Origin of the sequence: Faecalicatena contorta, from assembly GCF_003149105.1 — a bacterium.
In the GTDB taxonomy this organism is placed as follows: Bacteria; Bacillota; Clostridia; order Lachnospirales; family Lachnospiraceae; genus Muricomes; species Muricomes contortus_C.
The window spans coordinates 1-230686 of record NZ_QGDS01000002.1 but is presented as its reverse complement, the minus strand read 5'-3'; the positions used below and the strand labels follow the sequence as shown (position 1 = coordinate 230686).

221 protein-coding genes, 1 other RNA gene, 2 pseudogenes and 4 riboswitches (1 of these 228 cut by a window edge) are annotated in these 230686 nt (G+C 45.0%); of the genes and pseudogenes, 106 read left to right on the top strand and 118 right to left on the bottom strand.

Translation table 11 applies throughout. The annotated features are described in order from the left end of the window. From A8805_RS04490 to rd, 7 genes are all read right to left on the bottom strand, one after another. Positions 1 to 45, bottom strand: partial view of a tetratricopeptide repeat protein gene (locus A8805_RS04490; protein ID WP_242992272.1) — the 5' end (the start) only. It extends 498 nt beyond the left edge of the window; only the first 45 of its 543 coding nucleotides appear in the window; its start codon is at positions 43 to 45; its stop codon lies beyond the left edge, outside the window. A gap of 10 nt (positions 46 to 55) precedes the next feature. Further along, on the bottom strand, positions 56 to 1915 hold the full coding sequence (locus A8805_RS04485) for a heavy metal translocating P-type ATPase (RefSeq protein WP_109709007.1): 1860 nt from the start codon (positions 1913 to 1915) through the stop codon (positions 56 to 58). A gap of 38 nt (positions 1916 to 1953) precedes the next feature. Then, positions 1954 to 2313: an ArsR/SmtB family transcription factor gene (locus A8805_RS04480; protein WP_109709260.1), complete on the bottom strand. Its 360-nt coding sequence runs from the start codon at positions 2311 to 2313 to the stop codon at positions 1954 to 1956. A 222-nt stretch (positions 2314 to 2535) separates the two neighbouring features. After that, complete coding sequence (locus A8805_RS04475) at positions 2536 to 4875, bottom strand: heavy metal translocating P-type ATPase (protein WP_109709006.1); 2340 nt, start codon at positions 4873 to 4875, stop codon at positions 2536 to 2538. 237 nt (positions 4876 to 5112) lie between these two features. Beyond that, positions 5113 to 5847, bottom strand: coding sequence for a GTP pyrophosphokinase (locus tag A8805_RS04470; RefSeq protein ID WP_109709005.1), 735 nt, complete (start codon positions 5845 to 5847; stop codon positions 5113 to 5115). A gap of 152 nt (positions 5848 to 5999) precedes the next feature. Next, positions 6000 to 7055: a PTS transporter subunit IIC gene (locus A8805_RS04465; RefSeq protein WP_109709004.1), complete on the bottom strand. Its 1056-nt coding sequence runs from the start codon at positions 7053 to 7055 to the stop codon at positions 6000 to 6002. 290 nt (positions 7056 to 7345) lie between these two features. Next, a complete protein-coding gene (gene rd, locus A8805_RS04460) occupies positions 7346 to 7507 on the bottom strand; it encodes a rubredoxin (RefSeq protein ID WP_109709003.1) in 162 nt (53 codons plus the stop codon). A gap of 238 nt (positions 7508 to 7745) precedes the next feature. On the opposite strand from rd, the gene A8805_RS04455 reads away from it, so the two are divergent. Next, positions 7746 to 8015, top strand: a complete 270-nt coding sequence (locus A8805_RS04455) for a hypothetical protein (protein WP_109709002.1) — start codon at positions 7746 to 7748, stop codon at positions 8013 to 8015. Between the two features lie 8 nt (positions 8016 to 8023). On the opposite strand, the gene A8805_RS04450 is transcribed toward A8805_RS04455, so the two are convergent. Then, the gene (locus tag A8805_RS04450; protein WP_330405723.1) at positions 8024 to 9871 is read right to left on the bottom strand and encodes an adenosylcobalamin-dependent ribonucleoside-diphosphate reductase; all 1848 of its coding nucleotides are present in this window, start codon (positions 9869 to 9871) and stop codon (positions 8024 to 8026) included. Between the two features lie 243 nt (positions 9872 to 10114). On the opposite strand from A8805_RS04450, the gene A8805_RS04445 reads away from it, so the two are divergent. Both A8805_RS04445 and A8805_RS04440 read left to right on the top strand, forming a co-directional pair. Beyond that, positions 10115 to 12496: a glycyl radical protein gene (locus A8805_RS04445; protein WP_109709000.1), complete on the top strand. Its 2382-nt coding sequence runs from the start codon at positions 10115 to 10117 to the stop codon at positions 12494 to 12496. Next, positions 12450 to 13271, top strand: a complete 822-nt coding sequence (locus A8805_RS04440) for a glycyl-radical enzyme activating protein (protein WP_242992271.1) — start codon at positions 12450 to 12452, stop codon at positions 13269 to 13271. The genes A8805_RS04445 and A8805_RS04440 overlap by 47 nt, the downstream gene beginning before the upstream one ends. Before the next feature lie 113 nt (positions 13272 to 13384). Here the strand turns inward: A8805_RS04440 and A8805_RS04435 are convergent, their stop codons facing one another. From A8805_RS04435 to A8805_RS04340, 20 genes are all read right to left on the bottom strand, one after another. Then, positions 13385 to 14143, bottom strand: a complete 759-nt coding sequence (locus A8805_RS04435) for a phosphatase (RefSeq protein WP_109708998.1) — start codon at positions 14141 to 14143, stop codon at positions 13385 to 13387. A gap of 65 nt (positions 14144 to 14208) precedes the next feature. Next, positions 14209 to 15099 carry an AraC family transcriptional regulator gene (locus A8805_RS04430; protein WP_109708997.1) on the bottom strand — a complete coding sequence of 297 codons (891 nt, stop codon included), beginning with the start codon at positions 15097 to 15099 and terminating at the stop codon, positions 14209 to 14211. A gap of 30 nt (positions 15100 to 15129) precedes the next feature. Then, the gene (locus A8805_RS04425) at positions 15130 to 15384 is read right to left on the bottom strand and encodes a TfoX/Sxy family protein (RefSeq protein WP_109708996.1); all 255 of its coding nucleotides are present in this window, start codon (positions 15382 to 15384) and stop codon (positions 15130 to 15132) included. A gap of 8 nt (positions 15385 to 15392) precedes the next feature. Continuing rightward, positions 15393 to 15638, bottom strand: a complete 246-nt coding sequence (locus A8805_RS04420; RefSeq protein ID WP_109708995.1) for a zinc ribbon domain-containing protein — start codon at positions 15636 to 15638, stop codon at positions 15393 to 15395. 15 nt (positions 15639 to 15653) lie between these two features. Next, on the bottom strand, positions 15654 to 16235 hold the full coding sequence (locus A8805_RS04415; protein WP_109708994.1) for a TetR/AcrR family transcriptional regulator: 582 nt from the start codon (positions 16233 to 16235) through the stop codon (positions 15654 to 15656). 118 nt (positions 16236 to 16353) lie between these two features. After that, on the bottom strand, positions 16354 to 17769 hold the full coding sequence (locus tag A8805_RS04410) for an ABC transporter permease (RefSeq protein ID WP_109708993.1): 1416 nt from the start codon (positions 17767 to 17769) through the stop codon (positions 16354 to 16356). Next, entirely contained in the window at positions 17738 to 19243 is a 1506-nt protein-coding gene (locus A8805_RS04405) for a COG1361 S-layer family protein (protein ID WP_109708992.1), read from the bottom strand. The genes A8805_RS04410 and A8805_RS04405 overlap by 32 nt, the downstream gene beginning before the upstream one ends. Next, complete coding sequence (locus A8805_RS04400; protein ID WP_109708991.1) at positions 19230 to 19952, bottom strand: ABC transporter ATP-binding protein; 723 nt, start codon at positions 19950 to 19952, stop codon at positions 19230 to 19232. The genes A8805_RS04405 and A8805_RS04400 overlap by 14 nt, the downstream gene beginning before the upstream one ends. 189 nt (positions 19953 to 20141) lie before the next feature. Then, positions 20142 to 21140: a DnaJ C-terminal domain-containing protein gene (locus tag A8805_RS04395; protein WP_109708990.1), complete on the bottom strand. Its 999-nt coding sequence runs from the start codon at positions 21138 to 21140 to the stop codon at positions 20142 to 20144. A 184-nt stretch (positions 21141 to 21324) separates the two neighbouring features. Continuing rightward, a complete protein-coding gene (locus A8805_RS04390; protein ID WP_109708989.1) occupies positions 21325 to 21753 on the bottom strand; it encodes an Hsp20/alpha crystallin family protein in 429 nt (142 codons plus the stop codon). A gap of 411 nt (positions 21754 to 22164) precedes the next feature. Continuing rightward, entirely contained in the window at positions 22165 to 22419 is a 255-nt protein-coding gene (locus A8805_RS04385) for a hypothetical protein (protein ID WP_109708988.1), read from the bottom strand. 78 nt (positions 22420 to 22497) lie between these two features. After that, positions 22498 to 23166: a uracil-DNA glycosylase gene (gene ung, locus A8805_RS04380; RefSeq protein ID WP_109708987.1), complete on the bottom strand. Its 669-nt coding sequence runs from the start codon at positions 23164 to 23166 to the stop codon at positions 22498 to 22500. A gap of 95 nt (positions 23167 to 23261) precedes the next feature. Beyond that, positions 23262 to 24023: an imidazole glycerol phosphate synthase subunit HisF gene (hisF, locus tag A8805_RS04375; RefSeq protein ID WP_109708986.1), complete on the bottom strand. Its 762-nt coding sequence runs from the start codon at positions 24021 to 24023 to the stop codon at positions 23262 to 23264. Next, the gene (gene hisH, locus A8805_RS04370; RefSeq protein WP_109708985.1) at positions 24023 to 24643 is read right to left on the bottom strand and encodes an imidazole glycerol phosphate synthase subunit HisH; all 621 of its coding nucleotides are present in this window, start codon (positions 24641 to 24643) and stop codon (positions 24023 to 24025) included. Before hisH ends, hisF begins: the two co-directional genes overlap by 1 nt. A 19-nt stretch (positions 24644 to 24662) precedes the next feature. Next, entirely contained in the window at positions 24663 to 26066 is a 1404-nt protein-coding gene (locus A8805_RS04365) for an alanine/glycine:cation symporter family protein (RefSeq protein WP_109708984.1), read from the bottom strand. Positions 26067 to 26219: 153 nt separating this feature from the next. Further along, entirely contained in the window at positions 26220 to 27734 is a 1515-nt protein-coding gene (locus tag A8805_RS04360; protein WP_109708983.1) for a sensor histidine kinase, read from the bottom strand. Next, entirely contained in the window at positions 27731 to 28411 is a 681-nt protein-coding gene (locus tag A8805_RS04355; RefSeq protein ID WP_109708982.1) for a response regulator transcription factor, read from the bottom strand. The genes A8805_RS04360 and A8805_RS04355 overlap by 4 nt, the downstream gene beginning before the upstream one ends. Positions 28412 to 28572: 161 nt before the next feature. Continuing rightward, positions 28573 to 31674: an FtsX-like permease family protein gene (locus A8805_RS04350; RefSeq protein WP_330405722.1), complete on the bottom strand. Its 3102-nt coding sequence runs from the start codon at positions 31672 to 31674 to the stop codon at positions 28573 to 28575. Continuing rightward, positions 31668 to 32372, bottom strand: coding sequence for an ABC transporter ATP-binding protein (locus A8805_RS04345; RefSeq protein WP_109708981.1), 705 nt, complete (start codon positions 32370 to 32372; stop codon positions 31668 to 31670). The genes A8805_RS04350 and A8805_RS04345 overlap by 7 nt, the downstream gene beginning before the upstream one ends. A gap of 32 nt (positions 32373 to 32404) precedes the next feature. Continuing rightward, the gene (locus A8805_RS04340) at positions 32405 to 33226 is read right to left on the bottom strand and encodes a zinc dependent phospholipase C family protein (RefSeq protein WP_109708980.1); all 822 of its coding nucleotides are present in this window, start codon (positions 33224 to 33226) and stop codon (positions 32405 to 32407) included. A 334-nt stretch (positions 33227 to 33560) separates the two neighbouring features. On the opposite strand from A8805_RS04340, the gene ssrA reads away from it, so the two are divergent. The 27 genes from ssrA (at position 33561) to A8805_RS04210 (ending at position 54813) form a co-directional block, all read left to right on the top strand. Beyond that, positions 33561 to 33905: a transfer-messenger RNA gene (gene ssrA, locus A8805_RS04335) on the top strand. Positions 33906 to 34307: 402 nt separating this feature from the next. After that, positions 34308 to 34637 (top strand): hypothetical protein, encoded by a 330-nt coding sequence (locus A8805_RS22455; RefSeq protein ID WP_242992270.1) that lies wholly within the window; start codon positions 34308 to 34310, stop codon positions 34635 to 34637. Position 34638: 1 nt separating this feature from the next. After that, positions 34639 to 35154: a hypothetical protein gene (locus A8805_RS04325; protein ID WP_242992269.1), complete on the top strand. Its 516-nt coding sequence runs from the start codon at positions 34639 to 34641 to the stop codon at positions 35152 to 35154. A gap of 55 nt (positions 35155 to 35209) precedes the next feature. Beyond that, positions 35210 to 36439 (top strand): antirestriction protein ArdA, encoded by a 1230-nt coding sequence (locus tag A8805_RS04320; RefSeq protein ID WP_109708978.1) that lies wholly within the window; start codon positions 35210 to 35212, stop codon positions 36437 to 36439. Between the two features lie 76 nt (positions 36440 to 36515). Then, entirely contained in the window at positions 36516 to 36806 is a 291-nt protein-coding gene (locus A8805_RS04315) for a hypothetical protein (RefSeq protein ID WP_109708977.1), read from the top strand. A 133-nt stretch (positions 36807 to 36939) separates the two neighbouring features. Further along, the gene (locus A8805_RS04310) at positions 36940 to 37275 is read left to right on the top strand and encodes a hypothetical protein (protein ID WP_109708976.1); all 336 of its coding nucleotides are present in this window, start codon (positions 36940 to 36942) and stop codon (positions 37273 to 37275) included. Positions 37276 to 37283: 8 nt separating this feature from the next. Next, positions 37284 to 38114, top strand: a complete 831-nt coding sequence (locus tag A8805_RS04305) for a DNA adenine methylase (protein ID WP_109708975.1) — start codon at positions 37284 to 37286, stop codon at positions 38112 to 38114. A gap of 68 nt (positions 38115 to 38182) precedes the next feature. Further along, on the top strand, positions 38183 to 38722 hold the full coding sequence (locus A8805_RS04300) for a hypothetical protein (RefSeq protein ID WP_109708974.1): 540 nt from the start codon (positions 38183 to 38185) through the stop codon (positions 38720 to 38722). A 40-nt stretch (positions 38723 to 38762) separates the two neighbouring features. Next, complete coding sequence (locus A8805_RS04295) at positions 38763 to 39320, top strand: YodL domain-containing protein (RefSeq protein WP_109708973.1); 558 nt, start codon at positions 38763 to 38765, stop codon at positions 39318 to 39320. Positions 39321 to 39375: 55 nt separating this feature from the next. Beyond that, entirely contained in the window at positions 39376 to 39639 is a 264-nt protein-coding gene (locus A8805_RS04290; RefSeq protein WP_242992268.1) for a DUF6133 family protein, read from the top strand. A 35-nt stretch (positions 39640 to 39674) separates the two neighbouring features. Next, the gene (locus A8805_RS04285; protein WP_109708972.1) at positions 39675 to 40034 is read left to right on the top strand and encodes a SpoVG family protein; all 360 of its coding nucleotides are present in this window, start codon (positions 39675 to 39677) and stop codon (positions 40032 to 40034) included. A gap of 9 nt (positions 40035 to 40043) precedes the next feature. Then, positions 40044 to 44015: an S-layer homology domain-containing protein gene (locus A8805_RS04280; protein WP_109708971.1), complete on the top strand. Its 3972-nt coding sequence runs from the start codon at positions 40044 to 40046 to the stop codon at positions 44013 to 44015. 13 nt (positions 44016 to 44028) lie between these two features. Beyond that, positions 44029 to 44259, top strand: coding sequence for a DUF6133 family protein (locus A8805_RS04275; RefSeq protein ID WP_109708970.1), 231 nt, complete (start codon positions 44029 to 44031; stop codon positions 44257 to 44259). Further along, on the top strand, positions 44249 to 44701 hold the full coding sequence (locus A8805_RS04270; RefSeq protein ID WP_109708969.1) for an A24 family peptidase: 453 nt from the start codon (positions 44249 to 44251) through the stop codon (positions 44699 to 44701). Before A8805_RS04275 ends, A8805_RS04270 begins: the two co-directional genes overlap by 11 nt. Next, positions 44698 to 44835 carry a hypothetical protein gene (locus tag A8805_RS22020; RefSeq protein WP_181392734.1) on the top strand — a complete coding sequence of 46 codons (138 nt, stop codon included), beginning with the start codon at positions 44698 to 44700 and terminating at the stop codon, positions 44833 to 44835. The genes A8805_RS04270 and A8805_RS22020 overlap by 4 nt, the downstream gene beginning before the upstream one ends. A gap of 29 nt (positions 44836 to 44864) precedes the next feature. Next, positions 44865 to 45731: a Flp pilus assembly protein CpaB gene (gene cpaB / locus A8805_RS04265; RefSeq protein ID WP_109708968.1), complete on the top strand. Its 867-nt coding sequence runs from the start codon at positions 44865 to 44867 to the stop codon at positions 45729 to 45731. Continuing rightward, on the top strand, positions 45731 to 46546 hold the full coding sequence (locus A8805_RS04260; RefSeq protein ID WP_109708967.1) for a zeta toxin family protein: 816 nt from the start codon (positions 45731 to 45733) through the stop codon (positions 46544 to 46546). Before cpaB ends, A8805_RS04260 begins: the two co-directional genes overlap by 1 nt. After that, a complete protein-coding gene (locus A8805_RS04255; RefSeq protein ID WP_109708966.1) occupies positions 46543 to 48066 on the top strand; it encodes a type II/IV secretion system ATPase subunit in 1524 nt (507 codons plus the stop codon). Before A8805_RS04260 ends, A8805_RS04255 begins: the two co-directional genes overlap by 4 nt. Further along, entirely contained in the window at positions 48063 to 48992 is a 930-nt protein-coding gene (locus A8805_RS04250; protein WP_109708965.1) for a type II secretion system F family protein, read from the top strand. The genes A8805_RS04255 and A8805_RS04250 overlap by 4 nt, the downstream gene beginning before the upstream one ends. A 10-nt stretch (positions 48993 to 49002) precedes the next feature. Continuing rightward, positions 49003 to 49875, top strand: coding sequence for a secretion protein F (locus A8805_RS04245; RefSeq protein WP_109708964.1), 873 nt, complete (start codon positions 49003 to 49005; stop codon positions 49873 to 49875). A gap of 16 nt (positions 49876 to 49891) precedes the next feature. Continuing rightward, positions 49892 to 50548 (top strand): DUF3848 domain-containing protein, encoded by a 657-nt coding sequence (locus A8805_RS04240; RefSeq protein ID WP_242992267.1) that lies wholly within the window; start codon positions 49892 to 49894, stop codon positions 50546 to 50548. Continuing rightward, complete coding sequence (locus A8805_RS04235) at positions 50542 to 50940, top strand: DUF4320 family protein (RefSeq protein WP_109708962.1); 399 nt, start codon at positions 50542 to 50544, stop codon at positions 50938 to 50940. The genes A8805_RS04240 and A8805_RS04235 overlap by 7 nt, the downstream gene beginning before the upstream one ends. Then, entirely contained in the window at positions 50937 to 51485 is a 549-nt protein-coding gene (locus tag A8805_RS04230) for a hypothetical protein (protein WP_109708961.1), read from the top strand. Before A8805_RS04235 ends, A8805_RS04230 begins: the two co-directional genes overlap by 4 nt. A gap of 111 nt (positions 51486 to 51596) precedes the next feature. Beyond that, entirely contained in the window at positions 51597 to 52163 is a 567-nt protein-coding gene (locus tag A8805_RS04225; protein WP_109708960.1) for a DUF6550 family protein, read from the top strand. A gap of 66 nt (positions 52164 to 52229) precedes the next feature. Next, a complete protein-coding gene (locus A8805_RS04220; protein ID WP_109708959.1) occupies positions 52230 to 53921 on the top strand; it encodes a hypothetical protein in 1692 nt (563 codons plus the stop codon). Between the two features lie 13 nt (positions 53922 to 53934). Beyond that, positions 53935 to 54405 carry a hypothetical protein gene (locus A8805_RS04215; protein ID WP_109708958.1) on the top strand — a complete coding sequence of 157 codons (471 nt, stop codon included), beginning with the start codon at positions 53935 to 53937 and terminating at the stop codon, positions 54403 to 54405. A gap of 69 nt (positions 54406 to 54474) precedes the next feature. Further along, positions 54475 to 54813, top strand: a complete 339-nt coding sequence (locus tag A8805_RS04210; protein WP_109708957.1) for a DUF3852 domain-containing protein — start codon at positions 54475 to 54477, stop codon at positions 54811 to 54813. 111 nt (positions 54814 to 54924) lie between these two features. On the opposite strand, the gene A8805_RS04205 is transcribed toward A8805_RS04210, so the two are convergent. Next, the gene (locus A8805_RS04205; protein WP_018213991.1) at positions 54925 to 55272 is read right to left on the bottom strand and encodes a hypothetical protein; all 348 of its coding nucleotides are present in this window, start codon (positions 55270 to 55272) and stop codon (positions 54925 to 54927) included. Between the two features lie 310 nt (positions 55273 to 55582). After that, a complete protein-coding gene (locus tag A8805_RS23095) occupies positions 55583 to 55741 on the bottom strand; it encodes a helix-turn-helix domain-containing protein (protein WP_230974965.1) in 159 nt (52 codons plus the stop codon). A gap of 29 nt (positions 55742 to 55770) precedes the next feature. Here A8805_RS23095 and A8805_RS04195 point away from each other — a divergent pair, with 29 nt between their 5' ends. After that, on the top strand, positions 55771 to 56109 hold the full coding sequence (locus A8805_RS04195; RefSeq protein WP_230974964.1) for a (4Fe-4S)-binding protein: 339 nt from the start codon (positions 55771 to 55773) through the stop codon (positions 56107 to 56109). Positions 56110 to 56336: 227 nt separating this feature from the next. After that, positions 56337 to 56798: a cupin domain-containing protein gene (locus A8805_RS23090; protein WP_018214002.1), complete on the top strand. Its 462-nt coding sequence runs from the start codon at positions 56337 to 56339 to the stop codon at positions 56796 to 56798. A 58-nt stretch (positions 56799 to 56856) separates the two neighbouring features. Here A8805_RS23090 and A8805_RS04185 read toward each other — a convergent pair whose 3' ends face one another. From A8805_RS04185 to A8805_RS04140, 9 genes are all read right to left on the bottom strand, one after another. Further along, positions 56857 to 59394 (bottom strand): cation-translocating P-type ATPase, encoded by a 2538-nt coding sequence (locus tag A8805_RS04185; protein WP_018214001.1) that lies wholly within the window; start codon positions 59392 to 59394, stop codon positions 56857 to 56859. A gap of 113 nt (positions 59395 to 59507) precedes the next feature. Further along, positions 59508 to 59612, bottom strand: a riboswitch (NiCo riboswitch). 274 nt (positions 59613 to 59886) lie between these two features. Continuing rightward, positions 59887 to 60762, bottom strand: coding sequence for a methionyl aminopeptidase (locus tag A8805_RS04180; protein WP_026184156.1), 876 nt, complete (start codon positions 60760 to 60762; stop codon positions 59887 to 59889). Between the two features lie 49 nt (positions 60763 to 60811). After that, positions 60812 to 61153 (bottom strand): helix-turn-helix domain-containing protein, encoded by a 342-nt coding sequence (locus A8805_RS04175; RefSeq protein ID WP_026184155.1) that lies wholly within the window; start codon positions 61151 to 61153, stop codon positions 60812 to 60814. Between the two features lie 293 nt (positions 61154 to 61446). Then, positions 61447 to 61848 (bottom strand): arsenate reductase ArsC, encoded by a 402-nt coding sequence (locus tag A8805_RS04170; RefSeq protein WP_109708956.1) that lies wholly within the window; start codon positions 61846 to 61848, stop codon positions 61447 to 61449. Between the two features lie 12 nt (positions 61849 to 61860). After that, positions 61861 to 63597, bottom strand: a complete 1737-nt coding sequence (arsA, locus tag A8805_RS04165) for an arsenical pump-driving ATPase (RefSeq protein ID WP_109708955.1) — start codon at positions 63595 to 63597, stop codon at positions 61861 to 61863. Then, the gene (gene arsD, locus A8805_RS22810) at positions 63597 to 64700 is read right to left on the bottom strand and encodes an arsenite efflux transporter metallochaperone ArsD (protein ID WP_181392733.1); all 1104 of its coding nucleotides are present in this window, start codon (positions 64698 to 64700) and stop codon (positions 63597 to 63599) included. Before arsD ends, arsA begins: the two co-directional genes overlap by 1 nt. Then, complete coding sequence (gene arsB / locus A8805_RS04150) at positions 64697 to 65746, bottom strand: ACR3 family arsenite efflux transporter (protein WP_109708954.1); 1050 nt, start codon at positions 65744 to 65746, stop codon at positions 64697 to 64699. Before arsB ends, arsD begins: the two co-directional genes overlap by 4 nt. Then, positions 65733 to 66059: an ArsR/SmtB family transcription factor gene (locus A8805_RS04145; protein ID WP_109708953.1), complete on the bottom strand. Its 327-nt coding sequence runs from the start codon at positions 66057 to 66059 to the stop codon at positions 65733 to 65735. The genes arsB and A8805_RS04145 overlap by 14 nt, the downstream gene beginning before the upstream one ends. A gap of 280 nt (positions 66060 to 66339) precedes the next feature. Continuing rightward, positions 66340 to 67143, bottom strand: a complete 804-nt coding sequence (locus A8805_RS04140) for a hypothetical protein (RefSeq protein ID WP_242992266.1) — start codon at positions 67141 to 67143, stop codon at positions 66340 to 66342. A 254-nt stretch (positions 67144 to 67397) separates the two neighbouring features. Between A8805_RS04140 and A8805_RS04135 the strand changes: the two genes are divergently transcribed. Continuing rightward, a complete protein-coding gene (locus A8805_RS04135; RefSeq protein ID WP_109708951.1) occupies positions 67398 to 67820 on the top strand; it encodes a hypothetical protein in 423 nt (140 codons plus the stop codon). A 101-nt stretch (positions 67821 to 67921) separates the two neighbouring features. On the opposite strand, the gene A8805_RS22010 is transcribed toward A8805_RS04135, so the two are convergent. Beyond that, positions 67922 to 68089, bottom strand: coding sequence for a hypothetical protein (locus A8805_RS22010; protein WP_018307435.1), 168 nt, complete (start codon positions 68087 to 68089; stop codon positions 67922 to 67924). A gap of 202 nt (positions 68090 to 68291) precedes the next feature. On the opposite strand from A8805_RS22010, the gene A8805_RS04130 reads away from it, so the two are divergent. The 5 genes from A8805_RS04130 to A8805_RS04110 are packed head-to-tail and all read left to right on the top strand — an operon-like array spanning position 68292 to position 72900. Then, the gene (locus A8805_RS04130; protein WP_109708950.1) at positions 68292 to 69197 is read left to right on the top strand and encodes a conjugal transfer protein TrbL family protein; all 906 of its coding nucleotides are present in this window, start codon (positions 68292 to 68294) and stop codon (positions 69195 to 69197) included. A gap of 19 nt (positions 69198 to 69216) precedes the next feature. Continuing rightward, a complete protein-coding gene (locus tag A8805_RS04125) occupies positions 69217 to 69600 on the top strand; it encodes a DUF4406 domain-containing protein (protein WP_109708949.1) in 384 nt (127 codons plus the stop codon). An 8-nt stretch (positions 69601 to 69608) separates the two neighbouring features. Continuing rightward, positions 69609 to 72077, top strand: a complete 2469-nt coding sequence (locus A8805_RS04120) for a DNA cytosine methyltransferase (RefSeq protein ID WP_109709256.1) — start codon at positions 69609 to 69611, stop codon at positions 72075 to 72077. Next, positions 72053 to 72310 (top strand): hypothetical protein, encoded by a 258-nt coding sequence (locus A8805_RS04115; protein WP_109708948.1) that lies wholly within the window; start codon positions 72053 to 72055, stop codon positions 72308 to 72310. The genes A8805_RS04120 and A8805_RS04115 overlap by 25 nt, the downstream gene beginning before the upstream one ends. A 2-nt stretch (positions 72311 to 72312) precedes the next feature. Further along, positions 72313 to 72900 carry a hypothetical protein gene (locus A8805_RS04110; protein ID WP_109708947.1) on the top strand — a complete coding sequence of 196 codons (588 nt, stop codon included), beginning with the start codon at positions 72313 to 72315 and terminating at the stop codon, positions 72898 to 72900. Between the two features lie 47 nt (positions 72901 to 72947). Here A8805_RS04110 and A8805_RS04105 read toward each other — a convergent pair whose 3' ends face one another. Together A8805_RS04105 and A8805_RS04100 are read right to left on the bottom strand one after the other, a co-directional pair. Further along, positions 72948 to 73445: an AAA family ATPase gene (locus A8805_RS04105; RefSeq protein ID WP_109708946.1), complete on the bottom strand. Its 498-nt coding sequence runs from the start codon at positions 73443 to 73445 to the stop codon at positions 72948 to 72950. Positions 73446 to 73509: 64 nt separating this feature from the next. Further along, complete coding sequence (locus tag A8805_RS04100) at positions 73510 to 73968, bottom strand: VOC family protein (RefSeq protein WP_109708945.1); 459 nt, start codon at positions 73966 to 73968, stop codon at positions 73510 to 73512. Positions 73969 to 74122: 154 nt separating this feature from the next. Here A8805_RS04100 and A8805_RS04095 point away from each other — a divergent pair, with 154 nt between their 5' ends. The 10 genes from A8805_RS04095 to A8805_RS04045 all read left to right on the top strand — a co-directional run bounded on the left by A8805_RS04095 (position 74123) and on the right by A8805_RS04045 (position 84989). After that, positions 74123 to 75952 carry a VirB4 family type IV secretion system protein gene (locus tag A8805_RS04095; protein ID WP_109708944.1) on the top strand — a complete coding sequence of 610 codons (1830 nt, stop codon included), beginning with the start codon at positions 74123 to 74125 and terminating at the stop codon, positions 75950 to 75952. Positions 75953 to 75971: 19 nt separating this feature from the next. Next, positions 75972 to 76451: a hypothetical protein gene (locus A8805_RS04090; RefSeq protein WP_109708943.1), complete on the top strand. Its 480-nt coding sequence runs from the start codon at positions 75972 to 75974 to the stop codon at positions 76449 to 76451. A gap of 13 nt (positions 76452 to 76464) precedes the next feature. Beyond that, the gene (locus A8805_RS04085; RefSeq protein ID WP_109708942.1) at positions 76465 to 77502 is read left to right on the top strand and encodes an amidoligase family protein; all 1038 of its coding nucleotides are present in this window, start codon (positions 76465 to 76467) and stop codon (positions 77500 to 77502) included. Between the two features lie 10 nt (positions 77503 to 77512). Then, on the top strand, positions 77513 to 78016 hold the full coding sequence (locus A8805_RS04080; protein WP_109708941.1) for a gamma-glutamylcyclotransferase family protein: 504 nt from the start codon (positions 77513 to 77515) through the stop codon (positions 78014 to 78016). Between the two features lie 4 nt (positions 78017 to 78020). Further along, a complete protein-coding gene (locus A8805_RS04075) occupies positions 78021 to 79538 on the top strand; it encodes a peptidoglycan DD-metalloendopeptidase family protein (RefSeq protein ID WP_109708940.1) in 1518 nt (505 codons plus the stop codon). Between the two features lie 21 nt (positions 79539 to 79559). Continuing rightward, complete coding sequence (locus A8805_RS04070) at positions 79560 to 79934, top strand: DUF3846 domain-containing protein (protein WP_109708939.1); 375 nt, start codon at positions 79560 to 79562, stop codon at positions 79932 to 79934. Positions 79935 to 79947: 13 nt separating this feature from the next. Next, positions 79948 to 80214 (top strand): DUF6103 family protein, encoded by a 267-nt coding sequence (locus tag A8805_RS04065; protein ID WP_109708938.1) that lies wholly within the window; start codon positions 79948 to 79950, stop codon positions 80212 to 80214. A gap of 382 nt (positions 80215 to 80596) precedes the next feature. After that, a complete protein-coding gene (locus tag A8805_RS04055; protein WP_109708936.1) occupies positions 80597 to 81013 on the top strand; it encodes a hypothetical protein in 417 nt (138 codons plus the stop codon). After that, positions 81013 to 83895, top strand: coding sequence for a MobP3 family relaxase (gene mobP3, locus A8805_RS04050; protein WP_109708935.1), 2883 nt, complete (start codon positions 81013 to 81015; stop codon positions 83893 to 83895). The genes A8805_RS04055 and mobP3 overlap by 1 nt, the downstream gene beginning before the upstream one ends. A gap of 149 nt (positions 83896 to 84044) precedes the next feature. Beyond that, complete coding sequence (locus A8805_RS04045) at positions 84045 to 84989, top strand: DUF3991 and toprim domain-containing protein (RefSeq protein ID WP_109708934.1); 945 nt, start codon at positions 84045 to 84047, stop codon at positions 84987 to 84989. Between the two features lie 15 nt (positions 84990 to 85004). On the opposite strand, the gene A8805_RS04040 is transcribed toward A8805_RS04045, so the two are convergent. Further along, positions 85005 to 85421 carry a hypothetical protein gene (locus A8805_RS04040; protein ID WP_242992265.1) on the bottom strand — a complete coding sequence of 139 codons (417 nt, stop codon included), beginning with the start codon at positions 85419 to 85421 and terminating at the stop codon, positions 85005 to 85007. Positions 85422 to 85522: 101 nt separating this feature from the next. Here A8805_RS04040 and A8805_RS04035 point away from each other — a divergent pair, with 101 nt between their 5' ends. The 30 genes from A8805_RS04035 (at position 85523) to A8805_RS03895 (ending at position 114933) form a co-directional block, all read left to right on the top strand. Then, a complete protein-coding gene (locus tag A8805_RS04035; RefSeq protein WP_109708932.1) occupies positions 85523 to 87346 on the top strand; it encodes a VirD4-like conjugal transfer protein, CD1115 family in 1824 nt (607 codons plus the stop codon). Between the two features lie 15 nt (positions 87347 to 87361). Beyond that, on the top strand, positions 87362 to 87628 hold the full coding sequence (locus A8805_RS04030) for a helix-turn-helix domain-containing protein (RefSeq protein ID WP_018213963.1): 267 nt from the start codon (positions 87362 to 87364) through the stop codon (positions 87626 to 87628). A gap of 259 nt (positions 87629 to 87887) precedes the next feature. After that, a complete protein-coding gene (locus A8805_RS04025) occupies positions 87888 to 88217 on the top strand; it encodes a helix-turn-helix domain-containing protein (RefSeq protein ID WP_018213962.1) in 330 nt (109 codons plus the stop codon). Positions 88218 to 88357: 140 nt separating this feature from the next. Next, entirely contained in the window at positions 88358 to 88540 is a 183-nt protein-coding gene (locus A8805_RS04020) for a hypothetical protein (RefSeq protein ID WP_018213961.1), read from the top strand. Positions 88541 to 88858: 318 nt separating this feature from the next. Beyond that, complete coding sequence (locus tag A8805_RS04015) at positions 88859 to 89215, top strand: ArsR/SmtB family transcription factor (RefSeq protein WP_018213960.1); 357 nt, start codon at positions 88859 to 88861, stop codon at positions 89213 to 89215. 26 nt (positions 89216 to 89241) lie between these two features. Further along, a complete protein-coding gene (locus A8805_RS04010; RefSeq protein ID WP_026184153.1) occupies positions 89242 to 89463 on the top strand; it encodes a cation transporter in 222 nt (73 codons plus the stop codon). Between the two features lie 158 nt (positions 89464 to 89621). Beyond that, positions 89622 to 91472, top strand: a complete 1851-nt coding sequence (locus A8805_RS04005; RefSeq protein WP_109708931.1) for a heavy metal translocating P-type ATPase — start codon at positions 89622 to 89624, stop codon at positions 91470 to 91472. 367 nt (positions 91473 to 91839) lie between these two features. Beyond that, positions 91840 to 91928, top strand: a riboswitch (cyclic di-GMP riboswitch). Positions 91929 to 92345: 417 nt separating this feature from the next. Continuing rightward, complete coding sequence (locus tag A8805_RS04000; protein ID WP_018213959.1) at positions 92346 to 92765, top strand: sigma-70 family RNA polymerase sigma factor; 420 nt, start codon at positions 92346 to 92348, stop codon at positions 92763 to 92765. Between the two features lie 628 nt (positions 92766 to 93393). Then, a complete protein-coding gene (locus tag A8805_RS03995) occupies positions 93394 to 93825 on the top strand; it encodes a type II toxin-antitoxin system PemK/MazF family toxin (RefSeq protein WP_334294039.1) in 432 nt (143 codons plus the stop codon). Further along, a complete protein-coding gene (locus tag A8805_RS22005) occupies positions 93800 to 93958 on the top strand; it encodes a hypothetical protein (protein WP_181392732.1) in 159 nt (52 codons plus the stop codon). Before A8805_RS03995 ends, A8805_RS22005 begins: the two co-directional genes overlap by 26 nt. Before the next feature lie 92 nt (positions 93959 to 94050). Next, positions 94051 to 95631 carry a recombinase family protein gene (locus A8805_RS03990; RefSeq protein WP_018213955.1) on the top strand — a complete coding sequence of 527 codons (1581 nt, stop codon included), beginning with the start codon at positions 94051 to 94053 and terminating at the stop codon, positions 95629 to 95631. 1 nt (position 95632) lies between these two features. Beyond that, positions 95633 to 96520, top strand: coding sequence for a recombinase family protein (locus A8805_RS03985; protein WP_109708929.1), 888 nt, complete (start codon positions 95633 to 95635; stop codon positions 96518 to 96520). Then, positions 96502 to 98121 carry a recombinase family protein gene (locus A8805_RS03980; protein WP_109708928.1) on the top strand — a complete coding sequence of 540 codons (1620 nt, stop codon included), beginning with the start codon at positions 96502 to 96504 and terminating at the stop codon, positions 98119 to 98121. The genes A8805_RS03985 and A8805_RS03980 overlap by 19 nt, the downstream gene beginning before the upstream one ends. A 99-nt stretch (positions 98122 to 98220) precedes the next feature. Beyond that, entirely contained in the window at positions 98221 to 98502 is a 282-nt protein-coding gene (locus A8805_RS03975; protein ID WP_018213952.1) for a DUF4314 domain-containing protein, read from the top strand. A gap of 14 nt (positions 98503 to 98516) precedes the next feature. Continuing rightward, positions 98517 to 98888, top strand: a complete 372-nt coding sequence (locus tag A8805_RS03970) for a hypothetical protein (RefSeq protein WP_242992264.1) — start codon at positions 98517 to 98519, stop codon at positions 98886 to 98888. 84 nt (positions 98889 to 98972) lie between these two features. After that, the gene (locus A8805_RS03965; protein ID WP_051085487.1) at positions 98973 to 99839 is read left to right on the top strand and encodes a DUF1016 N-terminal domain-containing protein; all 867 of its coding nucleotides are present in this window, start codon (positions 98973 to 98975) and stop codon (positions 99837 to 99839) included. Positions 99840 to 100337: 498 nt separating this feature from the next. Continuing rightward, entirely contained in the window at positions 100338 to 101288 is a 951-nt protein-coding gene (locus A8805_RS03960) for an ABC transporter ATP-binding protein (protein ID WP_109708926.1), read from the top strand. Beyond that, the gene (locus tag A8805_RS03955) at positions 101289 to 102911 is read left to right on the top strand and encodes an ABC transporter permease (RefSeq protein ID WP_109708925.1); all 1623 of its coding nucleotides are present in this window, start codon (positions 101289 to 101291) and stop codon (positions 102909 to 102911) included. It begins immediately after the preceding gene. Continuing rightward, a complete protein-coding gene (locus tag A8805_RS03950) occupies positions 102911 to 103885 on the top strand; it encodes a sensor histidine kinase (RefSeq protein ID WP_109708924.1) in 975 nt (324 codons plus the stop codon). Before A8805_RS03955 ends, A8805_RS03950 begins: the two co-directional genes overlap by 1 nt. Continuing rightward, the gene (locus tag A8805_RS03945) at positions 103885 to 104490 is read left to right on the top strand and encodes a response regulator transcription factor (RefSeq protein WP_109708923.1); all 606 of its coding nucleotides are present in this window, start codon (positions 103885 to 103887) and stop codon (positions 104488 to 104490) included. The genes A8805_RS03950 and A8805_RS03945 overlap by 1 nt, the downstream gene beginning before the upstream one ends. A 147-nt stretch (positions 104491 to 104637) precedes the next feature. Next, positions 104638 to 105171: a GNAT family N-acetyltransferase gene (locus tag A8805_RS03940; protein WP_109708922.1), complete on the top strand. Its 534-nt coding sequence runs from the start codon at positions 104638 to 104640 to the stop codon at positions 105169 to 105171. A 180-nt stretch (positions 105172 to 105351) separates the two neighbouring features. Continuing rightward, the gene (locus tag A8805_RS03935) at positions 105352 to 106350 is read left to right on the top strand and encodes a linear amide C-N hydrolase (RefSeq protein WP_109708921.1); all 999 of its coding nucleotides are present in this window, start codon (positions 105352 to 105354) and stop codon (positions 106348 to 106350) included. Positions 106351 to 106395: 45 nt separating this feature from the next. After that, entirely contained in the window at positions 106396 to 107295 is a 900-nt protein-coding gene (locus A8805_RS03930; protein WP_109708920.1) for an EFR1 family ferrodoxin, read from the top strand. A gap of 230 nt (positions 107296 to 107525) precedes the next feature. Beyond that, positions 107526 to 108632 (top strand): helix-turn-helix domain-containing protein, encoded by a 1107-nt coding sequence (locus tag A8805_RS03925; RefSeq protein WP_181392731.1) that lies wholly within the window; start codon positions 107526 to 107528, stop codon positions 108630 to 108632. 12 nt (positions 108633 to 108644) lie between these two features. Beyond that, entirely contained in the window at positions 108645 to 108851 is a 207-nt protein-coding gene (locus A8805_RS03920; RefSeq protein WP_109708918.1) for a PLD nuclease N-terminal domain-containing protein, read from the top strand. Continuing rightward, complete coding sequence (locus A8805_RS03915) at positions 108851 to 109768, top strand: ABC transporter ATP-binding protein (RefSeq protein ID WP_109708917.1); 918 nt, start codon at positions 108851 to 108853, stop codon at positions 109766 to 109768. The genes A8805_RS03920 and A8805_RS03915 overlap by 1 nt, the downstream gene beginning before the upstream one ends. Continuing rightward, entirely contained in the window at positions 109765 to 110529 is a 765-nt protein-coding gene (locus tag A8805_RS03910) for an ABC transporter permease (protein WP_109708916.1), read from the top strand. Before A8805_RS03915 ends, A8805_RS03910 begins: the two co-directional genes overlap by 4 nt. Positions 110530 to 110794: 265 nt before the next feature. Continuing rightward, positions 110795 to 112270 carry an FAD-binding oxidoreductase gene (locus A8805_RS03905; protein ID WP_109708915.1) on the top strand — a complete coding sequence of 492 codons (1476 nt, stop codon included), beginning with the start codon at positions 110795 to 110797 and terminating at the stop codon, positions 112268 to 112270. Between the two features lie 194 nt (positions 112271 to 112464). Continuing rightward, entirely contained in the window at positions 112465 to 113793 is a 1329-nt protein-coding gene (locus A8805_RS03900; protein WP_109708914.1) for an APC family permease, read from the top strand. Positions 113794 to 114075: 282 nt separating this feature from the next. Beyond that, positions 114076 to 114933: a DUF6544 family protein gene (locus A8805_RS03895; RefSeq protein WP_109708913.1), complete on the top strand. Its 858-nt coding sequence runs from the start codon at positions 114076 to 114078 to the stop codon at positions 114931 to 114933. 12 nt (positions 114934 to 114945) lie between these two features. On the opposite strand, the gene A8805_RS03890 is transcribed toward A8805_RS03895, so the two are convergent. The 11 genes from A8805_RS03890 to A8805_RS23085 form a co-directional block, all read right to left on the bottom strand. Continuing rightward, positions 114946 to 115941, bottom strand: coding sequence for an SPL family radical SAM protein (locus A8805_RS03890; RefSeq protein WP_334294042.1), 996 nt, complete (start codon positions 115939 to 115941; stop codon positions 114946 to 114948). A gap of 92 nt (positions 115942 to 116033) precedes the next feature. Then, the gene (locus tag A8805_RS03885) at positions 116034 to 116963 is read right to left on the bottom strand and encodes a sugar phosphate isomerase/epimerase family protein (RefSeq protein ID WP_109708911.1); all 930 of its coding nucleotides are present in this window, start codon (positions 116961 to 116963) and stop codon (positions 116034 to 116036) included. 85 nt (positions 116964 to 117048) lie between these two features. Then, the gene (locus tag A8805_RS03880; protein WP_109708910.1) at positions 117049 to 117987 is read right to left on the bottom strand and encodes a sugar phosphate isomerase/epimerase family protein; all 939 of its coding nucleotides are present in this window, start codon (positions 117985 to 117987) and stop codon (positions 117049 to 117051) included. Then, entirely contained in the window at positions 117984 to 119189 is a 1206-nt protein-coding gene (locus A8805_RS03875) for a Gfo/Idh/MocA family protein (protein ID WP_109708909.1), read from the bottom strand. Before A8805_RS03875 ends, A8805_RS03880 begins: the two co-directional genes overlap by 4 nt. A 20-nt stretch (positions 119190 to 119209) precedes the next feature. Then, complete coding sequence (locus tag A8805_RS03870; protein WP_207657673.1) at positions 119210 to 120172, bottom strand: sugar ABC transporter substrate-binding protein; 963 nt, start codon at positions 120170 to 120172, stop codon at positions 119210 to 119212. A 53-nt stretch (positions 120173 to 120225) separates the two neighbouring features. Next, positions 120226 to 121221 (bottom strand): ABC transporter permease, encoded by a 996-nt coding sequence (locus tag A8805_RS03865; RefSeq protein ID WP_109708908.1) that lies wholly within the window; start codon positions 121219 to 121221, stop codon positions 120226 to 120228. After that, entirely contained in the window at positions 121214 to 122734 is a 1521-nt protein-coding gene (locus A8805_RS03860) for a sugar ABC transporter ATP-binding protein (RefSeq protein ID WP_330405719.1), read from the bottom strand. The genes A8805_RS03865 and A8805_RS03860 overlap by 8 nt, the downstream gene beginning before the upstream one ends. A 205-nt stretch (positions 122735 to 122939) precedes the next feature. After that, complete coding sequence (locus A8805_RS03855) at positions 122940 to 124469, bottom strand: response regulator transcription factor (protein WP_109708907.1); 1530 nt, start codon at positions 124467 to 124469, stop codon at positions 122940 to 122942. Positions 124470 to 124483: 14 nt separating this feature from the next. Continuing rightward, complete coding sequence (locus A8805_RS03850) at positions 124484 to 125437, bottom strand: substrate-binding domain-containing protein (protein ID WP_109708906.1); 954 nt, start codon at positions 125435 to 125437, stop codon at positions 124484 to 124486. Continuing rightward, positions 125434 to 127188, bottom strand: a complete 1755-nt coding sequence (locus A8805_RS03845) for a cache domain-containing sensor histidine kinase (protein ID WP_109708905.1) — start codon at positions 127186 to 127188, stop codon at positions 125434 to 125436. The genes A8805_RS03850 and A8805_RS03845 overlap by 4 nt, the downstream gene beginning before the upstream one ends. Positions 127189 to 127309: 121 nt before the next feature. Beyond that, positions 127310 to 127492 carry a Gfo/Idh/MocA family oxidoreductase gene (locus A8805_RS23085; protein ID WP_420319465.1) on the bottom strand — a complete coding sequence of 61 codons (183 nt, stop codon included), beginning with the start codon at positions 127490 to 127492 and terminating at the stop codon, positions 127310 to 127312. 186 nt (positions 127493 to 127678) lie between these two features. Between A8805_RS23085 and A8805_RS22000 the strand changes: the two genes are divergently transcribed. Then, a complete protein-coding gene (locus A8805_RS22000; protein ID WP_181392748.1) occupies positions 127679 to 127816 on the top strand; it encodes a hypothetical protein in 138 nt (45 codons plus the stop codon). A 757-nt stretch (positions 127817 to 128573) separates the two neighbouring features. Here A8805_RS22000 and A8805_RS03840 read toward each other — a convergent pair. Together A8805_RS03840 and A8805_RS03835 are read right to left on the bottom strand one after the other, a co-directional pair. Then, entirely contained in the window at positions 128574 to 129095 is a 522-nt protein-coding gene (locus A8805_RS03840; protein ID WP_109708904.1) for a ferritin-like domain-containing protein, read from the bottom strand. Positions 129096 to 129192: 97 nt separating this feature from the next. Continuing rightward, positions 129193 to 131199, bottom strand: coding sequence for a methyl-accepting chemotaxis protein (locus A8805_RS03835; RefSeq protein ID WP_109708903.1), 2007 nt, complete (start codon positions 131197 to 131199; stop codon positions 129193 to 129195). A 233-nt stretch (positions 131200 to 131432) separates the two neighbouring features. Here A8805_RS03835 and A8805_RS03830 point away from each other — a divergent pair, with 233 nt between their 5' ends. The 4 genes from A8805_RS03830 to A8805_RS03815 all read left to right on the top strand — a co-directional run bounded on the left by A8805_RS03830 (position 131433) and on the right by A8805_RS03815 (position 135795). Continuing rightward, on the top strand, positions 131433 to 131657 hold the full coding sequence (locus A8805_RS03830; protein WP_109708902.1) for a hypothetical protein: 225 nt from the start codon (positions 131433 to 131435) through the stop codon (positions 131655 to 131657). Between the two features lie 274 nt (positions 131658 to 131931). After that, positions 131932 to 132852, top strand: a complete 921-nt coding sequence (locus A8805_RS03825; RefSeq protein ID WP_109708901.1) for an ABC transporter ATP-binding protein — start codon at positions 131932 to 131934, stop codon at positions 132850 to 132852. Between the two features lies 1 nt (position 132853). Further along, positions 132854 to 133690 (top strand): ABC transporter permease, encoded by an 837-nt coding sequence (locus tag A8805_RS03820; protein WP_109708900.1) that lies wholly within the window; start codon positions 132854 to 132856, stop codon positions 133688 to 133690. Between the two features lie 62 nt (positions 133691 to 133752). After that, positions 133753 to 135795: a thioredoxin domain-containing protein gene (locus A8805_RS03815; RefSeq protein WP_109708899.1), complete on the top strand. Its 2043-nt coding sequence runs from the start codon at positions 133753 to 133755 to the stop codon at positions 135793 to 135795. Positions 135796 to 136090: 295 nt separating this feature from the next. Here the strand turns inward: A8805_RS03815 and A8805_RS21995 are convergent. Beyond that, a pseudogene (locus A8805_RS21995) lies at positions 136091 to 136262 on the bottom strand (transcriptional regulator); the annotation flags it as partial. Between the two features lie 172 nt (positions 136263 to 136434). Between A8805_RS21995 and A8805_RS03810 the strand changes: the two are divergent. The 11 genes and pseudogenes from A8805_RS03810 (at position 136435) to A8805_RS03760 (ending at position 146636) form a co-directional block, all read left to right on the top strand. Then, positions 136435 to 136622, top strand: a pseudogene (locus A8805_RS03810) (DNA-binding protein). Positions 136623 to 136709: 87 nt separating this feature from the next. Beyond that, positions 136710 to 137405 carry a VanR-ABDEGLN family response regulator transcription factor gene (gene vanR / locus A8805_RS03805; RefSeq protein WP_109708898.1) on the top strand — a complete coding sequence of 232 codons (696 nt, stop codon included), beginning with the start codon at positions 136710 to 136712 and terminating at the stop codon, positions 137403 to 137405. 247 nt (positions 137406 to 137652) lie between these two features. Further along, positions 137653 to 138726, top strand: coding sequence for a sensor histidine kinase (locus A8805_RS03800; RefSeq protein WP_242992263.1), 1074 nt, complete (start codon positions 137653 to 137655; stop codon positions 138724 to 138726). A gap of 134 nt (positions 138727 to 138860) precedes the next feature. Continuing rightward, positions 138861 to 139748, top strand: a complete 888-nt coding sequence (locus A8805_RS03795) for an ABC transporter ATP-binding protein (protein ID WP_109708896.1) — start codon at positions 138861 to 138863, stop codon at positions 139746 to 139748. A gap of 3 nt (positions 139749 to 139751) precedes the next feature. Continuing rightward, the gene (locus A8805_RS03790; RefSeq protein ID WP_109708895.1) at positions 139752 to 140996 is read left to right on the top strand and encodes an ABC transporter permease subunit; all 1245 of its coding nucleotides are present in this window, start codon (positions 139752 to 139754) and stop codon (positions 140994 to 140996) included. 142 nt (positions 140997 to 141138) lie between these two features. Further along, complete coding sequence (locus A8805_RS03785; RefSeq protein WP_109709253.1) at positions 141139 to 141249, top strand: helix-turn-helix domain-containing protein; 111 nt, start codon at positions 141139 to 141141, stop codon at positions 141247 to 141249. A 145-nt stretch (positions 141250 to 141394) separates the two neighbouring features. Continuing rightward, positions 141395 to 142207 (top strand): MerR family transcriptional regulator, encoded by an 813-nt coding sequence (locus A8805_RS03780; RefSeq protein WP_109708894.1) that lies wholly within the window; start codon positions 141395 to 141397, stop codon positions 142205 to 142207. 106 nt (positions 142208 to 142313) lie between these two features. Next, the gene (locus A8805_RS03775; protein WP_109708893.1) at positions 142314 to 142790 is read left to right on the top strand and encodes an SAM-dependent methyltransferase; all 477 of its coding nucleotides are present in this window, start codon (positions 142314 to 142316) and stop codon (positions 142788 to 142790) included. An 11-nt stretch (positions 142791 to 142801) separates the two neighbouring features. Further along, entirely contained in the window at positions 142802 to 143383 is a 582-nt protein-coding gene (locus tag A8805_RS03770) for a GNAT family N-acetyltransferase (RefSeq protein WP_109708892.1), read from the top strand. Between the two features lie 13 nt (positions 143384 to 143396). Next, a complete protein-coding gene (locus A8805_RS03765; RefSeq protein WP_109708891.1) occupies positions 143397 to 143609 on the top strand; it encodes a hypothetical protein in 213 nt (70 codons plus the stop codon). A 290-nt stretch (positions 143610 to 143899) separates the two neighbouring features. After that, positions 143900 to 143994: riboswitch (NiCo riboswitch) on the top strand. 110 nt (positions 143995 to 144104) lie between these two features. Continuing rightward, positions 144105 to 146636 (top strand): cation-translocating P-type ATPase, encoded by a 2532-nt coding sequence (locus A8805_RS03760; RefSeq protein WP_330405718.1) that lies wholly within the window; start codon positions 144105 to 144107, stop codon positions 146634 to 146636. Positions 146637 to 146683: 47 nt separating this feature from the next. Here the strand turns inward: A8805_RS03760 and mscL are convergent, their stop codons facing one another. After that, entirely contained in the window at positions 146684 to 147100 is a 417-nt protein-coding gene (gene mscL, locus A8805_RS03755; RefSeq protein WP_109708890.1) for a large conductance mechanosensitive channel protein MscL, read from the bottom strand. 174 nt (positions 147101 to 147274) lie between these two features. Here mscL and A8805_RS03750 point away from each other — a divergent pair, with 174 nt between their 5' ends. Then, positions 147275 to 148162, top strand: a complete 888-nt coding sequence (locus tag A8805_RS03750) for a LysR family transcriptional regulator (protein ID WP_109708889.1) — start codon at positions 147275 to 147277, stop codon at positions 148160 to 148162. A gap of 96 nt (positions 148163 to 148258) precedes the next feature. Here A8805_RS03750 and A8805_RS03745 read toward each other — a convergent pair whose 3' ends face one another. From A8805_RS03745 to A8805_RS03700, 10 genes are all read right to left on the bottom strand, one after another. Continuing rightward, positions 148259 to 149287 carry a TRAP transporter substrate-binding protein gene (locus A8805_RS03745; protein WP_109708888.1) on the bottom strand — a complete coding sequence of 343 codons (1029 nt, stop codon included), beginning with the start codon at positions 149285 to 149287 and terminating at the stop codon, positions 148259 to 148261. Between the two features lie 15 nt (positions 149288 to 149302). Beyond that, the gene (locus tag A8805_RS03740) at positions 149303 to 150592 is read right to left on the bottom strand and encodes a TRAP transporter large permease (RefSeq protein ID WP_109708887.1); all 1290 of its coding nucleotides are present in this window, start codon (positions 150590 to 150592) and stop codon (positions 149303 to 149305) included. A gap of 1 nt (position 150593) precedes the next feature. Next, positions 150594 to 151094 carry a TRAP transporter small permease gene (locus tag A8805_RS03735; protein ID WP_109708886.1) on the bottom strand — a complete coding sequence of 167 codons (501 nt, stop codon included), beginning with the start codon at positions 151092 to 151094 and terminating at the stop codon, positions 150594 to 150596. A gap of 87 nt (positions 151095 to 151181) precedes the next feature. Further along, positions 151182 to 152408, bottom strand: coding sequence for an MFS transporter (locus tag A8805_RS03730; protein WP_109708885.1), 1227 nt, complete (start codon positions 152406 to 152408; stop codon positions 151182 to 151184). Between the two features lie 142 nt (positions 152409 to 152550). Beyond that, positions 152551 to 153834 (bottom strand): MFS transporter, encoded by a 1284-nt coding sequence (locus A8805_RS03725; protein WP_109708884.1) that lies wholly within the window; start codon positions 153832 to 153834, stop codon positions 152551 to 152553. A gap of 28 nt (positions 153835 to 153862) precedes the next feature. Next, complete coding sequence (gene aroE / locus A8805_RS03720; protein ID WP_109708883.1) at positions 153863 to 154735, bottom strand: shikimate dehydrogenase; 873 nt, start codon at positions 154733 to 154735, stop codon at positions 153863 to 153865. Between the two features lie 35 nt (positions 154736 to 154770). Then, a complete protein-coding gene (locus A8805_RS03715) occupies positions 154771 to 156696 on the bottom strand; it encodes an NADH:flavin oxidoreductase (protein WP_109708882.1) in 1926 nt (641 codons plus the stop codon). Positions 156697 to 156741: 45 nt separating this feature from the next. Beyond that, complete coding sequence (locus A8805_RS03710) at positions 156742 to 157581, bottom strand: sugar phosphate isomerase/epimerase family protein (protein ID WP_109708881.1); 840 nt, start codon at positions 157579 to 157581, stop codon at positions 156742 to 156744. Positions 157582 to 157788: 207 nt separating this feature from the next. After that, positions 157789 to 158550, bottom strand: coding sequence for a type I 3-dehydroquinate dehydratase (gene aroD, locus A8805_RS03705; RefSeq protein ID WP_109709251.1), 762 nt, complete (start codon positions 158548 to 158550; stop codon positions 157789 to 157791). A gap of 80 nt (positions 158551 to 158630) precedes the next feature. Next, entirely contained in the window at positions 158631 to 159503 is an 873-nt protein-coding gene (locus A8805_RS03700) for a shikimate dehydrogenase (RefSeq protein ID WP_109708880.1), read from the bottom strand. A gap of 180 nt (positions 159504 to 159683) precedes the next feature. Between A8805_RS03700 and A8805_RS03695 the strand changes: the two genes are divergently transcribed. Further along, positions 159684 to 160568, top strand: coding sequence for a LysR family transcriptional regulator (locus A8805_RS03695; protein ID WP_109708879.1), 885 nt, complete (start codon positions 159684 to 159686; stop codon positions 160566 to 160568). Here A8805_RS03695 and A8805_RS03690 read toward each other — a convergent pair. Continuing rightward, the gene (locus tag A8805_RS03690; protein ID WP_109708878.1) at positions 160563 to 161444 is read right to left on the bottom strand and encodes a LysR family transcriptional regulator; all 882 of its coding nucleotides are present in this window, start codon (positions 161442 to 161444) and stop codon (positions 160563 to 160565) included. The genes A8805_RS03695 and A8805_RS03690 overlap by 6 nt on opposite strands. A 255-nt stretch (positions 161445 to 161699) precedes the next feature. Here A8805_RS03690 and A8805_RS03685 point away from each other — a divergent pair, with 255 nt between their 5' ends. Further along, positions 161700 to 163700 carry an FAD-dependent oxidoreductase gene (locus A8805_RS03685; protein WP_109708877.1) on the top strand — a complete coding sequence of 667 codons (2001 nt, stop codon included), beginning with the start codon at positions 161700 to 161702 and terminating at the stop codon, positions 163698 to 163700. A 106-nt stretch (positions 163701 to 163806) separates the two neighbouring features. On the opposite strand, the gene smpB is transcribed toward A8805_RS03685, so the two are convergent. The 15 genes from smpB to A8805_RS03610 all read right to left on the bottom strand — a co-directional run bounded on the left by smpB (position 163807) and on the right by A8805_RS03610 (position 178790). Further along, on the bottom strand, positions 163807 to 164274 hold the full coding sequence (gene smpB, locus A8805_RS03680) for an SsrA-binding protein SmpB (protein ID WP_109708876.1): 468 nt from the start codon (positions 164272 to 164274) through the stop codon (positions 163807 to 163809). A 14-nt stretch (positions 164275 to 164288) separates the two neighbouring features. Then, positions 164289 to 166445, bottom strand: a complete 2157-nt coding sequence (rnr, locus tag A8805_RS03675; RefSeq protein ID WP_109709250.1) for a ribonuclease R — start codon at positions 166443 to 166445, stop codon at positions 164289 to 164291. Positions 166446 to 166829: 384 nt separating this feature from the next. Further along, positions 166830 to 167072, bottom strand: coding sequence for a preprotein translocase subunit SecG (gene secG, locus A8805_RS03670; protein WP_109708875.1), 243 nt, complete (start codon positions 167070 to 167072; stop codon positions 166830 to 166832). Positions 167073 to 167151: 79 nt separating this feature from the next. Next, positions 167152 to 167790, bottom strand: coding sequence for a zeta toxin family protein (locus tag A8805_RS03665; protein ID WP_109708874.1), 639 nt, complete (start codon positions 167788 to 167790; stop codon positions 167152 to 167154). A gap of 10 nt (positions 167791 to 167800) precedes the next feature. Then, a complete protein-coding gene (locus tag A8805_RS03660) occupies positions 167801 to 168766 on the bottom strand; it encodes a sugar kinase (protein WP_109708873.1) in 966 nt (321 codons plus the stop codon). A gap of 35 nt (positions 168767 to 168801) precedes the next feature. Continuing rightward, entirely contained in the window at positions 168802 to 169737 is a 936-nt protein-coding gene (locus A8805_RS03655; RefSeq protein WP_109708872.1) for a class II fructose-bisphosphate aldolase, read from the bottom strand. Positions 169738 to 169790: 53 nt separating this feature from the next. After that, positions 169791 to 170759, bottom strand: a complete 969-nt coding sequence (locus A8805_RS03650; RefSeq protein ID WP_181392728.1) for an ROK family protein — start codon at positions 170757 to 170759, stop codon at positions 169791 to 169793. Positions 170760 to 170783: 24 nt separating this feature from the next. Next, positions 170784 to 171770: an ABC transporter permease gene (locus tag A8805_RS03645; protein ID WP_109708870.1), complete on the bottom strand. Its 987-nt coding sequence runs from the start codon at positions 171768 to 171770 to the stop codon at positions 170784 to 170786. A 50-nt stretch (positions 171771 to 171820) separates the two neighbouring features. Next, the gene (locus A8805_RS03640) at positions 171821 to 173323 is read right to left on the bottom strand and encodes a sugar ABC transporter ATP-binding protein (protein ID WP_109708869.1); all 1503 of its coding nucleotides are present in this window, start codon (positions 173321 to 173323) and stop codon (positions 171821 to 171823) included. Between the two features lie 224 nt (positions 173324 to 173547). Beyond that, the gene (locus tag A8805_RS03635) at positions 173548 to 174582 is read right to left on the bottom strand and encodes a sugar ABC transporter substrate-binding protein (protein WP_109708868.1); all 1035 of its coding nucleotides are present in this window, start codon (positions 174580 to 174582) and stop codon (positions 173548 to 173550) included. Between the two features lie 58 nt (positions 174583 to 174640). Continuing rightward, positions 174641 to 175321, bottom strand: a complete 681-nt coding sequence (locus tag A8805_RS03630; protein WP_109708867.1) for a D-lyxose/D-mannose family sugar isomerase — start codon at positions 175319 to 175321, stop codon at positions 174641 to 174643. Positions 175322 to 175323: 2 nt separating this feature from the next. Beyond that, the gene (locus A8805_RS03625) at positions 175324 to 176382 is read right to left on the bottom strand and encodes an aldose 1-epimerase family protein (RefSeq protein WP_109708866.1); all 1059 of its coding nucleotides are present in this window, start codon (positions 176380 to 176382) and stop codon (positions 175324 to 175326) included. A gap of 23 nt (positions 176383 to 176405) precedes the next feature. Then, positions 176406 to 176978 (bottom strand): 6-phospho-3-hexuloisomerase, encoded by a 573-nt coding sequence (hxlB, locus tag A8805_RS03620; protein ID WP_109708865.1) that lies wholly within the window; start codon positions 176976 to 176978, stop codon positions 176406 to 176408. A gap of 101 nt (positions 176979 to 177079) precedes the next feature. Beyond that, positions 177080 to 177784: a ribulose-phosphate 3-epimerase gene (locus A8805_RS03615; protein ID WP_109708864.1), complete on the bottom strand. Its 705-nt coding sequence runs from the start codon at positions 177782 to 177784 to the stop codon at positions 177080 to 177082. A gap of 1 nt (position 177785) precedes the next feature. Beyond that, entirely contained in the window at positions 177786 to 178790 is a 1005-nt protein-coding gene (locus A8805_RS03610; RefSeq protein WP_109708863.1) for a carbohydrate kinase family protein, read from the bottom strand. 327 nt (positions 178791 to 179117) lie between these two features. Between A8805_RS03610 and A8805_RS03605 the strand changes: the two genes are divergently transcribed. Beyond that, a complete protein-coding gene (locus A8805_RS03605) occupies positions 179118 to 180353 on the top strand; it encodes an ROK family transcriptional regulator (protein ID WP_109708862.1) in 1236 nt (411 codons plus the stop codon). A 62-nt stretch (positions 180354 to 180415) separates the two neighbouring features. Here the strand turns inward: A8805_RS03605 and A8805_RS03600 are convergent, their stop codons facing one another. The 5 genes from A8805_RS03600 to eno all read right to left on the bottom strand — a co-directional run bounded on the left by A8805_RS03600 (position 180416) and on the right by eno (position 186215). Then, positions 180416 to 180919, bottom strand: coding sequence for a YcxB family protein (locus A8805_RS03600; RefSeq protein WP_109708861.1), 504 nt, complete (start codon positions 180917 to 180919; stop codon positions 180416 to 180418). Positions 180920 to 181037: 118 nt separating this feature from the next. Then, entirely contained in the window at positions 181038 to 182087 is a 1050-nt protein-coding gene (locus A8805_RS03595) for a 2-keto-3-deoxygluconate permease (RefSeq protein WP_109708860.1), read from the bottom strand. A 36-nt stretch (positions 182088 to 182123) separates the two neighbouring features. After that, positions 182124 to 183467, bottom strand: coding sequence for a four-carbon acid sugar kinase family protein (locus A8805_RS03590; protein ID WP_109708859.1), 1344 nt, complete (start codon positions 183465 to 183467; stop codon positions 182124 to 182126). A 30-nt stretch (positions 183468 to 183497) separates the two neighbouring features. Further along, positions 183498 to 184514 (bottom strand): 4-hydroxythreonine-4-phosphate dehydrogenase PdxA, encoded by a 1017-nt coding sequence (gene pdxA / locus A8805_RS03585; protein WP_109708858.1) that lies wholly within the window; start codon positions 184512 to 184514, stop codon positions 183498 to 183500. Positions 184515 to 184943: 429 nt separating this feature from the next. Beyond that, complete coding sequence (eno, locus tag A8805_RS03580; protein ID WP_109708857.1) at positions 184944 to 186215, bottom strand: phosphopyruvate hydratase; 1272 nt, start codon at positions 186213 to 186215, stop codon at positions 184944 to 184946. A gap of 139 nt (positions 186216 to 186354) precedes the next feature. On the opposite strand from eno, the gene A8805_RS03575 reads away from it, so the two are divergent. After that, positions 186355 to 187197, top strand: a complete 843-nt coding sequence (locus A8805_RS03575) for a YitT family protein (RefSeq protein ID WP_109708856.1) — start codon at positions 186355 to 186357, stop codon at positions 187195 to 187197. 124 nt (positions 187198 to 187321) lie between these two features. On the opposite strand, the gene A8805_RS03570 is transcribed toward A8805_RS03575, so the two are convergent. From A8805_RS03570 to A8805_RS03525, 10 genes are all read right to left on the bottom strand, one after another. After that, on the bottom strand, positions 187322 to 188050 hold the full coding sequence (locus A8805_RS03570; RefSeq protein WP_109708855.1) for a cell wall hydrolase: 729 nt from the start codon (positions 188048 to 188050) through the stop codon (positions 187322 to 187324). A 264-nt stretch (positions 188051 to 188314) separates the two neighbouring features. After that, positions 188315 to 188791, bottom strand: a complete 477-nt coding sequence (locus A8805_RS03565; RefSeq protein ID WP_109708854.1) for a pyridoxamine 5'-phosphate oxidase family protein — start codon at positions 188789 to 188791, stop codon at positions 188315 to 188317. A 220-nt stretch (positions 188792 to 189011) separates the two neighbouring features. Continuing rightward, a complete protein-coding gene (locus tag A8805_RS03560; RefSeq protein ID WP_109708853.1) occupies positions 189012 to 189638 on the bottom strand; it encodes an ECF transporter S component in 627 nt (208 codons plus the stop codon). A gap of 187 nt (positions 189639 to 189825) precedes the next feature. Then, a riboswitch (FMN riboswitch) is annotated at positions 189826 to 189951 on the bottom strand. A gap of 130 nt (positions 189952 to 190081) precedes the next feature. Further along, positions 190082 to 191488: an FAD-binding oxidoreductase gene (locus A8805_RS03555; protein ID WP_109708852.1), complete on the bottom strand. Its 1407-nt coding sequence runs from the start codon at positions 191486 to 191488 to the stop codon at positions 190082 to 190084. A 2-nt stretch (positions 191489 to 191490) separates the two neighbouring features. Beyond that, a complete protein-coding gene (locus A8805_RS03550) occupies positions 191491 to 192684 on the bottom strand; it encodes an electron transfer flavoprotein subunit alpha (RefSeq protein WP_109708851.1) in 1194 nt (397 codons plus the stop codon). Between the two features lie 12 nt (positions 192685 to 192696). Next, the gene (locus tag A8805_RS03545) at positions 192697 to 193485 is read right to left on the bottom strand and encodes an electron transfer flavoprotein subunit beta/FixA family protein (protein WP_109708850.1); all 789 of its coding nucleotides are present in this window, start codon (positions 193483 to 193485) and stop codon (positions 192697 to 192699) included. A gap of 18 nt (positions 193486 to 193503) precedes the next feature. Continuing rightward, the gene (locus tag A8805_RS03540) at positions 193504 to 195045 is read right to left on the bottom strand and encodes an L-lactate permease (RefSeq protein ID WP_109708849.1); all 1542 of its coding nucleotides are present in this window, start codon (positions 195043 to 195045) and stop codon (positions 193504 to 193506) included. Positions 195046 to 195284: 239 nt separating this feature from the next. Further along, positions 195285 to 195974 carry a FadR/GntR family transcriptional regulator gene (locus A8805_RS03535; protein WP_109708848.1) on the bottom strand — a complete coding sequence of 230 codons (690 nt, stop codon included), beginning with the start codon at positions 195972 to 195974 and terminating at the stop codon, positions 195285 to 195287. Positions 195975 to 196105: 131 nt separating this feature from the next. Beyond that, a complete protein-coding gene (locus A8805_RS03530) occupies positions 196106 to 197341 on the bottom strand; it encodes an MFS transporter (RefSeq protein WP_109708847.1) in 1236 nt (411 codons plus the stop codon). 147 nt (positions 197342 to 197488) lie between these two features. Beyond that, a complete protein-coding gene (locus A8805_RS03525; protein ID WP_109708846.1) occupies positions 197489 to 198220 on the bottom strand; it encodes an AAA family ATPase in 732 nt (243 codons plus the stop codon). Positions 198221 to 198413: 193 nt separating this feature from the next. Between A8805_RS03525 and A8805_RS03520 the strand changes: the two genes are divergently transcribed. Further along, positions 198414 to 199004 (top strand): HAD family hydrolase, encoded by a 591-nt coding sequence (locus tag A8805_RS03520; RefSeq protein ID WP_109708845.1) that lies wholly within the window; start codon positions 198414 to 198416, stop codon positions 199002 to 199004. A 38-nt stretch (positions 199005 to 199042) separates the two neighbouring features. Here A8805_RS03520 and A8805_RS03515 read toward each other — a convergent pair whose 3' ends face one another. Both A8805_RS03515 and A8805_RS03510 read right to left on the bottom strand, forming a co-directional pair. Then, the gene (locus A8805_RS03515) at positions 199043 to 199753 is read right to left on the bottom strand and encodes a flavodoxin family protein (protein ID WP_109708844.1); all 711 of its coding nucleotides are present in this window, start codon (positions 199751 to 199753) and stop codon (positions 199043 to 199045) included. Between the two features lie 63 nt (positions 199754 to 199816). Next, positions 199817 to 200830, bottom strand: coding sequence for a zinc-dependent alcohol dehydrogenase family protein (locus A8805_RS03510; protein ID WP_109708843.1), 1014 nt, complete (start codon positions 200828 to 200830; stop codon positions 199817 to 199819). 173 nt (positions 200831 to 201003) lie between these two features. Here A8805_RS03510 and A8805_RS03505 point away from each other — a divergent pair, with 173 nt between their 5' ends. Continuing rightward, complete coding sequence (locus A8805_RS03505; RefSeq protein WP_109708842.1) at positions 201004 to 202374, top strand: aldehyde dehydrogenase; 1371 nt, start codon at positions 201004 to 201006, stop codon at positions 202372 to 202374. Positions 202375 to 202389: 15 nt separating this feature from the next. Here A8805_RS03505 and nadA read toward each other — a convergent pair whose 3' ends face one another. The 13 genes from nadA to A8805_RS03440 form a co-directional block, all read right to left on the bottom strand. Next, positions 202390 to 203310, bottom strand: coding sequence for a quinolinate synthase NadA (gene nadA, locus A8805_RS03500; protein WP_109708841.1), 921 nt, complete (start codon positions 203308 to 203310; stop codon positions 202390 to 202392). A 37-nt stretch (positions 203311 to 203347) separates the two neighbouring features. Next, positions 203348 to 204523: a MalY/PatB family protein gene (locus A8805_RS03495; protein WP_109708840.1), complete on the bottom strand. Its 1176-nt coding sequence runs from the start codon at positions 204521 to 204523 to the stop codon at positions 203348 to 203350. A gap of 45 nt (positions 204524 to 204568) precedes the next feature. After that, on the bottom strand, positions 204569 to 205714 hold the full coding sequence (locus tag A8805_RS03490) for a trans-sulfuration enzyme family protein (RefSeq protein WP_109708839.1): 1146 nt from the start codon (positions 205712 to 205714) through the stop codon (positions 204569 to 204571). Between the two features lie 119 nt (positions 205715 to 205833). Continuing rightward, positions 205834 to 206280 carry an RrF2 family transcriptional regulator gene (locus A8805_RS03485; protein ID WP_109708838.1) on the bottom strand — a complete coding sequence of 149 codons (447 nt, stop codon included), beginning with the start codon at positions 206278 to 206280 and terminating at the stop codon, positions 205834 to 205836. Between the two features lie 33 nt (positions 206281 to 206313). Then, complete coding sequence (locus A8805_RS03480; RefSeq protein WP_109708837.1) at positions 206314 to 207624, bottom strand: O-acetylhomoserine aminocarboxypropyltransferase/cysteine synthase family protein; 1311 nt, start codon at positions 207622 to 207624, stop codon at positions 206314 to 206316. A 20-nt stretch (positions 207625 to 207644) separates the two neighbouring features. Beyond that, positions 207645 to 208577, bottom strand: a complete 933-nt coding sequence (cysK, locus tag A8805_RS03475; protein ID WP_109708836.1) for a cysteine synthase A — start codon at positions 208575 to 208577, stop codon at positions 207645 to 207647. 178 nt (positions 208578 to 208755) lie between these two features. Next, entirely contained in the window at positions 208756 to 209637 is an 882-nt protein-coding gene (locus tag A8805_RS03470; RefSeq protein WP_109708835.1) for a nitroreductase family protein, read from the bottom strand. Between the two features lie 131 nt (positions 209638 to 209768). Next, the gene (locus A8805_RS03465; protein WP_207657672.1) at positions 209769 to 210635 is read right to left on the bottom strand and encodes an ABC transporter ATP-binding protein; all 867 of its coding nucleotides are present in this window, start codon (positions 210633 to 210635) and stop codon (positions 209769 to 209771) included. Continuing rightward, positions 210577 to 211653 carry an ABC transporter substrate-binding protein gene (locus A8805_RS03460; protein ID WP_109708834.1) on the bottom strand — a complete coding sequence of 359 codons (1077 nt, stop codon included), beginning with the start codon at positions 211651 to 211653 and terminating at the stop codon, positions 210577 to 210579. The genes A8805_RS03465 and A8805_RS03460 overlap by 59 nt, the downstream gene beginning before the upstream one ends. 39 nt (positions 211654 to 211692) lie before the next feature. After that, positions 211693 to 212523 (bottom strand): ABC transporter permease, encoded by an 831-nt coding sequence (locus tag A8805_RS03455; RefSeq protein ID WP_109708833.1) that lies wholly within the window; start codon positions 212521 to 212523, stop codon positions 211693 to 211695. Next, positions 212507 to 213046, bottom strand: a complete 540-nt coding sequence (locus tag A8805_RS03450; RefSeq protein WP_109708832.1) for an L-2-amino-thiazoline-4-carboxylic acid hydrolase — start codon at positions 213044 to 213046, stop codon at positions 212507 to 212509. Before A8805_RS03450 ends, A8805_RS03455 begins: the two co-directional genes overlap by 17 nt. Then, complete coding sequence (locus A8805_RS03445) at positions 213022 to 214365, bottom strand: amidohydrolase (RefSeq protein ID WP_109708831.1); 1344 nt, start codon at positions 214363 to 214365, stop codon at positions 213022 to 213024. Before A8805_RS03445 ends, A8805_RS03450 begins: the two co-directional genes overlap by 25 nt. A gap of 314 nt (positions 214366 to 214679) precedes the next feature. After that, complete coding sequence (locus A8805_RS03440; protein WP_181392726.1) at positions 214680 to 216836, bottom strand: methyl-accepting chemotaxis protein; 2157 nt, start codon at positions 216834 to 216836, stop codon at positions 214680 to 214682. Between the two features lie 254 nt (positions 216837 to 217090). Here A8805_RS03440 and A8805_RS03435 point away from each other — a divergent pair, with 254 nt between their 5' ends. After that, positions 217091 to 217651: a biotin transporter BioY gene (locus tag A8805_RS03435; RefSeq protein WP_109708829.1), complete on the top strand. Its 561-nt coding sequence runs from the start codon at positions 217091 to 217093 to the stop codon at positions 217649 to 217651. Positions 217652 to 217810: 159 nt separating this feature from the next. Here A8805_RS03435 and A8805_RS03430 read toward each other — a convergent pair whose 3' ends face one another. Further along, a complete protein-coding gene (locus A8805_RS03430) occupies positions 217811 to 219961 on the bottom strand; it encodes a Tex family protein (RefSeq protein WP_109708828.1) in 2151 nt (716 codons plus the stop codon). Between the two features lie 183 nt (positions 219962 to 220144). Here A8805_RS03430 and A8805_RS03425 point away from each other — a divergent pair, with 183 nt between their 5' ends. Next, positions 220145 to 221086, top strand: coding sequence for an RluA family pseudouridine synthase (locus A8805_RS03425; RefSeq protein ID WP_109708827.1), 942 nt, complete (start codon positions 220145 to 220147; stop codon positions 221084 to 221086). Here A8805_RS03425 and A8805_RS03420 read toward each other — a convergent pair. Next, positions 221071 to 226110: a diguanylate cyclase domain-containing protein gene (locus tag A8805_RS03420; protein ID WP_109708826.1), complete on the bottom strand. Its 5040-nt coding sequence runs from the start codon at positions 226108 to 226110 to the stop codon at positions 221071 to 221073. The genes A8805_RS03425 and A8805_RS03420 overlap by 16 nt on opposite strands. Before the next feature lie 152 nt (positions 226111 to 226262). Next, a complete protein-coding gene (locus A8805_RS03415) occupies positions 226263 to 226772 on the bottom strand; it encodes a ferritin (protein ID WP_109708825.1) in 510 nt (169 codons plus the stop codon). Positions 226773 to 227155: 383 nt separating this feature from the next. Between A8805_RS03415 and A8805_RS03410 the strand changes: the two genes are divergently transcribed. Next, positions 227156 to 227602 (top strand): RrF2 family transcriptional regulator, encoded by a 447-nt coding sequence (locus A8805_RS03410; RefSeq protein ID WP_109708824.1) that lies wholly within the window; start codon positions 227156 to 227158, stop codon positions 227600 to 227602. A gap of 72 nt (positions 227603 to 227674) precedes the next feature. Next, positions 227675 to 228862, top strand: coding sequence for an InlB B-repeat-containing protein (locus A8805_RS03405; protein WP_109708823.1), 1188 nt, complete (start codon positions 227675 to 227677; stop codon positions 228860 to 228862). 240 nt (positions 228863 to 229102) lie between these two features. On the opposite strand, the gene A8805_RS03400 is transcribed toward A8805_RS03405, so the two are convergent. Then, entirely contained in the window at positions 229103 to 230317 is a 1215-nt protein-coding gene (locus tag A8805_RS03400; protein ID WP_109708822.1) for a Gfo/Idh/MocA family protein, read from the bottom strand. A gap of 256 nt (positions 230318 to 230573) precedes the next feature. On the opposite strand from A8805_RS03400, the gene A8805_RS03395 reads away from it, so the two are divergent. After that, on the top strand, positions 230574 to 230686 hold a 113-nt coding region (locus A8805_RS03395; protein ID WP_146199423.1), incomplete at its 3' end, for an IS110 family transposase.

Below are 230686 nucleotides of genomic sequence, written 5' to 3'. Positions count from 1 at the left end.
CAGCAACAGGACCGTCAAAACTGCACACACCATTACTTTCTTCACAACAACTCCCCTATCCCGGATATTTTAATACCCAAAAAGAATTTAATACATTAATCATCATCACTGCTATATCCGCAATAATTGCATTCTGCATCGTCATATATCCAAAGACCGCCATAAATAAAAGGATGGCCTTCATTCCTATTGCAAAAACCAGATTCTGTTTCACGGCCCGGATGGTACCCTTTGATATCTTAATGGCATTGACAATCCTGGATGGCTCATCCTTCATCAAGATCACATCAGCAGCTTCCAAAGCAGCATCTGCTCCAAGTCCCCCCATAGCGATTCCAATATCCGCCAATGCCAGTACAGGTGCATCATTTATTCCGTCTCCAACAACAGCAACCTTCTCCTCTTCCTGCTGGCTATCCATAAACTCACGAACCTGCTCTACCTTTTCCTCAGGCATCAGATTCGCATAAACATAACTTATGCCAAGCTGTTTCGCCACACTTTCCGCCACATCCCGATTATCCCCAGTGAGCATAACTACCTCAAGCTGATGCTTCTGCATCCAACGGAGCATCCATTTCACATCAGGGCGGATGATATCGGTAATTAATATATATCCCTCATACTGTCCGTCCACAGCCACATGTACTGCTGTACCAACTCCATGCACCGGCTGGTAAAAGAGACCCTGCTGATTCATAAACTTAGAATTCCCTATACATACCTGCCTGCCGTCAATCTGGGCACACACACCAAAGCCGGAATATTCTTTGATAGATTCCACTCTGCCTGCATTGATTCCTTTTCCATATGCCTCACGAAGTGATACCGCAATGGGATGGTTACAGTAAGCCTCCCCATATGCCGTCAATTCCAGAAATTCACTTTTCTCCATGTGTTTAGGGTAAATACCTTTTACACGAAATACCCCTTCCGTTAATGTTCCCGTCTTATCAAATACAAACGTCTCGGTTTTAGAAAGAGCTTCAAGGAAATAACTGCCCTTTACCAGCACACCCTGACGGGATGCAGCACCAATTCCACCCAAAAACGCTAGTGGTACGGAAACAAGGAGTCCGCAGGGACAGGCCGCAACGAGGAAAACCAGCCCTCTATACAACCACTCCTGCTGGTTATCCCCCGACATCATCATAGGGGGAAGAATCATAACAAGAAGCCCCAAAAGGGTCACTGCCGGAGTATAATATTTCGTGAATTTATCTACAAAGTTTTCGCTTTGTGCTTTGTTATTGTTGGCATTTTCCACCAGGTCCATAATCCTGGAAGCTGTTGAGTCATCATACATCCTGGCGACTCTTGCCTCAAGCACCCCGCTTATATTAATGCTCCCGCTGTAGAGCCTGTCTCCGATTTTCACTTCTCCCGGTTCCGCTTCCCCAGTCAGTGCCTTCATATCTACCAGACTGCTTCCCTGGGTGACAACCGCATCCACCGGAATCTTCTCACCCGGTTTAATAATAATAATATGACGCAGCTCCAATTCTCTTGGATGTACCCGCTGCTCACTGCCCTGTACCTTACGGTTCGCATATTCCGGGCGGATATCAATAAATTTGGCAATCGACTTTCTGCTCCGGATCAGGGAAACCACCTCCACTGCCTTTCCCAACTGGAAAAACAAGATGGCCCCTACGGCCTCCGTATACCTGCCTATTGCAAATGCGCCGACTGTGGCAATTATAATCAATAGATTCTCATTGAAAATATATAGTTTTTTTAGTTCTTTCAGCATATCCCAGAATATTCCCAGTGTCAGTATAAGATACGGCAGCAAAAACAGCAGCATCTGTGTTCTCCCGGAAATTTCCCAGTGCCTGACCGAAAATAATGCATTAATGTATAAAAGTGTTCCTATTCCAATTTCAATGCATTTTCTCTTTACTTCCTTTGCCATTACGGCCCCCTCTTTTAATTGGTTCTCATGCAAAACTTCTATTCTCTGATATGTTCCATTCCCTGGTTCATTATAGTTTTTATATGACTGTCAGCAAGAGAATAGAACACGGTCTTTCCCTCACGCCGGTTCGTAACCAGCTTCATCTGCTTCAAAACTCTAAGCTGGTGTGATATTGCCGACTGGCTCATATTCAAGGCCTGTGCCAAATCGCATACACACATTTCTGACTGCCAAAGAACGTACAATATTTTTATCCTGGTAGAATCCCCAAACACCTTAAAAAAATCTGCCAAATCCCGAAGTTCTCCCGCTTCTGGCATATGATCCTGAACCTTCTTCACAATCTCCTCATGTACATGCATGAAATCACATTGTTCCACCTCTACTTTTTTCATATACCGGGTCTCCTTTCCTGTGAACAGCCGTTCTGACTTTATTATACGAAAAATCCCTTCCAGGGTCAAGCCACGGCCGGCCTGGGAATTCCCTGAATTTGCCATTCTATATGAGTATTTTCATATAAAAGAGATGCATTCATGGCTATCTGCATCTCTTTCTTAATATTTCTTTAATTTTACTGTACATATAATTTCTCATATGTTAATTACTCTTATATGTTAATTCCTCTTATAAAGCACTCTCACAGAATTGAGGATACACAGCATTGCAACCCCTGTATCCGCAAATACAGCCATCCACATATTCGCCAGTCCTGCCAATCCTAAAATCATAACTAAGAACTTTATTACAAGAGCAAATGCTACATTTTGCTTTGCAATTTTCCCTGTCATCCGGGCAATCCGCAATGACTGGGGTATCGCTTCCATAGAAGAAGTCATAAATACCACATCTGCTGCTTCAATTGCGGCATCCGCACCGCTGCCCATAGCGGCTCCCACATCCGCTCCCGCAAGAACAGGGGCATCATTAATCCCATCTCCTACAAACATAACACTGCCGTGATTCGAACGTATTTTCTTCAATTCATTTACCTTGTCGTCCGGCAGAAGCTTTGCATGCACTTCATCAATTCCAGTTTCAGCTGCTACACTGTCAGCACTTTCTTTTGCATCTCCGGTGAGCATTGCCGTAAGAATACCCATCCTCTTCAACGCTGCTACAGCCGGCTTTGCTTCCTTCTTGATGGTATCTGCAATAACCAGCCTGCCCGCATATACTCCATTTAAAGCAAGCAGTACTTCTGTGCCATATGCCCCATCCTCATCTCCCGGCAAAGAAATCTGATATTCTTCCATTAACTTCCGGTTTCCACAAAGTACTGTCCCGGCCTCCAATTCTGCTTTAATTCCCTTTCCAGAAATCTCTTCTACAGATACCGGCTGTTTCAATAGAATATTCTTTTCTTTTGCAGCAGTCACAATACTGTTAGCAATGGGATGGGTAGATGTCATCTCACAACCGCCTGCCAAAGCCAGGAGCTGGTCTTTGTCTATTCCCGGTCCGGGCAGCACATCCTGAACGATAAAGTTTCCCTCTGTGATAGTTCCGGTTTTATCCATAACAATCGCTTTCACGCCCTGTAAAGCCTCAATGGCAACTCCGCCCTTAAACAAAATTCCCCTTTTAGACCCGGCACCGATACCGGAAAAGAATGCAAGAGGAACACTTAGTACAAGCGCACATGGGCAACTGATAACAAGGAAAGTCAAAGCTGTATACACCCAATAATTCCAGTCACCTGTTATTAGTGACGGAATGATAGCTGTGGCTGCCGCTAAAACAACTACAAAAGGGGTATAGACTCTGGAAAATCTAGTAATAAAACGATCGATCTTAGGTTTACCCGCTGCTGCATTTTCCACAGAATCCAAAATTCTTGTAACCATAGAATCTTCCAAAACTTTTTCTACCTGGATTTTCAAAAGCCCCGATGTATTAACACAGCCGGAAATCACAGTATCCCCTGCTTTTGCCGCAACTGGAACCGGCTCTCCCGTCACCGGAGAAGTATCAATTCTGCTTTCCCCTTCCACAACAACACCATCCAGCGGTATCCGGTCACCAGGCCTTACCAGCAGCAAATCTCCCACTGCGGCATCCTCGGCAGGAATCACTGTAACATTTTCCCCGGTTATTTGGTTGACTACCTCCGGGCGCATGTCAATTGCATCCATAATCTGGCTCCGGCTTCTGGAAACTGCAATCTCTTCAAAAAGCTCTCCCACCCGGTAAAACAGCATGACTCCAACCGCTTCCGGATATTCTCCTATGATAAATGCTCCCAAAGTAGCAATACTCATAAGGAAGTTCTCATCGAACACATGCCCTTTACCCAGATTTTTTGCTGCTGCAAGAAGAACTTCTCTACCCAGCATCAGATATCCAATCACAAACAATGCAAAGGAAAGATATCCGTTTACAGATTCAGTTAAAACACCTCCTGCAAGAAAAACAGCGCCAATTCCTATATCCTGTAAATCTCTTTTATTTTCACTGAATCTCCCTTTGCGCTTTTCTGTCTGTCTGGCAGGCTTCTTATCCTTCTTGGAAACAACAACCTCATTTTCAATAGAGGAACATATCTCCTGAAATACAGGAAGCAGCTCCGCTTCCGTATTCGCCACTACCTGAAGCTGCTTTGTGGCAAAGGTAATGCTTGCAAAATCAACCTGGGGCAGTCGCTGTATCTTTCTCTCCATCTTAGCGGCACAATTAGCACAGCCAAGGTTTTCTAATACATATACCTGCTTCTGTACATGGTCAAAAGCATGGTTTGTCTTATCACGCTCTTCCGGCTCATGTATATGTCCTTCACAGCTATGGCCTTCATGAGTATACCCTTCACAGCTATGGCCTTCATGAGTATGCCCTTCACAGCTATGGCCTTCATGAGTATGCCCTTCACAGCTATGGCCTTCATGAGTATGCTGTTCATGATTGTGATCGCTATGAATATGTTCCTGAAATGCTTTTTTATTTAATGTCTGTTGTGCCATAATATAACCTCCGATGCATAATAACATATGAATGATTGTTCATATGTTCATTTAATCACAACTGCATCGTTTTGTCAATAGGAATATTAATAAAGAGTCCGGCTTTAGCGGCCATCTTCCTTATGCTCGCAGTGCGCATCCCCGGTGGGTTTAATATAACGGGAAAATGCATTTCCCGTTATATTAAAAAAAACACCTTCGGAAGATAATCAAACTCCGAAGGTGCCTCTTTATTTACTATTCTTTTACCAGTCCTGCGCTTTTTGGTATACGCCTCCCGCCAATCACATTTTCTGCCACATCATCCAGTCTGTTTTTATCACTGTATTCTGCCTCTTCCTCTACAATACATGCTTGTATTGCTTCATTGAGTAATAGCATCTTGTCATCCAGCTCTGCAACCATCTGCGCACATTCCTTAAGCTCTCCGCTGATATAATCCGGTGCATTACCCTCAAATTTGTAATAAATCTTATGCTCCAGGCTTGCCCAAAAATCCATCGCAATAGTTCTGATCTGAATCTCAACCTTTGTGTCCACCACACTGTCAGAAAGAAAAATAGGAACCGAAACAAGCATATGATAACTCTTATAGCCGCTCTCTTTCGGATTCTTTATGTAATCTTTGATTGAAAGAACCTTTAAATCACTCTGATTCCCTATCATCTCACCCAACCTGTAAATATCGGAGGTAAAAGAGCAAATCAGTCTTACTCCTGCAATATCATTAATGTATTTTACCATATTCTCTATGGATGTCTCGTACCCGTATCTTTTCAGCTTTTTAACAATACTTTCCGGTGTCTTAATGCGGGTTTTAATATGTTCTATTGGGTTGTACTGATGAACGTGCTGAAACTCATCATTTAGAATCTCCAGCTTTGTCCCAACCTCTTTTAGTGCAGCATTATATAAAAAAATAACTGTCTTCCAGCTATCTACGTCTTCGTAATTCTTGATAGCATCGTGCATCTGCAGTTCTCCTCTCAATTTGGAAAATCCCCCTTTCCCAATCTCTTATAGTATAGCATAAAATACACGTAATGTCAGCCAGTTCATCCTTTTTTTAGAAATGCAAAAGGATGCCCGGAAGGCATCCTCATAAGATTAAGAATTCTCTTTTTCTATAAATCTAACTTCATATCACCAGGCTTTATCCACTTTCTTTTTCTCATAAATTCTGAAATTCCCAATGTCACTACTGCCGGAAGCAGAACCTGGATAACCAGTATCTTTATCAAAACTATTGTTCCCGGCTCCGTCTGAGTCATCACCTGCCAGGTCATAAGAGGTCCTACCAGGCCGGCAGTTCCCATACCGGAACCTGTGGCATTACTGGTCATATGCAGAATCATTGTACCTACAGGACCCAAAATTGCACTGGACAATATGGCTGGCAGCCAAATAATTGGCTTTTTTATGATATTTGGCATCTGAAGCATAGAGGTTCCAATACCTTGAGCTAAAAGGCCGCCTATTCTATTTTCCCGAAAGCTTGCCACAGCAAAACCAACCATGTTGCAACAGCATCCGATTGTAGCTGCACCGGCCGCCAGACCTGAAAGATTCAGAATTACTCCCAGAGCTGCCGAACTGATTGGCAAAGTCAAAATTATTCCCATCAATACGGATACGATAATTCCCATCAAAAATGGCTGCTGCTCTGTTCCCCAGTTTATCAGAGAGCCCAGCCAGCTCATAAATTGGGATATTGTAGGCCCAATAAGTAAACCTACGGAAGCTCCTGCTCCAATAGATACCAGTGGAGTGAGAATAATATCCAGCTTTGTCTTCCCCGAAATGAGAAGGCCCACCTCAATAGCTATATATGCTGCAATAAACGCCCCCAGAGGCTCTCCGGGCCCGGTAAAAACCATTGCCCCCTCCTGAATCACCTGGCCTGCCAGTAATTTACCCGCAAAAGCGCCTGTCATACCTGCCGTAGCAGCCGATACTACTACAAGCTGGCTCCCCTCCAGCTTGCGAGCCACACCCACACCGATTCCGGCACCGGTGAGCGCCGCTGCCACCCTTCCTACTGAATAAATCAAATCTCCCACAGAACCACCCATAAACGTACCAATCTGCTGTATAATCGTACCAATAATCAGCGTGGCAAACAGACCTTGTGCCATCCCTCCCAGTCCGTCTATGAAAATTCTGTCCAGTAATTTCTTCATTCTCCCATTCCTCCATGCATTTACACTTGTCTTGTCACTATTCAGTATTCTATCATAACTTCTTCTTTTGGACCAGCTTTTTCTTAATATTAAATAAAGATCTGTTTCCTATACACAAGAAATAATTTTGCCTGCAAGATTCTCCGCCTGGGTTGGATCGCGATAGCAACACTTTCTTTGCCAGCCCACTGCATTCCCCTGTGGGGTTTTTATATAGTTAGGAAACACAGTTTCCTAACTATATGAAAAAGGTGTTCAAAAGGGGCAGACCCCTTTGAACACCTTACTTCTTATTCTTCTGCTGCAAACATGTCTTTTCCAGCTCCACAGAGCGGGCACATCCAATCTTCCGGTAAATCTTCAAATGCTGTTCCCGGAGCAATTCCGCCATCCGGATCGCCTACTTCCGGGTCATACACGTAACCACATGGTTCACAAACGTATTTTTTCATCTTAAATTCCTCCTATTCTATATTATTGCAGTGTAAGTATCTTACTTATTAAATTCTTAAACAAGTGTTTTCTTACGTAGCTGCTTTTATACTACTATAACTCATCTGCCCCTAAAAATAAACCTAATTTTATCAAAATATGAACATTTACATCCTTTTTACGTAATGCTATACTATATCTTATTGAACATTAGCAGTTCAATAGACCTTGGATATTTAAAAAGAAGGGGGTTATCACATGTTCCGTCTATGGGGAAAAATAATTAAGGATAATAAACTGCTTCGTGATACGGTCATCTGTGATGAAACGGATGATACCCGTACACATAAAATTTTTAACGCGCTGGATGCTATCTGCTATGAGTTTGACCTGAGCAAACCTCTCTGGCTGGATTCTACGATTGCAGAATTTAAAAAACATGCCAAAACCAGGTTCTATCAGGATAATTTCGTAGATTCTATTGACTTTGATTATCTGGAAATTCACATCATTGAAGAGGGGGATTAAGGGGTTCTCTATTGACATTTCCCCCATCCGCAGCTTTTACAAACAGTACAGCCGCCCTCAAATACCAAAGGTTCTCCACAGTCTGGGCAGGGTGTTTTCTCTCCGTGTTCCAAATTTTCTCCTAAATCAACTGATTTTGGCTCATTTTCTGTGTTTAATATTCCTGTCCGCTTACATCCATCCCGAAAGATGGTAATTCCTTTCAGTCCATTATCATAGGCATACATGTATAATTTTTCTGTTTCTTCCACTGTAAACTGATTTGGCACGTTCACTGTGGAACTGATGGATGCATCAATATGCTGCTGCCATACCCCCTGTATATGGATTCTCTGGTGATAATCCAAAGTCATTGCTGTCACAAAATATTCCGGAAGTTCACTACTGTCCCTGAGCTTGTTCTGCTTCATATAGAAATCCACAATCTTTGTATATACTTTGTAATAAACATCTGCGCCGTGCAGTGATTCTGTCTTTCTCTCATAATAATTGGCATAAACCGGCTCTATTCCCCCTGATATTCCAAGCATTGTTGACAGTGTGCCAGTAGGAGCAACTGTAAGAAGCTGTGAATTCCGCAAGCCATATTTTTTTACAAGCTCTGCAGTATCTTTCGTTGTATTTGCCTGAAAATAGGGCGTCTCAGTTATCTCCCGGGCACAGCATTTGGGATATGCACCTTTTTCCTTAGCAAGAAGAGCTGACGCTGCAATTGCAGTATCTGCCATCTCAAATCCTATCTTATCACATAATTTGACTGCCCCGTCTGCTCCGTAAACTATCCCAAGCTTAATCAGCATGTCTGCCAGCCCCATAATCCCAAGTCCTATCTGTCTCCAATCCGATACGCTTTCCTTCTGTTCCTGGAGCGGGTGCAGTTCCAGCCCTTCTTCCAGCACCTCATTAAGTGCTTTTACACATACTTTAATGCAATTCTTGAATCCTTCAAAATCAAATACGGCTTCTGTGGTAAAAGGATTTTTTACAAACTCAGATAAATTTATACTCCCCAGCAGGCAGCTTCCTCCCGCCGGTAAAGGTTCCTCTGCACAGGGATTCACCCCCGCATATTTAAACCCTTTTGTATTGCTCAGCAGATTCCAGTCTTCAATCCGGTCCCAGAATAAAGCTCCAGGCTCCGCATAATCCCAATTCGCCTCTGCAATACGGCGGAAAAGTTCTCTTGCCTTTACCTCATTTTCAATTAGCTCTCCCGTGGCTTCTCTGAGATATCTCAACGTAAACATCCCATCTTCCTTTACTGCATCCATAAACTTTTTACTAATGCGTACGGAAAGATTTGCCTTTGTAATCTTGTCCAAATCTGTTTTCAGATCAATAAACCGTTCTACATCCGGATGGGAACAATCGAGAGAAACCATCAAGGCCCCACGGCGTCCATTCTGTCCGATCAAACCTGTCACCAAGGAATATAATTCTATAAAGGATACTGCGCCTGTAGTCTCTTTTGCCGCATTATTAATCTTCGCTCCTTTTGGGCTTAATCCGGAAATATCAACTCCGCACCCTCCACCATAGCTATATGTCCTCGCCAGTTTTTTCGCACATTCAAAAATCTCTTCAATACTATCTTCGGGTGGAGTGATGACATAACAGTTAGACAAGCTGACTTTCCGTCCCATATTTTCCAATCCCCTGTTAGATAAAATGCGTCCTCCAAATAAAAATTTTTTCTCAAGAATCAATTGTTTAACATCCTGATCCCCTCCGCTGACTCTATCCACCCAGCACTCAAAAGATTCTCCCTCATTACGGTATTTATTATTCCAGATATCATTTCCAAGCTGATTGTCCTGCCCCAGCCATTCTTCTACATTCATACTTTCCACTTCCATTCATCATTATATAGTGTATTTCCATTATTTTATCACAATATATAGTTGCGCGCAATGTATTTCTAAGTATACCCGGGCGTGCTTTTTCCAGGTATATACCTATGTGGTTTTTGAAATCAAAGCACCGCCAGGATAAAACATTGTTAAAAATATGATACTCTCCGTTAAAATTCAAGTATTAAGTTTCATTTTATCTTGTTATTATTATGTCAGTATATATTAATAAACAAAAGGAGGCATTTTATGAGTCAAAATTTCATGGAGAGAATCCAGTATTTAAAAAATCGTGTTGTAAATACCAGACCGGAAATGGATTTGGAAAATGCAGTAATCTTAACAAGAAGCTTTCAGGAGACAGCCGGGGAGCCTTTTGCAATACAAAAAGCGAAAGCATTTCGCAAACAATGTATGGAGAAAACTGTAGAGATATGGGATAAAGAATTAATTGTAGGCTGTTCCGGCAGTAAAATGCGTGGTGGCATTTTATGTGCAGATACATGCTGGTCTATATTAGATGATGAATTGGAAACTATAAGCACCAGAAAGTATGACCCCTTTTATTTGAAAGCAGAAGACAAAGAAGCTTTCTTAAAAGAAGTAAAACCATTCTGGCAGGGTCGTTCCAGCTACGAAGCATGGCTTGCCCAAATACCGGAGGATACAAAGGAACTCCGTGATAACGGCGTGGTATACATCAACCGGAAAGCGGTGAGAGGCTGGGGAGAAACTACCGCAGGTTACCAGCAGGTCATCAATGAGGGAATAGAAGGTATCTGTAATACAATAAAGGAACGGCGTCAAAGACTGGATATTACAGTTCCCGGTGACTATGAAAAAGACAAATACCTGGAGGCGATGCTGATATCTGCAGAAGGTATTATGGCTTTGGCCGAACGGTATGCAAAGGAAGCGGAAAGACTGGCAGAACTGGAAACGGATGAAATAAGGAAAGAGGAATTAAAAGAAATCGCAGAAATCTGCTGCCGTGTGCCAAGATACCCGGCACGCTCATTCCGGGAAGCACTGCAATCTCTGTATCTTTACCAGATTTGTATTTTTATGGAGCAAAATGCAGCCAGCTATAATCCAGGAAGAATGGACCAATACTTATATCCTTTCTATAAAGCAGATTTGGAGAACGGTGTCTTAACTCAGGATGAGGCCCAGGAATTGTTAGACTGCTTATGGGTAAAATTCAGTGAGCCCTGCCTGTTCCAGGATGCAGTTACCGCAGAGTTTGCGGCAGGCTACCCAATGTTCCAGAATGTTTGTGTAGGAGGCGTGGACAAAAATGGACAGGATGCAGTAAATCCTTTATCATACCTGATTTTGCAGGCAACCATGGATGTCCAGCTATACCAGCCTTCTTTATCTGTCAGATATAGTCTGGCTAAAAATCCAAATACATTTTTAAGAAAAGTAGTTGAACTTATTAAACTAGGAACAGGATTCCCTGCCTTTCACAATGATGATATCGGAATCCGTATGCTTATGAATAAAGGTGTCCCTCTGAAAGAGGCATTCGACTGGAATCCCTGCGGATGTGTGGAGACAAATCTGGAAGGGCGCATGAGACAGTATACCGCACTTGCCGACATCAACCTGGGAAGTATCATTGAGTTCTCACTGTTGAATGGGAAAAATAGAAAAAGCGGCCTGACAATCTCAACACAGACAGGAAATCCAGCCACTTTTGAGCGTTACGAAGATTTCGAAGAAGCTGTAAAAGAACAGATACGGTATTCAGTAGCAGCAGTTGTAAAAGGAAGCCATGTGATTGACGAGGTGTGCATGGACCGATTCGTACCGGCCCTGTCCCTTACCTTTAAGGAATGTATTGAGAATTGCCTTGATTACGCCCGGGGCGGAGCAAAGTACAACTGTGGAAATGGAATCATACTCATCGGAGTGGCAGATCTTATTAACAGCATTGCTGCCATAAAACATCTGATATATGACACAAAACAAGTTTCCATTGAAGATATGGTGGCTGCTTTGGACGCTGACTTCAAAGGATATGAAGAAATTCAGGAATTGTGCAAAAATGCTCCTAAATATGGAAATGATGATGAATCTGTGGATCAGATTGTAGGAACCATGTTTACCTTTATTGCAGATGAAATTGAAAAATACCGAAGCAAATTCGGAACTATGACTCCAGGCATCCTCCCTGTTTCAGGAAATACACCGTTTGGATTAGAGGTCGGTGCCCTTCCGTCAGGCAGAAATGCATGGAAACCTCTGGCTGACGGAGTAAGTCCAAACGGAGGAACAGATTTTAACGGTCCGGGCGCCGTATTAAAGTCAGTATCTAAAATTCCACATGACCGTTTTGTACAGGGAACCCTTCTTAATATGAAAGTAGAGCCAGAAATGTTGAATACAGATTTCGGGATTAACCAGATGATGGCTCTGTTAAAGAGCATGTGCAGCTTAGGCGTATTCCACGTGCAATTTAATGTCATTGACAGAGATATACTTATAAAGGCACAAAAAGAACCGGATAAATATAAGGGACTTTTAATCCGCGTAGCCGGATATACCGCTTACTTTGTTGAGCTGGGAAAAGACGTACAGGATGAAATCATTGGGCGGACGGTCCAAAAAGGGATTATGGCAGGTTAATATGATGGGAAAAGTTTTAAGAATTGAAAAAACATCCATCTATGATGGAGAAGGTATGAGAACCGTTGTCTTTCTCCTGGGATGCCCTCTCCAATGTAAATGGTGTTCTACTCCCGAATCACAAAATTCGGCCTGCCAGAATTTGTACGGTAAAGAAATGAGCGCCGAAGAGATTGTTGATGAAGTTTCAAAGGATGAAATATTTTTCTTTCATTCTAACGGCGGCCTGACTCTCAGTGGAGGGGAAATTCTGCAGCAGCCCGACTTTTGTATGGAAATACTAAAAGAATGCAGATACCGTGGAATCAGCACAGCAATAGAAACCAGCTTTTACGGAAAATATGATTACATACAAAGCCTTCTTCCTTTTCTTGATGAACTATATTTAGACATCAAAGTAATGGACCGGAAAAAACATAAGTCATATACCGGAGTTTATAACGACCTTATATTGGATAATATACTGAAACTCCAAAAAGAAAGCTGGCATGGAAACATACACATTCGGATTCCATGTATTCCAACAGTAAATATGGATGAAGAGAATATAAAAGATACGGCTTTATTTTGTAAGGATATCCCTGGATTGGTGGATATAGAGCTCTTACCCTATCACCGCCTGGGTTTAGAAACCTATAGAAAGTTAAATTTGGAGTACGCTCTTAAAGACATAAAAGCACCGGATGCAGAGGAGCTTAAGACCGTTGCTGCACTCCTGCGCAAAATCTTACCGCAGACGACAATCAAAATCAAAGGAGAACTATATCATCCATAAATCCTGTGAAGAAGGATAATCATTATACACTGGTCATAACCACCGGTTCATTCGGTGGTTATGACTTTTTGCTGATGCTTTTTTTGCCAATCGTTTTAGACCATTTTCCCTATTTAGCTGCCAGATATTTTTATAAAGGCTTTGAATTTCTTAACATTTGTGTTAATAATTAGCTCCTTTTCAAATTCTATTTGCTTCAATAATTTACGCGCCTCAGTAAATCTTCCTACATAGCTTGGATCATGCGCATCTGAATTCACAATGATTGGCACATGATAATCCTGACACAACCTGAGCATAGTCTTATAGTTTTCCACGCAATTTAAACGCTTATCCTGTTTCAGCAAGGAACTGTTATTCACTTCCAAAGCAACATGATATTTTTTTGCAGCTAATACCAACTTTTCATAATCTAATACCGTATGATCATCATCTGGATGGGATACAAAGCACACTTTTTCATTTTTCATACACGAAATTAAATTTTCCGTATTCTTACTTACTCCTACATCCTGATAACATTGCTTATGAATTCCCACGATTGCATAATCTAGTTTATCAATATATTTTTGTTCCAGTGAAAGTGTGCCATCATTCAACACATTGATTTCACACCCATGAACTATCTCTACTCCGTATAGCCGTTTAGGAATTACACTCAAATTCATAAAATAAATAGGATCACAAGTTCCCGGTATTCCCGGACCATGTTCACTAATCCCTAAAAGTTCCAATCCTTTTTTTCTTGCTGCCCGTGCCATTTCACGGATTGTACCATATGCATGCCCGCTCGCACAAGTATGTGTATGGATATCCAGCAAAAAAGGATACTTATCAGCTACACCCTTTGATTTGTTTTTCTTACCTGCCAATTTTCTTCATCTCTTTCTTTAAAGTCTGTATAACATTGAATAGCTAAGGTTCCAATACATTTATTTTACTGTTTATTCGTTCTATATTCTCCAGGAGTTTTTCCAATTCTATTCTTAAAATGCTGAATGTAATTACTAAGGTAGTTAAACCCAACCATCCCTGCAATTACAGTGACCGAATGATTTGTATTATTCAGAAGGCCGATGCTTTTATCAATTCTATAGTTGCATAAATATTCTGAAGGAGTAACATGCAGCAGGCTTTTAAAACAGCGGCAGCACTCTCCGCTGCTAATATGGGCAGATAGTGCAATATCCCCCAGTGTAATATTCTCGTGATAATGCTCATGGATATAATTAAGCAGCATCTGCATTCTCTGCTGCTTACGGATGAAGTTCTTGGGTGTCTGAATCACAGAACTTGAAAGATTTTTTGTCAATATATACCACATACTATTGGTTTTTAATGATATAAGATATTCCCACCCGAAGACGCTCCGATCCTGCATCAACGCTTCTAATTCCCACAAATATTCCAGAACCTCCTTATGCCATCCCACATCTTTATGGAGAGTAGTAACAGGAAGGGTAAAGTTCGTCGTAAATGGCAGAACATAAGACTGCTCCATTCTGCTGCCTGCAAAAAAAGAAAGCAGTTTATCAGGAAAGTTAAAACTAACATACTCCCCATTATCAGAAATATAATCCGTGATATGCAGCAGGCCAGAGTTAATAAAAATTGCCTCCCCTGCAGAGAGATGATACATATCTCCATTCACCTGAATTGATACATCTCCGCGGGTAACCAGGGTAAACTGAAGCTCCTCATGCCAATGCAGGTCTCTGTAACCTCTGCCGGGCGGGGTAATCCCGTCCCGGTTTATCCGGTACATCTGATATGGAAACAGTCCATCTGTATATTCATTTTCTTCATGCAAGTTATTTGGTTCTTTCATAATAAAATGTCCTTTTTAATCAAAGCTGCCTCATAGCCCCTTGTAAAACTCTTTTAACTCCTGCTTTGTTTCTTCTGCAAGCTGAGTATACCTTATATTTTCTATAGCACCCTGTATTCCATAAAGCATATGCAGGCAGGCACCGCTGTCAGCCAGCAGCCTGATACGGATAAAAACCTCCTCGCTCCCCATCTGCACAAGCTGTTCCTTAGTGTAGATGCCTATCTTGTTCAGGTTCTTTTCTAAAACTTTTCCTATATTAGGTAAAGAAGACAAACTTTCCATACAAACACCTACTCAAAATATTCTTTCCATGCCGGAAGTTTTTTCATACTGTTTTCAGCCATTTGAGCTGCCGCCGTTTTATCAAAGCCCTGTGTTTTTATTATAAAGTTAATCATACCAGCCTTCTTTTCTTCGAACGACTGCATAGACCCATCAGGCCGGGCACAGTGAACGCAATACTCCTTATTTGTGTCACCTCCCGCAAATTCAGAAACTTCTTTCATTGGCATACCACAAGCAATACATTTTTTCATTGTAACGCCTCCTATTTATTCTTTTATTAATTTTAAAAAAACTGCTGTAAGCTCCGGACCAAACCTTTCTAAAAGCGGCGCATCCGGGGAAAAGAAATCTTTGTTCAGCAAATAGTAATGTATCAATCCCATCCATGTGTTAAATATCAAGTGTATCGGGATATTTTTAATTTTCTGAACCTTTCTCTTCCGCTCAACTACCTGGCTAAAATGATAGGCGGTGATTGATCCGATATTGGCAAATGTTAACTGTGAATCTTCCGGCAGTGAACTTCTTTCAGCTATAAGCCGGATATAAAATTTTTCGTATCGGGCCAAAACATTCAGATATGCTCTCAAGAACTCTTCAATATCGCTGCTAGTCTCTGCTAAACGGTGTATCTCTAATCCCAGGTCATCTCCAAACTCCTCTATCAGTGAGCAAAGCAAATTCTCCACCGATGGGAAATGCACGAAGACAGTTCCATGTGATATACCTGCCTCCCTTGCAATAATTGCTGTTGTGGCAGAAAAACCTTGTTCAGAGTAAACCGCATATGCGGTTTCAATAATTTTCCTTCGTGTATTTTCCTTTTGTAATTGTCTTTTTGATTTCATATAATGAGTCCCCATTCAATGAGTATACACTCATTATATTTTAGGTTTTATTTAAAGTCAAGATAAAAACGCTATCTAACAAGTTTTTCTGCCTTGTAGATAGCGTTTGATGGATTACCTATTCATTTCGTATCGCCGCCAGCGGACTTAGCCGCATAGCACGTAGTGCCGGAAAGTACCCTGCTGCCATGCCTACAAATACAGCAAATGCCATAGAGGCAAGTACCAGCCAGGATGGAATATAAGAAATATTTCCATCTAATCCCATAGCACTGCCATTTCCTGTCAGCAGATTGATAATAAAGGATAAACCAAAGCTAAGTATATTTCCAGCGACACCTCCAATGAATCCAATGAATGCCGCTTCTAAAAGAAACATCTGCTTAATATTTTTCAGCCCGCATCCAAGAACCTTTATGACACCGATTTCTTTCGTCCGCTCATAAATGGACATCATCATTGTATTTGCAATACCAATAGCAGCAACAAACAGGGAAACGGCTCCGATTCCTCCAAGAACTGCCTGAACCATTGCAAACTGCTTCTTCATGCTTTCCATGTATTCAGCATTCGTTGTCACCTGGAATCCCATATTTCTAATTGTAGCTGACAGCTCATCTACATCATTAATATCTTCTGCCTGTACAGAGGCGGAGGTATAAACAAACTGTCTGTATGGCTTACCCGATTTTGTACTGGGCTGTCCGGGAATTACCCGGCCCCGGAATTCTTTCTTCAGCATATCCGCCAGCTTGTTTATATCACAATAAACGTAGTAATAATTGGCATTATAAGATTCCACATCACCGTCAACAACACCGCTGGCTTTCACCACATATTTTTTTGCAGTACGGGACGCCCCCTGGGAACTGTCCCCTCCGGTATCTCCCATTGCTGCCCCGGAGCCTGCGCTCTGACTCTGAAAGTAACTATCTTGATCCAGTATCAGGAACATCTGATCATTTAACAAATCAATATCGGGGAGTTCTCCGGTGTCCCAATATCCCCTGTTAGTGGACTTCTCATAGAATGAAGTCAGTACGCCATTTCCAAAAACCAGTTCCAGATTCGCGCTGTCAGGGTTCGGCAGTTTTCCGCCCGGTGCCAGCTTCATATTTTGCCGCTCCATAGCTTCCGGAGTCACACCTTTTAGCTGAAGATAACCAATATACTTTCCTTTCAGTGCTATAACACTGGCCTCCAAAACAGGATCAGCACTTTTCACATGCTCAAGCTGCTGAAGCTGTTTTATCACATCATCCGTAATATATTTATCAGACTCCTCCTGGTCAGTATATCCACCCATACTATAGTACATTCCGCCTTCAGTTTGTTTACCCATAACTGTGAGGCTTGTCATTCCGCCTGACTGCTCCACTTCCCGATACATGGATTCCTGCATACCCAGACCTAAAGATATCATGACAACTATGGAGGCAGTTCCGATAACAACACCCAGAATAGTCAGAAAGGTTCTAAGTTTTCTGCGTTTGAGGTTGCCGCTACTCATCCTCAGTAAATCGATCCACCTCATCTAACAAGTCCTCCTCTTCTACAGACTCTATTCTTTTCTTTTTCCTCCGAATCATGAAAACTGTAACAACAACTGCTGCAACAACTATCAAACCAATGATAATCGGAATTACAGGCAATCCTTTTTCAGCAGGTACATCCGTCATCTGTGACATATCCATCGGAAGCTGCTCCGGTGTAATCTGCATTGTAAACTCTTTTTCTGCATTGGAAACCTTTCCTGATTCATCTTCATAGGTCACAACCATTTTAAACTTCTGGTCGCCTGCACTCTCCTGTGTTGCAGTTACAATTCCATCAATAGAGCCTGTAGCTCCTGAATCTACATTTCCTAAAAATACTTCTTTCGAATCAATTCCTTCTCCCTGGAATTTCACCTTCACATTATACAATTTGATACGTCCGGTATTGTAAAGGCTGCATGTAATGTTCGCTTCCTCTCCCACTGCTACCGCTTCGGGGGCAATTTCCAAATCACTAAATTCAAATCTGGCAGACTGTTTTACAGGAATGGCAAGGCTGGAGGAACTTTCATACTGGATTGCATTGTTGTCTTCATATCTCATGGACATTGCAATGCTGTATGGCTTCTGTACCAAGTCCGCCCTTGCATTCAAATCTATCGAAATGTCCCTGGTTCCTCCGGCTGGAATACTGTCCAGATAAATCGAACTGGAACCGGAGGACGGCAGAAATGCAGGTGCCTCGGCCGCTGCCTCCGTCCCGGATGAGGGCGCTTGTAAGTCAAACAGCATATTTGAAACGGCCGTCTTTGAAGAAGTATTCTTTAAATGTACAATTAATTTAAAATCTCCGCCCGCATTCACGGCACCAGGGTCTGTACTAAATCCGGTCACAATAACACGAGGTACAGAAGCATTTCCCGATTCTCCGCCTCCTGCAACAACAGGCTCATTGTTGGAAATACCGCCGTCATAAGAACCTCCATCACCTGGATCAGGCTGTGGGGACGGCTCCGGCTCAGGAGCTGGTTCTGGTGCTGGCTTTGCCGTTGTCTTCACATAAATGGATATCTCAATCGGATTATCTCCATTCTCACAGCTTATAAGAAAATCTAGCCTATAAGGCTTTGTTTCCACATCAGAACGAACCTTGAGCCCTTCCCACTTCGCTGTTTTTTCCACACTTTGCCCCGCTGGGATATCCCCCAATGGAACCGCATTGTTTATCTTATCTATCTCAAAAGGCCAGTCAAGTGCATTTTTAATAATTGGCGTGACTATTACATTCTTTGCATCCCCGTTCCCCTGATTCTCTATCTCTACATTGAATTCTAAAAGCTGTTCAACATCCTCTGCCTTATATCCTGGTGTTGACTGTTCTTTTCCTATCGATAATACCTTCATTTTAGGTGTCAATGTTTCATCCGCAGCCTGTACTCCCATAGGCAGTATCATAATTACCGCTAAAGCAAGACTTATTACTACTCCCACACTCTTCTTAAACAATTTCATGTTTCTTTTCCTCCCTCTTTTTACGGTTATCTTCTATTTTCACAATTTTTCCATCCGTAATATGGAATACTCTGTCTGCGTATGAGGCTAAATGATTATCATGGGTAACCATAACTAATGTCTTTTTCTGCTCCCACACTACCTGCTGCATTAGTTTCATCACTTCTTCAGATGTATGGGAATCCAGATTTCCCGTTGGTTCGTCTGCAAATATAATCCTTGGGTTTACTACCAGTGCTCTCGCCACGCCAACACGCTGCTGCTGCCCGCCTGACATCTGATTGGGCAGGTGCTTCTTATGCTTTTTCAAATTCACCAAATTCAACATCTCATCAGCCTTCTTTAAGCGGCTGCTTTTAGCCTCTCCCCGGAAAGTCAGCGGCAGAGCAACATTTTCCAGTGCATTCATCGTTCCAATCAAATGAAACGACTGGAAAATAAAACCTACATTCTCACGCCTGAACTTAACCAGCCCGTCTTCTTTCAAGCCCTCCATGTGCTGTCCGCTTATAATAACTTCTCCTTTTGTGGGCTTTTCCAATCCGGCAAGCATATTTAAAAGAGTAGATTTTCCAGAGCCTGATGTGCCCACAATTGCACAAAATTCCCCTTCATTTATCTCAAAATCTACTCCATTGAGCGCCCGCACCACTGAATCACCCACCCGGTACAGCTTATATAAATTTCTCACTTCAATAACCCTGTTCACAAAGCCCCTCCTTCGTCCAATAAATTATCTATATGATACTTCTAAAAACCAAATATTTTCCAGCATAATTTGTTAAATTTTCCTTAATTTTTAGTAACCCAGACATGAAATGATTTAGTACTTTCCCTTTGAAGCAAGTCACACATGTGTCCAACGTATGCACCAATCACTTCACACCCAGTTTATTTATCAGAATGCTTGTTCATACTCCATTAATTTCTTTCTTGCTTCAGGGTTTAACTTTTTCGGAACCTGAATCTGCACTGTTACATATTGGTCTCCGCGCACCTCTGAGTTTTTCATTGAGACGATTCCTTTTCCCCTCAGGCGTATTTTACTCCCGGACTGTGTCCCTTCACGAATTTTGCAGCTTACATTTCCATATAAAGTGTGGACTATTGCCTCCCCGCCAAATACGGCAGTGGTATACGGGATATTAACTGTTGTATACACATCCAGACCTTTCCGTTCATATCCTGGTTTTGTTCCAACTCTGGCTTTCAAAAATAAGTCTCCGGGTTCTCCTCCCCCAATTCCTGGCATACCCTTTCCCCGAAGGCGAATGCTCTGACCAGTGTCAATACCGGCCGGAATGTGTACGCTAAGCGACTGTCTTCCTCCGGGAACTTCCGAATCCTGCAGAGTAATTATCTTGTCGCATCCAAATACTGCTTCATCAAAGCTAACGGAAATCTCTGCCCTCAAGTCCTCACCCTTTCCTGTGTATCCTCCCGAAAACCCTCCGTCAAATCCATCGCCATAGAAACCGCTCCTGTGAAAGCTCCGGGTCCTGGGGCCCTGCTTTCTATTTTCATGGAACATGTCCCCAAACAAATCTCCAAACATGTCATCCATATCGCCACCCTGGAAATGATATTCTCTCCAGCCGCTTCCTCCGTCGGTATGTGCTTTTTTGCTATAGGTATTCCCAGTGTAAGCGTTACCTGCATCGGCTCCCGCTTCAAAAGCCGCATGCCCGAACTGGTCATACATGCTTTTCTTCTCAGGGTCACTTAGCACAGCATATGCCTCGCTGACTTCCTTAAATTTCCGCTCAGCCTCGGCATTTCCCTCATTTGTATCCGGGTGATATTTCTTAGCCAGCTTTCTATATGCTTTCTTGATTTCACCGGCATCGGCATTTTTCTCTATTCCCAGTATATCATAATAATCTCTTTTTGCCGTCATAACTTTCACCTCCACTACTGACAAATGTTAAAAAAGAGAGACCACTGCCAAAATCATTAGCTGCGTCTCTCATTGCATAGGAACTCTATTTATACGGGTTCGATTTGTCTTCGATTTTTTCTTGCCCAGGATCCTGCTGTCCCTTGTGGCAGAATCCCGGCTTATTGCAAGAAACTTTATCAAATTATCCCTCAATGGAGATCCATTTTGATTCTTCCACTTTTGGTTTCTCTTTCTTCGGGATATCCAGTTTCAGGGTACCATTCTCAAACCTTGCCTTGATATCTTCCTGGGTTACGTTCTCACCTACATAGAAACTTCTGCTGCAGGTACCACTATATCTTTCTCTTCTGATATATTTACCATTTTTATCTTTTTCATCGTTATTCGTGTTGGTATTTGCGGTGATAGTCAGGTATCCATTTTTCAGCTCAGCCTTTACATCTTCTTTCTTAAATCCCGGAAGATCCATAGTTACTTCATAACCATCATCTGTTTCCGCAACATCAGTCTGCATCATTCTGTTTGTGTTAAAACTTCTTCCAAAATACCTTTCTGGAAATCCAAAGAAATCATCCATAAAGTTTTCTCCAAAAATACTAGGCATCAACATAAGTCATCTCTCCTTTCAAATTTACCATCCGGTATTTCCGAATGGACATTGATGTCAAAATTGTTACCCAGAACCGGTGACTGGAGGTTCTTTTTCTTCCGTCCCTTTGTTCTATTTGTAATATAACATATGTTTTATCACTCGTCAAGTATGAGTGCTGACATTTATTGTGAAAATTTTATGAACTTTTCAATTAATTTTATGTTTCCTCACATCTCACTCTTGTATAGCTGTAAGTATTTGGAGTGGTTTTTATATACTAGGAAACTGCGCGTTTCCTAGTATATAAAAAAGCGCCCCACTTGATCAGTGCAGCGCCATTTGGCAATATATATTTGCTGGAACCGCCAGATATGGACTAGCTTTTCGGCTCCCCTGTTAAGTATGTAACAGTAGATACTATAAATTGTATCAATCTTTCTTCTTGTCCTTGTTTATCTTTTTTTCTTTATCCTCGTGTTTATCTTTCTTTTTATTCTTATGGTCACTTTTATCCTTCTTCTTACCTGCATGACCATCTTTTTTCTTATGTTTCTTTTCTTCTTTGGAATTCTTACCTTCCAATTTCTCAAAATATTTTCTTCCCCTGCTGCATTTCAGTTTTTCCCGGGGACAATGATTTCCACATATCGGGCAATTTTTTTCTTTTTCCTTTTCTTTTCCCATAGCTTTCCCTCAAAGGGTTACAGTTCATCCATAAACCCGATTACAGTTCGCCTTATACTTAAACTGCAGCCTTAACTTCTAATCTATTTGCCAGTCCACAGGTTCTATTCCATTTTGTTTCAAGAATTCATTTGTCTGGCTAAAGGGCTTGCTGCCGAAAAACCCCCGGTATGCCGACAGCGGACTGGGATGAGGCGCCTGCAGTATCAGGTGCCTGGGGTTATTTAACATAGCTTTCTTACGCTGTGCAGGACTCCCCCATAAAATAAACACAATAGGCTTATCCTGGCTGTTCAGAGCCAGGATGGCTGCATCGGTAAACTCTTCCCAGCCAATTCCGCGAAGAGAGTTTGCCTGGTGTGCCCGTACTGTAAGCACTGTATTCAGCATTAATACACCCTGCTCTGCCCATTTTGTCAGACAGCCATGGTTTGGAATTGTACATCCCAGGTCATCACGCAGTTCCTGATAAATATTAACCAGGGAAGGGGGAACGTCCACTCCTTTTTTCACAGAAAAACAGAGTCCATGGGCCTGCCCGTCATTATGATAAGGGTCTTGTCCTAAAATTACCACTTTCACATCCTTCAGCGGTGTTAAATGGAATGCATTAAAAACATCATTTGCCGGAGGAAAAATCTTGTGCGTACGGTACTCCTCATTTACCCGGTCAAATAATTTTTTATAATAAGGCTTTTTAAACTCATCTTTTAAAGCTTCATACCAATCACCACTTAATCCTGACATATGTATACACTCCTATCTTCGCTTATGCAACTTATTCCTACTGAACCATTCGTATTACATAAGGTGGTCTGATTCCTTTCAGTACCCTTCCATATTTACATCCTTACAGAAATGCCTTCTTTTCTCAGGTATTCTTTTACTTCCCTGATTTCCAGCTCCTTATAATGGAAAAGTGAAGCAGCTAGTGCCGCATCTGCTTTACCGTCTGTCAGCGCTTCTTTAAAGTGCTCCAGTGTTCCCGCACCGCCTGATGCAATGACTGGTATAGATACGCTTTCTGCTATAGTACGGGTCAGCTCCAGGTCATACCCAGCTTTTGTACCGTCACAGTCCATGCTTGTAAGCAGAATTTCTCCCGCCCCCAGACTTTCTACCTTCTTCGCCCACTCTACTGCATCTATACCTACATCAATCCTGCCGCCATTTTTATAAATATTCCAGCCGCTTCCGTCTGCCCTTTTCTTTGCATCAATTGCCACTACTACGCACTGGCTGCCAAATTTCCCGGCGGCATCTTGTATCAGATTCGGGGTGTTGATTGCGGAAGAATTGATAGATATTTTATCCGCGCCTTCTCTAAGCAGAGCTTTGAAATCGTCCACTGTCCGGATTCCTCCGCCAACCGTAAACGGGATGAAGACACATTGTGCTACCTTCCTCACCATGTCCACCACGGTCTCCCTTGCATCAGAAGAGGCAGTTATATCCAGAAACACCAGCTCATCCGCGCCGGCTTTATCATATGCCTTCGCTATCTCCACCGGATCACCGGCATCCCGCAAGTCCACAAAATTAACACCCTTCACAACCCTGCCTGCATTTACATCCAGGCAGGGGATAATCCTTTTCGTAAACATCACATTTCCTCCTGATTCAGTTCCACAAAATTCCTCAGTATCTGCATTCCAACATCACTGCTCTTCTCCGGATGGAACTGGCAGGCAAACACATTCCCCTTTTCCACAGAAGCGTGTATATGAGTGCTGTATTCTGTAGAGGCTTTTACAATATTTTCCTCTTTTGCCTTTAAATAATAGGAATGTACAAAGTAAACATATGACTGCTGTGTAACTCCCGCAAACAGCTTTCCGTCATTCTCCAGGCAGAGAGAATTCCAGCCCATATGAGGAATTTTAAGACCATCCTGCATGGGAATCCTCAGAATCTCTCCTTCCAGAATCCCCAGCCCCGGAATACCCGGTGCCTCATCACTTCTTTCAAACAGAAGCTGCAGCCCAAGGCAAATTCCCATAAACGGGGTGCCTTTGGCAACCACCTGATGAATCACCTCATCAAGCCCATATTTCCTCAGATTTTCCATTGCATCTCCAAAGGCTCCCACACCGGGAAGAATGACTTTATCCGCCTTTAAAATCTCTTCCTTTTCCCCAGTGATTACAACCTCCTGCCCTAAAAAGAGCAGTGCCTTCTCTACGCTTTTTATATTCCCTGCATCATAGTCAATAATTGCTATCATATGTAACTCCTTTATTTTTTCAATCTTTCTTTCCCCGTCCGGTCTTGATGACAGGTACCGGAGTTTCATCTACAGCATCCAGGTTATTGATATATTTTTTCGTCTCCTTCACAATAACCGGTGACAAAAGCAATACCGCAATCAAGTTCGGTATGGCCATCAGTGCATTCAGCGTGTCCGCTATAAGCCAAACCAAATCCAGTGCCAGAACCGGTGCAATCGCAGCTACAATCACATAAAGAGCACGGTAAGGAATAAGCCCTTTCTTTCCTGCAAAATACTCTACACAGCGCTCTCCATAATATGCCCAGCCTAAAACTGTGGAATAAGCAAATGAAATAATACCTACAACCAGGATAACAGGCCCTAAATAAGGAATCTGTGCAAATGCCATTGAAGTCAGTATTCCGCCGTTGGCTATTTCGTCTGCATTGATTGCCGGGTTTTTCATAATCGTTGAAACAAGTACCAGACCAGTCATCAGGCATACTACAACCGTATCCCAAAACGTACCTGTGGAAGATACCAGAGCCTGACGTACCGGGTTTCTTGTCTGAGCTGCTGCTGCCGCAATCGGTGCAGAACCCATACCTGATTCATTGGAAAACAGCCCTCTTGCCACTCCATACCTCATTGCCAGACGGATTCCTCCTCCGACCAGCCCTCCTGCTGCGGCTCCCGGTGTAAATGCAAGCTTACAGATTGTTACAATCGCAGGCACAATAAAATCATAATTAATTATCAAAATAATCAAACAACCCAAAACATAGAATACCGCCATAAATGGAACCAGCATTTCACACACTCTTGCAATACTCTTAATACCTCCAAATATGACTACTGCAGTTAAAAGTGCAATTACTACCCCTACAATCCAAGGCGGAATCCCCAGATTCTCCTGGCAAACTGCAGCTATTGCATTTACCTGGGTCGCACAGCCGATTCCAAAAGAAGCAAATCCTGCAAAAACTGCAAAAATCATTCCCAGCCAGCGCATATTCAGACCGCGTTCCAATGCATACATTGCACCGCCCTGCATTCTTCCGTCTTCCGTCTTAACTCTGTATTTTACGGCAATCAGGGATTCTGCATATTTTGTAGCAATCCCAAATACGCCGGTCAACCAGCACCAAAGTACGGCTCCCGGTCCTCCCATTGCAACCGCAGTCCCTACTCCGATAATGTTCCCTGTACCGATGGTAGATGCAAGCGCCGTAGTCAATGCCCCAAACTGACTAACCTCGCCTTCTGCCCCCTCATCTTTCGTAACAGATAGTTTGATTCCTTTCGAAATTGCTTTGTTCTGGATAAACCCTGTACGGATTGTGAGAAATATATGGGTTCCAAACAATAAAACTATCATTCCCCATCCCCACACTACACCATTTACTGACTCTACTACCGCATTCACTTTGTCGAACATATTATTCTCCTCTCTCTTTCCTCCCAATGACTGTCAGAAACGAAACAGAAATACCAAAAATAAGGCACACATGATACCGACCGTTGCCAGTTGGCACATTGTATGCCTTATTAATAGTATTTTATCCTACTTTTAAGTGTTTTTCAAGATATTTTAGGTGCCAGGCAACAGCATTTCCCTTGTACCTTTTTCTTCTGCGGCTTCCCTGTCCAGCTCAAACCAAAACTCCACTCCATTTTCAAAACTTTTCACACCGTATCCCTGATGGAAGGATTCCATAATTGCCTTTACAATAGACAGTCCGATTCCGTTTCCGCCGTACTCTCTTGTATGGGCCTTGTCTACCTTATAAAACTTATCCCAAAGTTTATCCATATCCTCTTCCGGTATGGGTTTTCCACTGTTAAACACCGTAATCCTCACAGTTTTTTCTTTGGAGATTACACGAATTTCAATCCGCTTTTCATTCTCCGCATGATGAATTGCATTCGTCAGGTAGTTGCGTATTACCTGCTCTGTCTTAAACTCATCTGCCCACACATAAACCTTTTCATCGGCAACAAAATCCACAGACGCTTCCGCCTGCTGGATAAGAATTTCACAGCTTGCCAGCACGCCGCATATCATTCCCACGATGTCGAAACGCTTAAACTCCAGCTCCTGGGCTCCAAATTCTAACTGGTTCAGTATCAGCAGGTTCCTCACCATCTGGTTCATTTTATTTGCCTCATCCATAATGACATCACAGTAAAACTCACGGCTCTCCGGGTCATCATTGACCCCTTCTTTCAATCCCTCTGCATAGCCCTGAATCAGCGCAATAGGGGTCTTTAATTCATGGGATACGTTACCCAGGAACTCATTGCGCATATTCTCAAGCCTTTCCTTCTGTTCAATATCCGCCTGCAGCTGGTTATTCGCACTTTTCAGCTCTGAGATTGTCTTTTCCAGGCGAGATGACATTGCATTAAAATTCCGTCCTAAAACTCCGATCTCATGATCTCCTCCACTGGTATACATGGCTTCAAAGTCGAGATTTGCCATGCGCTGGGATAACACTGCCAATTCCTTAATAGGCTCTGTAATCCTCCTGGAAAAATAACTCACTAAAATACCTCCCAGAACAATTGCAAGCGCTCCCATGTATACAAGAAACTTATTAGCCAGGCCCGCACTCTCCCGGATACTCTCAAGAGGGCTTCGCATTACAAAAATGGAGTTATCTGAAAGCACTCCCCACATTTCCAGGTATTCTGTCTGCGTCATAAAGTCTCTTGTTTTATAAATCTGATAGGAATCTGCAGTTCTCAGTATTCTTCCCGTGTCCTTGTTTTTATTGAACATATAGGCCAGCAGCTTCAGATAAAGGGGGCTGCTTTCATCTTTCACTGTAGAAAATGTAATTGTTCCGTCAGTCTGCATAACAACCGCTGAAATATTCGCCTTTTCTGTCTGACGGGTCAGTTTTGCAATCACAGAATCCGTATCAATATTCTTGTCTGTAAGGGCCTTATCTATTGCATTGTAAGTATTGGTCAGGTCGGCCTGCTTGTGAATAATATAATACTCTTCCAGAAAACCGGAATTTACCGCAAATATCAATACAAATATGAAAACAATCAGTCCGACAAACACGACCATCATCTGCCGTCTTATGGAGTGTTTCATGACTCTACCTCAAATTTGTATCCCATCCCCCAAATTGTTTTGATATATTCCCCCTTATCTTCCAGTTTGCTTCTTAATTTCTTCACATGAGTATCAATTGTACGCGCATCACCAAAATAATCATAGTTCCACACGTTATTTAATATTTTCTCTCTGGATAGGGCAATCCCTTGATTTTCCACAAAATAAGTCAAAAGCTCAAACTCCTTATAACTTAAATCTATCGCCTTATCACCTATCTTCACAATATGAGCCGCTTTATCGATCACAATGCCACCGGCATCTATCACATCCTCCACGACTGCCCCCTGGGACCTTCGGAGAATGGCTCCCACTCTCGCCACCAGAATCTTGGGACTGAATGGTTTGGATATATATTCATCTACCCCCAGTTCAAATCCCTGAAGTTCATCCCTCTCCTCAGAGCGGGCTGTCAACATAATAACCGGCACCTTGGAGTTTTCACGTACCTCCCGGCAAACCTGCCAGCCATCCATATTAGGCATCATAACATCCAATATGATTAAAGAAATATCCTTATCTTTATAAAAAAGATCCATGGCCTCCATGCCATCTCCGGCTTCCAAAACCATATATCCTTCTCTTGTAAGAAAGTCTTTCACCAGCTTACGCATTCTGCTTTCATCATCAACAACTAAAATTTTCGCTTTCTCCATCCTAATCGTCTCCCATCTGTACTTAATCGAACTGCTAACATTCAATAGGGCATACTTCCTGACCTGCTAATGTTCAAGAAGGCACCCCTTCTTTAAAGGTATCATAGCAGGGAAGTATGTAAAAAATGTGAATACTGTGAGGAATTCCAATGTTTTTGCCTCTACTCCACACTTTTCAAAGATTCTACCATATCAATTCTCCTGAGTTTAAAGTACATCACTCCGTTTACAAAAAAGGAGAAGCCCATTGTAATTAAAAAGCTATAGACAAAACTGCTGAAATCAATATTTCTTCCAAACATGGTTGAATCAATTTCCACCGTTACAATGACAAACTGATGAAGGATTCTTCCCATCAAAATTCCGGCCAGGGAGCCCACTATAGTCAGTATGATATTCTCACGGTACACATATGCCGACACTTCATTATCATAGAATCCCAGAACCTTCAAAGTTGCCAGTTCCCGCTGACGCTCAGTGATATTAATATTATTTAAGTTATACAGCACCACAAAAGCAAGCATTCCCGCTGATATTACAAGAACTACCAGTACAATATTCAAACTGCCCAGCATATCATCTAATTGGGCCTGTATATCATTAGTATAGCTCACACTCAGAGCACCTTTTGACTCAAGAATAGACTCTCCCACTTTTTCCAGGTCATTCATCTTATCTGCTTTCATTTTATAGTATACCGAATTATACTCAGGTACTTTTTCATATAACTGTTCATAGTACTCTGCTGACATGTAAAGAGAGTGCCCCAAATAATTTTCACAGATGCTCTCCACCTTAACCTCAAGCTCTCCCTTGACATCATCCTTTATTGTAATGCTGTCGCCTTCCTTCACATCAAGCATTTTTGCCATCTTCTCAGTCAAAATAATACCGGAATCACTCAGTTCATAATGCTCTTTGGTTATACGGTTCTGGAACACAGTAAAATCAGAAAACGTCTTCACATTTTCCGGCACGTTCATATATACATCCTTTGTTGTCTTCCCGTGGGAAACCTCCACCTGCTGTAAAAGGTTCTTTGCAGTACTCTCCACTCTGTTATCAGAAGTCAGTTCATTGAATGACTCTTCTTTTTCCTCTTCTGAGGCGTCTTCATTGAGAATAATGTTACCGTCATATAACTGGATTTCACTATATTGCAGCAATGCGATATCAAATATGGAATCCTTTAATCCAAATCCCACCAAAAGCAATGCCATACATCCTCCGATGCCAAAGACTGTCATAAAGAACCGCTTCTTGTAACGGATCAGATTCCTCACCGTTGCTTTCCATATAAAGTTCAGTCTTTTCCAAAGAAATGGAATCCGCTCCATGAACACTCTTTTGCCCTGCTTTGGTGTGGGCGGGCGCATCAGCTCCGCAGCCTGCTGCCGCAGTTCATTAAAGCAGGAGAAAATTGTTGCAAGCAGAGTACATGCCAATGCCGCCAGTGTAGCTGCCAGCCCGTAATACAGATTATAGGGAATCAGCACAACATCCATATGCCGGTATAAAATTCCATACGCTGTAATTATAATATACGGCAGAATCTTCTCGCCAACCAACATTCCGAATATACTGCCGCCGACAGTTGCCAGACTTGCATACCCTATATATTTGGCTGCTATAGAATGACGTTCATAACCGAGAGCTTTCAAAGTTCCAATCTGTGTTCTGTGCTCTTCCACCATTCGGGTCATAGTTGTCAGGCTGATAAGTGCCGCAACCAGAAAAAACAGTGCAGGGAACACCTTCCCAATTGCTTTTATACGGTCTGCATTGTCTCCATAGCTTGTATATTCCGGCAAATGGCTTCTGTCCGAAATGTACCATTTTGCATGTTCTATCTTGCTGATATCATCCTCGGCGTCCCGGATTTTCTTTTCACCATCCGCAATCTTACTGTCCGCCTCCGCTTTTCCATCTTCATATTCTTTTTGGGCATCATTCAGTTCCTGCTCCTTTGATGCCAGTTTCGCCTCTCCGGATGCAAGCTCTGCCTGGGCCCGCTCCATCTGCCCCCAGCCGTCATTAATCTGCCTCTGTCCGTCATCCAACTGGCTTTTTGCTCCATCAAGCTGAGTGCGGGCAGCTTCAATCTGTGCTTCTCCCTCAGTTATCTGGGCATACATAAACTGCAGAGTCTGCTGGGTCTGTTCATCACTTAGACCGCTTGCCGCCAAAGCATCATATTGCTCCTTGGCCCGATTGAGCTCATTTATATTTTCATTCAATACATTCAACTGGGCATTTAATTCCTCATATCCTAAAGTCACCTCATCCTGCTTCTGAATCAGTTGATTCCTGGAATCCTCCAACCGTGCATACCCATTTGCAATTTCCGCCCTGGCGTCTTCTATCTGTTTCCTGCCATTCTCAAGCTGTACTCTGGCATCTTCTAACTTTTTATTTGCTTCGGCTTTGGAATCCGCCAGTTCTTTTTTCGCGTCATCCAGCTTATCCTCTGCCTCATCTACAATTTCCTGATACCGGGCTTCCTGTCTCTCTTTGCGGATTTCTTCAACCTTATCTATGATACCTTCCACTTTATCATCATAAGCATCCGTAAATGCCGTCAGTTCCTTTGCCCCGTCTACCGAAGCATACAGCTCTGTATACACCTCCATATCAAAGCTGTCTTCCGGTACACATACAAATCCGCTGACTACACCTGTTCCTATGGTACTGCTCCCCCTTTGAAAAGAGATGTAACCCGGACTGCTTGCTGCTCCTACAATCGTAAAGGTGTCTTTTTTCAGAGTGTCTTTTATATCCTCTTCAGTCCCTGAGAGAAAGGTAATCTTATCTCCGATTTTATATCCGCTGCCGGACAGAAAGTCCACATCCACCAGACACTCATCTGCTGCCTCCGGCATCCGTCCTTCCTCCACAGTTACTTTATTCATGGAGGGGAGAAGAGAGAAAATATGTACAACTTCCCTGCTGTCCTTCACGGTACAGAGCGCATCTACTGAGTATCCTGCTTCCACCTTCTCAATACCGTCTACCTTTTTCATGGCTTCCAGGTCATCTTCTGTCAGCCCCAATGTACTAACGACCTTAATATCCATTAAGTCCTTCGAATCAAAATAGGCATCCCCTGACAGCCGCATATCCGGCTCCGTCGAGCGAATACCAGAGAAAAACGCAACTCCGATTGCCACAATAAAGAAAATGGATAGGAAGCGTCCCAGGCTCCTTCGGATTTCCATATAAAAATCTTTTCTTAATGCTTTTTTGCTCATATACTGACCTACCATTCTATCTTGTCAATGGATACCGGATTCTTATTCACTTCCATACTTGACACCTTTCCATTCTTAATACGGATCAGACGGTCCGCCATAGGTGCCAGAACCGAATTGTGTGTAATGACGATAACTGTCATTCCTCTTTCCCGGCACATGTCCTGGAGCAGTTTTAAAATGGACCTTCCTGTATTATAATCCAGAGCACCGGTAGGCTCATCACAAAGCAAAAGCTTGGGATTCTTTGCAAGAGCACGTGCAATAGACACACGCTGCTGCTCTCCGCCGGAAAGCTGTGCCGGGAAATTATCCAGCCTGTTTCCCAGCCCTACATCCTCCAGCACCTCTCTGGCGTCCAGCGGATCTTTGCATATCTGAAGGGCAAGTTCCACATTCTCCAGAGCTGTCAGGTTAGGAACCAAATTATAGAATTGGAATACAAATCCAATGTCGTTTCTCCGGTAACCAGTCAGCTGCCTTGCATTGCAGCTTGCGATGTCAGCTCCGTCTACTGTAATTTTCCCGCTTGTAGCTGTATCCATCCCTCCCAGGATATTCAGGACAGTCGTCTTCCCTGCACCGCTGGGACCTACGATAATGACAAATTCACCCTTTTGAATTGCAAAATCAATCCCATCAACCGCACAGATTTCCACCTCCCCCATCTTGTAAGCCTTAGTTATTCCCTCTAATTTTACGAAATCCTCCATACTGCATCTCCTTAATGGTATATTCTTACTTCCTAAAGCGGCAGCTCTTCCCAGTGCTCCCCTGCCCCGAATGTCTCATGAAACCGTACCGGCAGTTCCGCATTCTGGAACAAAACCTTTTGAAATTTAATAATCAAGTCCACCGCCAATGGCACAGCCCCGGCATATAATTTTTTTAATAAAAGGCAATAGTTTTCACACTGAGGATTGGGCTGTTCATTCATTACCATCCCATGCATAGAGTTATATTGCCCTATCAGCTTCATGCCGCCAAATAACAACTTTCGTTTTCCCTGTCCGGGCGCTAAAAGCAGCTTATGATAAAATATCATAGAACTTAGTGCCTTCTTCACCGTCTCTGCCGGCAAATCTTCAAAAAATGGAGCAATTACCCGGGCATTGTCAAGGCTTGGGTGAATGTGCTTTGTAGCAAGATAAGTCATCGGATTGATGTGGTCCTCTGTCAAAAGATATCTGTCAAACTCTTTCTCAATCTCCGAATGGGTAATTCCACTGATATGAATCATCTTCTCAATATACTTATGGCATTCACTGTCCAGAGCAAAGTGGCAGATAAATCCATACATATACGCCCTGGCCGCTGCGACATTTTCCGCCTTCTCAATTACACCTGCCGCATGTCTGAAAAACTCGTCTGCCATCTTATCATGAAGTGCATATCCCTGTGCACTTACTGGATTCGGCATAAATGCTCTATAGTAAAATAAGATATCCGGTCCATGAAGACCAATATCAAATAATTCCCGGTTATTTTTCACCGCTTGCTCCAGCGGCCTTGGAAGGGCACCGATTACATCCTTTCCAAATCTGTAATGTGCATATGTTGTTGGCATAACAAAAACCTCTTTTCTTCTTATTTTTTATTACAAATCAGTTATGCAGCTGTAACTATTTTATATATCCCCCTCCAAAGAGAACCACATCCTCCGCTGCCGGAAGAATTCCACCCTCATCCTATGTATGAAAACAAAGGTTCCCAATCATTATATATTATCACAGAAATCAGATAAAGAAACCAGTATATAGAGGAAAAATTTGTTTATATTTTAAAATATATGTGAACTATACTGAATACCTTGACTTTGCAGTTTCTTTTATATAGAATAGCGTTATAGAAACATATAATGAATTGTGATATTCTATTTATGTTCTATAAACATTATTCAGGGGCTTGTACTGGTTTCGACAGGGATCTTGAAGATGGAGAAGCTATCCGCAGGAAGATGCGTCAAATCGCAAACTTAAAATTAAACGCTAACGATAATTTCGAATTAGCTGCAGCCTAAATGCTGCATGTCAGCCCCAGGGTACCCGCACCTTGGGAATCTGGCACCGACTATGCGGGAAACGATATTGGCAAAGCTTTGAACCAATAGGCGTATTATGAAGCTACTGAAACCGTAAGGGTGTTAGTTCCCGTACGGCAGAGGGAATGAAAAAGAACTGACTATGATAGTAGAAGTACATGGGATAGGTTTTTGGACGCGGGTTCGACTCCCGCCAGGTCCATCAAAAACAAAAGGCAAAAAAGATTTATTGCTTACAAAGCCAGTAAATCCAAGCCTTTCGAGGGCTTCCACGAAGAAAAGTGGAAGCCCTTTTCTCGTAGATTTATTAGGGTAAAAGCTTCACTCAGACAGGACTCAAACCTACAAGTAAAAACATTCATGAGTAGCGCCCTTTTTAGTACAGAGCGAAATGAAAAAGGGCGCTACTCAAAATACAATCAAATGAACAAGCTGAAACTAAAAAGGGCGCTGATTTTTAAGGCTGATTGAAAGCCGATAAAGTTAGCGCCCTTTTTATATATACCAAAATTAAATTAAAGTTGAAAGCATTGGAAAGCCGGAGAAGCGGAGTGCAGGAATGCACTTTCATTCTCCGGCTTTTTTTGTTTTCCGGAAAGGAAAAGTCATGCTGGTACGCTATAAGAGAAATAAGCAAACTGCCTGTTACGATTCAAACAGTCTCATCACCGTAGGCAGAATACCACCGGACGAACGGCCTCACGGTCCGTTCAAAAGCTGCGGCAACTGCCCATACCCGTCCCACGGTTTCATCTGCTATAGCTCTGAGGGCGATTGCCTCAGAACGGATATGCAAATAATTGCGAATCGTCGAAAAGCTGTTGCAAAGAACGAGGTGAAACATGGAAACAAATTTGACAAAGCGAATCAAGGCGCTGACCCATCATTACCGTCCAAAGCTGCATACCGAAAAGCGAACCGTCCGGTGGGCGGATGAGGTGTGGACACCCTCAGGGATCGTGGACAGCTTCCGCTTTGAGGATTATTGCGAGGATGAGGAATATCTCTGCAGGCTTCTGGATGCGGAACGGTTTTCCGAAAAGGACAACTGCCTGACGGCGCAGATGCACGAACCCGGAAGGTGTTTTCGGGATGGCGGCACGGAGAAGAATAATCAGAAATGCCACGGCTGTGTCCTGCGGTGCCATAACTGGCGCATCGGCATGATGGTCACCTGTTTCGAGGTCAAAATCACCTATCAGGATTTCAAAAGCAGGAACGGCCATAACTTTCATGGAAACGAAAATTACTACTGCGTGCCGAAAGCCCTTGCCGCCAGAATCGCCGGGGATATCCCCAACCACATTGGCATCCTCACATATTTTGAGGGAGAACGCCAATACGGGCTCCGGCAATTCAAACCGGCTGAATGGCAGGAGGTATCCGATCAAACCAAGGTACTGCTGCTGTATAACGCTATGAAAAAATGGTGCGACGGAGCGGCCTTTGTGTAGCCGTTTCATATTCAGCATTTTAACGAATCAAAAAAATGAACAGGAGGAATGACGCTTGGATAAAGAAAAAATCTTTGAAATAGAGCTCAGCCGCTGGAATCCTTCGGGTGCAAACCCCTTGGCAGGGATCACACTCCCCGCCACCCCCTATGAGCTGGCGGATACGTTGGAAAGAGCGGGAATCACCGGGGACACCGTTTATTCTGTTGAGGTTCTAAGCAGCCAGATGGACTATCTGCCGCAATTTATCCAGCCCGATATCAATCTTCATGAACTGAACCACCTCGCCCAGCGGCTGTCTTCCCTGAGCGAATGGGATTTAGACTGCTTCGAGGGAACGGTGATGATGGATGCCGTCCAGACCCAATACGCTCCCATTCCGGCGGAACGGCTCATCAACATGACACACAGCACTGACCAATGCCAGATTGCCTACGAAGCCTACGACGATCCGTCCCTCGGTAAATTTTACGCGGATAATGACTTTGTACCGGCGCTGGAAAAGGTGTCAGATGAAGTCTACGCATATCTGGACTTCGGTAAAATCGGCAAGGAGATGCGTGAGGGCGAGGGTGGTGTATTTATGTCCCATGGCTATGTGGTGCAGAACGGCGAAATTGCAGCGGACTACCACAGCGGCGATGCGGTTTCCCTTGAAAAGCCGGATTATGCCGTGCTTCTCCGAGTCACCAAAGGATATTTCAGCGGCCCTGCACAGGACAGTGAACCGGCTGTTTATCTGAAACTCCCTGCCACGGATGCAGCGCTTATAAACGCGATGGATGCTGTCGGAGCCGCCTCCCCGGAGGAATGTGCATTTTCGGCGGAGGACTGCATGGCGCCCTTTTTGACTGAAAAAATAAATGATGCCCTGTATGCCTCGGAGGGCGGCTGCTACGGTCTGGTCAATGAGCTGGCGGAACAGCTCCGGCAGCTTGAAACGGAAAACCGCCTGCCGACCTACAAGGCGATGCTGGAGGAAGCACCAGGCGATCTTTCTCTGGAGGAAGCCCTTGACCTTGCATCCATGACAGAGGAATTCAAGCTTTTGTCTGATTCGGTTTCTCCCGCAGAGTATGCGAAAAAGGAAATTCAGCGGATGCTGTCTTTGTCAGACGATAACGGACTGATCCTGTTCTGTAATCTGGATAACTACGGGCGGTATCTTTTGGAGCAGCGCGGCGCTGCCGAAACCGAATACGGACTGCTGGAGCCGCAGAACGGCATGACGGTGGAGCAATGCCTGAACCGTCCCGGCCAGAGCTTCGGTATGGAAATGAAATAGCAAATCTTTGTTGAGTTTTGGTATAGCTATTCTCATAAAGCTGTGGCATTGTGTTGTGCTGAAAGGAGGCGGTGAAATGGATGAGAAGCTCATGGACTTGCTGGATATGGCTCTGGCGGAGCGCTTTCAGCTTGCGTATTCCGCCATGAGGGAATCAGACCCTCAGTCGGAAGAACTGGCACGGGAACTGCTCGAACTCAGCGCGAGCATTCAGAACAGCGCTGAGATTACGCAGCACACAAAGGACAGGATCAACGATTACCTGACCGAAAATTCCGATATGGAGGTGAAGTTCCAGAAGCATCTGTACATTCAGGGCGCCAAGGACTGCGTGGCAGTGTTAAGAGAGCTTGGCATAATCAAGTAGCGCAGGCAAAGATGCCTGCGCTTTTTTAGACCCAACATCAAAACAGGGCCGTTTCCCCATACAGGAGGCGGCCCTGTTCTCTTTGCGCCCTTTTTGCCTTTCTTTCCGGGGAAACGGCCGGAAAGGAGGACCCATGCAGAAAGAACAGCTTGCAGAGCATCTGCGCCGGTATCACCACGGTGCGCAGCACGCCGTCTTAAGCAAAGAGCTGGAACGCAGCTTCGGCGTTTCGGGCAAGGAGCTGCGGGATCAGGTCAACGCCCTGCGCCGGGAGAGTGTTCCCATTGCCAGCGACCAGAACGGGTACTTTTATGCAAAAACCGAAGCCGAGGTACGCCTGACCATTCGGCATATGAGAAACCGCATCAGCGGAATCAGCGCCGCCATTACCGGTCTGCGGCGCTCCCTTGCGGCCTTTGACGATACGCAGCTGCGCCTGCCGCTGGAGAAAGGCGGTGATGAACCCTGAACAGCTTCATGTCCTGGATCGGCGGCAAGAAATCCCTGCGGGAGCTGATTGTCACCCTGTTTCCCCTCTATTACGAGCGGTACATCGAGGTGTTCGGCGGAGGCGGCTGGGTGCTGTTTCACAAGCTGCCCGGCAACGATTTTGAGGTCTACAACGACTTCAACGGTCTGCTGGTCAACCTCTACCGCTGCGTGAGGGAAAAACCGCAGGAGCTGATGGCAGCTCTTGCCTACTGTCTCAACTCCCGCGCGGATTTTGAGCTTATTAAAAATGCCCTCGCCCGTGACAGCCCCGCATCGGATGTGCAAAGGGCGGCGTGGTTTTACCAGCTCATCCGTTACAGCTATGCGTCGGGGCTGACCAGCTACGGCAGCCAGCCCCACGACATCCGCAGTAACTTTCCCCTCATAGAGCAGGCCCACCGGCGGCTTGCCAAGGTGGTCATCGAAAACAAGGATTTCGAGAAGCTCATCGGACAGTATGACCGCCCCGTCAGCTTTTTCTACTGTGATCCGCCATATTTTGAAACCGAAAGCTATTACAAAAATGTGGGCGAGGACGGCTTTACGGAAAAAGACCATATCCGTCTGCGGGATGCCCTGCTGCGGATTGACGGCAAATTTCTGCTGTCCTACAACGACTGTGAATTCATCCGCAGCCTCTATGATGCACCGGGCATCCAAATGGAAGCCTTTACTCGCATCAATAACATCAAGCAGCGGTATGACAACGGAGCGCAGTTCCCTGAAATCCTCATTGCCAATTACGATCTGCATGAGCGTGAGAAAAACGCTCCGTCACAGCTGAATCTGTTTGGAGAAGGAGGTTTTATGGAGTAGCAAAAACGCCATTTGGCACACCTTTACGTAAATAGCAAAATTAATATTTGATTGGAGGAACCCTGTTTATGAAAAAGAATCAACTGCCTCAAATCGGTCTCCCCGCCGACGCCTGCGAACAGTCCGGCTTTACCGACAAGGATACGCTGGAGCTTCATGCCGGACAGAACGCCCTTGTATTTCTGAAGGGCAAAATGACGGCCTTGGAGGTTGCTAACGCCATTCAGAGTCTCAGCGCCCTCGCCTCGGATTTGACCGTCGTCCTCGCCTCGGCCTGCGGTCTTTGCAGCAACTGCGGTGAGGGCTGTGAGGATGGTTGCCCCGCCGAATGGGTGGCCGGGTGCTCTCTCTGCCATGATCTGCTGGATGAAAGCCAAAGCATCCGCATCCCCGGCTATCTGCTGGAGGAATCGGGCATCCCTGCGGACGCCAAGCTGGAAGCCTATACGGACGAGGACAGCGGCGAAATCACGGTGGTGGAGGCGGATATCCAGCAGGACATTACCGATGTGCCGCCCGGTATTCTTACGATGCTGGCCCAAAGTGGTGTGTGCCTCGCGGAGCTGGATGAGCTGATTATGCTGGAGGAAATCATCTACGGCAAATAATCGGGCTTGGATTCCCAACACACATTCGGGAGGTGAGCATATGCCGGGAATCACCCTGAAAAACGGCCTCATTTCCTACTACGGAAACCCGGCCGGATATACAGAAAAAGAAAAAGCCGTGGTGGACAGCATCTTCCGAAATGACGAGCTGACCGAATGGCTGAAAAGCCGCAGCCTGACCCCGCAGTGGACGGACGGCGTAATGGAGCGCCTTGCCGCAGGGGAACGGATGGGCGGCATGGCTGAAGGCGCCGCACCGCTCAAAAATGTCCGCATCTGGCAGCTGAAACCGGATACGGATGTGTATATGAAATTTATCTCCTATGAAGAAACGGTGCGGCAGTTCGGGGAGCCGTCCCCGGAGCATTACCGTGTCGCCTATGACGGCCAGCTGGACACCAACGACCTCGAAGCCATCTACACAAGGTGCAATACGAATCACCCACTCGGCTACGATGGACACTCCCTGTCCATGTCCGATGTGGTGGAGCTTTATGACACAGAGGGCAGCGAATTTCACTTCTGTGACCGCTTCGGATTCCAGAAAATCAGCTTCGGGGAACCGGAGCAAACCCAAACCATGGGCATGAGTATGTAGGCAACCATCGGCTGTCTTTTCTTATGCCCACATCAATAGAACGGAGGAAAAATAGATGATTCAGCTTATGAAAAAGGCGAAAGCCGCAATTTCACACAAGGCCGTAGCGGTAAAAAATACCGCCGCAGGTATCGCATTCCGCAGCAGACACATCCTTTCCAGAAACGCCGGGGACGGCTACATTGACACCGCAATTAAAATCCTGATTGCCGTGGTGCTGGGTGCTTTGCTCCTTGCGGGGCTCTACGCACTGTTTGGCGAAACCGTGCTGCCGACACTGACCCAGCGCATCAAGGAGATGTTCAACTACGCCGGTTAATACAACCAGAAATCTTGTAACAGGAGGAAAAAACCATGCTTAACAATACGACACCGGCCGCCCCCAAGTACGATGTGAAAATCAATTCCATCCGTCCGGAGGGCAGCTGCAAGGCCACCGCCTCAGTCAATGTCTACGGTGATTTCGCCGTGCGGGGTATCAAAATCATGGAGGGCTCCAAGGGGCTGTTTATCTCCATGCCAAGCTATAGAGCCGGAAACGGCGAGTACAAGGATATCTGCTTTCCCTGCACCAAAGAGGCAAAGGCGGAGTTTGACAAGGCTGTCCTCGGCGCTTATCAGCAGGTGCTGACCCAGGGACAGACCGCCGCGCAGAAACAGGAATCTCCCGTCCAGCAGCAGGAGCAAGGCCAGCCTGTCATGGGCGGGATGTAGGAGGTGCCTATGAAAAAGAACATGAAAAAGCCGCTGGGTCTTGTCCTTGCCGTCTGCCTTTTGCTTTCCCTGTTTGCTGGCAGCGCCTACGCGGTAACCCGGTATTTTGAGGATGCCAAAGGCCATTGGGCGGAAGAAGCCATTCAAATCCTCACGGAAAAAGGCGTCATCAGCGGCTATCCCGACGGACTGGCGCACCCGGACGACATCATCACCAGAGGGGAATTCGCAGCGCTCGTTGCCCGGACCATGGAGCTGCCGGAACCGGAGGAAAGCGAGGTAACCCTGCACTTCACCGATATTGCCGGACACTGGTCGGAGCAGGATATTGAAGCGCTCATCATCGCGGGAATCATCCAAAAGGACGATTTCGGCACAGAATTTCAGCCGGACCAGCCCATCACGCGTATGGAAATGATCCGTATGCTGGTGCGGGCCATCGGCAAGGGGGAACATGACGCCTCCTGCCCCTGCGTTACCGGATTCTCCGATGACGGCACACTTTCCGAGGCGGATAAATCCAGTATCTGCACCGGCAAGGAATACGGCATTGTAGACGGCTACCCGGACGGTACGGTGAAGCCGGACGGCGAGGCCACCCGCGCCGAAGCCTTTGAAATGCTGGTGGATACGGAAAAGGCCAAGAAGCAGATTGAAAAGGAAGAACCGCCCAAGCCGACTGTTCCCGCCAAGTCCACGGATAAGCCCTCCGACGGGAATTCCGGCGGAAGCAGCTCCAACGGCGGCGGTAGCTCTGGTGGCGGCAGCTCCCATGTTCCCGCCCCGCAGTTTTCCTTTACACTACCCAAAACTGCTTACACCGCCGATGAAATTGAAATCAAGCCGGAAAGCCGCTATGTGAGCGGTGTGACATGGTCTGCCCTGAAAAACGGACTGCCTGCAGAGCTTTCCGAGCTGACAGACGATACCCTTGACAAAAACGGCGGCAAGGTGAAATTCACACAGACCGGCAGCATCACCCTGATTGCCACGGCCAAAAACAGCCGGGGCGTCACGGTGACCCATGAGCAGACCATCAGCATCTACCCAGTGGTGACGGCGGCGTTCTCGCTGCCCGAAACTACCCATACCGACAAATCCGTGGCGGTGGAGCTGACGACCGAAAATCTCGGTTCCAATGCGGTGGTATGGTCGCTCGAAAAGGACGGCGCTGCTGTGGATATCGAAACGGCTCTCACCGGAGCGTTGGAATCCACCGGTGGCACAGTGCTATTTAAGGAGAAAGGCATCTACAAACTAACCGCCTCCATCACAGACGAGTTGGGCAAGATTATCACCGCACAGAGCGGCATTACTGTCTACCCGGTGGCGGAGGTCAAGCTGACTCTCCCGGCCGTTTCTCATACGGACAAAACCATCACTCTACAGACAGAAACAAAAGAAGCGGACGGCCTTGCAGTAATCTACACCCTGACCCGCAACGGCGAGCCTGCCGAAACCGGCGCCTTTATTGAGGGTATGCTCTCCGACGGCAGTATTCGCTTTAAAGAAAAAGGCGTATATGCCCTGACTGCCTCTGTCACCGACGCCACCGGCCGAGTGTTTGCCGGTACCGCCAATATTACCGTCTACCCGGTAGGCTCCGCGGGCTTTTATCTGCCGGAAATCTTCCACACCGACAGCACCGTGACAGTGGAGGCAGTCTTCGGGGAAATCGGCAGTCATACCGCCAAATGGACACTGTTCCTCGACGGAAAGGAAGTATCCCTCACCGACATCGCCGAGGGCACGCTGGGCAACAGCGGCGGTGAGCTGAAGCTCCGCACCAAGGGAAGCTATGTCCTGAAAGCGGAATTCACCGACGACGGCGGCAGAACCTACCGTTATGAGCAGGGTTTCAAGGTGTATCCCGTGTCTGCCGTCCGCTACAGCCTGCCGGAGTATGTCCACACCGATACGGATGTCACGGTCAAAACCGAAACAGCCGATCTGGACGGTCTCACCATCGAATGGCTGGTAGACAACACCTACGGATTTCAGGATTGGCCGACCTATGTAGACGGAACGCTCTCAAACGACGGCGGCACAATCCGCTTCAAACGAGCCGGTGTCTATGAGCTGACAGCCAGAGTTACCGATGAAACCGGCCGTGTATTTCTGTACGAAAGCCATGACAAGTGCGAGGTTCTGCCTGTGCTGACCATCGGCTTTGAGCTTCCTGCCTTTGCCTACACCGACACCGCCATTGATCTCAGAACCCACGGCAACAATCAGGTTCTGCCGGTGGAGTGGTCCGTGACAAAGGGCGGCAAGAGCCTCCCGCTCTCGGAGGCGTTCAGTGGGGAACTCAACGCACAGGGCGGCAAAATCACCTTTAAGAATGACGGCGAGTATGTTCTCACCGCTGCCATGACCGATTACCTGAAACGCAGCTATTCCCACAGCGAGAGCATCCACATCCTCCCAGTGGTGCAGTACGCATTTACCATGCCGCAGACCGTTCACTACGGCACGGAATTTGAGGTTGCCGCAAAGGATGTGCAGCACCTCGGCAGCTATACCGTGGTTTGGACGCTGGAAAAGGACGGCAATCCCGCACAGTATCAAGGTACTCTTGGCAATGACGGCGGAAAAATCGCTATCCATGACACCGGCGCATTTACCCTGACCGCCTCCGTCACCGACAGCGAAGGGCGTGTCACCACCCATTCGGAGAACATCACGGTCACCAATACGGCGCCGAACGCTCCTGTGGTAGAGGCCGTTCCCACCCGTACCGCCAAGGACGGCAAATTCCTTGTGAATATCACCGCCAGTGCCACAGATCCCGATGGGGATGCGGTGACCTTGGAGTATGCGGATACTACGGCCGACAGCTACTATGCCGTGGGTACGCACACTGTTCGTGTTCGTGCAAAGGATATCGCCGGGGCGTATTCCCCATGGACGGGAAAGACCTTTACCGTGACCAATTCCGCACCAACCGTGACCCTGACCGCCGAGCCGACCCGCACTGTCAAGGACGACAAGTTCCTTGTGAACATTACCGCCAAAGCAGTTGATGCGGACGGCGACGCCACTACGCTGGAATGGGATAACAAGGCGGCCGACAATTACTATGCGCCCGGCACCCATACCGTGAAAGTCCGTGCCAAGGATATTGCCGGGGCGTATTCTCCGTGGACGGAAAAGACCTTTACCATTACCAGCTCCGCACCAACGGTAACCCTGACCGCGGCCCCCACCCGCACAGCGAAAAACGGCAAATTCCTTGTGAATATCACCGCCACAGCCGCGGATGCGGACGGCGATACCACCACGCTGGAATGGGATAGCAAGGCATCGGACGGTTACTATGCACCCGGCACTCACACCGTAAAGGTTCGCGCCAAGGATGCAACCGGTCTGTATTCGCAGTGGGTATCCAAGACCTTTACTGTGGCAAACTCTGCGCCGACAGCGCCGGTGATTGCCCGAACCCCAAACGGCAACAGCGTAGCGCCGGGAACGCCGGTCACCATCAAGGCCACCAGCTCCGACCCGGACGGCGACCCCGTCACCCTCGTTTGGGAGGGCAGAAACGCCGAAACGCAGACCTATCCCCGTGGAAAGAATGTGGTCCGTGTCAAAGCCGTGGATTCCGCAGGGGCTGAATCCCCATGGGTGGCCATCGTGTTCTTTGTGGCGGACTCCAACGGCGGCGGTGGCATGACCCTCACCGGCCCCGATTCCGTTATTTTGGAAAACGGCATTGAAGGCGCCACAATCACAGAATATACCTTTACGGTACCGCCTGTCAGCGGCCACAGCGGCGGTGACCACGGCAGGGTGCGCGGTTATAACAGGCTGACCGGCCAGTGGGACCAGCTGGACTACGGCACCACCTCCAACGGCATCACCTTCACCCGCACCCTCGGCGCAGGCGTATACACGCAGCTGGAATTTTATTACTACACCAATCACGACTGCATGTACAACAAATCCAACATCACCTACTCGGTGACGTACCATTTTGAATAAAGGGGGAACATTCATGAAGCATCTCATTTGCAAGCTGAAAACCAAGGCGGTCATGTCCGCCGCCAAAACCCGCCGCGTCCTTTCCGGGAGCCGCGGGGACGGCTACATTGACACCGCGATCAAAATCCTGATTGCCGTGGTGCTGGGCGCTCTGCTCCTCGCTGGGCTGTATGCCCTGTTCGGGGAAACGGTACTGCCCACCCTGACCGAGCGTATCAAGGAAATGTTCAACTATGGCGGCTGATAGCACCCTTCAGGCGGTGCTTTTTTTCTGTCTGCTGCTGGCGGCTTCTGTGTGGGATCTCCGCAAACGGATCATCCCGGACAGCATTTGTCTTTTCATTGCACTGACGGGGCTGATGGATTTCAGCCCCGTCAGGCTTTGGGGCATCCTTGCCGCACTGCCCCTGCTGATTGCCGCCCTGTACAAGCCGGAGGGCATCGGTGGCGGGGACATCAAGCTCACCGCCGCCGCAGGCATGGTGCTGGGCTTTGGGGGATGCACGGTCGGGCTGCTGCTCGGCCTGACGGCATCCCTCTTTTTTTATCTCATGAAACAGCTAATCAGACGGCTCCGCAAGCTGGAGCCGCAGAAGGCGTCACAGGCATCCCTGCCCATGGCGCCCTTTTTGTCCCTCGGCTTTCTTGCCGTAACCATTCTAAAAATTGGAGGAAGCATCCTATGAAAAGAATCCATATCACCAGAAAAAAGACCCTCATCGTTGCCGGTGTCGCCGCCGTTTCGCTGGCAGCCGCCGCCCTGATTCCCAAGGCCATAAAAGTTGTGAAATCCCGTAAATACAGCTCCGCCAGCTTCTAAATTACCATGAAATCAAGGAGGAAAAATCTATGAGCCTTTTCAAAAACCGCACGGTGGTCGGCGTGATCTGCATCCTTTTGTCCCTGCTCATCTGCTTCGGCGTGACGCCGCTGTTTAACCAGTCGGTCAGCCAGAAAACAGAAATCGTCCGCGTCGTCAAGGAAATCAAGGCAGGCGAGGAAATCACCAAAGAGATGGTGCAGACCGTGGAGGTGGGCGGCTACGGGCTGCCCGAAAATGTCCTGCGCCAGAGCGAAATCGTCATCGGCAAATATGCCACGGCCGATCTTTCCGTCGGGGACTATATCCTGAACACTAAGCTGTCCGATACCCCCGCTGCGGAAAATACCTATCTTTATAATCTGGATGGCACCAAGCAGGCCATGTCGGTAACCATCAAGAGCTTTGCGAACGGTCTTTCCGGCAAGCTCCAGAGCGGCGACATCGTATCGGTGATCGCCCCGGATTACAAAAAGCAGGGCTCCACCGTTATCCCGGCCGAGCTGAAATATGTGGAGGTTATCGCCGTCACCGCAGGCAGCGGCTATGACGCCAACCAGCGTGACGCTGGACCCAATTCGCCTTCGGCGTCTGATGAACGAGAACTTCCTGCAACCGTAACCCTGCTGGTGTCCCCCGAACAAAGCAAGGCGCTGGCGGAGCTGGAGTCTGACGGCAAGCTCCACCTGTCCCTCGTTTACCGCGGCACGCCTGCCAACAGCGCCAAATTTATCGAGGCGCAGGATCAGGTGATTGCCAGCCTGTACTCCGTTCCTGCCCCCTCGGAGAGCATGGGGGGCACGCGGGGGGAACGGGTTCCCGCCCGCGAGGCAGACAGTGAGCAAAGCGAACCAGCATCTTCCGCAGAAGATGCGTCTGCCAGGGAGGTGCAGTGATGCTGAACTTCAAGAAAAAGGGCATCTTCACCCGCCAAAATGCGGATAAGGATGCCCCGACGGAGCAGGAGCCGCAGGGCGGCATTCTTGCCGTTTGGGGCTCCCCCGGCAGCGGAAAAACTACCGTGGCGGTAAAGATCGCAAAGCACCTTGCCGACCGGAAGAAAAACGTGGTGCTGCTGCTCTGCGATATGACCGCGCCCATGCTGCCCTGTATCTGCCCGCCCTCCGAACTGGAGGGTGAGCATTCGCTGGGCAGTATTCTTGCCGCCGCCCATGTGACGGAGCCGCTCATCAAGCACAATCTGGTGACACTGAAAAAGCACAAATACCTCACCATCCTCGGCATGAAAAAGGGTGAAAACGAGTACACCTACCCGCCCTATGAGCAGACCCAAGCGCAGGAGCTTCTGGACAATCTGCGGAAAACCGCTCCCTTTGTTGTCGTAGACTGCGGCAGCTATATCGCCAATGACATTCTCTCCGCCGTGGCGCTCATGGAGGCCGACAGCGTCCTGCGCCTTGCGAACGCCGACCTGAAATCCGTGAGCTATCTCTCCAGCCAGCTCCCGCTGCTCCGGGATTCCAAGTGGGATGCGGAGAAGCAGTACAAGGTTGCCAGCAATGTAAAGCCCCGGCAGGCCGGGGAGCAGATCGGACAGGCGCTGGGCTCGGTGGCCTTTACCCTGACCCATTCGCCGGAGCTGGAGGAACAGTATCTTGCCGGGAATCTGCTGGCGGATTTATCCCTGAAGGACAGCCGTCAGTTTAGAAAAGAGATAGAAAAAATTACAAGGGAGGTATTCGGCGTATGAGTTTAGGTAAAAAGCGAAATGCCGCTGCGTTTTCGGGAAAGAAAAAGAAGCCGCAGGCTGCACAGGAACAGGCAAAAACGACACAAAATCAGCCAACACCAGCTGCCGCTTTGGGTAACACCGTGGAGCAAGAATCTGTAGTGAACCGCCCTGCGGAGTTGACCGGCACAAACCGCGCCCATGCGCTGTTTTTCACCCCTGAAGCCGGGGGAAAAGACTTTTCCACAGTGCTTGCCGAGGTGCAGGCGTACATCTCCGAGCATTACAGCACCCTGATCACCGAAGGCGGCGGGGACGCCAAGGCGCAGATGAAGCGGTACATCCAGAAATTCCTGCAGGATAACCGGGTGTCGGTCAACGGCATGAGCGGCAGCAGGCTGGCGGACGCCCTCTACACCGAAATGGCGGAGTTCGGGTTTCTGACCAAATACATCTTCGGCACCGGCATTGAGGAAATCGACATCAATTCGTGGCGGGACATTGAGGTGCAGTATTCCGACGGTCGCACGGTCAAGCTGGAGGAACGCTTTGAAAGTCCCCAGCACGCTGTGAATGTCATCCGCAGGATGCTGCATATCAGCGGCATGGTGCTGGATAATGCCAGCCCCATCGTGCTGGGGCATCTCTCCAAAAACATCCGTATTGCCGTTCTGAAAAGCCCCATTGTGGACGAGGATGTGGGCGTGGCGGCCTCCATCCGTATCGTCAACCCGCAGAGCATGAAAAAAGAGGATTTTGTGGGGAGCGGAACGGCAACCGACCCCATGCTGGACTTCTTATCTCTCTGCATTCGCTACGGGATTTCGGTCTGCGTGGCGGGCGCCACCAGCTCCGGCAAAACCACCGTGGCAGGCTGGGTACTGACCACGGTTCCGGATAACAAGCGCATCTATACCATTGAAAACGGCTCCCGTGAGCTGGCACTCGTCAGAGAAAAGGACGGAAAAGTGGTCAATTCGGTCATCCATACCCTGACCCGTGACAGTGATAATGACCGCCAGCGCATCGACCAGACGAACCTTTTAGACTATGCCCTCCGTTTTAACCCGGATATTATCGTGGTGGGCGAGATGCGCGGCGCGGAGGCAAATGCGGCGCAGGAGGCTGCCCGAACCGGCGTGGCGGTGCTGACCACCATCCATTCCAATTCCTGCGAAGCCACCTATCGCCGCATGGTGTCTCTGTGCAAGCGCGCCGTGGATATGTCCGATCAGACCCTCATGGACTATGTCACCGAAGCCTATCCCATTGTGGTGTTCTGCAAGCAGCTGGAAAACAAGCAGCGCCGCATGATGGAGATTCAGGAATGCGAAATTCTGCCCGACGGCACAAGGCATTTCCGCCCGCTGTATCAGTATGTCATTACGGAAAACCGCATGGAGGACGGCAAATTTATCATTGAAGGGCACCATGCGCAGGTCAATACCATCTCGGACAGCCTCGCCAAGCGGCTGCTGGAAAACGGCATGCCGCAGACGGTCATTGAACGCCTGCGGAAAAAGGAGGCGCAAACCGCATGACAACAATATTTTTAATGGCCTGCATCGGCATGATCGCAGGCTCTTTTCTTTTGCTCGGTCTCACTCCTATGGCATTTACGACCGCCATCTTCGGCAGGCTGACCGATCAGCCGAAAGCCCTCCGGGACGAAATCAATGAAACCACCCGCAGGAAAAAGAAATCCTATCTGCGCCGTGAAATTGCCGAGGTGCAGTCTATCCTCAAGGTCACCGGCCGGTCGGCACGCTTTCCCATGCTGTGCGCTTTGTCCCTGCTGTTCTTTGCCGTGGGTGCGTCGGCCGCCGTGATGCTCTCGAACTTTTTTCTGGTTCCTGTCATGGCGGCTGGCTGTATGCTCCTGCCGTTCTGGTGGGTAAAGCTCACTGCAAGCCACTTCAAAAAGGACATTGCGGCGGAGCTGGAAACGGCACTCTCCATCATCACCACGGCCTACCTTAGAAACGAGGACATTCTGACGGCGGTGGAGGAAAACCTCCCGTACCTGAATCCGCCGGTGCTGTCGGTGTTTCAGGGCTTTGTGTCCCGTGTACGGCTGGTGGACCCCGATGTGACGGCGGCGCTCCATGATGTGAAAACGAGGATTGATAACGCGGTGTTCCATGAGTGGTGCGACGCCCTCATTGCCTGCCAGCACGACCGCAGCCTCAAAACCACTCTGACCCCAATCGTCAGTAAGCTCAGTGATATGCGGGTGGTCAACGGCGAGCTGGAAACCATGGTGTTTGAGCCGAGAAAGGAATTCATCGTTATGGTGATTCTCGTCATCGGGAATATCCCGCTTCTGTATTTTTTGAATCAGGATTGGTACCACACCCTGATGCACACCCCGCTGGGGCAGATTATCCTGACCATCTGCGCCGCCGTAATTTTCGTTTCCACGGCGTTTGTCATCAAGCTCACCCAGCCCATTGAATATCGAAGATAGGAGGACGGACATGACAATCTATCTTGTTTTATTCGGAGTCCTCCTATCGGCAGGACTCTTTTTCCTTGCCGCCGATCTGCTGCATCTGCCCACTCTCGCCACCCAAAAGGCGATGCTGTCGGCAGGAAAGCAGACCAAAGCCAAGCCCAAAACCACCGATGCCCTGCTGCGAAATGCCGCTGTCCGGCTCTCCCGGTATCTGCGCATGGACGAATACAAGAAAATCCGGATGACAAATGTATTGTCGGCAGCGGGACTTTCCGACTCGCCGGAGCTGTTCATGGCAACGGCTATTGTCAAGGCGGCGGCCATCGGGCTGTGCATCATTCCCTGCCTGATTGTTCTGCCGCTGCTGGCGCCCATTGTGCTGTTTGCCGCTATACTGGTCTATTTCAAGGAAATCCGCAAGGCGGATGAGGCGCTGGCAGTCAAGCGCGAAAAAATCGAACAGGAGCTGCCCCGTTTCGTGGCGACCATCACCCAGGAGCTGAAGGCCAGCCGGGATGTGCTGTCCATGCTGGAAAATTTCAAGAAAAACGCGGGCGAGGACTTCGCCGCGGAGCTTGACATCCTCACGGCGGATATGCGCTCCTCCAGCTATGAAGCGGCGCTGACCCGTTTTGAGGCAAGGTTCAATTCGCCCATGCTTTCGGATATTACCAGAGGGCTGATCGGCGTACTGCGCGGGGACGACGGCGGGATGTATTTTCAGATGCTGGCTCACGACATGAAGCAGCTGGAGCTTCAGCGGCTGAAAGCGCAGGCGATGAAGATACCGCCGAAAATCCGGGTGTTTTCCTTTGCCATGCTCATGTGCTTTCTTATGACCTACATGGCGATTATTGTCTATGAAATCATTACATCCCTCGGCGGGATGTTCTAAGGGAGGTGTAAGCCAAATGACAGAACAGGAAATGATGACGCTTCTGCGCAAAAAGCTGGACAGCGGTATGGCGCGGTATCAAAAGGAGTGGCGGCAGAAACCGGCCTCCGAGCTGGTGGAGCTGGCGAGTGAGATTGCCGCTGCGCAGTTTGTGTACGGAGAATTATCCAGCGGCAGCTATTCCGCCGAATATATGGAGTATCTGCTCCGCTTCGAAAACCCGCTGGAGGTGGTAAAGGATCAGTGGATATCCGAACAGAATGTTGATTTCAGCGAGGAACTCACCCATGCCCTCTGGACGCTGTGGGACAAGGGCGAATCGGAATCAGAATATACCCTTGACCCGGAATATGCGCCTGTTTCCGCAGAGGAAGAAAGAGTCACCGTGCGGGAATTTATTGAAGCGCACCCTAATGCATCGTTTGACATGATGACGCCCGGCGGGTATGTGTACCTGACACCGGAAACCGCACAGCTTCTGCTGGCGGGACAGAGTGTGAAAGGAAATCCCAGCAGCGCTGAATTTGCCAGAGATGTTCCGGCGGAGGAGCTATTGGAGCAGGAAATCTGTACCGCTGAATTCAGTAAGGGCGCATGGCGTATTTTAAGTGACCACAACCCGGAACCACGGCGGGAGCAGGGGCCCTTTGAGCAGGGGGTGACCATGTGCTAAGAAAAATCCTGAGAAAGAAACGCGGTGAGGGCTACATTGACGTGGCTGTGCTGGTGCTGTGCGCTATGCTGGTCATTGCCCTCGCCGTAAAGGTGTTTCCCGTCTACATCCAAAAGCAGCAGCTGGACACCTTTGCCACGGAGCTGATCCGGGAGGCGGAAATTGCCGGACAGGTGGGCAGCGAAACCAGCCGCCGGGAACAGCTCCTGCGGGAAAAGACAGGGCTTTCTCCCAGCGTGGAATGGTCTGAAACCGGCAGAATCCAGCTGAACGAGGAAGTCACGGTAACGGTCACCTACCAGACCAATATCGGACTGTTCGGCGGCTTCGGCTCGTTCCCCATTACGCTGCGGGCGGACGCGGCGGGAAAGAGCGAGGTCTATTGGAAATGACGGATAAAATCAAGCAAATCCTAAGGGGAAAAGGCGGCGCGGGCTTTCCGCTGATCATCGCAATCACCCTGTCGCTGGTCATCATCTTCACTGGCATTTCTGAATATTTCCGGCTGATGATCATAGCGCAGGGTGTGCGGGATGCGGTGCAGGCAGCGGTCATCTCTACGGTGGTGGAGAATTACGATGACGTGTACCACGGTGTGCGGGAGGGCTATTCGGGCGCTTACCAACCCTATGCCGGGGATTTCGAGGAAAGTCTTGATTACGGCGATATCTATGACCGGTTGGACGGCATCCTTGGACTTGACTACAGCAGCGGATACCATGAAAAGCGCACGCCGGACGGCAAGCTGGAATTTAAGGTGTGGAATCTGGACGTGGACATCCGAAACGCCCCCCTTGCCTCCGGCGATCAAGCCTCCGCCCGCTTTGAAGCGGACAGCACCATCCTGCTGGAGGTTCCCGTATCCTTTGGCGGGAAGCTGCTGCAGCCCATGACCATCAAGGTCAAGGTCAGCGCCGGATACACCCCAAGGTTTTGACTGGTTTCAAAAGTTTTTCTATAATATAGATAGACTTTTTGAAAACTTCGTGGTAGGGTGTGAATTACAAGGAAAATCTCAAAATTTAACAAATAGGAGGAGAATACTCTTATGAAAAATATGAATCCCAAAATGAAGAAATGGCTGGCCGTCGCCGGTGGCCTCGCCCTCTGTGTGGTGCTGGTAGTGCTGATCGGGCAGCGGTTCCAGACGCCAGATCGGGTGGATGCGCCCCTCCCGTCCCAAAGCTCCGATGTAAGCGATGTGACGGTAGACCCGTCCGAGCCGGACAGCACAGAGAAAGAAAAAGAGGTCATCGTAACCCCGCCTGATACCAGCCAGCCGGTGAGTACCGACAACGGCGCGGTTTCCAGCGGCACCGAACAGACCATTCAGGGTAATGTGAGCAAGCCGGAATATACCGAGGAACAGCTCCAAGACCCTACGCAAAAGCCTAACGGCGAAAAGGTCGCCGAGCCTCCCACAGCTGTCGACCATGACAAGGTGGAACAGCCCAAGGAAACACCCAAAAGCGAGAGTCAGCCCCAGGGCGGCGAAACCAAGGATGGCAAGATTTATGTGCCGGGTTTTGGGTGGATCGATGATATTGGGGATGGACAAGGAACCACTGTGGATGGTGACGGCGATATCAACAAGCAGGTTGGCATTATGGACTAAATAAGAAAATACCCCATGGCACGGTTGAAAGATACCGTGCCTTTTTATTTTGTATAGGAGGTCAGGATGAAAAACCTACTTTTAAGAGTCCTGCCGCTGTTCCTCATCTTTTGTCTGCTCTGCCCGATGCCTGCTTTTGCCGACACCGGCGGCAGCGGAAACATTGACGGCGGAGGTGGTGGCATGGGGCAAGGAACCAGCACCAACTCATGGAACGGCGGCAACGAAGGTGTGCGTGTCACGGTGGTTCGCGCGAGCGATCATGTGGTAGTTACCACACCGATAGATTTTACAAATAAAACCCCCAGCAATGTTCGGCTACACTTTGGAGTGAAAAGTAAAATCAGTTATACGAATGGCCAGACACTTGTACCAAGTGTAGACCCGTATAAATTTATTAACCCTGGACAGACCATGCCCCGCATTATCAGCACGAACGGTAGCAATAACATCGAAGCTATCAAGAAATATTTCTGTTCCGAATATGTGGTCAAGCGCATTGCAGAGGTCACAGGCATGAATTACGATGTTCTCATCGGCGGTGAGTACAAGATACTTTTGGAGCCCATCGCCTACTACAAGTTTGAGGGCACCATGATTGCTACCACTGCCACCGAGGCAGCGCTCTATGATGAGCAGACCAGCGGCCTGTTAAGGCGACGCATGGTATCCCTCACCCACAAAAATCTGCCTCTCGCCATGTTTCTGGAGGTAAGTGACCTCGGCTATCCCGCGTGGGGAGGCAGCAAGACCAGCGCCGCGACCAACGCGGACATCAAGTCCAGCCTCGGGCTTGGCATCGTTCGTTTTGAGGAAAAGCCGGAGGCGCCGCAGATTGAAGCCTACGATTACGAGTACCGGGTCAACACCGACGTCATCACGGCGGTGCGGGTCAGCGGCGGTCAGTCCGACCCTGACAGCCCCACCCGTGTCAGCTTCAACATCGGCGGACAGACCTACAGCGTGGGCAATGTTTACTACCCCGATGGCGACAGCCAGCTTGCGTGGGTGAAATGGAGAACTCCCGATACCGAGCAGAACATGACCATTGAAGTGACAGTGTCCGGCCCCGGCAGCACGGCGAAAACGACCCTCAACGTGAAAATCGTTGACCTTGATAAGAACCCGCCGCCCAATCCCGTAGCGGATGATCGCAACGACAGCTTCTCCCGTGCTTCTGTCCCCAGCAGGGCGGTAAAAAGTACGGCAAACTGGAGCGTCTGGCGACCGTGGTGGCAGGAATATTGGGTGTGGCACAGCGGTGATGAGGACGATGATGGATATTGGTGTGACCACGGATGGTACGAATTTGATTTGGATCGCTACAGCGCCAGCCTGACCGCCGATATGAGCATCCAGTGCGACAGCAAAAATCCTACCGCCAGCGGAAGAACCATGAAATCAGGGTACGGCATCAACCAGACCGTCACCGGAAGTGTCAGTTCCAACCAAAGCGCAGCGGTGACCCAGCCGCAGAATGCTGTCAGCTATTTTCCCGAATTTGGCTACGAAACTTATTGGCGGCTCTTGGAGCGGATGGGTACAGGGCGGTTTGAGTTTCAGAAAAATCCCTATTCCACCTACAAAAATCGCACCCATTTCAGCCCGATCTGGATGCCGGACGGCGCCTATACTGTCAATACATGGCTCATAGACGCGTGGACGCCCGATGGGATGCTGTCCGCCAACCTGACCGACAGCCTGACCATAAAGGGCAATCTGTGGCAGGATTGGCATGCCGGTCCCCTCAAGCCGTAAGGGAGGGACGAAGATGGCATATGAACGGATTGAAGTTCCAAAAGGCAGCCTGTACCACTACAAGAAAAAGGAGCGGCTGGACGCAATTTTGCGAGATGGACGCATCCGGCGGTTCGGAGACCGGGAGTGCTGGTTCTACACCTCTCTTGTGGACACCCTGCGGCTTATGGAAATGACCGTCATGAAGGAGGGGCATCCTTACGTGGACACCCAGGGGCAGCTGCGAAAATACCCTGCTTTTGTACCGGAGGACTATGTCATCCTTCGGCTGGAACCGCGCTATCAAAATGGCGATTGGGTGCGCTGGAATCAGGAGCTGCCGCCCGGCTGTTCCGCTGAGCTCCTTGCGCAAGCGGAGGAATTCAGTGCTCTGAAAAAGGGATTCCGGGGCGACCAGAAGTTTTTCCGGAACCCCCAGGTGTTTGCGGTAGCTCCGCTTTTGGAGCAACAGACTCCGGGCATGGATATGACCATGCGTCTATAACACAGAAAAAGAACAAGGCGGCGGGAGCGATCCTGCGGCCTTGTTCCTCATTTCAGAAAGGTGGATTTTATGAAAAGATACAAAAAAATCGCACTGGCGCTCACGCTCGTTCTCATGGTAAGCCTGCTGTTCAGCACAACTGCGTTTGCGGCAAACGGCGATGTGGCTGGGGCAATCGAAGGAACGTGGAACGACGCCTCCAGCCAGATTAAAACCGTGGTCAACAAGGTGGTATTCCCCGCCATCGACCTGATTCTGGCGGTGTTTTTCTTTGCAAAATTGGGGACTGCATACTTCGACTATCGAAAGCACGGTCAGTTTGAGTGGGCGGCGCCCGCAATTCTGTTCGCCTGTTTGGTGTTCACCCTGACGGCGCCGACCTATATTTGGACTATTCTTGGCATGTAGACAAAGCAAGAGCCGTTGCGTCAAGTAAGATGCAACGGCTCAAATTCGTGATAAGTCAGATTTTATTGTGTAGGTGAAGTTAAACCACTAACAGAGGGTGTGCTCATACCCTTACACAATGTTTTCACCCAAAATAATTTTTGGCATAGTGGTTAAGCATCTGTTCCATCGCTTGTAAAAATGCTCTAACCCTAACTTTGACACCCTTGCGTGAGTTTCTTCATCTCTAACAGTCCAATGTAAAACATAAGTGACTTTGCCTACATTGCGTGTGAGGCGAACAGGCAATGCCCCTTCTTTAACGGCATTAAAATCTGTTTGGCGGTGGGTGCGTTTGATATATCTAACTTCAATAACACCATCCTGCTCCATATAAAAGGCGGCAACCTCTTTCATAAGTTGCTCAATTTCCTCTTGCTTTTCAATCTTTGCCTCATAGATACAAATTTCATTAAACATTTATTGCACCACCTCACACATTATATAAATTATATAAAACTTGCTCACCGAGCGTTAATTTCCCATGCTACCGTTTCACAAAAGTTTTACACGGCAGATATATAAAGTGAGTTTACCATAGTAAAGCGGAACTTTCAATTAAACAAATATGAACAATGGAAAGGACACAGATACTATGAAAAAGTCCGTTCGCCATCCTTTTGCAAGGATACTCTGGACGATTTTGGGGATGTAGACAAAGCAGGAGCCGTTGCATCAAGATAAAGATGCAACGGCTTAATTTCATAATCTAAAATAAGGGTAAAGCTTCTTAAGAAAAATACCATGGCTCACTGATAAATTTGATATATATTTTTTTGTTTGCAATCTCAATTAAGCCTTCGTCCTTCATTCGTTTCAGTTCCCTGAAAAGTGAGGGGCGTTGTACACCGAAGTAGTCAGCAAGCTGCTTTTTTGTGATAGGTAGCAAAACAGATTCCGATTTTTGCTGGGTAGAAAGTGCCAGAAGGTAATGAAGCAAAGTTTTTAGGTCCCAAGTTCATGGCCATTCGTTGGGCGCTCACTGTACTTGCCATAATCATCTTCTCATGGATTTCGGCAAAAATTATTCGGGATGAGGATCTACCGGGAGAAATGCTGGCTAAGCCCGGCCTCCATATTAACAAGGATGCCTGTATGGGCTGTACCCTTTGTGCAAAGAACTATCCCACACTGTTTATAATGCAAGGGAAAAAAGCTGTTGTCAAAGCATATGATAAACAGGCTCTTGATTATGAAAAACTCCAAAGTGTAATAAAGGCATGTCCGGTTCATGCAATAGAATATTCGGAACAATAAAGATAAGGAGTTATATCACAACGTGATGTAGCTCCTTATTTACTTTATTAAAAAGGTTGTAAGCCTATCTTTGTATCCAGGATTAATATCATCGAGAGGGGTTTAAGTGTAATTACCCTCAGGATTCAATCACCCTATTAATCCAATCGCATAAGATATATAAGGGTAATGCTATGCAATTTATAATTTTGTGATGTTACCTAAGCTGAAAAAGGAGGTGTTTTTTTGTGAGTCGATATAATGAAAACAGAAGGGGTTGCGGAAATCAGACCGTAGAGTCATGCCAACAAGACCATGGGCCTTATCCCTATGTTACCAACATTTCGCAAGCAACTGGGCGGAATCAGAACTATCGCACGACATTGTGGACTGGATGTCACCTGCAGTTAACTCTGATGAGTATTCCCGTATGCGGTGAAATTGGGTTAGAGATACATCCAGATACTGATCAGTTTTTGCGTATCGAACAAGGAAACGGTGTTGCTTTGATGGGAAACCGCAAAGAGCAATTGGATTTCCAGCAATGTATAGCAGCAGATGATGTTATTTTTGTCCCTGCCGGAACATGGCATAATGTTGTTAATAAAGGGCGATGCCCTTTAAAACTCTATTCAATTTATGCACCACCACATCATCCGCATGGCACAGTGCACAAAACTAAGGCAGATGCCGATAGATTGGGGGATTGAAACCACAATACATGTAAAAAAAGTAAGAGCCACGTGAGAATTCACGCAGCTCTTATTTTTATTGCATTGAACCATTTTTCAGTTTTTGTCGTTTTACCAGTTTCACTAACTCAAACCAAAACACTGCGATAAATGCAATAATAACAGCCTTTAATAACAGAGAAGCAGAAAGTGGTGCCAACTTTAATAAGCCATTGAGTGGCGAATACAAAATAATGCCAAGCATAGCCAGTGTACCAAGGTTAACTGCCCACATCACTTTGTCTTTCACAAGGCGCTTTACCGATTGAAAGGTAAAATCGTGATCAGAACTATTGACCTGTACAAGAAACAAGTTGGATAGCATGATAATTGCAAGCCCCATTGCCCGGGCAACTGGTGCATTATCAACATTTCCATCGAGGATTACGTAATACGTTCCAAAGGAGGCCGCAAAAATGATAAGTCCCTGCAAAATGCTTTTGGCTAGAGTTTTTGCGGTCAACAGTTTTTCCTTTGGATCTCGAGGGCTTCGCTCCATAATGTCTGCTTCGGCAGGCTGACGCTCTAGTACAATCGAGCAGGTAGGGTCAATGAGTAGCTCGAGCAGAACAACGTGGAGAGGAAGTAAAAGCAGTGCTGAGGGGGCAATGCCAAGGATTGGTGCAAGTAAGGAGGCAAAGGCAATGGGAATATGAATGGTGAACACATAGCCCACAGCCTTGCGAATGTTATCATAAATACGGCGACCGTCTTTTACCGTTTCTACAATAGTAGTAAAATTGTCGTCCATTAGAATGAGATCTGCTGCTTCACGGGAAACTTCACTGCCGCGTTTACCCATTGCAATGCCAATATCGGCATATTTGAGAGCGGGTGCATCATTCACGCCATCACCGGTCATCGCGACAATTTCACCGTTATCTTTGAATGCTTTTACAATACGCATTTTATGTTCAGGAATGACACGAGAAAAAATGCTGACATCCTTCACTTTTTCACGCAGTTCTTCATCGGTCATTTCGCTTAGCATATCGCCTGTAATGATATGGTCGCTGTTTTGCATACCGATTTTCTTTGCGATAGACGCGGCGGTGATGCCATTATCACCTGTAATCATAACAACACGAATACCCGCTTTATTGCAAACGGCGATGTCTGCTTTTACACCTTCACGGGGTGGGTCGGCAAGCCCGATCAGTCCGCAAAGCGTTAAATGGCAGTCTGTGATCTGTGCAGGAATTTCTGCTTCACTTTGTAGCTTTGCAGTGGCAACTGCAATTACACGCAAACCTTGTTTGGACATTTCGGTGATCTTCTGTTCTGCTGTTTGTTTTTCTAAATCTGTAAGCTTACAAATAGTTAAGATACGCTCAGGGGACCCTTTTGCGGCAACGGTAATTCCGTCATCTCTGCGCCAAATATGCCCCATCATCTTCAACTCATTTGTAAAGGCATATTCGCTGATTAGTTCTCCAGCAAAAAGATCTTCCTTTAAAATTCCAAGGGTTTCGCAATGCTTGAGCATTGCCTTTTCCATTGGGTCATAGGCATCGGTCTCGCAGCCCATACCCATTACTTCACAAAGTGCTATGGTGTTGCCATCAGTAGCCCACGTATCCTGCACGGTCATCTGATTCATCGTGATGGTACCTGTTTTATCTACGCATAGCACAGATACGGCGCCAAGCGTTTCCACTGAAGGCAACTTGCGCACCAGTGACTGCTTTTTGGCAAGTCGCCAAGCTCCCATTGATAAAAATACCGTGAGGATGACAGGAAACTCTTCTGGAATCATTGCCATGGCAAGGGTGATGCCCGACAAAATGCTTTCAATCAGCCTGTCGCCAAAGCTGTGGTCAGGAATATTTAGCCATGTGAATATTCCTACAAGGGCAAACAAGACTGCAGCAATTCCTGCGCATAGTTTAACAAGACTTCCGGTTTGCTTTTGTAGGGGTGTGGGTTCCTCTGGTGCAGATGCAACATTAGCACCGATTTTTCCATATTCGGTGCTGCCACCAATTTTATCTACCAGTACCGTTGCTGTGCCCTGTGTAACCAGCGTGCCAGCATAACAATAATCACGCCGCCAATAGTCGCTTGTTGAATCTGCACTCTCAGTGTTGATTTTCCACACACCTTCCGCTTCGCCGGTCAACGAAGATTCATCGACACACAGGTCGTTACATTTTATTATAATGCCGTCTGCCGGGATTTTAACCCCCTCATAAATCATCATTAAGTCGCTGGGCACAAGGTCAGCACTTGCAATGGTTTGCTCCTTGCCATCACGAATAACAGTGACATGCGGGGCAGATAAATCTTTCAGGGCATTTAGGGCTTTATCGGTTTTCCATTCTTGAATTACATCAATGCTAATGATGCCCACCACAAAAATGAGCATAATCGCACCATCCCTGGATTCTCCCAGAATAAAATAAATGGTCGCAGCAACAATGAGCAGTAAGAACATTGGTTCGCAGATAATATGCAGGATTTTTTTGAAAAAGCTTTCTTTTTTCCGTGCGGTCAATTCATTCTTACCATATTGCTCCTGCAATCGTTTTGCTTCGGTGGCGGTTAAGCCAGCCATGTTTTGCTTTTTGTCTGTCATAAAAGTTACCTCCGTTTTAGCCTTTCGGCAGTCGTTTGATAGCTCTATGGCACTCCATTTCGGGGTCATGTGTTCCATCAGGGTATAAAAAATAGCACACCTATGGAACATACTACTGTCCCACAGATGTGCTCAAATTGCAATCTGTTGCCGCTCATTGGGCGGCCCGGCCCCATGACCTTTACAAAAAGGTTCATCGCCTGCTCAGTTTGTACTGTTGATCTCGCATTCATGCTGAATGTAATGCAGTGCAAAGAGATTCTATATATTATATGCAAGATTGCAATCATTGTCAACCAGAATATTATAGAAGATGTAAGGAGAATTAAAATGAAAACAAAAATCCGTTCACCGTCTTTATGCAAGGATTGTCTGGACTATTCTTGGCATGTAGTAATAATGAGTAGGTCCAGTTCTGCAAGGAGCTGGGTCTGCTCATTTAGGTTCTCATTATGCTCATAATAAGAAATTCTGGTTATTCCTAACTGTTCATTAATATGCCAACACCTCATAACCAGTTTCGGTTACTAACACCTGTTTTTCCCATTGCGCAGAAGGCTTCCCATCAGCAGTGCGAATAGTCCAATTATCACATTTATCTGTTACTATATTGGATTTTCCCATATTTATCATAGGCTCTACAGTAAAAACAAGTCCTGGGACTAAGAGCATTCCTGTTCCTTGCTTTGTCACATAACCGACCCAAGGATCTTCATGAAATTGTAGACCAATACCGTGGCCTCCGATTTCTCGAACGACAGAATATCCATTTTCCCTTGCATGGTCTTGAACAGCTTGCCCAACATCACCAAGAAATCCCCACGGTTTTACCTGTTCAATGCCCAGCTCCACACACTCTTTCGCAACATCAACCAGTTTTTGTTTCTCAGCGGAAACAGCACCAATGCAAAACATGCGTGAAGAATCTGAAAAAAATCCGTTATAAATTGTAGACACATCAATATTTACAATATCGCCGTTTCGCAGGAATATACGATCAGAGGGGATACCATGACATACAACATCATTAATTGAGATACACACGCTCTTAGGGTATCCGTCAAAATTGAGTGTTGCTGGAACGCCTCCCAGTTCCTTGGTTTTTTCGAAGATAAGCCGGTCAAGCTCTTCCGTGGTGATTCCATCAACCGCATAATTTGCAATGAAATCCAGTAAAGCGATGTTTCGTTTGCTGCTTTCCCGAATACCTTCAATCTGTTGTTTTGTTTTAAGCAATTTTCGATAAGGCACTTCATATCCCTTTAAGCGGTAGATTTCAATTTGCTCATCAATAGGGCCATGACATTTCTTATATTTTCGACCGCTGCCACACCAGCAGAGATCATTTCTTCCAAACTTGTCAGACATTTTATCTCCTCGCATTTACAAATTCGGAGGGAGCAATACGCCCTATAGACTAAGGTGAGCTAAGAGAAACACCGGAAGTTTTCCGATATTGGCGTGGCGAGCATTGAAACGCTTGTGAAAAAGCTCTTGCAAACGCTTCAGATGACGAGTACCCATATCGAAAAGCAATATCGGTTATTCTGTCATTGGTTATGCAAAGATCATTAGCAGCAGCTTTTAATTTACATTGGGCAAGAAATTGTTTATATGTCATACCCATGTGCTCCCGAAACTTTGTAGAGCAGTAATACGGTGAATAACCAACATATGATGACATATCTTGCAGGCTTGGGCTTTCTGTTATGTTATTTTCTACCCACTTTGCCATTGTTTCTATTGTTTGAACAGACATTTGCTTCACTCCTTTCTCCAGTATATCAATTCTCACAGACAATTACCTGATATAAGTTGCACATATGAGATAAAGTGCTTGCCGATAATCTCCGTAATTTGGCTGCAGCAGGAGTTTACGGATGCCTTTAATTACTGTACAGATTATAAATAATTAGCAATTCAAATACTTGTTAAAAGTTATCGTACCATATGTTGCCGCAAATTTCCACTGTCCTTATGCAAGTATTGACTGGCAGATACTTGGGATGTAATAAAATGGCCGGCAGGCGTCGAAGCGTCTGCCAGCCATTCCTATAACGATTCATTTTGGATGCGTTCCTTAAGGTTTAAAATTTTGTCTCTGATAAGAGATATGGTTTCCAGAAATATGACATCATCCATGCCGCTGGGGTCATCCAGCCCCCAATCCTCTCGGTGCTTGCAGGGCAGAAAAGGACACTCCACATTGCAGCCCATTGTAACAACAATGTCTACGGGCGGGATGTCGGACAGCAGTTTGGAATACTGCGCCTTTTCCATGTCAATTCCATAGCGTTCTTTTACGAGCCGCACAGCATCTTGGTTGATTTCTGGCTTTGTTTCCGTTCCGGCGGAATAACACTCGAACACATCGCCTGCGAAATGCTTGCAAAGGGCCTCTGCAATTTGAGATCGGCAGGAGTTATGCACACAGATAAATGCAACCTTTTTCATTTTCTTTCGTCCTCAAAGGGTGAGTAATTTTTCTCCCCGGATATCCTCGGCGCTCCAACGAATAACCGCAAAACAGCCGTGGGAAAGTTCATCCACCTTGTTGATCCATTCGACTTCATGGCTTGCTTTGGCTTTCAAAAGCTCATTGCTCGTTTCGGTGGCGTACAGGGAGGAATTGATCACCCACCATCTTGTTGCGATCTCCGCACGTTTCAAATCTTCCTCTAACCGCATGGCTTCAAAAACAGGCGTGGTTTCGGCAAGGGTCACGATAATAACCGCCGTTTCATCTGCATTGCGGAGCCGGGGCAGCAGCTTTTTAACCGCTTCCGGGATGTCCCCTTGTGTACGTTTAACCTCACGGTGGTAGCTCTGCGTGGAATCAAGCAGCAACAGCGTATGGCCGGTGGGTGCCGTATCAATGACGACAACCTCATTTTCAGCCCGATCAACAATTTCGGCAAAGGCGCGGAACACGGCGATTTCCTGTATGCAAGGAGAGCGCAAATCTTCCTCCACATAGGCAACATCATCTTCTGACATGGTTTCCCGCGCTTTTTTCAGCACTTCTTCCTGATAACGCCGAAGCTCTTCCTTTTCGTCAATATGGCTCATGGTAATGCCGCTCGCTTCGTCCATGACAAACTTTAGGTGGGCGGCGGGATCGGTGGTAGTCAGGTGTACCTTTTTTCCCTTGGCCGACAGGCCAAGGGCTATGGCGGCGGCAATCGTCGTTTTCCCAACACCGCCTTTGCCCATCGTGAAAATGACTTTTTTACCGCTTGCATCCAAATCGTCAATGACTTTGCGAAGCGTGGGAATATCGGTGGTATTTAAGGTATCACCGCTCATGGTAAGGCTGTCTTTTTGGAGCAGATTTCGAACGTTTTCCATGCCTGTGATGTTGTAGGCGCGCAGCGGCACAAAGTAGGCCGCAATGTCTTTTAACCCGGCAGGCATATCGGCAAGCGCCTTTTGTTGTTTGGCATACAGGCTTTCGGAAATGCTATCGTCAAAAGAAGAAAGTACGCCGTTGACAATCAAAAGTTGATTGTCAACGCCCAAGGCAGCAAGTTCACTTGAAGCCCGTTCCGCTTCTTTGAGGGGAGAGCTTTCGGGACGGGATACAAGGACAAGGGTTGTCAATTGACCGTTTGCTAAAGTAGCCACTGCTTGTTTATACATTTCCTTTTTATCTTCGAGGCCCGAAAGCTGCCCCAGGCAAGATGCCCCATGTGTGCTTTCGCTGATAAAATTACTCCATGCGCTCGGCAGTTGCAGCATCCGCAGGGTGTGGCCGGTGGGGGCGGTATCAAAAATAATATGGTCGTATTCCTCTGCGGCCGTTTCGTCCGTAATGAAGTTCGTAAACTCGTTGAAAGCGGCAATTTCCACCGTACAGGAGCCGGAAAGCTGTTCCTCCATGTTGACAATAACTGATTCCGGCAGCTTTTCACGATAGGGTGCGACAACACTTTCCCTATACTCCGCCGCAGCTTGTATCGGGTCAAGGTTGGCAACGAAAAGTCCCGGTACTTCCACAATCGGTACGCCTTTACCATCAAGCTCGGTGCTGAACACATCTTGCAAGTTAGAAGCAGGATCGGTACTGACAAGCAGCACCTTTTTCCCGTTGTCGGCAAGGGTCACGGCAGTGGCGCAGGCGATAGAGGTTTTCCCAACGCCGCCCTTGCCGGTATAGAACAGATATTTTGTGAGGTTAAGATGTTGCAAATCAAATTGTTTCATTAGCAGCAGCCCTCCGAACAGCAGCACCCGCCATCTGCTTTTTTCGTTTCAGTCGCCTCCAGATAGGAAACCGGGATTTCCAGCCATGCTGCGATTTCCGCATTGGTGGGGTACGCCTTCGTCTTGACAATTTTTCCGTCAACGACCGTGGCGGGTAAAGACTCCACGCCATCACCCATGATGAGCTTGTTGATGTCGGTGTTGTTGATGAATGCTTGCGGGGCGCTGTTCAAGTTGAAACGAGCGGCGGTAATGCCGTTCTTTTGCAGATTATTGAACACGGTGGAAATGCGAAGCAGTTCGGGATCGACTCCGATACCGCAGATGCCGGTTTCACAGCACATGGCCGGTTCGTAAATAGACATTGTTTTCATGGTAGCACTCTCCTTATAATGATTGAATATTTTTACTATATCGGGATAACAGCATACACCTTTGGGATTATTGACGGCGCAGTTGCTGTCTTTCATTGCGCCTGTCAGTTTGATAACTTCATCAACAGTTTTGGCGCCCTTGTTCTGAATGGCATTGATGATGTCATTCTCTGTAACGTGATTACAATAGCAAATGTACGCCTGCGATACTTCTGTTTTTTCATTATGCACTAAACTACTGTTTGACGGTGCATCACCACAGCAACAGGCGCTATCACAGCAACCGCTTTTCCCTGTAAAAAATCGTTCGAGATTGTCTGGCAGCGTATAGGCTTCTGTTACTTGAGGTTGCCCACCGTAGATGGCCTTTAAGATGCCGTCCACGATCATCGGTACGGGCGGCTGTTCGTAGTTTTGCCCCTCGTAGACGAACACCCGGCAGTCAACGTTATCACCGCAAAGATCACCACAATCTGCGCAGTTGCTTTCCACAAGTTCGCTGCAAATATCCACGCCGTTCACACGGATGGTTGGGGAGCTTATAAAGCGGTATTCTTTCGCAAGTTCCCTCGTTGAGATATTGAGGGTGTTGACCTTGACTTCGAACCCAAGCGTATCAAACACGCCTGATAGGACATGAAGCGCCTGTTTGAGCGTTTCATCCGTTGCCATGCACCGCTCACAGGTATTCAAATCGAGGTAGAGAAAATCAATGGCAAGCTGCTTCATGCTGTAAACCACCTTTTCGTGTTATTTGCAATCTTAACGAGGATTAGCATTACTGGCACTTCGGTCAGTACGCCGACAATGGTAGCCAATGCCACGGGAGACTGTGCGCCAAACAGGGCGATGGCAACCGCAACAGCAAGCTCAAAGAAGTTTGATGCACCGATCATTCCGGCAGGGGCGGCGATGTTATGCGGCAGCTTGAGCGCCTTGCTTGCCAAGTATGCGATAAAGAAAATTAGGAAGGTCTGAATAATTAGCGGCACGGCAATCAAGACGATGTGCAGCGGGTTTTCCAAAATGACATTACCCTGAAACGAGAAAATAAGGATCAGCGTCAAAAGTAGACCCGCAACAGTTATGTTGTTCCATTTCGGCAGGAATGTATGATTAAAGTAATCCTCGCCTTTGTGTTTGATAAGCTGTGTCCTCGTGATAATACCCGCCGCAAGGGGAACGACAACAAACAGCGCCACCGATAACAAAAGCGTATCCCACGGGATGGAAACGCCTCCTACGCCAAGCAGGAAAGCTACGATTGGCGCAAAGGCAGGTAGGATAATGAGGTCATTGGTTGCAACCTGTACCACCGTGTAAGCAGGATCGCCCTTTGTCAAATGGCTCCACACAAATACCATCGCCGTGCAGGGAGCAGCTCCAAGCAGGATGGCCCCGGCCAGATAGTCCTTTGCCAAGTCCGCAGGAATGAGCGTTTTGAATATCACAAAGAAAAATAGGCTTGCAATACCGAACATGGTAAAGGGCTTAATCAGCCAGTTTGTCACCCACGTTACAAAAAGTCCTTTTGGATTTTTCCCCACGTTCTTAATGCTCTTGAAATCCACCTTTAGCATCATGGGAAAAATCATCAGCCATATTAAAATGGCAATCGGAATGGACACCTGTGCATACTCAAACCGACCTAAGAGTGAGGGGACGGCGGGTAAAAACTTGCCGATTAGAATACCCACCGCCATGCAAAGTAGCACCCATACCGTTAGATACCTCTCAAAAAAGCCGATACCTTGATTTTGTTTATTTTTTCCCACAATTACACTCTCCTTCCTTACAAATGCAATCCTCTTTGTCGATGGTAATGGCACATAAAAAGTTTTTGAAGTCCTGCACTTTTTCGCTATTCAGTGAATAATACATCCATTTGCCCTCTTTACGTCCATTTACCAAACCGCAATCACAGAGTATTTTCATATGATGAGAAAGGGTTGGCTGCGTAATATGGAACTTCTCTAAAATCTTGCAGGCACAAAGCTCACCGCAGGATAGCATATCCACGATCATAAGCCGGTTCGTGTCTGCAAGGGCCTTGAACAGCCCGACATTTTCAGCATATTTATTGCTCAATTAAATCACCTCACATAGATAATGGTCTATGTGTATTATATGCCAACACATAGATGAATGTCAATGTGTTTTGGTGTTTTATTTCGAGAGTAAAAAAGACGGCAGAAAGCCGCCAGTTTTACCTTGCAATATATAAACAATCAATCGTGTATAGGAGGAGTTAACACATGAAAGAAAAAATACGTTCACCATCTTTATGCAAGAATACCCTGGACGATACTTGGTATGTAACGAAAGAGCAGGCCGATTTCTGTCTTGCAAAATCGGCCTGCTACTATACTCACATTGATTTAGATAGCCATATCGAAAACAATGCTGAAACCCATTCCGAGGTTTTGCGCTTGCTTTCAAAGGCGACATAGCCTTTATAGCTGTATAGATAATCAATCTTCCACTGGTTTTCCGCTATTTGTTTCTTCTGAAGGAGGTGTAACAACTCCGTACTATCTTCACTTGCGGTCAATCGCCTTTTCCCAATAATATAAGTTAAGTCTGTAAGTGAGAGCGCGTAACTTTGCGGAAACATGATATCTGTAATATGAGAGCTGATGGGCTTGCCATCTGATAACCTCTGAAACATTTTATGACGAAGCATATAGCCTGTCCCTTGTATCAAGAGCTTTTCCACGTTCTGATTTTCATGCTTAACGCACTCTGAATAGGTGGTAAGCGCTCGGACTGTTTTACCAATACCAATGTAACATGGCGTTTTTCCAAGGCATCCGCCATGTTTGCATACACCTTTATGAGGCCATGAAGTAGTTTGGTTACGTTCAAAAAGCTGATATTGTTCTATCCAGCTTAGAGCAGCTTGTGCTTCTTTACTCTCAGCAAGTCCAAGTCTGCAATAGGCTTCCAGCAGCATTGCGTTGTAGCAAGGGACAATTTCTTCAATTCCGCCTAAGCATGAAAATCCTTGCGCTGTCGCAATATTGCGGTTAATATAGTCTATCATCTTTTGTGTGTAAGGTAATCTTTCAATATGTGGGATTTCACTTAGGCCCATAATTCGAAATACAGCAAACAGGGGGTGATCCACAAAATCTGTTGTGAGCTTTCCGACTAATACCGATTCACTTAGCAAACTGGAGATTTCATTATTCTCTAAAAGTATCCATGGTACACCCCCTTAGTGTTTATTATTTATGGCATCTGTGTTACTGTACAAATCATTATATATAAAAGAATACCATATTTTTTAGTATCTTTCCACCAGCTATATACAAGCATTGACTGGACGATTTTGGGGATGTAGTGAAACGAACTGTTCCCCAAAAGAGAGGAAACGTCTGGCATACCAAAGAAATTTGCAGTAAAATATGCGCAGGAGGTGATGCGGTGAACAGCAATGATATACAAGGGAAAATTCATAACTCCATGTATCAGCAGCTCCAAAGGAGCGGCATAGCAGCGCCCGTGCAGGTGCTGATGGATTTGAGCATCCGCTCCAAAGAGGATTATGAGCGGTGGCGCTTCGGCAAGGTGGATTATTTGGAGCGTGTCTGCAAAGTGAACCTCTCCAAGCTGTCCCTTATCATGCGGGAAATCCGAGGCTATGCCGCAAAAAACAATCTCAAGGCTTCGTGGACTTTTTATAAGCAGTGGGGACTGAAAAGCCTTCCCCATGCAAAGAAGCTCCGGTTTTCCAAAAGCGGCGGCGAGGATATTGAAAAAGCCTATGCCACCCACTATATAGACCCTGTCAGGCTAAGCGAGCTGAAACAACAATCGCAAATATGCTCCAAGGCGCACCGTGAATGAACCTACGGTGCGTCTTTTTTATTTCCCCCAAAAGGCGTTTGCAGCAGCATAACAAGGAGGGCGGCAGAACCGCTCTCCTTGTCTTATGCAAACGTGATTTGTTATTTATCGTTGCCGTCAGGCTCGGAATCTCTTTTGAGCTCCAGCACAACACCGTCATCGCCGGAGATGAAAAGCTCCTCCGTCTTTTGCTGCGCACGCTGAAGCAGCGAAATGGCATCCGTCACATCGTTAAACAGCGAATCATACATTTTTTTGTAGTCTGCCACGCAATTGACCTCCTTTTCCTTATTTCGGCGGCCACCGTTGTGTGGTATTGAAGCTCTGAACGAGCGGATTGTCAAGTCGTTTTTGAAGTTTTCTAAATCTTCGCGCTCTATTTGAAATTCGTTCCACCAGATACGCAGGCACACCGCATTTTATTGCATGGTGTGCCTTTTTTTATTTCCACAGGAAAGAGGTGAGAATCCAATGTTCATCTGGGACTTTGTCCTTGGAACCGTGATGGATCAGATCATCGAATGGCTCTACGGACAGGTGGTCGGCTTTCTGGCCGACTTTTTTGCACAGATGGGAAACATGGGCGTGGAGCTGTTTGAGATGAGCTGGGTACAGTCCATCGTCCTGTTTTTTTCCTATCTGGCTTGGGCGCTGTACGGAACCGGGCTGGTAGTGTCAGCATTTGAAACCGGCATTGAGTACCAGCACGGCCGGGGCAGCATAAAGGACACCGCTTTAAACGCCATCAAGGGCTTTATGGCAGTGTCCCTTTTTACCATCGTGCCGGTGGAGCTGTTCAAGCTCTCGGTCAATCTCCAGAGCAGCCTCACGGCAGGCATCACCGGCTATGGAACCAGCTTCGGCGACCTTGCCGGGAATATCATTTCCGAGCTTGGCAGTTCGCCGGATATCGGCGGCGCCATGGGCTCCGGTGTATTCGGAGGGCTGTCTGTCATCACCAGCCCGATCCTGCTGCTCTTTATGATCATCATGATGGGCTACGCGGTGATTAAAGTGTTCTTTGCCAACCTGAAGCGCGGGGGCATTTTGCTGATTCAGATCGCCGTGGGCAGCCTGTATATGTTCTCCATTCCCCGCGGCTACATCGACGGCTTTACCCAGTGGTGCAAGCAGATCATCGGTCTGTGCCTCACCACATTTTTGCAGGCGACTATCCTCGCCGCAGGGCTTATGGTGCTGCGAACCCATGCCCTGCTGGGGCTTGGTCTGATGCTGGCCGCAGGAGAAGTACCGCGAATTGCCGGAGCCTTCGGGCTGGACACCAGCACAAAGGCCAATGTGATGAGCGCCGTGTATACCGCGCAGGCAGCCGTCAACACCACCCGCACCATCGTACAGGCGGTAGCGCCAAAATAATCATGAAAGGAAAAAGCCTATGAAACTAATCTATGTGGCGTCCCCCTACGCCGGGGACATCGAAAAGAATACCGAGTTTACCAAGAGAGCGTGCCGCCATGTGATGAACGAGGGGCACGCTTTTTTTGCACCTCATTTGCTCTACCCACAGTTCCTTGATGATTCCAATCCGAAGGAGCGTCAGGCGGGTCTGGACATGGGGCTTGCCATGCTTCCCCGCTGCGACGAGCTGTGGTGCTACGGCTACCGCATTTCCTTCGGAATGCACCTTGAAATAGAGGAAGCGGTCAGGCTCGGAATCCCGGTTCGCCGGGTGATGGAACAGGAAAACGGCTTTACCATCGGCAGAGCCAAATGCACCGCAGCGGCCAAAGCTCCCCAGCAGGCGATGAGGATGGTCTGATGATGACGATGGGGAGCCTCTTCGATGGGATTGGAGGTTTTCCATTGGCGGCTATCCGCAACGGTATCACTCCCGTATGGGCCAGTGAAATCGAAGCCTTTCCCATTGAAGTGACCAAAATCCGATTCCCCGAAATGCGCCATGTCGGGGATATTACAAAGCTGGATGGCGCAAAGCTGCCGCCTGTAGACGTCATTTGCGGCGGCTCACCCTGCCAAGATTTATCGGTCGCTGGCCAGAGGGCTGGTTTGGCTGGGGCACGCTCCGGCCTGTTTATGGAGCAGACCCGAATTGCGAAGGAGATGAGAAAATCCGATGAGCAGCGAAACGTACCAGCTCACCTTATTCGACCTCGATACCTCGTTTGGGAAAATGTCCCCGGAGCCTTCAGCTCCGCAGAGGGGGAGGATTTCAGGGCGGTCATCGAGGAGATCGTCCGGATTAAGTACAGTGCCTGTGATGTGCCTCGACCTGAGTCCGGGCGCTGGGAATCTGCTGGGGCTGTCCTTTTGGGAGATGAATTCAGCTTGGCTTGGAGAGTCATGGACGCTCAATTCTGGGGAGTCGCCCAGCGTCGCCGTCGCATCTTCCTTGTCGCAGATTTTGGAGGCACGACCGCACCCGAAATACTATTTAAGCAAGACAGCCTGTTTGGGGATATTACGCAGAGCGGAGGCCCGCGGCAAGGAGCTGCCGCCCCAGCTGAGGGATGCCTTGATGATACAGGCGGGGCTTGCCTGACCCCATGGGACGTCCAAAGCCGCCGCATTTTTGAAGAAACCGGGACATGGCCCGCCCTCTATGGCGGTGAGGGCGGCGGGCACGGATATATCCAGACAGAAGAAAAAACAGCAATAGCCTTTGCAGCCAACCAGCGTGACGAAGTGCGAGATTTGCACGATGTTGCAGGGGCAATACAGGCCCAGCCGGGGATGAAGCAGCAGACCTTTGTAGCGGATACCGAGAAAATCAGTGCCTTTCATGTCAACCAAAGGGATGAAGTAATTGATTTGGACGGAATATCTGGTGCACTGTTAGCAACCCGAAATATGCAGATGCAGACCTTTGTCACCCGACAGTCGCTGTTGTGCTTAAACGATCAGGGCGGCGAACGGATGGATGTCACCGAGGATGTGGCGTCCACATTGCGTGCCGATATGGGAGGTCATCCGCCACTTGTATCCCAGCCCAATTGTATGAATGGCTGGGATACCCAGCAAAGCCGTGTGTTCACGCCGGAGGGTGTGGCGCCGACCCTTGCCGCCAAAGGGGACCCCGGCGAATCGTCAGATTCGTTGGGGAGAGGAGGTGCAACGGAGCGTGTGGATTTCGGGTGCGAAGCACCCGAAGGAACTGAGCGAAGTTTGCAACGACGAGGCGGCGGTGGCAGGAACCCGGCAGGGCTGCTGTTTGCGGCAGGCGTTGTCAGCAAGGGGGACGGGGATTGTTTTCTGACCCCCGAAACGCACACCTCGCTAACTGGCGGTGGTGGGCAGGCCGGACAGGGTTACCCCTGTGTGCTAACCGCAGGCTTCTGCGGCAGCGCAAGTGCCGACGCCAGAGGAATCGGCTATCAGGCGGAGTGTTCCCCTACCATTAAAACCGGCACTGCGCCATCAGTTCTGTGCCTCAACGATCAGGGCGGCAGCCAGATGCACTGTACTGATGATATCACCGGTACGCTCCGTGCCCAAGAGCATGGACACCAGCCGCTGGTGTTTGACAACCATGCACAAGACTCTCGTTTTACCGGGCCGGTGGCGGTATCGCAAACGGTATCCGCAGGCTTTGGGCAGGGCGGGAACAACCAGCCGCTGGTCATGGCGACCCAGCAGGGCGGCGCTGAAATTGGCGAGGGTGTCTGCCCAACCATTACCTCCGCAGCAGGAACCTCCGGCAATAACCAGCCGGTGTTATTTGAAAATCACGGCATTGACAGCCGCTACACCGGCCCCCATGCAGTAGCGCCCACAATGTCCGCCCGTATGGGAACCGGGGGCAATAATGTTCCGCTGGTGGGAAGTCCCGCAATGCAGGAAACCATTTGCATTGCGGGCAACACCATCGACCGGGAACCGGAAAACGGCGGCAACGGCCTCGGCTGTCAGCCGGACATCAGCTACACCATTACGACCTCTGACCGGCACGCCGTGTGTGAACCATACCAAGAAGTAGTGGGCGCACTTTGCCGCGGGGATGAGAAAGGCATCGGCAGTCAGTATGTCAGTCAGAACAAATGCATCGTGGAAAGACGCAACCTCATCCGCAGGCTGACCCCGCTGGAATGCGAACGGCTCCAAGGCTTCCCCGATGGCTGGACGCTGATTCCCGGTGCATCGGACAGCGCCCGGTACAAGGCGCTGGGCAACAGCGTGGCGATACCCTGTGTGGACTTTGTTCTCCGTGGTATCGCCTATTTTTTGCAAAAAATCTACGAGGAGGAATTACCCCCATGTACATCTACCCCGACAACCTAAAATCCAAGGCTACCCTGTGGCTGTGGGAGCTGCGGGATATCGGAATCATCGGCATTGGCTGCCTGATTTCTGTCTTCGCTTTTTCCAGGCTGGGCTGGCTGCCACCCATTGTCCTGACAGCGGTCTATGCCTTTTTATCGATCCGCTTCGAGGATGTGAGCATCCTTGATTTTATCCGTTACGCCGCCGCTTTCTTTTTCGGAAAGCAGCAGACCTATGAATGGAGGGCGTGAATATGAACCGAAAAGAGAAACGGGAGGCCGGAGAAAAAGCCTCCACCCGCCAGCTCATGGGCATTGAGGGCATCACCGGCCACAGCCTTGCGACGCCTCACGGTGAGCTGGTGTTTTTTATGATTAAGCCCACCAATATCAGCGTTCTGTCTGATTCCAGCATCGGGGCAAGGATTTATGCCCTTATGAATGTGCTGAAAGGCATCTCGGATATCGAAATGCTGTGCTTAAACAGCCGTGAAAACTTTGAGGACAACAAGAGCTATCTGAAAGCCAGAATGGCCGCCGAGCAGAACCCTGTCATCCGAAAGCTGCTGGCACAGGATCAAACCGCCCTTGACCGTATGCAGGTGCAGATGGCGACGGCAAGGGAATTCTTAATCATCATCCGGCTGAAAAATGAAAAGGAAAGCGATGTTCAGCCCTATCTTTCCCGCATCGAAAAGAGCCTCAAGGATCAGGGCTTCATGGTGCGCAAGGCGGGTGAAAGCGACATCAAGCGCCTGCTGGGCGTCTATTATGAGCAGAATGTTACAACGGAGATGTATGAGGATTATGATGGGGAGCGCTGGGTGATTTTGAATGAATGAGCAGAAAAAGGGGAAGTCATATCTCATTGACTTCCCCCTTTTTCTATTTAGCAGTGATGAATGATATAATTTGCCACTTGCTCTGGAATTATTTCTGATACATCCACCTTAAAGGTATTCAGTTTTCCGTAAAGAGGGATTCGTTCCATGCTTCTGAGGACTACATCTTCCGTGCGAATACCGGCAGCAATGTCTTTTTCCAATCGGGTTCGCAGGGATTGTTCACTGCAAATCAGGGAAATAGAATGCACCTTACAGTTGACCGTATCCAGCCGTGAAAGGATATCGTCAATGATAGCCTGCTGGTGCATCACCCAGCAGAATATGATGTTTTCATAGGCAGAACACCGAATAAAGTTATTCAGAATATAGCAGATGTTTTCTAATACCATCTGCTTTGTTTCCTCTGTCACGTGAAAGGGATGCATATCCCAGCACCAATCACCATCCAGAAAAATGCTGTTGTTTAGTTTTTGTTTTAGAATTTGACAGGTAGCTGTTTTTCCTGCTCCCATCGTGCCACCTATTAGAAATAAGTTTTTCATGGCAGTACCTTTCTTTTAAAGGGTGTTAAGTGATGAAACCTGTGATGATTATGTATCCGCCGCATTAAATTTTTCTTTTTCGCCAGCTTTGAAGCTCAAGGATATTGCCTTCCGGGTCACAGGCATATACAAAAACCGCCTCCGTATTGTTCGGATATGCGGCAGTTACCACTTCTCCGACAGTGCTCCCGCCTGCACGAAGAATTTCAGACAGAGTATCTTCCACATCGTCAACTTCAAAAGCGATATGTGCAATGCCAGGGCGGTTAATTTCAGCTGGTAGATATTCTTTCATCTCATCATAAGAGAATATTTCAAGGGTTGGATGGTCTCCCTCATAGCCGGGCAAAAGCAGGTGTTCTCCACAAATATGGGCGTTGGTCAAACAGGTAAGATTATCTAACCATGCTCCGCTTAGATCGCGTGTTTCATTAATACTCTTGCAATGGAGAACTGTCTTATAAAAATCTATAAGCTTGCCCGCATTCTGGGCAATGATATTTGTATGAACGTATCTAAACACGATTAGTTGCTCCTTTTTTGTTATATTTTGAATAAATATTCTGCCTTTATTATACCTCAAATCCTTACCAAAGTGAACCATTTTACTTCAAGCCGTCACAAACGTGGCGGCTTTTCCTATACCCAAAATCAAAACCAGAAAGGAAGAAACGCCGATGGCAAGAAAAAGAAAGCCCCAATCCCCGCCGCAGGAGGATGTGAAAATCAAGGATTTCCTTGACATGATCGCTCCGGGCATCATCAAATTCAACACCGACCATTTCCTCTGCGGCAACACCTACCGCTGCGTGTGGGTGCTGCGGGAATATCCCACCGCCACCGAGGAACAGGCTATCCTGCGCCACCTTGGAGAAAAGGACGGTGTGACCCTGCGCATTTACACCCGTCAGGTAACGGCAGCCGAGGAAAAGAAGATCATCCACAATGCCGCCAACAAGAACCGCATGGATAAGAGCAGTACCAACGACCTCCAGCAGACGGTCACCGCCGAGAGCAATTTGCAGGATGTGGTCACGCTGGTGTCCTCCATGCACCGGAACCGGGAGCCGCTCCTGCACTGCGCCGTGTTTTTGGAGCTGACCGCCCATGATCTTGATGGACTGAAGCTCCTCCAGACCGATGTCCTGACCGAGCTGGTGCGCAGTAAGCTCAATGTGGATCGGCTCATGCTGCGCCAGCGGGAGGGCTTTCTCGCTGTAGGCCCTGCCGGATACAACGTGTTCGCCAGCCAGTTTGAACGGGTGCTGCCCGCCAGTTCCGTGGCGAACCTCTATCCCTTCAACTACAGCGGCAAGACCGATCCCCGCGGGTTTTACCTCGGCAGGGACAAGTTCGGCTCGAATATCATTGCGGATTTTGACAAGCGCGATGATGACAAAACCAATGCGAATGTGCTGATACTCGGCAACTCCGGCCAGGGCAAGAGCTATCTTCTTAAGCTCATTCTCTGCAACATCCTTGAATCGGGCAAGTCCGTTCTGTGTCTGGACCCCGAGCACGAATATGTGGAGCTAGCGGAAAACCTCGGCGGCTGTTTCATTGACCTTATGTCAGGCCGGTACCGGATCAACCCGCTGGAGCCGAAAACGTGGGATGAGGGCGGCAGCCCGGAGGATACCGACGCACCCCAGGCATTCCGCCAGTCCACCAAGCTCAGTCAGCACATCAGCTTTCTCAAGGATTTCTTCCGATGCTACAAAGATTTTTCCGACCGCCACATTGACGCCATTGAAATCATGCTGGGCAAGCTGTACGAACAGTTCGGCATCAGCGACCGCACCGATTTCAGAAAGCTGGCAGCCACGGACTATCCCATTCTGTCCGACTTATATGCCCTCATTGAAGCCGAATACAAAGGCTACGACAAGACCAAATACCAGCTCTATCCGCCGGAGCTGCTGCAGGAAATCCTGCTGGGGCTCCACTCCATGTGCATGGGCGCCGAGAGCCAGTTTTTCAACGGCCACACCAACGTGACCTCAGACCGCTTTATTGTGTTCGGCGTCAAAGGGCTCTTACAGGCTAGCCGGAACGTGAAAAATGCCTTGCTATTTAACGTGCTTTCCTTCATGAGCGATAAGCTGCTGACCGAGGGGAACACCGCCGCCGCCATTGACGAGCTGTACCTTTTCCTCACCAACCTGACGGCCATCGAATACATCCGCAATTTCATGAAGCGTGTCCGCAAGAAGGAGTCGGCGGTGATTCTGGCGTCGCAGAACTTGGAGGACTTCAACATTGAGCATATCCGGGAGCTGACAAAGCCCCTGTTTTCCATTCCGTCTCATGCGTTTCTGTTCAACGCCGGCAACATCGATAAGCGGTTCTATATCGACTCCCTGCAGCTCGAAGAAAGTGAATACAACCTCATCCGCTTTCCCCAGCGCGGCGTGTGCCTTTACAAATGCGGCATTGAGCGGTATAACCTTGCGGTCCACGCTCCGGCATATAAGGAGAGATTGTTCGGAACGGCAGGCGGCAGATAATGAAGAAGGGAGAAAAATCATGAGCAGACTGCAACAGCAGAAAGAAAACAAATCAGGACTCCTCGAAGATATGCTGTCCTTTATCCGCTACACCCCCAACCGGGAAGCGGATCTGTTGGCCTTTATGGAGAAGTACCAGAAAGCGGACTGTGACGAACGCCCTGCCATTTTGGAGCAGCTTCGCAACTGTATGGACGGCAAGGAATACCCTGACCCCTATGCTGGGAGCTACCACTATACCCCGGAGGATGTGTCTCTCATGGGCCGGATTCTGGATGATTATATTGACGATCTGATGGAAGCACAGGGCGATTCCGCCGCCGTTGACCAGTGTGTGCGGGATACGGTGCTAAAAATCAATGCGCTCAATGAGGAATGCGGACGCTATCTCATTGATACCTGGCGCAGGGAGCGGCTGTGCGGCTTCATCAATTCCGCGGCGGAGCTTGCGGGGCTATCTCAGGATAAAGACCTGACCCTGCAGCACAGGATGTGGTAAAGGCGGTGGGTAAATGGAGATACAGGGTCAGGATTTCGGGATTGAAATTGAAATGACCGGGCTTACCAGAAGCCGCGCCGCCGAGGTCATTGCCGAACATTTCGGCACCACCAGAGAGTATGAGGGCAGCTTCTACGACGCCTATTTTGCGAGGGATACCACCGGCCGCAAGTGGAAGGTCATGAGCGACGGCAGCCTGGACTGCCAGCGGAAGGAGGGGCGCAGGAGGGTCAGTGCCGACCGGAACTACAGCGTGGAGCTGGTCAGCCCCATCTGCCAGTATAGAGATATCGAAACAGTGCAGGAGCTGATCCGTAAGCTCCGGGAGGCCGGAGCGTTTGTGAATTCTTCATGTGGCATCCATATTCACGTTAACGCTGCACCCTTTGACGCGCCTCACCTCCGCAATCTGGTCAACATTATGGCGGCCAAGGAGGATATGATTTACAAGGCGCTGAAGGTTTCGCGTGGGCGGGAAAGCCACTACTGCCGGAAGATTGATCCCGCCTTTTTAGAGCGGCTCAATCGGCAGAAGCCCGCCACCCTCGACCGGCTGAAAAGCCTCTGGTACAACGGCAGGGACGGCAGCCGGGAGCATTATCACGACAGCCGTTACCACTGCCTGAATCTGCACAGCGTGTTTCAGAAAGGTACGGTGGAGTTCCGGGCGTTCAACGGAGATCTGCACGCCGGAAAAATCAAGGCGTACATCCAGTTCTGTCTGGCCATCACCGCGCAGGCGCTCAACCAGCGGTCGGCAAGCCCCGCCAAAACCCAGTCCAGCAACGAAAAATACACCTTTCGTGTCTGGCTTTTGCGCCTCGGCATGATCGGGGACGAGTTTAAAACAGCCCGCAAGCATCTGCTGGATCACTTGGAGGGCTGCATTGCGTGGAAAGATCCGGCACAAGCGGAAAGGCAAAAGGAACGGCTGCGGCAGAAGCGAGAGGCGGAGCGCTCACAAACGCAGGCACCGCCGGAGGAAGCGGTGCCGGAAATTGAAATGGAAGCGGAGGACGAGCAGTCCCCCGCTTTTACTATGTCAATGTAAAGGAGATCGTATGAAAAACAAACTGTATATTGCCTATGGCAGCAACCTCAATCTGCCGCAGATGGCTGGGAGATGCCCCACCGCCAAGGTGGTCGGGGCTTCCGAGATAAAGGATTATGCCCTTGTGTTCCGGGGTGGCCGAAACGGAGCCGTCGCCACCATTGAACCCTGCGAGGGCGCCTCCGTCCCTGTTCTGCTGTGGAAAATCACGCCGAAGGATGAAGCGGCACTGGATGTTTACGAGGGCTTTCCCCGGTTCTATGACAAGGAGCTTATGGAACTGCCGCTGGACGGACAGTCAGTGTCTGCCATGGTCTATGTGATGACGCCGGGGCATCGCTTGGGCTATCCCTCGGATTATTATTATAATACCATCCGTGAGGGCTACAAAACCGCAGGCTTTGATCCCGCTGTTCTGGAACAGGCGGTGGACTATACCGAGCTGCTCATGGAGAGTGAGCCGGAGCCGGAACAGCAGAGTCTGTTCGGCTTTGGCGAAATGAAATGGTGGTGACGGCATGGCAGATCCCGCAACCATCACAGCGGTTGCCAAGGCCGCCGCTGCCGCGCTTTCCGATGAACGCACTCGAAAGACCATCGGCTGGGTGATTGTCGCTGTTCTGTCCCCGCTGATTTTAGTCATCGTGCTGGTCTGTTCCTTGCTCTCCGGCACCACCAGCCACAACAACACCGCTGTGGAGCTGTGCTTTCACGGCGGTGTGATTCCGGCAAGTATGCCAGCGGAGTACCGGGAGTACATCGGGGATATGCGCCAAAGCTTCACCCTCATAGACAATGCCATCGCTGACGTAAATGCTGAGATGGAGGGCGGCGACAGCCTTGACGATTACCGGGTCAAGGCAATTTTTTATTCTCTGTTCTTCGGGCAGCGTGACGCTGCACCCATTTCGCGCCATGCGGCGCGGGAATTTGCAGATTGTTTCGTGACCTATGAAGAACGCACTCGCACCGTGCAAAATGAGGACGGCACCACCTCGGAGGAAACCTACACTGTGGCTGTTCCCATTGATTCTCTGCCCGCTGTTTACAACAACATCCGCACGCTGTTCGGCAGAGCCGTCACCTATGAGGATCAGGCTAACGCCAACGAAATCTATTACCGCGCCCGGTACGGCACCGGCGCACACTTGGAGGGGGACGGCTCCGGGCTGTGGGAGGACTGGACGCCGGATCAGATAGACGGCTTTTACTCCGATTTGCCTGTTGGAGAAGCAGGCGCGGAGGCTGTTCGGCTGGGGCTTTCCCGCCTTGGCGACCCCTATTCACAGGAGCTGCGCGGACAGGGCAGCTACACCGACTGCAGCTATCTTGTGCAGTGGGTGTACAAAAAGCTGGGTGTAAATCTCCCCGGCACGGCTGCGGCACAGGGCAAATACTGCGTGGACAACGGACTGACCATTCCCAAATCCAGCCTTGCCCCCGGCGATTTGGTGTTCTGGAGCCATGAGCCCAACGGCCGCTTCATGAACATTACCCACGTTGGCATCTATGCCGGGGACGGCAAGGTGGTGGACGCATCCTCCTCCAAAGGACAGGTCGTCTACCGGGATTTGTTTGATTCCGGCAAGCAGGTGCTGTACGCAAGACCCTATGCCGAAGCCCCGGAAAGCTCCGCCTCCGGTTTTGTTTCCCCGCTGGGGAAGAACTGGCGCTCCATGGTGACTTCTGAATTCGGCGGCAGGACGGACCCGCTCACCGGCCAGTGGGCGGGGCATTCCGGTATCGACCTCGGCGCATCAAAGGGCACCTCCATCCGCGCGGCACAGACGGGAACGGTGAAAACCGTGGTCTATGGCAGCACCGGCTACGGCTATTATCTGACCATTGACCACGGCGGCGGGCTGGTCACCTTATACGGACACTGCTCCCAAATCCTCGTCAGGGAGGGGCAGACCGTGAAAGCCGGGGAAACCGTTGCCAAGGTGGGCTCCACCGGGCGCAGCACCGGAAACCATCTGCACTTCGAGGTGCGGGTGAACGGCGTGAAGCAGAATCCGAGAAATTATCTGCCATGAAAACAAAGAAGGGATGATTTTATGAATGAAAATATGATTCGTGTATTGAAGATTGAGCCGGGGCAGGCTCCCGCGGTCAAGGAGATTCCAAATGACCTTAAAAGCCTGCAGGCGGAGGTGGATGGCCTGATTGAATGCATCCGCTTTCCAAACGGCTGTGTTGCCGTCTGCAATGAGGAAGGCAAATTAAACGGAATGCCGCCCAACAGGCGGCTGGGCGCAGACATTATCTGCGGCCCGTTTTTTGTCTGCGACACCACCCGTGATGGGAATTTCACCTCGCTCGGCAAGAGTAAAATCGCAGAATACAGTCAGCTTTTTGCTGACATTCCCGAATTCACCGGGCAGGAGCCGGAGCTGGAACCCGGCTTCACATTTATTGGATTTGAGTATTAAGGAGGGCACTTAGATGAAAAAAGAAAGCATTACCGTTCAAATGGACGGAGAAAAGCTCCGTGCGGTAAAACGCTACATGGAGAAAAAGGACGCGGATCTCACACAGGAACTCTGCGATTCCCTGCAAAAGTTGTATGAAAAATACGTTCCGTCTTCCGTCCGGGAATACATTGACGAGGGCTGCGAAGATGCTCCAGCCATCGCTCCGGCAAAAAAGCAGAAGGAAAAAGATAAGGCCGCTGCTGCCGCTGACGGCGCACAGGACAGGGCGGCGCATTAAGGCGCATGCCCGTCTCCCGGCGTTGCCCCCTGTTCGCCCCCGTGTGCCGCTTTGACAGGCGGGGGTGGCATCCATGCACCCATCCCGCCCCAAAACGCTGTGTGAGGGCTTTGGGACGAGCGTTTGGAAAAGGCGCTCTGCCCTCCAAATCTGGCAGCTCTCCACGGTCGAAAAAAGAGCAGGATAAAGGCGGGTGGTCGCAAGCGCCCTCCCGCCGCTCACTTCGCCCAGCAGTGCTGGGCGTTTTTCGCACTTCCCCATGAGGTGGTCGGATTGGGGAATTGTCACGGTCAGGGTGGTCGGGATTTTATAAAAGGCAAGGAAACAAAGGAATTTACACGGCCACCTCACAGGTGGACACCCATGAAAGGTCGGATTTCATATGAAAAATAATAAGGAACGGACAGCGGTCTGGCTGTATCCCGAAACCATGGAACGGCTGGACGGCTGGCTGAATCAGGACAACTGCAAAAGCCGCAGTGAGTTTATCGAAAAGGCGCTCTGTTTTTACATGGGCTACCTTGGAACGGAGGACACCTCCTCCTATCTTTCCAAGGCCCTGCTTTCTTCCATGGAGGGAACGCTACAGAAAACCGAGAACCGGGTGGCAAGCAATCTGTTTCGCCTCTCGGTGGAAATTAGTATGATGATGCATCTGCTGGCAACTACGCTGGAGGTTACCGATGAGGAACTGCACCGGCTTCGCGGCCGGTGCGTTGCCGAGGTGAAAAAGACCAAGGGCAAAATCCGGCTGGATGATGCGGTGGAGTTTCAGAACGGCATCGAGGCTGAAGAATAATGGCGCGGATCATTCTCAAGTGCCCCTATCTCAAGGGTGGCAAACAAACTGCCGCACATCTGAATAATCTTGTGAAATACATCGCAACCCGTGACGGCGTGGAAAAAATGGAGAGTGCACACCGGCTCTGGCACTCCACCAAAAAGCAAAAGGAACTGATCGCGCAGATACTCCGGGAGTTTCCTGATACCAGAGAATTATTTGAATACGAGGACTACTGTGAGAATCCCAACCGGGGAAACGCCTCGGAGTTTATCTCCATTGCGCTGGAACAGAACCTTGATCAAATCAGCGGCCGGGAAAAATATCTGGATTACATCGCAAACCGTCCCCGCGTCGAAAAGTTCGACAGTCATGGTCTGTTCACCGCCGGGGATGCGCCGCTGGTTTTGTCACAGGTTGCGGAGGAAGTGGCTGCCCACACCGGCAATGTTTGGACGCCGATTATTTCCCTGCGCCGGGAGGATGCGGGCAAATTTGGATTTGAAAATGCGGCGGCATGGAGAGCCCTGCTTTCCTCCAAGGCGATGGAACTGGCCGAGAGTTTGAAAATCCACCCTGACCACCTGAAATGGTACGCAGCATTTCATAATGAATCGCACCACCCGCATATACACATGATTTGCTACAGTACCAATTCGCAGGAGGGCTACCTTACCAAGCAGGGTATCCGCAAAATGAAGTCCGCTCTGGCGAATGAAATCTTCCGGCAGGAGCTGATTCCGCTGTACGGGGAAAAGACCCAGCGGCGGGCTGAGCTGAAGGAACAGGCCGCCGAAGCCATGGGGGAACTGATCCGGCAGATGAAGGGCGGCGTTTTGGTCAGTGAGCGCATGGAACAGCTCCTCACCCATCTGGCCAAACGTCTGCAAACGGTCAGCGGCAAAAAACAGTACGGCTACCTGAAAGCAGACCTGAAAAACGTGGTGGATGAAATTGTGGATGAGCTTGCCAAGGACAGCCGTATTGCAGAAGCCTACCGCCTGTGGTGGGAGGTCAGGGGCAGGATCGAAGCTATCTACACCGAAACGCCCTCCGAGCCGCCACCCCTTTCCCGCTGTGAGGACTTCAAACCCATCCGCAATAGGGTCATTCAGGAAGCCATGAACCTTGGCAGCGGTGTCATAACCTTTGAGGAACCGGCCTCTGTGGAAACCGCTCTGCCGGATGCCAACCCGGATGACGATGTACCTTCCATGGGGGCTGTGCCGGACAACACACCCGCCGAGCCGGAGGATGTGCCCGAACCGCCGTCCGTTCCGTCTTCCACCGGCAGGGAGAAATCCTCCGCTTCATGGTGGACGGAGGAATACAAGCTGGCAAAGCAACATCTGCATGGCGATGAGGATGCCGGAATCCCGCAGAATTTTGAAAAAGCCCGTGAACTTGTCCTCGCAGAAGCGGATAAAGAGAATCCCCTGGCACTCTATGATCTTGGTCGTATGACCGCCGACGGGCTTGGGTGCGAAGCGAACGCCGATGCAGCCTATGGCTGGTACGAAAAAGCCCTTGCGGTGTTTCATGCTGCCGAGGAAGAAAAGCCTTGGAAGTACACCGAGTACCGCATCGGCAAAATGGTCGCTGCAGGGCTTGGCACAGAGCAGGACTATTTACAAGCGGCGGACTGGCTCACTCTTTCTGCAAACGAGAAGTACAAATATGCGCAGTATTCCCTCGGCGGCCTGTACTACCACGGCAAGGGTGTGGAGCAGAATCATGAAACCGCCTTTGCCCTCTATACCCGCTCGGCGGATCAGGATTTTCCCTATGCCAACTTTGAGCTTGGTAAAATGCTGCGGGACGGCATCGGTTGCGAAAAAAACAGTGTGGAAGCTGACCGGCGTTTCAAGGAAGCCTTTCTCGGCTTTGTCTTTCTGGAGGAAAAAGGGCACGACGATAAGCTCCAGTACCGACTGGGCTGGATGCTCTTAAACAGCGTCGGCACAGAAAAGGATGAAGCCAAGGCTAAGGAATACTTTAAAAAGGCGGCGACAGTAGGAAATCCCTTTGCCTGCTACCAGCTCGCCAAGCTCATTCTTTCCGATGAAACAGCATCTACACCAGAGGTAGAAAAAGCTCTCGGCTATCTCAGGCAGGCAGTGGAGGCTGAAAATCCCTATGCCGCATATTTTCTCGGCAAGCTCTATGAAAAGGGGCAGCACGTTGCGCAGAACACAGCCGAGGCAGCACGGCTCTATACCCTGTCGGCAGAGCAGGACAACGACTTTGCCGCATACCGGCTCGGCAAGCTGTATCTTGGCGGTGAGGGCGTCCTCAAGGATGTGGAAGCGGCTATCCGCTGGCTGACCTTTGCCGCGGAGCGGAAGAATCAGTTTGCCGAATATGTCCTCGGCGTTCTTTATCTCAAGGGCGAGGATGTTCCGAAGGATGTGCCCAAGGCGCTGGGATACCTGAAACGGTCTGCCGGTCAGGGCAACCAATTCGCACAGTACCGGCTGGGCAAGGTTTACCTCATGGGAGAAGATGTGCAAAAGGACATTCCGGCTGCCCTGCAATTCCTGACGGCCGCCGCTGAACAGAGTAATCAATATGCGCAGTACACTCTCGGCAAGCTGTATCTCATGGGAAAAGATATTCCGAGGAATAAAGAATCTGCCGTCCGTTGGTTTACCCTATCGGCGGCGCAGGGCAATCTTTACGCGCAGTTTTTTCTCGACCATATGGACGAGTTCAAAGACCCCTCCGTCCTGCAGGCGGGAACACGGCTCCTGCATCACATGAGCCGTGTGTTTGCAGATAACGCTCCGCCTCTGAAACCGCCGGGGCAGCGCGCCGATCGCAAGCTCCTGCGCAGGCTTCGGGAGAAAAAGCAGGCGCAGGGTCATGCGCGGGACGATCACGAGCAGACCATGTCACTCTAAAAACGATGGGAGGAACATCATGAAAAAGCAGAAAAAGAAAACCGGGCAACTGCCCGTCCTAAAAAATCTATATCCCAAGCAATGCCGTCCTGTAAAAAGGGCGGCATTTTTTCATCGAATCGGCAATCGCCATCAATAGGAGGTGCGCCATGGGTGTGTATGTGCATTTTACAGATGAACAGAAATACCGTGCCAATAACGTGGATTTAGCGGACTTTCTCCAGCGGCGCGGCGAAAAGCTCCTGCCCAGCGGACGGGATAAGCGGCTGGCCTCTGACCACAGCATCACCGTCCGGGGGAATGAGTGGTACGATCACTCCGCAGAGAGTGGCGGGTATGCCATTGATTTTGTGCGGAAGTTTTACGGCTGCTCTTATCCTGAAGCCGTGACCCTGCTGTTGGGTGGTGAGCAGGGCGAGATCTACAGGCCATCCTCACAAAAGGAACCGGAGCCGAAAAAGCCCTTTGCGCTCCCACCGGCCCATACGGATATGCGCCGTGTCTATGCCTATCTGGTAAAAACCCGGCACATCGGCCGGGAGGTGGTCAGCTTCTTTGCAAAGCAGAAGCTCCTCTATGAAAGCTGTGAAAAATCTAAGGATGGCACGAAGGAATATCACAACGCGGTGTTTGTGGGATTGGATGAAAACGGAATTGCCCGCCACGCTCACAAGCGCGGGATTTACACCTTGGGGCAGGCGTTTAAAGGAAATGTGGATGGCTGCGATCCCCGGCACAGCTTTCACTGGATTGGAGAAAGCGGGAATTTATATGTTTTTGAGGCGCCGGTGGATCTACTATCGTTTATCACCCTGTATCCGCAGGACTGGCAGCGACACAGCTATGTGTCCCTCTGCGGTGTCGGCGGTCAGGCGATGGTGTGGATGCTGGAGCAGTATCCGCAGCTCCGGCAGGTCTCACTATGTTTGGATAACGATGCAGCCGGACACAAGGCTAGCGAGCGGCTGAACCAGCAGCTTGAGGAAAAAGGATATGAATCGGAGCAGCTCATGTCTCAGGGAAAGGATTGGAATGACGACTTAACGGAAGCGGCACAGCAAAGGCAGAGTGGCTTTGAAATGCGGATGGCATAAAAAACGGAGCGGCACTTAAGGTAGCCGCTCCGTTTCTCCGCACTGTTCTTCCCACAAATATTTCACGAGACCAAAATGATAGATTTCAATCTCACAGTCAAACCAATTCCCGCCCATCGTCATATCGCAGCCGAATTTTGCTTGGTTGTAACCGTAGGTTTCGTCAATGATGTCAATTACCATTTGATTGTTCCACATCTGTTTAGCAAAGTCCCGGATATCCCATTGCTTTCGGAGATTGTCTTTCCCAGTGCAATAAACCCGGCAGAAATCGAAATCTACTTTGGGAAACTGAATTTGAGCTTTCCCGGTTTGTTCCACTTGATCGTCCTGAATCGTGCGAATTCCGTCCTCTATTACAAAACAGATGGTATCGTCTGCTATTTCGATGTGATTAAGCCTGGCATCATGCAAACTTACCGGCAACATCATATTGGGCTTTTCATAATCAGGCATTCAGAGCACCTCTCTCGACCCTTATTATATATGATTATATTACCATAAAATCCTCTAAACCGAAAGGAGTTTTCCCCATGCAATCCCAAGTCTACATCCTAATAGCAGCGGCCGCCGTGATGTTTCTCGTCATCGGCGGCCTTTCTCTTTTGGCGCACTACTATACCTTAAACGGAATCAAGTCCCGCACGGTAGGCGACGGCCAACATGGTACCGCACGCTTTTCCACCAAAAAGGAAATCAGAAGCATCTACAAGCACATTCCCTTTCAGCCGGAGCTGTGGCGGAAGGGAGAAAACCGCCCTGCCGTTTCAGAGCAAGGCATTATCCTCGGCAGCATCGGCGCAAAGAACAAGGTCACAGCTCTGGTGGACACCGACGACGTCCACTGCCTTATGATCGGCGCATCCGGCGTGGGCAAGACGGCATTCTTCCTGTACCCCAATCTGGAATATGCCTGCGCCAGCGGCATGAGCTTTCTGACCACCGACACCAAAGGCGACCTCTACCGCAACTACGGCGCCATTGCCCGTGACTATTATGGCTACCATGTGGCGGTCATCGATCTTCGAAATCCTACCCGTTCGGACGGCAACAATATGCTCCAGCTGGTCAACACCTACATGGATGCGTATCTTGCCGACGAAAACAACCTTGTGGCAAAGGCCAAGGCAGAGAAATACGCCAAAATCATCTCCAAAACCATCATCAACGCCAGCGGTGAAAACTACGGGCAGAACCAGTTTTTCTATGATGCCGCCGAGGGGCTTCTGTCCTCCATCATTCTGCTGATAGCCGAATATCTGCCACCCACCAAAGTAGATGGGAAAAAGGTGGACTGCCGCCATATCATCAGTGTGTTTAAGCTGGTGCAGGATTTGCTGGCCCCCAGCAAGGTAAAGGGCAAAAGCCAGTTCCAGCTCCTCATGGAAAAGCTGCCGCCCGACCATAAGGCCCGCTGGTTTGCGGGAGCTGCCCTCAATTCCGCAGAGCAGGCCATGGCGTCGGTGCTGTCCACCGTGCTCTCCAGACTTAATTCCTTTTTGGATAGTGAAATGGAGCAGATTCTCTGCTTTGATACAGCCATTGACGCGGAGAAATTCTGCAATGAAAAATCTGCGCTGTTTATCGTGCTGCCCGAAGAAGATCTGACCAAATATTTTATGGTCAGCCTGATGATCCAGCAACTCTACCGTGAAATCCTTGCAGTAGCTGATGAAAACGGAGGCAAGCTGAAAAACCGGGTGATGTTTTACTGTGACGAGCTGGGTACGCTGCCTGCCATTGAATCGCTGGAGCTGATTTTTTCGGCCAGCCGATCCCGCCGTCTTTCCATGATCCCCATTATCCAGTCCTTTGGTCAGCTTGAAAAAAATTACGGCAAGGAGGGTTCGGAAATTATCGTGGACAACTGCCAGGATACCATCTTCGGCGGCTTCGCGCCAAACAGCCAGACTGCCGAGGTGCTGAGTAAGGCGCTGGGCAGCCGTACCGTTATGAGTGGCAGTATCAGCCGTGGAAAGAATGATCCCAGCCAGTCCTTACAGATGATGGAGCGTCCTCTCATGACGCCGGACGAACTGAAATCCATTCCCAAAGGAAACTTTGTCGTCATGAAAACCGGTACTCATCCCATGAGGACAAGACTGCGGCTGTTCCTTGATTGGGGCATTCGTTTCGGAAAACCTTATACTGTAGAGGAAAAGGCACACCGGAAGGTGGTCTATGCCGATAAGCAGACGCTGGAGGAAAACATTGTCCGCAAGCACACAGCCTGCCTGATGGTGGATGAGAAAACCGGGGAGATATTGGAACCGCCCACCGGCACCGGTGCGCTCCACACCCCCGTGACGGAGCATCCCGCGGAGCCACTAAAGCGGCGCAGCCATGTCAGAACGTAAAGGAGCCGATGAACCATGAGCTACTTTAACCACATTTATTCTGCCCCGCCCGATGAGCTCCCCCATCGGGCGAGGGCGGTTTATATTTACCTCCGTGACCGTGCGGGAAAAGGTTCGGATTGCTGGCCTGCGGTCAAGACCATAGCCGCCGACTTGCAGCTCTCCCGCAGCACCGTCAAGCGCGCCCTGAATGATTTGGTGAAGGAAGGGCTTATTGAAAAGGAATCTCGCTACCGGGAGAATGGCAGCAATACCAGCAACCGGCTGATTCTGAAAAAATAGCCCAACTGTAAAAAAGGCGAAAAGACGGATTTCCCGCCAAGGGGATACTCCGTCTGCGAGCTGAACCGAGGTGCGGTTCATGATGGACCCACCAGAACCTCTCACTCTAAGAATATTTATTACAGAAAAAGAACAAACTTATTGTAGGGTTATAGCATATATAAAAATATGCTATTGCTCGCTATTAAAAAAAACAACATCGGAGTAATATAATAACATATATTCTTGTAGTGTATTGCCCACGGTCGGAGGTGAGAAGATGGATCGAAAGGCACTTGGTATGCGATTGGCCGCCGTGAGAAAAGAGTCCGATTATACCTCGGAAAGACTGGCTCAGGAGTGCGATATCAGCGCCGTATATATCAGGCAGATTGAGGCTGGGAAATATCAGCCCAGCATTTCAACACTGATTAAATTCGGGAATGTCCTTCACCGCTCCCTTGATTATTTTGTGCAGGACAGCATAGAGTGGAATGAGCTGAATACACTGACTGGAATTGCTGAAAAGTGTAAGCACCTAAATCCTGAACAGATCAAAATGGTGGAGCGGATGATAGACGCAATGTATGAGCCTGAAAAGAAATCCTGACAAGGTAGAAAAAGAATCTCAGTGATGAGGTTCTTTTTTTCTGTTCGATGAAGTGTCGGTTCTTTCCCCTTGCTATTCGTAAGGTTGTAGAATATATTTGTATATGCTATATACCTACAAAAAGCAAGGAGAAGATGATCATGACAACAAAAGAAAAAACCAAGCTGATTAAACAGGCAGGAAAGCTCTATACCCTGGGATTGACCGTGGAAAAGCGCAGAGAAAAGCTGCGGCGGTTGGCAGAGAGAAACATACCCTACGATTCGCCGCAGATGGAAGCAGTTAGAACAGGAGCATTTAAAATACAGATCACAGTTTTATGAAAAAGGATGATGATCAATTAGTACATTCGCGGAGGTAAAAGGGACAAAGGCAATAGCAGCTTGAACAAAGTAAAGGCCTATGTCTATAGACAGAGCAGCTATATGCGCCCCGACAAAACTTGCTCAAAGACAGTGCTGCGATAATCCCGTTTTGCTGCGCCTATCCCGAAGCAAAACTTCTGGACAGATGGTGAAGATTCAAGGTTTATAAAAAATAACCAAATTTCAAATTATCATTGACAATTGAGTATTGACTCAATTATAATAAGAATATAGTTGAGTCAATACTCAATTAAGATTTCGAAGGGAGGGTTATTTATGTCTGTCAGAAGCGATGTTTGCGATTGTGATGTTATACATGAAGAAATCGTAAACGCAGTTAAAATAAAAATGCTTTCAGATGACACTTTTAATACTTTGACAAAATTTTTGAAAGTCGTGGGGGATAGCACAAGGGTTAGAATTTTATGGGCATTAGATGCCAATGAAATGTGTGTCTGTGACTTAGCTGTTTTGCTTGGCATGACAAAATCTGCTATATCACATCAGTTACGCACATTGAGAAGAGAAAATCTTGTAAAATTCAGGAAAGACGGCAAGATTGCTTATTATTCTCTCACAGATGATCATGTGAAAATCGTTTTGGAACAAAGCATAAGCCATGTAACAGAATAAAATTTAATTACAGGAGGAAAACTACGATGAAAAAGTCATTCAGATTGGAAGGGTTGGACTGCGCGAACTGCGCGGCGAAAATCGAAAAGGAAGTCAAGGCGTTGGACGGTGTAACGGACGTAACAGTAAACGCTATGACGGCTAAGATGGTTCTTGAGGCTGACGACGGGAAAATGGACGAAATTATTAAGACCGCCGAAAAAATCGTCAAGAAGCATGAACCTCATGTTGTCATGAAAAAGGCGTAACACTCACGACCAAGCATTTCCGGCTTTTGGCATAACGCAACGAGTCGTTATGCCAAAAGCAAAGGTATTTCAGAGAACTAAATTTTTTTGCATTAACAGTTGAGTGCATGCTCAAATCATGCTCGTCCCCTTATCTAAGGAGGAGAAAGGAGTTCAACATGAACAAGAAACTTGTAAAAATTATCATAGCCGCAGTCATTTTTGCAATCGGGCTGCTGGTTAAAACAGACATCCTTTGGCTTAAATCCGCTATCTTTATTGCCAGCTATATCGTAGTCGGAACCGATGTAGTGGTAAAGGCTATCAAGAATATCTTTCAAGGCCAGGTTTTTCAGGAAAGCTTTTTAATGACTGTAGCGACCGTTGGCGCGCTTATTATTGGGGAATATCCCGAAGCTGTTGCCGTTATGCTGTTTTATCAGGTTGGCGAGTATTTTCAAAGCTATGCCGTTGCTAAGTCCCGGAAGTCTATCGCAAGCCTGATGGATATACGCCCCGATTACGCAAATGTGAAAAAGGGCGACGAATTGATCAAGACCGACCCGGACGAGGTGGCGATTGGCGATACTATCGTTGTCCGCGCAGGTGAAAGAATCCCGTTGGATGGCAAAGTGCTGGACGGCAATTCAATGATCGACACCTCTGCGCTGACCGGAGAATCCGTTCCGCGCGAAGCCGGCGTCGGCTCGGATGTTTTAAGCGGCTGTATCAATGTGAACGGTGTTCTGACGATTGAGGTCACAAAAGAATTTGGCGAATCGACTGTCAGTAAAATACTTGACCTCGTTGAAAACGCCAGCAGCAAAAAGGCAAACACCGAAAACTTCATTACAAAATTTGCGCGGGTTTATACCCCAATCGTTATGGCTGCCGCGCTTCTAATTGCGATCATCCCGCCGCTGGTAATATCCGACGCTACCTTTGGCGACTGGATATACAGGGCATTGACATTCTTGGTTGTTTCCTGCCCATGCGCGTTGGTTGTTTCCATACCGCTCTCCTTCTTTGGCGGCATTGGCGGTGCGTCAAGGCGCGGTGTTCTTGTCAAAGGCAGTAACTATTTGGAAGCATTGGCGCAGACTGAAATCGTTGTGTTTGACAAAACAGGAACCCTTACAAAAGGTGTGTTCAAGGTTCAAAAGATAAACGCTGTCGGCATTTCCGAAGAAGAATTGCTGGAGCTTACCGCTTATGTTGAGAGTTATTCCAATCATCCCATTTCGCTCTCGTTGAAAGCGGCCTACGGGAAAGATATCGACAATGAAAAAATTATTGATGTTGAGGAAATCGCGGGCCACGGCGTCAGCGCAACGGTTCATGGCCGTAAAGTTTTTGCCGGTAACGTCAAGTTAATGCAAAAAATCGGTGTTGAATATTCGCGGGATGAGATTATAGGAACAACCGTACACGTTGCCATTGACGGTCAATATGCCGGATATATCGTAATTGCCGATGAGGTTAAGGAAGATGCGGCAGAAGCGATAAGGCTGCTCAAAAAAGCAAACATCCATCAGACTGTGATGCTGACGGGCGATGCGAAAAGCGTGGGTGAGAAGGTCGGCAAAGAATTAGGGCTGGATAAGGTCTACACAGAACTGCTTCCCGGAGATAAAGTGGAAAAGGTGGAGGAACTGCTGGCGCAGGCGAAAAAATCGGCAAATGGAAAGCTGGCTTTTGTAGGCGACGGCATTAACGACGCGCCTGTTTTAGCCCGTGCCGACATAGGCATTGCGATGGGCGGATTGGGTTCCGACGCGGCCATCGAAGCCGCCGACGTCGTAATTATGACCGACGAGCCGTCCAAGCTGGCAACAGCAATGAAGATATCTCAGAAGACGCTCCGAATCGCAAAGCAAAACATATGGCTTGCTTTGTCGATAAAATCCATTGTGCTTGTACTCAGCGCGGTTGGGATCGCTACTATGTGGGAAGCCGTGTTTGCGGATGTTGGCGTGACGATCATTGCAGTGCTGAACTCCTTCCGCGCGTTGAATACAAAGAATTTATAATCAGGACGAAAGCCTGTTAAATGGAGGGCGAGGACAAAACAAAACGGTTCGCTGTCACGCTGGACAGCAGACAACAACATACTTTCGCAGCATCCGGCGGGTATTCGTGCAGATGGTAGTGCGCTTGTAGGTGTTTCAGACGCTGATCGCCGAACATCAGTACCTGGCGATATTACTCCGGCAACAAAGCACTGACGGGCTAGCAGGACATCGGCAGTGAAACCAGCAAAAAACGGTATTACTTTGACGCAAACGCCGTGATGATATCCGGCAAGTGGCTTCTGAGCGAAGGTAAGTGGTATTAAATCGATAGTTATGAGGTGGATGAAAAAGGCGTAAGAACAACAAAGTAAGAACAACAAATAAATAAAGCCAAGGGCAAACCCGCTGAAAACCGGGGGCGCAAAGCCGAGGGTCTAAGACGTTTTGGAACGTTATGATAGCCTGGCTGCCAAAAACCGCGCAGGGCGTGCCCTCTCCAACAGAGGGCACGCCCTTGCTCCCTTTTACGGCTTTTGACGGATTATTTGGATATCGGGATACCGGCTTTCGCCTGCCACGGAAGAAAGAGGTATCTCTATGAGTAATAACAGCTACCCTCCCGCACGGAGGTGTAGATAAAGACGGCGCAATCTATCTATTCCTTACTCTACATACACAATTTCATAAGTCTACTTTAAAAAAGTCAGTATTTTGCCAAGGGCAATCTACTGACTTTTTTTATTCGACAAGAAAACCGCTACAGCGACGTGAATTTACAGAATTTAACAATCTGTTTTTATATATAACAGCTATCGTTCCACGCTGCCGTTCCCCTCCGCTTCTGACATTTTGACTCACCATCAAAATTTCAGAAAACGGAGGACAAGCCATATGGCAGAGAAAAAAGAGTATCGAATCAAGGTGCAGGGTCAGCTTGTACCGGTTAGTGAAGAAGTCTATTTTACCTATCACCGCATGAAGCGTCGTGAAACCTATCTGGAGGAAAGGGATACGGCAAACGGCGTCTTTTATTACAGTGCCATGGATACGGCGGAAACTACAGGTGAGGATGGGATTCCGGACCTTGTCTCTCCCCGTGTGGAGGATGTGGTCATGGACAAGCTCATAACGGAAGAGCTCCACAGGTGCCTCGCACAGCTTTCTAAGGAGGAACAGGCTTTAATCTTTGCCCTGTACTTTCAAGGAAAATCTCAGTCGGAATTGGAGCGGGAAACCGGTATCAAGCAACAAACTATCAGCTACCGTGAACGACAGATTCGGCTGAAGCTCAAAAAAATGATAGAAAAGTAAAAATATTTTTTGTAGACCCCCTCACGAAATCGGCTTAGTAGTGAGGGGGTTTTTCTATTCACCCTCATTGCTCTTTGAAAATTTCATATCCGACGACCTGAATACGTTAGCTGACGGACCCCAAAAGGGAAAGCGACTTCGGAGGATGCGCCAAGACCACCTGTAGGACGGCGATGAGAACATGAAAGCGACCATATTCCTTTTATTCTGTTCATGGTTTCTCATTTTCCAACCTATCAAAGACGGCCAAATAAGGTGCAGAGCGGTACCCATCCGACCGAAAAGCGGGCTGTGGCAGCCTGTCTCGCAATGATCCCGTCAGCCTATATTGATACTTCTGTCCAGTCACAGCCCCCCCTTGACCGGGGGACCACGCAATGAGGGCAGCCAGCGGAGATCCCGGTGGAGGTGAGATTCCTATGATGCGGTGAAGCCAGCCGCAGTTCAGGCCGTCGCCTTTTGAGTCCTGCGCAGCAGGATTCTGGTGCTTGGGGAGTAGTGTCAAATTAAGCACAGCAAGAAATCTTAATGTCAGAAGCAATGGGGATCGCCCTGCCTGCGGAGGCTCTCACAGCGAAGCAGATCATACAGGGCGGTCCCTATTTTTGTGCCATTAAGAAACCAAATAATGTCAAACAAGGGAGGTGCAAATTTGAACGCTAACATGCAAACCATCAGCCGAGGCGATATTTTTTATGCCGATTTAAGCCCCGTTATCGGCTCGGAACAAGGGGGCATCCGTCCCGTACTTATCCTGCAAAACGATGTAGGCAACCGCCATAGCCCCACCACCATCGTCTGCGCCATCACTGGCAAGCCCAAAAAGCCTCTGCCCACCCACACGGCCATCGCAGGAACAGGCGGATTATCCAGAGAGTCATTTGCACTTCTGGAGCAGATACGCACCATCGACCGGGTAAGGCTCAAGGAACGGATTGGCAGGCTGGATATGCGGGAAATGAAAAAAATTGACGAAGCACTGGCAATCAGCGTCGGACTTAAACCGGCGTTTTTTTATGAGGGAGGAATACACCATGACACATTCACAGGTATCCGATAATCTGATGTACGCTGCCGCCCTGCAGCAGCTCGCACGGCTTGCAGCCGTCAAGGGCATGACGGACAAGGAACTTGAACAGGTTAAAAAAGACTTGGAACGCAGGCTGCGCCCCACCATCATCGCGCTCTGCTGAGTCCCGGAATTGTTTTCTGAATATTATCAACTATTCAGTAGCTATATGCCCGGAGGTGTGGTAGTGTATGTCGTTGAAAGGAGGGAAAAAAGATGTATCAATCCAATTCAACATCGGCGGTAGCGCCGAAAATCACATTGATACAGGCGAGAAAGCCGGAAATTGCAAAGCTCCGTGTGGCGGCATACGCCCGTGTGAGCAGCGATTCAGAGGATCAGCAGAACTCCTACATCGCACAGGTGGATTATTACACCCGGCACATCGCCGCACAGGACAGCTGGGAGTTGGCGGACATTTATGCCGACGAGGGAATTTCCGGCCTTGTGGCAAGCAAGCGGGATGAATTCAACCGCATGATTCAGGATTGCCGGGACGGAAAGATCGACCGCGTCCTCGTCAAATCCATCTCCCGCTTCGCAAGAAACACCAAAGAATATATCCAGTATGTGCGGGAGCTTCTTCGGCTGGGCATCTCTATCCACTTTGAAAAGGAGAACATCGACACCGGCAAAATGACGTCGGAGCAGATCGCCACCATTTACGGCGCTTTTTCACAGATGGAGTCACAGAACCACTCAAACAATATGCGGATCAGCGTCCGCATCCGTATGGAAAAAGGCGACTACCTCTCGCCGTCCGAGCCTTACGGCTACAGGCTGGAGGGGCGCACCCTGATGATTATTCCCGAACAGGCCGAGGTGGTGCGCCGCATTTATGCCGCTTATCTCAGCGGTCAGGGAAAGGATGACATCGCAGACAAGCTGAACAAAGCAGGCATCCCCCGCACGAAAGGGCGAACCGTCTGGCACCCAAGCACAGTGGCATATATCCTCACCAACATCGCCTACACCGGAGATATGCTCTGGCAAAAGAGCTTCGCCACCAACGAAATCCCCTTCCGGCAAGTGCGCAACAAGGGCGAAAAGCCGAAATATTTTGTAGAGAACTGCCATGAGGCGATTATTTCCAAGGAGGACTTTCAGCGGGTACAGGCACTGATGGAAAGCCGACGGAGGCAGACAAACGGAACGGTTTCCTCCGCACTGCTGGCAAAGAAAATCCGCTGTGAAGGCTGTGGAACCCTGTTCCGCAGAAAAATCGTCAATAACAAGGTCTACTGGACTTGTCGGAGGCATGACCGTGACAAAGACCTTTGCCCCACCTCACAGATACCGGAGGAACAGATTGTCACGGCAATCCTCCGCATGTACCACAAGCTGAAACGGCATCGCGCGCAAATCCTGTCCCCAGTCTTATCTCAGCTGACCGAGCTTCGGGAAAAGGAGCTTCGCTCCAACCGCAGAATCAATGATATCGACAAGGAAATCGCCCAGCTCACCGAGCAGAATCTCGTTCTTGTTCGACTCAAGTCGAAGGGATACGTAGATTCTGCTCTTTATTTATCCCAAACCGGCGAAATTGACTTTAAGCTCCGGGAGCTGCGCCGTCAACGCCGCCGCATCATGGAGGCCAACGGCGAGGACAGTCAGATTAAAGCGACCCAAGCCATGCTGGATTATCTGGAGGACAGCCCCGAATATTTGGAGGCGCTCACGGAGGAAGTGTTTGAAACGCTGGTGGAGAGCATCTTCATCTCATCGGAAACAGCAATGAATATCAGCCTTCACAACGGTCTGATGCTGAAAGAAACCATGGAAAGGACGGTGCGGTAATATGGCATGGCAGAGAAAAATCCCCTTCGGGTACACCATGAAAAGGGGTGAGCTGCAGTGTTGTCCCACAGAATCAGCGGCGGTCAAAGAGATTTTCAGGCTTTATACTGACGGCATGGCCTACAGCAAAATTGCCGCCGAAATGATGCGCCGGGGGCTTCGCTACCACAGCCACACGGCCGAATGGAACAAGCACATGGTCAAGCGCATCCTCGAAAACGAACGCTATCTTGGGGAAAAGGAATATCCCCCCATCCTTGAGCCGGAAGCCTTTCTGCGTGCCCAGCTTATCAGGAGAGAAAAGAATGCCTATACACCCTGCCCGGACTATATCGGACCCATCCGTGAAAAAGCGGTCTGCGGCGTGTGCGGCGGCAGGATGCTCCGCGATACCAGAGCTGGGGGAAAGCCCCGCTGGTACTGCGAAAAGGAGGGCTGTACCAACCGCCGTTACATAGAGGACGAGGACATCCGCACAGCCCTATCCGATAGGCTGAATGTGCTGGCGCAGACCCCCAACCTCTTAGAATGGTTTCTGCCGCAAAATACAGAGGAGCCGACGCTGGAGGCGGTACGCATCCAGAACGAGGTCATCCGGGAGCTGAACAAAGCGGAGCCGGGACAGGAGTACACCAAAATGTTGATACTGGCCTGTGCCGCCGAGCAATACAGCGGACTGCCTGATTATATGCCTTACTATCAGATGCAGAGACTGAAGGAGAAAATCCTTACACAATCCATCAATGCGGAACTTCTCAGAGAGCTTTTCACAATCGCAGTGCAGGAAATCCAATTTACCGCCCACGGCAGTCTCCGCTTGCGACTCATCAACGGAAAAACCCTTGAAGCAGATGGAAAGGAGGATGCAAAGTGCCCGAAAGCGCAGTGAGAAAAGTCACGGTGATTCCCGCTGATCCCAAGCACAACCAAAAGGATATCCGCAAGCAGCGCCTGCGGGTAGCGCCTTACTGCCGCGTTTCCACCAGCTCCGAGGAACAGCTCGACAGCTATCAGGCGCAGATTGAATATTACACCGAAAAAATCGCCGCCCAGCAGGAGTGGACCATGGTGGATATGTTTGCGGACGAGGGCAAAACCGCAACCTCCACCAAAAAGCGCAAGGATTTCCTGCGGATGATCAAGGCCTGTGAAAAGGGCAAGGTGGATTTGATTATCACCAAATCGGTATCCCGGTTCTGCCGGAATACGCTGGACGGTCTGGATTATGTCCGCAGGCTCAAGCGGATGGGCGTGGGCGTCTTCTTTGAAAAGGAAAATGTCAACACCCTCTACATGGACAATGAAATGATTCTCACCTTTATGATGAGCCAGGCACAGGCCGAGAGCGAGTCCATGAGCGGCAACATCCGCTGGGGACACCGCAAAAATTTCAAGGACGGCAAGGTTTACTTTCACTATGCCGGATTTTTAGGCTATCGCCGGGGCGAGAACGATCTGCCTGAAATCGACCCGGAGGAAGCGGAAATCGTCCGCAGGATTTTTTCACGGTATCTGATTGGGCACAGCGTAGCCAAAATCATCGCAGACCTTGAGGCGGACGGCATCAAAACGGCGCGGGGGCATAAAAAGTGGAATGACGGCGTGATACGGGGGATGCTTCAAAACGAAAAATACATGGGGGACGCTCTGCTCCAGAAAACCTACATCGCAGACCTTTTTACTCGCCAGACTAAGAAGAACACCGGTGAGCTTCCCCAATACTACGTGGAGAACAGCCATCCCGCCATCATCGACCGGCTGACCTTTCAGCGGGTGCAGGAGGAAATGGCACGGCGATCCAGCCTGAAAAAAGTCAGTACCGCCGCCAAAACCGAGCTTGCCAAATACAGCGGCAAATATGTGCTGACCGAGCTGTTATCCTGCGGAAATTGCGGCAGTCCCTACCGCAGAGTGACATGGACCAGACCGGAGGGTAAAAAAATTGTCTGGCGGTGCATCAACCGTCTGGAGAATGGTAAGAAGTTCTGCAAGGACGCCCCCACGCTGGAGGAAAACAGGATTCACACTGCGGTGGTCAGTGCCATGAACGAAATGTTCAGCCAAAAGAGCTTGAAAGCAATTCTGCAGGACAGCATCCGAACAGCCCTTTTGCCGGGAAATGGCGAAACCAGCCTTGCAGCCATCGACAGCAGGCTTTCTCAACTGCGGGAACAGCAGTACCGGCTCCTTCAGCTTGCCGCCGCCGTGGGAGCGGATTCCACCCAATACGATGAGGACCTGAAGAAGGTCAGTATGGAATTCTCCGCACTGGTGGCAAAACGGAGCGAGCTGGAGAAAAATAAGCAGGATACCGAACAGGCGGACGAGCGTGCAGAGCAGCTTGCCGCCGAGCTGGAATCGGCGGACACCGGCATCACTGCCTTTGACGAGGTCACGGTGCGGCAGCTGATCAGCGCCATTACGGTACTCAGCGAAGAAAAACTGCTCATCCGTTTCAAGGACGGAACGGAGATTGAGCAGATCATATAAGGGCAACAGCAATCAGGTGCGGTGAAATATCCTGCACCTGATTTTCTATATCCCATAAGTAGCTGAACATAAATTCAAAGCATATCAGGAGGAATGAAAATGTTTTTCGATTACCAAAAAGCACAGCGGATGAAGGAGCGGTATCCCAGCGGAACCCGCATCCGACTCAATAGTATGGATGACCCCTATGCGCCCATTGCGCCGGGAACGGAAGGAACTGTAAATTTTGTAGATGACATCGGCACGCTTCACTGCACCTTTGACAATGGACGCACCCTCGGTGTCGTTCCCGGAGAGGACAGCTTCTCGGTGCTCTCGCGTCCAGCACCGTCTGAGCCGGAGGAAAGTCCCACTCCGCAGTTCGGCATGAGGATGGAATGAAAGGAGGATGCACCGTGAAACGGATTACGACAGATGAGCTTCGCACCATGACAGACCATGAGGGACTGATTCTTCAAGGCTTTGGCGGGGAGCTTTCAGAATGGGTAAACGGCATCAACGAGCTGCTGACACAGGAAAGAATTCTGCAAAACGGCGATACCTTCAAGGATGTTTTCGCTTTTGAGCATGACGGCTGCACCAATCTGCTGTTTTCTATGGAAAATGTGGATTTGCATATGGGAAAGCTCGCCATATGGCGTTTGCAGTCACACAGTGCTTTCGGCGGCACTTGGCTGAGTGATTATCTTCCCAACCGGCTGGGCGTTCATATGGATGAAGCAACTGCACAACAGGACGGCGGCCTTGAAATGAAACAAAGCTACTAACAATTCCAAGCATTTCACCGGCGGAGCTTGCTCTGCTGGGTACATAAAAAAACAGGCTCCCACGGAGCCGGAAAGGAGAAACCTATGAAAGCATTGAAAAAAAACAGTGCCCTGTATCTGGAACAGATTGCCTCTGCGGTAGCTGAATGCTATGAAAAAGATGAAAAGCCCTGCAATCGGGCACTGCTGGAGCTTTATACGAGGATCGGTCAATGTATCTGCCGTCAGGGAGAAAAAGCGTTTATTACGCATTTGTCTGAGATGCTCGCCGACCGGTTTCCATCGCTGAAAGGCTTCTCTCTTCGCAATCTCCGCAGGATGCGTGACTTTTACCGCACTTATGAAAACAGCCCGGCTCTTATGAGCAGGGCACAGTCCCTTGGCTGGACACAAAATGCCGTGATACTGGAGTGCTGTGAAACCGATGCGCAGCGTTCGTTTTATATTGACCTTGCGGTGGAACGGAACCTTTCCAAGCTGTCGCTCATGAATGCCATTCAGGAGGATGCCTTTGCCGAGACCCTCCATGCAGAAATTTGCTCCGAAAACGTGGAACCCAGCTGCGCCCCTGTAAGCGATAGCCGCATCGATGAAGCAGTAGACACCACCACATCAGTTGAAACGGCGTGTGAGCCGTTTGTGACAGCGTGTGAGCCTCCCCACCAAGGGGATACTCTGCTCCGAGGCACTGGCAGTGGCTACAGTGAAATTCTCACAATAATTCCAACCGGCAAAAGAATGAAAAATATGCGAAAACAGTCCATTTCATGCTGGCAGGCTTACCCGTTTCTGGAGCGCTCCGCTTCGCCAAAACCATTGGCGCAGAAACAAATCATCCATTTAAAGCCGCCGCCAGATATGGTTCAACCGAAGAAGCTCCCGCCGCCTTTCATCAGAAAACAGGGCAGGAATTATCAATGGCAAGTACATCGACCGAAAACAGCCGCATAATTATTTGAACACGGCCGTGAAGAGTCTGAGGATTTATGGCATCATAAAATTGGTCATTGCCTGCGGAGAATCTGATTTATTTTGAGAATTTGGCGCTCTCTTTGGAGAAAGATAAGAAATCTTTTTTCCACGGTGTCCACAGAAGTTTAGGTCAAAATAGAGGCACCTCGCTTTTTAATGAGAAAGCGGGGTGTTTTTTATTTTAGCTGGAATCAGTTGGGCTAACAAGTATATAAAGCCAATACCCCCTGAACTCTTCTTTTTCGACAGAGAAAACGTCGGTTTTGATTTTTAATTTTAAAACAGCGTCCTTGAAAATGCTAAGTTATTTGTTCTGTATTGTTCAATAAACTCATATTCTTCCGGCACGGCCTCATAAAAGAAGACTGCGCCGAGTGAATTTGACTGCTCCTGCAAACCGTGACAAATGTAACTACCTATTTTTTTATAATCCTTTTAAAATAATGTTATACTATAACATATCAGGAGGTAGATTATATGATAGCCACTATGGAAAATGTAGTCAAACGCTACGGCAACACGACTGCCCTTGACCACTTTAATTTAGACATATCCGAAGGCGAGATTCTCGGTCTGCTCGGTCCGAACGGGGCTGGGAAAACATCAGCGATCCGAATACTGTGCGGTCTGATTCCAGCGGACAGTGGCGGGGTGACTATGTTTGGCGAAACCCAAACTGTCACCAATTTGAGCACCAAGCGGCAAATGGGGCTTGTCACTCAAGAAATTACGGTGTTTACAGATTTAACCGCCATCGAAAACCTGCGCTATTTTGGCGGGCTGCACGGGCTTAAGGGGGCGGAGCTTTCCGCTAACGTAGAAGCCGTTTTGGATTTTGTGGGACTTACCGAATATGGCAAAAAGTATCCCGGCAAATTTTCCGGCGGAATGCAGCGGCGGCTGAATATAGCCTGCGCTTTGGTGCACAAACCTAAATTCCTTATTATGGATGAACCTACCGTTGGCATTGACCCTCAATCCCGCAATCATATATTAGAATCCGTAAAGAAAATAGCACGGCAAGGTACAACAGTGCTTTACACTTCGCACTATATGGAAGAAGTCCAAGCCATTTGCAGCCGTATATCCATTATGGATGCGGGGCGGGTAATAGCCGAAGGCACTTTGGATGAGCTTGTCAGCCGCATCCAGCACGAGGATAAAACCCTTTTCACCGCCGTAAGGTCGACCGAGACCTTGACGGAAGATTTACAGGCAATCGCCGGTATTAAGAGCGTAACGGTAAGGGGTAATGCCTATGAAATTATTTCATCGGCGGGCAGCGGCAGTCTGAATCGCATCATTGAAATCGCCCAGCGCCACGGCGGTGTAACGGATGTTTCCGTAGTAAAACCAACTTTGGAAGACGTGTTTTTAACGTTGACGGGCAAAAGCTTGCGTGATGGCGGCGAAAGCGGGGTGTTGTAAATGAAAGGTCTTATATTCAGGCACTATTTAATACGGTCTTTAACAGAGCCGGTAGGCATAGGGATTTTAACCGGGCTGCCTACATTGCTGATTATCATACTAAGTATGGTAATGACGGGGCAAATTCCGGATGATGTACCCTATATGTGGCAGGGTTACAATATGGTATCCACTCACATTGCGATTATGTTTATGGTCTCTTTCCAGTTCTTTGGCGGCAATGCGTTACTTGACTATATTCATGCGGATTTTAGGAGAGACATGCGCTGGCGCATGTTCTCCATGCCTGTCAAAACCAATGACTATGTGTTTGGAATATTGTCCGCCTGCTTCATCTATTGTATTGTGCAGGGTGCGCTGGTTATCGGTATAACCGCCATATTCCTGGATGTTTACTGGGGCAGCCCTTGGGTGCTGGTTGCCGTGCTGGCCGCCTGCGCGGGTATCTCGCAGCTTCTATATATGATGTTGTTTTTGCTGTTCCCCAAAAAGAGTACAGTGGAAGGCATCGCACAGGTGCTTGTATGGGTGATGATGTTCGCCAGTGGCTGGATTGGCTTCAACGCTGATGACCCCGGCAGCGGAACGGGGGCGGCATTCAATAATTTTATTACTCAATATGGTACACCAATTTCCCTTGCCAGAAACTCCATTACAAATTCCGGCTTTATCGGGGATAATATGAACAACGCTCTTTTGTGTTTAGGACTGCTTTATGCTCTCTTGTGTGTACTTGCTGTAGTAGTGGCTTTAATAGGCAAAAAGAAAGGCTTTTCCCCCACTGAAAATACCGCCTCTGTCTCAGCCGTTTCCGTTTCTGTAAAAGGGCTGAAAGAGGCAAAGACTAAAGCGAGTCCCAAAATCCATGACACCGCTGATATCACCAAGCAAAAGGATTTGATACTGGCTGCCCCATCCTCAGAGCACGGCGGACAGTTAACAGTTTTTAAATACGCTCTGCTTCGCTCCTTACGCAATCCATTATCACTGATACTAAACGCCGCTCTGCCGTTGGCGCTTATATTTATACCCGGCCTTTGGCAGGGTAAGGCGGCTATGGGTTTTTCTTTTATCGGCGTTGCTCTGATGTATGGCTCGTTTATGGCGGCGCGGGGTATCCTGAACGATAAACTGGACGGCACAATAACACGCATATTAACGTCCCCAATTACGTCGCTTCGGTATCTTTTACAAAACCTGCTGGCCGCCATGACGCCCCTGACGGTGCAGATTTTGGCAGTGGGGATTATCGGCGGCATGTTATATGAATGGGAAATCGGCTTTGCTTTATCGCTGATGCTGATCTATTTTCTTTTTGCCGCAGCTTCTGTGGCGTTCTCCTACGCCTGGAGTTGTCTTTTTAAGGAGAAGGAAATCAGTTATGCCATGTTTTCCGTGTTGATGTCCATTGTGGCAATGCTGGGCGGCTTCTTTATTCCTTTGGCAATCCTGCCTGATACGCTGCGCTTTATTGGAGCGTTGTTCCCGGCTTTTTGGGTGTCAAACGGCATACTTTACCTTCAGGAAGGTAACGCGATGGGAACCTACTGGATTTCCGTCGCTGCTATAGTGATGTTTTCTGTATTGTATATGATATTTGGCAGCAAAAGGAGAATCATATAGTGCAAACACCAAAAGTTCTGAATGTAATCTGTAAATTTATTGTTTTTGGCCTGTTGTTTGCAAGCTGGATAGAATCCGGCGAAGCAACAGGCTTTTTCCCTATTATGGTGCTGGCGATTATGACTGTACTTAGATATCGGTTTCCAAAATGGCGATACATAATCGTCATAGACTGCGTTTACTTAGGATTATTAGGACAATACCTTGCTTTAAGTATTTTTGTGGCATCGGAAATATTTTATAGAGCCTGGGAAGATGAACGGGCGCGGGGTCTGAAACTCCGGGATGTACAGGCCAACAGATTCTACGAACTGGAGCAATTACAAGGGGACTTGCTTACAGCAATGGCGCAGGTGGAACGAATGGCCGCGGTATCCGAACGGGCGCGAATCGCCGCTGAAATCCATGACAATGCCGGACATGAAATCATCGGAGCCTATATCTCGCTTCAAACGGTAAGAGAATTATTGTCTGAAAAAAATTCAGGGGATGTAAACGCGAACGCATTGGAACTGTATGATACGGCATTGAAACGATTGGACAACGGCGTAAACAAAATTCGGGAAGCCGTTCACAATTTGACCCCTGTAACTACATTAGGAGTTGAATCCTTACAGGAAACTTGCAGCCAATTCCCGATCTGTCAGGTGCAGTTTGCCACCTACGGTGATTTGTCTGCGATACCTATATATTGCTGGAACCTATTAGAAGCCTGCTTGAATGAAGCTCTTACCAATATAGTTCGTCATGCGGACGCAAAAAAGGTAAAAGTAGATTTAGACGCTACGCCGAATATTGTCCGGCTTTATATCGAGAACGACGGAGCAAAATCCAAGATCAGAGGAGTTGGAATCGGCCTGCGCAACCTGCGTCACCGAGCCTCCGCATTAGGCGGAAATATATCTGTCGACGCGGGTGACATTTTCAAAGTTATATGTGTGATACCCGTTCGCAATAATCGAGGAGAACTTTAATGAAATTATTGATTGTTGATGATGATAATTTAATATTGAAAAGTCTTTCGCTTGCGCTTTCTCGCGAGAATGACATTGAACTAGTCGGCTGTGCTGCTGACGGTGCGGAAGCCTTAAAAGTATGCGGAGAACAGACACCCGACATTGTGCTTATGGATATTCGTATGCCGGGCGTTGACGGTATTGCCGCCACGCGGTTGATAAAGCAGCGGTATCCAAATACGCGTGTGATGATGCTGACCACTTTCGACGACAAGCCAAATATACAACAGGCCTTATCTGCCGGTGCGGACAGCTATTTAATCAAGACTGATAGAATATCAGATATAGCGGGAAAACTGCGGACTATGATGGACGGCGCGGGCGTATTGAGTGCCAGCGCATTGAAAAAACTAACGCTGACGGAGAATCCTGCCCTCCGGCAGCTCACTCAAAGAGAGAAGGATATCGCACGCCTTGTAGCGCAGGGGCTTACCAATAAAGAAATCGCGGCACAGCTATTTCTTAGCGAAGGGACGGTGCGCAATAATATTGTCGTTATCATGGAAAAGTTGTGCGTAACGAACCGTACACAGTTGGGTATGGCGTATTATATGGAGAGATAACAGCGCTTTAACCGCTAAGGTGATGTTATGTCTTTCTTTGTATTTAAAAGCGTGATATAATTCATATAATATTATTATATTATAAATATTGAGAGTATAAATCTTTACTTGTGATGTGGAACACTTCTGAGCGGGGATGATAAAAATATGGATTTAAGAGTTGAAAAAATTGCAAAAAGCAATAGAAAAGAAATAAAGGATATTTATACAGCTTCTTTTCCTAAGGAAGATAGAATGCCTTTTGGTATGATGCTTATAATGTCTTATTTATGGAATACCGAATTTTTATCTTTTTATGACGAAGAAACATTATGTGGCTTTGTTTATATGGCAAAAATCAGAAAACTAACATTTATAATGTTTCTTGCAATTGCTGAAAATCTTCGCTCAAAAGGATATGGCAGCTGTATATTAAATAAAATTCAGTCAATGCATGCCAATAATAAAATAGTTATATCTATTGAACCATGCGATAAAGATGCAGATGATATCGAACAAAGATTAAGACGCAAAAAATTCTATACTGACAACGGATATGCAGAAACAGGATATTTTATCAAACTGGGAGGTAAAAAACAGGAGATAATTATAAAAAACGGGACGTTTGATAAACGAGAATTTATGCTATTCTTTATGCAATACAGTAATTTCACACTGATACCGAAAATATGGAAAATTTAGCCGCGAAGAAACATTTGCTGAACACAGAAACTGTGGATATTTATAAGCTTAATCTCCCTGCATCTATTTTGTATTAATTTCCCTAAATCATATGTTCCTGTGTAAACATTCATATTATTCTTTTTCTTCTTAATCTTCATATACATATTCTATATAAAAGTTTTTAATGGAGAATAGATAATGTGCACCTCAATAACAATGAAAACACTGCAAAATAAAAGTTTTTTGGGAAGAAATATGGATTTCTCTCATGATATTGATCCTCATCTTTTTATAGTACCACGGCAATATATATGGAAAAGCGCTGCAGATATGAGAAAAATAACAACAAGGTATAAATTTATTGGCATTGGGCAGCAGCTTGAGGGGCTTTTATCATTCTTTGACGGTGTAAATGAAACAGGTTTCGCTGCAGCCGCTCTTTATTTCAGCGGTTGTGCAAAATATGATTCACTTTACCAAGGCACACAAAAAATTCAGCTTGCCGCTTTTGATTTTCTGAAATATATACTTGGAAGATGTTCAACAGTGTCTGATGTAAAGCAAGCTGTTAAGGAAGTGAGCCTTATTGGTAAAGCCGATCCCGTAACTAAAACCTCCGCACCGCTTCATTGGATTGCGGCGGAAAAAAGTGGAAGATGCGTGGTTATTGAGAAAACCGAAAAGGGATTTAACGTTTTTGAAAATCAAATTGGAGTACTTGCAAATGCACCAGATTTTTCTTGGCACATGACAAATCTTAATAATTATACAAATGTCACTTCTATCCAATGTGAAAACACTCACTGGGGAGAAGTGAAGCTTTCTGCACCCAGCCAAGCCGGAGGAACCCTTGGACTTCCCGGAGGGTTTGCGTCACCTGAAAGATTTGTGCGCACAGCATTTATTAAAAAACACACATACACACCCCCAGATGATAATTCCGCCGTAGGGCTTTGTTTCCAGTGTCTTAAAAGCGTAAGTATACCTAAGGGTGTTATAATGACAGGGCGCGATACATCAGATTTCACATTGTACACGGCTTTTATGAACCAGGAAAAAGGGGACTATTTTGTGAATACCCATACAAACCAGCAAATTTATAAGGCATCCATCAATGATGGAAAATCTAATCAATGGAATCAAAAGCTTATCGATCTCGGCTCAATATTTAGGCCTGTAGAGTTTCTACCAATTTAACATTGAAATCTAACAGTCACCCCAAAAGGATAAGGTACCTGTATAATGAACACATATTCCAATATAAAAATTGCCTATTATTCCGGCACCGGTGGCACCGAGATGGCGGCCGAAAACTTCCATAGCTGCTTTGAATCCAGCGACTGTGTCTGCACTATTGAAAAAATCAACAATCAAATAAATATAGACCACTGTGACCATGACCTTCTTCTTTTACTGTTCCCGGTTCACGCTTTTAACGCACCGGCGGCAGTTTACAAGTGGATTGATGGCTTGGATACTGTAAATCAAGTCTCCGGAGCCGTAATCTCTGTTTCCGGAGCCGGTGATATTTGCCCCAACACAGCCTGTCGGGTCAGCAGTATTAAGCGGCTAACAAAAAAAGGCTATCGTGTAATATATGACAAAATGGTCGTCATGCCTTCTAATTGGGTCACTCCTGCCCCAAGTCCATTACCCCATCTGCTGATACAGGCATTACCGAGAGTAGTTGGTCAAATCACAAAGGATCTTCTGTCAGGCATATGCAAAAAAGCTAAACCCTTATGGATTGATAGAATATTCTCTGGGATAGGAAAGTTGGAAACATCAGGGGGACACTACTGGGGTAAACGGATAAAGGTGCTGGGGCACTGCACCAAATGTGGTTGGTGTGCCAGGCACTGCCCTGCCGGTAATATCACGATGCTGCATGAAAAACCGGCCTTTGGTAATCAATGTCATCTTTGCATGAAATGTATTTATGGATGCCCACGCAAGGCCTTACAGCCGGGAATCTGTAAATTTGTTGCTATAAAAGAGGGATACTGTTTACAGAATATCGCAGAACAGGTTCCGCAGACCCCTCAGATATCTGTTAAAGATTTAAAGGTGGGATTCCTTTGGTTGGGAGTCAAGAAATATTTAATGTCTGTAAGCGGCAATCAGAATGATTCGCCCTTTTAATATGGTTATGAACATTTATTGGGCGATCATCATGATTGCTCTTTTCTTTTGCCCTAAACTTAGAAAGGAAGCGGCTTTGCAGGACACGCCAAAACCATCTTCGTACAGGAAGGAGTTATCTCATGGAACACCATAAGTTTCCCTGTGGTTGATTTAATCACCGGAAATCAACTATAAATCCATTGAGGTTGATTTTGTTAGCCAGTATAATAATAGTGGAGGTGATGAACATGAAAGAAATCAATATTGCCAGAGCCATCATCAACAAGCGCAGAGAAAAAGGACTGACCCAAGATGACCTTGCAAGCTACATTGGAGTATCGAAGGCTTCAGTTTCTAAATGGGAAACAGGTCAGAGCTATCCTGACATTACTTTTCTCCCTCAGCTTGCGGCCTTTTTCAATATTAGCATTGATGAGCTCATGGGCTATGAGCCGCAAATGAGCAAAGAGGATATCCGTAAATTGTATCTGAGACTATCTGCCGATTTTGCTTCCAAACCATTCGATGAAGTATTGGAGCATTGCCGTGAAATTGCTAAAAAGTATTTCTCCTGCTTTCCATTGCTGTTCCAAATTGGTGCACTGCTCGTAAACAACAGCATGGAATCCGGTGACATGGATAAAGCCTTCTCTGTAATTGCCGAAGCCAAAGAGCTGTTTATCCGGGTGAAAAAAGAAAGTGAAGATGCGGAGCTTAAGCAGCTCGCATTAAATATGGAGGCCTTCTGCGCCTTGACGCTGGGCAATCCAAATGAGGTTATAGAGCTGCTTGAGGGAACAAGCCGGAAGATAATTTCTGCAGAAACACTGCTTGCGCCAGCCTACCAAATGATCGGCAAACCCCGGGAAGCAAAATCTACACTGCAAATCGGCATCTACCAGCATATGGCTTCTCTTTTTGGTGCCTTTCCCGATTATCTTATGCTTTGTACAGACGAGCAGGAACAGTTTGATGAAACATACAGGCGAGCGCTTGCCGTCGCTGAGGCTTTTGACTTAAAAAATCTTCACCCGTCGATACTCATAAAGTTCCACATCTTGGCTGCGCACGGATATATGCTGCTCGGAAATACAGACAGAGCCTTGGAAATCCTTGAAGAATACGTAGAGCTTGTCACAGGAGATATTTATCCGCTGCAATTAAAAGGAGATGATTACTTCAATCTGATAGATGAGTGGTTTGAAGAGTTTGATTTAGGAACCGCCCTGCCCCGGGATGAGAAAATCGTCCGCCAGAGCATGGCCGACGGGGTGGTAAATAATCCCGTGTTTACTGCATTAGCTGATGAGCCCCGCTTTCAGAGGATTTCAGAAAAACTAAAAAACAATTGTTAGGAGGATTGCATCATGGATTTAGCTATGTTGAAGGAATATTTGCCGTTTCTCATTCCGCTGGTTGCCGCGCAGGTTGCACTTGGTATTACCGCCCTTGTTCATGTGCTGCGGCATCCCCATTACCGTTTCGGGAATAAAGTAATCTGGGCTTTGATTGTCATGTTCGTCCAGATTATCGGCCCGGTTGTATACTTCGCCTTCGGCAGAGGGGAAGAATAATGGGTATTTTAGAGGTTAATCAGCTTTTCAAGCACTTTGGAAACTATGAAGTGCTCAGTGGATTGGACATGGATGTGCCGGAGCATTCTATATTTGGTTTTGTCGGGCAGAATGGCGCGGGTAAAACAACAACGATGAAAATTGTTCTCGGATTATTGAAGCCGGACAGCGGAAGTGTAACCGTATGCGGTGAAAAAGTCGCATATGGAGAAACAAAAACCAATCGGAACATAGGCTTCCTTCCCGATGTTCCGGAGTTCTATGGATATATGTGTCCGATGGAATATTTGAAACTATGCAGTGAAATAACAGGGCTTACAAAAGCAAAGAGCAAATTGAGAAGTGAGGAATTACTCTCCCTCGTGGGGCTAAAAGACGAGAAAAAGAAAATCAGCGGATTTTCCAGAGGAATGAAGCAGCGTCTTGGTATCGCACAGGCCTTACTGAACGAGCCCAAACTTCTTATCTGCGACGAACCGACATCGGCACTTGACCCAATCGGCAGAAAGGAACTACTAGATATCTTACTTGCAGTAAAAGGAAAAACAACAGTTGTGTTTTCCACCCATATCCTGTCAGACGTAGAAAGAGTATGTGACCGCATTGCGGTATTGCACAAAGGCAGGCTGACGCTGCATGGTACGCTTTCTGAAATAAAAGAGCGCCACAGGCATAACGGGTTTGTCCTTGAATTCGGCAGTGTAGAGGAAGCGTTTTTATTCGAGAACGCGGAGGAGTTGAGGCAGCCGGCAATCAGTTTATCGCGAAACAGAAACTCTGTGACCGCATTGGTTGCCGATCACAATGTGGGCGGACATTTTCTGCTGAGCGTGTTATCGCAAAAGCAGATTGTGCCGCTTAAGTTTGCAGCTATGGAACCAACGCTGGAAAGTCTGTTTATGGAGGCGGTGCAATGAGAAATTACACAGTTTTTTTGAAAAAAGAGATTTTTGAATACACAAAAACTTATAAGCTGCTCATTATGCTAATGGTCTTCGCGGTTTTTGGAATCACAAATCCCCTCATGGCAAAACTGCTGCCTGAAATACTTGGAAGTCTTATGGCGGACAGCATCTCCATGTCCTTGCCGGAGGCGACTGCTTTTGACGCCTGGACGCAGTTTTTCAAAAATGCAACGCAAATGGGACTGATTGTGACGGTGATTCTATTCAGTGGCGTTTTGTCCTCTGAGCTGTCTACGGGTACACTTATCAATATGCTGACAAAAGGATTATCCCGGACTGTAGTCATCCTTTCAAAATACACCTGTATGGTTCTGGTTTGGACGATTAGTATTGCACTGTGCTTTGGGCTAACCTATGGTTACACAGTATATCTTTTCCCTGGGGACAAAACAGCAAATCTTCTATTTTCAACGTTTTGCCTATGGCTGTTTGGCTTGTTTCTGCTGGCCATATTATTGCTCGCAGCAACCTTAACAAAAAGCAATTATGGATGTCTGCTCATCACAGGTGCGGCAGTGGTTATCTGTATGCTTGTAAATATCATGCCGGCGGCACATGAGTATAATCCAATTTCGCTGGTGACTGATAATTTGGGACTCATAACAAATTCCATAGAGGCAGCTTCGCTCTATGGCACTATCTTGATTTCCTGTCTGCTTTCGTTGCTTTTTGTGTTGTTATCGGTATTGATATTTCGAAAGAAACAACTGTAAGGCCGCTCAGCTGATAATTCAAGTTGATTTGGGCTTGAAATGCAGTGCATCTATTTTATACTAATGACACATAAAAGCTCTGTGTTTACAGGGCTTTTATTTTTTGTACTGCATTAATTAAAAGATAGCCCTTGTTCATATATTTCAATATATCCGCCATATCACGGTTTACCGGGGTGAACCGTTAAAACATCGTTGCATATAATAAAACACAGTTCGTGGAAGTTGAACTGACAGCTAATCAAGAATAAAAAGGAGGGGTTTGATGGATGCTTCTTTTCTTTGTGGATTAAGCGGTTCTATTGTCACACCTTGCGATGATTCTTATAACGAAGACAGACAAGGCTGGAACCATGCAGTTCAGCACTATCCACTTGTTATCAATTATTGCCGGACAGCAGAGGATGTCTCCAATGCGGTGATGTGGGCAAGACGAAACAATGTTGAACTGCGAATCCGGAGCGGCGGCCACAATTACGAAGGATACTCTAATGGAAATGGTGTTCTCGTAATTGATGTAAGCAGAATGAAAGATATAGAACTAAATCAGCAGTCCCATACTGTTTGTGTGCAGGGCGGTGTGACAAACCGTGAGCTATACGAATATATAGCATCTAAAGGGTATCCCTTTCCGGGCGGAACTTGCCCAACGGTAGGAGTCAGCGGATATGCGCTAGGTGGCGGATGGGGACTTTCCTGCCGCTGCTTCGGTTTGGGATGCGACAGCCTGGAAGAGATTACACTGGTTAATTATGAAGGTCAGATTATTAAAGCGAATAGCAGGTGCAATAAGGATTTATTCTGGGCTTCCCGTGGTGCGGGCGGAGGAAATTTTGGTGTGGTTATTTCTATGACGTTCAGACTCCCTCCTCCTATCCAAAATGTTACGCTGATTGAGATTGACTACCTTCATTCAGATATGCAGACACAGAAGCTATTTCTGGAAACATGGCAAACATGGCTGTGTCATGCGGATCAACGTCTCACTTTAATATCGAGAATATACAATTCCGATACAGACGGTCTATCCATGCTGGTAAGAGGAATTTTCTATGGTGAGCCGGAAGAGGCGGCTTGTTTGGTTCAAAGCTTTTTGGATTTGCAAGGAGCCGTCTCGAATATTCAGTATGTAACCTTCTTAGAAGCCGTAACCATACTTGGCAGCTCATATCCTGACTTTGAAAAATTCCAATCTGCCAGCCGGTTTGTTTACAGACAGTTTAGTCTGTGCGAAATCAGCGACATTGTAGAGCTGATTCAAAATCGTCCGGACGGCTCTGTTTATGCAGGACTGTCTATGTATGCGCTGGGTGGTAAGGTAGCCGAAATGGGCGTGAATGATACCGCATTTTTTCACCGCAATGCACATTATATTATTTGGATAGAGACCATTTGGGAGGACAGCCGTTTTGCTTGTGACAATTCCGAGTGGATCAATCAAAAGTTCCCGTTTCTGGTTCCACTCACGACAGGAGCTTATGTAAACTTTCCTTATGACGCGCTGTGCTGCTATAAGAGTGAATATTACGGATGTCATGTTGAATATCTAAAAGAAGTCAAACAAAAATATGATCCTTATAATATTTTTACGTTTCCACAAGGGTTGGAAAGCTGCGGCAAATATACTATAGACAACATAGGAGTACCGAAAGAGCAAACCCAGCGTCAGGCAGAAGCGATGCCTGTAAAATCGCCAGGAGGAAACTATCGTGGCTTCCGATATGTAAATTCCAGGGATTGATCCGTTCCTGTAACCCAAAATCTTTTTTGCACTATTACACCAGAAAGATGTAGCTTCCTGCCAAAGGAAGTTATGTCTTTTTATGTTAAATAATATGATATAATATTTTTTTAAGCGCAGTAATGGGAAAATATATGGCAGCTTAGAGAAAACAGACCTAATTTTGCAGGCAGTAAAGGAGAAAAGAAAACACTATGAAAAATAATCAAGGACTTAAGAAGAATTTAGGCGTTGCAACAGCCATGTCAATTGTCGTAGGCTGCGTTATCGGTGCAGGCGTATTTTTTAAGCCGTATGCCATTTATCAGGCCACGGGCGGCGCTCCCGGCATGGGTATGCTGGCATGGATTGCGGGCGGTTTTGCAAGCATAGTAGCTGCCCTCACCTTTGCGGAGGTGGCAATCCTTATTCCAAAGACAGGCGGCATGGTAGCTTATCTGGGTGAGGTTTACAACGAAAAAATCGGCTTCCTGGCCGGTTGGATGCAGACAGTGATTTTTTACCCCGCCTTTTTGGCAGGCTATGGCGTGAAGGTTGGTTCAGAGCTGGGTGCCTACTTAGGCATGCAGTACGCTCTGCCCATAGCTATGGCTGTAATCATCACCTTAGTTATCATGAATACACTGGGTTCTAAAACTGCCGGCGGCATCCAAGTAGTCTCTACCATATGCAAATTGATACCCCTGTTACTCTTAATGATCTTTGGCTTTATTTTCGGCAGCGGAAATAACCCTGTCTTTACCCCAATGGTTGCAGAGGGTAAAAACTCGGCAGCCGTTCTCGGCTCTACACTGCTGGCAGTACTCTTTGCCTTTGAGGGCTGGACTAATGTAGGAACTATCGCAGGCGAGATGAAAAATCCCAGCAGAGATCTTCCCCGGGCAATCGTTGGCGGTGTTTCTATCATCATGGCTGTATATTTCATTATCAACATAGCTTATTTGTGGGTAATACCGGCGGATCAGCTTATGAATTTGGAGTCTCCTGCTTCCGCAGTGGCTATGCAGATTTTTGGGCCAATAGGCGGCCTGCTGATTAAAATCGGCATTATCATTTCCGTTATCGGAGCTGCCAACGGGTTCCTGATGTCCGGCTCCCGCGTTGCCTACCTGCTGGCCCGCCAGAATACTTTGCCCGCAAGCAACCGCCTGGGCAGTTTGAATAAAAATCGGGTTCCGGCCAATTCTATCATCTTAGTGGGGTTTTTGGCTTGCCTTTATTCTTTAAGCGGCAAATTTGATATGCTGACTGATCTTGCGGTATTCTCCTGCTGGATTTTTTATACCTTGACCTTCGCTTGTGTAATGAAACTGCGCAGAACAAAACCTGACCTTCCACGTAAATACAAGGTACCTTTTTATCCCATCATACCTGTTTTAGCAATTTTAAGCGGCCTATATGTAATGGTAAGCCAGCTTTTCCTGTCAGGTTCTTTCGCCAGACTGCTGTCTATTGGCAGCATCGCCATCACCTTATTGGGCCTGCCGGTATATATTCTTGTAAAGCGGTATTATAGCAAATAAACTTAAAAAATCAAAAGACAGTTTTGAGATTCTATTTTAAAGGTTTACGGGTTTCTTTCAAAGTGGTAGAATAGAATTTAAAAAGTACATGCAACATTGGGTAAAATGAAATTAAAGGTCGCGTCAACAAAATCCGATATTGGATACAATTAATATTCTGCCCTTTGTATTGATTGGATTTTTATTCAGAAAAGACCATAGAGGAATACACGATTTAATTGCTAAAACAGTCGTTGTAGAAAGCGATACTGCTCGACAAAAATAAGAATAGAGGTGGAATATATGCTTTGGATAGTGATAGTTTTGATTGCACTGGCAATCATAGTGATTTACTTCGCAATACCCGGCGGCAGACTTTGGAAACAATATCTGACAGATGTAAAAGATTCTTTGACCGAAACAAATATGCAAAGAAGCATACATAGTATATTTACAGAAGATGATGTTGCTGAGCTGCCTGCTCTGCTCCGGCAGCACATCATCAACGGGGGCTATATAGGAAAGCCTCTTATGGATAACATGCTGATATATTTTCATAACACTAAGTTTCGTATGTCGGCAGGCAAAAAACCAATTAAAATTAAATTCATGCAGGTTAATTTTGTAGGCAGACCCGACCGGCATGCTTTCTTGTCAGGACGAATTGCAGGGATTCCATTGCAGGCCAAAGATAGCATGTTGGATGGATTCGGCTCTATGACAGGTGTGCTTGCCAAGCAGTTCCGGCTTTTCTGCTCTACTGGGGCAGAAATGGACCAAGGTCAGTTGATAACGGCGTTGGCAGACGCAGTGTATATGCCGTCCTTGTTTTTACAGGAATATGTGTCCTGGACAGCCGTTGACGATTGCACCGTTGAAGGTAAGATTTCATTTAAGGGCGTTACTGCCAAAGGAAGATTTACCTTTGACAATAATGGCAATATTATACGTTTTGATACCGAGGACAGATACATGGACGAAAACGGGAAAGGCAGCTCGCTGGTGCCGTGGTATGTAACCTATTCTGATTACAAAGAACAGAATGGTTACTTTCAGCCGGGAAGCGTTAGTGTAAATTGGAAACTTCCGGGTGGTGACGACACATATTTTGTGAGCGACCACATTGAGGTTCAGTATTCAATAAACGAAGCAATTTTATAACTTAATTAAGTTTTATGAAATATACAATATCTGCATGGTTCCTAACTGCCGCGAAAGCTTTTCCCGTAAAAAGGATTCGGCCTCTGCACGGATATCGTTTCGATAGCAGTATTTTCCGCGCCCGCGTCCAGTCATGGTTTCTCTGTCGAAAAGCTGTACGGCATTTGGGAATGCGTCAGTATTAATGGCATTTTGTACGAAGCTGTATGTCATTAGTATAATTTCTATAAAGCCATTCTGCTTGACCTTGTCGCTCAGCTCGTCTGCCAGGCGCTGTATCAGTTCACCATACAGGCTCTTCCAGTCCGGAAGAAGGATTACGGGTGCAATCAACATTCCTACCGGATATCCCGCCTCCGCCATGTCGTTCAGCGCGCGGATTCTTGCTGGCAGCGGGGAGGTCCCCAGCTCTATGCGTCTTATTATTTCCTCCGGGTTCACACTCATACGAAATATAGTCTTCCCCTGGTGGTCAAGGTTAAGCAGCGGATTTACCATATCAAATTTTGTGGGAAACGTCAGGCTCCCGCGGCCTTCACGCGCAAAACGTTCGATTGTATAGGATAAATTATCCGTTATTGTGTTTTCCAGCAGAAGATCGCTGTTGCTTCCAATCTCAAAGGTCTGCGGTACAGGAGCCGCAGCGTCTTTTTTAAGCAGCCTGCCCAGCATTTGCTCGCGGTTGACAAACAGACGCAGATAGGCACATTTATTGTAATTGCATACCAGATAGCAGTATAGACACATTGCCCTGCAGCCTGAGGATGTATAAGGTACCAGCCAGTCCGAAACCTTATGGTTCGGCACATATCGATGTGTCTTTCTGACTCCGATAATCAGATGGTTTTTTAACTTTGGAAAGTCCCGGTTATCCGCCGCTGTCATTTCCGGTATGCGGTTGTGACTCTCTATCTGTATCCAGGGCAGGTTTGCGTATTTGCTCTGCAGCATCTGCCCCAGCTCATAATCAAGCGTACCTGGCTCATAATATACCGCATCAAAATTTATATTCATGCTGAACACCTCCTAACGGTTATAGTTTGCCAGAAATGATGAAAAATATTTCTCGTTGGAGGGCATAAATAAACAAAATCTTTTTTCTACGGTTGCTGCTTGCCTAAAAGTTCTCTTTCAATCCGTTCTCTTGCTTCGGGAGCCTGCTTTGCCATCTTTTCCGGAAAACCAAACATAGATACACAAGCTATATTATCGCCGCCCACTTTTGGCGCATCGTTTCTTAGCTGGCGGTTAACAAAATCCATTTCCCGCAATGTTTCAAAAACACCGTCAAAATCTACTTCGCCTTCACCCATAGCCAGATGCTGATGCACACATGCATCGATTTTACCTCTTTTATTTAGCCAGGGTGGATTTACAATATAGTGGCAATCTTTTGTATGGTTATAAGTATCGGCAAACAGCACATGGGTTAGTTCATCACCAGCATATTTCAGCATGTTTCTGACATCCCCTTTGCCTTCATCATAGAAAAATGTATGGGGCACTGAATAAACATAGCCAAGATGCTTTGAACGAAGTGATTTTACAAGATCACAAGTCTCATTATTAAATTCACTAAAGTCATATGGATGAGATTGAATCTCTACCCGAAGCCCTTCTTTTTCGATAATCGGAAGCAATTCTTCCATAGAACGGTACCACATACCATTACAGATTTCTGCCATATTGGGATCACCTGACAATTCTGTATTAATTACCCGCACACCCATATTAACTGCAATTTCAATAATTCTTTTCCAGTTTTTTACGGCCATCTGCCGCTCTTCCTCTGTAGGCCCGGACCAGCGGTATACTACGATAAACGAAGATATTTCCACCCCTGTTTCAGACAGTGCTTTTTTATACTCCTTTTCACATTCTGCTGAAAAGAGCGGATGTTTGTAAAAGGGATTGATTCTGGGATGAGGAGACTGCTCAATATACTTGTATCCCCAATCGGCTGCCTGGTGAACCATGCGGTTGATATCCATTTGTTTTGCTAACACATCTACATCAAATGCTATTTTCATAATTATATCTTTACCTCCATATTGATAAAAAGCGAACATTTTCGGTCTTCATATTAAGAATACTTGAATGTTCGCTTTATTATTTTTATTTGCTTATTGTTTGCTGCAATGCATCAATTGAAGTCAGAACCCCTGCCTCAACCGACATTGTTAAATCTTCCATCTCCAAAGATACATCACCGTCATAACCCATCATGCTGAGTACTGAGAAAAATTCCTTCCACCACTGAAGATCTTTACCACAGCCAACTGCAACATAATTCCATACCCGGTCAGCCGATTCAGTAACCGGCCTTGGCTCAAGGATACCATTCACATCTGCTAATCCCCGCTCAATTCGCGCATCTTTGCCATGCACATGGAAAATACATCCTTTTAATGCACGTGCAGCCGCAATTGGATCGGCTCCCAGAATCATCATATGGGAAGGGTCGAGGTTAATACCGATGATTGGGTCCGTGGCCTCTCTTAGCTTTAACATTGTCTCCACAGACCACACCATAGTTCCGGGGAATTCTTCGATAGCAATCTGTTCAATTCCTTTCTTTTTACAGTACGCAGAAAACTCTTTCCAGAATTCAATTGTAACTTTCCATTGATATTCATAGGCCGGGGCCATAAAGCCAGGCCATGAGACAGTGGACGTAATCCAGTTAGGTGTAGTATCTGCAGCATTACCTGCCGGAAGACCTGCCATTGCTACAATTTTCTTAACCTCAAGCTTTTCTGCCAGATCTGCACACGCATACATAGACTTTTTATACTCTTCGCCGGTATCAGACGGCCACAGCGGATTGCAGGATGTATTCAGCGTTGCAATTCTCATCTTCCTTTTGCTTAGCTCCTCTTTAAATTCAGCCAGTTTACTTTCATCCTCCAGCAGTTCTGCAGTGTTGCAATGTTTGCGGGCGCCCCAGCCCCCTGCTGTCATTTCTACTGCGTCAATTCCTAAAGACTTTACTTTGTCAAGCATATCTGTGTAAGACAAATCTGCAAATACATCTGTACATATTGCTAGTTTCATATTATTTCCTCCTGGTTATTTATTTCCTGGAAATCTACCCAAACACCGCCTTTATCGGCCGATTCTACACATTTGGTAACCCAGCGTATCCCCTCAATACCCGCATCTAAGTCAGGATACACAAGATTCTTTAATGTCTCTTCATCCCCATTATTTTTAGCTTCAATGGCAATTGCAAATTTAAGATAAATATTAGCCCAGCTCTCAATCAATCCTTCAGCATGTAATGCACCTAAACGTTCATCAGCATTGCATTCATCATACAGATAAGGCATTGAACGGATCATCTTACGGATTGGTTCTCCCTGCACCTGGTAAATCAGCTCATTTGGCTGATTATCTGAGAATTCAACAGAAGCTTTAGAACCGATGATACGGATACGATGACCGTCCATACATCCTGCATTCACAGCCGAAGTCCACAATCTGCCTACTGCTCCGTTTTCATATCTCATTAATACGTAAGCATTATCTTCCAATGGGTAACGGCTGCCAATAAAAGACTGACGGTCGCAAAGTATCTGTTTCAGCTTTAAATCCGGGCAAATCAATTCGGACATATAGAATGTATGTGTAGACAAATCTCCCAGTACAAAGGATGGGCCTGCTACCTTTGGATCTACTCTCCATTTTTGTCCTTCGCTCTTTACATCACCAGCCGCGTCACACCCGAATCCGTGGGTATATTGAAGTTCAACCATATGTATATCGCCAAGGTCTCCGTTTTTTACCATTTGACGCATCTGTAATAACAACTGACTTCCGGAAAAACCATATGTAACCCCAACAATTTTATTCATTTTTTCTGCTAAAGCTTTCATTTCAAGACCTTGTTCAACTTCAAAGAAGAGTGGCTTTTCGCAGATTACGTGAAGCCCGCTTTCTAATGCAGCTTTCGTAATTTCATAATGGGTTCCATTTGGTGTTGCAATTGTAACCACTTCTATTCCATCTTCCCGTTTCGCTTCTTCGGCAAACATTGTTTTGTAATCCGGATAACAGCGTTCTGAGGTTACACCAATATTCACCCCAAAATCTTTTCCACGCTCCGGATCAATATCAAAAGCTCCCGCCACAAGTTCAAATGCTGTATTATCGCGAAGCGCTCCCTGGCGATGTTTATATCCTACGTTAGCGGTCCGGCCGCCTCCAACCATGCCCCATCTCAGGGGACGTTTAATGACTCTTTCTCCGTTTATCATAGCAATACCTCCTAATGTTTTTATTTTAGATAATCTGCCACATTATCAATTGTTACCGGTTCAAAATCAACAATAACACGTTCTCCCGGATCTTCACCCTTTTGTAATTTCTGAATTGTTTCATAGCAATTTTTTGCTAATGCATCTGCTGACTGACGGATGGAAATTGCCATCTCTCCTGATTTAATTTTTTGCATAGCTTCATCAGTAGCGTCAACACCTGCAATTAAAACACCATCTAATCTGTCCGCAGCTTTAAGAGCCTCAACAGCACCCAGTGCCATCTGGTCATTTGCACAAACAATGGCATCAAACGCATCATATGACTGACACCAGTCTTCTACCACTTTCTGCGCCTTGTCCCGGGTATATTCGCCCGTCATTTCTGCGATTATTTCAACATCGGGACGCTTTTCTTTCATCGTTTCAAAGAAGCCATCGTGACGTTCTACAGAGTGATAAAGTCCCGGAGTTCCAGACAGGTAAAGTACTTTTGCATTATCAGGCAATTCTTCCGCCATATACTCCGCCTGCATTACTCCTGCATCTCTATTCTGACAGCCTACAAAGGTATACTCACCGCCTTCTGATTCAATACCCAGGCATATAACCGGAATATCAGCCTGGTTCGCATTTTGAACACCCGGGGTGATCCCGGAATAGTCAATGGGAACAGCAATAATCGCATCAACTTCCTGCATAATTGCATCGTCAATTTGATTTAACTGTTTTTGCGGATCCATATTGGCTTCAGAATTTACTACTTTAATTGTTGCATCATCACCAACCAAATCATTGAAAGTATCCTTCTTTAATTTGTCAAACACATCCGAATCACCTGAATTACAGTAAGCAACAGTAAATACGTCACCGCCGTCACTGCCATTATCCGAACTACTTGAACTGTCACTGCTGCCGCCGCAGCCCGCCAGACTTGTTACCATGAGCCCTGCTGCCAGAATCATTGCCAATCGTTTTTTCATAACTTCTTCCTAACCCTTTCCTTTCACTTTTTATATTTAGTTACTTTACATTGTCACTTCCTTGCTTTTTCTGCTGCACGCTTTGTAACTACGTCGAGAATAATAGCAAGCAAGATTACGACCCCTTTAATCACCTGCTGCCAATACGTATTGACATGAAGCAGGTTTTGCACATTGTTAATGATACCTACAATAATCGCACCAATGATTGTTCCGCTGACATTCCCGGAACCTCCGGCGATGGAAGTACCGCCCACAATTACGGCTGTGATTGCATCAAACTCATATGCCAGACCACCCGCCGGTGTTCCCGAAGCCTGCCGCGCCATAAATACCACCGCTGCAATACCGGTGATTGCTCCGTCTAACAAGAATGCCTTTTTAATTACTGTTTTCGATTTGATACCTGATGCGATGGCAGCATTTTCATTTCCGCCTACCGCGTATATATGCCGTCCGAATACAGTTTTATTAAGAAGTATCCAGGCAATCATAAATAAAACTAACATAATGGCTACCGAAGTAGGAATCGGCCCGATAAATCCTTGTCCCAGCCAGTTAAAAGCCGCATCCATCCCGGACACCGGAGTTCCATTTGTAATCAATAAGGCGCCTCCGCGGGCCATTGTCATGATAGCCAGAGTCATAATAAACGCCGGAATATTGAATTTCGTTATTATATAACCACTAAGCGCACCAATGGATAAACCGATTATAATTGCCGCAATTACAGTTATAATTGCCGCTAATACCGGGGGCATAATTTCCTGCAGCCTGATCATAAGCAGACAGGCGATACATCCTATAAATGCCAGCTCTGAACCATATCCAATATTTGTGTGCCCCAAAATAATGATAAACGTTGCACCAAATGCCAGCATAGCAACCACACCGTTCTGCAGCAGTATATTTGATAAGTTTCGCGGCTTAACGAAGTTTGGTACGAATACGGAAGCCAAGACTACAATGATAATCAGAATCATCAGTGTTCCCCACCTGCCGTAAAACTCGCCGAAATTAAACCTTTTTTCTTTATTATGCTTACTCATTTTCTTTTCCCCCTGTTGCATATTTCATAATGCGCTCCTGCGTCAAATCACAGCGGGCAAGAACTCCGCTGATTCGGCCTTCCTGCATTACCACGACCCTGTCTGACATTCCCAGGACCTCCGGCAACTCAGAAGAAATCATTATTACTGCCATACCCTGTCTGGCAAACTTACACATAAGTTTATGTATCTCACTTTTAGCTCCTACATCAATACCTCTGGTCGGCTCGTCCAAAATCATGATCTTTACATCACCGGCTAACCATTTCGCCAATACAACTTTCTGCTGGTTTCCACCGGACAGCGTCTCCGCTTTCACATCCAGACCGGCAATTTTAATATTAAGAAGATCAACCATTTCATCCGAGCGTTTCATAATTTCCTTGTCGTCGAGCAATAAGCCCTTTTTATAACTGTAAAGTGTCGCTAAAGATATATTGTCTTTTATGTTACGCCCCAATACCAGCCCATACCCCTTGCGGTCTTCAGATACCATTGCGATACCGGCCTTGATTGCATCAGCGGTATTATGGATATGAACAGGCTTTCCGTCAATCAGGACCTCTCCCGATGTATACTTATCAATTCCAAATATAGCTTTCATCACTTCACTTCGGCCTGCACCAACCAAACCTGCAAAACCTAAAATTTCACCTTTTCGAAGCTGGAAGCTGATATTCTGAAAGCGGCCTCCATCAGGCTTTTCCTGTGTCAGCTCTTTCACTTCCAGCACAACCTCCCCAATAGGAATATCTTCTTTAGGAAATATGTTTTTAATCTCCCGGCCGACCATACTGGCAACCAGTTTGTTTGCATCATATTCAGAAGCAGGTCCGCTTTCTATCCACTGACCATCACGAATAACTGTAATTTCATCAGCAATACGGAAGATTTCATCCATCTTATGGGTAATATACAGGATGGCTACCCCTTTTTCCTTTAGCATTGAGATTTGCCCAAATAGAATTTCTATTTCCGCATCAGCAATTGCCGAAGATGGTTCATCCATAATAATTACTTTCGCATTCATGGAAATTGCTTTGGCAATCTCCACCAGCTGATGTCCGGCAATAGACAGTTCTCTCATTTTTTGGTGTGCATTGAAAGAAATATTCAGCATATCCAGCAAGTTCTGAGTATCACTGTATATCTTGGTAAAATCTACAAACCCTCTCTTTTTCGGCTCCCTGCCCAAATAAATATTCTCAGCAATTGTCATATCCATAACCGGGTTAAGTTCTTGATAGATCATTGCTATACCCATTTGCATCGTGTCCTGCACACTGTGTTTTCCGATGACCTCACCTTCAAAGTACATTTCTCCCTCATCGGCTTCGTATGTTCCGTTAATCACTTTCATAAGCGTCGATTTTCCGGCACCATTTTCTCCGCAAATCACATGAACTTTTCCTGCCTGGACCTGGAGATTAACACCATCTAATGCCCGGACACCAGGGAATACCTTAACCACATTCCGCATTTCCAGCACCAGTGAATTTTGTGCATTTATCACATTTCCCCCTCCTTTCCGTCTCCCTATTTGTAACTAGTATACATATTTTTATACTTTTAACATATCGCCTCATTTACGCCAAAATTGTTTTATTTTATGCACTTTCTCGTTTTAATTAAAAAAAACACACCTCCAAATCGCTTGATATTTGTTTATCAATGATTTAGGGTGTATTTTTTTGTAAGTTGTGTTTTTTTACGATTTATTATATTGCTTTTCGGAAGACCGCCGGACTGCATCCTACCTTTTTCTTAAATACTTTGCAAAAATGCTGATAATCAGTGAATCCTGACAGCTCCGCAATACCTCTGACAGATTCATGTCTGCTCTGCTTTAATAACCACTGTGCCTGCTTTATTCTTACCTCCGTCAAATATTCCACAAAGCAGATTCCCATCTCTTTTTTAAATCTTGCACTCAAATACGTGGGTGTAAGACTAACATGTTCTGCAACTTCGTTCAATGAACAGCCGTCATTAAAATGCTCTTTAATATACTTCACTGCATTTTTAATCGAAAGCGAAACATTATCCGGAGTTTTGGAGGAACGATTCTCATACAGCAATAATATATATTCATTCATGTAGTCTTCTATCTGCTCTATTGATTCTAGTTGAGCATATTCTTTTTCCGGTCTTATGATTTCTCCGGCCATATCACATCTGCGTATCCAGTCACACACTATCTGAGGAAGAACCTTTTCTTCCTTAATTGCATTTACAGCATTTTCATACGATTTTTCCAGCGTAACCTCATCACCGAGGTTTATCAGATAGGGGAGGTCTGCTGCAAGCTTCTCGGCCTCCTTAGGACAAACATTTCTCATTTTTTTACTATCAGGATATCCCCAGGCGCCCCGCTCGTAAAACCCCAGCATAGAGGCATTTTCCGCCTGCCTTACAGCTCTTGCCAATGCGCCTTCCTTACTGCACACTTCACTGCTTCCCGTAGTCAGCTTAACCCCCAGATATTCCCACATATAGTCATGTACCACTTTCTGAAGCGTCATAAATATTTCGTACTGCTTTATTGTAGACGGGAACTCTGTTAAATCCACCAGAAACACACATACTCTTTCCCTCATCACAACCATGGCTGCATTATTACTTATGGATATTTGCTGGCACAATTCATAAAATGTATCTTTCTTTGCTCTTTGTTCTATCGGCAAACGGGCTAATACTACTGCACATTGACGAAAAGTTCCAGTTATATAGGCCGTTTCAAGAAGCATTTTTTGTTCATCCATTGAACATTCATTGTCTAATAATTTCTGCAGCACTTCCTTTCTAATCTCTATCATACCTTTTTGAGCAAATGTAACCAGTTCGTCCTGTTGGTTTATTTCATGAAGGCGCTTGTCCATATGCTTTTCTACAGTTTTCAGAACCTCAAGGAGCACTTCCTGATTTAAATGATTTTTTAAAATATACTCGTCTGCCCCTAATGCCATTGCTGTTTTTACATATTCAAAGTCCTCATGGCAGCTGAGCATAATAACCCCGCCCTGAAAACCTTCCTCTTTTATTCTTTTTAGAAAATCAATCCCATTCATAACAGGCATACTCACATCGGTAACCACTATATCCGGGTGAAACTCTTTGAATATCTTAAACCCTTCTTCACCATCCCTGGCATCTCCAATTATCCTGTATCCCTCATCCTCCCATGGAATAATTTGCCTGAGAAACATTCTTACCAATGCATCATCATCTATAATCAGAACTTTTTTCATTACCCGGCCCCCCTTTAATCAAGATATTCCTCAATATTTTCTTTCGTCATCAGTTCACAACTTATATATACATTGTTTTTTACTGCATTTGGGCCGTCCTCTAAACGCTCTGCCACAGTTTCAACAGCTGTCTGGCCCACTTCATATCCCGAATGAGCAATCAACCCGTAGATGTCTCCTCTTTGGACCGCCTTAATTGCATCATCCTGGGTGTCAATTGCCACGATACAAATATCCTTCCCCATTTCTTCTGCACTGGCGGCAGCCCCCAGCCCCATAACTGCACTGGCACAAAATAACCCCTTAACCCCATCATTTATTAACTCTTTCGTTACGTGCAGGGCATCGGTATAACTGCCGTGTTCTTTTGTTATTGTAATAGCATCTTTTTCAATACCACGTATATTCTTAAGTTCTTTTTGAAATGAATCAATTCTGTCAACCGTCTGGGCCTGTTTTCCTCCTCCTGCTATCATTGCCATCTTCGCACTATCCGGAAGGTTTTGGTCAAGACATTGGGCTGCCAGTTTTCCGACCTCCATATTGTCTACCCCTATATAGGGAATGTCACGATCCAGGGAGCGTGTGTCAACGGTAAATAATTCAATTCCTTTTTCTTTGGCCAGATCAACAATCCAGCCTGTGTTTGTAGAATTACAGGGGGCAATAATCAAAGCATCAATCTCTGATTCCATTATATCCCTTACAATAACCTCCTGTTCGTCTTCGGCCCACTCGTTACTGGGATAAAACAATGTAAGATTCACATTATTCTGCCTTGCAGCATTCTCCATTCCCGAGCGGATTCCCCGCCAATGCTCACTATCCATGGTTTTCAAAACCACTCCGATATTCCAGACTTCTTCTTCCTCAAGCATCGTTCCCGAGGCACACCCGCTTAAGCAAATCACAAGATAAAAAAGGCAGCCGGCGCAGGATACCATTCGCTTTATAATACTTCTTTTCATACGCCTTCCTCCATTTCCGTGCTGGCCGGAATTTCAATCATATATTTTGTGCCAGTTCCTATTTCCGTCTGAAGATTAAATTGTATTACCTCACCAAAGAACAAACGTAACCTTTCACTTGTATTAAAAACACCGATTCCATTAAATTGCCTTTTTGTGTCCCCCTCATGATGCAAAACTGCCCGTTTCTGCTCCTTAGTCATTCCCTTTCCATTGTCCTCAACTTCAATATGGAGCCTGTCTCCAATAACATCCGCATGTATTTTAATTACATTATCATTACGCTTAGTATCCATTCCATGCAGAATCGAATTTTCTACCAGCGGCTGAAGCATAAAGCGGGGCACAAAACATTTTTCGGCATCTTCCGAAATATCATATATCATGCTAAAGCAGCCCATGTAACGATACTTCTGCAGAGAAACATAGTCTTTCACAAGTTGTATTTCAAACCCCAGTGTACTGAAATCGCTTCCCTTGTTCAAACTCGCTTCAAGTAATTCTATAAATGCAGATAACTGTTTACCGACACGTTCATTCCCCTGCATAATTGCCATATACTTAATAGAGTTCAAAGTGTTATACATAAAATGCGGCTTAATCTGATATTGCAGCGCCCGCAGTTCCGATTGCCTTGCATTTTTTTGTTCATCTACTACCTGATTGATTAATCCATCAATCTGGGCAACCATCCCATTAAACTGATTACTGAGCTGATAAAATTCGTCTCCTTTATCAACCCTTGCCCGGGTACCAAAATCACCGCGTCCAACTCTTTCCATTGCATAAATAAGATTCTTTAAAGGCTTGTTCAACATATCTGCAATTTTGTTAGCCAGAATTAGAGCTAAAATAATGACTACAAATAACATCAAAGTAAATAACCATTGAGTTTGTTTCAAATCGGAAATAAGTGCCGCATGTTCAGAGATTCCAAGTAACGTAAATTCTGAAAAAGATGATTTCACTGTGGTATAAATACTTTTTCGCCCTTCATACTCACCAATTCCCATTTCTATTCTTTTCTTATCCAGAGAAATATCAATCAAATCGGAAATATGATTATTCAACCCTAATGACTGCCGCGCAGAGCAGATATTTCCCTCCCCGTCAAGCAAAAAATATTCTTCTGAAACTTTGCCTGAATCCAGTAATTTATAGTACATTGACCTTTCATTTATACTGACTCCGACTGTCCCAATATACTTGTCATCCTCTGCATAAATTGGTTTTGCATATAAATAAACTGTAGTCATTTTACTTCCGCCCATTCCGGTTGTAACTAACGGCTGAAGTCCTGTACCCTGATTAACAATCCACGGATACTGACTGCTGTCTTTTACTTCTATAATGTCTCTATACTCCTGTGAACTTATAATCTGCTCTGCTTCCGCTATGTACAAAAAAATTTCATCAATAAAGTCTGGGGAATCATTCTGAGATCTTAAGTACTCTGACACCTTTAAAGAACCTTCCACATTTTGACTTGTGTCTTTCATATATGCATTTATGACACTATTCAATTCATCCTGCACGCTTATAGCAATTGTTTTTTGATAAGCATCGCGCATATCTTCATCAATCTGCTCCATCCGCAGCTTCATTGAATTCGTCAGACTTTTTGCATAATTGTTCTCAACCAAATCTGTGGCAACATAATACGTAAAGAAAAAAAACGCGCTCAAGCCCGATATTGTAACTATTATTATAGACAACATAATTCTTAACCGAAATGTCATTTTTTCTCTCATTCCTCTTTCATTCCTTTACCATCCCGATTGATATCAGGATAATCCATTTTTACAAATAACAGACACGACGATATCAAGGACTACTCATCTGCCAATGTCCCTGATACCGTCGTCTATTGTCTTAATTATAAAAATTTGGTTTTGTTTGAGATTCAATCTTAACCACTCTTTGCTCATCTCTGGCTTTTAATGCCGCCCTGGCGCTTATCTGACCAACATATCCATCCCATGCATTAGGACCATCTACCCGTCCTTCTTTTATAGAATTAATCCATTCCTGAAGTTCAAAATTATATGCATCAATAAACCTGGCAGACTAATCGTTGTGAATTTATTGATTATTTTATGGTTGTATGATAATACATGTTGAGTACATTTGCAATCACTTTTTATTAACTCAAACATATTTATTTTAAACCAAGAGAAGGCCATGGCTTCTCTTGCATAAATCATTCGATTTTTCACATACTACTCTTTGGAGGTGAAAATCATGGATAATAAATATGAAATTGCAGATATTCCAGAGTCCTGTGTTTCTGAAATCAACGCTCTTCAGGAAAGGTTAAAACAAGATACAAATCGGGATATCGTACTGATTGCTTATCAATCTTCTAAGGCCGATGAATAGTATCGGCTTTTAGCAGCGTCTTTTAATAATCCGCGAATCATCATAGGAATTGTTATACAGCAGAAAAAGTATTTAAAAAACAGAAAATCTTCTGTCTTAAGTTATTGACATTAATTCTACAACAATCCTTTTTGATATATAAATGAAAAGAGGACTGGAACAGGATTACCATGAGCAGGTAAACATATCAATACGTCTTAATGAAATTCCAGTATAAGACCATCCAAAACGTCTATCCCATCGGAAACCTGCAACGCTGTCACCCCAGACCTGAACAGGGAAGAGCCAAAATTCATGTCCATTACTTAACCATACATAAGTAAATCTTCCAATGCAATTTCGAATAGAACCAGGACTGACTCTTTGTGTCCCTGCACGCGCTTGTGCGCTTCTTTGCGGTGTAACAGATGGCGGAGGACCCATAGGCATTGGACCGCCTGAATTTGGGCCATTAGGTGAAAATCGTGGCATATCTACACTTCCTTTATGAACAATGATAGTAATAGTATATGAACAATTATGAGAAGGTGTGATGTGGCTTTGGAACCCATATACCCTTTGCAGTCCTACTAAGGTACCGAATTGCATCGTTCTGTATTTTAAGCAATAAAAGAACCACTTTTTATGAACACTTAAATCGTTCAAGAAAAGTGGTTTACTCTTGATACCTTCAACAATGCAAATTGTGCTCTCTCTTTACAAGGTACGTTTTGTTCATTCGCTGTAAGCCTGTAAAATTATACCCCAAAACACACTTTTATATATGCTGATACATTTCATTGAAAATCTGGATATGACGTTCTTCATCCAATATAATGCGCTCCAATATAGCCACGATATTTCTGTCCCGGATGGAATCTGCCTGCTTACTGTATTTATAGATAGCTTCCTGCTCCGCTTTGATCGAACAGCTTATCAGGGGCCGCATTTCCCGTGGGTATTGGTTATAGGCAGGAGTCCACCAGTGTTTATGTGTCCGCCCGCTCCAGAGCCGGGGATCTGCCCCAAGCAGTAACGCAAGTTCTGCAAATATATTAAGGTGGTGCATTTCAACGATGCTTATATGATGGAAGCATTCCGCAATGGAATTATATTCCTGGCCAGTTACAACTGCATTGTAAAAATACCGGCTGACATCACTCATCTCAGAAACAACACCACCCACGTTGCTGAGCATTTCGCTGGCATAAACAGCATTTTGTCCATTCACACATATCGGTGGGTATGGCGCGTTTACCTTATAGTTGCACTGGCTGTTAGGGTTATTATTCATCTTCATGCCCTCTCCATTTATTATGATATAGTCTATTCATACAGAGGGAGGGCTATGACTGAACTGCTAAACTTTGATAATGAGGCACTGTAATCACGAATGTTTATTCGCTCACCATGTCCAGCTTGAACTTGCCAACCTGCTCACGCAGAGTCGCTGCCTGGGCGGACATCTCCTCGCTTGTTGCAGAATTCTCCTCTGCCGTAGCAGCATTCGTCTGCACAACAGAAGAAACCTGGGTAAGCCCGATGTTGATCTGCTCAATACCGGTTGTCTGCCGGGAAGAAGCCTGTTCAACTTTGGAAAAGCTCTCGGTAATTTGAAGGGCACTTTCTTCAACCTGATTTAGTATATCGGCTGTTTGTGTAGTGATTTCTGCCCCCTTGGAAATGGTGTTCACAGAACTGCCAATCAGCTCCGCGGTCTGTTTGGCGGCCTGCGCTGATTTAGCAGCAAGATTGCGAACCTCATCGGCGACTACGGCAAAGCCTTTCCCTGCACTGCCCGCACGAGCTGCTTCAATGGCGGCATTCAGGGCAAGGATATTTGTCTGGAATGCAATATCTTCAATAGCTCTGGTAATATTGACAATCTTGTCGGAAGCCTGGCCAATCTCCGTCATTGCCTGGGTAAGCTGCTGCATGTGCTCGTTACCGGTATGGATACCTTCGACTGCCTTCTCCACATGTTGTGTGGCAATTTTTACATTTACCGCGTTGTTCTGTGCCTGATCTGCCACCTCTGTAATCAAGCCATTCAATTCCTGAATAGAAGCCGCCTGCTCAGTGGATCCTGCTGCCAAAGCCTGAGCTCCGCTTGCTACTTGTTCAGCTCCCATACTGACCTGTTCCGTGGAAGAATTAATGGTCAAAAGCGTTCCCTTTAAGGAACTGGAAATATCCTGCAGTGCTTTTTGAATGGGGATAAATTCACCCTTGTATGTCACCGTACTGGTTACTGTAAAATCATTGTTAGCCATGCCAGACAGCATAGCGGAAATGTCCCCGATATAACTGTTCAGCTCAGTTACAGTCCCCCCAAGAGCTGTGGACAATCTCGCCAGTTCATCCTCACCTCTGACCTCCGGGATCTGTGCACTCAGATCTCCTTCAGCCAACAACTCAAGACGCTGTGTAGCCGCAACAATAGGTTTTGTAATGGAGCGGGCGAACCGCAGTGCAGCTATGATGCCAATCAATAGCAGAATGCCGGCAGCAGCCAGGCATAAGATTACTGTACGGTAAATACCGCTGGTAATTTGGCTGACAGGCACTGAAACGGCAATTGACCATCCCTCCGCAGTATCCACGGGAGTGAACGCATAGATTCGATTCTCTCCGTCAAAGTCCGCAAAGTCCACACTGCTCTCACCCTTCACCATCTTGTTGATTACACCAGCCAGAGATCGATAAGAGCTGTCCTCCTTGGCAGTTTCAATGAAGTTTGTCATTTCCGCCACCAATTCACTATCAGGATGTGCCACAATGGTGCCGGCTTTATCCACAACAAAAGCATATCCTCCGTTTCCTATGCGGATATCATTAATAACCTGACTGAAGGTATCATAAAGAATTCCACCATACAAAACTCCACGTTCCTTCCCACCATTGTTAATCGGCGTTGCCATCATGATAGTCACGCTGCCATCCACTTTATTTACAAGGGGACTGGACATAGAGGTTGAACCATTTAAAGCATTTTGGAAATATTCACGCTCATGAATATCGCTGTCTCTGGTCGTTATACCTTGACTGTCTGCCAGCGCAAAATATCCAAATCCGGCTGTCTCCGCAAGCTGTGCCAGCATAGCATCCCGTTCGGCAGGATTCTCATTTGTAATTCCGTCTAAGGAAGCGGCCATTTCCATTTCCTGTTGAAATCCTTGTATCTGCTGTTTAATTGTCAGACTGTATGCAGTGGCAAGCGCCTGAGTATCTTCTTCTAGTTGTGAGACCGTATTCTGATAAAAAATCCATAGACTAAGAACGGTTATCATAAGAGATGTGATAAAGATGAGTAAAATAATAAAAATGCTTATTTTCTTTTGTATAGACTTCATTTTCGTGTTCTCCTTTGTGATGGTCACTGGCCCGCTTTCTGATGCTGCCATTCTTTTGTGAAGAACCGGTGCAATTGTTCCATCATTTTAGACACAATTATACTTTAACTTCCAATAAATGACAAGGTTTGCAGTCAAACAATTAAACTTTTATAAAGATTCCACTGACCCATTTTATTTGAAGAACTCTTGTAAACATACAGTTCCTATAAACCGTTTAGTGTTTATAGTGAAATAAAAGAGCCCCCTCACTGATTATGGAGCTTTACCAGGAGCTTCGCTCTATGTTGCCAAAGAAAAGTGACGATGGTCCTGAGAAGCTGGGAGACAGCATAAGCATAAGGGTGAGGCCGGCACTGGCGGACATTAAGAACTCCAACTGCCTGAAAACAGCAGATTGGGGATGCGGCAATTATTCCTTGCACCTGGAGGATTTTGCGCTGCTCATGGAGATGGATGTTGAGAAAGTCCTGGCAAACGCCGCCTATCTCAATACAAAAGAGGAATAGAGAATGTATTTTATATCAGAGTGATGGTAACAATATCACTGTTCCAATTCATATATATATGAGACGTTCAGAAATGAGCGTCTTTTTCTTTGTTTCGAGCAGCAAAAGTGACTCTTTTTCAAAGCATTATATTCTTAAAACAAAATATCGAAAAATGAAGATTCCCATGTTATAATGAAACATGATTTTGCAAAAAAACGGCAGGCTGGAGTGGTGGAGTTTTTCAAAATATCCCCATTAAGCACAATATAATTGATAGAGGAGCTAAAATCGTATGGGACCAATAATCCAAGTTAAAAACTTCACAAAAAGATACGGCGATTTTGTTGCCGTAAATGATATATCTTTTGATGTGGAAGAAGGTAGTGTATTCGCTTTCCTGGGGCCGAATGGTGCCGGAAAGAGCACAACAATTAATACGTTGTGCACTATATTTGAAAAAACGTCAGGGGCACTTTTAATCGATGGAAAAGATGTTACCGAACAAAAAAGTGAGGTCAGGTCAACTATAGGGGTGGTGTTCCAGGATTCAACTCTGGATGCCAAAATGACCATTGAAGAAAATTTAAAAATGCACTGCGTTTTTTATAATATCCCTAACAGAGAAGTAGAAGAACGCATACAATTTGTTTTAAAGCTGGTGGATTTGGTGGCTGAAAGAAAAAAACTGGTTGCAGCCTTGTCCGGTGGAATGAAACGGCGTGTAGAAATTGCCCGCGGGTTAATTCACTATCCCAAAGTTTTATTTCTTGATGAGCCGACAACAGGGCTTGACCCCCAGACCAGAGCCCATATATGGGAGTATATTATTAAGCTTCAAAAGGAAAGAAATATTACAATTTTTCTTACAACACACTATATGGAAGAAGCAGAAATCTGCAATAAAGTTGCAATCATCGACGGCGGTGTTATCGTGGCTCATGATACACCCTACACTTTGAAGAAAAAGTACACAAGAGATAAGGCATATATTAGTACAAAAAATGATGCAGCGCTTGAATGTCTGCTGGCAGAATATGATTTAAATTATATAAAAAAAGACGGCTATTACAGAGTAGAGGCTGAAGACCTGGCCGGTCTATTGGAGGTTCTCAGTGTTCATAAAGAACACGTTACTAATATAGAGATTAAAAAAGGTACATTTAATGATGTTTTCTTGGAGATAACAGGCAAAAAGATAAGAGAGGATGCTTAAGATGAATACTGTGTTTGCATTGTGGAAGAGAGGCCTGAAAGCCTTTGTAAGAAATAAAACAGGGCTGGTTTTTTCCCTCATATTTCCTTTTTTCTTTGTTTATGTATTTGGTGCTATATTTAAAAATGATTTTATTGAAAACCCAATCGCCTATATGCTCTCCGGCGTTATCATAACCACGGTGTTTGAAAGTGCGCTAAATTTAGCATCATCGACCGTTGATGATATGGTCAGCGGGTTTATGAAAGAGGTGTTGGTCTCTCCTGCTAAAAGGATTGCTGTTGCAATGGGACAATTATTATCTGCCGCTACAGTCTCTACCTTACAAGGGGTATTGATATTGGTGGTAGGATTATTCGTCGGGATTAAGTTCACTTCTTGGACTACACCGTTATATATTCTCATGTCAATGATATTTATTGGTATTGCCTTTTCAGGTGCAGGGCTGTTTATGGCAACTAAGGTTCGTAACGGTCAAACCTTCCAGATCGTCAAGACCGCCGTAACAATGCCCCTTACATTCCTTTCCGGTGCCTATATTCCTTTATCGATGCTGCCTGATACCCTTAGGTTTGTTTCCTACTTGAATCCCATGACTTATGCTACCGCATTTTTTCGCATGATTGTTTTGGAAAAAACCAGTCTTTCCATTGCTGAACTTAAGAATGAAGGGCTGGTTGTTGATATTAACGGCTTTATAGTTACCCCATTTATGACTTTTATTGTTATTTTAACGATTGGATTGGTGTTTCTATTGTTATCCACCAGTTCATTCGTCAAAACAGATTTCTCACGCCTGAACAGAAGTGCGACCGATGCCAATGAGCTCTGGGGTTAGTTTATCTTTTTTATTTCAGGGTATAATAATAAAAATACTTTTTATGAAGGGAGGGTGATAATATGACTGACTCAAATAGTGTTCCTAATCATTTGGTGAATGAAAAGAGTCCTTATCTTTTACAGCACATGCACAATCCTGTGGATTGGTATCCCTGGGGCCCGGAGGCTTTTGCAAAAGCTATGGAAAAAGATAAGCCTGTTTTTCTTTCCATTGGATATTCTACTTGTCACTGGTGTCATGTGATGGCCCACGAATCTTTCGAGGACTCCGATGTAGCCGACCTGCTCAATTCCAACTATATCTGCATCAAAGTTGACCGTGAGGAGCGGCCTGATATTGATGCGGTATACATGGCCGCATGCCAAATGTTTACAGGCTCCGGCGGCTGGCCGCTTACTATCATTATGACTCCGGAACAAAAACCTTTTTGGGCCGGAACTTACCTGTCAAAAGTCACCGCATACGGCAGAATGGGACTTATGGAACTGCTCACAACCGTCACACAATTATGGGGAGGTAACCGTGATGCACTTCTTTCTAAGGGCGAGCAAGTCACCTCTTTATTAAAGAAACATCAGGAAACTCACCGTAAAACGGTGGAGCCTGAGAAAAAGCTTCTAACAAAAGCAGCCGGACAATTTAAAGACATGTATGACACCCAATGGGGAGGTTTTGGGGGAGCGCCTAAATTTCCCACACCACACAATCTATTATTTCTTTTACGGTATTCCCTGCTGGAAAAGGATACCTCTGCACTGCAAATGGTAAAGCACACCCTTACCCAAATGTTCCGGGGCGGCATATTTGACCATCTGGGCGGCGGATTTTCCCGTTATTCCACCGATGAAAAATGGCTTGTACCCCATTTCGAAAAAATGCTCTATGATAATGCCTTGCTTACCCTTGCCTATCTGGAAGCATACCATATCACAAGTGATACATTTTTCCAGATGACTGCAGAACGCACTTTAGATTATGTGCTGCGTGAACTGTGTGATGAAAATGGCGGCTTTTACTGCGGACAGGATGCAGACAGCGACGGTGTGGAAGGAAAATACTATGTATTTACAAAGCAGGAAGTTTACGATGTATTAGGTGAGCAGGATGGAACCATTTTTTGTGATTGGTTTGGGGTAACTGAACATGGGAATTTTGAAGGGAAGAATATTTTAAATCTGTCAGACAATTCCCGATATGCTGAAACAGAGCCCAATATAAAGGGTTTTTCTCATAAATTATACGCCTACCGGCAGAACCGTACTCTGCTGCATAAAGACGATAAGGTGCTCACCTCCTGGAATGCACTTATGATTGCGGCTTTGGCAAAGGCTGGCTGGATGCTTGACAAGCCAGTATATATCCAAAGCGCAAAGAAAGCCCAGCGTTTTTTACAAGAGAACCTGATGGGAAAAAATGGAGAACTGAAACTTCGCTGGCGTGAAGGTGAAACTGCACACGCAGGCCAGCTTGACGATTATGCATTTTATGCCTTTGCCTTATTAGAATTATACAAATCCACATACGAAATTGAATACCTGCAGCAGGCTATCAATACTTCGGAGCGGATGCTCAGTTATTTCTGGGATCAGGAACAAGGAGGCTTTTTCTTATATTCAAGGGACAGTGAGCAGCTTATCAGCCGCCCGAAGGAGACCTATGACGGCGCCATACCCTCGGGTAATTCAGTAGCAGCCGTTGTACTTGAACACCTTTCAAAACTGACAGGTGACACAAAATGGCAGCAAATAAGTTACCGTCAGCTCTGCTTTCTTGCCGGTGCGGTACAAGATTATCCGGCAGGACACAGCATGGCCTTACTTGCTGTCTCACAAGCAGTTTATCCTTCCCTCGAGCTTGTTTGTTCCACCGCAGAAAAAAATATTCCAGAGGAACTGCTCGATTATTTAACCAAGAACCCTTTACCAAACCTGACTGTGCTTATCAAAACCCATGAGAATCAAGCTGAACTGGAAAAAACAGTTCCTTTTACAGCAAGTTATCCTGTTCCTGAAAACGGAACTGTGTATTACCTGTGTCAGGGAGGTACTTGTTCCGCACCAATTTATAACATTTCATTATTATTTGACCAGTTACACTTATAAATGGAGGTAACGGAAATACCTCCCACTCTAACAGCTCTGTTTCCATCAGGATTCAGAGCTGTTTTCATGTCTGCCGCTCCTTTCCGTTTTTAGAGGGTTTGGGACATTTCCCAACAATCGATTTGCATGGAAAAATACGGAAGTGGGTACCCGCTTCCTATGCTTGCTATGAAACTTTCTCCTTAATACCTACAACAACGGACAAGTGCTTTTTGCAAACAAGGGTAAAAGAAAAACGCTGCAATCCTCAAAAGGCTGCAACGCTTCTCAATGTGTATTCTGTTTGTGCAGGACGTTATTCGTCCTCTGTTTCGACTTCCTTAATCTCTTTTGCTGTGGTGCAATCCCTTGTCGCTCATATCGTCAAGCAGACTGTCAAGCTGTCTGCGCTGCGTGGATTTGTCCGTTTCCCTGTCTGGAAAAAAGAATTGGTCTATCGATACGTCTAAAAGAGTTACAAGCTCATATTATTTCACCCAACTACATTTTACAGTTCACATATCTACTTTAGATATGATTATACACATCATATAATTAACTAAAATAAATCATATTAATTCTATCCAAACATTGTTATTATTCGGTTGTCCGTATATAATATAAGGTAATATTGTTTGCAAACGAAAGGACGGTCAAGTTATGGAATACATTTCTGCCCCGGAAGCCGCAAAAAATGGGGCATTTCAGAAGGGCGCGTACAAAAACTTTGCGAAGAAAACCGCATACCAGGCATCGTCCGTTTCAGTCGTTTATGGCTAATACCAAAGGACGCAAAAAAGCCGAAAGATAAAAGATGTAGAAAAGATTCTGCATTAGGAAATTCTTAATAAAATCTCATGCTGAAAATTATAAATAGCAAAGGCTGCCTTGATATAATGAAATACCTTAGGTATGTCTGAAAGGAGGAACCCGCCATGAGTGATAAAATTCTTGTTGTAGACGATGAACACGATATAGCGGATTTGATAGAAGTCTATCTGCAAAATGAAAACTACACCGTATTTAAGTTTTATTCCGCAAATGAAGCACTTGCTTGTATAGAAACCACAGCGCTTGACCTCGCTATTCTGGATATTATGATGCCCGAGGTAAACGGTTTTGCCCTTTGCCGTAAAATTCGGGAGAAATATACTTTTCCGGTAATTATGCTGACCGCCAAAGATGAAGAAACCAATAAAATCACGGGCTTAACCTTAGGGGCTGACGATTATGTCACAAAGCCATTTCGACCTCTTGAATTGATTGCCAGAGTAAAAGCGCAGCTGCGCCGGTATCAAAAATACAATTCTGCCAAAGAGGAAACAGAAACAAGAACAGTTTTGTCTTACTCGGGTTTAGAAATAAACACTGAAACATATGAATGCCTGTTAAATGAAAAGTCTATCTCTCTGACACCAACGGAATTTTCTATACTTCGTATTCTGCTAGAAAACAAGGAGATTGTTGTAAGCTCCGAGAAGCTGTTCCATGAAATATGGCAGGATGAATACTACAATAAAAGCAATAACACCATTACCGTTCATATCCGGCATTTGCGTGAAAAAATAGGCGATACCGCAGATGAAGCCAAATACATCAAAACAGTATGGGGTGTGGGATATAAGATTTAACTGCCACATGCCATTTGGAAAGGAAAACTATGCTATAGAGAAAAATAGAAAACGCTTAAAGAAGTGTCAACTTAATACCCTTTTATTATTCTACTTCCACGGTCGAACAATTTCATATTAAGGAAGTCAGGGGTAAAAGATAAGGAAAAAATAGATACGGCAATTTCAGTTGTTGCAGGAATCGTTACAGTGTTATTCTTGGGACTGATGTCTGTATTACTGCTATCCAACTAAAAATACTGGGAAGATGGAGGTGATAACCTTGAAAAATAACGATATGGAAAAGAAATTGAGGATTAAGCTCTACATTACCTTAATTCTCTATACCTTAATTGGGTATATCTTGGCAATAATAGTTGACTATGGCTTTAGTCAGTTTTCAAATACATTTTTACCGTGGCTTTATCTTAGAATTGAGGTTCTCTATTTTTTATATTTGGTAGTTGGCTTTTGCTGTATCTTTCATCATTACTGGAAAAAGCCTTGGGGATATTTGCAGGAGGTCATGAATGCTACCAAAACCGTGTATCAGCCAGACGACAGCACCATTGAATTATCGGAACCGCTCAAAGATATGGAAAAACAGATGAACCAAATTAAAATGGCTGTCCTGATTAGCCAGCAAGCCGTAAAAGAAGCAGAAAGCAAAAAGAACGAATTGGTGATGTATCTTGCACATGATATTCGTACGCCCCTCGCCTCTGTAATCGGTTATTTGAGCTTACTTGACGAAGCACCGGATATGCCTATAGAACAGAAAGAAAAATATATCGGTATCGCTTTAAAAAAATCTATGCGGCTGGAAAAACTCATTAACGAATTTTTTGAAATTACACGGTACAACACACAGCAAATCAAGCTGACAAAAGCAAATGTTGACTTATACTATATGCTTGTGCAGCTCATTGATGAATTTTATCCTGTCTTATCCGCTAAGGGAAATTCCGCTGTACTTAACGCAGAGGAAAGCCTGACAGTCTATGCCGATTCCGAAAAACTGGCCAGAGTATTTAACAACATTCTCAAAAATGCGGTTGCATACAGCTACCCCAATACAGAAATTATGATTTCTGCGAAAGCGGATAAAGATACAATTACTATTACATTTGAAAACCACGGTCCAACTATTCCGTCTGATCAGCTATCCTCTATTTTTGATAAATTCAACCGTTTAGACGACGCACGTATATCAGATACCGGTGGTGCAGGGCTTGGGTTGTCGATCGCAGACGAAATTATCCGTTTACACGGTGGCGAAATTTTCGCTCAAAGTCAAAATTACACCATTACATTTACTATATCCCTGCCAGCTTTGTCTTAGGAAAACATCAATCGGATATTAGGATTTTCTTAGGAATTTATCCGGTTCATATTAAAGTTTGAAACGTCCTTGTTCAGTACAATAAAACTGAACAAGGACGTTTGTCGTTGTAATTTAGAAAAAGGAGAAGTGACATGGAACTGACAACTACAAACCTTAAGAAACAGTTTAAGGATAAAACCGCAGTTGATGATGTTTCCTTAAGCCTTACACCGGGCATATGGGGGCTGCTTGGAGCCAACGGAGCCGGTAAGACTACGCTCATGCGTATGATTGTGGACATTCTGCACCCAACCAGTGGAAAAATCCTTTATGACGGTAAGGACATTCATACGATGGGAGAAGCATACAGAAATCTGTTTGGTTTCTTACCCCAGGACTTTGGTTTCTTTCAAGACTTTACGGTGAAAGATTACCTGGAATATGTTGCCGCACTGAAAGCTGTTCCGGCAAGAGAAACAAGAAAAAAGATTGATAGCTTGCTCGATACCCTCACCCTTTCCAATGTGAAGAGCAAAAAAATTGTCAAGCTGTCCGGGGGAATGAAACGGAGGGTAGGGATTGCACAGGCAATGCTGAATGACCCTAAAATTCTGATTATGGACGAACCGACAGCCGGTCTTGACCCGGGAGAACGGGTGCGCTTTCGCAACTTCATTTCGGAATTTTCACATGATAGGATTGTACTCATTTCAACACACATCGTATCGGATATTGAGTATATTGCCACCCAAAACGCCATTATGAAGGCTGGGAAAATTCTTGATGTGGGAACAACCGATGAATTGGTAAAACAAGTCGTGGGAAAAGTTTGGACGTGCATGGTTCCTGCCGCAAAAATGCCTATGTATGAAATGCAGCTGCGGATTATCAATCAACGCAGTGAGGGGGATAATCAGGTATCTATCCGCTATCTGGCAGAGGAAGCAAAAACAAGCGATTCTGTCATGGCTCCTCCCCGTTTGGAGGATTTATATTTATGGTTGTTCCCGCAAGAGGAAACCAGTGAGGAGGAAAAGTAATCTATGCGTATTTATTTGCTTGAAGTAAAGCGTGTGCTTAAATCACGCCGCACGATTGTTCTATTGCTAATTGCACTGGTAATGTTCGCGGCAATGGCTTGGCTGCCCGTTATGTACGAGGACATCAATCAATATGACGAAAATGGTACTAAAATAGCGGAATTAAATGGTCTGGATGCAATTGCTTATAAAAAGTCGCTACGCTCTGCTAACAACGGAGAAGTTACCCCTGAAAAGCTCAAAGAGGCTTTAAACATCTATCAAAATGCCGTTCGGCCATATGGAGAGGATAGCATTTACAGCGGAGAATTTCCGACAAAGATTTACATGGAAAAGGTATTTCCGGTAGAAGCACTTTTAGGAAGATTGCCCGAAGCATTTTCTGACCCCAAAACTGGTCAGGGAACAAGTTTGATGAAGATTTCCCCTGATAAATTAGATGGTTTTTATGAACAAACGGTACAGCATTTGAAAGATATTATGCAGATGGAGCAAAAGGAACATCCGGCGGCACAAGAACAGGCACTTCAAAAATACACAGAGGTAAAAACGCCTTTTCAGTTTTATCCCGGATATTCAAGGGACGCCTTTGATTATATTGTGCTTTTTATTTTTCTTCTTGTCATTTTATGTACCGCTGCCGCCACACCCACGTTTTCCAATGAATATCAAACGGGTTCGGACAGTATTTTGCGTTGCACAAAGCATGGGCGCTCCCGATTGGCAACCATAAAAATAACGGCTGCACTAACCATTTTTACCGCAGCGTTTATCATATGTATTTCACTGCATTTGCACATTTCAAACCTTGCATTTGGAACAGGGTGCATGAAAACATCAATGCAGATGTTGTTTTCCATTATCAGTCTGCCTGCATTTAATTTAGGACAGCTTCAAATTGCCTTGGCAATCGGAGGACTTATTTCCTTGCTGGCAACGATTAGCTTCACACTATTTCTATCAGCTAAATTCAAGGATTCCATTTCTGTTATCCTGATTGCTATTGTAATGTGCCTGCTCCCAATATTCACCTATTCAGCGGGGGCTAATTGGCTTACCTTTATCTTACCGTCAGGGGGAATCGGTATTCAAAACAGTTTGCTTTATCAACTGACAGGCTTTGCTTATCTGCATATTGGTCAGGCAAGCGTATGGTCGCCTTATGTAATAATGGCAGCAGCTATAACTGAAATTCCTGTATTTCTGTTCCTTGCTGTACACACTTACTGTAAGCATCAAGTTGCCTAACTATTGGCTGACACTTCATAAAAATTGCCTAGCGGTAAACACAAAAACGTCGGTTGGCAATAGGTATGTTACGTCTAAACATATAGGATTTAGTTAAACGACGGTTTTGAAATATTTTATTCAATGCCGCCGTTTTACTCTTATGCGGAAGCTCCGCGACGAATGCGGCAATATCTACTACGGCATAGGCGAGGACATATGCGACCGCTTGCGGTCAAAGGTCATGGGGGCTGTCCTTTCATTCAAGGTTTGAATTGTTTTTTCACTTTAAGAAAAGCGTTGCAACCAATGTGTTCTGCAACGCTTTTTTAACCATCTTTTACGGTTTGCCCGGAAGCCTAAAATCGTAATTGAAGTATAGGATATATTTAGTATAATTATTTGCAGGAGGTGATTCGATGTTTAGAATTGGAGAATTTTCAAAATTAACACAGGTATCCATACGAATGTTAAGATATTATGATGAAGTAGGACTTTTCAAGCCTGCTGAAATTGATAAATGGACAGAACATCGTAAATATTCTGTTGAACAAATTCCTGTCCTCAACAGAATAATATTTCTACGTGACAGCGGATTTAATGTTTCTGAAATTGCAAAGATACTCGATAAAAAAGAAGATTTTTTTATAGAACAGCTTGATATGAAATATGCTGAAATAGAAAACGCAATACAGGCTGAACAAGAAAAATTACAAAAAATAGAGCTTGCAAAAAATGAAATTTTAAACAGTAAAAGCGAAATACACTATAATATTTCCATAAAATCTATTCCCAGCTATCAAGTGCTTTCTTTGCGTAGAAAAATTCCTAATTATTATGCAGAAGGAACTTTATGGCAAGAACTTTCAACGTTTGCAGAACAACATCAAATACAGATTTCAAGTAATACATTTTCCATTTACCATGATACTGAATATAAAGAAACAAATGTTGATGTTGAATTGTGTGCCCCTGTAAAAAAGAACGGAAATAATGCAGGAGAATTTTTATACCGAAATACAAAGCCAATACCTATTATGGCCTGTACAATGGTATATGGGGATTTTTCCAATATTGCAGGAGCATATATTGCATTTGCTGAATGGCTGCAAAAGAATAGCCAATACCAAATGACTGGAGAAACACGACAAATTGTACATCGAGGACCGTGGAATGAGTGTAATCCTGAAAAATATCTAATAGAGCTACAAATCCCGTTAGTGTATATATAATTACAACGTCTTACAAAATTTTAAGGCGCTTTTTCTTTTCCTCTTGTATCTCACATGGTGTGAGGGCTTATGCTGTACTTACACAAAATACAAGGAGGATAATAAAATGAGTAATTTTTCTGTACAGTCCATTGGAAAGGTTTGCAACAATGAAAACGGTACATTTATTGAAGTAGACAAAGAATATATTCCCGCTTTGCAGGCTTTAGAGGGTTATAGCCACATTAATGTGCTTTGGTGGTTTAGCGATTGTGATAACATCGGGTCACGTTCCGTATTGCAAACAGAACAGCCCTACAAAGGCGCACCAGAAGTAATGGGGACTTTTGCAACTCGTTCACCCGAACGTCCAAATCCTATTGCTTTGACTGCGGCGAGGATTATCCGTATTGACTTTGAAAAGGGTATTATTCAAGTTGCCTTCATCGACGCAAACGACAACACACCTTTACTCGACATTAAGCCGTATACGCCCAGTTTTGACAGAGTGGATACCCCCGGTGTTCCTGCATGGTGTAGTCATTGGCCGAAAAGCACAGAAGAATCCGGCTACTTTAATTGGGAAGAAGTTTTCAACTTCTAGGGGGGAACTTTATGGGTTTACAAGACTATGTCTATAAAAAACCTATTCTCGAAACGGAAAAGCTTATTTTACGGATGTTAAAGTCATCTGATGTTTCCGATTTAAAAAAATGGTTAAGCGATAATTCCCTATATCAATATTGGGGGAAACGCCCCGGAAAAAGTGACTTAAATCCAGAACTCCTATTTCAGAAAAAGGAGAAACCCACAAAAAGTTTTCATTGGGGCATTATTCACAAAGCGGATAATCAAGTGATTGGTGAGATATGGGTATATCTGATTGAAAATGACCGCATGGCAAAAGTGGCATTCCGGCTTTCATCAGATTATCAAGAAAACGGTTTTATGGCAGAAGCATTGGCACAAGTGGTTATTTTCTGCTTTGAAAAAACAGAGCTGCAACGGCTATGGTCTGATGTGCATATTCTCAATACCGCTTCTTATAGAACACTTGAAAAGACAGGTTTTAAGCGCGAGGGACATATTCGTGAGGGAAAAATGGTAAATACCTATTGTGATTACTATTTGTATGGTATGACAAATGCGGACTATATTGATATAACTGATAAAAAACTTCCACCTTACGGTAAATAAAAAAACCGTTGTTGTGGCGGCAGAGCTTATAGACGACATAAACAATGCGCCCGCCCCCCGAACCGTTTCAAAACGTCTGACCGCTTCTATCAAGCTGCGGAAACAGGAGCTTGAAAAGATTTGGAGAATCAGTACAGGGCTTTATGTGGATTGGAAAAACAGCGATATAATCCGCGAGGAATACCACCGCATGAAAAAAGAGTTTGAGAAAAAGAACAGCAGTTAAAGCAGGACATAGCCAACCTTGAAGAAGAAAATCAGGATATGGCACAGGGGGTAACTTCCGATAATCCTTACTTTGACATTTTCCACAAGCACAAGAACATATGCAGCCTTGGCCGCGGCATTGTGTGGTCAATAAACAGAATCAGTTAATCCCTCTCTGAACAAGGGAGTCTTCTTCTGTGCATTTACCGCAGCTTCCAATAGAAGTCACATTAACTTAGCATCCGGCATATAATGTAGTAATTGAGACTCTTTGCACTGCACCTCGGCGGGTTTTTCCGGTGAGGGTCAACAGTACAAACTGAACAGGCGCAAATCCCCGGGATTTGAGTGGCCGGGCCGCATTGCGGCAGCAGATGATTTTATAGCGCATCTGTGGGACAGTTGCTGTTCCGCTGATGCGTTTTTATGTGGTAAAAACTGCATTTCCTCTATGCCTGAACAGCGCTGCATGACAACTTGTGCATGGGATTTATCTTTCAAGGAGGTAGCACTTGTGAAAAACGAGTACACAATCAGCATGGGACTTACTACAGTGGAAGCAAGAAAACGCCATGACAGATTTGGTCCAAACGAACTTGTACCCCGGAAGAAGGAAAATTTCCTTTCCAAAATTCTGCATGTTCTTTCTGAACCTATGTTTCTTCTGTTAATGGCTGCCGCCGTTATCTATTTTGTTCTCGGCAAACCACGTGACGGACTGATTATGTTGGTTTTTGTTGTTGGGATTATTGGTATTGAAGTGGTACAGGAATGGAAAACTGACAAAACCCTAAACTCTCTTAAACAACTCTTTACTCCGCATGTCCGGGTTATAAGGGATGGTAAAGAAACCTCTATTTTAGCCTTAGAGCTGGTGCCCGGGGATGTAATGCTGATTCAGGAAGGAGTTAAAATTCCCGCAGATGGCATTGTGATACGGCAAAATGACCTTTGCGTGGATGAATCTTCCCTGACCGGCGAGGCCCAGGGCGTCTGGAAAACGGAGGAGGAGGAAACCACACTGTCTGACGATTATTGGCGCAAGGACTACTGCTATGCAGGAACCCTGGTAACCCAGGGTATGGCCGCAGTCTTGATTGATAAAATCGGAGCAGCCACGGAATATGGGAAAATAGGTGCTATGGTTGCAGAAGCGCCTAAGAAAACGACTCCGCTTCAAAAACAAACCCGCAGTCTTGTAAGAACCTGTGTGATTATAGCTGCCGCATTGTTTGTATTGGTTGGAATTGTGACATGGCGGAACATTCCCGGCCACACCTTTAGTGACAGGTTGACAGAAAGCATTCTTTCCGGTATTGCTCTTGCTATGGCTACCATACCAGAGGAGTTCCCCGTGATCCTCACTGTATTTTTGTCTATGGGAGCATGGCGGCTGGCGAAGAAAAAATCCCTTGTGCGCCATCTGCCAAGTGTGGAAACGCTGGGTGCAGTATCTGTATTATGTGTGGATAAAACCGGAACTATCACTATGAATCAAATGGTGGTACAGGAAGTTTGGGCGGCACATCATGATAAGAGCAGCCTTGTACATATGATGGGGCTTGCCTGTGAAACCGACGCGTATGACCCCATGGAAAAGGCGATGCTTAGTTACTGTGAAAAAGAAGGAATTCCGGAAACCCATCTGTTCAAAGGAGAGCTTCTGAACGAATATACCTTCACCAATGAGCTTAAAATGATGGGACACATCTGGTATCACGATAATGAAATTATAATTGCCGCCAAAGGTTCCCCTGAAAGTATACTTCCGCTCTGCAATCTAAGCAGCCCGGAGTTTTTGCAGGCAGAAAGCCGTGTTCAGGAGATGAGTGCTCAGGGGCTTCGTGTGATTGCAATTGCATCAGCAAAGCCAAAAGATAAATCCGGCATCCCGGACGTAATAACTGAATGTGAGCTTACACTTAACGGCTTTGTCGGGCTGGCCGATCCACCCCGGAAATCTGTTAAAAAAGATATTGAATCCTGCGCTGGAGCTGGAATCCGTACTGTAATGATTACAGGAGATAATGGAATTACGGCAGCAGCAATCGCAAAACAAATTGGTATGCAGAGCTATGATAGTATCATCACAGGAAATATGCTGGAAAACATGGACGATGCAGAACTGCGGGAAAAAGTCAAAACAGTGAGCATTTTCTCCAGGGTATTACCTGAACACAAAACACGTATTGTCAAAGCTTTTAAAGATAACGGAGAGATTGTGGCTATGACCGGTGACGGCGTAAATGACGCATCTGCTCTGAAATATGCAGACATTGGCATTTCTATGGGCGGGCGGGGATGTGAAGCTGCCCGGGAAGCAGCTGACTTGATTTTGATGGATGATAATTTTTCAACTATCGTAGATACGATAAAGGACGGACGGCGAATTTTTGATAACATCCGCAAGGCTGTAGGATATGTATTCGCCATTCATATTCCCATTGCCGCAGCATCCCTGCTGGCTCCCTTCCTCGGCATTGCACCAGGCTGCCTGTTGCTGCTGCCGCTTCATGTAGTACTGCTGGAGCTGATTATCGATCCCACCTGCTCCATTGTGCTGGAACGGCAGCCCCCAGAAAGTGATATTATGCGGCGGAAGCCAAGGAATCCCAAAAAGAAATTGTTGGATGCCGGGCTCATACTTAAAAGTATCCTGCAGGGCGGAGCCATTTTTGCCGCATCTTTTGGGGCATATTATACCACCTTGGCAGGCAGTCCAAATCATGCACCAGCCGGACGTTCCATGGGGCTTGCAGTAATCATGCTGGCAAATCTATTCTTAGTGCAGGTAAACAGTTCTGACCATGACTATATTTTTACCACTATCAAGAAGATTGCGAAGGATCATGTCATGTGGGCAGTCAATATCTTCACGCTCCTGGGGCTTATTATTATTTTATATTCTCCGCTTAACGAAATCTTAAAACTGGCTCCCTTGTCTGCACATCAGATACTAACTGCTTTTATGCTGTCCGCAGCATCAGTACTTTGGTATGAAGCAGTAAAACTCGTTTGGAAAGTGAAAATAAGGATGGAAAAATAAGCACTTTAAAACCGTGATTTGGAAAGATTTCCAACATCACGGTTTTCTTACTCTACTAACATAGAAGTACAATGGGGACACCTGGAAGCATCGACTGCAATCTCAGTTTTACAAAACGGACATGTCTTTGTTGTTATCTTTTCCTCTTCTTCCTGTTTTACCGCCATCCTGGATGCTGCTTTATTCACAGTTCTTATTATCAGGAAAAGCACAAAAGACATCAGCAGGAAGTTGATAATTGATGCAATAAATTTGCCATAGTTCAACGTTACTTCCCCAAATAATTTTACACTTATCTTATCCAGATTCATGCCGCCAAACAACCCCAGAACTGGATTAATAATATCTTCTACCAGGGATGATACAATACTGGTAAATGCACCGCCGATGATAATACCAACTGCCATATCCATTACATTTCCCCGGCTTATAAATGCTTTGAATTCTTCCATAAATTTTTTCATTTCTGCACCTCCCTGATTTTTTTCAGTATACCATATTGCAGAGACAAAAAGCAATCCTGCATTAGAATGCAGCAGCAAACCTGAATTGAAAGACTGACAAAGTTATCATAGCTTTTGCCTGTAGTTCATGTTAAAATATATACAACTTATGTAGCCCAAAAGAGGACGAGTATTATGAATTTATATCATCTAAGATATTTTGCAACTCTGGCTCATCTGGAACATTACACAAATGCCGCCGACATTCTGTCCATTACACAGCCAAGTCTGAGTCATGCCATCTCTTCACTGGAGAAAGAACTGGGTGTGAGATTATTTGAAAAAAGCGGACGTAACGTAGTATTGACCAAATGCGGCCAGGCCTTTTTAAACGATGTAGAACATGCACTTCAGGTGCTCGATTCTAGTGTTAACAAATTACAGAAGACCGCAACCGGGGAAGGCCTCATTGACATTGCATTACTGCGCACCTTAAGCACATCCGTTGTACCCAATCTTGTACGTGGATTTTTGGAAACAAAAACATCCAAACATATTGATTTTCAATTTCACAGTTCCACAGGGCTCACTCCCGATATTATAAAAGGTCTTAAAGACCGCCGCTATGATATTGCTTTCTGCTCAAAAGTCGCTCATGAATCCTCCATAGAATTTACTCCCGTGGCTAAGCAGAAGTTTGTACTTATTGTACCGGAAAACCATGTCCTCGCAGAACAATCAGCAATCTCTTTAGAAGAAACACTGGACTTTTCTCATATTGGATTTTCCACCCTCAGTGGTTTGCGTCCTATCATTGACCATTTGTACGAAAAATGCGGCCATATACCAGAATATGCCTATACATTGGAAGAGGACCATGCCGTAGCCGGGCTTGTTGGTGCAGGATTTGGAATTGCTGTTGTACCTGATATGGAAATTCTCAGCCATATGCCAGTTAAAATTATTGAAATTCTTCATCCTGTCTGGGAAAGAATCTTATATATGGCTGTATTAAAAGACGTATATCAGACACCGGCCGTAACCGATTTTAAAAATTATGTAGAAACTCATGCAGGTATTTAGCATTATAATCCCATACCAGATACACCTGTGGTTTCTTAATGACATAAAAGCCCGAGAATTGCTGCCGCAGCAGTAATCTTCGGGCCTTTGTAATTTCTATTTTTCTTTTCCCATATATAAATCTACTAACTCTTCTCCCGCCCGCTTTCGGATACTTTCATATACCGGCTTGCAGACATCCTGCATTTCTTTCCAGACTGAATCATCTAATTCAATGATTTCCATACCTTCCTTCTGCAGTTCCTTTTTACGTTGTTCACGACGGTCATTTGCTGATTGGCGGGCTTTATCCTGTGCATTTTGCGCAGCATCGCGTATAACTTTCTGCTGCTTTTCAGAAAGCCCCTGGTAAAATTCATCGCTGACAATCAGAGTTGTATAATCTGGTACTGCGTTCGTTTCTATGACATATTTTTGCTGCTCGTAAAGCTTTGCGCTTACCAACAGTTCATATGCATTCTCCTGAGCATCAATGGTTCCCTGCTGAAGCCCGATATACACCTCGCTAAACGTCATTGGTGTTGGATTCGCTCCCAGCGCTTTCCAAAACTGAATATGGAAAGGGTTTTCCATGGTACGTATTTTTTGGCTTTTAAAGCTGTCAAATCCTGTAAACAGCTTTTGAGAAGTCATAACACGGAAACACTGGTCCGCAGTTCCAAGGAGCTGGTACCCGGCATCCTTATAAATCCCCTTGATAATTTTCTGGAACTTCGGATTATCAACTGTATCTCTTGCTGTCTGAATATCCTGGAATACGCAGGGCATATCAAACACACATAACTGCGGCATAAAGCTTACCTGTGGTGCCGGTGACTGGAGTACAAAAGGTATGTCTCCGTCCTTACAGCTCTCCAAAAGTTCTCTGTCACCTCCAAGTGTACTCTGTGGATATACCTGAATTTTCATTTCGCCGTCACTTAATTGAGCTACCTCCTCAGCAAAAGTCTGTGCAAACACATGGGTAATTGTATCTTCTGTACTGCTTGTGGCAAGGGGCCACGCATACCTCTGCTCCCCGTCTTTTGCCCCTTTATTGTCAGATGCCGCCGAACCAAGACCTGCCACTGATATGCTGACAGCAAGAAGCGCTGCTACGATTATTATACTACTTATTTTCTTCATCACTGCATCCTCCCATTATAACAACATCAGGCTAAGCTGAGGTATAAACATAATCAGAATCAGCGCCACCAAAAAATATCCTATTAACGGCAATGCCCTCTTTGCAATCTGTACTACCGGGATGCCTGTCATGGAGCTTGCCACGAATAGATTGACACCGATTGGCGGAGTTACAAAGCCGATTGCCAGGTTTACTACCATTACAACGCCAAAATGAATCGGATCCACACCGACTCCTGTCATAATCGGCAGAAGAATCGGCGTCAGTATTAATATAGCCGGTGTAGTATCCATAATCATTCCTACCAGGAGCAGAAAAAGATTCACCACAAGCAGAATTACAATTTTGTTGGAAAAGTTATCCAGAATCCATGCACTAATGGTTTGCGGTACCTGCATTAATGTCAGTACTCTGGAAAATGCGATAGATGATGCCAAAATAAAGAGAATAGGTGCATATGTACGTACTGCCTCAGAGAAAATAGGATAAACTTCATTGAACTTTAGAGATTTGTATATTAGCAGGCTTACAATCAGAGAATACACTACGGAGATAACTGCCGCTTCCGTAGGCGATGCAATCCCAGAATAAATACATCCCAAAATGATGACTGGAGACAATAATGCAAAAAAACTGCTTCTAAATACTTTCCAAAGTCCTTTCTCGCGAAGCCCGTCTATCTCTTTATTAATCTTCTCTTTGTCTTCTCCATTTTTTTTACAGAAGTATATAGCATATACCATCAGCAAAGCACCAATCAGAATACCCGGAATGATTCCTGCAATAAAAATGTCACTAACGGATACCCCGGATGCCATTCCATACATGATAAACGGAATACTCGGTGGAATGATAACACCTAAACTTCCAGCTACTGCTACCAGAGCCGTGCAAAACTGCTTATCATACCCAAGGTTTACTAAAAGCGGAATCGTCATACTCCCTACCGCTGCTACCGTAGCAATACCAGAACCTGAAATAGCTCCATAAAACAGGCAGGTAACAACAACTGCGCAGGGAAGTCCTGCAGTTTTTTTCCCGATGAAATATGCAAAAAGATCAAATAGTCGTTTAGAAATACCTCCTCTTGCCATTATAATTCCGGACAAAATAAACATCGGAACTGCCAAAAGAGGGAAACTATCCAATCCTCCGAACATAGAACGTACAACATAAGAAGCACTTGCCGTAAAGGACGGGTCGAAAGCCCCCGGTAATACAGAAACAATTCCGAGGGAAATAGAAATCGGAATTGCTATTAATAAACAGATAAAAAATAAAATTAGTACAACTACTGATGACATTTTAATCCTCCCTGAGTTCCACTCTCTTTCCCGTAATAATCTGGACTCTTTCTATCCACTTCTGAATCAGCCTGATCACACACAGTGCAAAACTTATAACAGCTGCAGACTGAATCAGATACATAGGAATACCGCATGCCGGGCTTAGCTGTCCGCTTTTCACTCCCGACATCATGTATTCCCATGCAAACGGAATCAGATAGGAAAAAAATACTAACTCAATTGTATAACTGACCAGACGTAAAATATGGACTCCCTTGCCCGGCAGCAGCTGCACTAACTGATCAATCTTTACAGATGCGCTTTTTTTGACACAGAAACTGGCACTCAAAAATCCGGAACAAATAAATAAAAACCTTGTAATTTCCTCCGACCATGACAAAGAAGAAGAAAATACATACCTCGCTGTTATCTGAACACCCATAATGACTACCATTGCACACAACATTACTAAAAGAAGTACTTCCTCCAGGTGCTTGTCAAGCCACCTCACCATTTTCATATTAAAACCTCCCGATTCTATTACTTGACTATTAAAGAACACCCTTTCTGTTAATTATATAGATTCAAAATCCTTTCCATTTCTGCCCTAATTGGGTGGCAATACTTTCTCTCCGCGGGATAAAGCAGTATATCGTACATTCGTAATGCATGCCGCTGTAAGCCCCAAAAGGATTAAGAAGAAATTAAACCAGAAAATAGCACTGACACTGATCTCACTAAGAATCCCAGTAATATAAGGAGTTACCATAATCGAAACAGCGGCCGCTAATGAATAATAGCTTGTGTATTTTCCTTTATAAGTAGGGAACAGCTCCAACAGCAAAGCTAACCCCAACTGAAAGATTCCGCCTGCGGCAAAAATCCCAATACAAACAGCGGCAATAACCACCGTCACAAATCTTGGATGCAGCAGCATCAGTAACAGCGCACTTCCGGCAACAATAAGATAAAATATAATAAGCTTTGGAACATTGACACCTTTTTTTACAATCGTTGATGTTAAAAATACCGAAATAAACGAGCCTACACTGTAAATACTCACCAGCGTCAGGCTGCCTTCATAAGAAACAATATTCATTTGCTCAGCAAATTTAGGAATCCATATAATAAAAATATTAAAAATAGATACTGAAGCAAAAGAAAAGACTAACAGAACCAAACCATCAATTTTGAAGTTCCCGCGACTTTCTAACTTTTGTGTCATAACTTCATTTTCATCAGACTTCACAACATCTTTTCCAGTTCTTATCTCTGGAAAGGTTGCAAATATGATGTGAACTATATTTGCCAAAAGGCATACAGCACACATAATAAACGTCCATCCAAAAAATAATTCTTTTTCAATCAGAAAACGGGTCAAAAATGGTAAAACGAATTGTCCAAATGAAATAAATGCCTTATTTAATACACTTAATGCACTGTTTACTTTTTTGTCCGGATAAGCTTCAACGAAAGTAGGGTATGTACTGGTATCTAAAAATGCATTATTGAAACCTCCAAAAAGTCCAAAAAAGAACGCAACTAAATAATTCGGACTAAGCAGCAATCCAACGAAAAAAATCACATGGGAGAGCATGGCAAGGATAGATGTCTTTTTTCGTCCAAACCTATCGGAAAAGTAGCCTGAAAAAGAAAGCATGAGCAGACGCCCCAAACCAATCGCACTCATTACTAAAGTAATTTCCCTTGCTGTTGCGCCCCAATGAATTTGTAGCTGATTCATATTTTGTGACAGGATAATCGCAGCCATTCCTTGAAAAATATAATTGAAGTACAAGCCGCCAATCAGCGTTTTATAACTATTTTTTTGCATGACCACACCTCATTGTTATTCTTTGTTGTTTGACTATTAACAAACAATTTTTGTGTATTTTATTATTTATATCTGTCTGCAACTAGTTTTTATAAATCTGTATGGGTTTGCCCATACCGGGCAAACCCAACCTGTCATTTATTTAAGTTGTCTGCTTAGATAGTGGATTTTCACCAAACACCTTCTTGTACTGTCCGACAAGATAAGACATCATCAGCACTGCTGCCACTGCTGCAATCAAAAGCAATACCATCATAATGTAAACGGCCTGTGTCTGTCCGGCACTCTTTGTCATAGCAGATACGATGTATGGCAGGAAACAGCTTGCAAGTCCCATCCATGTATAGTAGATACCTGTATTTCTTCCCTTCGGTCCCGGACACAGAAGCTGGCGGACTCTAAGTCCAGTCTGAAGCGCACCGCCCGCTGCGAAGAAACCAATCAAAGCAATTGCAATATAAATTATGAACACCTGACGCACCAGAAGCACGATAATCAAAGCCAGCGCCGTAAATATGGAATCAATCAACACAACCTTCAGCGGATTCCATTTTAATTTACCCATCATAAATGCCCAGAAAATAACCGCAGCAATGGAACCAAATGTATAAATTGAAGTAAGTCCTGCCGACTGCATTTCTGTGAGTCCACAGTTATTCATTCCAAATGCTTTTGTGTACTGCTGTGCACCGTACATAATAAACATACAGAGGAATCCATAAAACATTGTAAAGAAATTTACGAGTCCGCTTGGTTTTACGAGCATTTTGGCTTTAATCTCATCAATCTCAGCCTGTGCTGCATTTTCTTTTTTACCATCTTCCCTGACAACCATTTCTTTCATCTGGTCATCATAAGCAAATGATGCAATAAGTGCCAGTACTGTACAAATAACAGACATTACAAGCGGAATCCATACACTTACTTTCCACTGTCCCATATCTGCCAGCCATACAACAATGAACGGATAGAAGAAGCTTGACAATGATACAAAGAATTTAATTCCGATTAAAGCTGTACCGGCATAATCCGGAGCTGCTTCCTGAACCGCAGGGTATCCGGCTGCATCCCAGAATCCTGATGTTGCCACACCTGCAAGAAATGCCATTGCACATGCCACAGTAAAGCTTGTAGTAAACAATAATCCTATAAAACACACAATATATAGCAATGAGCCTGCTATCATCATTTTCTTACGCCCAATACGGTCGGAAATCTCTCCTCCAATCCATACGGACAACATTTTACCAAAACCTGTTGCTGTAATTGCAAGTGACACTGCCGCTGCACCTGCAGTTGCATCAACATACCCCCACTGCGTGTAAAAGTTTGCCTGATTCTGTGAAAGAATCAGCGCTTGGATACCGTGTGTAAGATAGCACATATAAACAGTAGCCAGCGATAAGATATATTTTCTCGCTTTCATTCCCAATCTCCTTCTCCTAATATAGACACTATTGGTTTTCCGCCTGGAATCTCCGATACTCTTCCAAAGGCATCTTCTTACCTACAAACAATTCATAATTTACCGCACCCTGCTGTAAAAGCATGCCTTTACCGCCGATTGCTTTGCAGCCCGCTTTCTCTGCCTCCAATATCATCATTGTCTTCTCCGGATTGTAAACGGCATCTGCTACTACCAGGTCTTTTCTAAATAAAGACTTATCAATCAGAATCCTGTCATCCTGGGGTTTCATACCAATGATAGTCGCATTGACGACTATATCACAGTTATTGACCGCTTCCGCAAGCTTCTGGCTGTCACTTAAATCATGAACCGTTACAATACAGTCCGGGCACTTCTCCTGCAGTTTTGCTTTTGTATTCTCTGCCCTTTCATAAAATTCATCTTTCCTGTTAAAGATATGTACTTCCTCGGCACCTTCCAGTGCAAGCTGCACCTGGATTGCAGTTGCTGCGCCCCCTGCTCCCAGTACAACAACTTTTTTTCCTTTAACAGTTACATCATTTGACTCCATATTCTTAACGAACCCAATACCATCCGTGATATGTCCGGTAATGATGCCGTCATCGTTGACAAATACATTACAAGCTCCAATAATTTCTGCTGCCGGAGATAGTTTATCCACTAACTCAGCCGCAATATTTTTACAGGGCATTGTAAAGTTTCCGCCCCTCATCTTAAGGAGTCTGATTGTTTCAAATGTTTTTGGCATCTGCTCCACATTTACATCAAATGCAAGATATACATAATCCAGCCCATCATGTTGAAAACTAAAATTATACATTGCAGGGGAGCCGGAATGTCCCACTGGTGTCCCGAACAATCCCATCAAGCCTGTATGCCCTGAAATTCGCTTTTCCATGCCTCTTTCCTCCTGATTTGTTTTTCCTGCATTGATTAGACCTGCATTGCCGCCTTATAAGCTTCCTGGGTTGCATCCAATGCACGGCGGGCTCTGATTGCATCACCGATTACATATACTTCCTGTCCAAGCTCTTCTAATTGTTCCTCAAATGGATTGTAGTTCCTGAATCCCATAGAAAGAATGACAGAATCAAATCCTCTTACTTCATGTCTGCTTCCGTCCGGTGACTCATATTCCACACCATCTTCAAAAAACTTGCACACTTTTGCACTTGTAATTTCCTTTATTTTGTATTCTTCAAAATCTTTCATCAGGTATTTTCTATGCTCAGAAATAACATCTGCACCTACGGCATCCCTGAATTCGATGACCGTTACATCATGCTGCTGCTCTCCCAAAAAGGCTGCTGTTTCACCGCCAACCATACCGCCCCCTACTACAAGTACTTTCCTTCCGGCCTTCTTTTTACCTTCCAGTATATCAGAACCATGGATGATTGCCGGGTTATCAATTCCTTCAATGGGAAGAATCAACGTTTTTGCACCAGTTGCCACAAATACAGCATCAGGTTTTTCTGCCTTTACCATATCCAGCGTTACTTCTGTATTCATAACAAACTTAACGCCCGCTTTTTCACATTTTACAATATAGCTCCTGACCATATTTGTAATATCACCTTTTCCCGGAGGGTAAGCTGCCAGCCTCATATTTCCGCCAAGCTTTTCAGATGTTTCATATAATGTGACGTCATGTCCTCTCTCAGCACAGATGAATGCTGCACACAATCCACCGACACCGCCGCCGATAACCATGACCTTTTTCGCTTTTTCTGCCTTCGGATATCCCTTTGCTTCGTGTCCAAGGAATGGATTCACCAGACAGCATATAGGTTCTCCTTTAAACATGTTGACAACACAGCCCTGCAGACATGCGATACATGGAATCATATCTTCCAGTTTATCTTCCATTGCTTTTCTTGGCATATGTGGATCGGCCAGTGACTGACGTCCAAATGCCACCAGATCTGTGCGTTCCTCTTTTACAAGAAGTTCTGCAAACTGCGGCTCTGTAAAACGACCAACCGTGATGACCGGAATTGAAACTGCCTTTTTAATCTCTGTCACAATATCAGCAGAGAAACCGCCATGAATCGTTGTCGGTGCCCACATGTATTCATCCTTAATATGTACAGCCCGGGAAATGTGCAGACATTGTACTCCACATTCCTCCAAATAAGCGGCGATTGCTGCACTGTCATGCACATCCACGCCTCCCAGCACTTCGTCAGAACCGTTAATACGGGCAAGGATTGCCACTTTATCTCCAACTCTTCTTTTCACTTCTTCTACGATGAGACGCGGAAAGCGCATACGGTTTTCAAAGCTTCCGCCAAATTCATCTACCCGTTTGTTCATTCTTGGGGAGATAAATGAATTCACAAGATAACCATGTGCCATATGAATTTCTACGGCATCAACGCCTGCTTTCATCGCGCGCTCCGCCGCATCTCCGTACCCTTTCACCAACTCATATACCTGAGCGGTTGGTACTTCCTGGGGAATATCTTTTCCCAAAACAGAAGCAATTGACGTTGCCGCCTGAGTAGGCGCGCCTGCATTCTTCGCGTTTCCTTCCGGTCCCGCATTCTGAAGCTGAATAGACAATTTTGCTCCTTCTGCATGACAGGCTTCTGCGATTTCAGCAAGACTTGGAATACTGCTGTCATCATACAGACACGGCTTTTTCGGTCCGCCTTTTGCCCCATCATGTACAACCGTTGCCTCAATGGTAATCAATCCAAACTGGCCTTTTGCACGTTCCGCATAATAAGCAACAGACTGGTCGCTCCATGTTCCATCAGTATTGGCAAAGTTATTACCCATGGGGGGGACCACAAATCGGTTTTTCACAGTCATTGGTCCAATTTGTATCGGTGTAAACATATTCTTAAATTTCATTATTTTTCCTCGCTCTTAAACTTATATTTTGAAATCCAGGATTTTTTAATCTTCCAACAATTCAGGCCAGACCTCTTTTAATACTTTTACCGTATTTTCATATGTATAAGAAGCCGCTTCTTTTATGCCTCTTGCAACATAAGCATCTGAAATAACCTCGACACCAATCACTTTGGGATCTACTCCTGCTTCCTTTATCATTTTAACAAATCCAGCTGTATCCTTTGCGCCGGTACCGGGAGCAAGACGGTCATGCATGGACTCATCCCTCAAAATAGACGCGGCATATGGTCTCTCATAAGCATCATTAATTTGGATGGATGCCACTTTTGCCGCCTGTTCTTTCGTAAGGATGTCATACGGCTGGTCTGCCCTTACCCAGTGCCATGTATCCAGAATCAACATCGCATTGTCACACCCGGAAGCCTTTACAACCTCCCATGCCTTGTTCAAATCCGGAAGCCCACTGTACGGCATAGGCTCTACTCCTATAATGTTTTTTCCCGCCCTGTGGCATAATTCCTTCAGCTTCTGCGCCGTATGTTCCACGGAATAATTCTCCATCAGACCACAATTAATATGCCCCACACCAAAGAGTTCACACATATGGAAACACATCTGCTCTTTATACTTCTGCTCATAAGAACGATTGTTCTCCGCCCACTGTACGATGTACTCTACTTCTGTAACCTTCATGTTGTACTTTTCTAAAATCTTTAATATGTCCTCATCGTACAGACCTTCATTCAGAGCATCTACATATGTCTCTGCGCGAAGCCCGATTCCTTCATATCCGGCCTCCTTTGCAGCAGCAACACGGTCCTCAAACTTACATTGATCCCCTAATGTCCATGAGCTAATTGTGATTGGATATTTTTTTGACATAACCTTACTCCTTTCATTGTCAAAATTGAACATAATCAAGTATTATTTACAGACTTTTTTGTTCAACCTTGTGGTTTCTTACTATGAATACATTATATTTTATTGTTAAATTAAAAACAAATTGGAAATATAATACGAATCCATAGATTTTGTTTATGGTTTATGTCAAAGTATTCTTCAGGGCTGAGGCTGCATACTCAAGACTCTTTACAGGCTTTTATGAATCACTTCTAAGACAGTCCGCAGTTCCTCTACCCCGATCTGTCCCGGAGCCGATACTTTCCCTACCGCTCCAAATGTAAGCGCCGAGCCGAACACTTCTCCGCACAGACGGCTGATAACTCCGGTTCCTGCCATAGACATCGTTATGATTGGTACATCTGTATGTTTGGATGTCATTTCCTCCGTGGCCGCCAGAAGTGTGAGCACATCTTTTTTATTCTGTGGCATTACTGCAATTTTCGGGATATCTGCACCTAGCTCCTGCATCTTGCACAGACGGGCTACAATCTCCTCTTTATCTGGTGTTTTGTAGAAATCATGATTAGAAGCAATCACTTTTACACCACATTCATGAGCTGCCCTCACAATTCTCTCCACAGCTTCATCTCCTGTGAACACTTCCACGTCAACCAGATCCACATAGCCAGTACGGGCTGCCTTCTGATTCAACTCCACGTAGGCTTCTGTCTCAATTTCCTTTTCTCCGCCCTCTTTCGATGTACGGAACGTAAACAGCACCGGAATATTTCCAAGAGCTTCTCTAAGTTTTTTCAATGTTTCTTCCGTTTTGGCAAAGTCAAAGATATCTTCATACCAGTCAACGCGCCACTCTACTACATCAGCACCCAGGCGGCAGATATTTTCTGCCGCACTTAAAATCTCTTCCCTTGTTACACCCACAATCGGGACACAGATTTTAGGAATTCCTGTGCCTATCTCTACATTTCTAACCTTAACTGGGTTCATATTTTTCTCCCTTCCCATTTGGACCGAGTCATACCTTCTTGAACATTAGTAGTTCAAGAAGTATACCTTATTGATGATTCTTAATACTTAATATCCAGAATATCTTTCATATATTCTATAGGCATGGGCTGTCCGGTCCACAGTTCAAATGCTGCGGAACCTTGAAAAAGCATCATGCCAAGACCATTCATTGTCTTACATCCCACTTCCTTCGCCATCTTCAGAAGTGCCGTTTCTCTTGGGAAGTATACAACATCCACTACAATCAGCTCCGGTCTTAAAAAAGATTTGTCCGGGACATAAGTCTGACCTTCCAATGGCTTCATTCCCATCCCTGTGGCATTTGTAAACAGGAAGCTGTCTGCAATTTCCTCTTTTAATTTATCCAGATCGGCCAGATCATACAATACTGCTTTACAATCTGTTCTTTCATTAATTTTTTTCACAGTCTCCTCTGCATTTGCCCAGAATTTATCCTTTGCATTGAAAATGGACATCTCTTTTACACCATCCAAAGCCGCCTGTATCTCAATGGCCGTTGCCGCTCCTCCAGCTCCGACAATCGTCATTTTCTTTCCGATTACGTCAATGTCATTGTCCTTCAGTGCCTGCATATATCCAATTCCATCTGTAATATGTCCTGTCAGAACACCATCTTCATTTACAATAGTATTTACCGCACCGCATAATTCAGCCGCCGGTGAAAGTTTATCCAGATATTTATGTACCACTGTCTTATTTGGCATGGACACGTTAGAGCCTTTCATCTTTAATGCACGCAGTCCCTTGATTGCATCCTCCAGTGAATCATTATCTACTTCAAATGCAAGATACGCATAATCCAGTCCTAACTTGGCGAACGCCTCGTTATGCATAGCAGGTGAACTGGAGTGGCGGATGGGATATGCCATCAAACCAATCAATTCTGTATGCCCTGTAATTCTCTCTGCCATTTTTCTCTCCTTTTCTTCTTGAACAACATTACTTCTTGTTAATTATTAAACAACCTCTTAATCTTATTATAATTCACGGGAACCGATAGTTCTAATACAATTTTTATACTTTTTTGATAGCTTTTAGCTATGATTTGTAGTAAATTATATACAAACCAATTTTATAAAGGAGAGCTCTTTATGACATTAAATCAACTGCTCTATTTTCAAAGTATAGCCAAAAACCAACACTTCCGCCAGGCTGCTGCAGAGCTGAATATCTCCCAGCCCAGCCTGAGCCGGTCCATATCCTCACTGGAGGAGGAACTGGATATCCTTCTGTTTGAAAGGGCAGGGAGGAATATCCGGCTGACGAAATACGGAAAGATATTTCTGGAGCATGTGGACAGGATATTAAAGGAAGTGGACCTTGTGCAGGAGCGGATGAAGCAATTATCCGGAAATGAGGGGCATGTGGACCTGGCCTACGTGTTTCCTCTTGCAACCAGTTACATCCCTCGTATGGTCCGCCGTTTTTTGCAAAAGGAAAAAAACGAAAAAATTACTTTCAGTTTCTATCAGCGTCATACTGCCGACTTGATCGCAGGACTCAAAGCAGACAAATTTGATGTTATTCTGGGTTCTTATGTGGAAAATGAGCCTGACATCCAGTTTGTCCCGATTATTAATCAGAAAATGAGAGTCATCACTCCGCCCGGACATCCTCTGGCACAAAAGGGAAGCGCTGTCCTGGCTGATTTGGAGCAATACCCACTGATTGGATACGAGAGAACCTCAGGATTAGGCAATTTTACAAACCGGCTCTACCACTCTTATTCTCTGACACCGAATATTGTCTGCGAATCCCCCGATGAGCACTCTATCTCAGCGCTTGTTGCGGAGGACTTTGGCATCGCTCTGGTTGCGGATGTGGAACAAATACAGACAGGGAAAGTCTGCATTCTGCCCCTGGAAGACATTGACTTAAACCATACCGTCTACCTGGCTTACAAAAAAGACCGCTATGTGATTTCCGCTGTCAAGAACTTTATCCAGTTCATCAGAAAAGAAGGCACGCATTTATAGCTGCCTTCTTTTTACAAATTCTGTGAATCTTTTAACCATCGGTGTCTGATATCTATCTTTTATTCGAGCCATATAAATATATCTCCGCTGCTCTGGAGAACGGATGTCCAAAACATCCACATTCAACTGCTTTAGAACCGGAATATCGGGCATAACTGCAATCCCAAAATTCTGCGCTACAAGCCCTGCCATAGATCCATCTTCTTCAATTTCATAGGCAATCCTTGGCGTCAAATGCGCATTTTCAAACAGCCTGTCTACCACAGGACGCAAACCACTATTCTTTGTAAAATAAATCTGGGGGTATGCCGCTACCTGCTCTAAGTCCACAATCTTTTTATCTGCCAGTGAATGTCCCTTGGGAACAACCAGAACCAGTTTTTCCGTACCTACAGGGATAAACTCAATAGAAGGCTCCCCGTCCAGCATGGAGCAAAAGACAATATCATACTTTTCCTCCTTCAGCCCTTGAATCACTTCATAAGTGTTTCCCACCGTAAAGCGAAACTTTATCTTTAATTCTTCATATGTCCTCATAAAGTCTCCAGCTAACTGAGGTACAAACTCACTTCCCTGGGTGTAAATGTAAGCCAGTTCCACCAGACCTTCAGCCTGTCCGGTCATCTCACGGGTTTTCTGAACCCCCATCTCAAGCACTTGCAAAGCTTCCTCCACATACTGCAAAAAAAACTTGCCGTATTTGGTTAAAACAACATTCCGGCCCTGCTTTTCAAAAAACCGGGTTCCAACTTCCTTCTCCAGAGCATTCACCGCATGACTTAAGCTGGGCTGAGTAATCCCCAGCTCTTCAGATGCTTTCGTATAATGCTGCAGGCGTGCCAGTACTGCAAAATAATGTAGTTGATTTAAATTCATTCTTATCCTCCCGCAATTCCGAAAGACATATTACACATCTGTCCGTCTTGATTTGTCCACATCCAAAATCTTTTTTAACACTATATCACAATTCATAGTTTTTATCTATCATTTCGCCGGAAAATATGCATTTGTTTAATCGGTTGTTGTCCTCTATAATACGTCTTAGAAACAGATTGTTAATGTTATATCAACCTCTCTCTTATTTAGCAGCCTGTTAACATGTTTTTGACTTTGTTTAGGAGGTCTTAATCTATGAAACGCGATTACAAGCATATTTTTGAACCTCTCACCGTACGTCGAATGACGATGAAGAACCGCACGATGATGATGCCAATGGGAACAAATTATGGTGAGCAAAGTGGAGAAATGAGTTTTCTCCATATTAATTATTATGAGCAAAGAGCAAAAGGAGGTATCGGCCTTATCATGGTAGAAAATGCCAGTGTAGATTCCCCGGAAGGTTCCAATGGAACTACCCAGCTTCGGATTGACCATGATAATTATCTCCCAAGACTTTTCAAATTAACAGAAACTATACATAAACACGGAGCCTGCATTGGAATCCAGATTAACCATGCCGGTGCATCCGCAATGTCTTCACGTACGAATATGCAGCCTGTATCTTCTTCTAATATTCCATCCAAAGATGGAGGGGAAATTCCCCGTCCTCTGGAAAAGGAAGAAATTCTCCGGATTGTAAGAAAATTCGGCGAGGCAGCCAAACGTGCACAGACCGCCGGATTTGATGCCGTGGAAGTTCATGCCGGACATTCCTACTTAATCAGCCAGTTTCTATCTCCTATCTACAACGATAGAACAGATGAATTTGGCGGTTCTGCGGAAAACCGTGCCAGATTTGCACGAATGGTCATGGAAGAGGTCCGTGCCCAGGTGGGGCCGTTTTTTCCAATCTTCCTGCGCATCAGTGCTGATGAATTTATGGAAGGCGGCAATACACTGGAGGATACACTGGAGTCTCTGCAGTATTATCAGGAAGAGGCAGATGTGCTGGACGTATCCTGCGGATTAAATGGTTCTATCCAATATCAGATAGATGCCAACTATCTCCCGGATGGCTGGCGCTCCTATATGGCAAAGGCTGTTAAAGAAAGATATAAAAAGCCTTGTGTCACAATGGGAAATATCCGTGACCCACAAGTAGCCGAGGATATTCTTGCAAGAGGCGATGCCGACATCATTGGAATGGGCCGTGGTCTGATTGCAGACCCTGAATGGGTAAACAAAGTACAGTTCGGAGATATCAGGGACATCCGCAAATGTATCTCCTGTAATATCGGCTGTGCCGGCAACCGTATAGGCAGCAATCGTCCAATCCGCTGTACAATCAATCCTTCCGTGCATAACGGTGACATTCACAAAAAAAGTCACATCACTGGTTCCTGCAACGTTGTTGTCATCGGCGGCGGAACTGCCGGCATGGAGGCAGCCTGCACGGCAGCGGAAGTAGGGTGTACTACATTTTTAATAGAAAGAAAGCCCTACCTAGGAGGACTGGCAGCAGAAATCTCTAAAATACCGGACAAAAAGCGTCTTGCTGATTTTCCGAACTATATGATTCACCGGGCTTCCAAGTTAAAAAATTTATTTGTCTTTACAGAAACAGAAGCAACGATAAACCTTGTTAAGAGCCTGAATCCAAACATCATTGTAAATGCAACCGGCTCCTCTCCTCTCCTTCCGCCAATTCCAGGGCTGATGGAGAATATCGATAAGGAAGACGGAAAAGTATCTTCCATTCTGAAGATGATCAGCCAGGTTAACGATTATCCTGAAGATTTAACAGGTAAAAAGGTTGTTGTTATCGGTGGCGGAGCTGTAGGTCTGGACGTAGTTGAATTCTTCGCTCCAAGAGGTGCCGATGTCAGCATCGTAGAAATGATGTCTGCTTTGGGAAATGGTCTTGATCCGGTATCCAAAGCTGGAATCTTTGAATTGATGAAAAAATATCATGTACGCAAGATGACAAACACTGCCCTCAAAGACGTACGCCCCGACTCCTTCCTTGTTGAAACAAAAGAGGGACAGGAACAACTGGACTTTGATTATGGTTTTGTCTGTCTGGGAATGAAGTCAAATCAGCCTGTCCTTCAGGAAATCCAGGAGACCTTCGATGATGAAAGTGGCATAGAAGTCATCAACATAGGAGACAGCATCCGGGCCCGGAGAATTATAGAAGGAACCGAGGAAGGCCGAAATATACTGAGTACCTTAGAAAAACACGGATATCTGTAAAATCCAATATCCTCCAATAGAATTTCAGGTGAGAGATGGACTCTGTCCATCATCTCACCTGAAATTTTTTATATACATATCCCTTTGCCGGAAATAAAACATATTCTTAACCCAGATTACGTATTTTAAAGTCTCTCTGCGCCTCACGCTTCTGGTCCTTCTTTGCGATATCATCCCGCTTGTCATACAGTTTCTTACCTTTAGCCAGACCGATTTCTATCTTTACAAGGCTGCCGCTGAAATAGACACGCAGGGGCACAAGGGTATTTCCCTTTTCTTTCATTTTTCCGAACAGTTTATTAATCTCATTTTTATGAAGCAGAAGTTTTCTCACACGCAGAGGATCTTTGTTGAAAATATTCCCTTTTTCATATGGGCTGACATGCATTCCATGAAGGAACATCTCCCCGTTTTCAATACGGATAAACGCTTCCTTAATACTGCACTGCCCCATACGCAGCGATTTCACCTCTGTTCCGTGTAAAACAACTCCGGCTTCGTATTTTTCTAATATAAAGTAATCGTGGTATGCTTTTTTATTGTTGGCAATTAATTTGCCTTCCGTCTTAGCCATAGCACAAGCCCTCCTTAGTCATCATAATCCTGTTCCACATCACAAAATTCGAAATCAATCGTCCGCTGCAGGCGGTCCACACCCAGAACCCGGACCCGGACCTGCTGCCCCAGCTTGTATACATTGTGCGTGCGCTCACCCACCATCTCATACCGTTCTTCCAGGTAGTCATAGTGGTCATCTTTCATATTCGTCACATGCACAAGCCCTTCAATGGTATTTTGCAGTTCTACATAAGCGCCCCACTTTGTAAGCCCGGATATAACACCTTCGAATATATCACCGATATGTTCCTGCATATATTCTGTTTTTTTCAGCTTGACGGTCTCCCGCTCCGCTTCCTCCGCCCTGCGTTCTCTCATGCTGGACTGCATGGCAACTTCAGGAAGTATTTTCTCATAGTGGGCAATTCGTTCTCCTTCCATCCGTCCCCGGATGTTCTCTTTAATAATCCGGTGAATCTGCAGGTCGGGATACCGGCGGATTGGGGATGTAAAATGAGTATAATATTTCGCAGCCAACCCAAAATGTCCTGTATTCTCCGGGGTGTATCTTGCCTGCTTCATAGAGCGCAGCGCCAGACGGCTAATCAGTGCCTCCTGAGGGGTTCCCTCTACCTTTCCCAGCAGCTTCTGCACTTCCTTCGGCTTTACTTCACTGTTCCCTACATGGATATGAAATCCAAAATTATTGATAAATGTACTTAACTTTCTAATTTTCTCTTCATCAGGCTGTTCGTGAGTACGGTATAAAAACGGAAGCTCCCTCCAGAAATACTCTTCTGCAACAGTCTCGTTGGCCATCAGCATAAAATCCTCGATAATCTTCGTTGCAGCATTTCTATCATAAGGCTTAATATCCACTGGTTTTCCATTTTCATCCAATATAATCTTCGTTTCCGGAAAATCAAAATCAATAGAACCGCGGTTTTTCCGCTTCTCCCGCAGTATACCTGATAATTCTGCCATCAAAAGAAACATTGGAACCAGTGACTGATATTTCTCACTTTCCGGTTTTTGGGGCATTTCCTGTTCTTCCAATATCTTTGCCACGCTTGTATAGCTCATACGTTCATCTACCTGTATAACCGTTTCTGCAATCACATGATCTGTCACTTCACCCTTATCGCTGATTGTCATGATACAGCTAAGAGCAAGGCGGTTTTCTCCTGCATTGAGAGAACAAATACCGTTAGACAGCTTATGGGGCAGCATGGGAATTACCCGGTCTGCAAGATAGACACTAGTTCCCCTGTTCAATGCTTCCCTGTCTAAAGAGCTCTTTTCCTGCACATAGTTTGTCACATCTGCAATATGCACACCCAGCCGGTAATACTCTCCCTCTTTCGTCAAGGATATTGCATCGTCCAGGTCCTTTGCATCCTCCCCGTCAATAGTCACCATCTGCCATTCTCTTAAATCCATTCTGCCTGCCATATCCGCTTCGCTGACCTCTTTGCCCACACGTTCAGCTTGATTCATTACTCTCTCAGGAAACTCCACAGGAAGGTCATATCCTTTCACAATAGACATGATGTCCGTGCCGGGATCGTTAATATGTCCGATAATTTCTATTACCTTGCCTTCCGGCTTCGTATCCTCTCCGCCATAGGAAGTCAGCTCCACAACCACCTTATGCCCGGTCATAGCGCCCTTTTCCTTTCCGGAGGGAATATAAATATCATTTAAAACTCTCTGGTTGTCTGGACGTACAAAACCAAAACTTTTATATTTCTCATAGAGTCCTACTACCTTTGTTGTCCCATGGGAAAGAATACGGACAATTTTCCCCTCTTTCCGGTTTCCCCGTCCGTCCGCCTCCTTCGTAATCACGAACTCTACCTGGTCTCCCTGAAATGCACCGCCTATATTCTCCTCTGAAATGAAGATATCCTCAGCTTCTTCTTCCTGGATTACAAAGCCAAATCCCCGGGCATTTGCCTGGAATGTACCTGTCAGCCGCTTAGCCTGTCCTTTTGCATACTTTCCTTTCTTAGAGACAAAAACTTTCCCTTCCCCCTCCAAAGCGTCCAGCACTTCCTTAAGTTCATCCCGCTGTTCCTTTGGTATCTGCAAAATAATTGCAATCTCTTTAATCTTCATTGGTACATAGAAATCATCACAAATAAAGTCGTAAATTACTTTTTTTCTCTTTTCAAAAGTCTGGTCCATATTTTCACCTTCTTGCCTTTTCTTATATCTCATATTTCTTGAACTGCTAATGTTCAAGAAGGCTTATCTTATTGAACATTAGCAGTTCAATAAGCATACCTTATAGACAGTATCTCCCCCGGATATATATAAATATTCGCATCAGCCCAAATTGCGCAGATTCCACCCCGCCTCAGGGCAGCATTGCCCGGCGAACATTTTCTATAAAGGAATAAAGAGTTTGCAAAGCAAACTCTTGCGCCTGGGTTGGCCGCCTAGCGACATCTGCCTCTTACGCCGCAGTGCACCCCACGGAGGGTTTTTATATAATAGGAAATGCAGTTTCCTATTATATAAAAAAACACTCTATAACTGCCGCATAGAGTGTTTCATCATCTTATCAACTTAGTTAAATACACCCAGGTTCAAAACCAGTGCCAAAACCATAAATAAAATGGCCAGAAACTTTGTGGACTTTACAAGAGCTCCCTCCATGGAACGTCCCTTATTCTGCCCCCAGTAGCTATCAGCTGCTCCGCTGATAGTGCCAAGCCCTGCGGACTTACCTTCCTGTAGAAGAATAATCGCTGCCAGCGCAATACAATCTATTACAAATATAATCGTCAAAACAATTTTTAAAATATCCATTCGTCTACACCTCCTGCGGATAAACCATGATTATCTTACCACAGATGGAAGTATTTTGCAACTTTTTTCAGCTCATCCATCACTTTCCTTTTTGATAGGCAACGATTTTCTGATAGATCTCTTCATAACTGATTTTGCTGAAATCTGTCACATCAACCGGAATATCTAATCCCAGTTCAATATTGTATGCCTTATGGGAAATGGCAGCAGTGAACTCTTCAAATGTAGGTGCTATCCTGGATACTAAGTTAAGCAGTTCTGGATTGTATGTTTCTATATGATACTGGTTCAGCAGATGGCCGGGATGTCTGCCCTCCAATTGATCCCTGTCCGCACCTCTACGATATACCGTCTGCATATCTGAATAAAGGTAAATCGTGACTGCAGAATAACCAGCTTTCTGAATCAATTCCTCCAGTTTCGGTTTATGTATCTGATAAAACGGATACTCAATCAGTATTGTCTTATTTTCCCACATCCGTTTCTGAATCGTCAAGTAAAATTCTTCAAGACACCAGCAGTTCAGCCGAGCTTTCTGTGCTTCATTATCAAAGCCGAAAATATCCCAGTTCTTTTCCTTGATTTTGTCAAAACTGATCTTCACAATCTCATCATTATCCAGATATTTTAAAAATCGCTCTGCTGTCCCACTTTTTCCCGTCCCAGGACCTCCGGTAAAAATAATAAGTGTTCGTTTGTCTGGAAATTCTTTCTTCATAATCGTTCCTCTAAGCTTTAAAAGTTCCGTTTCTCATGGCCTGAACGTTTTCCGGACTAATCTTACCTTCCATTGGGCCAAATGCAGCTACATTCAGCGCACCGGCTGCTGCAGCAATCTCAGCACATTCTTTCATGTCTTTTTCTTCCAGAAGCGCACACAAGAAAGCCCCAATTGAAGTATCGCCTGCACCAGTTGGATCTACAGCTTCCACCTTGTATAATCCTTGTTCAATAACTTGTCCGTCTCTTGTATAGATTCTGGATCCATCAGAGCCTCTCTTCAGGAACAGAATTTCCAGATTTGAATTTTCAAAACATTTCTTTACAGCTTCTTCAACATCTTCAGTTCCTGTAAGAAGCTTTAATTCATCAATACCAGGAGCAAACACATTGGTCATTTCCAGAACAGCATTGATGATTTCAAAAGACTCTTTACTCTTATTTGAATTGGTCAGATGCTCCACACGTACATTGGGATCAAAGCTGATTTTTGTACCCTGCTCTTTCATTGCCCTTGCAGTATTCACGATCTCCCATCCATAACTCAGACGGGCAGTCAGTGCACATCCCATAATATGTAAAAATTTTGCATCCTTCAAGGATGGTTCCGTAACATCAGGCATTTTGGCTTTCGTTGCAGGAGTGTCATCCCAATGGAATATAAATTTACGTTCGCCCTCATCATCATAGGATACAAATGCACAAGCCGTGGAACCATCTGGATCTACCAGCACTTTAGAAGTATCTACACCATCTTTATTCAGACGGTCCAAAAGACACTCTCCAAACCCGTCTTTTCCAACACCCGAAATAATACCGCAGCTATGGCCCATTCTTGCTACAGTAGAAATCATGATTGAAGAAGACCCGGATGGAAACGGTCCTCTGAATAATGCAGTTTCATTTAAAGGTTTATTAACCTCCGTTCTCATAACCTCAACCAGAGCTTCACCCATTGTCCATATCTCAGCCAATCCCTTTCACCGCCTTCTCTTTTTCTTCTTCAGATTTAAATTTCTGAATAAATGCTTTTCAAAACATATGGTGCTTTTCCGGTGCAATTGAACAAATCACAATTCTTCGCGATTTCTGCAGAGATTGCATGACGTCCAGGCCCAACGACTTTACGAGGATCGTTTTCTTCTGGCTTAACTGCACTTTTCACCCCTTCTGAAAATACTTTCTTCAATCCGGTACCCACATTGATCTTGCTCATACCCATCGCAACACATTTCTTGAAATCTTCTTCCGGAACGCCAGTACCGCCGTGAAGAACAATTGCAACATCCGTTTGTTTGCGAATTTTTTCCAGAAGATCAAATCTGATCTCCGGATCTGCTTTATAGTAACCATGTGCAGTGCCAATAGAAACTGCAAGGGCATCAATTCCTGTTTTTTCAACAAATTCACGTACAAGTGAAGGGTCTGTGTAAGCCTTCCCAGATTCCTCTACATGAACTTCATCCTCGTGTCCTGCCAGCATGCCAAGTTCAGCTTCCACTGAGCATCCATCAACACCATATACACTGTGATTGTGTGCAAAATCAGCGATTTCTTTAGATTTTGCAATGTTCACTTCAAAAGATTCCTGAGAAGCATCGATCATAACATTCGTAAATCCAGCAACAACTGCGTGTTTAATCTGCTCAAGATCCGTTGCATGATCAAGATGGAGACAGATTGGAACTTCGGGATAAGCCATTGCCAGCCCCCTTGCTGTATCAGCGATCAATTCCAGAGAATTGTTATAATATTTAACAGCACCTAAAGAAGCCATCAGAATAACTGGTGAGTTTTTTTCTTTTGCGCCTTCTACGATACCAATCATCTCTTCAAGAGTACTAAAGTTAAAAGCTCCTACTGCATATCTTTCTTCTGGCTTTACATCTGTTGTAGCACGTTTAACAGAATCAGCCATAATCTGTTTCATTGTTAATAATGGCATGTCATTTCTCCTTTTTATCCTAAAAATTAATTATTCCTTATTTTCGCCGTATCCTACAGCCTTCCGTCCAATGCATTCTTCACCATAACGTATGCACCATAAGCTACTACCTTATCATTCAACTGTGAAATTCGTATTCTTTCTTCATCAAACTGGAAACAGGCATGTCTGCGAATCTCATTCATCATGGTATACCAGAAGTATTTATCAGCCTTGACCATTCCGCCGGCCAGAACAATAACATCTGGATCAAATAAATTCATCAAATTGGCTAAACCGACTCCAATATAGTAACCTTCCTGCTGCAGCATGCTAATCGCATAAAGATCACCTTTCTCTGCTGCATCACTTAAAATCTTCCCATTTACTTTTTCAGGATTATAATCAATAGATTCGAATGCCCTTGATTTGATACCACTCTTGATATCTCTCTTCATTCGGCTATTAACAGCAGAGCCGGATGCATAAAGTTCAAAACATCCGCTTCCGCCGCATCCACACTTTGGACCTGAAAAGTTTACGGAAACATGACCAAATTCTCCTGCAAATCCATTACGGCCGTGGTATATCTTCCCATCTATTGCAATACCACCGCCACAGCCTGTACTGATGGTCTGATATAAAACAACATTCTCCCCCCTGGCAACACCAACATTAGCTTCGGCAAGGGCACCAAGATTGCCGTCATTCTCTACATAGACAGGGACGCCGAATTCTTCTCTGAGACAATCGCCCAGCGGAAAGTTCTTCCATCCCATCATAGGAGCATCAATGATCAATCCTGTTCTATAATCAAGTGGACCGGGGGCAGCAACACCAATACCAGCAATATCTTTCCTGGTCTTCCCTGCTTCTTCCAAAACCTCATAAGCAAGCTCTATGGTGTTCTGGAAGACTGCATTTTCACCTTCGTAAGTTCTGGATTTTCTGACTTTAAAGTCTGTTATTGGCTTCCCCTGATCATTAAAAATAACTGCGGTAGTCTTTGTTCCGCCTATATCAATAATTAAAAAATTTTTCATATCCCCTACCATCATATTTATTTTCTATTCAGATTTTCCCTTCTGAGCCATATCAAGCATTACAGCCAGAATGATAATGGCGCCAATTACGACTTTCTGCCAATAAGCGGAGATTTCCATCAGGGTCATACCATTGTTGATAATTGCGATGATTGCACAGCCAAACATTGCTCTTGCTACAGATCCGGAACCACCAGACAGAGACGTTCCGCCAAGAACCGTTGCTGCGATGGCAAACATTTCGTAACCATCACCAGATGCAGGATGTCCGTTGTTAACCTTTGAAGCAGCAATTACTCCGGCAAGGCCGGCTGTGATGCCACAGATTGTATGGCTTTTCAGAGTAACCTTCTTTGTATCAATACCACACATATGAGCTACAGATGCATTGGAGCCAACTGCAAATACATGACGCCCAAATACTGTTTTTGTCAGGACTATGTGGAAAAAAACAACGACTATTATTGTGAAAATAACAATACATGGGATAATACCCATCTTAAAACTTTCTGTTTTAATCAGACGTCCTGCTCCAAGTAAAGAAAATCCGTTTGGAAGCCCATATACAGGGCCGCCGCCTGAGATGATGTAAGCCAGTCCACGGAAAGCCTGCATCAGAGAAAGAGTACAGATCATAGGTACCAGACGTCTGTATGCAACCAGCCATCCGATAAACAGACCGATGACTGCACCGCCTGCAATACCCACAACGATTTGAATTACAATAATTAGAGCTGTAGATTTTACATCAAGTGCCAGAACAGCCTGTGCTGCAAGAATACCAGTGATAGCCATCGCAGAACCAACGCTGATATCAATGCCGCCAAGAATAATTACATATGTAAGGCCTGTTGCCAGGATTGCATTCAGACACATCTGTCCAAATAAGTTAATAACATTCGCCGGTTTAAGGAATGTTGCGTTACCAATTGAAAAACCAATCACAAGCAGGATTAGTACCATAATAACAATATTATCAGTGGCCAACTGTTTAATATTAGCTTTTTTCATATTATTTTCCTCTCTTTATAAACGTATATTTGTAATGGCTTACTCTGATGTCAATTGGGGTCCGATTCTTCAGAAACAGGGCTTGCAAGAGAAATCAAATTCAGCTCGTTTATCTCCTGGCGATTTAACTCACCAGTCTGGCGGCCCTCTGACATAACATATACTCTGTCAGCTACCTTAATAATCTCCGGCATATCCGAAGACACCATAACGATACATCCGCCGTCTTCAACGAACTTATTCATCAAAGCATAAAATTCAGCTCTTGCATTAACATCAATGCCTTTTGTTGGTTCATCAAGAATCAACAATTTTACACCAGCCGCCAACCATTTAGAAAGGATAACTTTCTGCTGATTACCACCGGAAAGATTCCCACAAAGTGTCTTAATATTCGGTGCTTTAATTTTCAGTTTTTCCATGTACTCATCACTGATTTCCTTTTCCCATGGTACATTGACAAAACCTTTCTTTGCGTGGAATGGAAGATTTGGAAGAGCAATATTTTCCTGAATACTCTTTTTGAGAAGGAGGCCTGTACGACGGCGGTCTTCTGTAGCAAGCCCGACTTTTCTGCTAATAGCGTCTTCTGGGTTCTTAAAATGTACTTCTTCGCCATACAAAAACACTTTACCGGATGTAATTTTTGTTGCACCAAAGATTGCCTCCATGACTTCTGTACGTCCGGCTCCTACCAGTCCGGAGAATGCTACAATCTCACCGGCATTAGCATGGAAACTGATATTTTCAAATATGCCTTCCTGACAGAGACCCTCAACACGAAGAATTTCTTCCTTTGCGGTATGTTCAGGCTTAACATAAGCTCCCAATTCACGGCCAACCATGCTATTAACAATTGTCTGTTCACTTACTTCATTTACTTTATATTCTGCAACTTTTAAGCCATCTCGGAAAATAGAACATCTCTCACAGATGATTGGCAGCTCAGCCATACGGTGAGTCACGTAAATCATAGTTGTATCCGCGGCTTTCATCTTGCGGACCTGTTCAAAAAGAGATTCAATCTCTTTCTCAGAGAGTGATGATGTTGGTTCATCAAGTACTACTACTTTTGCATGCTTAGAAATGACCTTTGCGATTTCTACCATCTGCAGCTGAGCGGCTGTTAACCTGGCACAAAGTGTATGAGCGTCGATTTCAAGCCCCATTTCGTGCAGCACTTCCTGAGCATCGGACTCCATTTTTTTACGGTCGAGCATTCCGTTTGCTTTTTTAGGTTCACATCCAAGATACATATTCTCGGCTACACTGAGATGTGGTGCAATGGCTGTTTCCTGTGCGATAACCGCAATTCCTGCATCCAGAGCATCTTTGGGGTTTTTGAAATTACATACTTTTCCGTCCAGAAACACTTCACCCCTCGTAGGCTTGTAGATTGAAGCAATTATCTTGATCAAAGTAGATTTTCCGGCACCATTTTCACCAACCAGTGCATGGCATTCACCTGGATAAAAGTCAATACTGATATCCTCCAGCGCTTTTACACCCGGAAATTCTTTTGCAATATTCCTTACCTGTAAGAACGGTCTCATACCTGTTCCTCCATTTCATCTTTTTTGAATACGGAGTCTGGCTTGCCAGACTCTCGCGCCGAAGTGCGGCCGCTTTAGCGGCCATTTTTATTATGTGCGTAGTGCGCATCCCCGGTCGGGTTTTTTATACCCGGAAAGAAAACTTTCCTGGTATAAAAAGTGCCCAGTTCAATGGCCTGGGCACTTTGGACCTATATAATACTCCGTCTCTATGATTGTGGTAATTATTTGAGGTAATCCTTAACATTATCCTTTGTTACAAGGTTACACTCGATAAGGTCTTTCTTATCACCAGCTACAGCACCTGTCTGGAAATATTCAGCCATCTTACCAACGATACCAGCGCCGATTCCTTCCGGATCCTGAGCAACTTCTGCTACCCAAATCTTACCAACTTCTGGATCAGCGATGTATTCGCACGCTGTCTGGCCTGCATCAAAACCAACAATCTTTGTGTCTGAACCTGCAGACTGGATAGCAGAAAGTGCACCGTAACCTGTTGGATCACCTACTACGAATATGTAAGAAAGTTCATCACCATACTGTGTTACCCAGTTTTGCATAATATCAGCTGCTTTAGACTGATCATTATCAGCATCCATAGACTCAATCAGAGTAAGATCTTTCCCGCCATCGATAGCTGCCTGGATGGTTTCTTCAAAACCAGCCTGACGATCCTGGGTAGACTGTGCAGATGCGTATGTAATACATCCAACTTTGGATCCTTCCGGAGCATGCTCTGCAATGTATTCACCTGCTGTAACACCACCAGCTTTGTTATCAGATCCTACAAACGAGAGGTACTCATCAATATATTCATCATCAAGAGTACAGTCAAATGTAAAAATCTTTACGCCTGCTGCGTTAGCTGCCTGTAATGCAGGAACTGTACCTGCAGGGTCATTAGCAGAAAGAGCAATTGCATCGTAACCAGCTGCAACATAGTTGTTGATAAGGTCTGTACAGATAGATCCATCAAGCTGCTGGTCTCCCATTGTTGGAGAAGGAATTCCAAGCTTCTCACACTCTGCCTTGATACCAGCCTGTACACTCTGGTAGAAAGCATCATTTTCTGTACCAACGATGAAAGCGAGCTTCAAATCAGAAAGTTCCTTTGTCTCACCGGCTTCTTCTGTCTCCTCTGTCTTGGCAGTTTCCGTTGCTGAGTCCTTCTTTTCCGCAGTAGCTCCACTTCCACATGCGGTCAGAGATACAACCATCATTGCTGCAATTAATGCTGATAATACTTTTTTCTTCATTTTTTGTTCCTCCCTTTTTTAATTTATGCTAACGTGATTTATCACGTTGCTATCAATACTACATTGCATCCGGATACTCATTGCAGAGCAGTCTGTATGCCGGCTCATCTTCTTCTATTACAGGAAACCTTCCCAGTGGCTCTTTGAAAAAGTTATCTGTATTATCATCGTTTGTCATAGATACTTCACCAATCAGAGCCGGCCCGCCTTCAGGAATAACGAACTCATGTCCCAGATATGGATATAAAGTCATACTTTCACCTCTACGAAGAGTAACCTTGCTGCCTGCCGGCAAAGTATATTGTCTGCCGTCCTGGCAGATCAGAACATCTGTATCAAGGTATTCGCCTGTCTCCGGATTTGCATTGCAGAAAGTAAAAATAATATCATTTCCCCCGCGGTTGATGATGTCTTCCATTTTGTTCTTGTGATAATGCATTGGTGACACCTGACCAGAATCACACATCATGATCTTTTCAGCATACATCTTTTTATATTTTGGATTATGTATATTACCATTTCTGATTGTGATAAGCGCCAAGCCGAGTGTATCGAAATGTCCCTCTCCATAATCTGTCACATCCCAGCCAAGAAAATTGTCACGTATTTCATCATACTCATGCCCTTTGTCCGCCCACTCTTCCGGGGTAAAGCTCAAGAATGGCGGAAGAGCAAACTTATACTCATTCAGCAATGCCTCAAACTTTTTAATTACTGCATTGATTTCAGATCTTTTCATTATTAATTCTCCTTTTGTCTGTTTAAATTAGTAATTTTATTAATGACTTTTTCAATCTCTTCTTTACCATCGATCACAGAGAACTTCAATGTGTTCGTCTCTTTCTCAAATGGCTGGAGATAATGCACGCTGTTATTTTCAATATGATGAAGCTTGCCATATACACTAGAATTAGATGGTTCAAGTCCCAGAACATAATCTCCGGAAGCTATAGACTTCCATTCCATAAAATATGGAAGATTTTTTTGATTAAATTCGATTGTAAGTCCGATGTTCAGCCCGTGATTTACCACCAGTACGATAGTATCCAAATTTTCATCAGACTGTACATCGTGAATAAATACATATTCACGTTCATTGTCAATTGGTGTTTCCATCATGTTCCAGCGTTCTTCATGTTCTACAGAGAATTGTTCTCTGCCTGTTACCTTTTTGGTGGGAACATACAGCCGGCATTTTTCATTCAAGAATGGATAACCAATATTACAGTGATACAGCAGCATCAGAGGTTCCGGGCGAAATGCCTGATTTTCAATCTCGTCAGTTACAGTAATACTATTTTCACCCAGGACACTCTCAATTCTTCTGCGGAGTACCATGTTTTCACCGAACAGTTCGGCTTCTCTCATCTCTCCAGAAATAATCAGTTTACAGATATCGCCTTCACTTACCACATCCGTACTCACATGTTCTGCAGGAGTTGTACGCATTCTTCCATGCATTGGATAATCTTTTCCGTCTGCCGTACATGGTGCACAAATATTTTCCAGGCCACAGGTAAAGAACAGGCCTCCCATAATACTTCTGAGTGCTTCTTCTCCATTCGTATCATAGTGGTTTCTTCCTTCCAGTCCCGGTTTTGCCAGAAAAGTCATATTCATTCCCTTATAGGAAAAGTCTGTAATATCCAGTGCCTTGCCGGCTGCTGAGTGAAAAGAAATATCTCCACATTTTGCTTCTATTGCGTTCAGATGTTCAGCACGTCCTTCTTTATAACTGATTGGCCTCGCATAAACCAGCTGCTGAAAACTTCCGCAATATTTCATTAGATTCTTATTCATAACCATTCCCTTCCGTGCTTTGATTACTCAAGATTTGCATGATATTTCCAAAGGCTTTTCATGTCAATCTTACGTTCATCAATAATCATCTTTGCCACCGCATCCCCAAAAATCAGGAGACTCTGTTCAAAAAGAGAAGTCATAGGCTGTACAGAATCAATCTCATCATCCAGATAATTTTTCGTTCTTACCGGAATGCGCACCATGAATTCGCACAACTCTTTCATCTCACTGTTTGGGTTAGAGCCGATGTGAACAATTTTTGTACCAATGACCTGGGCTTTCTTAGCGATTCCCAGCGGAAACAGGGAGCCACCGCTTCCTGACCCAACCACCAGCAAATCGTTTCCTGTGATTGCAGGCTCTGTAATTTCTCCGACATAGTGTGTCTTAATGCCAAGATGTGCAAGCCTCTTGCATATTGCTTGGAGGGAAATGAGAACTCTTCCTACTCCTACGAAATATACCTGGTCAGCTTCCAGCACAGCTGCAACAAATTTTTCTACAGACTCCTGATCTACCGCACCAAGTGCCTTATCTATCTCTGCTAACACTTCCTTCACCGTGCCATTATAATTGTCATTATAATATCCCATGTTACTTGCCTCTTTTCCTTAATTTTTGCGAAGTCAACGAGCCAATTGAACATGTTTGCATGTACATTTGGCAACTGCCCGAGGGATCTTTGCCCCTTACTCTATCTGCTGTTAATCTGATCCTCCAGATCTTTCAGCTGTTTCATGCTTTCTGCCGGATTTTCTTTCTTAATGCATGTACTTCCGGCAACAAAAATATTTGCCTCTCCTGACATACCAAAAGTTTTGATATTTTCAGGCGAGATGCGCCCATCCAGAATCACTTTAGTGTCTAATCCTCTTACCTTAATCATCTCATGCAGCTCATGGATCTTTCTCGCAGAATATGGCGTCTGTTCTTCGCCTTTTACCTGGGCAAATCCCGGATTGATAAGCATTAACAGAACTGCATCACATTTATCAAGAATATATTCTAATTCACAAAGCGGGGTAGCAGGTTTCAAAGCTACACCGGCTCTGACACCTTTGCTGCGTATGTAATTCAGCATACCGTCCACATGATCGCAGGTTTCAATATGGAAAACAATTTGTGATGCACCTGCTTCAATCAGTTCGTCGACGAAGAACTGAGAATCCGTCACCATGACATGTGCCTCAAATTCCAAATTGGTTTTTTTCCGGAGCTGCTTCACGGTATCCAGTCCCAACGGCATGCTCGGACTAAAATGTCCGTCCAGTATATCTACATGAATCATCTCCAGTCCCGCTTCCTCTACCAGCTTGCACTGCTGTTCAAGATTGCACATATCGAGCGTGATCATAGATGGTGATATGTGACAGGCTTTTTCCCAAACATTTTCGTTCATATTATTTATTCTCCCGCAAAAATTTCTCTATTTTTTCTCTGGCAGGAAGAGATGCAATTGCACCTTTTTCTCTGACCGACAGAGAGCCGCTTACATTTCCGTATACTACGGCATTTTTCAGAAGCTCTGCATTCAACTGTTCTACAGATGCGATGCCCTGATTCAGTACATTGGAAAGGAACCCGCCCCAGAACGCATCTCCTGCACCTGTTGTGTCTGCAACCTTATCTGCTTTGAATCCAGGAATCACGTAAGACCGGCCATCATAAAACAGTTCGGAACCTTTGCTGCCCATTGTCAGAACAACAACTGCGATATCATACTCTTTCATAATATTCAATACATTTCCATGTCCGCCTACCATATCAATCTCTTCATCCGAAAGTTTTAAGAAATCGACATATTTCAAGATAGACAGAACTTTTTTGGTGCAAGCTTCTTTATTATCATTCCACATCAAATTGCGGTAGTTAATATCAAAACCAACCAGTTTACCAAGTTCATGTGCTTTTGCCATTGCATACTCGGTAGCTTCTACAGTTTTACCTGCTGATAAAGAACAAGAACCCGCCTGAACGATTCTACAGCTTATCAAATCATTTTCCTTAATCTCGTTCTTATCCAGCATCATGTCTGCACCTGGTTTTCTTGCGAAAGTAAAGCTTCTGTCATTTTGTTCATTTAATGAAACAAAAGCCATCGTTGTAGTTGCTTCATCTGTAAGTTCAGGTGCTAATGGCGTTACACCATTTTCCTGCAGTGTCTTAATCAGGAATTGACCAAAATCGTCATTTCCCAACTTGCAGTACATTCCGGCAGACAGACCATTTCTTGCACTTGCTATTGCTACATTTGCAGGTGCACCACCTGCGTTTCTGATATAACTTCCAGTTTCCTTCCCCGGAAGGAAATCGATTACCATTTCACCAATTGTAATAAAATCCATACATTTCTCCTGTATCCTTATCTTACTTGGGTTTTCTTCCAGAACACTGCTTCCATTCATTAACTCAGTTAATCCTTACACTAAGTATATTTATGCATCTCTATTTTGTCAATTATTTTTTATCTTTTCGTCGTTTTTAACTATTATAAATTATATTTTTTATACACTATGTATAATTTCATTCTTTCTATAATTAACTAATGACAAAATATGATATTTTAAAAAAAGAGCATAATAGGCTGATATACTGATAAAACCTTTAAATTTTGTAAGAATTGTCAAATCCACATATCACTTTTTGGTGAATATGCACAATTTCATTTTCATCGGAATTAACTTATAATAGAATTGATTAACAGAGTTACTGAATAAAATTAGGAGGTTTTTATGTCAAAAACCGGTAAGAACTTAACAGACTTATTAGATTTGAATCGCGCTCAGATTATGTACTACCTTGTAAAACATCCCGGCTGTTCCAGAGCAGAGTTAGGTGAATTTACCGGGTTAAGTCTTGCATCCATCACAAAAATTATTCATTCTCTCATGGAATGTGGTGCTATTTATGAGACTGGTTTTTCTGAAGGAAAAAAAGGGCGGCGATCCGTTGGACTTTCTTTCAATTATAAAAAATACAAAATTTTAGCCGTGAGATTATCTTGGAGTAGATTGGAAATACAGCCTTATGATTTCTTAGGAAACACATACGGCAAATTAATTTCTATTCCTTTTCTTAATGTCACTATAGATACTATGAAACATATAATTCAGGCTACGGCAGATGGTATCAAAAGCTTCTGTGCAGAATTCCCAGAGATTGCAGCCATCGGCATGGCTATTCCCGGTCCCTGTTACAGGGATACCGGAACACTCCTGCTCCCTCCTTATAATATAGACCCCGCAAAGCGCCATTATTATCCCTTAAAAAAGATATTGGCAGAACACACCCAACTTCCTATTTTTATAGAACATGAGTCTAATGTAGGTGCATTGGGTTATTGGTGGTTTGAATCACACAATGAAAAAGATGCTGTTATTATGAACATTCTCTCAGAAGACGGCGTTGGCATCGGTTTGGTGGACAACGGTAAAATCTTCACCGGAATCGGCAACTGCTCTTGGGAACTGGGACACATTTCCATAGATTACAATGGCAGAACCTGTCCTTCCTGCGGCGGCCGGGGCTGTATTAACGCCTATTGCAGTATGAGGGCACTGGAACAAATCACCAAAGAACTTTTACCAGAGCATCCGGATAGCATCCTGCAATCCTATTCTAATTTTTCCTGCCAGACCATTTTTCAGGCGGCCAAACAGCAGGATCCATTTGCTTCAAATCTGGTTTTTGAATGTGGTAAGCATTTGGGACACGGCATTCTTTCACTGCTTCACATATTCAATCCGGATATCATTGTCATCAGTGGTATGATCAGCCTTGGCGATGATTTATTGATGAACGGCATTCAGGATGTACTCACCAAAGGCCGTTCCGCTTACACTATTATTCCCAAAATCAAATTACTCCCTATAGACACTGAACTGACAATGCTGGGGGCTGCAACCTTCGCTATCGACCGTATGTTGAATGCACCAACACAATATCTTTCTCTGCCAACAAATAATTAACGACAACAGCCATAGGTCAATTCAGAATTGAACCTATGGCTGCCGTATTTTTATCATTCATTTCACCGTATTTTCACTACTCCTCTGGGCACATGTTCCAGCACGATATTCATGACCGCCGTAAAACGCTTTCCGTATGCCTGCTTGGGGATAATAATTGCCTGATTCTCATCATAATAATATCCAATGGTCTTTGGCGTTGCAACAACTTTTTGTATACTATCCCACTCATAAACCTTTGTTCTTTCATTCCGGATTGCTGTAATTCCGCTTTCACCGAAAAGATAGGTGCACACCTCCCTGTATTCCGGGTTTATTTTTAACTGTTTGCGTGCACGAAACTTCAGCTGAAGAGGAGTAAATCCAAGAAAAGCAATTCCGGCAACAATATAAAACACGAGCTGCCAAGCCGTATTTTTCCCCATGGCAAACATAATAATTCCCATAAATATAACTGCCATACCAAGAACATTCGTCAAAAAACCGGCAAGTTTTGAATAAGTATGAAACAGCATAAAGTCATATAGCATATTTTCTGTCATTTGAACCTGTATCTTTTCTTCCATAAACCTTCCTCTCTGCAAATTTATTTTATTCAGCTATGCAGTTTCCTTTTATAAGCAAAGTCCTCTTGCGCGTCACAATACAAGAGGACTTTATTTTCACTGAACCTATTATGTATTTTTATTGAATCGGTGCTTCTTCTCCGGTAACTTTGTATCGCGCCCATCCTCCTGGAGAATAGATACCCTTCTCTTTCTTCTGCATGTATTTATCGAAAGCCGCCACAATAAACGGGCAAAGGAACAACGTAATTACAGAAGCCGTCGCACACTGCGCTGTTGCCATATCCACGTACTGGGCCATGGACGGATCTGCCTGGCCGACTGCTGCCGGTGTTTGTGCAGAGTTTAATGCTGTTGTACCAATCGCAGCACCCATTGCATTTCTTTCCTTCTTAGGCAGAAGAATATTGAATATGAAAAAGAAGATTACTGCTGTTGCAGCAGAAGCCAGACCGAGAACAATTCCTGATGCCCCTGCTTTTACAAGAGTTGATACATCCGTTTTAGAGCCAATTGAAATCGTCATAAAGAAAGTCACAATCGGCTGTGCCGTCTGACATGCACGTCTGAATCCGGCATCTACATTTCCCCATATGAAACCAATCAGCAATGGCACTAATACAGCAACCATGCTCATAAACGGAATTGATGCAAGTCCTGTTGCCCCTAATGCAACCAGTGTAAAAAACGGACCGTCGTTTAATGACAAAATAGAAATAGCTCCTGTATCAGATGCATTACCAAACTGAGAAGACAGAGATATATAAAGTGACCCATTAGAGTTTGTAATTGCCGCGATGATAACGAACGGTGTCAGGCCAAGGAATCCACTCGGGCCGCAGATTTTTCCTACCAAGAGGCCCAGCAAAACACCAAGTATAAATTTTACAGCAGTCAGGGTTACACCCTTGTATAAAGGCATACCTACCTGCTTTACATTAATTGCAGAACCACATATGATAAGGAAAAGTCCCATCATTGCCGCATTTCCTTCATAGAACAGTGCCGTTACATATCCACCGATCTGAAATACCTGGGGAACAAATGTTGCCAAAATTACAGCAATCAACAACGGAATAATTACAAGCCCCCCCGGAAGCTTTTTCATCTTGTTAAGAAGGTCCAAATCCTTATGTTCTTTTTTTACTTCGTTCACATTTTCACTCATTTTCTACATTCCTCCATTTTAATGATCGATTCACCTTTACTTACGCATCGCTTCTTTAAATAATCTGTCTACAATATCACATGCCGTATTATCATTTCCTGTCAGTCCGCCTTTTCCTATGGCGGGCAGTCCATCATAATTTCCAATCAACCTTGTCACATCCGTCTGGGGGATTACGTAATCCAGCACCTCCAGACATTCTACACCCAATTGATAGCAGACATTTACCATCGTATCGCCGCCAGTTGTGTAAAGCCCCGCAATTTTCTCCCGTCCAACCTGTTCCAGAATCTGAGATACAATTGTACCCAGCCCTGCATTGATACGATCTGCACTCATACCACCGGGATAGTGGTGCTTCCGGTCCTCTTCATCCAGGTTCAGCAATTCTCCGTGAAGGGCGGTCTCCAACAAAATCGCTCTTGGCTGATTTTCCGACTTAATCAACTCCACTGCTTTATGTACTGCACGGAAGGCCTCATCCAGAGCTTCATCACCACCATTTATCAGCGGAAGCGGCTCAATACTGATACGCACATGCCTCGAATCCTGCGTCAATACTTCCATCTGCCTTTTTGTAACCGGCGTTGCACTTCCGGCTGCAATCAGAACTGTCTTGCCTGATTCATCTGGTGTTCCTTCCGGAATGTTTGCTTCCTCATTCTGTATCAGTCCTCTGTTGATGGCAAGCTTTGCTGTAAACGGGCCGGGATCTACAGAAAGAACATTCCATTGAAGCGAAATACAGGCTTTGGCAATTACATCCACATCTTCCAATGTTATTGCATCTAACACAATTATCTCATTTCCGGCATCTCTCGCTTCTCTAAGACTCTGTTCTACATCTTTCTCGCCCGCTAAAACCTTATCTAATGTAACCAATCCCACTTTTCTCCTGGTCTGTCCTTCCAGAAGCCTTGGGATGTAATTTTCTTTTACCGGTGTACGTACATCCTGGGCAACCGGTGTATTAATCAGAGCAACTCCATCTATGACAGAGTAACCACCGACCAGAATACGTCTGGACTGGGGCATAGCCGGTACTACAATTGCTACCGTATCCTCCAGTTGGTCCAGCATAGCATCAATTTCTACGCCAATTCCGCCACGGCATGTAGTATCAATTCTTTTCTGATAATACTGAACACCCATGCGCTTTAACGCTAATATTCCCAGCTTCACCTTCTTATAGGCCTCATCCGCCGGAAGAGCGCGGGAATTACTGCTTATCATAATAGCATCTAACTGTTCTATTCCTTCTCCTTTCTCAGCGGCTTCTTCATTAAAAAATACCGCTGTTCTTGCCTTCGACCTTGCGAGCAGCACCCCCGTTGTAGTTGCACCGGTCAAATCATCTGCAATCCCTCCGATTACTGGCATGATAATACCTCCCTTCCTGAAAAATATTGTTTACCGTTTCCTCTCGTGCTGCTTTGCCGCGTATTCCGCAACAACCTTTGTTGATTCAATCATGCTGACTGCTCCTGCAATTCCCTTTCCCGCAATATCAAACGCTGTTCCATGATCTACAGAACTTCTGATGAATGGGAGACCAAATGTTAAAGTAACAGATTTCTCAAAATCCAGTGTCTTACATGCAATATGTCCCTGGTCATGATACAGAGAAAGGATTGCATCATATTTTCCTGATTTCCCAATATGGAACACAGAATCTGCCGGACAGGGGCCTACTGCATTAATCCCCATTTCCTGAGCCTCCTTAACAGCAGGTTCCAGCTCTGTCTGTTCTTCCCTTCCAAATAGTCCGTTATCTCCGTTATGAGGGTTTAATCCCGCGACTGCGATCAGTGGATTCTCAATCCCCACTTTACGGAGTTCTTTGTCAATATTAATTACGTTCTGAAGTACAACATCTTTCGTAGCATAACGGCACGCATCTATCAATGACATGTGGCGGCTTACGAAAAAGACTCTGAGTTTGTGACAGGAAAACATAGTCAATGCATATTCCGAATTTGTCTGGTTCTGATAAATCTCTGTATGCCCCGGTTCCTTGACTCCAACCAGCTTGATTGCTCCTTTGTGAATAGGGGCCGTAGAAACTGCATCAATTTTCTTTGCCATACCCAGTTCAATAGACTTCAGAATAAAATCCATTGCCATCTGCCCGGCTAAAGCCTGTTCCTTTCCCCATTCCAGTGAATCTGTATCATAATCACCAGTTTCGATGATGTCAATCACTCCATATTCATACTTTGCTTCTTCAGGTTCCGAAATTTTATTAAATTTTAGTTCTTTTTCAAGGACCTTACCAGCCTTTTCCATGATTGCAATGCTTCCAATCATAAATGGACGGCATATCTCATGAATCTCTTTATCCAACATAGCTCCTACACAAATCTCTGGTCCAATGCCTGCCGGGTCCCCCATTGTCAATGCTGTTATCGGTCTGAATTTTCCGCTCATTCTTCTCTCCTTTTTATTTTCGAATTTTCTTTCATTTACTTTCGTTTTTTATTTTCATTTAATTTGTTTTGTAACTTGATATTACCCTATATTTTTTTTTTTTTCAAGGTTCATTTTTTTTTTTTTTTTTTTTTTTTTTTCCTTTTTTTTTTTTTTTTTTCAAGGTTCACTTTTGTTTTCATTGTATATTTGTCACATTAAATAAATATTATAATCAGTTTTTATGCAATATATTGCAAATACAGGTATTAATCTTTCGTTTAGTTTCGTTTTTTCGTTCGTTAATACTTTGTCAATCCAGACGGTCTCTCAAAAATCCTGATTTGGTAATTTTTATACGGAAAGTGCAATTTCCCGTTACATAAAAACAAGCCATCACCGTGAAAGGTGACAGCCTGTTTCTTAATATGCTTTCATTCTATACCCGAATTACTTTTTCAACTGCTCTTCTATTCTTAAGAGCTGATTATATTTTGCCACCCTCTCTGAACGGCAGGGTGCTCCGGTTTTTATCTGTCCCGTATTAAAAGCTACTGCGATATCTGCAATTGTAGTATCTTCTGTCTCCCCCGACCTGTGAGATATAATAGCATTATATCCTGCTCTCTGTGCCATTTCAATTGCAGCTATAGCTTCTGTCAGAGTTCCAATCTGGTTTACTTTCACTAAAATTGCATTTGCCACATGCTGTTCAATTCCTTTGCTCAGACGTTCTACATTTGTGACAAAGAGATCGTCCCCTACTAATTGAATATCATTTCCCAATCTTGTAGTCAGCAGTTCCCATCCATCCCAGTCTTCTTCATCCAGGGGGTCTTCAATGGAGCGGATTGGAAACTCCATTGCCAGGTCTTCATAATACTCAATCAATTCCTCCGCCGAACGTATAATTTTCTCCCCCCGCATTTTGCTCTCTCCAGGAAATACATACTTCTTAAAGTCCTTGTTGTATAATTCTGACGCCGCTACATCCAAAGCTATTGCAATATCCTTTTCCATCTCGTACCCTGCTGCTTCTACCGCTTGTTTTAAAAACCTCAGTGCTTCTTTTGCATCCGGCAGATCCGGTGCAAATCCGCCTTCATCTCCCACTGCTGTGTTTAATCCATTTTCTTTCAGAAGTTTTTTTAAGGTCTGATAGATTTCCGCACACATACGGAGTCCCTCTTTAAAGGTCTCCGCCCCTACAGGCATAATCATAAATTCCTGGATATCCAATGTATTATCTGCATGAGCGCCTCCGTTCAGGATGTTCATCATCGGAACAGGAAGTTTACATGCATTTACTCCTCCAAGGTACCGGTAGAGCGGCATTTTCAGCGCGTTTGCCGCTGTCTTTGACGCTGCCAGGGATACTCCCAGCAGGGCATTGGCGCCCAGGTTTTTCTTGTTCTTACTTCCGTCAGCTTTAATCAGCACTGCGTCCAGCGCAGCCTGGTCAAATACATTGACACCTATTACAGCTCTGGCGAGCTGGTCGTTGACATGTTCCACAGCCCGCTCCACTCCTTTGCCTCCGTAGCGCTCTTCATTGTCACGCAGCTCCACTGCCTCGTATTTTCCTGTAGACGCCCCAGAAGGTACCGCAGCGCGGCCCACGATGTCCTCTCCTGCCAGCACTTCTACTTCTATTGTAGGATTCCCTCTGGAATCTATAATTTCTCTTGCGTATACATCACGAATCGGTAAATACTGATACATATTTTATTTCCTCCTTATGGGAAAGTAGTATTTCCAAATATCTGCTCTTAATGCGTTGACTTTTGATATTCCCAGCGTTACAATTCGGATAGAATATGCATATATCAAATACATGATATATAAGATAGGAACTATACCCATGAAAGACAAAATAAAATATTTTCTTTTGTTGACATGCAGCACACTTGTTATGGCTGTAGGAACTTACTTTTTTAAATTTGCAAATAACTTTACTTTCGGCGGTATTACCGGACTTGCAGTACTGGTTGCCAAGACACGGGTTCTGTCTGCCGGTGACTTTACTTTTATCATGAATATGATATTGCTGGTCATTGGTTTCATTGTCTTAGGACGGAGGTTTGCTGCAAAGACTGCCTATTGCAGTATTTTACTTTCTGTGGCACTTTCCGGTCTGGAGCGTATTTATCCAATGTCCCGGCCTCTGACTGACCAGCCTATGCTTGAGTTGTGTTTTGCCATCGCTTTACCTTCTCTTGGTTCCGCCATTTTATTTAATATCGGTTCCTCCAGCGGCGGCACAGATATCATTGCTATGATTTTAAAAAAATATTCCAGCTTTGACATCGGACGCGCGCTGCTCGTTACAGATATTCTAATTGCCGTAGCAGGCTGTTTCGTGTTCGGGATTAAAACCGGCCTTTATTCTTTCCTCGGCCTTGCTATCCGTTCTTTCATGATTGATACATTTATTGAAAGTTTTAACTTATCCAAGTATTTTAATGTTGTTTGTGATGAGCCAGAATCCATCTGTAATTATATTGTAAATACGCTGCACCGCAGTGCCACAGTCTGTCATGCTCAGGGAGCCTTTTCTGGAAAGGATAAGTATATTATTTTCACTGCTCTTAACCGCCATCAGGCTATAAAACTTCGTAATTATATTAAAGCGACTCAGCCAGAAGCATTTATTTTAATTTCTAATACGAGTGAAATTATCGGAAAAGGATTTCATAGTATCTAAGGTTCCGGTAATGCTCCGTTTTTACAAGAAAAACCCAAATCAAAACAATATTTTTTATATATCGTTCAGATTTGGGTAAAACCTGTTACCAGTAATTTTCCGGTAAACTCTTATTCGCTTATTCTTAATGGAAGAAATGGTCTCCTATCTGAATTCCATAATCTCCATTTCCGAAGTACAGACAATCTCCGATTGGGTTAGCCCCTGCAAGTGCATCTGCTGCCGCCTGCATAGCAGTATCCGTATATCCTCCGCTTGCCAGTACACTATCCAGCCAGCCTGTCATTGCAGGTCCGAACTGTCCTGGCTGGTAGATAACCTCTGAAATACTGCCTGGGTAAACACCACTGTTCACACGGTTCATGATAACAGCTCCTACCGCTACCTGCCCGTCATAGGGCTGATTACCTGCCTCACAGAAAATGATAGCTGCCAGTAATTCCTGCTCTCCCGCCATTACCGGTACGCTAGCCGCTTCCGCCGCTGCCGCTTCCACCGCTGCTGCTTCTGCCTCTGCTGCTGCCTCTGCAGCTCTCTGTGCCTCTTCTGCAGCCAGCCTTGCTTCTTCCTCTTTCTTTTTCTGTTCTTCTATTTTTCTCTGCTCTTCTTTTTTCTGTTCTTCCTCATAAGCTGCCTTCGCTTCCTTTGCAGCCTTCTTCGTCTCGATTGTCCCTGTAGCAGGAATGCTTTCCGCTGTTTCAGCTAATATCGTATTTCTATTACCCTTGTCCAAGCTTTCAATTGTAACTGCCTCCGGCATCAAAGATGCCGCATGTGCGGTAAATCCAGCTGCGAACAGTGTGCATACCGTCACACTCGTCAATACCGCCATAAATTTTTTGCCTTGTAACATATACTTTAACCTCCTGATTATCGTAATATCTTCACGAGTTCGTAATAAGCCCGTAATAAACTATATGCTTAAGATTTCGAACTTATTACAGATATTACAAAATTGTTACAAGGATTATTCTAATACAAAATTATCATTCTGTCAACTTTTTTATTTCCCGCCCGTATTTTCCCGGGTTTTTCCGAAGTTTTAAAACAATTCTGAAAACGAGCTGCAAAAGGGTCAGTCCCTTTTCAAAAGGGACTGACCCTTTATTTATCCCCTTTATTTTCTTTGTTTTCCGCTGAATTCTTCTGCTGTTATTTTTATCACTGTCACTATGGATGCCATCTTTTCGTTAAACTCAAAATGTTTTCCTGTCTGACACTTCATCAGGATACTTAGCGCCTCCATTTTTTCCTCGGTTTCTTCTACAATCTCTGCCCGTCCCTTTCCTACAAGGCTGGCGTACCTGAATCCATATTGGCATGCTGTTTTATCCTCAACCAATTCATGATCACAGTCTAATTCAAATCCTACCTTTGGATTCGCTTTTAATAAGTCCAGCTTTTTTCCTTCCAGCGCAGCATGAACATAGAAAACCAATTTATCTTCTTCATATGTATATCCAAAGTTCAGAGGCAAAATATAAATCCCATCCTCATCATACATTCCTATACGCATTACCTTACAGGTATCCAATACATGCAGTATTTCCTCCTGTCCTTTCATTTCTCGGTCTTTTCTTCTAATTTGAGTCATGATTCTGCTCCCTTCTTTTTTCAATTTTCTAGATTATATCATATTTTTTTCCTTTTTGAGCGCTTTATCTTGAGAGGGCAGAGGATAATCAAAAAAACACCTTATGGTTCAGAAGACGATGGCTTTTAGCACTGCGTCATATCTTCTATACCATAAGGCATTTTTATCATAAACCATTTCAGGTTCTGTCACTGCATTTTTTGTCCAAACTCCTGAGGTCCTATCTCATCCTGAATACCGGACTGATTTTCTTATAAATCAGGAATACAACCAGGGATACCAGCACACCCTTTAATAAGTTAAATGGCGCTACTGCAAACAATACAAGAGTGGAAAGGCTTGTAATATTTGCATTTACAGCAGTTCCCATCTGTACCAGTGAATCTATAGGCATACCAAACGCTGCTGCATAAACCGGGAGCAAGACATACGCATTCAATACACATCCGAGCGCGGTCATACATATCGTGCCCACAGCCATTCCTGTAATTGCACCCTTTCTGGTCCGATTCTTTCTGTAAATCAGTCCCGCGGGAACACACAGTGAGCAGCCAATCAAAAAGTTAGCGATTTCTCCAACTCCCGCTGTAATCGTTCCATTTATAACAAAATTCAAAAGAATTTTCACAAATTCAATGACAACTCCTGCCAGCGGCCCCATCACAAAACAACCGACTAACACCGGGACCTCACTGAAATCAATCTCGTAAAATGCAGGTGCAAAGGGAAGTGGAATTTCAAATAACATTAGTATTACGGCAATCGCAGATAACATACTAATCTGCGCAATGGTACGGATTTTACTCCTGGATTGTGTTCTTGATACTACATTTGTTTCTGTACTCATTTTGCTTCTCTCCTTTAATTAAAAAATTTAAAATTGAAAAGAAAGAAAATCTTCTTGGAAATTATGCTGGCGATACAGTGCGATCTCCCAAAGGCTTTTATGTAATAGAAAACACAGTTTTCTATTACATAAAAAAATCCCCGAATTATATATCCGGGGATTAAATCATACTTGTACGCGTATGCCAAAATTTCTTCTCTCATCCAGACTTTACTGTCGGTACTGGAATTGCACCAGTTCAGCCGTTATTCCAAAATAACGGGTCGCGGACTATACCGCCGGTTGGGACTTGCACCCGACCCCGAAGAATTCATTCTATTCTATGGATTATTATAACTCGTTAGAATGGTGATTTCAAGAGCTTTTTTGTTTTTTTGTAAAATTCCCCACCGTACCAGGGGCTGATGAATCATTATGAATAATTCAGATTTATGATACCCCCTCTACATCTGCGCCACTTTATGCGGATTTAAAATATTCTTAGGATCAAATACTTTTTTGATTCCATTCATCAGGCTGATATTTTCATTTGGAAGAGACTCTCTTAAATACGGTTTCTTTGCATATCCGATGCCATGTTCTCCAGATACCTGCCCTTTCAGCTCATAAGCCTTCTGATAAATTTTTTCCATAGCTGCTTTCATCCGTTTTTCCCATTCCTCATCGCTTAAATCATCTTTCAGAATGTAAGCATGAAGGTTTCCGTCACCCGCATGGCCAAAACTCTTTATTCTGATATCCACTTCATTGTGGAGATTATGAAGGTATGTCACCATCTCATTCACACAGTTTCTGGGGACTACCATATCTACCTCATCCATATAGGTAGTGGAGCCTTTGATTGCCTCCAGGAAAGCACCTCTGGCTTTCCAGATGGACTCTTCCCTCTCCTCAGTATTTGAAATGAGCACGTCAAGGGCGCCCTGCTCCAGACAAAGCTTTGCTACTTTGTCATAAGCCTCTTCTACCTCCTCTGAAGAGTTTCCATCGAATTTCAGCAGAAGATATGCGTCCGATTGTTTATCCGGAAATGCCCTGCCCAGATATTCTTCTGCGTCCATAATAACCTCCCTCTGCATAAACTCTATCGCCGTAGGAATGGATTTTGATTTAATAATCAGCGGAACAGTATCAATGGCCTGCTTCAGTGTAGGGAACGGAATCAGAAGACTGATAACCTTTTTAGGAAGCGGCATTAGCTTAAGAATTGCCTTCGTGATGAAACCAAGTGTCCCTTCTGAACCAACAATCAAATCCTTTAAATCATATCCTGAACTGTTCTTTACTACTTTTCCCCCAAACTGTGTAATCTCACCATTAGGAAGGACTACCTCCAATCCCATCACATAATCCCGGGTAACTCCGTATTTTACAGCACGCATACCCCCTGCATTGGTACTGATATTCCCTCCGATTGTAGCTGATTTTTCACCTGGGTCCGGCGGATAAAAGAAATCATGTTCCTCCACATATGCGGCCAGCTCCATCAGCAGTACACCAGGCTCTACTGTGACCGTCAGATTCTCTTCGTCCAGTTCCAGAATCCCGTTCATCAGACTTGTATCAATCATGATTCCATGTTCCATTGCCACCGAAGATCCTACCAGCCCTGTCCCCGCACCTCTGGGCGTTACCGGAATGGTATGCTCATATGCATATTTCATAATCCGGGATATCTCCTCTGCCGATCCAGCCTTCACAACGATATCGGGATAACTGCTGGTGCCGCTCAGCTCATCATGGCTGTATTCCTCGTTGATGTTATCTCCTGCCAGAACACGTTCGTCATCCTTTATAATCTCTCTAATATATGTAATATCCTTTTCATCTATCCTCTTATAACCGTTCATAATTATGCTCCTTTCTTCTCTTCCACCTTTTTAATAAGCTGTGGAATCACTTCGTAAAGGTCCCCCACCATGCAATAATGGGCCGTCTTGAAAATAGGTGCTTTCCCATCTTTATTAATGGCAAATATATTTTCCGAATGATTCATACCGGCAGCAAACTGCACTGAGCCTGACACCCCGCAGGTGATAATGAGCTTTGGCCGTACCGTCCGCCCGCTCAGGCCAATCTGATACTTGGCATCCATCCATCCGGCTTCCACCATGGGTCTTGTGCACGCAAGCTGCCCGCCCAAAAGCTCTGCCAGCCGGTGAAGCATATCCAAATCTTCCTGTTTTTTCACTCCACGGCCTGCTACAACCAGTACATCTGAGTTCTCTATAAATTTTTCTTTTTCTTTCAGAACAATATCCAGAACCTCCACATTTGCCTTTAATTTTTCCCGGTCAATCGTACAATTCACGATCTCCCCCGACTTATGCTCCATACGTTTCGGTGCATTCATAATCTTATACCTGACTGTAGCCATCTGTGGACGGTGATGGGGCGTTTTGATATGTGCCATAATATTTCCCCCGAATGCCGGTCTTATCTGGGACAAATCTGTGTTCTCATTCATCTGAAGAACTGTGCAGTCTGCCGTCAGCCCGGTTCTCATTCTGGCCGCAACTCTGGGTGCAAGCTGGCGTCCCACTGTAGTTGCACCAACCAACACGGAGGATGGTTTTATACGATTAATAAAATCTTCAAAAACTGCTGTATAAGGCTCTATCTTGAAACGGTCCAGCTCCGGCTCGTCATAGACAAAAATTTTGTCTGCCCCATAGTGCTGAAGCTCCCTGCTCCTTTCTGATATATTCTTTCCCATAAAAAGAGCATACACTGGATGCCCTGTCACCGCTGCCAATTCTCTGGCTTTTCCAAGAAGTTCGTAGGTAACCGGGTGAATGACACCGTCCACATGGTCCACATAGACAGCAATCCCCTTCCACTCATCCTTATTTATCTCTTCTCTGACTTCATCCTCCACATACTCTACTGCACCCTGAGGTCCTTTCTTTACACAGAGCCGGCACATTTTACAGGCTGCATTGATTGTCACTTTACCTTCTTTTTCTTCCATGGCCCCGAAAGGGCACACCTCTATTAATTTCTGATTATCTGTAATCTTTTCCTGATGTACGATTAACTTTGCCATAATCTTAGCCTCCTATGCAAATTTCATTTCTACAATCTTGTCAAACAGCTTTTCTGCCAGTACTTCGCTGCTGCCTTCCCATACTTCTTTTTTGTCGTTAGCCTCCGGTGGAAATATCTTTTGTACCTGTGTAGGTGATCCATTTAATCCATAATGTGTCTCATCTTTATCTGTCATGTCATCCAGAGAAAGCACCTGGATCCTGCGCTCTTTTGTCTCTATCTTTTTTACATAAGAGGGAAGCCTTGGCTGAAAAATATCCTTATTCACAGCCAGCAGACAAGGAAACTGTACTTTTGCCACTTCCACTTCTCCCGGAAGATCCATGTTGACTGTAATTCCATCCTTTTCAATTTTACATATCTGTACTACATCTGCCACACTGGGGATATTCAGCCATTCTGATATTTCCGGTCCTACCTGGGCCGTGTCTCCGTCCGTTGTCTGTTTTCCGCAGAGAATTAAATCAAAATCTCCGCAGGATTTGATTCCCTGTGCCAGGGTATAGCTGGTGGCCAGGACATCCGCACCACCGAATCTTCTGTCTGATAGAAGTGTGCCTTCATCTGCCCCCATTGCAAATGCTTCTCGTATCACTTGCTCTGCCTGTGGCGGTCCCATGGTAATTACATGTATACTTCCTCCCACCTCTTCACGGATACGCAGCGCAGTCTCCAGATTATATAGGTCATAAGGGTTCATCTTTGATGCCGCTCCGTCTCTCTTGAGTACGCCTGTCACCGGATCCACTTCCACCTTATTACTCTCGGGTACCTGTTTAATACAAACAAAAATTTTCATACATCTTACCTTCCTTTCTTATATCAGCAAATTGCCTGCAAAGGCAACACAGCCTGCAATTATAATAAACAATGCACAGTACTTTATTACCGTGTTCAATATTTTACTTTCACTTCCCATCAGATTCGTAGCAGCAGCTCCGATGGCAATACTCTGAGGAGAAATCATTTTTCCAATAGTCGCTCCCACCGTATTGGATGCCGCAAGCCAGGCCTGGCTGATTCCCAGACTAGCTGCCGTCTCTGCCTGCAGGCTTCCGAACAATACATTGGCAGAAGTTCCGCTTCCTGTTATAAATGTTCCGATTGCTCCTACAAAAGGCGCCACAATCGGGTAGAAGCTTCCGGTAACCGCAACCAGCATTCCAGCGATAGCAGCAATCATTCCGCTGTAACTCATAATCTTTGCCATAGCCATAATTGAAACAATTGTTAGAATTGTTTTCCACATCTGCTTTATTGTATCCAGCAGAACTTTCCACATTTGTTTAAATCCTGCTCCCTGTATTTTTCCTCCGATGACTGCTGCGGCCAGTATCAGTACTCCCGGCGTTGCAAGCCATGTGAAGGTATAAGGCTCAGCACCTGCTCCTGAGTAGATAACAACTCCTGTCTTTACAGATGCAAGCACATCGTGCAGAGACGGTATCATTTTTGATGTAAGGAGCAGAAAAGCAAAGATTAAAATAAAGGGCATCCATGCTTTTCCTGCTTCTGTGACTGTAATGCGGCGTCCGCTCTCATGATTTTCTGCATCGATCTCATATTCCGGGTCCGCCTTTTTATACCACTTCTTCGCTATGACGATAGTCACTATCATGGAACAGATAGAACCAATAATAACCGGCAGCTCTGCTCCCAGGAATCTGGCAGCCAAAAGCTCCGTCACCGCAAAAGATACTCCCGATGCCAGAACGACAGGCCAGATATCTTTCAATGCTTTCACCGACTTTCCCACAATGATTACCATGATAAACGGTGTAATCAAAACCAAAGGCATAAGCTGAATCGCAGTATTCCATGTCACAGCTTCACTGGAAAGCCCGGTAATCTGAGCGAGGGTAACTGTTGGAATACCTACAGACCCAAAAGCAGTCGGGGTGGCATTGGCAACTAAACAAGCTGCTGTTGCCAGTATCGGGAAAAAACCCAGTCCGCACAGCATGCTTGCAGGAATGGCTACTGCTGTTCCAAATCCTGCCATTCCCTCCAGAAAACCACCAAACCCCCAGCCTATAATTAACAGCAGAATCCTCTTATCCTTTGATACTCCCGTTAGAATCTGTTTGATAACGTCCATACTTCCAGTTGCAATGCACAAATTATACGTAAATACCGCTGCAATAATTACCAGGCTAATTGGCCAGACTGCCAATGCAACACCTTCTATACCTCCTGTCACACAGTCTAAAACCGGCATCCTCCAATACAGCAGAGCCAAAATAACTGCAATTGCCAATGCTGCAGGACATGCCTTATATGCCGGCTTCTTCAGAATACTTAATGCCAGCATCAGCCACAATATCGGCACAAGTGCCAGCACAAATCCTATGATTTCCATATAAAATCCCTCCATACCCGCTATAAATTTTTATAGAATTGGTTGGACCAATTGCATCAAAAATATAACTTCAGCCACCGGCCTGCTGAAGTTACTTTTCAATTGGTTCTACCAATTATTTATGTATTTAGTATAGAATGATTATATTTCAATGTCAATATTTGTTTATTTTTTCACATCTTTATTTATTTTTTCACAATTATGTCTATTTTTTCACATTCATTTGTATAATTTCACCATTACATTTTCTTATCTAATATTTGATTTATCATGTCGAAGTGCCTTTTCAGGGCTTCCAGCCCCTTTTCCTCATCCTCTTCCCGCATTGCCGCCACAAGCTGCCTGTGACATTCATTCAACATTCCCTTCCGTTTCTCCGTACGCAGAATCTCATAGCGCATATCCTTGATGAAGTTATCAATTACCCCCGAACATGCTTCCAGAATATCAAAAAGCAATATATTTCCAGATGCCTCAGCAAGAGTATAATGTATCCTTTTATCCAGCTCTGCATTGACTTTATCGTCTGCGCTCTTATCCAGCTTATTAACATACTCCTCCATCCTGCGGATTTTTGTCTCATCTGCCTTTCCCAGGGCCAGGGAAAATGCCAGCATCTCCAACGAATATCGGACCTGGCTAATCTGTCTGTAGTCAATCTGATCCATAGCAAACATCATAGCCATAGTCTCCGTTATACTTTTTTGAAATTCACAGGTAATGTAATTTCCTGAGCCTTGCTGGGAAGATATTACCCCTGTCATGTCCATAATGCGTATGGCCTCACGGACTGAATGTCTGCTTACCCCAAGGGTATCTGCAATCTCTCTTTCCGGCGGCAGCTTCTCTCCTTGCCGAAGTTCTCCTGTCATAATTTTTTTTCTGAAATATTCAACAACACCTGCATAGGCTTTTCTCTGTTTTTCCATAATGCATTTCCCTTCCCTGTACTTTATAATTCCAGCTTTGGGCTCTCAGCCCCATAATATACGGAGTGCATATTCCTCCCTAGTTATACTGTCTTTTAATTTTGAACATCCTCTCTAATCAGTATAAATCTTTATATCCTTTGTCTTCTCGATGTCCGGGTGTGGCAGCTAAAGGCTAACAATCCCGCGGCAAACAGCAGCGCGATTCCCAATACTCCGTAACGGGAATGACCTGTCACCTGCGTAACGACACTTACCAGAAGCGTACCAAAAAAGGCAGCTCCTTTTCCAAATACATCAAATATACCAAAAAACTCATTGGCATTTTCTTTCGGAATAATGCGCGCAAAATAGGAACGTGAAAGTGCCTGTATACCTCCCTGAAATACAGCTACCCCCACAGCAAGCAGCCAAAATTCCCATGCTTGATCCAATTGAACAGCAAATAAAGCGATTGCAAAATATCCTAAAATAGACAGAGAAATCAATCTTTCTGTTTTAATCTTTTTACTCAATCTCGCAAACAGTATGGCACATGGAAAAGCTATCACCTGGGTGAGCAGCAGCGCCAGCAGCAGATTATTGTCAGAAATACCTACATCTTTTCCGTAAGATGTCGCCATTGTTATAATCGTATACACGCCATCAATATAGAGAAAAAAGGCAAACAGAAACGAGAAGATTTCTTTGTTTTCACGAACATGGGTAACAGTATGCCATAAACGTGATAAACTTTCATGTATTGGGCGGCCTCCACTTTCCACAGCATATATCTGACGATATCCATGAAGAATCGGAAGAGCACAAAAAAACCACCACAGAGCAGTTACAATAAAAGATAGCATAGTAGCAGTAGTTACGCCGATTCCTGTTACATCAGCGGTAAGGATTAATCCCAGACAGACTACAAACGGTATACAACTGCCGATATAACCCCAGGCATAACCGTGCGTGCTTATGATATCCGCACGTTTCTCATCCGTAATATCCGGCAGCATCGCGTCATAAAAAATCAGGCTTCCGGAAAATCCTGATTTAGCGATAACGAAAATGATGAGAAAGGCAAGCCAGCCGATGGGCAGAGCAAGACCCAGACATCCTATAATCCCTATAGACATGAAAGTAAGAAACAGTCTTTTCTTATATCCACGCAAATCGCCTACAGGGCCAAGTATCGGACCCAGAATGGCTATGATGATTGTTGCAATGCTGGTAGCATACCCCCAGTATGCGGTTGATACAGCGTTGCTGATTTCATCGGCTGATGCGATATTTTTAAAATAAATCGGTATAATTGTAGACACCAGCATAATAAACGCCGAATTACCCACATCGTAAAGTACCCAGCTTTTCTCCAACTTGTTCATACAGAACTTCTCCTTCATCATTTATCTTCTTATTCAGATTATATCAATATATTTTGAGCTTTTCACTAATAAGTTTCAAACTGATACTTTTATATAAAATTCAAAACCACCCTGCGCGTTAGCACAGGATGTGACTTTCATATGCCTCTATTTTTCATTTAATCTTCTAAGTAATTCTTTCCTGTTTTCTAAAAACAGCTTAGTTATAGTGAAACTGTCTGTCTCTTCATAAGCAATCGTTTCCAATTTTTGTTTGTCAAAAGTAAAAATCTGAGCATTATCCATCCCCAATAAAATAGGTGAATGTGTTGCAATTAAAAATTGTGAATTATCATTAACAAGTTCATTTATTCTTAATATTAGCGATAATTGTCTTTGCGGTGATAATGCTGCTTCTGGCTCATCCAAAATATAAAAACCATTTCCTCTAAAACGGTGCTGAATCAAGGACATAAAACTTTCACCATGTGAACACTCATGCAAATTTCCACCATACGATCGGATTAATTTGATTGGATCATCTCCATATATATCTTCAATGTAACTAGAAGTATTATAAAAGCTTTCGGCTCTCAAAAAATATCCATCCTTAGCTCTCATACCTTTTGTTAATAAAATAAAATCTGATAGACTAGAATGCGTATTCTTTGTTTGAAAACTGAAATTCAGGCTGCCCCCTTCAGGATTGAAACCATATGCAATTGCTATTGCCTCTAAAAGAGTTGATTTTCCAGAACCATTTTCTCCCACAAAAAAGGTAATCGGATAATTAAATTCCAAATCCGAAAAGTTCTTAATTACAGGTATACTATTATAATATTCGTTTTTAAAGGTACTCGTTTTTTTCAATTCGACCTTTTTTATGAATCCTGTATTCAATGTCTTGTGTCCCCCTCCCTGATATGGTAGCTATAACTATAGATATGTTTATAAAAAAAGGGCTTTTAAAACCCATATTAAAAAGCAATACCAAAGGCCAATTTCTCCTATCCTTATTTCTCCATTCATGTAATGTACAGGTTCAAAAATTTGTAGTAAAATGAAAGAAATACTAAGAAGGGAATCTATACAAATGAAATACCAAAACATTATTTTTGATTTTGGAAATGTACTTGTAAAATTTGATGCGCAGCAGGTTATCGGAAGGTTCTGCCCCGCCCCGGAGGACTTTTCCCTTATGAAAGGCGCTATTTTTCATAACTGGGAGGAATTAGACCGGGGCACAATTGATTATGGTGAATACATGGAACAGGCAGCTTCTCTGCTTCCCAAACGCCTGCATCCCTTCCTCCGGCAGATTTCTCTTGAATGGTGCCGGTACCTGTCTCCACTACAGAAGACATGGGATTTTATCAGAGAACTGAAAGAACAGGGATTTTCTCTTTATATTCTTTCAAACGCTTCCATATTTTTTGCAGAGCACATAGACTGTTATGAGATTACCAGGGAATTTGACGGCATCGTATTTTCGGGATACCCTCAGATGATGAAACCGGAGCCTGATATCTACCGCTATCTATTTGACAAATACCAGCTTAATCCCAAGAACTGTTTCTTCCTTGATGACAAGGCGGAGAATGTAAACGCCGGGCAGAAGCTGGGTATGGACGGTATCGTATTCACCGGAGATATCCAGGCAGTAAGGCAGGCCATCGGGTTCTAACTATACTGTGGCTGCATCCCTGCTGCCGTTTCTCTATCTTATCCCTTCCAGGGCAAGGTTTTATCCAGCCATCCCTGCTCTTTCCACCAGTTTTGATCTACGGGATTCCATGCAGACGCTTCTCCTTTTTGCATTTTCCTGAATAACTGGAACAAAAGTTTAGCACGAAGTGTCGTCCTGGGATGCCGGGATGCTTTACTCGCTTTTTGGGCAATCCGCCTTGCCTTCTTTTCTATTTCTCCCTTTTTAGCAGGAGACAGGTCTTTCACCCCCATAGCTTGGGAGATTAAGGGGAAACGGTATACTTTTGGAACACACATCCATTTTAATTTTTTAGCTAAGGATTTTAAAATTCCATTTGGAGGTGCTCCGGCGGAAGATGATACAACAATCCCTACCTTAGAAAACATACTTCCGTGAGGCCTGTGAGTTACCCAGCGGTATGCCAGATGGTCGAGGAGGTTCTTCATTGCACCACTCATATCCATAACATAGTTTGGCGTATCCAGTATAATAATATCTGCCCATTCCATTGCCAGGGCTATTGGCTGTACTTTTTCGGCTTCCGGACAATTGTTTTCACCTTTCACAAAACACAGGTTACAGCCCACACAAAATGCCGGCCCATCCTTGGGGAGAAAGAACTCTTTCAGCTGAGCATCCTCCTTCATTAAGTATTTCAATACAGCATGTGACATCGTGCAGGTAATGCCCTTATGTCCTTGTCCGTGGATTAAAGCAATATTCATTTTGCACTCCTATCCGAAAACATTTGTTTTATTTCTAATTTATTTTTCATTTCCGCCTTTTTCTTATGGAATAATCATCATCTTTCCGTTTTTCCCGCCAATTTCAAAAGCCGTTTCAATCTCATCCAGCGGAATGATATCTGATATCAGTTCCTTTAATTTTAACTTACGGTTATTTATTAACTCCACTGCTCTTCCATGGGTAAATGGATTTACATATGAAGCCGTAATCGTCAGTTCCCTCTGAAAAATTTCATAAGGTTTAATTGGAATTTCACAATCTGGGTCCGAAACCCCAAAGAATACAATGCGAGCACCTTGACCTGCATATTTGACGGCATCTTTCATGGTTTCTGCCCTCCCTACACATTCAATGGAAACGTTAACCTTCCGAATTTGATTCAGCTTCAGAACCTCAAATAAATCTTCTTCCATAGGGTTTACAACATAGTCAGCCCCCAACTCCAATGCCATTTTTCTTTTTGCTTCCATCGGCTCTGATACTATTACGACAGACGCCCCTGAAATTTTGGCAAGCTGCATCATAATCAGCCCAATTGTACCACCGCCGATAATCAAAACTACATCACCGGCTTTAATATGCGCCCGGTCAATTCCATGCAGGCAACAGCCCACCGGTTCACACATAGCAGCCTCTTCAAATGGAATATCCTCCTTCAAACGGTATACCTGTTTTTCCAGAACCGTACAGTACTCTGCAAATCCTCCATCATATGTAACCCCTGTTGCAGAATACCCTTCGCAAAAATGAGGTGTTCCGATTTGACATTCCCAGCAATTATTGCACATAATACTTGGATCAACCGTTACATGGTCGCCAACCTTCACCTTTTTTACATTCTCACCTACTTCTGCAACAATACCTGCAAACTCATGTCCTAATATTACCGGCGGGTAGCATTCAGAAGCTCCTTTTGCACCTCCATAAATGTGCATGTCCGTCCCGCATACCCCCGCTGCCTTTACCCGTATCAGCACTTCATCTGCTTTTGGGTGACGGCATTCATGATCCTCTACGAGAATCTTTCCTTTTTCGTAAAAAACCGCTGCTTTCATCTTTTACCCTCCAAGATTTTCTTTCTTGTCTTATTATATCTCCACGGAGCTGTCAATACAATACTGTAATCCTCATACCTGGTGCATATCTCGTAAATTCTTCTCTTTTATGTTATAATCTAAAAAATCGGTTACAATCTCAATTAAAATCTACATTTTCAGGGGGCATATCCATGTATGATGTTAAAAAAACACTTCAGGCACAGCGCAGTTTTTTTGCAGGCGGAGAAACGAAAGAAATCGCTTTTCGCACCGCCCGGCTTCGTCTTCTAAGGGAGTCTATTATAAAGCATGAGGAGGAAATCCTGCACGCCTTGAAGCTTGATTTAAACAAATCTGCTTTTGAGGCCTACGAAACAGAAGTGGGAATTGTCCTTGAAGAAATCAAATATACCTTGAAACATCTTACGAAATGGTCCCGGCCCAAGCGAAAGAGAACTCCGGTGACTCATTTTCCATCCTCCAGTTATCTCTACAGTGAGCCTTATGGCTCTGTACTGATTATGTCTCCCTGGAATTATCCGTTCCAGCTTGCCATGGCACCTTTGGTTGGCTCCATTGCTGCCGGAAACTGTTCCATTGTGAAGCCTTCCGAATATTCCTTATATACATCTGAAATCATTGAGAAAATTATAAAAGAGAGCTTTCCCGAAGACTACATCTCTGTTGTCCGGGGAGGCAGAACTGTAAATCATGCCTTATTAGAAGAACGTTTTGATTACATCTTTTTTACCGGAAGTGTTTCTGTGGGAAAACTTGTTATGGAATCTGCCGCAAGGCACCTGACTCCGGTTACTTTGGAGCTGGGAGGAAAGAGTCCGTGTATTGTAGATGACACGGCTGACATCGACCGTGCGGCAAAGAGAATTGTGTGGGGAAAGTTTTTAAATTCAGGCCAGACTTGTGTGGCTCCTGATTATTTGCTTGTGCACCGCACAGTAAAAGAAAAACTGATTTGCGCTATGAAAAAATATATCCGCATGTTCTATGGTGATACACCGGAAACGAATCCGGAATATCCTAAAATCATTAATCCAAAACATTTTGAACGTCTGATTGGACTTCTGCCCAGCGGATACGTGGCTGAGGGAGGCCGGTATAATGAAAGGAGCCTGCAAATCGCCCCTACAATACTGGAGCATGTGACATGGGAAAGTGCCGTCATGCAGGAAGAAATTTTCGGCCCGCTGCTCCCTGTGCTGGAATTCACTCATTTAGAGGAAGCCTTTTCCATGATAAATGCCCGCCCAAAACCACTGGCTCTTTATCTTTTTACCACAAAAAGAGAGCATGAATTTGCTGTAATGAAAACCGTCTCCTTTGGAGGGGGCTGCATCAATGATACTATTATTCACCTGGCGAATCCAAACCTTCCCTTCGGCGGCGTAGGGGACAGCGGCATGGGACAGTATCACGGCATCAACAGTTTCCTCACATTTTCACATCAGAAAAGTATCATTAAAAAATCAAATATGGTGGACATCCCGCTTCGATATCCACCATTTAAAGACCATATTAAACTTCTAAAAAGAATTATGAGATAAACATCCGAATGCTTTCTACTCTGCCGCTAACTGTAGCATTCGCTCCAAGGGGAGCTTTGCTTTCTGGATCATTGTTCCAGCAAGCTCTACTTCCGGCACTGTGCTCTCCAATGCAGATAAGACGCTCTCCAATTTGATACGCTTCATATTGGGGCAAAATTGCCGGTGTCCTACGGAATAGAATTTTTTATCCGGGTTTTTCTGCTGAAGTTCATAGAAAATGCCCATCTCTGTACAGATAAGAAATACTTTCTCTTCTGACTTTGTGGCATAATCTAAAATCTGTGACGTGCTGCCAATAAAGTCTGCCAGTTCCAGCACTTCCTCCGTGCATTCCGGGTGTGCCAGAATCAGGGCCTGGGGGTATATTTCTTTTGCCCGGAGCACTTCTTCTCTGTGTATACTTGTGTGAACATGGCAAAAACCATCGTGAAAGATAAAGTTTTTCTCCGGCAGCTGCTTTGCGGTATAACGGCCGAGATTATTATCGGGTATAAAAAATATATCTTTATTTGGCAGTTTCTTTACAATACGTATTGCATTAGATGAAGTAACACAGACATCGGATTCGGCTTTTATTTCTGCTGTAGAATTTACATAACAGACAACTGCCGCATCCGGGTATTGCTCCCGCACCTCATGAATACGCTCAATATCAACCATGTGGGCCATCGGGCAGTCTGCCTTCCGGTCAGCCATAATGACTCTCTTTTGGGGACTTAATATTTTTGCACTTTCTCCCATAAATGAAACGCCACAGAAAATAATTGTACCCGCAGGTACTGTGACAGCCTTTTCGGCAAGATAGTAGGAATCACCTACATAATCGGCAACTTCCTGCACATCTCCATCCACATAATAATGTGCAAGGATTACCGCATCTTTTTCCTTCTTTAACTCTGCAATCCGCTGTTTCATTTCTTCTTTTCCGCTCATTTTAACGATCTCCATTCCGCCGTAAAATCATGACATATTATATCTGATGAACTGCATCCTCTAACTGAACAAGTGCCTGCTGCAATGTTTTTCTCGGGCAGGCAATATTTATACGCTCAAAACCTTCTCCGACTTTTCCAAATATCGCACCGCTGTCCAGCCACAGGTTGGCCTTCTTTACAATCAACTCTTCCAGCTCTTCTTCCGGCAGATTCAGTTTCCGGAAGTCCAGCCATATGAGATATGTCCCTTCCGGCTCTATTAAAGTGATTTCCGGAAGACGCTCTTTCAGGAAGTCTTTTACAAAGTCCAGGTTTCCGGATAGATATTCCTTGAGCTGGCTCAGCCATTCCCAGCCTTCTTCATAAGCGGCCTGGCATGCCATCAGTCCCATTAAGTTTACCTGACTATACCCCTGGGCTGCAACCTCTTTTTTAAACTTCCTGCGAATATCTGAATTCGAAATAAAGATATTGGATATCTGAAGTCCTGCAAGATTAAACGTTTTGCTGGGTGCCGTACATGTAACCGTTATATCTGCATATCCCGGGGATAAGGCTGCAAATACATGATGGGAGTGCCCTGGATATGTAAAATCACTATGAATTTCATCACTAACCACAATGACACCGTATTTTACACAGATATCCCCAAGTTTTCTTAGTTCCCATTCTTTCCAGACACGCCCTACAGGATTGTGGGGGCTGCAGAGCAGAAATAATTTTACTCTATTTGCCTTGATTTTATCTTCAAAGTCCTGGAAGTCAATCTCATAATGCCCCTCTGATAATTTCAGAGGATTATTCACCAGCACTCTGCCATTATCGCAGATAACTTCACTGAACGGGTAATATACGGGCTTCTGGATCAGGACCCCGTCACCCTCCTGGGTAAACGCACGGATAGCTGCTGCAATCGCAAACACCACGCCTGGGGTTTTAACCAGCCAGTTTGGTCTGACTTCCCACCCAAAATGTTCTTTATACCACCTGGAAACAGCTAAAAAGTAATCTTCCTTTCCTTCGCTATATCCAAATATTCCATGCTTTACCACCTGCTCCAGCCTTGCAAGAATGGCAGGTGCTGTCTTAAAATCCATATCTGCTACCCATAGCGGCAGAATATCTTTACTCTTTCCCCTTTCCAGGGCAAAATCGTACTTCAGACAATTTGTTCCGTAGCGGTCTTCTATTATATCAAAATCAAACTTCATAGCTAGTTTCCAGTCTCCTCTCTCTTTCGCTGCTAACCTCTCTCTCTATTCCAGTGCCTGAGCCAAATCGGCAATCAAGTCTTCCGCATTCTCAATTCCTGCGGAAAATCTCAGAAAGTCACTGGTAATTCCCAGTTTCTCACGAAGGGCAACTGGAACATCGCCGTGAGTTTGAAGCATGGGATAAGTAATCAGAGACTCCACTCCACCCAGGCTCTCCGCATAGGTAATCAGCTTTACCTTCTCCAATATGGTTCTGGCAGTCTCCTCACTGTCCGTCTGAAAAGAAATCATACTGCCTGCCCCCCTGGCTTGTCTGCAATTCGTTTCATATCCAGGATGTTCAGGAAGTCCTACATAATATACTTGTTTTACCTTTTCCTGCTGTTTCAGCCATTCTGCAATCTGCGCTGCACTCTTTTGCTGCTTCTCCAGCCTGACAGACAGAGTTTTTATCCCTCTTATCAAGAGAAAGCTGTCAAAAGGTGACAGACAGCAGCCGATGGTCTTAAACAAATACCGTATCTTTTCCGCCAGGTCTTCTCTGCTTGTACTCAAAAAGCCAGCCAGGGTATCGTTATGTCCCTCAAGGAATTTTGTTCCGCTGTGGACAACAAGATCTGCTCCCAATAACAGGGGATTTTGAAGATATGGCGTCAAAAATGTATTATCTACTATAAAAAGAAGATGATGCTGGTCAGCCAGACGCTTCATCTCTGACAAATCCGTAATCTGCATCGTCGGATTACTGGGCGTCTCAATATACAATGCCTTTGTATTCTCCCGGATAGTCTGTTCAACAAGTTCTACATCGGATGTATTAATATAGGAAAACTCAATCCCTCTCCGTTCACCTATTGTCTGGAACATACGCACGGAACCGCCGTACAAATCCTCTGAGCAAATAATATGGTCACCTGCATCAAACAACTCCAGACACAAACCAATTGCCGCCATTCCAGTAGAACACGCTACTGTATCCACCGCGCCCTCCAGTGATGAAACCATTTCCTCCAGCTCTGCTCTGGTGGGATTACTCTCCCTTGTATAATCGTATCCTGTAGAATCTCCGATTCCCGGGTGTGAAAATGTCGCCGTCTGAAAAATCGGCACAGCAACTGCCCCAAACGGGTGCTTCTCCTGATTTCCCCCACCTCCATGAATACATCGTGTCTCTATATCATACCCCATCTTCTTTACCTCCTGTTCAAAGGGGGACAGTCCCTTTTGAAAAGGGACTGTCCCCTTTGCTCTCCTTTGTCAGAATATTCAGTAAAAACGGGAATACCTAAGTGTCCCCGTTTTTCTTCTTATATATAATACATGTCCTGCTCATATCCACTGTAAGCCAGATATTCTTTTTCCAAATCTTCCAGTGTTATATTTTTTAATATTTCATCCAGTTCTTCATTCACTTTGTCAATGATTACTTTCTGAATTGTCTGTATAATTTCCGGCTGACTGCCATCTTCTAAACTTTCTTCCGGTTCAATCCGATAGTTTCCGTCCAGCGCCTGCAGTATGGAAGCTACCGTGATATTTTCAGCCTTGTCATTCAGCAGATATCCGCCCTGCGGCCCTTTGATACTTTTTACAATTTCTGCTCTTCTAAGGCTTGCAAAGGCCTGTTCCAGGTATTGGAGAGAAATGCCGTTCCGCTCGGCAATACTGCTTAATGCCACATGGTCCTTTTTGGAATTTACAGATAAATCTATTAATGCCCTGAGTCCATACCTGCTTTTCTTTGAAAACTTCATAAATACCTCCACATGTCTTCGAAGCCTTTTTTATTATTGTACTGCTTTAAACGCTTCTGTCAAGTCTTCTATAATATCATCAATATGTTCTGTACCAATGGACAGACGGATGGTATTTGGCTTGATTCCCTGATCCTGAAGCTCTTCTTCTGTACACTGGCTGTGTGTAGTTGTCGCCGGGTGAATAACTAAAGACTTAACATCGGCAACGTTTGCTAATAGAGAAAACAGCTCCAAATGATCTATAAAGTTCTGGGCCTTCTTTGCATCTCCCTTAATTTCAAATGTAAAAATGGAGCCTCCGCCATTTGGGAAATACTTAGCGTATAATGCCTTTTGACTTTCATCCTCTGTTACAGACGGGTGGTGTACTTCTTCAACCTCAGGGTGATTTTTCAAGTATTCCACAACCTTAAGGGCATTTTCCACATGGCGTTCTACACGGAGAGATAAAGTCTCAAGTCCCTGTAAAAACAAGAAAGAGTGGAATGGGGAAACTGTTGCGCCTGTATCTCTTAACAGAATAGCCCGAATCTTTGTCACAAAAGCCGCAGGTCCTACTGCCTTTGTAAAACTGATTCCGTGATAGCTGGGATTTGGCTCTGTCAATGATAGGAATTTCCCGGAAGCTTCCCAGTCAAATTTTCCGCTGTCTACAATCACTCCGCCGATGGCTGTTCCATGGCCTCCAATAAACTTTGTAGCGGAATGTATTACGATATCTGCGCCGAATTCAATAGGGCGCACCAGGTACGGTGTTGCAAATGTATTATCAATAACAAGAGGAATCTTGTGTGCATGTGCAATCTTTGCAATCTTTTCAATATCTACTACATCTGAATTTGGATTTCCCAAAGTTTCTATAAATATTGCTTTTGTGTTCTCCTGTATTGCCGCTTCTACTGCCTGGTCATCAAAAATATCTATGAAACTCGTTGTGATTCCATACTGGGGCAATGTATGAGCCAGCAGGTTATAAGTACCGCCGTAAATATTCTTTGCAGATACAATATGATCTCCATTCTGCGCCAGATTTTCAATTGTATATGTGACCGCAGCCGCCCCGGAGGCAACCGCAAGAGCTGCCACGCCTCCCTCCAGTGCTGCAATCCGTCTTTCAAATATATCTTCTGTGGGATTGGTCAGGCGTCCGTAAATGTTGCCCGCATCTGCAAGGCCAAAACGTGCCGCCGCATGTTCACTGTTGTGGAATACATAGGAAGAGGTCTGATAAATAGGAACTGCTCTTGCATCCGTTACCGGATCCGGCTGCTCCTGCCCTACGTGAAGCTGTAATGTCTCAAATTTCAATTTCCTATTTTCTCTTGTAACTTTATCACCCATATCTTTTCTCCTCTTCTCATCTACTCCCCAAACAAAGGTGTGGAATAATATCTATCTCCTGTATCCGGTAACAATGTCACAATAGTCTTTCCCTTGTTCTCCGGGCGTTTTGCCAATTCGATTGCTGCTTGCAGCGCCGCTCCTGAGGAAATCCCCACCAGGACACCTTCCTGCTTTGCAAAAGATTTTGCTGCTGCAAATGCATCATCATTTTCTACTTTCAGAATTTCATCATAAATTTCCGTATTCAATACTTCCGGTACAAAGCCTGCCCCGATTCCCTGGATTTTATGCGGTCCCCCCTTGCCTTCTGAAAGAACCGGTGAAGCAGCAGGTTCCACTGCTACAATCTTAACTTCAGGATTCTTAGACTTCAGGTATTCACCTACCCCTGTAAGAGTACCTCCCGTACCAACTCCTGCAACAAAAATGTCCACATTTCCATCTGTATCATTCCAGATTTCCGGTCCTGTTGTGCTCTTGTGAATAGCAGGGTTTGCAGGGTTTACAAACTGTCCGGGGATAAAGCTGTTTGGAATCTCTTTCGCCAGCTCATCTGCTTTTGCGATAGCACCCTTCATTCCTTTTGCCCCTTCTGTCAGTACCAATTCTGCGCCGTAAGCCTTAAGTATATTTCTTCTTTCAATACTCATTGTCTCGGGCATAGTCAAAACAACACGATAACCTTTCGCTGCGGCAATTGATGCAAGACCAATTCCCGTATTGCCGGAAGTCGGCTCAATAATAACAGAGCCTTCTTTTAAAATTCCCTTCTCCTCCGCATCTTCAATCATTGCTTTCGCAATTCTGTCCTTGACACTTCCTGCCGGGTTAAGGTATTCTAGTTTTACCAGTATAGTTGCTTCCAGCTCTAAACTCTTTTCTAAATTTACTACCTCCATCAAAGGAGTCCTTCCGATTAAATCCAATGTTCCCTTAAATATATTTGCCATTTTACATTCCCTACCTTTCATATAGGTTTAGTATGTTTTATGTTGCTATTATTATATTACTATCCTTTTGATATGTCAACCATATTTTATATTTTTTTGATTTTTTCATGGGGGACAGTCCCTTTTGAAAAGGGACTGTCCCCTTTGCTCTTCATTTTCAGAATATTTTTACAATATCCTAGTATCTTCCGATTACCGCATCTTCTACACCAGCGCGCAAAGGCGGGTATGGAGTCTGGTCTCCATAGCCTACATCTACATAAGTTACCAGTCTAATATAGTCAGGCAAATCAAATTTTTTCTTTAACCTGTCACAAAACTCTTCATTTGGGAATGTTAACCATACGCCTTCCAGCCCCGCAGCATGAGCGGCAAGCACAATGTTCTGACCGGCCGCGCCTGCATCCAGAAGCTGGTTTCTTACAGGTGTAAATGAATTCGCACGGTAGCACCGCATATCCTGCAAGATTACCAGATGAACCGGGCCTCCGGGAACATCACTGCCCCGAAACAATCCAGGCTCGTTTTTCTCCCTTACCACAATGTATCTGATGGATTGTACGTTACAGCCGTGAGCAGCCCACAACCCTGCTTCCAGGATTTTGTCAATGATTTCATCCGGCACTTCCTGGTCTTTAAATTCTCTGACTGAACGTCTTTCTTTTAAAATAGTAAAGAAATCTTCTTCCATTTCTTTTGTAACAGGCTTCGGTGCATAAGCGGCTAAATCCACCGGTTCTCCTTTGGCAAGACGTTCTGCCGACTCAATTAAGAAGCTGACATAACGATATTCAGGAAATTCCTTACTTAGTCCCCGCTTTATCCACAAATCCAGAAGATGCTTTGCATAATCCGCTTGTTCAGGGCGGAGCTGCTTATTTCGATATGCCGCATGATACATCTGAATCTCCAGAGTATGATGGCTCCGTTCCCGTACTCTGGCCCGGAACTCTGTTTCATCCATATTCAGAAATTCCTCATCTGTAATCTGCATATTCCGGTTCCATATCTGTTTTACCTCTTCTTTATCAAGATAATCCATACTTGTGTCTCTAAACATATCACGCCCTCCTGCTTATACTTACTTGGTGAGGTTCTTCCGAACCTAGTTGTAAAGCACAACCTGCTGGCTTAGCGAGAAAGTTCACCCTGTTGGGGTGTTCTTTCGAACTTAGCAGCATGATTGTTGCCCTAGATATAATATTCTGCTGCTTCCTGTTTCTCTGCTCCTCTGCTGATAGCCGCTACAATTTTAGCAGCCTTCTGTACCAGATATTCATCGCTTCTCTTGCGCGGATGAGGAATAGAAATATCGTATTCCTCCTGTACTGTGCTGGGCCTTGGACTTAAAAGAATCACCCGGTCCGCAAGATACACTGCCTCATTGATATCATGTGTTACAAACAAAACTGTCTTTTTTTCTTCCTGTCTGATCCTGATTAATTCTTCCTGCAAAGTACATCTCGTCAAATGGTCCACCGCGCTAAAAGGCTCATCCATAAGAATTACTTTGGGGTTCATCACCAGTGCCCTTGCAATTCCGGCTCTCTGTCTCATCCCACCGGAAAGCTGTGATGGGTACTTATTTTCAAATCCGCTCAGGTTCATCATCTTCACGTATTTTGCGACTCTTTCTTCCTGCTCCTTTTTCGGAACTCCCGAAATATCCATCCCAAAGGCAATGTTTTTCTTAATTGTTTTCCACGGATAAAGGGAAGCATCCTGAAATACAACGCCGATATCCCGGCTGGTTCCATTTACAGGAATGTCATCCAGCAGGACTTCCCCGTCTGTATGCTCAAGAAGACCGGCAACAATCTCCAGCAATGTACTCTTTCCGCAGCCGGAGGGACCTACAATACAAACAAATTCTCCATCCTGAATCTCCAGGTTAATGTCTTTTAGCGCATGAGTTGTTTCTCCGTTTTCACCAGGATAATATTTATCCAGTTTGTTTATTTTTATGGTCGGCATCTTTTCTTTGCTCCCTCCGTTTCTGCTATTTACTTTCCGGATTGGTAAGACCCAGCTCATCTGCAGCTTTCTGTGAAAATTCATTTGTATAGGTTCCTTCTGCCTTTACATCCTTGTCAAGCCATCCGTAATCCTTCAAATACTCTACGGTCTTGCTGATTCTATCTTCTGGAATTACCGGATAGTCAAACCACACGTCGATTTCTGATTCAATAGCTTTTTTCATTACTTCCTCAGGGGTATTCATCTGTGTTGCTGCCCAGGAGATGAATTCATCTAAACGCTCATTTTTCACTTCTTCATGTACCTTATAGTAAGCAGTCAGGAAACGCTGCAATTTTTCAGGGTCCTTTTCAATGATATCATCTGATGCAATGATTGTTCCTGTATAGTAATCTGGAATATAATCCCACGCCCGGCCAAGGATATGACCTACTCCATCTGCCTCTGCAAGTGCAGCGTATGGGTTATGGATTATAGTTGCATCTACCTCGCCAGATGTTAATGTGGCATATGCAGACTGATAAACACCATTTGCTACCAGCGTCACATCATCTTCACTCAACCCGTTCTCTTCCAGCATCTTCAGAACCGAAAGTCTCATGCCGCCAGCTGCTGCAGCAGTACCGACTGTTTTTCCTTTCAAGTCACTGATATCTTTTATATCATTATTGGCAACCAGCCAGTAGCATCCGGAATATCTCCACATGTTCCCCACCAGTTTTCCAGATACCCCGTTATAAATGCCAGGGATGTAAGCGCTTGGATCGCCGTCGGCCACATCAATCTCTCCTCTGGTTATTAAGGAAAGTACCTCATCATTACTGCTCCACTGGATATTGTCAAATTCAATACCCAGCTCTTTGTAAAGCCCCTTCTCAATCGCAAAATTATTGACCGCACCAGTCATACCTGTAGCGAAGCAGGAACGTATTGTAATAGTATCGTCATCTCCTGATTCAGAATCAGATGCTGAAGATTGGGATGTTCCCCCGGTTTCAGTTTTTTTTGCTGATTCAGAGCCTTTTGCTGATGAGCATCCGGCCAAAGCCGAAATTGTTAACGTTGCTGCAATTAAAACAGATATAATCCTTCTTTTCATAATACAATACCTCTCATTTTCTTGGATTTTATTTTACGTCTATACCCTGCTCCATTTGTGGCAAAGCACATATTCAATGGCTGCAATCAGTTTAACGAAGCATACTGAAATCAGCGTTACTAATATGATGATAAAAAACATTCTGGGTGTATTCAGTAAATTCTGGGATTCGGAAAGAAGATATCCAAGCCCCGCCTTCGCCGACTGCATTTCTGAAAATACAACTCCTGTCAAGGCCGTTGCCGCCGCCAGCCGCAATCCATTGAACATAGATGGCAGCGCCGCCGGAATCATGACTTTAAACACAGTCTGCATTTTTGTTGCATTAAACACCCTGGCTACCTTTAAATACTCTATCTTGCACTGTTTCGCTCCTGTAACGGTACTGTACAGAATCTGAAATACAGAAAAAAGGAATATGAGCACTACTTTGGATTGAAAACCAATTCCGAACCACAGAATAAGCAGGGGCAGAATTGCTGTCTTAGGAATTGCCATAATTGCTGAACAGAACACATTACCGTAAGCTTCAGTCTTAGGGAACATCGTCCAAATCAAACCTACTATAATTCCAACTCCCGCAGCCAGTGCATACCCTACCAGCACTTCCTGAAGAGTAAGAATTAAATGAGGCCAGAGAGTTCCATCTGCAGCAATATGAAATGCCTCTTCCACAATACTAGACGGAGATGCCATAAAAATCCGGTTGATTTTTCCAGATGTTACTGCATACTCCATATATCCAAGCAGTGCCGCTACTGTCAGGACCTGCAGCACATTAATATATGTAATGTTTTTCTTGGAGGCTTTTCCCGTGCCTGATTTACTCACAGGCTGTAATACCGCGGATTCTTTACTCTTTGCTGCCATAGGTATAATTTCCTTTCTTTACTTCTTCACTTTCGAAATAATTCCTCTCACAGCTTTCCCCCTCAATCAATACATTCTGTGTAAGCTTGTGGGACAGATGCCGGGAAAAGTTCTCAATGGTTGTGGTGTCTATAACATCACAATAGTACGGTGCCAGTTCTCTGAACCATGGATACTCATCGTAATATTTTCTCCATGTTTCCGCATAAGGACAGTGGTCTGCTCCCCACTCCGGAATCCACCCACATAATGGAAGGTCTATCACAGACATAAAATCTTCTACTGTTTCAGTCTCTTTTCCCAGTTTATGAGCCTTCTCTCTTAACTGGTCAGAGCGGTCGGCTCCCAGCTCAAACACTGTCTGTCTTACAATTTCCTTTGTCTTTTCCAAGCCATAAAGTTTCTGAAGCACATCACAGAAATGGAAATACAGCATCGCAAACTGTCTTGCGGCCTTTCGAATCTCATCAACCATCAGTTCTCTTGGAACAGTACCGGTTATTTTGTAATTTTCTTTTCCCATATTTCACTCTCCTCCACCGAATAAAACTTATTTAGAAACTCTATGTATTCTTCTTTTGATTGGAATACCGGATGATACCCGTCTTTTACCCTTTTAGCAAGTTCTGCTCCGTCCTTTAGCATACGGTATGCGCCAAGCGCGAAAATTTTTGCCGTAAGTATATAGGCTTCCTCTTCATCATAAACCGCAAACTCTGACTGATGAAGTCCCCCGGACACGCCGCCGGTGTTAAATGTCAATACCGGCATTAAATGCTGAACGTCACCTACATCTGTGGAACCGCCCATGTGCTTCTCCAGCACATCCGTATTTACTTTCTTTGGCGCTGCCGCTTCTCTCATCACTTCTACAACCTCTTCCGGCATAGCCATCGGGAGAGAAGGAAGATATCCCGGCATTGTCTCAATCCTATATCCAGCTCCCATTGCCATTGCCCCTGCCTTGAAGGAGCGGTCAGTCTTCATGGAGGCATCTGAAAACGCTTCTTTTGTTTTTCCTCTTACCAAGGTTTCAATCACCGCCTCATCTGGTACTACATTTACCAGATTACCGCCTTTTGTCATAATGGGATGAACTCTGACACAATCTTCGTCACGGAACGTCTCCCTGTTAAAAGCAAGTGCCTGAAGCCCCAGAGAAGCTGCCGATAATGCATTGACTCCTTTTTCCTTTTCTGCCGCCGCATGTGCTGCTTTTCCTTTTATTGTGATGACCTTTGAGACAAAACCATTGCCGCTTCCGCTTCCTGCAGAGATTCCCTCCATGGAGATATGATGTACAAGACAGGCATCAATATCATCAAATGCACCTATGCGGATTAACTCACATTTTCCGCCGCCATAACCGATTTTCCCCTCGTTCATCAGAGATTTCTTAAATTCCACTTCTCCATATTCCTCTGCCGGAGCCGCCATAAAAACAATTTGGCCATCTAATTTCTCTGAAATACCCTTTTCGGTAAGTGCAATCGCTGCTCCTATGACTCCAGCAAGCTGTGCATGGTGTCCGCAACAGTGAGCCGCCTCAGTTTCCTTATTCGCACAGGCATGGTTGGGAATCCTTAACGCGTCCAATTCCCCAATCAGGGCCAAAGAAAAGTTTTCTCTTTTTTCCGAATTCAGATATGCCTTCATCCCGGTAATAGCCAGATCGTCTTCTATACGCTCTGTCCGTGGCTTCATAAACTTCCGGAACTTTTCACTCGTCCTGAACTCTTTGTACCCTAATTCTCCATGATGATAAATATCATTTGCAAATTCTAAAATCATGCTTCTGTTATTATCAATTATCTTTACAATTTGCTCTTCTGTTTTATCCATACACACCCCTATCCCAGCTCACTCCTGTATTTTTTCGTATTCATTTTTCCAAAGCATATCTCTCCTATAGGATTAGTAGGTATACTATCACTAATCTTCTTTACTGTCAATACTTTTTATAACTTTTATTTTCCTGTTATTCCAAGACCCCAGAAGACAAGTTCTCCTTCTTCAAGATGAAAAGAACAAAGAGTTTATATATAAATAACAGGGAATACAGTTTCCTACTATATAAAAATAGCAGGAAGTGTTTATCTCTAAACATCTCCTGCTATTTATACTTGTTTCTATTTAAATCCTGTTAAATGAGCCTTCTAGTACTTACCAAAATCAAAAGAGGTATCTGATGTGAATTCTTCTGTTTCAGACTCTTCACTTTCATGGGAAATCACTGAAAAATCGCCGCTTTTTGCTGCTTCCAACTTAAACTTTCCAACTTCTTCGCGCAGTGTGGTTGCCTGAGCCGACATTTCCTCACTCGTTGCAGAGTTTTCTTCCGCAGTAGCCGCGTTGGTCTGTACCACAGAAGACACTTGAGCCAGTCCCAGTTTTACCTGTTCGATTGCAGTAGCCTGTTCCTCTGATGCCGCTTCAATCTTTGTAAAGCTCTCTGTCACTCTTAAAGTACTTAATTCCACTTGCTGTAATATTTTTGCTGTTTCAGTTGTAATCTGAGTACCTTTTGATACTGTGACCACTGAATGATGAATCAAATCTGCTGTTTGTTTCGCAGCTTCAGCTGACTTGGCAGCAAGACTGCGTACCTCATCTGCAACAACAGCAAAACCTTTTCCGGCATCTCCTGCACGTGCTGCCTCAATGGCTGCATTCAAAGCTAATATATTGGTCTGGAAGGCAATATCCTCAATCACCTTTGTAATATTTGCAATTTCATCAGAAGCAGAACCAATCTCACTCATCGCTTCCGTAAGCTGTGTCATATGTTCATTTCCGGCAGCAACATCCATACTTGTCTTTACAACAAATTCAGTGGCAGTTCTGACGTTCCCCGAATTCTCCTCAGCCTGTTCCGCAATGGTTGTGACAGAAGCGCTGAGCTCTTCAATAGATGCGGCCTGCTCGGAAGAGCCTGCTGCCAGTGCCTGTGCTCCATTTGAAACCTGATCTGCCCCTACACTTACCTGCTCTGCAGTATCATTAATAAGATGCAGGGCATGATTTAAAGAAGCAGAAATAGCACCAAAAGCTGTCCGGATAGACGCAAACTCACCCACATAGTCCTCCTGCAAACGAATGCGCATATCTCCCTGAGCCATATTTTCCAGCGTACTTGTAATCTCTTTTATGTATGCTATGTATCTGCGCAGCTGGACAACCGTACGGTTCAGTGATTCTCCCATACGTCCGGTCTCATCTGCGGACTTTACATCTACGGTAACATTCAAATCGCCATCTGCAATCAAATTTGCCGTATCCGTGAGCCTTTTAATCGGTGTTACAATCTGTCTTGACAGAAGCAGAACTACAATCGTTACAATAAGAAATACAATAACAAAAATAATCAGTGTCGTATTTCTAACTGCAGTGTATGATTGATTGTATTCTTTATCCGGCATACCGGTAGTCAGTGTCCACCCCGTAGTTCCAACGGCTGAAACACAGCCATGAGTCTGCTCTCCATCAACCTTATACGAAATGTTTCCCGTTTTGCCAGATAACAATGCCTGTTTGAGATTCTCAGAAAAGCCTGCCTCCTCAACATTCTTATTGATAAGGTCAGCATTTGGGTGATAGATTATCTGTCCATTTTCGGATGCCAGCAAAAAGCGCCCTGTCTCTCCCAGCTTATAAGAACTTGCCATCTTCCCAAGGTCATCCAATGCCAAATCTATATTCACAGCTCCAATGATTTGTGTGGTGCCTTTCTGAAATATAGGAGCCGAAATACCGACTACCTGTTTATTCGTGATAACATCTAAATAAGGTGCTGACATGATTGGCTCTCCTGCTGCCTCAAGCTGCTGAAACCATGGCCGGCTGGTGATGATCCAGTCTGCAGCAGAAAATGACCCGTCATTCGCTACGAACTGGCTGGTGTCAACGTCTGCAACAACAATGGACATGACAGATTCACTGCCCGTAGACTGAATGTTGTACAGAGTATCAACCACCTGCTTAAGGCTGGACACCTGGGCCATTTTTTTATCCCCGGTAGCTTCGGTAACAAGAGCCTCTACTGCACTATTTTTTGCAATGACACTTGCAGCCTCAAAATAGGGTACAAAGTAACTGTTAATGTCATTGGCCGCCGCCTCGGACTGGGCAGCCAGTTCATCGTCTCTGAGCTTCGTCACAGAATCAGATGTAATTCTGGTGATAATCAAAAGCAGAATCACAAATGAAAGGAGCATAGTCCCACCAATAAATGTCAGAATCTTAGAGGAGATAGTCCGGAATCCTTTTCCGCTTCTCCGCTGCACTTTTTCTTTTTCCTTTTTTCTCTTTCGCATAATCAAAGGCTCCTTCTTAAATAATGTGTTTATTCTACCACAAAATTCCATTCTTTTCAATAAAATAACTTTGACTTTAAAGGTTTTATTACCTATAGTTCGAAAACTTTAATCACACTAAAATCACCAACCTAAATTGTTACTGATACAAAGAGTATTGTTAACCTTAAAAAATATTAGGTTGACAAATCTTCTTATTCCTTTTATACTGACACAAGATAAAACAAAAACGTTATAAATAAAAGGAGGCTACTATGAAAATCCCATCCTCAAACACTCCCTCTATTTCAGTAAAACACCTGACTTTAACGGGAGTTATGACCGCAGTTATATGTATTTTAGGTCCGCTTTCCATTCCCCTGCCCATGAGCCCTGTCCCTATTACCTTTACGAATCTCGCCATCTATCTGGCTGCATTCGTGTTGGGTATGAAATTTGGCACCATAAGCTATATCATCTATTTACTGCTGGGAGCCGTGGGCCTTCCGGTTTTCTCCTCCTTCTCCGGGGGACTGGGAAAACTTGCCGGTCCTACAGGCGGCTATCTGATAGGCTTTATCTTTATGGCACTGATTGCAGGCTTTTTCATAGAATCTTTCCCCGGGAAACTATCTTTTTCCGTCATAGGTATGGCGGCGGGCGCTGCCGTTTGTTATTTACTGGGAACCCTTTGGCTGGCCCGGCAGATGAATTTGACTTTTATAGCTGCGTTTAGCGTAGGTGTCATCCCCTACCTTGCAGGAGATTTGATTAAAATTATAATCGCTGCACTTCTCGGACCAAAACTCAGGGCAGCCGTCCTGCGTCTTTCATAATAAAGAGTCTGGCAAGCCAGGCTCTCGTGGCGGGGCGAGATCGCTTTAGCGGCCATTTTTATTATGTGCGTAGTGCGCATCCCCGGAGGGTTTCTATGTAGTAGAAAACAGGGAGCATACAGACAATCAATGCTCTGTACACTCCCTGTTCTCTCATTTTTAAATCCCTCTCATAGTAAGCTGGATTCTTTTCTTTTTCAAATCTACACTCATCACTTTGATATCTACAACATCTCCCACACTGACAGCTTCCAGCGGATGTTTGATATACCGGTCCGTAATCTGTGAGATATGCACTAATCCGTCCTGATGAACTCCAATATCTACAAATACACCAAAGTCAATGACATTGCGCACCGTCCCTTTCAGAATCATGCCCTCCTTCAAATCCTTCATATCCAGCACATCTGTGCGCAGAATAGGCTTTGGCATTTCATCACGGGGGTCACGGGCCGGTTTTTCCAGCTCTTTTACAATATCCCTCAAGGTTATCTCGCCAATCCCCAGTTCTTCTGCCAGCCTTTTATAATCCTTGATTGTCAGTGACAACCCTGTCAGGTTCCCCCTGGTAATATCTTCCGGCCCAAATCCCTGCTTCTCCAGCAATTTCTCTGCCGCATCATAAGATTCAGGATGCACTCCCGTAGCATCCAAAGGATTCTTACCATCCATAATCCGCATAAAACCTGCACACTGCTCATAGGCTTTAGGCCCCAGTTTTGCAACCTTCAGCAGCTCTTTTCTATTTGTGAACCTCCCGTTTTCTTCCCTGTATGTTACAATATTCTTTGCAATTGTTCCCGTAATTCCCGAAATATTGGAGAGCAGAGGTGCAGATGCCGTATTCAGGTCCACGCCTACTTTATTTACACAATCCTCCACCACACCATTTAATGATTCACCTAACTTCTTCTGATTCATATCGTGCTGGTATTGCCCGACCCCAATGGATTTCGGATCAATTTTAACCAACTCTGCCAGAGGATCCTGAAGACGTCTTGCGATAGAAGCCGCGCTCCTTTGTCCCACATCAAATTTAGGGAATTCCTCTGTAGCAAGCTTACTTGCAGAATAGACAGATGCGCCTGCCTCGTTTACAATTACATACTGTACCTTCTCAGGGATTTCCTTCAAAAGCTCCACTATAATTTGTTCCGACTCTCTGGACGCTGTTCCATTTCCCAGTGAAATCAGAGTAATATTATACTTTGTAATGATCTTTTTCAAAAGATCTTTTGATGCTTTTATCTTTTGTGGTGTAGTCGGCGCAGTGGGATAAATCACTGTCGTACCCAGAACTTTTCCTGTGGCATCCACAACAGCCAGCTTACAGCCGGTACGGAAAGCAGGGTCCCATCCCAACACCACCTGTCCCGTAATAGGAGGCTGCATCAAAAGCTGGTGCAGGTTCTTGCCAAATACCTCAATTGCTCCATCTTCCGCTCTCTCAGTCAGTTCATTTCTGATTTCCCTCTCAATAGCCGGTGCAATCAGACGTTTGTAGCTGTCCTCTGCAGTCTCCTTCAGTACCGGTGAGGTATATGGATTTTCCTGGAAGATAGTCTTTTTTTCCAGATAGCGGATAATTTCCTCTTCCGGAGCTTCTATCTTCACCGTCAGAATCTTTTCCTTCTCCCCCCGGTTCAGTGCAAGTATCCGGTGCCCTGCCAGCTTTACAATAGGCTCCTCAAATTCATAGTACATCTCATAAACGGACTCCTCCTCCGGCTCCTTCGCCTTGGAAATCAGTTTCCCCTTCTGAGTGGTCATCTTACGGATCCAGCTCCTGTAATCCGCCTCATCAGAAATGGATTCCGCTATAATGTCTTTTGCTCCGGCAATCGCCTCCTCTATGGAGTTGACACCTTTTTCTTCCGACAGATATTTTTCCGCTTCCTTTTCCAGTGGTTCCTTTGTCTGCTGTAAGGTAATTAACGCAGCCAGAGGCTCCAGCCCCTTTTCCTTCGCTATGGTAGCACGTGTCCTCCGTTTGGGACGGTAAGGACGGTATAAATCTTCCACAACAACAAGTGTTTCAGCTGCCAGAATCTGCGCTTTTAATTCCTCTGTCAGCTTTCCCTGTTCCTCTATTCCCGATAATACCTGTTCCTTTTTCTCCTCCAGATTACGGAGATATGTCAGCCTTTCGTACAGCTTCCGCAGCTGTTCATCATTCAAAGACCCTGTTATCTCCTTTCTGTAACGTGAGATAAAAGGAATTGTATTCCCCTCATCAATTAACTTCACTGCGGCATCTACCTGCCATAGTTTTACTTCCAGTTCTTCAGTCAACTTTTGATTAATATTCATACTCCATGTACCTTTCTTTTTACTCCTGATGTACAACCCTTAAAGAATCATAACGTCTTTATTATACAGGAAGCACTCCCGTCTTTACAATATTTTCTCTTTTTTTATGCAAATTCTTTTCGCTTGAACCTTCCCGGGGAAAGAAGTATACTATGTAAGTACTTAAGACATTGAGGTAACCACATGAACAGAATTTTAACTTATGAAGTAAAAAAAGAGCAGGAGAACCTGCGTATAGAGCAATATTTGAGAAGACACCGCTACTCACGGCAGAATCTCACTGAATTAAAAAAGATGCCGGACAGTATTCTTGTAAATGGCAGCCCCCGTTATTTAAAACAAAGACTGGCTGCCGGGGATGTCCTGACGGTACATATTCAGGAAACGGAATCTTCTGAACATATCCCGCCCATATCTATTCCTCTGGATATTGTGTACGAGGATGAAGATATCCTTGTCATTAACAAACCTGCCGGTATGCCCACCCACCCTTCCATGAACAATTATACAAACACCCTGGCAAACGGGCTGGCATGGTATTTTCAGACTCAGGGAAAAGCCTTTGTCTTCCGCTGCACTAACCGCCTGGACCGGGACACCTCGGGACTGACTGTGGTTGCAAAGCACATGCTTAGCTCCAATATCCTGTCTTCTATGGCAGTACACCATGAGGTTTCCCGGGAGTATTTGGCACTTGTACGCGGCAGTGTCACCCCTGCCCAGGGTACTATTCACGCACCTTTGTCCCGAAAACCAGGCTCCATCATTGAGCGTATGGTGGATTTTGAAAACGGTGAATCTGCAGTCACCCATTACCGTGTCATAAAAGAACAGAATGGGCACAGCCTTGTTTCTCTTCAATTAGAGACAGGCCGTACCCATCAGATACGCATTCATATGAAATATCTTGGCTTCCCATTAATTGGTGACTATCTTTATAATCCGGACATGGAGTACATTCGGAGGCAGGCGCTTCACTGCTGCCGCCTGGCCTTTTGCCACCCTGTGAGCGGAGAGTATATTGCTTTTTCCGCGCCCTTGCCCATGGATATGCAGAACGTCCTTACTCCGGCAAAGGATATGATAAAACAGAGCCCCGCCAGGTACGGTCATAATTCTGAGTAAAATGCATACTGGTTCTTACCATTATTTTTTGCCGCATACATTGCCTTGTCCGAATTGTTAATCAATTCCTCAGCGGTGTTTCCGTCAGACCCGGAAATACTGATGCCTATGCTTGACGTAACAGATACCTCCGTCCCGGCTTCATCAATTTTAATAGGGTTTTTCACCGCATCAATTAACTGCCCGCATAATGCTTCGACTTGCTCTCTGCTCTCAGCATTTTCAATCACCAGAACAAACTCATCGCCTCCCAGCCTGGAAACCATATCGCAGCCCCTGACGGTGTTAACAAGCCTGCGGGCCGTAAAAATCAGAACAATATCTCCTGCATCGTGCCCATACAGGTCATTTATGGATTTAAAACCATCCAGATCAACAAATAAAACAGCAATGACTCCTTTTTCATAATTTGCTGCCTTTATAGAAAATTCCAAATGATTCTGAAACATCCGCCGGTTCGGCAGACCCGTAAGTGTATCATGGTTTGCCATGTGTGCAAGCCGCTCCTCCGCCCCTTGGCGGATCTTGATTTCTTCTCTCAGCTCCTTCGTCCTGTCATCAACCAGAAATTGCAGATTGCTGTAAAGATAAGCATTTTCAAGAGAAATCGCAAGCTGAGAACCAATAACTTTCAGCGCTTCCAGACGTTTCTCATCAAAAACTCCCTCAATCAATCTGTTTTCCAAATAAAGAATCCCCTTTAAGTCTCCCCGGTGAATAATCGGCATACATAAAATAGATTTAGAACCATATGCGAGAATGTGCTCATCCGACATAAAAATATCAGAGGTCAGCGCATTATTCAGCACAATCGTTTCCTTCGTTCTGTCTACATAATACAAAATCCCCAAAGAGATACAGCCCGAATTTGCAGCAGGCACCTTTACAGAACTTTCTTCCTTATACTCTGAACTCCCCTCTGCCCGGATAACATAGCCGTCTTTCCCGTCTTTTGTAAGATAGTAAATATACTGTGCGCCTGAAATCTCATGCAAAATGTTCATTAGTTTATCTAAAATAGCTTCCAGTTCTATCTCACCGGAAATTGCCTGGGAGGTGGTAATCAATGCATTGAAATCTATCGTTGTTCTGTTTACAGCACTGCTTGTTCCTGAGACATAGGCAGTACCCGGATTCCTGTAAAAACCCTTTTTACTTGTATAATTCACGGAAAGCAGGCCACTGCTGTCCTTCCAGAGCTGCTCCGTTTTTCCGTCCGCTTCCCAGGAAAGATATGCCGAATACGCCTCACGCAAAAAGTTAGCCGCTGTCTTGGGGGCATCCAGTTTTAGAAAACGCCGTGCCGCCAGTTCACAAAGCATAGCATAATGATATGGTCTGTTGCTCGTCTCTGCTTCACGGATTGCTTTTTCATAGAGTGAAGCCAGCTTGTCACCTCTGCCGTCTAATGCAGCTATTTCAGCCTTAATGGCACTGTGAAGGTGTAAAAAATTCACCGGCGCATCTGCCGCTCTTTCCCCAAGCCACTCCTGGTTTGCCTCCAGCATCGCACGGAGGCTTATTTGTTCCTCTCTGCCGCAGTCATGATACTCCAGGCGCTTGCAAATAGCCAGGGAATGCAGAAAGTTATGTATTGCAGTCAGATAAAACCCGGTAATGTAGGGCATTAAGGATGTGGCTTTTACTGTCAGATCATAAGCCGTATTGTAGTCTAAATATATCGCTGCAGAAAGTGCCCGGAGAATATAATAGCAGCACTGGGCCATCTGATCCATCCTGATGCCCTCAAGATGATTCTCCTCGCTGAAATTGTCATCCTCAAAACTGCCATAGGCTTTTGTGGTACCTTTTAAAGCTTTGTATAGCTGTGCATAACTTGTATAGCTTTCAACCGCATGTAAGTTTCCCGTTTTAACAGCATAAGCTAATGCAGATTCGGTCTCACCCGCCAGTTCCCGGACCGTCTGGCAGGTTTCAAGTACCGCCTGCTGGGTTGTAAAATAACTATAACATGCAAATTCAAAATCACCTACGGAGTCATTTCCTCTCCAGGACTCCCGTGAATAAGATATATTTTTCTTCACGTCCTGAAACCAGTGGCCGTTGAATAACGAAAATACATGGTATACTCTAAATAATTCATTCTTATATCCGGCTTTTTCAGCCAATCTTCTTGCTTTATCTGCGATAGCATAGGACAGCTTGTAATCATTCTTAAAAGGCACAAGAACAAGGGTCAGATTTGCATACAGCATTACCCCTTCCGGGGTATAACCGTATATAAGGCTCCGCCTGGCGCTGGTCACAATAGCCCAGGCAGAATACAGCGGATTTAGGAAGAAACCACCTGCAGATATTCTATTTAAGATTTTTGAGATCGCAGATTCTTTTTTATCCACTGCTTCGATTTTATCCACTTTCCCCAAAAAATTCATCTTTTCACACTCAGTGTAATATGTCTCAACTTCAGACTTTATGGTTTCATACAGCATTTCTTTTGGAAATGATACCCCCAGCTTTTCCAACAATTCCACACCCAGCATGAAAGCTTTTCCGTACTCGCCCCGGTTTGATAATCCCACAGCCTGCAGACAGCAATTATCTGTAAGATCTATTGGAGAATCTGCCAGCTTTTCAAGTAATGGATAAACCCGGTCAGCATCCTCATATCTGGAAAGGCTGCACAATACCAGATGATATGCCGCATAAACTGAGAAACCAAAGTCATCTCCGGCAGACTCCATCTCATTTAAGTGTCCGATAATCTGTTCCAGATACCCTAGTGCAATCTCATAAGTTGACAAAAGACAGGCAGCCCGGGCAGCTTTCAAAAGAATTTGTGCAATATGCTTTTTTTCCATTGGGGAATCAATCATCCCAAAAGCTTTAGAATAGTGGTTTGCCACAAGAAACCTTTTTTCTGAGGCACCGCTGTCCCCGCTTTCAGATCCAGAATAATACTTTGCAAGCATGTAATGTATACGGCTCCTGTTACGTTCCGATAAAATCGTATAAAAGGCCTGCTGAAACCGGTCATGAGAAAATTGAAAACAAATATTTTCCATCTGAAGCCCATCTCCCTGAACAGGGTAGATTACTTCAAGAAATATGGGCCGTCCCAAAATCTCAGATATTTTCTTTGATTTTTTCCCGGAAAGTTTTGCAAGAAGGCCTACAGAAAAACTGCGGCCATTGCACGCACCAAATGAAAGCAGTTCAATGGCTTCCTCCGAAAACTGATCCATATTCCGTATAATAAAGTCAACTACATTATCTTCCGCAGGACAAGCGTTTATATTCTCTTTTTCCCACACCCAGACCCGTTTTGACCTGCTGAACCGGATCAGCCCATTCATATGGCAGATCATTAGAAACTGTTTCATATAGAATGGATTTCCCAGTGTTTTATTATATACAACCCGGGCCAGCCCGGTTACACTTTCAATGCTGCTGTGCAATGTCTCTGCCAGCATTTTGGCCACAGCTTCCTGGTTAATTCCAAACAACGTGATACAGTGAACATTTGCTTCCTGATTCACCAGCTTGTTCAGACTGAGCGTTACCGGATGGTTACTGTCCACTTCATTGTCACGGTAACAGCATATAAGCATCAGACCTCTGATGTTTTCATTTTGTATGCTTTCTTCCAGAATGTCCATTCCTCCCGAACTGACGAGCTGGATATCATCTAAAAAGATAACAAGCGGGTGCTCCAGTGATGCCACCGCCGCAAGCAATCTATGTATCGCCGCCTTGAATCTGGTTCCCGTCTCAAGAAAGGATAACTCCGGCCGCGGCTGCATCTTCCCGATTAACAATGCCAGACGCTCAACCTTATCTGTAAACAGGAAAGCATCTTCTCCAAGTGCATCAGAAATACACACTTTCCACTCCGCAATCCGCTCCTCGCTTTCAGAAAGGATGAAGTCGCAAAAATTTCTAACTATCTGAAAAAGCACGTGGTGCGGCATATTTCTTTGGTACTGCTCATACTTCCCGCTGAGCAGAGTCCCCCCCGACTGAACAATGGACTTTTGAAACTCTCCGACCAAAGAAGTTTTCCCGACTCCCGAATGACCGCTGATAAAAACAGCACATCTGCCGTTCTGTGAAATGCTGCCGTAGGCTTCTCTTAAAGTTTCAAGCTCCCGCTCACGCCCATAAAGCTTATGAGGTATTTCAATACGGTCCGAATAATCGCCAACTCCCAGTTCAAAGTCAGGGATTTCGCCATATATGTTATATGTAGTGATACACTGCCCCAGGTCAAACAAAATCCCTTCTGTACTCATGTATCTGTCTTCGGGCATCTTTGCCATAAGCTTAGCAATCATTTTAGATATTGTATCCGGCACTTTAGAATTAACTTCCCTTGCGGAAACAGGAACTCTGGCCACATGATCATAGATAAGTTCTGCCGGACTTTCTGACTTAAAAGGACGGGTACCGCAAAGTATTTCAAAAAATGTAACACCCAGCGAATAAAAATCTGTCCGAAAATCAATGGCACGGTTCATCCTGCCAGTCTGTTCCGGAGAAATATAGTAAAGTGTGCCTTCCGAAGCCGCCACATCTATCATCAATGGCTTTTCAAAAGAAAATTCTGCCGAAAGCCCAAAATCCATAATTGCCACTCTGCCGGTCTGATCATCATAAAGGATATTGAAAGGATTCAAATCCTTGTGGATGATTCCCGCTCTATGGATATCCGAAAGCCCCTTCACAATATCCCGGGCCAACAAAAGAAACTCTCTGATAGTTATTTCATGGGTCTTTATATATTGAGACAGAGCAATCCCTCTTATATATTTTGAAGCTAAAAAGAAATCTTCATCTATTTTTATAAAATCAACAATTTGAGGCACAAAGTTGCTTTTCAGCTTAGATAAAAGAACATATTCATTCTTGAGCCTTGCCAATCCTTTCGAATTCAAGGCTTTATCACTCATCGTTTTTAAAATTACAATATCCCCTGTCTGGGAATCCACAGCCTTGTATATTATGCTGCTTCTTGATGAGCACAGGCACTCCTGTATTTTGTACTGTCCCGAACTGTCTTCCATTCTCCCACCCCTTTTCCAAAATGTAGGATCACCTGATGGTATCTTCCTTCTACAGAAGTTTTTACGCAATAGGAAACGTAATTTTCCAATTAATATAAAACGCAGGGCAGCCCACTCACATTGGGAACTGCCCTGCGTTAAGATGTATCCACTTACAAAACAAGTGAAGGTGCTGCATAAACTCTTGTCTTCAGTTCAGCATCCAGCATATAAAGTCCTTTTGCCTCGCTCCCGAACAACTCCATCTTCGTAATCAAATCAGTAGAATTTTTCTCTTCTTCCCCTTGTTCTTTTACGAACCAGTCCAAAAACTGTACTGTACGGAAATCATTTACGGATTGCGCCGCCCCATAGATGTTATGAATAAGTGATGTTACATACTCCTCATGTACCAGAGCTGCTTTCAGCGGGTCTATCAGTTCTTTATAAACCTGATCCGGTTTGCCTATAGCCTCCAGAACAACATCCTGGTTATTGTTGTGCAGATACTGATATATTAGCATAGCGTGATCCTGCTCTTCTTTCGCCTGAACTTCAAACCAGTTGGCAAAGCCATCCAACCCTTTTGAGGTATAAAAATTTGCCACATCCAGGTACAGGTAAGCGGAATACAATTCCTTGTTGATCTGTTGATTCAATAAATCTAATACTTTTTTATCCATAAATATCCCTCCTTCAAATAAATATCTGCGATACAAATGCCCGTTAGTATCTTCTAACTTTAATTATAACACTTCAAAATTGGATGGCAATGTTTTGTAAACCGGACATACAACAGTATCGTATTCTCCTAATATTTCCAGTGGTTATATTATATCATCACAACTACCTTTCTGCAATATCCAAATATAAAAATAGTAATTATTACTATAATAACACAATGGTAAATTCAGGTAATAAATGAGAAGGTTCAGAGTCATTTTCGTTTTAAAATCCAAATTCCATACATGAAAACTTCAATTAAGTACATGAGTATGCCAAGCAGCCAGTTTTAAATTATACTTTCCATGGGAAGTAAATCATATCCAAATAAGGAGGAGATACCATGCGATTTCAGATTACAACGGACTATGCGATTCGAATGCTCTTGTTTATGGCGCAGCGGGAAGGTCAGGTGTCAACGGCTGAAGTAGCGGCAAAGGAATTGGGCATAACCTACAGCTATTTCAATAAAGTTGCATACAAAATCAGGATGGCGGGTTTCCTAGAGTCCATACAGGGCCCAGGCGGAGGATACTGCATTTCGAAAAATGCGGCAGATATCACTCTGTACGATATCGTTACAGTGATGGAGGGCGACATCCGCATCAACCGATGCCTTGAGGAAGACGGCTTTTGCAGCAGAAACGCCACGCAGATATGCCCGGTCCATAAGACACTTGAAGCGCTTCAGAATCAAATGATTGATACGTTGAAGAGCGTGAGAATCAGTGATTTATGTGATGAAAAGCAGCCCGGTCCCATCAAGGAAACGATGGATTCCACAGTATAGAGCTGTATTTGAGGCATATTTTCAAAATGCAATTAAGCCAATGAGATTTAATATTAATAGGGAGGAAAGCATATGTGTAAAAAGACACGTCGTAAAAGCAGCAAATTCATGAGCCTGCTTTTAGCCGTAGTTTTGATCTGCGGAATATTACAAGTGCAAGTATTGGCAGCGGAAACCGAATCTGTTCCCGTTACCATGATGAAAGAAACCGAAACCAACAATCAAACCGATGTTGGTGAAGACGAAAATGAGGGCTGTATTGTAGCCTTCGACCCGGACGACGGCAAGACGGGATATAGCGACTTCTTCAAAGTGACAGTCCCCATTGGGAGTAAAGTCACCGGCAAGCCTGCTGACCCCACACGTGACGGATACCTCTTCAAGGGCTGGTACGCTTTTGAGAATGAGGACGGCAATCCGGTATTCTGGAACTTTGAAACCGATACCGTGCAGGACAACACAACTTTGTGGGCCGCCTGGGAGAAAGGCTGTATTGTAGCCTTCGACCCGGATGACGGCAAGACGGGATATAGCGACTTCTTCAAAGTGACAGTCCCCATTGGGAGTAAAGTCACCGGCAAGCCCGCTGACCCCACACGTGACGGATACCTCTTCAAGGGCTGGTACGCTTTTGAGGATGGGGACGGCAATCCGGTATTCTGGAACTTTGAAACCGACACCGTGCAGGATAATACGACCCTGTGGGCCGCTTGGGAAAAAGGCTGTATTGTAGCCTTTGACCCGGACGACGGCAAGACGGGATATAACGACTTCTTCAAAGTGACAGTCCCCATTGGGAGTAAAGTCACCGGCAAGCCCGCTGACCCCACACGTGACGGATACCTCTTCAAGGGCTGGTACGCTTTTGAGGATGAGGACGGCAATCCGGTATTCTGGAACTTTGAAACCGACACCGTGAAGGACAACACAACTTTGTGGGCCGCCTGGGAGAAAGAAAACGATGGCGGAAACAGCGGCGGCGGAAACGGCAATGGCGAAAACAGCGGCGGTGGAAATGGCAATGGCGAAAACAGCGGCGGTGGAAACGGCAATGGCGAAAACAGCGGCAGTGGAAACGGCAATAATTACGTTAAAATTGAGGATGAAAAAATCCCGACCGGATCCCTAGATCTGAACGATATACCGAAAACCAATGATAGCGCTTCCAGACATCTGCTTTTGTGGCTGCTCTGTGGTATATTGGTTTCAGGTATGATTACACTGACTTTATTGCGCAAGAAAAAATGGGTAAAGAGTTAATTTAATAATAAGAATTCTGACAAATCCATTTAGCAAAACCAGGAAACAATATAGCTTTTCATATTCACTCCATAGGATACGACGCTGGATTTAGAACACCCTGCTTGTGAGCAAACAAGCAGGGTGTTCTTGTTCATATCTTCTCCCATCCAGACTTTACTTGTCTGTGCCGGGATTCTCGTCCAGTGCACGGGCTTTCAGTGCCATGTCATCAATGAAAAGGGTTTTGCCGTTTACTGATTACTGGTTTTCATACTTAGCCAGGAGCTCATCAATATATACGATTTCCCCGGTTAAAGCAGATTCCTCTGCTGCTATTCCAACAACAACTGACCAGAATCCCTCCTCAATTGTCGCGGTATCTGTCTCTTTTCCCTCAATATTATCTATAAAATATCTATGCTCGAAGTATGTTCCGCCAGTATGCCCGCTTGACTGAATTATTTTAGGGTAACATGGTGTAGAGATAACACTCGGTCTGTGCGTTGCACACATCATTTCAAAATGAGTCTGACTGCCTTCTTCAGGTAAATAATTCTCATTTTCATACGCACGGATTCGTCCTTCGTCTCCGCAAATGGTAATCTCTTCATAAAACATAGGTGCAAACATACACAGATTGAAACTACATTTCACACCATTTTCATAGACAACCGTTACAATTGCATTATCTAAAATATCTGATTTCTTTCCTTTATACTCAAAATCCACAAAATTGACATTCTGGCCACCTACAGCATAGACATACTTGGGGTTTGACTGAGCAAAAAGATTAAATAAATCAAAGTAGTGGCAGCATTTTTCTACCAGTGTTCCTCCAGAATATTCCGAAAATTTATTCCACTGGTCAACTTTGTCAAGAAACGGAACTCTGTGTTCAACAATCGATATCGTCTTAATGTCACCTAATGCCTTGTTATCCAGTGCCTCTTTCCTCGCTTCAGTGTAAATAGCTTTATAACGATATTGTAATCCTACTTGAAATGTAGCTTTATAGCTCTCAGCTATCTTCTTCATCTCATAAGCATCTTCTAATGTTGTAACCATGGGCTTTTCCATTAAAATATGTTTACCTGACTTAACCGCTTCTCTTACAATCTCCATATGTGCATAGTTAGGTGTACATATAATCAATCCGTCAACTTCCGGGTCATTACACGCTGAAGTTAAGTCCTCATAAACCTTTAAATTAATATCCGGATATAATTCACCAAACATCTTTTGGGCCTGGTTTATACTATACTGGCTCCTGTCATAAATCCCGTGAATGATCCCTCTTCCTTCCAGCATCGTCACTCTCATATGCTCCTGGGCAATCATTCCCGCTCCTATAACATTAAATTTATACTTGGCCGGCTCTTTCTTATATAAGTACAAATCTTCTTCCGGTAAATACTTCACATTTAAAAAGTTACTGAAAACAACATTATTAATTTCCTTACCTTTTTTATTCATTTTGCCTCTTGTATGATGTATTTGTAACTAAATACATCAATACTCTCCTTTCGCTTTAACTTTGTTATAATCAATAGTAACACTGTGGACTTTTTATTTTATCTTATAGCTTTGACTATTTTAAGGAGTGTATTGCCACAGTTTTATCTAAATCATTTATAGTTGGATAAGTCTTTGAACTTTCATTTCACGCAAGTTTATGATGATAAAACTAGGTGGATAAACACAGTGATTTTATTACAAAGGAGTTGATTTTATGTTCTATGTTGGCATCGATATCGCCAAGCAAACACATTTCGCATCTATCATGAATTCAGATGGCGAGATTCTTGTTAAACCTTTTTCTTTTACAAATGATTATTCTGGATT

What these genes read in the sequence shown, in the direction of transcription:
- A8805_RS04485 (WP_109709007.1), bottom strand. Translation starts at nt 1,915, where the DNA reads ATGGCAAAGGAAGTAAAGAGAAAATGCATTGAAATTGGAATAGGAACA.
- A8805_RS04480 (WP_109709260.1), bottom strand. Translation starts at nt 2,313, where the DNA reads ATGAAAAAAGTAGAGGTGGAACAATGTGATTTCATGCATGTACATGAG.
- A8805_RS04475 (WP_109709006.1), bottom strand. Translation starts at nt 4,875, where the DNA reads ATGGCACAACAGACATTAAATAAAAAAGCATTTCAGGAACATATTCAT.
- A8805_RS04470 (WP_109709005.1), bottom strand. Translation starts at nt 5,847, where the DNA reads ATGCACGATGCTATCAAGAATTACGAAGACGTAGATAGCTGGAAGACA.
- A8805_RS04465 (WP_109709004.1), bottom strand. Translation starts at nt 7,055, where the DNA reads ATGAAGAAATTACTGGACAGAATTTTCATAGACGGACTGGGAGGGATG.
- rd (WP_109709003.1), bottom strand. Translation starts at nt 7,507, where the DNA reads ATGAAAAAATACGTTTGTGAACCATGTGGTTACGTGTATGACCCGGAA.
- A8805_RS04455 (WP_109709002.1), top strand. Translation starts at nt 7,746, where the DNA reads ATGTTCCGTCTATGGGGAAAAATAATTAAGGATAATAAACTGCTTCGT.
- A8805_RS04450 (WP_330405723.1), bottom strand. Translation starts at nt 9,871, where the DNA reads ATGGAAGTGGAAAGTATGAATGTAGAAGAATGGCTGGGGCAGGACAAT.
- A8805_RS04445 (WP_109709000.1), top strand. Translation starts at nt 10,115, where the DNA reads ATGAGTCAAAATTTCATGGAGAGAATCCAGTATTTAAAAAATCGTGTT.
- A8805_RS04440 (WP_242992271.1), top strand. Translation starts at nt 12,450, where the DNA reads ATGAAATCATTGGGCGGACGGTCCAAAAAGGGATTATGGCAGGTTAAT.
- A8805_RS04430 (WP_109708997.1), bottom strand. Translation starts at nt 15,099, where the DNA reads ATGAAAGAACCAAATAACTTGCATGAAGAAAATGAATATACAGATGGA.
- A8805_RS04425 (WP_109708996.1), bottom strand. Translation starts at nt 15,384, where the DNA reads ATGGAAAGTTTGTCTTCTTTACCTAATATAGGAAAAGTTTTAGAAAAG.
- A8805_RS04420 (WP_109708995.1), bottom strand. Translation starts at nt 15,638, where the DNA reads ATGAAAAAATGTATTGCTTGTGGTATGCCAATGAAAGAAGTTTCTGAA.
- A8805_RS04415 (WP_109708994.1), bottom strand. Translation starts at nt 16,235, where the DNA reads ATGAAATCAAAAAGACAATTACAAAAGGAAAATACACGAAGGAAAATT.
- A8805_RS04410 (WP_109708993.1), bottom strand. Translation starts at nt 17,769, where the DNA reads ATGAGGTGGATCGATTTACTGAGGATGAGTAGCGGCAACCTCAAACGC.
- A8805_RS04405 (WP_109708992.1), bottom strand. Translation starts at nt 19,243, where the DNA reads ATGAAATTGTTTAAGAAGAGTGTGGGAGTAGTAATAAGTCTTGCTTTA.
- A8805_RS04395 (WP_109708990.1), bottom strand. Translation starts at nt 21,140, where the DNA reads ATGACGGCAAAAAGAGATTATTATGATATACTGGGAATAGAGAAAAAT.
- A8805_RS04390 (WP_109708989.1), bottom strand. Translation starts at nt 21,753, where the DNA reads ATGTTGATGCCTAGTATTTTTGGAGAAAACTTTATGGATGATTTCTTT.
- A8805_RS04385 (WP_109708988.1), bottom strand. Translation starts at nt 22,419, where the DNA reads ATGGGAAAAGAAAAGGAAAAAGAAAAAAATTGCCCGATATGTGGAAAT.
- ung (WP_109708987.1), bottom strand. Translation starts at nt 23,166, where the DNA reads ATGTCAGGATTAAGTGGTGATTGGTATGAAGCTTTAAAAGATGAGTTT.
- hisF (WP_109708986.1), bottom strand. Translation starts at nt 24,023, where the DNA reads ATGTTTACGAAAAGGATTATCCCCTGCCTGGATGTAAATGCAGGCAGG.
- hisH (WP_109708985.1), bottom strand. Translation starts at nt 24,643, where the DNA reads ATGATAGCAATTATTGACTATGATGCAGGGAATATAAAAAGCGTAGAG.
- A8805_RS04365 (WP_109708984.1), bottom strand. Translation starts at nt 26,066, where the DNA reads ATGTTCGACAAAGTGAATGCGGTAGTAGAGTCAGTAAATGGTGTAGTG.
- A8805_RS04360 (WP_109708983.1), bottom strand. Translation starts at nt 27,734, where the DNA reads ATGAAACACTCCATAAGACGGCAGATGATGGTCGTGTTTGTCGGACTG.
- A8805_RS04355 (WP_109708982.1), bottom strand. Translation starts at nt 28,411, where the DNA reads ATGGAGAAAGCGAAAATTTTAGTTGTTGATGATGAAAGCAGAATGCGT.
- A8805_RS04350 (WP_330405722.1), bottom strand. Translation starts at nt 31,674, where the DNA reads ATGGTAGGTCAGTATATGAGCAAAAAAGCATTAAGAAAAGATTTTTAT.
- A8805_RS04345 (WP_109708981.1), bottom strand. Translation starts at nt 32,372, where the DNA reads ATGGAGGATTTCGTAAAATTAGAGGGAATAACTAAGGCTTACAAGATG.
- A8805_RS04340 (WP_109708980.1), bottom strand. Translation starts at nt 33,226, where the DNA reads ATGCCAACAACATATGCACATTACAGATTTGGAAAGGATGTAATCGGT.
- A8805_RS22455 (WP_242992270.1), top strand. Translation starts at nt 34,308, where the DNA reads ATGCTGGTACGCTATAAGAGAAATAAGCAAACTGCCTGTTACGATTCA.
- A8805_RS04315 (WP_109708977.1), top strand. Translation starts at nt 36,516, where the DNA reads ATGGATGAGAAGCTCATGGACTTGCTGGATATGGCTCTGGCGGAGCGC.
- A8805_RS04310 (WP_109708976.1), top strand. Translation starts at nt 36,940, where the DNA reads ATGCAGAAAGAACAGCTTGCAGAGCATCTGCGCCGGTATCACCACGGT.
- A8805_RS04305 (WP_109708975.1), top strand. Translation starts at nt 37,284, where the DNA reads ATGTCCTGGATCGGCGGCAAGAAATCCCTGCGGGAGCTGATTGTCACC.
- A8805_RS04300 (WP_109708974.1), top strand. Translation starts at nt 38,183, where the DNA reads ATGAAAAAGAATCAACTGCCTCAAATCGGTCTCCCCGCCGACGCCTGC.
- A8805_RS04295 (WP_109708973.1), top strand. Translation starts at nt 38,763, where the DNA reads ATGCCGGGAATCACCCTGAAAAACGGCCTCATTTCCTACTACGGAAAC.
- A8805_RS04290 (WP_242992268.1), top strand. Translation starts at nt 39,376, where the DNA reads ATGATTCAGCTTATGAAAAAGGCGAAAGCCGCAATTTCACACAAGGCC.
- A8805_RS04285 (WP_109708972.1), top strand. Translation starts at nt 39,675, where the DNA reads ATGCTTAACAATACGACACCGGCCGCCCCCAAGTACGATGTGAAAATC.
- A8805_RS04280 (WP_109708971.1), top strand. Translation starts at nt 40,044, where the DNA reads ATGAAAAAGAACATGAAAAAGCCGCTGGGTCTTGTCCTTGCCGTCTGC.
- A8805_RS04275 (WP_109708970.1), top strand. Translation starts at nt 44,029, where the DNA reads ATGAAGCATCTCATTTGCAAGCTGAAAACCAAGGCGGTCATGTCCGCC.
- A8805_RS04270 (WP_109708969.1), top strand. Translation starts at nt 44,249, where the DNA reads ATGGCGGCTGATAGCACCCTTCAGGCGGTGCTTTTTTTCTGTCTGCTG.
- A8805_RS22020 (WP_181392734.1), top strand. Translation starts at nt 44,698, where the DNA reads ATGAAAAGAATCCATATCACCAGAAAAAAGACCCTCATCGTTGCCGGT.
- cpaB (WP_109708968.1), top strand. Translation starts at nt 44,865, where the DNA reads ATGAGCCTTTTCAAAAACCGCACGGTGGTCGGCGTGATCTGCATCCTT.
- A8805_RS04260 (WP_109708967.1), top strand. Translation starts at nt 45,731, where the DNA reads ATGCTGAACTTCAAGAAAAAGGGCATCTTCACCCGCCAAAATGCGGAT.
- A8805_RS04255 (WP_109708966.1), top strand. Translation starts at nt 46,543, where the DNA reads ATGAGTTTAGGTAAAAAGCGAAATGCCGCTGCGTTTTCGGGAAAGAAA.
- A8805_RS04250 (WP_109708965.1), top strand. Translation starts at nt 48,063, where the DNA reads ATGACAACAATATTTTTAATGGCCTGCATCGGCATGATCGCAGGCTCT.
- A8805_RS04245 (WP_109708964.1), top strand. Translation starts at nt 49,003, where the DNA reads ATGACAATCTATCTTGTTTTATTCGGAGTCCTCCTATCGGCAGGACTC.
- A8805_RS04240 (WP_242992267.1), top strand. Translation starts at nt 49,892, where the DNA reads ATGACAGAACAGGAAATGATGACGCTTCTGCGCAAAAAGCTGGACAGC.
- A8805_RS04230 (WP_109708961.1), top strand. Translation starts at nt 50,937, where the DNA reads ATGACGGATAAAATCAAGCAAATCCTAAGGGGAAAAGGCGGCGCGGGC.
- A8805_RS04225 (WP_109708960.1), top strand. Translation starts at nt 51,597, where the DNA reads ATGAAAAATATGAATCCCAAAATGAAGAAATGGCTGGCCGTCGCCGGT.
- A8805_RS04220 (WP_109708959.1), top strand. Translation starts at nt 52,230, where the DNA reads ATGAAAAACCTACTTTTAAGAGTCCTGCCGCTGTTCCTCATCTTTTGT.
- A8805_RS04215 (WP_109708958.1), top strand. Translation starts at nt 53,935, where the DNA reads ATGGCATATGAACGGATTGAAGTTCCAAAAGGCAGCCTGTACCACTAC.
- A8805_RS04210 (WP_109708957.1), top strand. Translation starts at nt 54,475, where the DNA reads ATGAAAAGATACAAAAAAATCGCACTGGCGCTCACGCTCGTTCTCATG.
- A8805_RS04205 (WP_018213991.1), bottom strand. Translation starts at nt 55,272, where the DNA reads ATGTTTAATGAAATTTGTATCTATGAGGCAAAGATTGAAAAGCAAGAG.
- A8805_RS04185 (WP_018214001.1), bottom strand. Translation starts at nt 59,394, where the DNA reads ATGACAGACAAAAAGCAAAACATGGCTGGCTTAACCGCCACCGAAGCA.
- A8805_RS04180 (WP_026184156.1), bottom strand. Translation starts at nt 60,762, where the DNA reads ATGTCTGACAAGTTTGGAAGAAATGATCTCTGCTGGTGTGGCAGCGGT.
- A8805_RS04175 (WP_026184155.1), bottom strand. Translation starts at nt 61,153, where the DNA reads ATGTCTGTTCAAACAATAGAAACAATGGCAAAGTGGGTAGAAAATAAC.
- A8805_RS04170 (WP_109708956.1), bottom strand. Translation starts at nt 61,848, where the DNA reads ATGAAAAAGGTTGCATTTATCTGTGTGCATAACTCCTGCCGATCTCAA.
- arsA (WP_109708955.1), bottom strand. Translation starts at nt 63,597, where the DNA reads ATGAAACAATTTGATTTGCAACATCTTAACCTCACAAAATATCTGTTC.
- arsD (WP_181392733.1), bottom strand. Translation starts at nt 64,700, where the DNA reads ATGAAGCAGCTTGCCATTGATTTTCTCTACCTCGATTTGAATACCTGT.
- A8805_RS04130 (WP_109708950.1), top strand. Translation starts at nt 68,292, where the DNA reads ATGTTCATCTGGGACTTTGTCCTTGGAACCGTGATGGATCAGATCATC.
- A8805_RS04125 (WP_109708949.1), top strand. Translation starts at nt 69,217, where the DNA reads ATGAAACTAATCTATGTGGCGTCCCCCTACGCCGGGGACATCGAAAAG.
- A8805_RS04120 (WP_109709256.1), top strand. Translation starts at nt 69,609, where the DNA reads ATGGGGAGCCTCTTCGATGGGATTGGAGGTTTTCCATTGGCGGCTATC.
- A8805_RS04115 (WP_109708948.1), top strand. Translation starts at nt 72,053, where the DNA reads ATGTACATCTACCCCGACAACCTAAAATCCAAGGCTACCCTGTGGCTG.
- A8805_RS04110 (WP_109708947.1), top strand. Translation starts at nt 72,313, where the DNA reads ATGAACCGAAAAGAGAAACGGGAGGCCGGAGAAAAAGCCTCCACCCGC.
- A8805_RS04105 (WP_109708946.1), bottom strand. Translation starts at nt 73,445, where the DNA reads ATGAAAAACTTATTTCTAATAGGTGGCACGATGGGAGCAGGAAAAACA.
- A8805_RS04095 (WP_109708944.1), top strand. Translation starts at nt 74,123, where the DNA reads ATGGCAAGAAAAAGAAAGCCCCAATCCCCGCCGCAGGAGGATGTGAAA.
- A8805_RS04090 (WP_109708943.1), top strand. Translation starts at nt 75,972, where the DNA reads ATGAGCAGACTGCAACAGCAGAAAGAAAACAAATCAGGACTCCTCGAA.
- A8805_RS04085 (WP_109708942.1), top strand. Translation starts at nt 76,465, where the DNA reads ATGGAGATACAGGGTCAGGATTTCGGGATTGAAATTGAAATGACCGGG.
- A8805_RS04080 (WP_109708941.1), top strand. Translation starts at nt 77,513, where the DNA reads ATGAAAAACAAACTGTATATTGCCTATGGCAGCAACCTCAATCTGCCG.
- A8805_RS04075 (WP_109708940.1), top strand. Translation starts at nt 78,021, where the DNA reads ATGGCAGATCCCGCAACCATCACAGCGGTTGCCAAGGCCGCCGCTGCC.
- A8805_RS04070 (WP_109708939.1), top strand. Translation starts at nt 79,560, where the DNA reads ATGAATGAAAATATGATTCGTGTATTGAAGATTGAGCCGGGGCAGGCT.
- A8805_RS04065 (WP_109708938.1), top strand. Translation starts at nt 79,948, where the DNA reads ATGAAAAAAGAAAGCATTACCGTTCAAATGGACGGAGAAAAGCTCCGT.
- A8805_RS04055 (WP_109708936.1), top strand. Translation starts at nt 80,597, where the DNA reads ATGAAAAATAATAAGGAACGGACAGCGGTCTGGCTGTATCCCGAAACC.
- mobP3 (WP_109708935.1), top strand. Translation starts at nt 81,013, where the DNA reads ATGGCGCGGATCATTCTCAAGTGCCCCTATCTCAAGGGTGGCAAACAA.
- A8805_RS04045 (WP_109708934.1), top strand. Translation starts at nt 84,045, where the DNA reads ATGGGTGTGTATGTGCATTTTACAGATGAACAGAAATACCGTGCCAAT.
- A8805_RS04040 (WP_242992265.1), bottom strand. Translation starts at nt 85,421, where the DNA reads ATGATGTTGCCGGTAAGTTTGCATGATGCCAGGCTTAATCACATCGAA.
- A8805_RS04035 (WP_109708932.1), top strand. Translation starts at nt 85,523, where the DNA reads ATGCAATCCCAAGTCTACATCCTAATAGCAGCGGCCGCCGTGATGTTT.
- A8805_RS04030 (WP_018213963.1), top strand. Translation starts at nt 87,362, where the DNA reads ATGAGCTACTTTAACCACATTTATTCTGCCCCGCCCGATGAGCTCCCC.
- A8805_RS04025 (WP_018213962.1), top strand. Translation starts at nt 87,888, where the DNA reads ATGGATCGAAAGGCACTTGGTATGCGATTGGCCGCCGTGAGAAAAGAG.
- A8805_RS04020 (WP_018213961.1), top strand. Translation starts at nt 88,358, where the DNA reads ATGACAACAAAAGAAAAAACCAAGCTGATTAAACAGGCAGGAAAGCTC.
- A8805_RS04015 (WP_018213960.1), top strand. Translation starts at nt 88,859, where the DNA reads ATGTCTGTCAGAAGCGATGTTTGCGATTGTGATGTTATACATGAAGAA.
- A8805_RS04010 (WP_026184153.1), top strand. Translation starts at nt 89,242, where the DNA reads ATGAAAAAGTCATTCAGATTGGAAGGGTTGGACTGCGCGAACTGCGCG.
- A8805_RS04005 (WP_109708931.1), top strand. Translation starts at nt 89,622, where the DNA reads ATGAACAAGAAACTTGTAAAAATTATCATAGCCGCAGTCATTTTTGCA.
- A8805_RS04000 (WP_018213959.1), top strand. Translation starts at nt 92,346, where the DNA reads ATGGCAGAGAAAAAAGAGTATCGAATCAAGGTGCAGGGTCAGCTTGTA.
- A8805_RS03995 (WP_334294039.1), top strand. Translation starts at nt 93,394, where the DNA reads ATGTCAAACAAGGGAGGTGCAAATTTGAACGCTAACATGCAAACCATC.
- A8805_RS22005 (WP_181392732.1), top strand. Translation starts at nt 93,800, where the DNA reads ATGACACATTCACAGGTATCCGATAATCTGATGTACGCTGCCGCCCTG.
- A8805_RS03990 (WP_018213955.1), top strand. Translation starts at nt 94,051, where the DNA reads ATGTATCAATCCAATTCAACATCGGCGGTAGCGCCGAAAATCACATTG.
- A8805_RS03985 (WP_109708929.1), top strand. Translation starts at nt 95,633, where the DNA reads ATGGCATGGCAGAGAAAAATCCCCTTCGGGTACACCATGAAAAGGGGT.
- A8805_RS03975 (WP_018213952.1), top strand. Translation starts at nt 98,221, where the DNA reads ATGTTTTTCGATTACCAAAAAGCACAGCGGATGAAGGAGCGGTATCCC.
- A8805_RS03965 (WP_051085487.1), top strand. Translation starts at nt 98,973, where the DNA reads ATGAAAGCATTGAAAAAAAACAGTGCCCTGTATCTGGAACAGATTGCC.
- A8805_RS03960 (WP_109708926.1), top strand. Translation starts at nt 100,338, where the DNA reads ATGATAGCCACTATGGAAAATGTAGTCAAACGCTACGGCAACACGACT.
- A8805_RS03955 (WP_109708925.1), top strand. Translation starts at nt 101,289, where the DNA reads ATGAAAGGTCTTATATTCAGGCACTATTTAATACGGTCTTTAACAGAG.
- A8805_RS03945 (WP_109708923.1), top strand. Translation starts at nt 103,885, where the DNA reads ATGAAATTATTGATTGTTGATGATGATAATTTAATATTGAAAAGTCTT.
- A8805_RS03940 (WP_109708922.1), top strand. Translation starts at nt 104,638, where the DNA reads ATGGATTTAAGAGTTGAAAAAATTGCAAAAAGCAATAGAAAAGAAATA.
- A8805_RS03935 (WP_109708921.1), top strand. Translation starts at nt 105,352, where the DNA reads ATGTGCACCTCAATAACAATGAAAACACTGCAAAATAAAAGTTTTTTG.
- A8805_RS03930 (WP_109708920.1), top strand. Translation starts at nt 106,396, where the DNA reads ATGAACACATATTCCAATATAAAAATTGCCTATTATTCCGGCACCGGT.
- A8805_RS03925 (WP_181392731.1), top strand. Translation starts at nt 107,526, where the DNA reads ATGAAAGAAATCAATATTGCCAGAGCCATCATCAACAAGCGCAGAGAA.
- A8805_RS03920 (WP_109708918.1), top strand. Translation starts at nt 108,645, where the DNA reads ATGGATTTAGCTATGTTGAAGGAATATTTGCCGTTTCTCATTCCGCTG.
- A8805_RS03915 (WP_109708917.1), top strand. Translation starts at nt 108,851, where the DNA reads ATGGGTATTTTAGAGGTTAATCAGCTTTTCAAGCACTTTGGAAACTAT.
- A8805_RS03910 (WP_109708916.1), top strand. Translation starts at nt 109,765, where the DNA reads ATGAGAAATTACACAGTTTTTTTGAAAAAAGAGATTTTTGAATACACA.
- A8805_RS03905 (WP_109708915.1), top strand. Translation starts at nt 110,795, where the DNA reads ATGGATGCTTCTTTTCTTTGTGGATTAAGCGGTTCTATTGTCACACCT.
- A8805_RS03900 (WP_109708914.1), top strand. Translation starts at nt 112,465, where the DNA reads ATGAAAAATAATCAAGGACTTAAGAAGAATTTAGGCGTTGCAACAGCC.
- A8805_RS03895 (WP_109708913.1), top strand. Translation starts at nt 114,076, where the DNA reads ATGCTTTGGATAGTGATAGTTTTGATTGCACTGGCAATCATAGTGATT.
- A8805_RS03885 (WP_109708911.1), bottom strand. Translation starts at nt 116,963, where the DNA reads ATGAAAATAGCATTTGATGTAGATGTGTTAGCAAAACAAATGGATATC.
- A8805_RS03880 (WP_109708910.1), bottom strand. Translation starts at nt 117,987, where the DNA reads ATGAAACTAGCAATATGTACAGATGTATTTGCAGATTTGTCTTACACA.
- A8805_RS03875 (WP_109708909.1), bottom strand. Translation starts at nt 119,189, where the DNA reads ATGATAAACGGAGAAAGAGTCATTAAACGTCCCCTGAGATGGGGCATG.
- A8805_RS03870 (WP_207657673.1), bottom strand. Translation starts at nt 120,172, where the DNA reads ATGAAAAAACGATTGGCAATGATTCTGGCAGCAGGGCTCATGGTAACA.
- A8805_RS03865 (WP_109708908.1), bottom strand. Translation starts at nt 121,221, where the DNA reads ATGAGTAAGCATAATAAAGAAAAAAGGTTTAATTTCGGCGAGTTTTAC.
- A8805_RS03855 (WP_109708907.1), bottom strand. Translation starts at nt 124,469, where the DNA reads ATGAAAAAAGTTCTGATTATAGATGATGATGCATTGGTAAGAATGTTT.
- A8805_RS03850 (WP_109708906.1), bottom strand. Translation starts at nt 125,437, where the DNA reads ATGAAAAGAAGTATTATAAAGCGAATGGTATCCTGCGCCGGCTGCCTT.
- A8805_RS03845 (WP_109708905.1), bottom strand. Translation starts at nt 127,188, where the DNA reads ATGAGAGAAAAAATGACATTTCGGTTAAGAATTATGTTGTCTATAATA.
- A8805_RS22000 (WP_181392748.1), top strand. Translation starts at nt 127,679, where the DNA reads ATGGATAATAAATATGAAATTGCAGATATTCCAGAGTCCTGTGTTTCT.
- A8805_RS03840 (WP_109708904.1), bottom strand. Translation starts at nt 129,095, where the DNA reads ATGAAGATGAATAATAACCCTAACAGCCAGTGCAACTATAAGGTAAAC.
- A8805_RS03835 (WP_109708903.1), bottom strand. Translation starts at nt 131,199, where the DNA reads ATGGCAGCATCAGAAAGCGGGCCAGTGACCATCACAAAGGAGAACACG.
- A8805_RS03830 (WP_109708902.1), top strand. Translation starts at nt 131,433, where the DNA reads ATGTTGCCAAAGAAAAGTGACGATGGTCCTGAGAAGCTGGGAGACAGC.
- A8805_RS03825 (WP_109708901.1), top strand. Translation starts at nt 131,932, where the DNA reads ATGGGACCAATAATCCAAGTTAAAAACTTCACAAAAAGATACGGCGAT.
- A8805_RS03820 (WP_109708900.1), top strand. Translation starts at nt 132,854, where the DNA reads ATGAATACTGTGTTTGCATTGTGGAAGAGAGGCCTGAAAGCCTTTGTA.
- A8805_RS03815 (WP_109708899.1), top strand. Translation starts at nt 133,753, where the DNA reads ATGACTGACTCAAATAGTGTTCCTAATCATTTGGTGAATGAAAAGAGT.
- vanR (WP_109708898.1), top strand. Translation starts at nt 136,710, where the DNA reads ATGAGTGATAAAATTCTTGTTGTAGACGATGAACACGATATAGCGGAT.
- A8805_RS03800 (WP_242992263.1), top strand. Translation starts at nt 137,653, where the DNA reads ATGGAGGTGATAACCTTGAAAAATAACGATATGGAAAAGAAATTGAGG.
- A8805_RS03795 (WP_109708896.1), top strand. Translation starts at nt 138,861, where the DNA reads ATGGAACTGACAACTACAAACCTTAAGAAACAGTTTAAGGATAAAACC.
- A8805_RS03790 (WP_109708895.1), top strand. Translation starts at nt 139,752, where the DNA reads ATGCGTATTTATTTGCTTGAAGTAAAGCGTGTGCTTAAATCACGCCGC.
- A8805_RS03785 (WP_109709253.1), top strand. Translation starts at nt 141,139, where the DNA reads ATGCGGAAGCTCCGCGACGAATGCGGCAATATCTACTACGGCATAGGC.
- A8805_RS03780 (WP_109708894.1), top strand. Translation starts at nt 141,395, where the DNA reads ATGTTTAGAATTGGAGAATTTTCAAAATTAACACAGGTATCCATACGA.
- A8805_RS03775 (WP_109708893.1), top strand. Translation starts at nt 142,314, where the DNA reads ATGAGTAATTTTTCTGTACAGTCCATTGGAAAGGTTTGCAACAATGAA.
- A8805_RS03770 (WP_109708892.1), top strand. Translation starts at nt 142,802, where the DNA reads ATGGGTTTACAAGACTATGTCTATAAAAAACCTATTCTCGAAACGGAA.
- mscL (WP_109708890.1), bottom strand. Translation starts at nt 147,100, where the DNA reads ATGAAAAAATTTATGGAAGAATTCAAAGCATTTATAAGCCGGGGAAAT.
- A8805_RS03750 (WP_109708889.1), top strand. Translation starts at nt 147,275, where the DNA reads ATGAATTTATATCATCTAAGATATTTTGCAACTCTGGCTCATCTGGAA.
- A8805_RS03745 (WP_109708888.1), bottom strand. Translation starts at nt 149,287, where the DNA reads ATGAAGAAAATAAGTAGTATAATAATCGTAGCAGCGCTTCTTGCTGTC.
- A8805_RS03740 (WP_109708887.1), bottom strand. Translation starts at nt 150,592, where the DNA reads ATGTCATCAGTAGTTGTACTAATTTTATTTTTTATCTGTTTATTAATA.
- A8805_RS03735 (WP_109708886.1), bottom strand. Translation starts at nt 151,094, where the DNA reads ATGAAAATGGTGAGGTGGCTTGACAAGCACCTGGAGGAAGTACTTCTT.
- A8805_RS03730 (WP_109708885.1), bottom strand. Translation starts at nt 152,408, where the DNA reads ATGCAAAAAAATAGTTATAAAACGCTGATTGGCGGCTTGTACTTCAAT.
- A8805_RS03725 (WP_109708884.1), bottom strand. Translation starts at nt 153,834, where the DNA reads ATGAAAGCGAGAAAATATATCTTATCGCTGGCTACTGTTTATATGTGC.
- aroE (WP_109708883.1), bottom strand. Translation starts at nt 154,735, where the DNA reads ATGGAAAAGCGAATTTCAGGGCATACAGGCTTGATGGGATTGTTCGGG.
- A8805_RS03715 (WP_109708882.1), bottom strand. Translation starts at nt 156,696, where the DNA reads ATGAAATTTAAGAATATGTTTACACCGATACAAATTGGACCAATGACT.
- A8805_RS03710 (WP_109708881.1), bottom strand. Translation starts at nt 157,581, where the DNA reads ATGTCAAAAAAATATCCAATCACAATTAGCTCATGGACATTAGGGGAT.
- aroD (WP_109709251.1), bottom strand. Translation starts at nt 158,550, where the DNA reads ATGAACCCAGTTAAGGTTAGAAATGTAGAGATAGGCACAGGAATTCCT.
- A8805_RS03700 (WP_109708880.1), bottom strand. Translation starts at nt 159,503, where the DNA reads ATGGCAGAGAGAATTACAGGGCATACAGAATTGATTGGTTTGATGGCA.
- A8805_RS03695 (WP_109708879.1), top strand. Translation starts at nt 159,684, where the DNA reads ATGACATTAAATCAACTGCTCTATTTTCAAAGTATAGCCAAAAACCAA.
- A8805_RS03690 (WP_109708878.1), bottom strand. Translation starts at nt 161,444, where the DNA reads ATGAATTTAAATCAACTACATTATTTTGCAGTACTGGCACGCCTGCAG.
- A8805_RS03685 (WP_109708877.1), top strand. Translation starts at nt 161,700, where the DNA reads ATGAAACGCGATTACAAGCATATTTTTGAACCTCTCACCGTACGTCGA.
- smpB (WP_109708876.1), bottom strand. Translation starts at nt 164,274, where the DNA reads ATGGCTAAGACGGAAGGCAAATTAATTGCCAACAATAAAAAAGCATAC.
- rnr (WP_109709250.1), bottom strand. Translation starts at nt 166,445, where the DNA reads ATGGACCAGACTTTTGAAAAGAGAAAAAAAGTAATTTACGACTTTATT.
- secG (WP_109708875.1), bottom strand. Translation starts at nt 167,072, where the DNA reads ATGGATATTTTAAAAATTGTTTTGACGATTATATTTGTAATAGATTGT.
- A8805_RS03665 (WP_109708874.1), bottom strand. Translation starts at nt 167,790, where the DNA reads ATGAAGAAAGAATTTCCAGACAAACGAACACTTATTATTTTTACCGGA.
- A8805_RS03655 (WP_109708872.1), bottom strand. Translation starts at nt 169,737, where the DNA reads ATGCCATTATTAACAATGAAACAGATTATGGCTGATTCTGTTAAACGT.
- A8805_RS03650 (WP_181392728.1), bottom strand. Translation starts at nt 170,759, where the DNA reads ATGAAAAATTTTTTAATTATTGATATAGGCGGAACAAAGACTACCGCA.
- A8805_RS03645 (WP_109708870.1), bottom strand. Translation starts at nt 171,770, where the DNA reads ATGAAAAAAGCTAATATTAAACAGTTGGCCACTGATAATATTGTTATT.
- A8805_RS03640 (WP_109708869.1), bottom strand. Translation starts at nt 173,323, where the DNA reads ATGAGACCGTTCTTACAGGTAAGGAATATTGCAAAAGAATTTCCGGGT.
- A8805_RS03635 (WP_109708868.1), bottom strand. Translation starts at nt 174,582, where the DNA reads ATGAAGAAAAAAGTATTATCAGCATTAATTGCAGCAATGATGGTTGTA.
- A8805_RS03630 (WP_109708867.1), bottom strand. Translation starts at nt 175,321, where the DNA reads ATGAAAAGATCTGAAATCAATGCAGTAATTAAAAAGTTTGAGGCATTG.
- A8805_RS03625 (WP_109708866.1), bottom strand. Translation starts at nt 176,382, where the DNA reads ATGAATAAGAATCTAATGAAATATTGCGGAAGTTTTCAGCAGCTGGTT.
- hxlB (WP_109708865.1), bottom strand. Translation starts at nt 176,978, where the DNA reads ATGGGATATTATAATGACAATTATAATGGCACGGTGAAGGAAGTGTTA.
- A8805_RS03615 (WP_109708864.1), bottom strand. Translation starts at nt 177,784, where the DNA reads ATGAACGAAAATGTTTGGGAAAAAGCCTGTCACATATCACCATCTATG.
- A8805_RS03610 (WP_109708863.1), bottom strand. Translation starts at nt 178,790, where the DNA reads ATGAATGGAAGCAGTGTTCTGGAAGAAAACCCAAGTAAGATAAGGATA.
- A8805_RS03605 (WP_109708862.1), top strand. Translation starts at nt 179,118, where the DNA reads ATGTCAAAAACCGGTAAGAACTTAACAGACTTATTAGATTTGAATCGC.
- A8805_RS03600 (WP_109708861.1), bottom strand. Translation starts at nt 180,919, where the DNA reads ATGGAAGAAAAGATACAGGTTCAAATGACAGAAAATATGCTATATGAC.
- A8805_RS03595 (WP_109708860.1), bottom strand. Translation starts at nt 182,087, where the DNA reads ATGAGTGAAAATGTGAACGAAGTAAAAAAAGAACATAAGGATTTGGAC.
- A8805_RS03590 (WP_109708859.1), bottom strand. Translation starts at nt 183,467, where the DNA reads ATGCCAGTAATCGGAGGGATTGCAGATGATTTGACCGGTGCAACTACA.
- pdxA (WP_109708858.1), bottom strand. Translation starts at nt 184,514, where the DNA reads ATGAGCGGAAAATTCAGACCGATAACAGCATTGACAATGGGGGACCCG.
- eno (WP_109708857.1), bottom strand. Translation starts at nt 186,215, where the DNA reads ATGTATCAGTATTTACCGATTCGTGATGTATACGCAAGAGAAATTATA.
- A8805_RS03575 (WP_109708856.1), top strand. Translation starts at nt 186,355, where the DNA reads ATGAAAGACAAAATAAAATATTTTCTTTTGTTGACATGCAGCACACTT.
- A8805_RS03570 (WP_109708855.1), bottom strand. Translation starts at nt 188,050, where the DNA reads ATGTTACAAGGCAAAAAATTTATGGCGGTATTGACGAGTGTGACGGTA.
- A8805_RS03565 (WP_109708854.1), bottom strand. Translation starts at nt 188,791, where the DNA reads ATGACTCAAATTAGAAGAAAAGACCGAGAAATGAAAGGACAGGAGGAA.
- A8805_RS03560 (WP_109708853.1), bottom strand. Translation starts at nt 189,638, where the DNA reads ATGAGTACAGAAACAAATGTAGTATCAAGAACACAATCCAGGAGTAAA.
- A8805_RS03555 (WP_109708852.1), bottom strand. Translation starts at nt 191,488, where the DNA reads ATGAACGGTTATAAGAGGATAGATGAAAAGGATATTACATATATTAGA.
- A8805_RS03550 (WP_109708851.1), bottom strand. Translation starts at nt 192,684, where the DNA reads ATGGCAAAGTTAATCGTACATCAGGAAAAGATTACAGATAATCAGAAA.
- A8805_RS03545 (WP_109708850.1), bottom strand. Translation starts at nt 193,485, where the DNA reads ATGAAAATTTTTGTTTGTATTAAACAGGTACCCGAGAGTAATAAGGTG.
- A8805_RS03540 (WP_109708849.1), bottom strand. Translation starts at nt 195,045, where the DNA reads ATGGAAATCATAGGATTTGTGCTGGCACTTGTGCCGATATTGTGGCTG.
- A8805_RS03535 (WP_109708848.1), bottom strand. Translation starts at nt 195,974, where the DNA reads ATGGAAAAACAGAGAAAAGCCTATGCAGGTGTTGTTGAATATTTCAGA.
- A8805_RS03530 (WP_109708847.1), bottom strand. Translation starts at nt 197,341, where the DNA reads ATGAACAAGTTGGAGAAAAGCTGGGTACTTTACGATGTGGGTAATTCG.
- A8805_RS03520 (WP_109708845.1), top strand. Translation starts at nt 198,414, where the DNA reads ATGAAATACCAAAACATTATTTTTGATTTTGGAAATGTACTTGTAAAA.
- A8805_RS03515 (WP_109708844.1), bottom strand. Translation starts at nt 199,753, where the DNA reads ATGAATATTGCTTTAATCCACGGACAAGGACATAAGGGCATTACCTGC.
- A8805_RS03510 (WP_109708843.1), bottom strand. Translation starts at nt 200,830, where the DNA reads ATGAAAGCAGCGGTTTTTTACGAAAAAGGAAAGATTCTCGTAGAGGAT.
- A8805_RS03505 (WP_109708842.1), top strand. Translation starts at nt 201,004, where the DNA reads ATGTATGATGTTAAAAAAACACTTCAGGCACAGCGCAGTTTTTTTGCA.
- nadA (WP_109708841.1), bottom strand. Translation starts at nt 203,310, where the DNA reads ATGAGCGGAAAAGAAGAAATGAAACAGCGGATTGCAGAGTTAAAGAAG.
- A8805_RS03495 (WP_109708840.1), bottom strand. Translation starts at nt 204,523, where the DNA reads ATGAAGTTTGATTTTGATATAATAGAAGACCGCTACGGAACAAATTGT.
- A8805_RS03490 (WP_109708839.1), bottom strand. Translation starts at nt 205,714, where the DNA reads ATGGGGTATGATATAGAGACACGATGTATTCATGGAGGTGGGGGAAAT.
- A8805_RS03485 (WP_109708838.1), bottom strand. Translation starts at nt 206,280, where the DNA reads ATGAAGTTTTCAAAGAAAAGCAGGTATGGACTCAGGGCATTAATAGAT.
- A8805_RS03480 (WP_109708837.1), bottom strand. Translation starts at nt 207,624, where the DNA reads ATGGGTGATAAAGTTACAAGAGAAAATAGGAAATTGAAATTTGAGACA.
- cysK (WP_109708836.1), bottom strand. Translation starts at nt 208,577, where the DNA reads ATGGCAAATATATTTAAGGGAACATTGGATTTAATCGGAAGGACTCCT.
- A8805_RS03470 (WP_109708835.1), bottom strand. Translation starts at nt 209,637, where the DNA reads ATGTTTAGAGACACAAGTATGGATTATCTTGATAAAGAAGAGGTAAAA.
- A8805_RS03465 (WP_207657672.1), bottom strand. Translation starts at nt 210,635, where the DNA reads ATGAATTTTCACAGAAAGCTGCAGATGAGCTGGGTCTTACCAATCCGG.
- A8805_RS03460 (WP_109708834.1), bottom strand. Translation starts at nt 211,653, where the DNA reads ATGAAAAGAAGGATTATATCTGTTTTAATTGCAGCAACGTTAACAATT.
- A8805_RS03455 (WP_109708833.1), bottom strand. Translation starts at nt 212,523, where the DNA reads ATGGCAGCAAAGAGTAAAGAATCCGCGGTATTACAGCCTGTGAGTAAA.
- A8805_RS03450 (WP_109708832.1), bottom strand. Translation starts at nt 213,046, where the DNA reads ATGGGAAAAGAAAATTACAAAATAACCGGTACTGTTCCAAGAGAACTG.
- A8805_RS03445 (WP_109708831.1), bottom strand. Translation starts at nt 214,365, where the DNA reads ATGGATAAAACAGAAGAGCAAATTGTAAAGATAATTGATAATAACAGA.
- A8805_RS03440 (WP_181392726.1), bottom strand. Translation starts at nt 216,836, where the DNA reads ATGCGAAAGAGAAAAAAGGAAAAAGAAAAAGTGCAGCGGAGAAGCGGA.
- A8805_RS03435 (WP_109708829.1), top strand. Translation starts at nt 217,091, where the DNA reads ATGAAAATCCCATCCTCAAACACTCCCTCTATTTCAGTAAAACACCTG.
- A8805_RS03430 (WP_109708828.1), bottom strand. Translation starts at nt 219,961, where the DNA reads ATGAATATTAATCAAAAGTTGACTGAAGAACTGGAAGTAAAACTATGG.
- A8805_RS03425 (WP_109708827.1), top strand. Translation starts at nt 220,145, where the DNA reads ATGAACAGAATTTTAACTTATGAAGTAAAAAAAGAGCAGGAGAACCTG.
- A8805_RS03420 (WP_109708826.1), bottom strand. Translation starts at nt 226,110, where the DNA reads ATGGAAGACAGTTCGGGACAGTACAAAATACAGGAGTGCCTGTGCTCA.
- A8805_RS03415 (WP_109708825.1), bottom strand. Translation starts at nt 226,772, where the DNA reads ATGGATAAAAAAGTATTAGATTTATTGAATCAACAGATCAACAAGGAA.
- A8805_RS03410 (WP_109708824.1), top strand. Translation starts at nt 227,156, where the DNA reads ATGCGATTTCAGATTACAACGGACTATGCGATTCGAATGCTCTTGTTT.
- A8805_RS03405 (WP_109708823.1), top strand. Translation starts at nt 227,675, where the DNA reads ATGTGTAAAAAGACACGTCGTAAAAGCAGCAAATTCATGAGCCTGCTT.
- A8805_RS03400 (WP_109708822.1), bottom strand. Translation starts at nt 230,317, where the DNA reads ATGAATAAAAAAGGTAAGGAAATTAATAATGTTGTTTTCAGTAACTTT.